At 38.7% G+C, this 168,573-nt stretch carries 161 protein-coding genes, 13 tRNA genes, 2 rRNA genes, 1 pseudogene and 2 riboswitches; of the genes and pseudogenes, 38 read left to right on the plus strand and 139 right to left on the minus strand.

The genetic code is table 11. The features are described 5' to 3' along the window. Positions 1 to 8 precede the first annotated feature (8 nt). From ald to LC455_RS10500, 28 genes and pseudogenes are all read right to left on the minus strand, one after another. Positions 9 to 1,142, minus strand: coding sequence for an alanine dehydrogenase (gene ald, locus LC455_RS10365; RefSeq protein ID WP_223590536.1), 1,134 nt, complete (start codon positions 1,140 to 1,142; stop codon positions 9 to 11). 30 nt (positions 1,143 to 1,172) lie between these two features. After that, a complete protein-coding gene (locus LC455_RS10370; protein WP_223590539.1) occupies positions 1,173 to 1,472 on the minus strand; it encodes a EutN/CcmL family microcompartment protein in 300 nt (99 codons plus the stop codon). 14 nt (positions 1,473 to 1,486) lie between these two features. After that, entirely contained in the window at positions 1,487 to 2,302 is an 816-nt protein-coding gene (locus LC455_RS10375) for a hypothetical protein (RefSeq protein ID WP_317851425.1), read from the minus strand. A gap of 9 nt (positions 2,303 to 2,311) precedes the next feature. Then, a complete protein-coding gene (gene pduL / locus LC455_RS10380) occupies positions 2,312 to 3,085 on the minus strand; it encodes a phosphate propanoyltransferase (RefSeq protein WP_223590541.1) in 774 nt (257 codons plus the stop codon). 3 nt (positions 3,086 to 3,088) lie between these two features. Beyond that, positions 3,089 to 3,370 (minus strand): BMC domain-containing protein, encoded by a 282-nt coding sequence (locus LC455_RS10385; RefSeq protein ID WP_223590542.1) that lies wholly within the window; start codon positions 3,368 to 3,370, stop codon positions 3,089 to 3,091. A gap of 13 nt (positions 3,371 to 3,383) precedes the next feature. Further along, a pseudogene (locus LC455_RS10390) lies at positions 3,384 to 4,863 on the minus strand (acetaldehyde dehydrogenase (acetylating)). Beyond that, entirely contained in the window at positions 4,863 to 5,366 is a 504-nt protein-coding gene (locus LC455_RS10395) for a BMC domain-containing protein (RefSeq protein WP_223590544.1), read from the minus strand. The pseudogene LC455_RS10390 and the gene LC455_RS10395 overlap by 1 nt, the downstream one beginning before the upstream one ends. 49 nt (positions 5,367 to 5,415) lie before the next feature. After that, positions 5,416 to 6,219 carry a phosphonoacetaldehyde hydrolase gene (gene phnX / locus LC455_RS10400; protein WP_223590923.1) on the minus strand — a complete coding sequence of 268 codons (804 nt, stop codon included), beginning with the start codon at positions 6,217 to 6,219 and terminating at the stop codon, positions 5,416 to 5,418. 48 nt (positions 6,220 to 6,267) lie between these two features. Further along, positions 6,268 to 7,464, minus strand: coding sequence for a saccharopine dehydrogenase family protein (locus LC455_RS10405; RefSeq protein ID WP_223590546.1), 1,197 nt, complete (start codon positions 7,462 to 7,464; stop codon positions 6,268 to 6,270). Between the two features lie 221 nt (positions 7,465 to 7,685). Further along, on the minus strand, positions 7,686 to 8,204 hold the full coding sequence (locus LC455_RS10410; protein WP_223590548.1) for an MgtC/SapB family protein: 519 nt from the start codon (positions 8,202 to 8,204) through the stop codon (positions 7,686 to 7,688). Positions 8,205 to 8,265: 61 nt separating this feature from the next. Further along, on the minus strand, positions 8,266 to 9,063 hold the full coding sequence (locus LC455_RS10415) for a DeoR/GlpR family DNA-binding transcription regulator (RefSeq protein WP_223590550.1): 798 nt from the start codon (positions 9,061 to 9,063) through the stop codon (positions 8,266 to 8,268). Positions 9,064 to 9,212: 149 nt separating this feature from the next. After that, complete coding sequence (gene phnW / locus LC455_RS10420) at positions 9,213 to 10,346, minus strand: 2-aminoethylphosphonate--pyruvate transaminase (RefSeq protein ID WP_223590552.1); 1,134 nt, start codon at positions 10,344 to 10,346, stop codon at positions 9,213 to 9,215. A 42-nt stretch (positions 10,347 to 10,388) separates the two neighbouring features. Further along, a complete protein-coding gene (locus tag LC455_RS10425) occupies positions 10,389 to 11,726 on the minus strand; it encodes an MFS transporter (RefSeq protein WP_223590555.1) in 1,338 nt (445 codons plus the stop codon). A gap of 168 nt (positions 11,727 to 11,894) precedes the next feature. Next, positions 11,895 to 12,764 (minus strand): DMT family transporter, encoded by an 870-nt coding sequence (locus LC455_RS10430; protein WP_223590557.1) that lies wholly within the window; start codon positions 12,762 to 12,764, stop codon positions 11,895 to 11,897. Between the two features lie 95 nt (positions 12,765 to 12,859). Further along, the gene (locus LC455_RS10435; RefSeq protein WP_223590559.1) at positions 12,860 to 14,668 is read right to left on the minus strand and encodes a putative 2-aminoethylphosphonate ABC transporter permease subunit; all 1,809 of its coding nucleotides are present in this window, start codon (positions 14,666 to 14,668) and stop codon (positions 12,860 to 12,862) included. Positions 14,669 to 14,724: 56 nt separating this feature from the next. Beyond that, positions 14,725 to 15,726 (minus strand): ATP-binding cassette domain-containing protein, encoded by a 1,002-nt coding sequence (locus LC455_RS10440; RefSeq protein ID WP_223590561.1) that lies wholly within the window; start codon positions 15,724 to 15,726, stop codon positions 14,725 to 14,727. Between the two features lie 120 nt (positions 15,727 to 15,846). Beyond that, positions 15,847 to 16,893, minus strand: a complete 1,047-nt coding sequence (locus LC455_RS10445; protein WP_223590563.1) for a putative 2-aminoethylphosphonate ABC transporter substrate-binding protein — start codon at positions 16,891 to 16,893, stop codon at positions 15,847 to 15,849. Positions 16,894 to 17,394: 501 nt separating this feature from the next. Next, the gene (locus tag LC455_RS10450) at positions 17,395 to 18,378 is read right to left on the minus strand and encodes a proline dehydrogenase family protein (protein ID WP_223590566.1); all 984 of its coding nucleotides are present in this window, start codon (positions 18,376 to 18,378) and stop codon (positions 17,395 to 17,397) included. A gap of 215 nt (positions 18,379 to 18,593) precedes the next feature. Continuing rightward, on the minus strand, positions 18,594 to 19,736 hold the full coding sequence (gene ftsZ / locus LC455_RS10455) for a cell division protein FtsZ (protein WP_223590569.1): 1,143 nt from the start codon (positions 19,734 to 19,736) through the stop codon (positions 18,594 to 18,596). A 417-nt stretch (positions 19,737 to 20,153) separates the two neighbouring features. After that, positions 20,154 to 20,504 carry a 2Fe-2S iron-sulfur cluster-binding protein gene (locus LC455_RS10460; protein ID WP_223590572.1) on the minus strand — a complete coding sequence of 117 codons (351 nt, stop codon included), beginning with the start codon at positions 20,502 to 20,504 and terminating at the stop codon, positions 20,154 to 20,156. A gap of 143 nt (positions 20,505 to 20,647) precedes the next feature. Beyond that, positions 20,648 to 21,352, minus strand: coding sequence for a GntR family transcriptional regulator (locus LC455_RS10465; RefSeq protein WP_223590574.1), 705 nt, complete (start codon positions 21,350 to 21,352; stop codon positions 20,648 to 20,650). 47 nt (positions 21,353 to 21,399) lie between these two features. Further along, a complete protein-coding gene (locus LC455_RS10470; protein ID WP_223590576.1) occupies positions 21,400 to 21,930 on the minus strand; it encodes a chromate transporter in 531 nt (176 codons plus the stop codon). Next, positions 21,927 to 22,547 (minus strand): chromate transporter, encoded by a 621-nt coding sequence (locus tag LC455_RS10475; protein WP_223590578.1) that lies wholly within the window; start codon positions 22,545 to 22,547, stop codon positions 21,927 to 21,929. Before LC455_RS10475 ends, LC455_RS10470 begins: the two co-directional genes overlap by 4 nt. A 65-nt stretch (positions 22,548 to 22,612) precedes the next feature. Then, positions 22,613 to 23,092, minus strand: coding sequence for a GlcG/HbpS family heme-binding protein (locus LC455_RS10480; protein WP_223590579.1), 480 nt, complete (start codon positions 23,090 to 23,092; stop codon positions 22,613 to 22,615). Positions 23,093 to 23,106: 14 nt separating this feature from the next. Next, complete coding sequence (locus tag LC455_RS10485) at positions 23,107 to 24,609, minus strand: aldehyde dehydrogenase family protein (protein ID WP_223590581.1); 1,503 nt, start codon at positions 24,607 to 24,609, stop codon at positions 23,107 to 23,109. Between the two features lie 98 nt (positions 24,610 to 24,707). Continuing rightward, entirely contained in the window at positions 24,708 to 25,439 is a 732-nt protein-coding gene (locus LC455_RS10490) for a TenA family transcriptional regulator (RefSeq protein WP_223590582.1), read from the minus strand. Positions 25,440 to 25,674: 235 nt separating this feature from the next. Then, positions 25,675 to 26,445 (minus strand): creatininase family protein, encoded by a 771-nt coding sequence (locus LC455_RS10495; protein WP_223590584.1) that lies wholly within the window; start codon positions 26,443 to 26,445, stop codon positions 25,675 to 25,677. Positions 26,446 to 26,504: 59 nt separating this feature from the next. Beyond that, complete coding sequence (locus tag LC455_RS10500) at positions 26,505 to 26,837, minus strand: 2Fe-2S iron-sulfur cluster-binding protein (protein ID WP_223590585.1); 333 nt, start codon at positions 26,835 to 26,837, stop codon at positions 26,505 to 26,507. Between the two features lie 185 nt (positions 26,838 to 27,022). Between LC455_RS10500 and LC455_RS10505 the strand changes: the two genes are divergently transcribed. Both LC455_RS10505 and LC455_RS10510 read left to right on the plus strand, forming a co-directional pair. Further along, complete coding sequence (locus tag LC455_RS10505) at positions 27,023 to 27,367, plus strand: hypothetical protein (protein ID WP_223590586.1); 345 nt, start codon at positions 27,023 to 27,025, stop codon at positions 27,365 to 27,367. Between the two features lie 378 nt (positions 27,368 to 27,745). Continuing rightward, positions 27,746 to 29,128 (plus strand): hypothetical protein, encoded by a 1,383-nt coding sequence (locus tag LC455_RS10510; protein WP_223590587.1) that lies wholly within the window; start codon positions 27,746 to 27,748, stop codon positions 29,126 to 29,128. A 25-nt stretch (positions 29,129 to 29,153) separates the two neighbouring features. On the opposite strand, the gene LC455_RS10515 is transcribed toward LC455_RS10510, so the two are convergent. Together LC455_RS10515 and LC455_RS10520 are read right to left on the minus strand one after the other, a co-directional pair. Continuing rightward, positions 29,154 to 29,834: an NAD(P)-binding domain-containing protein gene (locus LC455_RS10515; protein WP_223590588.1), complete on the minus strand. Its 681-nt coding sequence runs from the start codon at positions 29,832 to 29,834 to the stop codon at positions 29,154 to 29,156. A gap of 129 nt (positions 29,835 to 29,963) precedes the next feature. Continuing rightward, a complete protein-coding gene (locus LC455_RS10520; protein ID WP_223590590.1) occupies positions 29,964 to 31,412 on the minus strand; it encodes a hypothetical protein in 1,449 nt (482 codons plus the stop codon). 573 nt (positions 31,413 to 31,985) lie between these two features. Between LC455_RS10520 and nadX the strand changes: the two genes are divergently transcribed. Next, positions 31,986 to 32,792, plus strand: a complete 807-nt coding sequence (gene nadX, locus LC455_RS10525) for an aspartate dehydrogenase (protein WP_223590591.1) — start codon at positions 31,986 to 31,988, stop codon at positions 32,790 to 32,792. Between the two features lie 52 nt (positions 32,793 to 32,844). Here the strand turns inward: nadX and LC455_RS10530 are convergent, their stop codons facing one another. From LC455_RS10530 to LC455_RS10545, 4 genes are all read right to left on the minus strand, one after another. Next, positions 32,845 to 33,528 carry a GntR family transcriptional regulator gene (locus LC455_RS10530; RefSeq protein WP_223590593.1) on the minus strand — a complete coding sequence of 228 codons (684 nt, stop codon included), beginning with the start codon at positions 33,526 to 33,528 and terminating at the stop codon, positions 32,845 to 32,847. A gap of 77 nt (positions 33,529 to 33,605) precedes the next feature. Continuing rightward, a complete protein-coding gene (gene yyaC / locus LC455_RS10535; protein ID WP_223590595.1) occupies positions 33,606 to 34,223 on the minus strand; it encodes a spore protease YyaC in 618 nt (205 codons plus the stop codon). A 216-nt stretch (positions 34,224 to 34,439) separates the two neighbouring features. Then, a complete protein-coding gene (locus LC455_RS10540) occupies positions 34,440 to 34,937 on the minus strand; it encodes a hypothetical protein (RefSeq protein ID WP_223590597.1) in 498 nt (165 codons plus the stop codon). A 76-nt stretch (positions 34,938 to 35,013) separates the two neighbouring features. Then, on the minus strand, positions 35,014 to 36,201 hold the full coding sequence (locus LC455_RS10545) for an aminotransferase-like domain-containing protein (protein WP_223590600.1): 1,188 nt from the start codon (positions 36,199 to 36,201) through the stop codon (positions 35,014 to 35,016). A 272-nt stretch (positions 36,202 to 36,473) separates the two neighbouring features. Here LC455_RS10545 and LC455_RS10550 point away from each other — a divergent pair, with 272 nt between their 5' ends. Next, positions 36,474 to 36,884 (plus strand): hypothetical protein, encoded by a 411-nt coding sequence (locus LC455_RS10550; protein ID WP_223590601.1) that lies wholly within the window; start codon positions 36,474 to 36,476, stop codon positions 36,882 to 36,884. Positions 36,885 to 36,962: 78 nt separating this feature from the next. Here the strand turns inward: LC455_RS10550 and cysI are convergent, their stop codons facing one another. Together cysI and LC455_RS10560 are read right to left on the minus strand one after the other, a co-directional pair. Next, positions 36,963 to 38,681, minus strand: coding sequence for an assimilatory sulfite reductase (NADPH) hemoprotein subunit (cysI, locus tag LC455_RS10555; RefSeq protein ID WP_223590603.1), 1,719 nt, complete (start codon positions 38,679 to 38,681; stop codon positions 36,963 to 36,965). Positions 38,682 to 38,706: 25 nt separating this feature from the next. Then, entirely contained in the window at positions 38,707 to 40,527 is a 1,821-nt protein-coding gene (locus LC455_RS10560; RefSeq protein WP_223590604.1) for an assimilatory sulfite reductase (NADPH) flavoprotein subunit, read from the minus strand. A gap of 217 nt (positions 40,528 to 40,744) precedes the next feature. Between LC455_RS10560 and LC455_RS10565 the strand changes: the two genes are divergently transcribed. Next, complete coding sequence (locus LC455_RS10565) at positions 40,745 to 41,644, plus strand: LysR family transcriptional regulator (RefSeq protein ID WP_223590606.1); 900 nt, start codon at positions 40,745 to 40,747, stop codon at positions 41,642 to 41,644. A gap of 117 nt (positions 41,645 to 41,761) precedes the next feature. Continuing rightward, positions 41,762 to 42,601, plus strand: a complete 840-nt coding sequence (locus tag LC455_RS10570) for an MBL fold metallo-hydrolase (RefSeq protein ID WP_223590607.1) — start codon at positions 41,762 to 41,764, stop codon at positions 42,599 to 42,601. Here the strand turns inward: LC455_RS10570 and LC455_RS10575 are convergent. From LC455_RS10575 to LC455_RS10585, 3 genes are all read right to left on the minus strand, one after another. Next, a complete protein-coding gene (locus LC455_RS10575) occupies positions 42,593 to 43,267 on the minus strand; it encodes an NUDIX hydrolase (RefSeq protein WP_223590609.1) in 675 nt (224 codons plus the stop codon). The two genes, LC455_RS10570 and LC455_RS10575, sit on opposite strands and share 9 nt — an antisense overlap. A 123-nt stretch (positions 43,268 to 43,390) precedes the next feature. Beyond that, complete coding sequence (locus LC455_RS10580) at positions 43,391 to 43,894, minus strand: DinB family protein (protein WP_223590611.1); 504 nt, start codon at positions 43,892 to 43,894, stop codon at positions 43,391 to 43,393. Between the two features lie 150 nt (positions 43,895 to 44,044). Next, a complete protein-coding gene (locus LC455_RS10585) occupies positions 44,045 to 44,185 on the minus strand; it encodes a hypothetical protein (protein ID WP_223590614.1) in 141 nt (46 codons plus the stop codon). Positions 44,186 to 44,352: 167 nt separating this feature from the next. On the opposite strand from LC455_RS10585, the gene LC455_RS10590 reads away from it, so the two are divergent. Then, entirely contained in the window at positions 44,353 to 45,930 is a 1,578-nt protein-coding gene (locus LC455_RS10590; protein ID WP_223590618.1) for a phytoene desaturase family protein, read from the plus strand. A 176-nt stretch (positions 45,931 to 46,106) separates the two neighbouring features. Here LC455_RS10590 and LC455_RS10595 read toward each other — a convergent pair whose 3' ends face one another. From LC455_RS10595 to LC455_RS10635, 9 genes are all read right to left on the minus strand, one after another. Then, a complete protein-coding gene (locus tag LC455_RS10595; protein ID WP_317851426.1) occupies positions 46,107 to 47,843 on the minus strand; it encodes a dihydroorotate dehydrogenase in 1,737 nt (578 codons plus the stop codon). A gap of 109 nt (positions 47,844 to 47,952) precedes the next feature. Then, complete coding sequence (locus LC455_RS10600; RefSeq protein WP_223590620.1) at positions 47,953 to 48,945, minus strand: asparaginase; 993 nt, start codon at positions 48,943 to 48,945, stop codon at positions 47,953 to 47,955. Between the two features lie 108 nt (positions 48,946 to 49,053). After that, on the minus strand, positions 49,054 to 50,589 hold the full coding sequence (locus LC455_RS10605) for an NCS1 family nucleobase:cation symporter-1 (RefSeq protein WP_223590623.1): 1,536 nt from the start codon (positions 50,587 to 50,589) through the stop codon (positions 49,054 to 49,056). Positions 50,590 to 50,918: 329 nt separating this feature from the next. Next, positions 50,919 to 51,695: an NAD-dependent protein deacylase gene (locus LC455_RS10610; protein ID WP_223590626.1), complete on the minus strand. Its 777-nt coding sequence runs from the start codon at positions 51,693 to 51,695 to the stop codon at positions 50,919 to 50,921. Between the two features lie 19 nt (positions 51,696 to 51,714). Beyond that, positions 51,715 to 52,452 (minus strand): YwaF family protein, encoded by a 738-nt coding sequence (locus LC455_RS10615; RefSeq protein ID WP_223590629.1) that lies wholly within the window; start codon positions 52,450 to 52,452, stop codon positions 51,715 to 51,717. Positions 52,453 to 52,537: 85 nt separating this feature from the next. After that, positions 52,538 to 53,152: a DUF2238 domain-containing protein gene (locus LC455_RS10620; protein WP_223590632.1), complete on the minus strand. Its 615-nt coding sequence runs from the start codon at positions 53,150 to 53,152 to the stop codon at positions 52,538 to 52,540. A gap of 124 nt (positions 53,153 to 53,276) precedes the next feature. Further along, positions 53,277 to 53,645 (minus strand): hypothetical protein, encoded by a 369-nt coding sequence (locus LC455_RS10625; protein WP_223590635.1) that lies wholly within the window; start codon positions 53,643 to 53,645, stop codon positions 53,277 to 53,279. Between the two features lie 94 nt (positions 53,646 to 53,739). Then, a complete protein-coding gene (locus LC455_RS10630) occupies positions 53,740 to 54,861 on the minus strand; it encodes an NAD(P)/FAD-dependent oxidoreductase (RefSeq protein ID WP_223590637.1) in 1,122 nt (373 codons plus the stop codon). 305 nt (positions 54,862 to 55,166) lie between these two features. Further along, entirely contained in the window at positions 55,167 to 56,078 is a 912-nt protein-coding gene (locus tag LC455_RS10635) for a carbohydrate kinase family protein (RefSeq protein WP_223590638.1), read from the minus strand. A gap of 119 nt (positions 56,079 to 56,197) precedes the next feature. Between LC455_RS10635 and LC455_RS10640 the strand changes: the two genes are divergently transcribed. Further along, a complete protein-coding gene (locus tag LC455_RS10640) occupies positions 56,198 to 56,614 on the plus strand; it encodes a DUF2243 domain-containing protein (RefSeq protein WP_223590641.1) in 417 nt (138 codons plus the stop codon). A gap of 115 nt (positions 56,615 to 56,729) precedes the next feature. On the opposite strand, the gene LC455_RS10645 is transcribed toward LC455_RS10640, so the two are convergent. Further along, positions 56,730 to 57,362 (minus strand): hypothetical protein, encoded by a 633-nt coding sequence (locus tag LC455_RS10645; RefSeq protein ID WP_223590644.1) that lies wholly within the window; start codon positions 57,360 to 57,362, stop codon positions 56,730 to 56,732. A 144-nt stretch (positions 57,363 to 57,506) separates the two neighbouring features. Between LC455_RS10645 and LC455_RS10650 the strand changes: the two genes are divergently transcribed. Continuing rightward, a complete protein-coding gene (locus tag LC455_RS10650) occupies positions 57,507 to 59,102 on the plus strand; it encodes an acetolactate synthase large subunit (protein WP_223590647.1) in 1,596 nt (531 codons plus the stop codon). A 28-nt stretch (positions 59,103 to 59,130) separates the two neighbouring features. Here the strand turns inward: LC455_RS10650 and LC455_RS10655 are convergent, their stop codons facing one another. Beyond that, on the minus strand, positions 59,131 to 59,694 hold the full coding sequence (locus LC455_RS10655) for a hypothetical protein (protein ID WP_223590650.1): 564 nt from the start codon (positions 59,692 to 59,694) through the stop codon (positions 59,131 to 59,133). Positions 59,695 to 59,875: 181 nt separating this feature from the next. Here LC455_RS10655 and LC455_RS10660 point away from each other — a divergent pair, with 181 nt between their 5' ends. Together LC455_RS10660 and LC455_RS10665 are read left to right on the plus strand one after the other, a co-directional pair. Continuing rightward, entirely contained in the window at positions 59,876 to 60,070 is a 195-nt protein-coding gene (locus LC455_RS10660) for an alpha/beta-type small acid-soluble spore protein (RefSeq protein WP_223590653.1), read from the plus strand. A 126-nt stretch (positions 60,071 to 60,196) separates the two neighbouring features. Further along, a complete protein-coding gene (locus tag LC455_RS10665; protein ID WP_223590656.1) occupies positions 60,197 to 61,033 on the plus strand; it encodes an SDR family oxidoreductase in 837 nt (278 codons plus the stop codon). 33 nt (positions 61,034 to 61,066) lie between these two features. On the opposite strand, the gene pdxR is transcribed toward LC455_RS10665, so the two are convergent. The 7 genes from pdxR to LC455_RS10700 form a co-directional block, all read right to left on the minus strand. Next, positions 61,067 to 62,470, minus strand: coding sequence for a MocR-like pyridoxine biosynthesis transcription factor PdxR (gene pdxR, locus LC455_RS10670; protein ID WP_223590658.1), 1,404 nt, complete (start codon positions 62,468 to 62,470; stop codon positions 61,067 to 61,069). Between the two features lie 82 nt (positions 62,471 to 62,552). Next, positions 62,553 to 63,092, minus strand: a complete 540-nt coding sequence (locus tag LC455_RS10675) for an NADPH-dependent FMN reductase (RefSeq protein ID WP_223590660.1) — start codon at positions 63,090 to 63,092, stop codon at positions 62,553 to 62,555. 99 nt (positions 63,093 to 63,191) lie between these two features. Next, positions 63,192 to 63,365: a hypothetical protein gene (locus LC455_RS10680; protein WP_223590662.1), complete on the minus strand. Its 174-nt coding sequence runs from the start codon at positions 63,363 to 63,365 to the stop codon at positions 63,192 to 63,194. Between the two features lie 119 nt (positions 63,366 to 63,484). Beyond that, the gene (locus tag LC455_RS10685; protein ID WP_223590665.1) at positions 63,485 to 63,970 is read right to left on the minus strand and encodes an endolytic transglycosylase MltG; all 486 of its coding nucleotides are present in this window, start codon (positions 63,968 to 63,970) and stop codon (positions 63,485 to 63,487) included. After that, the gene (locus LC455_RS10690; protein WP_223590669.1) at positions 63,960 to 64,340 is read right to left on the minus strand and encodes a hypothetical protein; all 381 of its coding nucleotides are present in this window, start codon (positions 64,338 to 64,340) and stop codon (positions 63,960 to 63,962) included. Before LC455_RS10690 ends, LC455_RS10685 begins: the two co-directional genes overlap by 11 nt. 167 nt (positions 64,341 to 64,507) lie before the next feature. Continuing rightward, positions 64,508 to 65,440 (minus strand): aldo/keto reductase, encoded by a 933-nt coding sequence (locus LC455_RS10695; protein WP_223590671.1) that lies wholly within the window; start codon positions 65,438 to 65,440, stop codon positions 64,508 to 64,510. A 71-nt stretch (positions 65,441 to 65,511) separates the two neighbouring features. Beyond that, positions 65,512 to 66,813, minus strand: coding sequence for an MFS transporter (locus tag LC455_RS10700; protein ID WP_223590672.1), 1,302 nt, complete (start codon positions 66,811 to 66,813; stop codon positions 65,512 to 65,514). Positions 66,814 to 67,174: 361 nt separating this feature from the next. Here LC455_RS10700 and LC455_RS10705 point away from each other — a divergent pair, with 361 nt between their 5' ends. Together LC455_RS10705 and LC455_RS10710 are read left to right on the plus strand one after the other, a co-directional pair. Next, on the plus strand, positions 67,175 to 68,185 hold the full coding sequence (locus tag LC455_RS10705) for a 2-oxoacid:acceptor oxidoreductase family protein (protein ID WP_223590674.1): 1,011 nt from the start codon (positions 67,175 to 67,177) through the stop codon (positions 68,183 to 68,185). 18 nt (positions 68,186 to 68,203) lie between these two features. Next, entirely contained in the window at positions 68,204 to 70,516 is a 2,313-nt protein-coding gene (locus LC455_RS10710) for a thiamine pyrophosphate-dependent enzyme (RefSeq protein WP_223590676.1), read from the plus strand. Between the two features lie 33 nt (positions 70,517 to 70,549). Here LC455_RS10710 and LC455_RS10715 read toward each other — a convergent pair whose 3' ends face one another. After that, on the minus strand, positions 70,550 to 71,050 hold the full coding sequence (locus tag LC455_RS10715; protein ID WP_223590678.1) for a hypothetical protein: 501 nt from the start codon (positions 71,048 to 71,050) through the stop codon (positions 70,550 to 70,552). Between the two features lie 173 nt (positions 71,051 to 71,223). Next, positions 71,224 to 71,784 carry a methyltransferase domain-containing protein gene (locus tag LC455_RS10720; protein ID WP_223590680.1) on the minus strand — a complete coding sequence of 187 codons (561 nt, stop codon included), beginning with the start codon at positions 71,782 to 71,784 and terminating at the stop codon, positions 71,224 to 71,226. A gap of 212 nt (positions 71,785 to 71,996) precedes the next feature. Here LC455_RS10720 and LC455_RS10725 point away from each other — a divergent pair, with 212 nt between their 5' ends. Next, on the plus strand, positions 71,997 to 72,218 hold the full coding sequence (locus LC455_RS10725; RefSeq protein WP_223590681.1) for a hypothetical protein: 222 nt from the start codon (positions 71,997 to 71,999) through the stop codon (positions 72,216 to 72,218). A 45-nt stretch (positions 72,219 to 72,263) separates the two neighbouring features. On the opposite strand, the gene LC455_RS10730 is transcribed toward LC455_RS10725, so the two are convergent. Beyond that, positions 72,264 to 73,046: an arylamine N-acetyltransferase family protein gene (locus tag LC455_RS10730; RefSeq protein ID WP_223590684.1), complete on the minus strand. Its 783-nt coding sequence runs from the start codon at positions 73,044 to 73,046 to the stop codon at positions 72,264 to 72,266. A gap of 247 nt (positions 73,047 to 73,293) precedes the next feature. Between LC455_RS10730 and serC the strand changes: the two genes are divergently transcribed. Continuing rightward, positions 73,294 to 74,391 carry a 3-phosphoserine/phosphohydroxythreonine transaminase gene (gene serC, locus LC455_RS10735; RefSeq protein WP_223590687.1) on the plus strand — a complete coding sequence of 366 codons (1,098 nt, stop codon included), beginning with the start codon at positions 73,294 to 73,296 and terminating at the stop codon, positions 74,389 to 74,391. Between the two features lie 54 nt (positions 74,392 to 74,445). Here the strand turns inward: serC and LC455_RS10740 are convergent, their stop codons facing one another. After that, positions 74,446 to 75,378, minus strand: coding sequence for a ketopantoate reductase family protein (locus tag LC455_RS10740; RefSeq protein ID WP_223590689.1), 933 nt, complete (start codon positions 75,376 to 75,378; stop codon positions 74,446 to 74,448). Positions 75,379 to 75,528: 150 nt separating this feature from the next. Here LC455_RS10740 and LC455_RS10745 point away from each other — a divergent pair, with 150 nt between their 5' ends. Next, a complete protein-coding gene (locus LC455_RS10745; RefSeq protein WP_223590692.1) occupies positions 75,529 to 76,296 on the plus strand; it encodes a DUF5995 family protein in 768 nt (255 codons plus the stop codon). 73 nt (positions 76,297 to 76,369) lie between these two features. On the opposite strand, the gene LC455_RS10750 is transcribed toward LC455_RS10745, so the two are convergent. The 5 genes from LC455_RS10750 to LC455_RS10770 form a co-directional block, all read right to left on the minus strand. Beyond that, positions 76,370 to 76,648 carry a hypothetical protein gene (locus LC455_RS10750; RefSeq protein ID WP_223590694.1) on the minus strand — a complete coding sequence of 93 codons (279 nt, stop codon included), beginning with the start codon at positions 76,646 to 76,648 and terminating at the stop codon, positions 76,370 to 76,372. A gap of 211 nt (positions 76,649 to 76,859) precedes the next feature. Continuing rightward, on the minus strand, positions 76,860 to 77,384 hold the full coding sequence (locus LC455_RS10755; RefSeq protein ID WP_223590697.1) for a cupin domain-containing protein: 525 nt from the start codon (positions 77,382 to 77,384) through the stop codon (positions 76,860 to 76,862). 116 nt (positions 77,385 to 77,500) lie between these two features. After that, positions 77,501 to 77,932: an SRPBCC family protein gene (locus LC455_RS10760; RefSeq protein ID WP_223590699.1), complete on the minus strand. Its 432-nt coding sequence runs from the start codon at positions 77,930 to 77,932 to the stop codon at positions 77,501 to 77,503. A gap of 226 nt (positions 77,933 to 78,158) precedes the next feature. Continuing rightward, a complete protein-coding gene (locus LC455_RS10765; protein WP_223590701.1) occupies positions 78,159 to 78,869 on the minus strand; it encodes a YwaF family protein in 711 nt (236 codons plus the stop codon). 177 nt (positions 78,870 to 79,046) lie between these two features. Continuing rightward, positions 79,047 to 79,997 carry a ribose-phosphate diphosphokinase gene (locus LC455_RS10770; protein ID WP_223590702.1) on the minus strand — a complete coding sequence of 317 codons (951 nt, stop codon included), beginning with the start codon at positions 79,995 to 79,997 and terminating at the stop codon, positions 79,047 to 79,049. A gap of 205 nt (positions 79,998 to 80,202) precedes the next feature. Here LC455_RS10770 and LC455_RS10775 point away from each other — a divergent pair, with 205 nt between their 5' ends. Next, complete coding sequence (locus LC455_RS10775; RefSeq protein ID WP_223590704.1) at positions 80,203 to 80,409, plus strand: hypothetical protein; 207 nt, start codon at positions 80,203 to 80,205, stop codon at positions 80,407 to 80,409. Positions 80,410 to 80,448: 39 nt separating this feature from the next. Here the strand turns inward: LC455_RS10775 and sstT are convergent, their stop codons facing one another. Next, positions 80,449 to 81,687, minus strand: coding sequence for a serine/threonine transporter SstT (gene sstT / locus LC455_RS10780; RefSeq protein ID WP_223590706.1), 1,239 nt, complete (start codon positions 81,685 to 81,687; stop codon positions 80,449 to 80,451). A gap of 419 nt (positions 81,688 to 82,106) precedes the next feature. Here sstT and LC455_RS10785 point away from each other — a divergent pair, with 419 nt between their 5' ends. Next, positions 82,107 to 82,352: an ABC transporter gene (locus LC455_RS10785; protein WP_223590707.1), complete on the plus strand. Its 246-nt coding sequence runs from the start codon at positions 82,107 to 82,109 to the stop codon at positions 82,350 to 82,352. A 104-nt stretch (positions 82,353 to 82,456) separates the two neighbouring features. On the opposite strand, the gene LC455_RS10790 is transcribed toward LC455_RS10785, so the two are convergent. The 6 genes from LC455_RS10790 to LC455_RS10815 all read right to left on the minus strand — a co-directional run bounded on the left by LC455_RS10790 (position 82,457) and on the right by LC455_RS10815 (position 87,904). After that, entirely contained in the window at positions 82,457 to 82,945 is a 489-nt protein-coding gene (locus tag LC455_RS10790) for a GNAT family N-acetyltransferase (protein WP_223590709.1), read from the minus strand. Between the two features lie 145 nt (positions 82,946 to 83,090). Next, positions 83,091 to 83,393, minus strand: coding sequence for an MTH1187 family thiamine-binding protein (locus tag LC455_RS10795; RefSeq protein ID WP_223590711.1), 303 nt, complete (start codon positions 83,391 to 83,393; stop codon positions 83,091 to 83,093). An 88-nt stretch (positions 83,394 to 83,481) separates the two neighbouring features. After that, entirely contained in the window at positions 83,482 to 84,147 is a 666-nt protein-coding gene (locus tag LC455_RS10800; protein ID WP_223590713.1) for a hypothetical protein, read from the minus strand. 83 nt (positions 84,148 to 84,230) lie between these two features. Beyond that, positions 84,231 to 85,220 carry a helix-turn-helix transcriptional regulator gene (locus LC455_RS10805; RefSeq protein ID WP_223590714.1) on the minus strand — a complete coding sequence of 330 codons (990 nt, stop codon included), beginning with the start codon at positions 85,218 to 85,220 and terminating at the stop codon, positions 84,231 to 84,233. 27 nt (positions 85,221 to 85,247) lie between these two features. Further along, positions 85,248 to 87,095 carry a PAS domain S-box protein gene (locus LC455_RS10810; RefSeq protein ID WP_223590716.1) on the minus strand — a complete coding sequence of 616 codons (1,848 nt, stop codon included), beginning with the start codon at positions 87,093 to 87,095 and terminating at the stop codon, positions 85,248 to 85,250. A gap of 116 nt (positions 87,096 to 87,211) precedes the next feature. Then, positions 87,212 to 87,904: a Na-translocating system protein MpsC family protein gene (locus tag LC455_RS10815; RefSeq protein ID WP_223590718.1), complete on the minus strand. Its 693-nt coding sequence runs from the start codon at positions 87,902 to 87,904 to the stop codon at positions 87,212 to 87,214. Positions 87,905 to 88,518: 614 nt separating this feature from the next. Here LC455_RS10815 and LC455_RS10820 point away from each other — a divergent pair. Next, positions 88,519 to 89,622, plus strand: coding sequence for a hypothetical protein (locus LC455_RS10820; RefSeq protein WP_223590720.1), 1,104 nt, complete (start codon positions 88,519 to 88,521; stop codon positions 89,620 to 89,622). Between the two features lie 44 nt (positions 89,623 to 89,666). Here the strand turns inward: LC455_RS10820 and LC455_RS10825 are convergent, their stop codons facing one another. Then, positions 89,667 to 90,890, minus strand: coding sequence for an MFS transporter (locus LC455_RS10825; RefSeq protein ID WP_223590722.1), 1,224 nt, complete (start codon positions 90,888 to 90,890; stop codon positions 89,667 to 89,669). 563 nt (positions 90,891 to 91,453) lie between these two features. Between LC455_RS10825 and LC455_RS10830 the strand changes: the two genes are divergently transcribed. Continuing rightward, on the plus strand, positions 91,454 to 92,209 hold the full coding sequence (locus tag LC455_RS10830) for a YoaK family protein (protein WP_223590725.1): 756 nt from the start codon (positions 91,454 to 91,456) through the stop codon (positions 92,207 to 92,209). Between the two features lie 59 nt (positions 92,210 to 92,268). Here LC455_RS10830 and LC455_RS10835 read toward each other — a convergent pair whose 3' ends face one another. Continuing rightward, entirely contained in the window at positions 92,269 to 94,059 is a 1,791-nt protein-coding gene (locus LC455_RS10835; protein WP_223590728.1) for a S9 family peptidase, read from the minus strand. 209 nt (positions 94,060 to 94,268) lie between these two features. Beyond that, positions 94,269 to 95,000, minus strand: coding sequence for a gamma-glutamyl-gamma-aminobutyrate hydrolase family protein (locus LC455_RS10840; protein WP_223590731.1), 732 nt, complete (start codon positions 94,998 to 95,000; stop codon positions 94,269 to 94,271). A gap of 397 nt (positions 95,001 to 95,397) precedes the next feature. Between LC455_RS10840 and LC455_RS10845 the strand changes: the two genes are divergently transcribed. Together LC455_RS10845 and LC455_RS10850 are read left to right on the plus strand one after the other, a co-directional pair. Next, entirely contained in the window at positions 95,398 to 96,177 is a 780-nt protein-coding gene (locus tag LC455_RS10845; RefSeq protein WP_223590734.1) for a Cof-type HAD-IIB family hydrolase, read from the plus strand. A gap of 28 nt (positions 96,178 to 96,205) precedes the next feature. Continuing rightward, on the plus strand, positions 96,206 to 96,739 hold the full coding sequence (locus LC455_RS10850; RefSeq protein WP_223590737.1) for a GNAT family N-acetyltransferase: 534 nt from the start codon (positions 96,206 to 96,208) through the stop codon (positions 96,737 to 96,739). Positions 96,740 to 96,810: 71 nt separating this feature from the next. Here LC455_RS10850 and LC455_RS10855 read toward each other — a convergent pair whose 3' ends face one another. Both LC455_RS10855 and LC455_RS10860 read right to left on the minus strand, forming a co-directional pair. Beyond that, on the minus strand, positions 96,811 to 97,461 hold the full coding sequence (locus tag LC455_RS10855; RefSeq protein WP_223590740.1) for a PspA/IM30 family protein: 651 nt from the start codon (positions 97,459 to 97,461) through the stop codon (positions 96,811 to 96,813). A gap of 21 nt (positions 97,462 to 97,482) precedes the next feature. Beyond that, positions 97,483 to 97,821: a lmo0954 family membrane protein gene (locus LC455_RS10860; protein ID WP_223590742.1), complete on the minus strand. Its 339-nt coding sequence runs from the start codon at positions 97,819 to 97,821 to the stop codon at positions 97,483 to 97,485. A gap of 240 nt (positions 97,822 to 98,061) precedes the next feature. Between LC455_RS10860 and LC455_RS10865 the strand changes: the two genes are divergently transcribed. Beyond that, entirely contained in the window at positions 98,062 to 98,469 is a 408-nt protein-coding gene (locus tag LC455_RS10865) for a hypothetical protein (protein ID WP_223590745.1), read from the plus strand. Positions 98,470 to 98,621: 152 nt separating this feature from the next. On the opposite strand, the gene LC455_RS10870 is transcribed toward LC455_RS10865, so the two are convergent. The 11 genes from LC455_RS10870 to LC455_RS10915 all read right to left on the minus strand — a co-directional run bounded on the left by LC455_RS10870 (position 98,622) and on the right by LC455_RS10915 (position 112,212). Further along, positions 98,622 to 100,214 (minus strand): long-chain-fatty-acid--CoA ligase, encoded by a 1,593-nt coding sequence (locus LC455_RS10870; RefSeq protein WP_223590747.1) that lies wholly within the window; start codon positions 100,212 to 100,214, stop codon positions 98,622 to 98,624. Positions 100,215 to 100,393: 179 nt separating this feature from the next. Beyond that, positions 100,394 to 101,872, minus strand: a complete 1,479-nt coding sequence (locus LC455_RS10875; protein WP_223590750.1) for a glycoside hydrolase family 18 protein — start codon at positions 101,870 to 101,872, stop codon at positions 100,394 to 100,396. A gap of 121 nt (positions 101,873 to 101,993) precedes the next feature. Beyond that, positions 101,994 to 103,091 (minus strand): threonine aldolase family protein, encoded by a 1,098-nt coding sequence (locus LC455_RS10880; RefSeq protein WP_223590752.1) that lies wholly within the window; start codon positions 103,089 to 103,091, stop codon positions 101,994 to 101,996. Between the two features lie 49 nt (positions 103,092 to 103,140). Beyond that, a complete protein-coding gene (locus tag LC455_RS10885) occupies positions 103,141 to 104,121 on the minus strand; it encodes an aldo/keto reductase (RefSeq protein WP_223590754.1) in 981 nt (326 codons plus the stop codon). Between the two features lie 68 nt (positions 104,122 to 104,189). After that, a complete protein-coding gene (locus LC455_RS10890) occupies positions 104,190 to 105,326 on the minus strand; it encodes a hypothetical protein (protein WP_223590756.1) in 1,137 nt (378 codons plus the stop codon). Between the two features lie 115 nt (positions 105,327 to 105,441). Continuing rightward, complete coding sequence (locus LC455_RS10895) at positions 105,442 to 106,716, minus strand: L-cysteine desulfidase family protein (protein ID WP_223590757.1); 1,275 nt, start codon at positions 106,714 to 106,716, stop codon at positions 105,442 to 105,444. Between the two features lie 153 nt (positions 106,717 to 106,869). After that, complete coding sequence (gene purU / locus LC455_RS10900; protein ID WP_223590759.1) at positions 106,870 to 107,769, minus strand: formyltetrahydrofolate deformylase; 900 nt, start codon at positions 107,767 to 107,769, stop codon at positions 106,870 to 106,872. A gap of 175 nt (positions 107,770 to 107,944) precedes the next feature. Continuing rightward, a complete protein-coding gene (locus LC455_RS10905) occupies positions 107,945 to 109,387 on the minus strand; it encodes a DHA2 family efflux MFS transporter permease subunit (protein ID WP_223590761.1) in 1,443 nt (480 codons plus the stop codon). Between the two features lie 202 nt (positions 109,388 to 109,589). Beyond that, positions 109,590 to 110,783 (minus strand): glucose-1-phosphate adenylyltransferase, encoded by a 1,194-nt coding sequence (locus LC455_RS10910; RefSeq protein WP_223590763.1) that lies wholly within the window; start codon positions 110,781 to 110,783, stop codon positions 109,590 to 109,592. A gap of 266 nt (positions 110,784 to 111,049) precedes the next feature. Further along, positions 111,050 to 111,175 (minus strand): hypothetical protein, encoded by a 126-nt coding sequence (locus LC455_RS31390; protein WP_263297743.1) that lies wholly within the window; start codon positions 111,173 to 111,175, stop codon positions 111,050 to 111,052. Between the two features lie 104 nt (positions 111,176 to 111,279). Beyond that, positions 111,280 to 112,212 carry a D-2-hydroxyacid dehydrogenase gene (locus LC455_RS10915; protein WP_223590764.1) on the minus strand — a complete coding sequence of 311 codons (933 nt, stop codon included), beginning with the start codon at positions 112,210 to 112,212 and terminating at the stop codon, positions 111,280 to 111,282. A 118-nt stretch (positions 112,213 to 112,330) separates the two neighbouring features. On the opposite strand from LC455_RS10915, the gene LC455_RS10920 reads away from it, so the two are divergent. Continuing rightward, positions 112,331 to 113,158, plus strand: a complete 828-nt coding sequence (locus LC455_RS10920; RefSeq protein ID WP_223590767.1) for an HAD family hydrolase — start codon at positions 112,331 to 112,333, stop codon at positions 113,156 to 113,158. 54 nt (positions 113,159 to 113,212) lie between these two features. Here the strand turns inward: LC455_RS10920 and hpt are convergent, their stop codons facing one another. Both hpt and LC455_RS10930 read right to left on the minus strand, forming a co-directional pair. Beyond that, on the minus strand, positions 113,213 to 113,740 hold the full coding sequence (hpt, locus tag LC455_RS10925; protein ID WP_223590925.1) for a hypoxanthine phosphoribosyltransferase: 528 nt from the start codon (positions 113,738 to 113,740) through the stop codon (positions 113,213 to 113,215). A gap of 18 nt (positions 113,741 to 113,758) precedes the next feature. Then, complete coding sequence (locus LC455_RS10930; RefSeq protein ID WP_223590770.1) at positions 113,759 to 114,670, minus strand: Ger(x)C family spore germination protein; 912 nt, start codon at positions 114,668 to 114,670, stop codon at positions 113,759 to 113,761. Between the two features lie 442 nt (positions 114,671 to 115,112). Further along, positions 115,113 to 115,293, plus strand: a riboswitch (Lysine riboswitch). 118 nt (positions 115,294 to 115,411) lie between these two features. Between LC455_RS10930 and dapA the strand changes: the two genes are divergently transcribed. Then, on the plus strand, positions 115,412 to 116,293 hold the full coding sequence (gene dapA, locus LC455_RS10935; protein WP_223590773.1) for a 4-hydroxy-tetrahydrodipicolinate synthase: 882 nt from the start codon (positions 115,412 to 115,414) through the stop codon (positions 116,291 to 116,293). A gap of 47 nt (positions 116,294 to 116,340) precedes the next feature. Here the strand turns inward: dapA and LC455_RS10940 are convergent, their stop codons facing one another. Next, positions 116,341 to 117,306: a quinone oxidoreductase family protein gene (locus LC455_RS10940; RefSeq protein WP_223590775.1), complete on the minus strand. Its 966-nt coding sequence runs from the start codon at positions 117,304 to 117,306 to the stop codon at positions 116,341 to 116,343. A gap of 163 nt (positions 117,307 to 117,469) precedes the next feature. On the opposite strand from LC455_RS10940, the gene LC455_RS10945 reads away from it, so the two are divergent. From LC455_RS10945 to LC455_RS10960, 4 genes are all read left to right on the plus strand, one after another. Further along, positions 117,470 to 117,862 (plus strand): SET domain-containing protein, encoded by a 393-nt coding sequence (locus tag LC455_RS10945; RefSeq protein ID WP_440446390.1) that lies wholly within the window; start codon positions 117,470 to 117,472, stop codon positions 117,860 to 117,862. A gap of 389 nt (positions 117,863 to 118,251) precedes the next feature. Then, the gene (locus LC455_RS10950) at positions 118,252 to 119,019 is read left to right on the plus strand and encodes a sulfite exporter TauE/SafE family protein (protein WP_223590780.1); all 768 of its coding nucleotides are present in this window, start codon (positions 118,252 to 118,254) and stop codon (positions 119,017 to 119,019) included. 141 nt (positions 119,020 to 119,160) lie between these two features. Continuing rightward, positions 119,161 to 119,595, plus strand: a complete 435-nt coding sequence (locus tag LC455_RS10955; RefSeq protein ID WP_223590782.1) for an Rrf2 family transcriptional regulator — start codon at positions 119,161 to 119,163, stop codon at positions 119,593 to 119,595. Positions 119,596 to 119,620: 25 nt separating this feature from the next. Next, complete coding sequence (locus LC455_RS10960; protein WP_223590784.1) at positions 119,621 to 120,808, plus strand: MFS transporter; 1,188 nt, start codon at positions 119,621 to 119,623, stop codon at positions 120,806 to 120,808. A gap of 101 nt (positions 120,809 to 120,909) precedes the next feature. Here the strand turns inward: LC455_RS10960 and brnQ are convergent, their stop codons facing one another. The 8 genes from brnQ to LC455_RS11000 all read right to left on the minus strand — a co-directional run bounded on the left by brnQ (position 120,910) and on the right by LC455_RS11000 (position 129,502). Then, entirely contained in the window at positions 120,910 to 122,265 is a 1,356-nt protein-coding gene (gene brnQ, locus LC455_RS10965) for a branched-chain amino acid transport system II carrier protein (RefSeq protein ID WP_223590786.1), read from the minus strand. 90 nt (positions 122,266 to 122,355) lie between these two features. Beyond that, complete coding sequence (locus tag LC455_RS10970) at positions 122,356 to 122,805, minus strand: flavodoxin domain-containing protein (protein ID WP_223590788.1); 450 nt, start codon at positions 122,803 to 122,805, stop codon at positions 122,356 to 122,358. Continuing rightward, positions 122,802 to 123,848, minus strand: a complete 1,047-nt coding sequence (locus LC455_RS10975) for a ribonucleotide-diphosphate reductase subunit beta (RefSeq protein ID WP_223590790.1) — start codon at positions 123,846 to 123,848, stop codon at positions 122,802 to 122,804. The genes LC455_RS10970 and LC455_RS10975 overlap by 4 nt, the downstream gene beginning before the upstream one ends. A 14-nt stretch (positions 123,849 to 123,862) precedes the next feature. Beyond that, positions 123,863 to 126,133, minus strand: a complete 2,271-nt coding sequence (locus LC455_RS10980; RefSeq protein ID WP_223590792.1) for a ribonucleoside-diphosphate reductase subunit alpha — start codon at positions 126,131 to 126,133, stop codon at positions 123,863 to 123,865. A gap of 140 nt (positions 126,134 to 126,273) precedes the next feature. Further along, a riboswitch (cobalamin riboswitch) is annotated at positions 126,274 to 126,473 on the minus strand. A 267-nt stretch (positions 126,474 to 126,740) separates the two neighbouring features. Next, entirely contained in the window at positions 126,741 to 127,529 is a 789-nt protein-coding gene (locus LC455_RS10985) for an HAD family hydrolase (RefSeq protein ID WP_223590794.1), read from the minus strand. Positions 127,530 to 127,812: 283 nt separating this feature from the next. After that, positions 127,813 to 128,739 (minus strand): alpha/beta hydrolase, encoded by a 927-nt coding sequence (locus LC455_RS10990; protein WP_223590797.1) that lies wholly within the window; start codon positions 128,737 to 128,739, stop codon positions 127,813 to 127,815. Between the two features lie 159 nt (positions 128,740 to 128,898). Continuing rightward, entirely contained in the window at positions 128,899 to 129,246 is a 348-nt protein-coding gene (locus LC455_RS10995) for a YkgJ family cysteine cluster protein (RefSeq protein ID WP_223590800.1), read from the minus strand. 88 nt (positions 129,247 to 129,334) lie between these two features. After that, a complete protein-coding gene (locus LC455_RS11000) occupies positions 129,335 to 129,502 on the minus strand; it encodes a hypothetical protein (RefSeq protein ID WP_223590803.1) in 168 nt (55 codons plus the stop codon). Positions 129,503 to 129,870: 368 nt separating this feature from the next. On the opposite strand from LC455_RS11000, the gene LC455_RS11005 reads away from it, so the two are divergent. From LC455_RS11005 to LC455_RS11015, 3 genes are all read left to right on the plus strand, one after another. Further along, the gene (locus LC455_RS11005; RefSeq protein ID WP_223590805.1) at positions 129,871 to 130,170 is read left to right on the plus strand and encodes a hypothetical protein; all 300 of its coding nucleotides are present in this window, start codon (positions 129,871 to 129,873) and stop codon (positions 130,168 to 130,170) included. A 156-nt stretch (positions 130,171 to 130,326) separates the two neighbouring features. After that, positions 130,327 to 130,590 carry a hypothetical protein gene (locus LC455_RS11010; RefSeq protein ID WP_223590808.1) on the plus strand — a complete coding sequence of 88 codons (264 nt, stop codon included), beginning with the start codon at positions 130,327 to 130,329 and terminating at the stop codon, positions 130,588 to 130,590. A 93-nt stretch (positions 130,591 to 130,683) separates the two neighbouring features. Beyond that, the gene (locus LC455_RS11015) at positions 130,684 to 131,208 is read left to right on the plus strand and encodes a hypothetical protein (RefSeq protein WP_223590811.1); all 525 of its coding nucleotides are present in this window, start codon (positions 130,684 to 130,686) and stop codon (positions 131,206 to 131,208) included. A gap of 159 nt (positions 131,209 to 131,367) precedes the next feature. On the opposite strand, the gene LC455_RS11020 is transcribed toward LC455_RS11015, so the two are convergent. Beyond that, positions 131,368 to 132,459, minus strand: coding sequence for a CotH kinase family protein (locus LC455_RS11020; RefSeq protein ID WP_223590813.1), 1,092 nt, complete (start codon positions 132,457 to 132,459; stop codon positions 131,368 to 131,370). Positions 132,460 to 132,660: 201 nt separating this feature from the next. Between LC455_RS11020 and LC455_RS32080 the strand changes: the two genes are divergently transcribed. After that, complete coding sequence (locus tag LC455_RS32080) at positions 132,661 to 133,086, plus strand: CotG/ExsB N-terminal domain-containing protein (protein ID WP_440446388.1); 426 nt, start codon at positions 132,661 to 132,663, stop codon at positions 133,084 to 133,086. Between the two features lie 66 nt (positions 133,087 to 133,152). Here the strand turns inward: LC455_RS32080 and LC455_RS11030 are convergent, their stop codons facing one another. The 9 genes from LC455_RS11030 to eutL form a co-directional block, all read right to left on the minus strand. Further along, positions 133,153 to 133,872 carry a DsbA family oxidoreductase gene (locus LC455_RS11030; protein WP_223590817.1) on the minus strand — a complete coding sequence of 240 codons (720 nt, stop codon included), beginning with the start codon at positions 133,870 to 133,872 and terminating at the stop codon, positions 133,153 to 133,155. Between the two features lie 170 nt (positions 133,873 to 134,042). After that, complete coding sequence (locus LC455_RS11035) at positions 134,043 to 135,578, minus strand: amino acid permease (protein WP_223590819.1); 1,536 nt, start codon at positions 135,576 to 135,578, stop codon at positions 134,043 to 134,045. Positions 135,579 to 135,593: 15 nt separating this feature from the next. Continuing rightward, complete coding sequence (locus LC455_RS11040; protein WP_223590821.1) at positions 135,594 to 135,731, minus strand: hypothetical protein; 138 nt, start codon at positions 135,729 to 135,731, stop codon at positions 135,594 to 135,596. 45 nt (positions 135,732 to 135,776) lie between these two features. After that, entirely contained in the window at positions 135,777 to 136,640 is an 864-nt protein-coding gene (gene eutC, locus LC455_RS11045) for an ethanolamine ammonia-lyase subunit EutC (RefSeq protein WP_223590823.1), read from the minus strand. Between the two features lie 16 nt (positions 136,641 to 136,656). After that, positions 136,657 to 138,018 (minus strand): ethanolamine ammonia-lyase subunit EutB, encoded by a 1,362-nt coding sequence (locus LC455_RS11050; RefSeq protein WP_223590825.1) that lies wholly within the window; start codon positions 138,016 to 138,018, stop codon positions 136,657 to 136,659. Then, on the minus strand, positions 137,993 to 139,438 hold the full coding sequence (locus LC455_RS11055) for an ethanolamine ammonia-lyase reactivating factor EutA (protein ID WP_223590827.1): 1,446 nt from the start codon (positions 139,436 to 139,438) through the stop codon (positions 137,993 to 137,995). Before LC455_RS11055 ends, LC455_RS11050 begins: the two co-directional genes overlap by 26 nt. Positions 139,439 to 139,602: 164 nt before the next feature. After that, on the minus strand, positions 139,603 to 140,043 hold the full coding sequence (locus LC455_RS11060; protein WP_223590830.1) for a EutP/PduV family microcompartment system protein: 441 nt from the start codon (positions 140,041 to 140,043) through the stop codon (positions 139,603 to 139,605). Next, on the minus strand, positions 140,040 to 140,381 hold the full coding sequence (gene eutS / locus LC455_RS11065; RefSeq protein WP_223590833.1) for an ethanolamine utilization microcompartment protein EutS: 342 nt from the start codon (positions 140,379 to 140,381) through the stop codon (positions 140,040 to 140,042). Before eutS ends, LC455_RS11060 begins: the two co-directional genes overlap by 4 nt. Positions 140,382 to 140,432: 51 nt before the next feature. Next, a complete protein-coding gene (eutL, locus tag LC455_RS11070; protein WP_223590837.1) occupies positions 140,433 to 141,089 on the minus strand; it encodes an ethanolamine utilization microcompartment protein EutL in 657 nt (218 codons plus the stop codon). Between the two features lie 240 nt (positions 141,090 to 141,329). On the opposite strand from eutL, the gene LC455_RS11075 reads away from it, so the two are divergent. Both LC455_RS11075 and LC455_RS11080 read left to right on the plus strand, forming a co-directional pair. After that, positions 141,330 to 141,806: an SRPBCC family protein gene (locus tag LC455_RS11075; RefSeq protein ID WP_317851427.1), complete on the plus strand. Its 477-nt coding sequence runs from the start codon at positions 141,330 to 141,332 to the stop codon at positions 141,804 to 141,806. 26 nt (positions 141,807 to 141,832) lie between these two features. After that, positions 141,833 to 142,252 carry an acyl-CoA thioesterase gene (locus tag LC455_RS11080; protein WP_223590840.1) on the plus strand — a complete coding sequence of 140 codons (420 nt, stop codon included), beginning with the start codon at positions 141,833 to 141,835 and terminating at the stop codon, positions 142,250 to 142,252. A gap of 183 nt (positions 142,253 to 142,435) precedes the next feature. Here the strand turns inward: LC455_RS11080 and LC455_RS11085 are convergent, their stop codons facing one another. The 3 genes from LC455_RS11085 to LC455_RS11095 form a co-directional block, all read right to left on the minus strand. Next, positions 142,436 to 142,534, minus strand: coding sequence for a putative holin-like toxin (locus LC455_RS11085; RefSeq protein ID WP_223590929.1), 99 nt, complete (start codon positions 142,532 to 142,534; stop codon positions 142,436 to 142,438). A gap of 96 nt (positions 142,535 to 142,630) precedes the next feature. Beyond that, complete coding sequence (locus tag LC455_RS11090; protein WP_223590842.1) at positions 142,631 to 145,831, minus strand: UvrD-helicase domain-containing protein; 3,201 nt, start codon at positions 145,829 to 145,831, stop codon at positions 142,631 to 142,633. Further along, positions 145,824 to 148,832 carry a PD-(D/E)XK nuclease family protein gene (locus LC455_RS11095; protein WP_223590845.1) on the minus strand — a complete coding sequence of 1,003 codons (3,009 nt, stop codon included), beginning with the start codon at positions 148,830 to 148,832 and terminating at the stop codon, positions 145,824 to 145,826. The genes LC455_RS11090 and LC455_RS11095 overlap by 8 nt, the downstream gene beginning before the upstream one ends. Before the next feature lie 185 nt (positions 148,833 to 149,017). Here LC455_RS11095 and LC455_RS11100 point away from each other — a divergent pair, with 185 nt between their 5' ends. Then, positions 149,018 to 149,743: a hypothetical protein gene (locus tag LC455_RS11100; RefSeq protein ID WP_223590847.1), complete on the plus strand. Its 726-nt coding sequence runs from the start codon at positions 149,018 to 149,020 to the stop codon at positions 149,741 to 149,743. Between the two features lie 49 nt (positions 149,744 to 149,792). Here the strand turns inward: LC455_RS11100 and dacB are convergent, their stop codons facing one another. Then, entirely contained in the window at positions 149,793 to 151,241 is a 1,449-nt protein-coding gene (dacB, locus tag LC455_RS11105; protein ID WP_440446391.1) for a D-alanyl-D-alanine carboxypeptidase/D-alanyl-D-alanine endopeptidase, read from the minus strand. 152 nt (positions 151,242 to 151,393) lie between these two features. Here dacB and LC455_RS11110 point away from each other — a divergent pair, with 152 nt between their 5' ends. Continuing rightward, positions 151,394 to 152,218, plus strand: coding sequence for a dienelactone hydrolase family protein (locus tag LC455_RS11110; RefSeq protein ID WP_223590852.1), 825 nt, complete (start codon positions 151,394 to 151,396; stop codon positions 152,216 to 152,218). Positions 152,219 to 152,266: 48 nt separating this feature from the next. Here LC455_RS11110 and LC455_RS11115 read toward each other — a convergent pair whose 3' ends face one another. The 12 genes from LC455_RS11115 to LC455_RS11170 form a co-directional block, all read right to left on the minus strand. Continuing rightward, on the minus strand, positions 152,267 to 154,861 hold the full coding sequence (locus LC455_RS11115) for a polynucleotide kinase-phosphatase (protein WP_223590855.1): 2,595 nt from the start codon (positions 154,859 to 154,861) through the stop codon (positions 152,267 to 152,269). Beyond that, positions 154,858 to 156,210 (minus strand): 3' terminal RNA ribose 2'-O-methyltransferase Hen1, encoded by a 1,353-nt coding sequence (locus LC455_RS11120; RefSeq protein WP_223590858.1) that lies wholly within the window; start codon positions 156,208 to 156,210, stop codon positions 154,858 to 154,860. Before LC455_RS11120 ends, LC455_RS11115 begins: the two co-directional genes overlap by 4 nt. A gap of 150 nt (positions 156,211 to 156,360) precedes the next feature. Beyond that, positions 156,361 to 158,937 (minus strand): DEAD/DEAH box helicase, encoded by a 2,577-nt coding sequence (locus LC455_RS11125; protein WP_223590862.1) that lies wholly within the window; start codon positions 158,935 to 158,937, stop codon positions 156,361 to 156,363. A 182-nt stretch (positions 158,938 to 159,119) separates the two neighbouring features. Then, a complete protein-coding gene (locus LC455_RS31910) occupies positions 159,120 to 159,209 on the minus strand; it encodes a putative holin-like toxin (protein WP_223590865.1) in 90 nt (29 codons plus the stop codon). A gap of 100 nt (positions 159,210 to 159,309) precedes the next feature. Further along, positions 159,310 to 159,501 (minus strand): YbxH family protein, encoded by a 192-nt coding sequence (locus LC455_RS11135; protein WP_223590867.1) that lies wholly within the window; start codon positions 159,499 to 159,501, stop codon positions 159,310 to 159,312. 105 nt (positions 159,502 to 159,606) lie between these two features. Continuing rightward, positions 159,607 to 162,276, minus strand: coding sequence for a pyruvate, phosphate dikinase (gene ppdK / locus LC455_RS11140; protein WP_223590869.1), 2,670 nt, complete (start codon positions 162,274 to 162,276; stop codon positions 159,607 to 159,609). Positions 162,277 to 162,278: 2 nt separating this feature from the next. Continuing rightward, positions 162,279 to 163,094, minus strand: coding sequence for a pyruvate, water dikinase regulatory protein (locus LC455_RS11145; RefSeq protein WP_223590871.1), 816 nt, complete (start codon positions 163,092 to 163,094; stop codon positions 162,279 to 162,281). Between the two features lie 16 nt (positions 163,095 to 163,110). Further along, a complete protein-coding gene (locus LC455_RS11150) occupies positions 163,111 to 163,746 on the minus strand; it encodes a helix-turn-helix transcriptional regulator (protein WP_263297744.1) in 636 nt (211 codons plus the stop codon). A 194-nt stretch (positions 163,747 to 163,940) separates the two neighbouring features. Further along, the gene (mutM, locus tag LC455_RS11155) at positions 163,941 to 164,750 is read right to left on the minus strand and encodes a DNA-formamidopyrimidine glycosylase (RefSeq protein ID WP_223590875.1); all 810 of its coding nucleotides are present in this window, start codon (positions 164,748 to 164,750) and stop codon (positions 163,941 to 163,943) included. 100 nt (positions 164,751 to 164,850) lie between these two features. Continuing rightward, a tRNA-Ile gene (locus LC455_RS11160) sits at positions 164,851 to 164,924 on the minus strand. A gap of 7 nt (positions 164,925 to 164,931) precedes the next feature. Beyond that, a tRNA-Gly gene (locus LC455_RS11165) sits at positions 164,932 to 165,005 on the minus strand. A 139-nt stretch (positions 165,006 to 165,144) separates the two neighbouring features. Further along, positions 165,145 to 166,386, minus strand: a complete 1,242-nt coding sequence (locus LC455_RS11170; RefSeq protein WP_223590877.1) for an esterase/lipase family protein — start codon at positions 166,384 to 166,386, stop codon at positions 165,145 to 165,147. A gap of 280 nt (positions 166,387 to 166,666) precedes the next feature. Here LC455_RS11170 and LC455_RS11175 point away from each other — a divergent pair, with 280 nt between their 5' ends. Next, complete coding sequence (locus tag LC455_RS11175; protein WP_223590879.1) at positions 166,667 to 166,993, plus strand: TM2 domain-containing protein; 327 nt, start codon at positions 166,667 to 166,669, stop codon at positions 166,991 to 166,993. Positions 166,994 to 167,177: 184 nt separating this feature from the next. Here the strand turns inward: LC455_RS11175 and LC455_RS11180 are convergent. The 13 genes from LC455_RS11180 to LC455_RS11240 all read right to left on the minus strand — a co-directional run. Next, positions 167,178 to 167,259 (minus strand) — tRNA-Leu (locus tag LC455_RS11180). 22 nt (positions 167,260 to 167,281) lie between these two features. Further along, positions 167,282 to 167,352 (minus strand) — tRNA-Trp (locus LC455_RS11185). Positions 167,353 to 167,391: 39 nt separating this feature from the next. Further along, a tRNA-Tyr gene (locus LC455_RS11190) sits at positions 167,392 to 167,476 on the minus strand. An 18-nt stretch (positions 167,477 to 167,494) separates the two neighbouring features. Continuing rightward, positions 167,495 to 167,587 (minus strand) — tRNA-Ser (locus tag LC455_RS11195). Between the two features lie 18 nt (positions 167,588 to 167,605). Then, positions 167,606 to 167,682, minus strand: a tRNA-Met gene (locus LC455_RS11200). Between the two features lie 18 nt (positions 167,683 to 167,700). Then, positions 167,701 to 167,776 (minus strand) — tRNA-Ala (locus tag LC455_RS11205). 22 nt (positions 167,777 to 167,798) lie between these two features. Further along, a tRNA-Pro gene (locus tag LC455_RS11210) sits at positions 167,799 to 167,875 on the minus strand. A 10-nt stretch (positions 167,876 to 167,885) separates the two neighbouring features. Beyond that, positions 167,886 to 167,974, minus strand: a tRNA-Leu gene (locus tag LC455_RS11215). 5 nt (positions 167,975 to 167,979) lie between these two features. After that, positions 167,980 to 168,054, minus strand: a tRNA-Gly gene (locus LC455_RS11220). Positions 168,055 to 168,071: 17 nt separating this feature from the next. Continuing rightward, positions 168,072 to 168,153 (minus strand) — tRNA-Leu (locus tag LC455_RS11225). A gap of 5 nt (positions 168,154 to 168,158) precedes the next feature. Next, positions 168,159 to 168,234 (minus strand) — tRNA-Thr (locus LC455_RS11230). Positions 168,235 to 168,252: 18 nt separating this feature from the next. Continuing rightward, positions 168,253 to 168,369, minus strand: a 5S ribosomal RNA gene (gene rrf, locus LC455_RS11235). Between the two features lie 87 nt (positions 168,370 to 168,456). After that, a 23S ribosomal RNA gene (locus tag LC455_RS11240) occupies positions 168,457 to 168,573 on the minus strand; the annotation flags it as partial.

Consider the following 168,573-nt stretch of genomic DNA (forward strand, 5'->3'; position numbering starts at 1 on the left):
AATACTCCTTATACTCTAGCTAACTCTTTTTTTAAAACTTTTTCCACTGGCAAATAATCGTAACCAAGGTCCCTTGCAACGGCTTCACAGGTGATTTCACCCTTCGCGGCGTTTATTCCAAGTTTTAATGGCTCATTCTCTAAAATCGCTTTATAAACACCTTTATTAGCGATTTGTAAAGCAAATGGAATCGTTACATTGGTCAAAGCAATGGTAGACGTTCTTGGAACTGCTCCTGGCATATTGGCTACAGCATAGTGGATAACTCCGTGCTTTTCATAGGTGGGCTGATCGTGTGTCGTAATATGGTCAATCGTCTCAACGACTCCCCCCTGGTCGATGGCCACATCAACAATAACAGATCCTGACTTCATCGTTTTAACCATTTCTTCTGTTACAAGTTTAGGAGCTTTTGCGCCAGGAATTAAGACAGCACCGATTAAAAGATCAGCCTCTTGAACAGCCTCGGCAATGTTCATCGGGTTTGACACTAAGGTTTTGATTAGGTTGCCAAAAATATCATCTAATTGACGTAATCGATCCGCACTTAAGTCGATGATAGTTACATCCGCACCCAAACCTATAGCCATTTTCGCAGCGTTAGTTCCGACAACACCGCCGCCGATGATGGTCACTTTTCCTCGGCCAACACCAGGAACACCTGCCAGTAGAATCCCCTTGCCGCCATTCGATTTTTGTAAATATTGTGCACCTATTTGGACAGCCATCCGTCCAGCCACTTCACTCATAGGAGTTAAAAGAGGCAGGGTGCGATTAACAGAAACCGTTTCATAGGCGATGGCAAGGACGCTCTTGTCTTTTAGCGCTTTCGTTAAAGTTGGTTCTGCCGCTAAATGCAAATAAGTAAACAGTATTAAATTTTCACGGAAATAGCCATACTCACTGGGAAGCGGTTCCTTCACTTTCATAATCATTTCCGATCTGGCCCAAACATCCGCTGCCTTTGCAACGATCTCTGCACCCGTATTAAAATAATCATCATTCTTAAAACCACTGCCTGCACCCGCTTCCTTCTCTACTAAAACCTTATGACCAGCATTAACCAACGAAACAACGCCTGCAGGTGTTAAAGCAACACGGTTCTCATTATTTTTAATTTCCTTGGGCACACCAATAATCAAATGGATCGTCCTCCTTATAATTTAGATTTATTATTGATTGGTGCCTGACACCCTTTTTACAGTTTCTTCGATTTCAAAGGAATCAATAATGCCAACGATGGCGGCATCGATTGGGGCATTTTTTTCAGCTGTAATTCTTTGGGCAGGTGTTCCCTGTGTTACGATCACAAATTCCCCGATACCCGCTCCTATTTGGTCCATTGCGGCCAACACATTTCCTGTTGATTGTTTGAATTCATTAATGGGCTGAACAATAAGTAGTTTCATATTTTCCATGCCTTTTTCCTTTTGAATAGCCCAAACACTTCCTATCACTCTAGCTAAAAGCATTCATATCATCCTTTTCAGATAAATTGAACAGTTAATTTTCTCTCTTTCAATAAATCTTTAGCCAGTGGTGAGATGATCACACCTTTAGGAAGTAGAATAGTATCATTAGGAAAATGGGACTGTGCCCGAATCCAATCAGCTGTTAGGAGCTTTTTCTTAAATGTAAAAGGGGCAACCATTTCAACAGGACTCGATTCCGGAAGTTTTTGAATATTAACATGCTTTTCGTTAAACTTTAGAATAATTGCATCAGCTAATTCCATAGCTGGTTTAAATTCAATGCCAAGATCAACCAATTGATTAATATAATCATTAAACCGCTTTTGATAAGGGGCAGGCAGGGTAAGAGTTTTTAAACAACGTCGATCAGCTCGCTTTATTCCTGGTGAATCTGCACCGATTAAAATGAATTTTTGCTGTAAAATGGCGGAGAAAATAACCTCTGCTTTAATCGTCCCCTTTAATCCACCAGCAACCCGTGCCGCGTTATCTAGATCAATTTCCGGAATAACGATGCCGTCATAATCCTTTGAAAGCTCAATGGATGCTGGTGAATATTCATCAGCCGCAATAATACGGTCCGATCCACTCGATTCTACCCTCTGCATCCCAAGCCATGACGATGTCTCACCATCTAAAAAGAGAAGGTCAAAAGCAATATTTGCATTCTTTAATTTGATAAACTGATCTGAAAAAGGTTCATGGGCGGAACTATCGCAAAAAACAAACAACACCTTGCCCAGTTTTTCCTTCTTTTTTTCAAGCTTCATCGATTGAATTACCTCGTAAACAACCGATTCAATCATAGAACGGATTTCTATCTTCCTCACCCCCTCATTTCAGGTAAAAAATTCTCCATTCTTTCCGACTATTTTTACGAGATCTCCTGTTTTTAACCCAGCAGAATTTGCTTCATCAAGATCGACATGAAAATCGATTTGGTAATTGGGATTCACCCGGACTACCACATCCATAAAGATCGTAGGGCGTTCACCACTCGTCTGTATTAACAAGCTGTCACCTTGCTTCAATTTATAAACCTTGGCATCCTCGTCAGACATATGAATATGACGCTTTGCCACAATGACACCTTGATGGAGAGAAATACATCCTTTTGGTCCAATAAGTGTGAGGCCTGGGGTACCTTCCAATGAACCGGACAATCGAACAGGAGGATAGACCCCTAATTGAAATCCATCCGTTTTAGAAATTTCCACTTGTGTCTCCCCTCTTGAAGGTCCAAGGATTCTTACATTTTGAATAATCCCTTTTGGCCCCAATAAGGAAACCTGTTCTTTTGCAGCAAATTGACCAGGCTGAGACAGTTCACGAAGCGGTGTTAAGCTGTAATCTTTACCAAAAAGGATGTCCACATCCTCTGGTGCTAAATGTACATGCCGATTTGAGACCCCAACCGGGACCATGAAGATGGTTGGAGTCGTTTCTGTTGAAAGTGAGGAATCAGCGAGACGATGATCTTTAATAGTAATATGCCGGTCACGCAGGAAATCAATGGCTGCCGGTGTTAGCTTATCCTCTCCCTTAAGGATGAAAGGATTAGGAATCCCTTTTTTTAATAAAAAACGTAATTTGGATTCCGTGATTAGGTTCATGCTCTATCCTTCCAATTTCGGAAGAATTAGTTCAATATCGGAGTGTGGTCTTGGAATCACATGAACAGAAACCAATTCTCCTACATTCGAAGCGGCTGAAGCACCCGCATCTACGGATGCCTTAACTGCCCCAACATCCCCGCGGACCATTACCGTTACTAATCCGCCTCCAACATGAACCTTGCCAATTAAGCGTACATTTGCTGCTTTTGCCATCGCATCAGCGGCCTCAACCGCTCCTACTAAACCTTTTGTTTCAATCATTCCTAATGCTTCTCCACTCATTGTCTATTCCTCCTTATTTAAAATTTAATTCTTTTAAAATACTTTTTACGATTTCCATCACTTCAGCTTTTGATATCATATCCCCGCTGCTAGTTACAGGCGAATAAGAGTGACCAGCCTCTTGTGGTGCCTCGTTTTTTATTTCTCGAATACCAAAGGCTATCCGTTTAATATTCACTAAATGCTCAGGACCAATATTGTCCGAAGAAATATTTTTTCCATATGTGCCGCAGCCAAGGGTCAAGGATGGAGAAATACCGGTAGTTGCTCCAATTCCGCCAAAGGTTGTTCCGGAATTAACAATGACACGAGATGCTTTTTGTGCGACACCAAAGCTTTCGATTATTTCATGGTTTTCACAATGAATGCCAACCGTATGACCTAATCCTCCAAGCTCAAGCAATTCCGTACATACCCTGCCTGCCTCCTGAACATTCTCAACAGTATAGAAAGCAAGAATGGGAGACAGCTTGCTTTTCAAGTGAAATAGGAAATGCCTTACCTATATTTGTTTCTTCTGCGACTAATAATCTAGTATTTTCTGAAACTGAGATTCCTGCCATTTGTGCCAGAACCTGAGGAGATTTCCCAACAATATCCGGATTTAAGCTGCCATTTTGCAAAATAAGCTGTTCGATTCTTTTCTTCTCGTAATCATCAAGGAAATAGGCGCCTGCCCGCTCAAGCTCGGCTTTTACCTTTCGTTTGATTGCTTTTTCTACAACCAGTGCTTGTTCAGAAGCACAGATTGTCCCATAATCAAAGGTTTTGCTTTGGATAATTTGGCTTACCGACTTTTGAACATTGGCAGTTGAATGAATGTATACAGGAACATTGCCTGGCCCCACCCCAAATGCCGGCTTTCCCGAACTATAAGCTGCCTTGACCATCCCAGGTCCGCCTGTTGCTAAAATAAGATCAGTATCCCTATGGTTCATAAGCTCCTGCGCCGATGCCAGTGTTGGTTTCGTAATACAGCTAATGGCTCCATTTGGTGCTCCTGCTCTGAAAGCCGCTTCCTGTAGGACTTTTACTGTTTCATTTGTACACTTAGCAGCAGAAGGATGAGGACTAAATACGATTGCATTTCTGGACTTTAATGCAATCAATGCTTTAAATATTACCGTTGAAGTAGGATTGGTAACTGGAATAATTCCAGCAATGACACCAACAGGTTCAGCTACCTCCCAGACCTTTAGTTCTTCATTGCGCGCAATAATTCCGACCGTCTTTTTCTTTTTTATCGATTCAAATACCTCTTTGGCAGAAAAAAGATTTTTGGTCATCTTATCTTCCATTTTGCCATAGCCTGTTTCGTCCACAGCCATTGCAGCGAGTCTTCCTGCCTCTCTTGTGGCAGCCTGAGCCATACTGTGTACGATTTGATCGACCTGGTCCTGAGTCATGTTCCCAATTGCTTTTTGAGCTATTTTAGCCTGTTCAATATTGCGCCTTGCCTCTTGAATAGATTCAAGATCGGTATCCAGGTACATCATTTATCGCCGCCTTTCCCTGCTTGAAACTTATAGATATAGTTCAATAACTCTTCCTTTTTCGTTTTTGTAATATCTTCTTGAGATAGAGGAAAACCATCAAGCGTAGATGCCATCTCCCTTAACTCATGTAAATTTTTTTTACCTAGCTCATTCGATATTTCTTGCTTAGCACTTATGGATTCCTTTTTATTTACTTCCGCTTTTACCTTATCGGCTAATACTGGAAAGAGCATTTCAATTACATGGTTGTCAGGTCTAGGTATTACATGCGAATGGCGAAATTGACCTACCTTTTTGGCTGTATTTGCCCCCACTTCGACAGCTGATTTTACGGATGCCACATCGCCAATAATATAGATCGTCACGATTCCCGAATCCGCCTTTTGATAAGTGGTTACCTTCACATCTGCCGCTTTTGCTGCAGCATCTGCAGCAGCCAGCATTGCCGGGAAACCAATCGTCTCGACCATTCCTAGTGCATAGGTTTGTTTCTTCAACAAAATTCACCTCTTCACCTCTCGGCTGCTTTTTCATTCAAACATACTTGTGTTAGTCCCCATTGGCTAGCCGCAGATTGATCTTAGGGATCAATTGATCTAAGTCTCCAATACTATTAATGACATAGTGAGCACCTGCTGCCTTAAATCTTTTTTCGACGATTTCCATTTTCTCTGATAACGTTTCTGGGTCAAGAGCATTTACTTCTTCTTCTTTCAACCCCAATTCACTGCCGCCCTTCAAAACACCGACAGTCCAACATCCTGCATTGACCCCTTCTTGAATATCACTAATCGTATCTCCAACTTTAATAAAATGCCTCATCGGATAGACTCCAAGATTAATAGCATTCTGGTAGCACATCCATGGCAGCGGCCTGCCTGCAGGGACATCATTTGGTGTTACCATCGAATCCGGCGCATAGCCCTTCTTTTTCGCTTCTGGGGCAACGATAGCCATCATTTCAGAGGTATAGCCTGTGGTTGAACCGATTTTAATCCCTTTCCTTCTTAATCTTTCAACCAGCTCAATTGCTCCGGGAATGGGCGTGCAATAATTCGGAAGAATGGAAAAAAGCATTGGTTCAAAGTCCGCATATAAATCATCTATGTCCTTTTTTTCTGGCAATCGGCCGAACTTCGCCTTCCATAACCCGGCAATCCTTTCCATACTGCACATCGCCTGTATGTGGTCCCATTTTAATAGACCCATTGGAGCTCGTGCTTCCTCGTCCAATACGCCAATTCCTCTTTTTCTAAAAATTTCTATAAAAACATCCAAGGGCGCAAAACAACCATAGTCCACAGTCGTACCGGCCCAATCAAAAATAATAGCTTCAATCTGGGGAGATTTGATTCCCAAAACACGAACCTCCTTCATAAACAACTAATTTATTTATTGAAATTAAGCTTTAATCGATGCTTCTTCTTCGACAGTTTCATTTACTTCCTCAATTTCTTCGTGAATGTGTATGCCTCTTTTCTTAAGCTCTTTAAAGATCATTGTTGGTTCAAAGGCTTCCTCAGGGATTAACACCCCAGTCTTTTCCACTAGCCCTTTTGCCAGAATCTCAGTGGCAATAGCCATTGGAATGCCTACATTTCTTGTATAGGCTCTTAACTTCTCCCATCCCTTAACAGATCCGTCGCTTGCTGGATGAGTATGATAGAGGACATGGCGTTTTTTTACTCCATCCTTTTTCCCGACAACCTCAATATAAAGGGAATATCCGTATAATTCTGTTTCTTGCCCTTCCTTCGATTGCAGCAGGTATTCACCTATAACGTCCATAACACCTACCTCGATACCATTAATGGTGATTTTGGGATTTCGCATAATGCCGTAGTCATAAAGGGCGCGAACTAACTGCATATTTTTCTGCGGCCATGTTCCTCTTACTTCAATTAACTGGACACCTTTATTGGAAAGTGCTTTTGCAAGGGTGCGTGTTTCAGAATGTGGAATGATATATTGAATTGTTTCGCCAAAGGGTTCAGGCAACTGGATTTGTCTAGGTCTGGCAAATGGAGGAACTTGCACAAATTCACCTTTTTCAAAAACAATTCGGCCTGGCAGGTCTGGGTCATACTCATAAGTGGTGGTTTCTGTGATGGATTTTGAAAAAGCAATCGGACGGAAGGAACCATGGCTGACTCGAACTGTTTCTACTTCATCTAATTGATTAGCAGCATGCAACGCCATCATTTGCGTAACACCAGGCGTCATTCCAAAACCAGGAACTGCTGTTTTATTATTTTTCTTGAAAATTTCAGAATATTCGTCCTCAGCCCCAAAGCCATTTAAATTGATGCCATGGCAGCCTGCTTCTGCAATACAGGCCGTTGAACGGCCATTTAAAGTAATGGTTGTGCCATCCATTACAATATCGTAACCCTTCATTTGCTTTACCGTTTCTTCGTGGTTAAAAACATTGACCTTTACGAAGTTTACACGGGGGTCATTCAGTTCTTCCACTAATTGAAGGCCAATTTCCTCATTAAAATCACCAATGGTTATAACATCAAATTCAGAATGCTCAACTAGATCAAGAACTGCTTCCCTACAGATTCTGCCAGCTCCACCTAAACAAAAGACCTTCAAGGTAACCCTCCTAAAATTTAAAATATTCACTCAATTCTTTGAGTTGATTTGATTATAGCATAAATAATTTGGATTGTCTTGGTTTTGATTGGTTTTTATTAAATTTTTTTCAATACTTTGATTAACTTTGTACTTTTGACAAGTAATACAAACATTTTTCCAATAGAAAAACCGCCAGTTTCTATAGAATTATAGATTTTGGCGGTTTTCATTGATTTTCATTATCCAGAGCTTCTCTGGTACGCACGTTGTTTTTCCTCTTTTTCCATTGATTCTGTATGCCTATGCTCGATGAAGTGGCTAATTTTTGCTAATAAAAAAGTAAGCAAAACAGAAGCAAACACTATTCCATAAAATCCAGCACCAATTCCGATCCCGACTCCACCTGCAAAAAATATCATAGCAGCAGAAGTCAAACCCTTGACCTGCAGTCCGTCCTTTAAAATCAACCCTGCTCCTAGAAATCCAAGGCCAGAAACAATTTGAGCTGTTAACCGCATCGGATCCATCCGATTATTAAGATTAGAGCTCCCAAAAAACTCGGCACTATAAATGGATATAATGGTAATAAGGGTACATGAAACAGAAACATAGGTAAAGGTTTTCAATCCCGCTGGCTTATTTTTTGCGCTTCTGTCCCAGCCAATAAACATACCAAGCAACGCACTAACAACGAGCCTCATATACACTTCTAAATTTTTTAATAAATGCTCCTCATAAAAGACTCCCAAATGTTCCATTTAATGAATCCTCCTTTACAGGCTGTTGTACTGCCTATATTTCGGGGAGTCTAATCTTTTGTTAGGATAGATTTTGATCTGCGACCAGCCATTTCACGTTGTTTTCTTTTAATAAATGTTCCCAATCCTCAGGGTATGGCCGATCACAAATAACCATATCAACATCTTTGAAATCGGCCATTTTATAGTTGGTCCTTTTGTCAACCTTTGAATGGTCTAGTAAAAGTATCGATTTTCCTGAATGTTCAATCAGTTTTTTTGTTACCATTCCTTTTGAATAATCATAGCCTGTAATCCCAAAATCCTTCGAAAGCCCATCAGCCGAGATAAAATATTTATCCACGTAAATATTATCAAGCATTTCCATTGTAAAACCACCCGTTACCCGATGATGGGTTGTATTAATCTCGCCGCCAAGAACAAATATTTTTCCTGAAAAAATATTTTGCTGGCTCAGCTCAATCAATACGGAAAGGGCATTAATCGAAGTCGTAAATATCGTCAGGTTTTGCTTTTTACGTAGGCTTTTCGCTAATTGTAAAGGTGTACTGCCTTCATCTATGGCAATGACATCATTGTCATTGATTAAATTAGCCGCCATTTCCCCAATTCTTTTCTTTTCATCAGAATAAATTTCTTCTCGCTCTGATGTCGGGGGCTCCTCATCAAAAAAAGAGATATTGATTGCGCCGCCATAAACCTTTTTTAATTTTTCTTCCTGATGCAATTCATCTAAATATTTTCGGATGGTTTCAGTAGATACTTGTAAAATCTCTGCGAGATCACTTACCTTCACCTTTCCGCTGATTTCTAAGAGTTCGAGTATTTTCTTTTTTCTTTCTTCTCCCGCTAATGACAAGATTTTCACCCCATGATAAATATTTCCACTATAATTTATTATACTACTTGAAATAAAAAGAAACATATTTATAAGGAAAATCTTTGAAAGTTTACTCTTGTTCAAGCAGGAAGTAATGTTATAGTGGGAAAAGGACAATTTAGGCTGATTTATTTTTCTAGAACGGGATTAAGCCAGTATCTGCTCTCCTCAATCGCCTGCAGCAAAGCCTCTATGTCTTGCTGGTGGACATCGCCAATATTACCTATCCGGAATGTATCAAGATCTGAAACTTTTCCAGGATAAATGACAAAGCCTTTTTCTTTTAACTTGAGATAGAAGGTAGAGAATTTAAAATATTCTGAATCAGGGTAGTAGAATGATGTAATGATTGGCGACTGGAGTTCATTGTTAAGGATTGGTTCGAGACCGAGCTTCTTCATTCCTTTAGAAAGAATTTTTTGATTGTTTTTGTATCTGGCCGCTCGATTCTTAATTCCTCCTTCCACCTCCAGTTCTTTTAACGCCTGAGCAAATGCCCTTACAACATGGGTTGGGGAAGTAAATCTCCACTTTCCATTTTGTTCCTCCATCGTTTTCCACTGATCATAAAGATCGAGTGATACAGACCTCGCATTTTGCTGGCACTTGTCGAACTCTTCCGTTTTGACTATGGCAAAGCCAAAACCTGGAACTCCTTCAATACATTTATTGGCGCTACTGATGATATAATCAATCTGGAGGTCGTCGATATCAAGTTCAACTCCGCCGAAGCTGCTCATTGCATCTACAATAAATATACGGTTATAGCGCTTCACAATTTGACCGACTTTATCAATTGGATTCAGCATCCCAGTAGTGGTTTCACAGTGTACAATCGCAACATGGGTAATCTCAGGATCGTTTTCCAGGGCAGCCGTTAAGCGATTTAAATCGATTGCCTCCACTTCCCCGCTCGCTAAAACCACCGTGTTAATACCCAGCGTTTTAGAGATTTTAGAAATTCTATGCCCATAAACTCCGTTCGCAACAACCAATAGTTTTCCGTCTTTTGGAAGGACGGTACCGATTACAGACTCAACACTAAAAGTTCCACTCCCCTGCATTAAAACTGCAGAGTATTTTTCTACTGATTTGGTGGCGAGACTAACTAATCTTTTCCTCACATCCTGAACAATATTGTTATAATCATCATCCCACGTACACCAATCCTTCATCATCGCCAATTTAACGGTTTCAGTTGTAGATAAAGGGCCAGGTGTCAGCAGCAGATACGGATTATTTGTCATATCCTTAAGATTCATTCGAACAATCTCCTTTATTTTTAATAGTCTTTGATACTCGATTTATTTATTAAGCGTATTTATAAGCGCCGGATTTAGTCGCTTTTTCATAACCTCTTTCTCTTCATCACTCATAGTCTTAATCAAACTTACACAAATGAGGGACATTACACCAAGGAGCATCAGGTAAATAGCGGCAGGAACCCAGGAACCATCAAAAGCAGCCACTAATGAGGTTGCAATGAGAGGAGCCGTTCCTCCAAAAATAGCAGCCCCCAGCTGATAGCCGACAGAAATCCCCGTATATCTAACTTCAGCGCTAAACATTTCCGAGAACATTGTCCCTAATACCGCTGTAATGACAGACCAAATGGCATAACCAATCATAACTGCAATTGTCAGCAACAAAATGGATTTCTTTGATAGTAAATAGAAATATGGCATTGAAAATAAAATGACACCTAATGCTCCTCCAACAAACACCTTTTTACGCCCTACACGATCAGATAATCGGCCCATTAAAGGAATCATCCCTAGGGAAATGAGTGTACCGATGGTGATCGCATTTAATACTGGTCCTTCCGGCATTTTCAGTGTATTCGTGGCGTATGAAATCCCAAAAGTGGCAAAGATGTAAAATGGAGCTGTTTCGATAGCCTTTGCTCCCGTTGTTAAGATAATTTCTTTCCAATGATATTTAAATGTATCAACAATAGGTAATTTGGAAACTGTACCTTCGTCCTTAGCTTTTTGGAAATCCGGTGTTTCTTCCAATCCATTTCTTATCCATAAGCCTAGAACAACAAGTATTAAACTTCCGATAAATGGAATCCGCCAGCCCCAAGCAAGGAATTGTTCATCTGGCAATAGTCGTAAGAGTGCTATCGTAGCAGTTGCTAATGTCATGCCGACCGCAGCGCCCATCATTGGAATACTCCCTGCAAATCCTCGTTTCTTCTTATCTGAATATTCTACAGCTAGGAGCACCGCGCCTCCCCATTCTCCTCCGACTGCTATGCCTTGAATGAGCCTTAACGTCACAAGCAAGATTGGAGCCCATACTCCAATACTCCCGTAAACAGGTAATACTCCAATCAAAGCTGTGCTGATACCCATGATTCCCAGCGTAAAAACGAGTGACTTTTTCCTTCCAAGCCTATCGCCAATATGGCTAAAGATTACACCGCCGAGGGGACGAAAGAAATAAGGAATTCCAAAGGATGCAAGAGAGATTAACAGACCTACGGTTGGATCAAAATTCGGAAAGAAAAGCTTGTTAAATACGAGGGCTGCAACGGTTCCATATAAAAGGTAATCATAGTATTCAATTGAACTACCTATTAAGCTGGCTACTAATGCTTTAACCCTTACTTTTTTTGAATTACCTTTTGTTGTTGACATAAATTACCCCCTCGTTTCCTCCTACTAATCGATATGTGGAAGCGCTTACCATCTTATCTTGGTAATAGAATACCACGTTTTCTGACAATTGTGAATACTTTTTTCGATTATTTTTTTTATTTTCTTGGTTCTTTTGTTATTTTAAGTTTGTTTTACTTGGTTTTGCGTTCAACTAAACTTAATTATCATAACTCCCAACAATATCATAGAAATAGAAACCCATTTTACAGCTGTTACTTTTTCCTTTAGCCATATAACCCCAATAAGGGTAGCGAAAACAATACTAATTTCCCGGACAGCGGCCACATAGGTTACGGGGGTGGATTCCATGGCATATACAGCAAAAGCATTGGAAACGAAAACAAATAACCCCCCAATGAATAGTTTAATTGGATATTTTTTCACAAGGCTGATATAGGAAACATTAATTTTCTGAATTCGATCAACGATTAATTTTCCAATAAACATTCCAATAAACACGAAATATTTGAATAGTAGCCCTGACATTAAAGAAGCGCCCATTCCATCAAAAACACTGCTTAATGCTGAAAACGATCCAGCCAAAAAAACCCACTTTAGCTTTGAGATATCCCCTCTAAACATCTTCTGAACTCCGTTAATGGCGAAGGAACTTTGATTAATGAAAAGGATTCCAATGATAATAATCAGAATTCCTATAAACCCGAAAACCGTAACCGTTACTCCAAAAAATAAAAGACTGAGAACGGTTGTTACAATCGGGGCAGTCCCCCTTAAAATAGGGTAGGCATGGCTTAACGTAACAGAGAAATAGGCCTTTCCAAGCGCGAAAAAATACAAGGTTTCCGAAACGGTGCTAAATAAGGCCCACTTAATGGCTTTTAGAGCAAAATGTCCTGACTGAAAAAGAAAAATTGCTAATGGAATATAAAGAACAACAGAAGCACCCAAAATTAAAGTAAAGAAAGCTTCTCGCTCCTCAACTTTTTTCCCCAAAGCATTCCAAACAGCATGACACACAGCGGCAAACAAAATAATTAATAAGATCGTATTGGACATGAAGTAATTCCCTTCATCTTTTTTATACTTCCCGAACAAATAAACCACCGGCGACCTGGAAAATCGGCGATGGTCCTATTTTTTTATAAGAATTTTTATCTTTGCTGCCAGGCTTGCGTACGATTCCTTATCTTTTTTGTCGCAAATTCGTAAAGAACCCTGACAAGAATATTCGTTAGAACAATAAGAAAAGACATTGCCGCTGCAGGCGCCGTATCCCCGGCATCGGTCATATTTACAATCGATATGGAAGCAAGCTTTGTATCAGCGGTATAGAGGAAAATGACGGCAGAAATCGTGGTCATAGAGTTCACAAACAGATAAATGCCCATTTCCAAAATGGCCGGGAGTGACATCGGTACTGTAACACTCATAAACGTTTTATAAAATGGAATATTCATAGACTCAGAAACCGGTTCAAATTCCTTATCCAGCTTCTTCAATGCTGTAGTTGCAGTAATTAAGTTAACGGAGTAAAAGTGGATGATGTTCGCAATGACTATGATTGTAAATGTCCCATATAATGAATGAAATGGATTCACCACATTCAGACCAATAAATGGAATTTCGAAATCAGGTTTGTTAAAGAAAAAGATATAGGCTAACCCGATAACTAGTCCCGGCAGAGCGAGCGGTAAAATAGACAAAAAGTAACTGAACTGTCTCGTTGCTTTCATAAAGCGCGATTTTTCGATTAAATAAGCACCTGCAAAAATAATAATGGTTCCGGACACAGCAGTAATAAAAGATACAAATATACTGTTGAAGTAAGGCTCAAGCCCATTGCCGGCTACATTTTTAAACGTTAGATGGTCCAGTGTAAGAGAGAAATTATATGGCCAAACCTTGACGAGCGCCGCCGCCAGTACGGCACCAATCAGTGCTAAAACTCCCGCTGAGATAATCAGGCAATATCCAAAATAAAACCTGTCACGTAGTGGGTTTTTTTTGATTTTATAAGAAACAGATTTGGAAGAAAACGATGCGCTTTGTTTACGCTGTATGATTCGGTCAGCTATAAACGCAATTAACGCAGGGATAATTAAAATAATCCCTACTGTGGATCCCATACTAAGGTTTTGTTGACCGACCACTTGCTTGTAAATATCGGTGGCTAATACATTGTATTGCCCCCCTACAACCTTTGGGGCTCCAAAATCAGTAAAGCTCAAAATAAAAGCTACAAAGAAGGCACTGACTAAACCGTACTTGAGACTGGGAATCGTGACAGTGAAGAACTTTTTCATTTTTCCGGCTCCAAGAGTTTCCGCTGCTTCATACAACCTGAAATCTGTTACGGCAATCGCTACCATCAGAATTAAAAAAGCCTGAGGAAATGTGTAGATGACCTCAGAGATAACAATTCCTACCTTCCCGTACAAGTGGATGTCAATAGCTAAATTTACTCCCGTTATCTTCTCAATAAAACCAAAAAAACCGGTTGTAATGACCCCTTTATTGCCGAACAAATATATGAGGGAAATCCCATGCATCATTGTCGGAGCAAACAAAGGTAGAAAAGCGATATATTTAAAGAAGGATTTCCAACGGATATTGGTCCTTGCTAATGCGTATGCATAGAAAAACGCAAGTGCAACTGAAATGACGCCTGTTAAGAGCGAGACAGACAACGTGTTATACATCGATTGAACTAGTGATGGGGTCTCAAAGTAATGAATAAAATTGGCCAGCCCGACATATTCATTGTTTTTTTGAAGGGATACCAAAAATAATTGAAATAACGGTAGGACAATCCCCACTAAAAGTCCCAAAAGCACCAAGATAATTAAGATTTTGTGTAACAACTCGACCTTTCCAGTTTTTTGCCTTATTTTTTTCTTAAATATATGACTTTGCTGTGCTGAGGCTTCAGGCTGTTCTATCACCTGTTCCGAATTGAACATCAATCATCACCCCTTCCCTGCTACTAAACAACTATTTATGAAACAGTTAAATTCACCTAAACATAAGTAACAAGATGACTTTGCGGCATCTCAGCAAAAAGGATGCTGCCCTTTTGAATATGAAGCTTTCTTACCAATTGGACAGGAATATCTACTACCAGCAGATTATCTGGAGTTTGATATGGCACCTTTTCATTCAATTGTAAAAACAAGCGATAAAAGGCCCCTCTAAATTCCAAATCCTTAACCACTGTTTGAATTCCGTGTTCAGATTGTACTTCCGCTATTTGAATTTGCTCTGGCCTGATTGCCATCGATGCCCCCTCTTTGGATAACATGTTAACAGTCCCGATAAAATCTGCGACGAAAGGAGTCTTCGGGTACTCATAAATTTCTTGAGGGGTACCAATTTGTTCGATTTGGGCATTATTCATGACGACGATTTTATCTGCCATTGTTAATGCTTCTTCTTGATCGTGTGTAACCATGATTGTGGTAATACCCAGCTTTTCTTGTAATTTCCTAATCTCCATTCGCAAGTTCAGCCTGACCTTTGCATCCAAGGCAGATAATGGCTCGTCAAGCAGCAAAAAGCTTGGTGATAATGCAAGCGCTCTGGCAAGAGCGATTCTTTGCTGTTGTCCCCCGGAAAGCTGGGCGGGGTAACGGTCTTTAATATGCTCTAAATGAATCAAAGAAAGGGCTTCTCGAACTCTTTCATCGATTTCTTTTTTAGGAAGCTTTTTGTTTTTTAACCCATAGGCTATGTTTTGATAGGCATTTAAATTTGGAAACAGGGCATAAGACTGAAAAACAATCCCAAAATTCCGTTTGGATGGGGGGGCAGTAGTTATCTCTTTTCCTTCTAAAAAAATTTTAGAACCAATATTCGGTTCCTCGAGTCCAGCAATAATTCGAAGTAATGTCGTTTTTCCACAACCGCTTGGTCCTAGTAAACAGACAAACTCTTTTTTATTAACGGAAAAATTAATATGGTCCAATGCCACAAAATGACCAAACGTTTTCGTTACATTTTGAATTGTGAGAAATTCCATCAACAGTCCCCTTTCATTCCTTTTTTCAGATAATAAAAAAGAAAACCCTGCAAGTATTGATTATAGTTAATGGAACTAATTATCCCTACAAGGGTTTCCTTTGAGATTGAATTACACCCTTCATTACTCCTCTTTTGGTTCACTTTTTGAATCGTATCTCTTCGTCCATTCCTGTAGGATTTGATCTCTATTTTTTGCCGCCCATTGAAAATCATTTTCTATTAATTGTTGGTCAGCAACATTTTTAGGATAGCCTTCAGGTAGAGGATTTCCTAAATCAGCTGATACAACAGCAAAATTCTTATTTACCAGGTTGAGAGAATTCTTACTAATGGCCCAATCTAGGAATGTTTTCGCAGCGCCCTTAATTTTTGGCTTTTTGATTAATGCATTTGCTTCCATTTCCCAGCCGGACCCTTCTTTAGGGAAAACAACTTCAATCGGAGCTCCAGATTCTTGTTCCTTAAAGCTTGGGTAGTCAAAGGAAATTCCAATTGGGAATTCTCCTTGTCCAGCTAATTTGGCAGGCTTTGAACCGGAGTGTGTATAAATTCCTATATTGTCATGGAGCTTATTCATATAATCCCAAGCTTTATCTTCACCCATTAGCTGAATAAGCGCTGATACAGTCAAAAAGCCGGTGCCGCTTGAGGCTGGATTCGGCATAGAAATTAACCCTTTATATTTCGGATCTAAAAGGTCTTCGTATGATTGCGGAATAGGTAAACCCTTTTTCTCAAGTTCAACCTTATTCACTGCAAAAGTAGCCATATAGGCGTCAATTCCAACCCAATGAACAGGGTTGGTTTTATCCTTTAAGTCGGGAAGGATATTATCTATTCCCTTAGGATTATAGGGTTCAAATAATCCCGCTTCATCTAAAGGTAATAAACTGGTGATCCCGGTTCCCCAAACCAAATCGGCAACCGGGCTATCTTTTTCAGCTAAAAGCTTGGCTGCAATAATGCCTGTTGAATCTCTCACGATTTTGACCTCAATATCCGGATATTCCTTCTTAAAGGCTTCTAAATAGGCTGGTAATTGATTATCCTCAATTGCTGTATAAACCGTAATTTCTTCTTTCTTACCCCCGGAAGAACTTTTACTGCTGCATCCTGCAACCGTTAAACAAATAAGAAAAGAAATCATTAATATGGCTGCTTTTTTCATTCAAACATCCCCTTTAATAATCTTTTAAAATAGATGAAGAGAATACATTGAAGGCAAGCGCTGCTCATATTTAAAGCTACACATAGCAATTTCGTGGCAGCGCTTTCAAAGATGCTATTAGAAGAATAGTTTTTCGCTGAAAATACATGACCGCTTCACTCCTTTCACTAGTATCTAGCAACAAAGTTTTTTAATTTTCTTAATATTTAAACTAAATATAAAACGAATACCAACGAAATGCAATACATTTTTCTTGTTTTTATTTTATTCTTTTTGTTTTGACATGCTTATTTTCTTTGTACAATAATTTTGTAGGTCCATTTCCGAGGATTCCTTGGCGAATTTATAAAATCAGGAGCAATTCTATCAAACAGAAAAAAGGTGTCAGGCATCATGTGAAAAATTCAAATGGTGCCTGACAACCCAAAGTCATTTACAAACGGAATGCAAAAAGCTCCTGCACATTGCAGGAGCTTCTTAAAAGATCATTTCGCTATTCAATTAACGACGTTTTTTATTATTAGCCTTTGAAATTCTACCTAATAAAAAGGCGCCTGCAGCTACACCGATAATGGTGTTCGTTTTCTTATTAAATACTTGCTTAGCAACAAGATTTAAATTTTGAGGTCTTTCTGCAAGACGTCTCATGAAATAGCCATACCAGTCATTTCCGAAAGGTACATACGTACAGAAGTTGTAGCCTTCTTTTGCCAGTTCAAGCTGCATGTCTTTTCTGAAACCATAAAGCATTTGAAACTCGAATTTATCATTTGGAATATTGTTCTTTTTAACAAATTCCTTCACATGATTAATGATCCGGTGATCATGGGTAGCAATCGAAGTAAATTTTCCGTTGACTAAATGCCATTCGATTAGCTTAATAAAGTTTTTATCAATATCTTTCTTATCTTGGTAAGCGTACTCTTCAGGCTCTTTATAAGCACCTTTTACGAGACGTAACCGATAATTTTTGTATTTTTCAAGGTTTTCTTGCGCTTCGTAGAAGTAAGCTTGAATAACAGTACCTACATTCCCATATTCCATAGACAATTCATCTAATAAATCAAACGAAGGCTTAAGATGACCGTAATCTTCCATGTCAAAATTAACAAAAATCCCGTAGTTGTTCGCAAGATGAACGATTTCTCGTAAATTGCTTAAGCAAAAAGAATAATCAATATCCAATCCTAATTGGGTTGGTTTTAAGGAAATATGAGCATCGACCTTATTTTCATGAATGGCCTCAATGACCTTAAGAATTTGTTCTTTAGCTTTAGTTGCCTCTTCTTTTTCAAACACAAACTCGCCAAGATTATCGACTGTTGCAGAAATACCGTGCGCGTTCAATTCTTTAATGCTTTTAATCGTTTCTTCGATAGTGGTACCGGCAACAACACTTTGGGCACCTAATTTAAGCCCGTATTTCTTGGCAGCACTATTTAAAAATTGGTTTTGTGATAAACCCATAAAGAAATCTTTTAACATTACAAAAACTCCTTTGTTGTATGAATAGTATCATTATAGCATACGCTTTCATAAAAAATTATTTTGCGAATTTTCCTACTATAATTAATTCATATTATATATTTTTGGTTACGTCCCATTAGAATCAATTATTTCAACAATGAATAGTATAACACTTACTTGAAAAAAATTATTCAAAATAAAAGACTGCCGAGTGTCTTCGGCAGTCTTAAGATTTATCTTCTGTTACGATTTCGCAGGAATGTTGGAATATCAAGCGTTTCCTCGGGTTCCATCCATTGTCTGGCATTTTCAGACTGGGCTTCTTCACTAACCTTCTGAACCTTCTGTTCCTTTATCATTTCTCTTTGAGAAGGCGGCTTTGTCCCTAACAGGCTTGAAGCTGTGTTTAATTTAGCGCGTTCTTTATCATCAAAGCCAGTAGCAATAACTGTAATCATGATTTCTTCCTTTAGACTATCGTTAATGATAGAACCAAAAATCATGTTTAATTCATGATCTGCGGCAGAAGCAACAATATCCGCTGCCTCCTGTACTTCATACAAGCTTAAATTGCTTCCGCCTGTAATGTTCATGAGGACACCTTGTGCCCCGTCAATGGACGTTTCGAGTAACGGACTGGAAATCGCCTTTTTGGCAGCCTCCGCAGCGCGGTTAGGCCCTTTTGCAACCCCAATCCCCATTAAGGCCGTTCCCTGGTTAGACATAATGGTTTTAACATCAGCAAAGTCAAGGTTTATTAATCCTGGGACGGCTATCAAATCCGAAATTCCTTGGACACCCTGACGCAGGACATTATCGGCTTCACGGAAGGCTTCGATCATAGGCGTCTTTTTATCGACAATCTGCAATAAGCGGTCATTCGGTACAATAATTAAGGTATCAACCGCATTCCTCATAAACTCGATTCCGCTTGCTGCGTTTTGTGCACGCTTTCTTCCTTCAAATCCAAATGGTCGTGTGACGACTCCAATCGTTAATGCGCCGAGGTGATGAGCAATTTCTGCAATGGCTGGTGCTGCTCCTGTTCCTGTACCGCCGCCCATTCCGGCCGTGACGAAGACCATGTCAGCTCCTTTTAATACCTCTTCTAGCTGTTTCCGGCTCTCCTCTACGGCTCTTCTACCGACTTCCGGATTAGCACCTGCTCCTAAGCCTCTTGTTAATTGAGCACCAATTTGCATTTTAATCTCTGCTTTTGATAGATTAAGAGCCTGGGCATCTGTGTTAACGGCGATGAATTCAACCCCTTGTACACCAGCTTCAATCATTCGGTTAACCGCGTTATTTCCGCCGCCGCCAACGCCTATTACTTTAATTCTTGCGATTTGATCTATATCCATATCCATATCCCACATGTTCATTCCTCCAATTTATCAAAACCTGTAATGTAGCTAATCAGAAAATAATAGAATAAATCCCTATGATTAGAAAAGGTTATTGTTATGTATTTTTAGATACTTTTTAATATTTTAGCAAAATTATCGTGTTTTTTATATAGTCCTGTGGTCATTCTCCTCCAAAAAATGATAAAAAAAGCTGTCAAATGACAGCTTTTTTATGAGGTGCGTGGAATCATGGACGAATCTTGGAATTCTTTATACTTTTTAAATTTTATTGGCTGATGGGCATAATAGATTTTTGCATGTGCAGGTTTTTCACAAAATGAACATTTGATATGGTAGGACGCCTTGCTAATATGGGGAATATCTAAGAATGATAACACTTCTTTCATATGACTGTTACAGGCCCACATGTTCTCACCCCTATAAAAGTTATTTTGCGGCTGTTGCTTCCTTCTGCAGTTTATCCGGCTTTCTTTTTTTCACTTGGTCTGTGATATCTTCATCCCATGAAATTGAAATATCACCATTTGTTACAAACGTCTGGCATCCTAATCGATACCCTTCCCCTAACCACTCCTCACCTAATTTTCTTCTTTCTTGGATCTTAACATTATCAAGGAATTCTTCTCCATTTTCCGCTTTAAAAACGCAAGTGCCGCAAATTCCCCCGCCACATCGATTTGGGAGTTCTCCATCGTAACGAAGTGACATTCTCAAAATATTAGAATTCTCTGGAACCTCTAATTGTTTGTTACTGTTTATGAAATGTATTTTAGGCATGTCTTTTTCCTCCCTAAGATTTATCTTATTGGTATACAATATACCATAATTTTAATTTTCAGACAATACAAAACTTTTGATTTATTATTCTTTATTTGGAAAATGAAGACCACAACCTTGGTGATGGTGTGGCCTTCGCAAGCTTAAAGGGGGGATCTCGATTTATCCTTTTTATTAAACTTTTCTTTTACATTTTCCATATAATTGATATATGCCTTTTTTGAGTTTTCAATATGAATTCTCATTAAATACTCAGCCATATCGGTTTCCTTATCTCGTAAGGCTTTCATGATATCGATATGTTCCTTTAATGATTCTTTTCTGCGCCCTGGGGTCTCATACCCCATATTCGCAGCCATATGAATATAATCAATCAGACCGGAAAGAATTTCGAATAATTTAGGACTCTTTGATGCTTTATTGATCAGTTGATTCATTTGAATATGTTCAAAATTAAAGTTCTCTTCCGCCAGTCTTTCCAATTCCATTAGCTCTTTGATTTTTTGATCTAATTCCAGCTGGGTGCTCTTATCCATCTTTTGTGCTGCCAATTTTACCGCTAAAACCTCCAATGAGGAAAGGATGGTAAATACCTCAATGACTTCTGTTTCAGAAATGTTCGTAACCACGACACCTTTCCTCGGAACGGTTTTAACAAAACCCTGCGATTCCAGCCGGAACAAAGCTTCGCGAATAGGAGTACGACTAATATTTAATTTCCCCGCAAGCTCTCTTTCGATCAGCCGGTCACCAGCTTTAAATTCTCCTTCAAGAATCATTTCCTTTAAATAAAGATAGGCATGTTCTCGTATTGATAAAAGATTGTTTTCCTCCCATCTTGTTTCCATTACTCCACCTGCTTATTTATTAAAGTATTTTTCTTAAGTTTATCCGCTTATGATAAAAAAATCCCTCCATAAAACAATGCGCAAACAATCACCAGTGAAGGGTGAATCTTTAGCCTGATTAAAGCGAAATAGCTAATGCATGCTAAGAGTAAAAGATGAAAAACACCACTTTTTTCAAACGCGGTTAAAAAGAATTGATAGGCCATAACGGCGAGTAAAATGGCAATAATCGGCTGTACAGATTTTGTCATGAGTTTAATTTTAGAAGAATCCTTAAATAGATTGACGAACTTAAATAACAAAATAACAGCAAGAGCTGAAGGAAGAATAGTCGCCGCCAGCGCAATGATGGCACCAGGAATTCCTGCCAATTGATAACCGATAAACCCTCCCATTTTAGTGGCAATAGGTCCCGGTAAAGCATTGGCGATCGCTAATATATCACCGAATTTGGATACCGTCATCCAATTATAATGATTGACAACTTCATTCTGAATTAATGGAATCGTTGCAGGTCCGCCGCCGTATCCTAATAAATTTGCAATAAAAAATGACCAGAAAATATGCCAATAAATCATGAGCTTTTTTCCTTTCTCTGTAGAAGAACATTCGTCTCAGGTGGAGCCGCTTTTTCTTTACGGTCGGCAATCAAATAAGCAGCAATCAGAAAAACGGCGATTAAAATCCCTGGATGTAAACCGAGAAATTGAACAAATACTAAAGAAACGGCTGAAAGTATCACCATTTTCGACAATCCTAAACCTTTGCGTCCATTTTGGAAAAAACGGTAGGCCATCTCCAATAACATAAAGCCAATGACGGGCGTTACCCCCTGCACCATTCCGCTTACAATTGGAGATTTTCTAAAGGAATAAAGCACCCCTAGCAATCCAATCATGGCAACGATGGATGGGAGAATGTGAGCAAGGATGGCAACTGTTGCGCCTAAAGACCCTTTTACCTTGTATCCGATATAAGCTGCCATTTTGGTTGCAATTGGACCCGGTAATGTATTAGCTAACGCTAAAATTTCCCCAAATTCCTCTTCTGTCATCCATTTATATTTTTGAACAGCTTCAAATTCAATCAACGGAATCGTAGAAGGACCACCTCCATATCCAGTAACACCTGTGCGTGCAAACCCTATAGTCAACTCAACATATGGTTTCAGTTGATTCTCCCCCTTTATTAACAAAAATCCCCGTTGATTAACAGGGACCCCATTCTGTCAGTAAGACAATGAATGAGGTCCTGCTTCCATTATTTTTTTATATCAGCTTCAGTAATGACCTCAAGGCCCTCACTCTCCACAACCTTTTGCAGGGCTGCTAATGCAGCAGTTCCAACGGCTGTATCTTGTTCGCCGTTTCCGCCGCTGACACCAATTCCCCCGACCACTTCACCATTTACCACAATCGGAAAGCCCCCAACAAAGATGGCAAATTTGCCAGGAAGCATTTGATTTATCCCAAATGCTTCGTTTCCAGGGAGTGCAGGACCATTTGGTTCTTTGTTAAATAAATGGGTAGAGCGTTTATGGCCAGAAGCCGTGTAAGCTTTCGCAATCGCGATTTCTGGACCAGTGATGCGTGCGCCATTCATGCGTTCCAGCGCAATCAAGTTCCCTCCATCATCCACAATGGCGATGGTTTCAAGCACATTGATTTCTTCTGATTTTTTCTTAGCCGCCTCAATCATGATTTTTGCTTCTTCTAATTCTAATTTTAAAGCTGTTTTCATGGATGAATCTCTCCTTAATAGCCAATATAGACTGTTTTTAATTGGGTAAAGAACTCTAAGCCGACTCTTCCAGATTCACGGAAGGTGGAAGTGCTTGATTTTTTCAGACCGCCAAAAGGTGCGTTCATTAAGTTGCCTGTTGTCGTACGGTTCACCTTAACCGTTCCTGCCTGAATATCCTTAGTAAATTGGTTAGCAACTTTTAAATTATTGGTGACGATGGAAGCAGATAAACCATACTCAACATCATTCGCAATGGAGATGGCTTCTTCATATGTATCTACTTCTATCACAGCAATAACAGGACCAAAAATTTCTTCTTTGGCAATCCGTGAATTTGGATTTACATTGGTAAAGATTGCAGGCTGTATATAGTATCCTTTTTGGTACTCACCTTCTGTTAAGGCATTTCCGCCAAATGCCAATGTGGCACCATCTTCTTTACCATATTGAATATACTTTAAAACATTATTGAACTGTTTCTCATTGGCAAGTGGACCAATTTTTACGCCTTTTTCAAATCCATTCCCAATTTTAAGAGCGCTGGTTTTTTCTATTAGCTTTTGAACAAATGCCTCTTTCACTTCTTTTAAAACGATCACACGGCTTGTTCCCGTGCACGCTTGCCCGGTTAAGGAAAAGCCTCCGTTTACAGTCAAGCTTGCGGCCAAATCAAGGTCTGCATCCTCCATAACGATGAGCGGATTCTTGCCCCCAAGCTCCATTTGGGTACGGGTTGTAAAAGATGCTTTTCGATGAATATCTTCCCCGGCACTAGTAGATCCTGTAAAAGTGACTGCCCTTACAGCCGAATGAGTTACCAATAAATCGCCCACATCGGAAGCTTTTCCTGTTACAAAGTTAATGACGCCTTTTGGAATCCCTGCTTGATATAGGGCCTCTACTAACCGGAGTGCAATTAGTGGTGTATCTGACGAAGGTTTGAAAACCACGGTATTTCCAGTTATTAAAGCAGGTGCTATTTTTCTGGCTGGAATCGAAAGGGGAAAATTCCAAGGAGTTATGACACTCACCACTCCAAGCGGCTCTCTTTCCGTCGATACCTTCATATTTGGATCATCATTAGGGAAAGTTTCACCTGTAAAAGTCTGCCCTTCCACTGCATAAAACCGGAGCGTTTGCGCCGAGCGAAGGACCTCATTTTTAGCATCATCAATGTGTTTTCCTTCTTCGCGTGTTAACTCTTCAGCTAACTTAGCGGCATTTTGTTCGAGAATGCTGGCAGCCTGATTTAAAATCGCTGCACGTTTAGATGGTGCTGTTTGGGACCATGCCGGAAAGGCTTTTTGCGCCGCCTCAATCGCCAAGCGGACATCTTGTTCATTTGAAGCTTGGAATACCCCCACAATTTCTTCCTTATTAGCGGGGTTTACACTATAAAACGTCTTATGGTTAACAGATTCCTGCCACTCGCCATCTATTAAATTATTGAATGTTTCTACTTTAGTTGTTAACACATTTATCACCATCATTTCTTTATAAAAAATAGCCGCCATTTAAACCTTAAACTGCAAGATTAAATAGGGCGGCTTGTAATGGAAGCGGATTCAAAAAATGGCCTTTGAATCCGTAATATTATTAACTAGCTTTTAGATTATTTCGCTTCTACCAAAGCTCCCAAATCCTGCTCTAAGTACTCTCTCCATAATCCATCCATATACATGCGGCGCATTTTTGCTCCTGTTCTAACTACTTCTAGGCAGCGTTGCTGTAATTCTGGAGTATCGGCATGATCAAGAACGATTTTGTAACCACGCTCACCATGGATTTCATCAGAAACGATGTGTAAATCGAAGAATTCAATTTCTTCATCCGTAAATCCATATTGTTCACGTAATGCAGGAGTTTGCTTCCGATAAATGTCAGGTACTTGAGATTCTAATCCTACTACTAAAGCAGCTGTTGCAACTACAAAATTTTCACGAGCAGCAACCGCGAAACACCAGCTTTGAAGCCCAAGTGTAGTTGGAGCCATATTTTGTGGATTAATCACTCGTTCACGCGTTGTGCCACAAGCTTCGGCAAAACGAATCAGCAAATCAGTATGGCGGTCAGCAGCGATTTCTTCTTCATACATATTTTGCAATGTGAAATCCTTTGCCGCTTCAAATTTTGGATCGGTTGGAGTATTGTGATAGATATACGCCAGGTAATCTGCGAAAGGTCCAACATAGTGGTAGTGGTTTTCAGCCCATCTAGCAAAGTGTTTTCTTTCTAATTTTCCTTCAGCCCATGCTAATGTAAAAGGAGCCTTTTGGCTATGATTTCCTTTAATAGCTTCTTCCAGTTGTTTGCGAAATTCGTCTTTTGAAAGTAATTCTGTCAATGTAATCTCCTCCTCAATATTTATGTAGCTGACCAAGTCCAACTTGGCATTTGATATTTTGTATACCAAATGAGTTTAAAAATAAAAGATTGTCAGATATTATCTAGCATTCTTTCGGTTTTTTTCTTATTTGGTATACCTTGATTAAATAGTAACCTATTTATTTTCGTTTGTAAATATAATTTTTAGAATTTTTAAAAGATTATTATAATCTGATAATTAGTTGGTGACTGATCTAAAAAGGCGTTTCTACTTCTATCTTTAATAATTTGTATAGCTCTTTAGATAGGTTCTCCAATGATTCTTCGACAATTTCCCGGCCAATTTCCCAGCTGGCTTTTGTCGCATCACCGATACAGCCATTTTGGGTCATTTCCTCATAATAATAAAATCCTTGGATGGCATTACCCGGTCTAAGCTGCTTCCATCTTCCCTCTTCCTGAATATCCCCTTTTTCTAGTAGTTCAGGCCGGACAATCTCTGGAGCCAGATATAAGGCTTCGGAAACCTCTCGCTCACAGCTGTGGCCAAACAAATTGGAAGTAACAAAATTCTTTATCGATTGTTTAGCGGATGCTGTTGTTTTTGCATAATAAATTTCAACTTCTAGTTCTTTAGTTAAGGTCATCGATGCCACATTTAGTGTAGATTGGTTGCCGCCGTGTGAATTTAATAATAAAAACTTCTCAATTCCATGATGTTTTAATGAGGAGATCATATCATTTAAAATTGCTATTAAGGTATTGGGCTGCAAAGATATAGTCCCTGGAAAATTTAAATGATGCTGGGATACACCCATATTTATGGTTGGAGTGACGATGCAAAAGGGAAACATTTTCTCTCCGAGCTTTTTAGCCATTCTATCCGCTAAAACGGCATCACAGCTTTCGGCCATATGCGGACCATGTTGTTCATGAGCGCCGATTGGTATAATGGCAAACTTTACGGTTTTTAATGCTTCTTTTACCTCTTTCCAAGTCATCCTGGTTAGGTCGTAACAATCCATTAAAAATCACCTGCAATTATTTTTTTGTATATTGTATACCTAAAAAATTAAATAGAAAATTATTTTACTTGGATAGTCGATTGTTTCTTCGGAACTGAAATCGCAATATTTTCTTGAGAGATTTCAATATCATGCTGAATCGTCAGCTGACAAGTCAAACGGTATCCTTCATTTACCTTATCTCCCAGCATTTTCTCTTCCTTCCAGTTCGGTGGCGATAAGTCTTCTGCACCCTCGATCACAACGCACGTGCATTTTGTACAGCGCCCCATCCCACAGCCGTACTTTAACTTTGGTAATTGGCGTGTGGCTGCTAGCACTACTAAGTTGGCATTCTCTTTCACTTCTTGTTCAACGGTTGTTCCATCAACATGGAGGATCACTTTTGGCATAAAACTTCCCCTTCCCGTTTATTCTAAAAATTTTGACTCTTTTCTGAAGTATACAATCTTTTGATTTGAGAAGCAAACTAGTTTTTTAATTATTTTAATATTTAGAATATACTGTTGAATATTTTATCAACATCAGATAAAATACAAATAAGTAGTTTGGTATACAATGTTCAATTAAAAAAGGAGTGTTCAAATTGGGAAAATTTATTGTGCTAACGAATAAAGAATCCTTTCAAACAATTTTAGAAAACGATGGTCTAGAGCCAGTTGAAACGTATCACTTCTATTTCTTTAATCAATTACGGGCTAAATATACGATTGCGAAGGTTCTTGATGAAAGCGCTAAAATCCAATTATTTGAAAAATTTGAAGGAAAAGAATATGTCAATCATATCGCAGTAAAGTTTTTTGAGAGGTTTGAAACAATCGAAGCGGCACGTGAGGAATTAAATGAGATCGTGAAAGCATCTGGAAACAGTGAGGATTCGGTTAATTCCAAACTGGTCAAATCCGATGAAGTTGCGGTATAAATTTCTAACATGACGCTTCATGTACAAGTCCGGAGAGAATATGACATCTCTCCGGTTTTTATATTAAAGCAGAAAAAAACCGCCACAATAGAGCGACGGATTTTTCAATAACTCGTTAAAACTTAAGTATTTTTCTTAGTGAAGCTAATTTTTTCTCAGCTTTTTCAGCAGATTTTTTAGAGTTAAATAGAATGTTTAACATGTTAATCCCCCCTAATTTATATGTTATTTATTAATTTCATTTTATAATGCAGCGAAAAAAATTACAACAATATTGTATACCAAATACCAAATTTAAAATAAAATATGGCTAAATTGTGTCTATTTTAAACCTATTTTTAATTTTTGGTATACCGTATTTTGAGTAAGGGTGTTGATATGCTAAGATTTATGTTTTTTTTAGTAATTTTATTGTATTTACTCTCCGTGCTTTTCCCACAGCTGGATATTGGGGTTGTCTTATCCGTATTAAGTCTTATCATCGTTCTTTGTACGCTATTCCAAGCAAAACGATTTGTTCAAATATTAGGGAGTACCTTTTTAATCCTGGGTTTGATCTTATTATGGACAAGCGGTGCCGGATGGCAGGAATATATCCTATCCTTTGGTCCCATGCTTGACTTGCTGACGATGTTTACCTTAGTACCAATCTTAGGGATCCCCATTAAACTTGGCGGTTACAGCGGCGGTATTCAAACGATGATTCAAAAGAAGGTAAAAACATCTGGACAGCTTTATATGATTACTTCCGGTTTTTCATACTTTTTTAGTATTTTTATGAATCTTGCAACTTTGCCGATGACTTATTACTCGATTCGGCCATCATTAGATGTCATACCTGTACAAAGTAAAGAACGGTTTATGAGCCGCGCGATTACCCGGGGGTTTGCCATGCCGTTACTTTGGGCCCCCGTAACCCCCATTGTCGGGATTGTTATTACAATGACGGGAGTCAGCTGGGTTTCGATTCTTCCTTATGTGATTCCTCTTAGTATTGTAGGGATGGGAATGGATTGGTACCTGGGGGCGCGCAAATCAAAAGTAATGATCAAAACCCAGAAAAACCTCTCTGTCCAAGAAACAGCCGCCGCCTTAGTACCAAGGCAAATCGACCGTTCACGAAGGGTCTTTCAAATATTACTGGCAATCGTTATATTTAATCTCGTTATTTCATTAATAGAAAAAAAGTTTCCTTATCCCTTCTTAACACTCGTTTCTTTAATGGTTATCCCCTTTTCCCTTACATGGTCTTTATGCTTAAAGCAAGGAAAAGAGTTTGGTGCCCATTTATTAAATCATTTTCAATCGTTTTCAGTCGGTATGAAGGATCAATTTTTTATTTATTTATCAGCTGGCTTTTTTATCTCGACCATCAATGTTTCTCATACAAATGAATGGTTGGACCGCTTGGTAATTCAGTTTATTCATGTGGCGGGTGTAGAAATCTTTTTGATTTTGCTGCCACTAATTCCTTTAGGTTTTGCTTTTCTCGGACTACATCCTGCTGTGTCCCTTGCATTAATGACCGAAGGACTCAATCCTGCGGTAATCGGTATCTCACCGCATATATTAACTGTTGCCATGTTAGCGGGTGCGGTTTCATCCTTTCTTGTGGGACCGTATAATGCCACACTAGGGCTCATGTCCAATATTGTGAACGAAAGTTCCTATAAGGTATCAAATTGGAATTTATCCTTTGCCGGCCTTTATATCGGCTGTGTGATGGTGTACCTATTTGTCTTACAATTATTCTTTTCTTGAATGATCAAAAATAAGAAAGGAGGAGTCAATCTGGATTGACTCCTCCTTTCTCTGCTTGCACCTCTTTTACAATATCCATCGCAAAATGGCCAAGATTTCCTTCACTATAACTACGCATAACTTCAGGGGCTAAGGAAGTTAAGGCCCGTTTCAAATATTCAGAAGAAATGCCTCTTTCTGAAAAATCCTTTTCAATTTCGATAGCTGCTTTAATAGCATAAAAGGTTGCAAGTTTATTGACCTCTGATAAACAATCCTCACGATCTAATATTACCTTCCCTAAAGGATGATAGATGTCCTCTATTTTCTGCGGTAATGGGGACTCAGTAATAAACAAACCATTACCATGTTCTAATAAATCTTTCCAATGCCCCATAAATTTCACTCCGTGAATGTTTAAGGCAGGAAAGTTTGATTTAATTTCGTTAGTATGAAGGGCAGTTGCCATATTAATTAATGAGGTTGACCCTTTAATCTTAATGCTTGAAATAAAAGGAATAACCTTCAATGCAGGTAAAGCTAATACTAACACATCTAAATTACTTAATTCTTCCTCTGATAAACAATATCCATTTTGAAACTGCTGAACAAAATCTTCAGCCTTCTTTTTCACAGGGTGATAAATACCTATAGGTATGCTGTTTCGATGCCAATGTGCCATCATTGCAGTCCCAAGTTTTCCAATCCCGACCAAACCTGCTTTCATGGGTTTCATCCTTTCTTCCTTCAATCCATGCCATTTCAATCCTCATTCTATTCACAAATATACCAAACATGCGAAAAAAAGGGCTGCCAAAAATCAGGGTTAAACTGACTCTTGGAAGGCCCTTAAAAATTACCAAATTATGACTGCTAAAATAGTGGCTAGGAGAAGTCCCGATATTACCGGTACGAAGTTTTTCCTCGCCAGTTCAAGCGGTGATACTTGTAAGAAGCCGGCTACGGCCACAAGGGATGACCAAGCAATCAATGTTCCCCCGCCGCTCCAAACTGCACCCATTTGACCAATCGCGGCCATAACCGAAGGGTCGATGTGACTTCCTGGGGCAATTGCTCCAGACAATGCACCTGTTAAAGGAAGTCCAGCAAATCCAGAACCATCTAACCCCGTAATGATACCAACTATTAAAATACTAATCGCTGCAAAAAATGGGCTATGCGGGATATAATTTTGTCCGGCCTGAATTAGATCAAATAGAAATGCCGGCTTTGCTGCCTTATCACCTAATGACAGTATAGCCCCTGAAAAATCTCCGCTTCCCATAAAGAAGTAACCAGCAATTGGAATGACAGGTGCCATGGCCTTAAAAGCGAACACAAAACCTTCGGTAATATGTTCACTTATTTTATCAAGTGCATGAATTCGGTTAAAGGCAATAGTAGCTAAGACTAATAGAATAGTAGCAACTCCGCCAATGAAAGCGGCACCGTCCCCGCCTTCAAAGCCAGATCCACCGCCAATTTTTGTCTGGAACATAAAAATCATAACAGCTAACATGGCTAGAGGTACAATGACAGCGAAAACTTTTCCCCATGTTGCTTTTCTTTGAACGAGATCAGCAGTCTCTTCTGCAGTCGCAGCAAGTTCCTCAGCTACATTAAAAAATGCTTTTTCTTCAGTTTTAACGTTACTGGCAGAACCAGATTTCTTAGTGATCGCCTTTCGATGTGTGACATACACAATCGCTAAAGCGCTAAATCCTGTAATTAAAGAAAGAATGAATGCCTTATCTGATACGGCAGCTTTATCAATACCCGCTGCTTTTGCACTTAGCATAGGCGCTACTTGCATGATATAGTCTGAGGAAAGAGCCATCCCTTGACCTGCTATAACGATTACCATTGCGGAAGTCATGACAGGCAAACCTGCACTTACTGCTGCAGGAACTAACAAGGCACAAATTAATGGAACTGCTGGGGTTGGCCAGAAAAAGAGCGAAATAACATAGGTTGTGACCATTAAAACTAAATAGGAAACATGTCCGTTTACCATTATTTTCTGAATCGGCACGACCATCCTTCTATCTGCCCCTAGATCCTTCAGAGAATTTAAGAGACCAATCATGATCGATATGATTAAGAAAATACTAAATAGTTCCTTAGCCGCAACAAGGTTAGCATTAAAGACAGCTTGAAAGCCTGCAATTAAACTCCCCTTATATACGGCTGCCACAATAAAGGTCCCAATGATTAGAGGTAATACAACACCTTTTCGGAATAGCATAATAATAATGACAGCTGCAGTGACAATTAGGTAAACCCAATGAGCTAATGTTAATTCCATATATCCCCCTCCGACTTTTAAAAAAATTTTCAGCTAAATTTGTTCAAATGTTCTGCTTGAAATTTTCTGAAAGGTGGTATGGTGAGGAGAAAGGATTCGTAAGCGCTTCCACCAAAGATGTCAGTCTCTCTTCTCATTTACCTTTTAATGTTAACTGCTAGAATACTAAAAATTGCTATTGCATTAAAAAGGAAAAAAATAACGGATAAGGTGAACTTTGTATTTTGTAGATTGTATACCTAGATAATCCAAAAAAATATTTTGAACCTGAATTAACTTAATTTAACTTCAACCATAGAAAAACCCCACGAGGACAAACAAATGAATACTACCAGTAATTAATATGTAAAAATGATGTAGATCCCCCCTCATTTTCACTATACAGCCAGTGTTAACTATATAGGTTGAAAATAATATATCATTAACCACCTAGTATGTGCAACAATATTTTGAAAATTTAGACGTTTAATTATATTCTAAATTTTCCCCTTGATTTTCATCTTTTAATCCGTTAAAATGTTGAAATTAATGGTATATAGTATACCAAATAATCATTATTAAGGAGAATCAAAAATGCTGAGAGCTGGGATCATTGGCTATGGAACACTTGGAAAAAGTATTGCTGAATTTATCCATTCAGGACAGGCCGGAGATGTCATCCTGAAGTCTATTCTAGTTAGGAAACAGCCTAGTCCTTTAAACAATTTGCCAGAACACTGTACCATGACAACGGATCAAGAAGCATTTTTTAATCAAAATTTAGATATTATTATCGAAGCAGCCGGCCATAATGCCGTTAAACAATACGGTGAAAAAACTCTATCCTCCGGTAGTGATCTAATTCTTCTGTCTGTAGGGGTATTAGCAGATAATGAATTTTATGAATCATTACAGGAAACAGCGTTAAAAAGTAAAAAACAAATAATTATTCCATCTGCCGCTATCGCTGGTTTAGACCGGATTGCTGCCGGAGTATTAGGCGAGATTGATGAAATCAAACTCATTACAAGGAAGCATCCAAGAAGTTGGTATGGAACGATTGCAGAGGAAAAAGTAGATCTCGCCACCATCACTGAGCCATATTGTATCTTTGAAGGAAATGCCCGAAACGCCGCCAAATTATTTCCTGAAAATGTAAATGTTTCAGCGACCTTAAGTATTGCTGGAATTGGTTTCGAAAAAACGAAGGTCCAAGTATACGTGGATCCAACTATTCAATTGAATACTCACACCATCCTTGCGAAAGGCGAATTTGGACAAGTTGAAATATCCGTCCAAAACAAACCATTTACTCAAAATCCAAAATCAAGTCCAATCGTAGCAATGAGTGTGGCGAAAGTGTTACAAAACATGACAGCGCCTGCAGTTATCGGAATATAGGAACCTTTCATAACTAAATAAAGGAAACTCCACTTTTAGATGGAGTTTCCTTTTACCCTTTTCGCTTTTCTTTTGAATGCTGGACTGCCTCGATATAGGCCTTTTTAGAATTTTCTATATGGATTTTGGTCAAGAATTCAGCCATTTCTATTTCTTGATTAACGATGGCCTCCATTATTTTCAAGTGCTCTTCCATTGACTGTACGGCGCGGCCAGGATTTTTAAATCCTGTTTTTGCAAAAGCACTAATATAATCAGACAATCCACTTAATATTTCATAAAGCTTTGTATTTTTAGCGGAACTGTATAAAAGATGGTTCAATTCCCCGTGTAAATGTGAAAAATCTGCATCATTTTCACTTGCTAAACCTTCTTCAATCTTTTTTATAAGGGCATTAAATTTACTTTTTGTTTCATCATCTAATTTTTGTGCAGCTAATTTTGCAGCTAAAACTTCTAGAGAAGAGAGGATCGTAAATACTTCAATAATTTCCTTCTCAGAAATATCAGCGACAATAACCCCTTTTCTAGGCACAGTTTTCACAAATCCCTGTGATTCTAATCTAAATAAGGCTTCCCGAATTGGTGTGCGGCTAATATTGAGTCTTTCTGCCAGTTCACGTTCCACAAGCCGGTCTCCCGTTTTAAATTCACCCTCTAGGATAAGGTCTTTGATGTGGATATAGACCCGTTCCCGCAATGAGATTAGGTTTTCCTCTGTCCAATTGTTCCCCAATGTTTATCACGCTTTCTCTCTATTATAAATTGTAATAATTATAACCTACTAGCTTTAGTTATTTCAAATAATTTGGATTAATCTTCCACCATTAATAAATTCCTAATTGACACAGATTCTTCTAAAACTGCTCGTGAAATAATCTTAGAGATAATTTCAGCAAGCTTTATGACCGTAAAAAGTCTCGTGCTGTTTAAGCTTTGGAGAGGCGAATAGGAATCGAGACTATTTACAACTGCTTTTAGATGGTAATCCCCTACCCCTGGCAATACTTTATTTAATGCGGAACCCGGTATAAGCGGACCTTGTTTCAAAATAATAGAACCAATTTGTTTTTTATCACCTAAACAGGCATCAATCCCTAAGATAAAAGGGGCAGGATGGATCTGATTGATTTTATTTAGAATTTTATGAATATTTAACGCGTGTACTGGCTCTTCCAATGTACCGTATACAATTATGGGGAGTTTGCTTTCCTTCAACATGGATCCAACAAAGGGGCCAAGCGAGTCTCCTGTTGAACGGTCTGAACCAACACATAAAATAATAATATCATTAGACGTGTTGTTTAGAACTTCTTTCAGTTTAATGGCTATTTTTTCAATTTCTTTTTCCTCAGTTACTTCTTTTACTGCTATATAACTGGGGTTAACTTCTTCGTCCATTATTTTTTTCTTATTTACAAAAGGCCACATCACCATCAACCTCTTTCTGGCTGTTATTTGGATTCTGTTCTAAGAATCATGATGACTAACCTTGCTTTAGTCGATATACCTTTATTTTATTATAGATAGTGTTTATCCTTCTATATGTCTGGAAAAAAAACAGCTGCTAACTCTCTTGTTCACAATTCTGTAACATTTAAAAAAGCACCTTCAACATCCATTTAAGGATGTTGAAGGCACTCCATGTTAAACCCAATTATCATCACCGTTATCCCAATTTCCAAAATCATCATTATCTTGGAGATCATCTTGATCATTATTTTTGAAATCGTCATCACGGCCGTCTCTATCCCAATCTGACGACTCATCCCCTCTGCCCTGTCCAATTTCCTCCTGCAGCTGGTCAATTTCATGTTCTTGAATGATATTTTGATCCATAAGTTCTTGTATGATTTCATGATCTTGTAATTGCTGTAACGCATGATACTGATCAAAACCAATTCTGCCCTGATTAAACAAATAAGTCAGTAACGCCCCCGCTGCCATTCCTCCGGCAAATGACCCTATTCCGCCAAATCCACTATGCCCTGGACCAAAATTTCCACGCGGTTCATAATAGTCCGTTCTAGGTTCATAATAATTCCTTCTTGGTTCATAAACCTGTGTACGATTCCGGTGGGTAAGCGGGCGAATAATTAGAAAATATACCAATAATATAATAATAACAATCCCGATAAAAGCCATTCTTATTCCATCCTTTTATAATTAATTACCTTAATAAACTTTACATAAAAGGAGAATTTCATTCAAGAACCCCATCTTAAACGACTGCTGGCTTTAACAAAACCTCTACTAATCGATCCATGCCTAGCTTTATTTTTTCAGGATTTGAGTGGCTGAAATTTAAGCGGAACGTGTTGTGTTTAGGCTGGTCAACATAGAACGGAGCACCAGGGACAAAGGCTACACCTTTTTCGACAGCTTGGGAAAGTAAACGGGTTGTATTTAATTCTTCATTCCCTTCCACCCACAAAAACATACCGCCTTTTGGCTCTTTCCATGTAAACAAGCCGGGCTCAAGCTTATTCAAATAATCTCTCATAATTGTCATTCGATAATAATACTCATTTCGAATATGCTTGATATGCCCATCAAGATTGAAATCGCGCAGTAAATAATATAATGCTTGTTGATCAAGGCTGCTGGAATGCAAATCATTCATTTGTTTCGCTTTTGTCATCATTTGCACGACTTCTGATGGTCCCGTAACCCACCCTGTTCTAAGAGCTGGGACGACCGACTTTGAGAAGGTACTCGTATAAATGACGTGACTTTGCTGCTTATCAAAAGCTGCTATGGATGGATAGTGCTCCTCTTCATGAAATTGGATATCTCCATATGGATCGTCCTCAAGTACTAGTACATTATATTTATAGCAAAGATTTAATAGTTCTTGCCGTCTTTCACTACTCCATACCTTTCCATCCGGATTAGAGAAAGTTGGTATAATATAAACAAATTTTGGATGGTATTGGTTCATTTTTGTTTCTAAATCCTCGGGTACCATTCCATGCTCATCACTGCTGACGGCGATAACATTTGCCCCGTAAGACCTGAAAACCTGCAAGGCTGATAGATAGGTAGGATCCTCCGTAAAGACTATATCACCTGGGCTTAGCATAATCCTGGAAAACAGGTCGATAACCTGCTGGGAACCCGTAGTAACCAAAATGTTTTCAGGTGCAGATGCAATCCCCTTTTGGGCCATTTTGGCTTGAATGGCCTCTCGAAGTGGTGTGTAGCCCTCTGTTAAACCATATTGCAAGGAAGATTTTCCCGATGCGAACACCTTTTCATAGGCAATTTTTACTTCATCAATCGGAAAAATGTCTTCAGCTGGCAATCCCCCTGCAAAAGAAATAACGTGCCCTTGCTGGGTCACCTTTAAAATGTCTCTTACCGCAGAAGATTCATAGGTTTTGGTTTGAGGTGCAAATGGATAATTCAAAGTAAGTCGCTTCCTTCTTATTAGTTTAGATTAGTAATATTGTAATAGTATAATATAGCAATCAGATAAGCAAGCATAATATTCTAAATATTTAGAAAAAACGCTTTCATAAAGACAAATTCTCGCTTCGAATTCGAAATGTGTTTTAAAAATATCAGACACTATTTCTCAATCCTCACTACAACTGCAAAAATCATTATTATGGTATCATTAATATAGTATCTAAATTAATTATCCAAATAGTCCAGACCACAAATGAAAGGATGCTATTGATGATAAATAAAATTCAATCTGTCTATATATTAGAAAATCCCGAGCAGAATATGATTAAATTTGCTACTGACTATCAGCTTCGATACGGAAATATTATTAAAGAGGTATTCGGAGTAGCATGCATAGAGGATTTATCTTTGATGATTCAATTTAACAGGAGTTTTCAAGAAAGTATTTGTAAAAGAAATGGAATTAGTGAAAAGAAAATTACAATAGATAAGATTATTCGAATTGCAACTAAGAAGGAATTACTCCAATTAAAAACAGAGTTGATTGAAAAAATGGGCCGTTTTTCCCAAGGGAATGTTTCAATTTCACGCCCTTTCGACACAGAAATAATATTACAAGATGGAATTTTTAAATGGGATGAAAAAAACTCTTCCTATATCCCTGTAACACAGAGCGCTTAAGTGATCGTTACCGAGCACTTTTAACCTTAGCCAAAAAAAAAGACAGAGATACATATCCCTGTCTGTTACATACCTTCATCAATCGTGAAAATTTGTTCCGTCTATGGTAGCTTTTATGATACCTGCACGAATCACAAAATCACCGAAGTGCTCGCCATCCTCACGTTCCTTCGCATAACGTGAAAGAAGTCCACGAAGTTCACTTAATATTTCTTCTTCACCAATGTTTTCACGGTACATTTTGTTTAAACGACTGCCGTCAAAGGCAGCTCCTAGGTACATATTATACTTCCCTACGGCTTTACCAATAAAGGCAATTTCACCAAGAGAAGGACGTGCACATCCATTTGGACACCCCGTCATGCGAATCGTGATTTCTTGGTCCCTCAGGCCGTTTTCATCGACTATCTCTTCGATTTTATCCATCAGTACAGGCAGGTAACGTTCTGCTTCCGCCATGGCTAGTCCGCAAGTTGGAAGAGCCACGCAAGCCATCGAGCTCCGGCGTAGTGCTGAATGATATTTCCCATCAGTCAAGCCATATTGTTCAATCAATTCGTTAATCTTTTTCTTTTTCTGGCTTGATACATTGGCAATAATCAAATTTTGATTCGTTGTTAAACGGAATTCACCATTATGGATTTTAGCAATTTCACGTAAGCCCGTCTTTAGCTTATAATCAGCGAAATCTTTAACGCGTCCACCCTCGATAAACAAGGTTAAATGCCACTTACCACCCACACCTTTGACCCATCCGTAACGGTCGCCGTTACTGTCAAAATGGTATGGCTTTGCCTCATCCAGACTCCAGCCTAAACGGTGTTCCAGTTCTTCCTTGACTGTTTCCAGACCAAGACGATCAACGGTATATTTGAAGCGTGCATTTTTACGTTCAGAACGGTTTCCGTAGTCGCGCTGAATCGTAATCGTCTTTTCAGCCACATCATATAGCTGTTCCGGCTTACAGAAGCCGATTACTTTTGCCAGCTGCGGATAGGTCGCTTTGTCCCCATGAGAGCTGCCCATTCCGCCGCCAATAGCCACGTTAAAGCCGATTAGTTTCCCATCTTCCACTATCGCAATGAAACCAAGGTCATTTGAAAATACATCGATATCATTGGTTGGGGGAACTGCGATTGCAATCTTAAATTTACGCGGTAAATAAAGCGGACCGTACATCGGTTCAACTTCCTCTACATCCGGCGTACCAGCGACCCTTTCCTCATCGAGCCATACTTCATGGTAGGCTCTTGTCCTCGGCAGTAAATCATCACTCAGCTTTTTCGACCATTCGTATACTTCTGTATGGATTTCAGATTGATATGGATTAGAACTGCACAATACGTTCCGGTTTACATCACCGCAGGCAGCAATAGTATCCATTAGTGTTGAATGAATCGTTTGGATTGTATTCTTCATATTCCATTTTAAAATACCATGCATTTGAAAAGTCTGACGTGTAGTGATCTTTAATGTGCCGTTTGCATTTTTATCTGCCAGCTCGTCCATCACTAGCCATTGGGCCGGTGTCGCAACACCGCCCGGCAGCCGAACACGCAGCATAAACTGATACGCTGGTTCTAGTTTCTGTTTTGCACGTTCATTGCGCAGATCCCGGTCATCCTGCAAATAGCTTCCGTGATGCTTCATCAAACGATTATCATCATCAGGAATTCCAGCGCTTAAACGGTCAAGCATTACTTCTTTTAACGTTCCGCGCAAATAATTGCTTTCTTCTTTAATACGCTCAACATCACTGGGCTTTCCTGCTGGCGCTGTTAAAGTTTTGTTCACCATGTTGAAAAACTCCCTTCAATCCAAATCAGTATACATCACGCTGATAACGTTTTTGCTGCTGGAGCTCGGCAAGATAAGCTTCAGCGTTTTCACGACTCATAGCGCCTTCTTTTTCAATAATGTCAAGAAGAGTGTTATGAACATCGTGCGCCATATGTTTCTCGTCACCGCAAATATAAACCACTGCACCCTCTTCCAGCCAAGCAAACAATTCTTTACTTTGTTCAAGCATGCGGTGTTGTACATACACCTTTTTATCTGTATCACGTGAAAAAGCAACATCCATTTTTGTCAGGACACCGTTTTTCAACCATTTTTGCCATTCAGTCTGATAAAGGAAATCGGTTACGAAATGCTGGTCCCCGAAGAACATCCAAGCTTTCCCTTCCGCTCCTGCTTCTTCACGCTCCTTCATAAAGGAACGGAATGGAGCTACACCTGTCCCTGGACCGACCATGATTATCGGAGTATCCGAGGCAGCAGGAAGCTTAAAATTTTCATTATGCTGAATAAAAACAGGCAGTTTGTCACCAGGCTGAAGACGTTCTGCTGTTAAAATCGAGCAAACACCTTTTCGTTCACGGCCGTGGGCATCATATCGAACGGCACCGATTGTTAAGTGTACTTCATCTGGGCTCGCAGATAAACTGCTTGCAATTGAATATAAACGAGCTGGGATTTTCCGAAGAATCGAAACAAATTCTTGGGCCGAGGTACCCCATGCACCAAAATCACGAACGAAATCCACTAAATCACGTCCATGAATATAGGCTTTTAGTTTTTCCTCATTTCCTTGAGCTAAAAGCTCCTGTAGGGTTTCATTACCTGTTAACTCCAACACCTTTTGTAGAAGAGGTTTCGTTAGAGTCGTAATTTCATAGTACGATTTCAAGGCTTCTTTTAGGGAGAGAATGTCCCCTTGTTTATTGAGAGTTACCCCAGCTTCAGAATCCCATTTCAATTCTGCCAATAGAAGTTCAACAAGTGCAGGGTCGTTTTCAGGGTAAATTCCGAGACTATCCCCTGGTTCATACGAAAGTCCAGAACCTTCAAGTGAGATTTCAAGGTGGCGCGTTTCTTTCTTGGAACCGCGGCCATTCAAATTAATATTTTCAAGAATTTCTGCTCTAAACGGATTTGATCTGGAGTATACAGATTCAACTACCTGTGTTGCCGCTGCCGTAACAGGTGCTTCATTACTGCCTTCAGCCTCACTTAAGCTGCTAAGTACTCCTTGAAGCCATTCGGATGCAGGTTCATCATAATCAACATCGCAGTCAAAGCGCGGATATAACCGTGTGCCGCCGAGCTCCTCCAACCGCGAATCAAATTCTTTACCTGTTTGACAGAAAAACTCATAAGAACTGTCTCCAAGTGCCAAAACTGAAAAATGGAGGTCATCAAGCTTCGGTGCTCTTTTACTATGCAGAAACTCATGAAATGATAGGGCATTGTCAGGCGGATCCCCTTCACCATGTGTACTTACTATAATAAGAAGATTCTGGACCTTTTTAATATTATTGGCTTTAAAATCACTCATGGAAGAAATAGTTACTTTAAATCCGTTCCCTTCAAGCTCCTTGCCCGTCTTATTAGCAAGACCCTTGGCATTCCCAGTCTGTGAACCATAAAGGATGGTCACCTCTTTTGAAATATTCTTTCCAGTACTTTGATTCGGAAGAACGGATGTTTGTGCATTTAATGCACCAAAAGCTAATGTCGTTGATGAAGCAGCAAGATACCCGCTTAGCCAAACTTTTTGAGATTCTGTTAATGTTGGCAATATACGGTTAAGGAGTTCTGCCTGCTCTTGATTAAACGGACTGTTCAATACTTGAAGTTGCAACAAAATCACCCCACAAAGGTAAATATCATTTTTTGAAATTTAAAATTCATCTGACAAAAAATTGATTACTATTATAATAGTTTTACTATTCCTATAAGTCAAGTCGGTTTTAATAAAATTTCTTCGTAATAATAACTTTACCGAAAGACAAGGAATTAGTAAAATAAATATTAATAATCAGAACTATTAATATTACTAATAATAAGGCGGGATATTTTTGTATTATGAAGAGTTAAAAACATTTGTTACCCTTGCAGAAGTTAAAAATTTCACCAAAACTGCAGAATTACTTCTAATGTCCCAGCCAAGTGTCAGCCTGCATATAAAAAATCTGGAGAAAGAGTTCCAGACAAAATTATTTCTTCGATCTCCAAAATTCTTACAAATTACACCGACCGGGGAGATTTTATATGATCGTGCCAAGCAAATGATCACCATTTACGAACAGACGAAACAAGATATTTTAGAACATCACGACTCCATTAAAGGCGAATTAAAGATTGGCGCTAGTTTTACCATCGGCGAATACATCCTGCCCTCGCTTCTGATTGATATTCAAAATGATTATCCCAAATTGGACCTCCATGTCATAATCGGAAATACGGAGGAAATTGTTCAATCTGTTCGTTTGTATCAGGTTGATATTGGCCTGATTGAAGGCCAAACCAATGAAAAAGAAGTTTCCGTTCATTCATTTATGCAGGATAAATTATTTATTATTGCATCAAACAATCATGAACTTGTGAAAAAAAAGGAAGTGACGATGACCGACCTTCAAAATCAAGCATGGGTCTCCAGAGAATTAGGTTCAGGTACAAGGGAATATCTCAATCATGTAATCCGATCGAATGGTTTAAAGGTGAAATCTCTTCTATCGATTAGTAGCAGTCAGGGTATAAAAGAAACTCTAATAAATGGAACAGGGCTATCACTTCTTTCCCATAGTGTGATTGAAAGAGATGTTCAGCAGGGACTTCTTTCTATTATAAAGGTAAAAAACCATCAATTTACCCGCACGCTTTCCTATATTATTGCGCCTATTATGGAGGACAAAAGGAATGTAAAAACCTTTATTAATGCACTGAATAAAAAATGGCCAAACAAAGGAAAAGGATAGTTCGAGCCGTTAATGCTCAACTATCCTTTTTAATTATCAACTATATGGCAGGATTTCTTCGTTTACACGATGAATATGTTAAGAAAATAATTATTGAGTGCCTAAATGGATGAAAGGATGTTAGCATTGCAAAAAGGAAACGGCTTTCAAATTATTCGTGTACCAATCTCTACACCCACATTGCTTCCGCATACGACTACTAATTGCTATTTAATCGGAAACAGCCAGGAAAGTATTTTAATAGATGCGGGATTTGATCAACCTAATACAAAAATAGATTTAGAGACAGCGATAGAAGAAAATGGCCTGGCCATTCCTAAGACTATCATACTGACACACTGGCACCCGGACCATGCGCCTGGTGTTCGTCAATTAGTCGATTGGGACCCTATTGTTTATTGCCATCCACTTGAAAAACAAATGACACTTGAGGCCATTTCACCATGGAGCAAATTATCCTTTTTAAATGATGGAGATATTGTTTCTGTAGCTGGCCATGACCTAACCATTCTTCACGCTCCAGGTCATACAGCGGGGCAATTAAACCTCTATATCCCGTCTGAAAAGGTTCTACTTGCTGGAGATAATATTGTTGCAGAAGGAACCTCATGGATTGGTCCTCCAGACGGTGATATGTCGGACTATATTCATACATTAAATCGGTTAAAGAAATTGGCCCTAACAAAAATCGGTCCCGGGCATGGTGATTGGGTATATATACCCTACGAACAAATTGATTTTGTGATAAATCGACGACTTTTTCGAGAAAACCAAATCAAGGAGCTTCTCGACATTCATAAGAGACTTACTTCAACTGAATTAACTAACATTATTTACGCCAAGCTTCCTCACCCAAGTGTTTTTGAAGTGGCAAAAAGAACGACTGAGGCCCATTTGATTAAATTAATGAAAGAAGGTTTTGTATTATCAGATCTTTCCTATTACTCACTAAAATAAAAGCTTATAATCGTTACTATTAAATTTAGGCATGATAGGAGGTTCACTAGATTGATGGGTTGCAATGGTTTTTAATGTATGAATGGTGGGTGGAGGCAAAGGCATCTTGCCATTATGATATTCTGATAAGGCATCTGCAGGTGAAATCCATTTGGCGTCGCTAATTTCTTTTTGATCAGGTTTTGGCAGCTGCCCTTCTGGAAGCTGGGCAATAAAAAAACGAGTATCAAAGCGAATCCGACTAACATTTGGTGTAATGATATGGCCAAAATAGTGCAAACTTTCCAGATTAAATTGAAGTCTTTCGTTTTTTAACATTTGCAAGAAAGTAAGTTCCCCATTAATGAGCTGACGGCGGTATTCCCTCTCTTTTTCCAAATCCATAAGAAATACGGAACCGTCTTCAGCGCTGCAAAGTAAAATTCCTACCTCTTCAAATAGTTCTCTTGCTGCGGCAACATAATACGCAAGCTCAAAGTATTCATTTCGGTTGCCAACTATTTCATTTTGAAAATCTTGGACTTCATCCCCCTTGTCTACTGCTCCACCCGGGAAAACATAAACCCCTGCCATGAATTTCATTGTTTCAGGTCTTTTTGTCAGATAGACCATAGATTGTTGATTCATTAATACTACCGTTGATGCAGGTCTTGGAATCGCACTCATTTTTGGACCACCTTTGTTTCAAAGTTTATTACTTGTTATATTCAACTAATTAAGGCAAATTCCCTTCCATTAAATAAAAAAGCACACTGTTTCCAGTATGCTTGATTTTGTTTAGGTTTTTTTTTAAATGACAGGCGCTTCCATACCCATATGGACCCATTCCTCTCTAGCAGGACCATAAACTCCAGGAACTGTGATTCCAGCTTGACGCATGAGCACTGTCATTTGTCCGCGATGATGAATGAGATGTTTAAGGAAAAGCGAAAGAGTCACGGATTTCGGCATTTCCATCCCAAACACATTTTTCATTTCCTTTAAGGTATCGTCTGTCCATTGCTTCTGAACACCATCAATCGTGTCAGCGCTTACTTTTCGAAAAGCTTCCGCAATTTCTTTTGCTGATGTTGGAACTGTGTTATCGTTTTCCACCATATCCACTTTAATTCCGAACTCATTAAGCATTCCTGGTGTACTTGTTACAACATGCCAGGCAATTCTCCCTAAACTGCGGTCATCCGGCGTCACCATTTGCTGTAGGGAACTATCTGTCAGTGCATCCATGAGCTTTTGTGTTGAAGCAGCTTCTTGATTCCATTCCTGAATAAATTCATTAATCGAGGTATACATAATATTTTCCTCCGCTCTCATTTTTAACCAATTAATGGCGTTTAAAGTATAGCATGATGGATTTAAAATACAAAATTTCTAGAAGGTTTCTATTAAAGATAAAACAGGCTGAAATTCTTCAGTAACACTAAAAAAACGCCATCACTGGCGTTAGGATAATTTATTTTCATTAATCATATTTTTTACATCCTGGGAAATTTTATCAAATGTTTGATTTACTCTATTCAAAATCTCTTCCGGATCTGTTATTTCCTCTCGCTGTTCCTCAGATTCATAATTATTTTTTTCCATTGTTTCACCTCCTACTTTATCCTTTGCTAAGATGGGAAAGTTTATAACTTTGAAATTTCACCTATTATTTTCTACCTGTTTTTTTCTCGATTTAGTACTAAAGAAACATTTACGAGCGTAATTTTATTTGGATGAATACTAATCTATTTTTTAGGAGTGAATTTCCATTGAGGACTTTTGACACGATTTTAATTGGGAGCGGACATAACTCTTTAATCACCGCAGCCTATTTAGCTAGAGCAGGACGAAGTGTACTAGTGCTTGAGAAAAACGACCGGCCTGGCGGGTTTCTCCGGACCGAGGAATTAACGTTACCGGGATTCAAGCATGATGTATTTTCAGCTGCCCATCCCCTATTCTTAACCGGACCTGCCTATGCTGATTTGGGTCCCTTGCTGGAAGCACGGGGACTCCGATATATAAATACCGATTTACCCACAGGCGTATCGATGGAAGACGGCAGGACAGCTGTCCTCCCGCGTGCCTTTGAGGATTTCATTTCAGAAGCGGATAAGCTGGCTCCAGGAGACGGTGGCGAACTCGCCAAAATGTTTGAAGGATTGCAGCCATACGTTAACGATGTTTTTTCATTATTTAATGTCGATTTATCTCGCACAGACTCATTGGCGGTAATAAATAGACTTATGCATAACGAAAGTGGGAGTGGCTATTCACCTTTTGCCGCGTCACTGTTCTCTACTGCACGAAACACCGTAGCTCCCTTTAAATCTCCGGTTTTAAAAGCAATGATTGCTTCTTGGGTAACCCATCTCGGACGAACGCCTGACGAAGTCGGCAGCGGAATCTGGGTCCCGCTTACCGTGATGGCATTAATGGGCGGCGGTATGCCGATACCGGAAGGTGGAAGCGAAATGCTTGCTAAATCTCTGGCCCAATTGGTGACGGATTTGGGTGGGGTTATCCGGACAAACACCATTGTTGACGAGATACTGGTAAAAGACGGCCGTGCGGTCGGTATACGCACGAAAGATGGAGAGAAATATCATGCTTCTCACTCTGTAGTGGCATCCACTACTCCAGATCAACTCTATTTGTCGCTACTTAAAGATACAGAAATACGACCACAAATTCGCACTCAAGCTAAAAATTATCGTTACGGACGAGGCTGTGTGCAAATCAACCTTGCATTGAGCGAAGCGCCAAAATGGCTTGATGAGCGTTTTAATAGAGTTGGACAGCCGCATTTAACAGATGGTTTGGATGGTTTTACGATGGCAATTGCACAAGGGATGGCAGACCTTTTGCCAGAGAAGCCTACTTTTACTGTTGATTGTCCTACCAATCTCGATCCGACCCGCGCTCCCGCTGGAAAGGCAATTATGAGAATCCAGGTGCTTGAAGTGCCATGCCGTCCGCGTGGTGATGCCGCTGGAAAAATTAATGTTGGGGATGGAACATGGACGAAGGATTTAGCGGAGATGTTTACTGACAGGGTCCTTAATGTAGTCAGTAAACATATTCCTAATATTCCAAGAGCGATACTTGCTAAACATGTCGTGACTCCTAAATCGATAGCCCAGTTTAATCCGAATGCTGGTCCTGGTGATCCATACGGCGGAGCGCATGATCTCTCTCAAAGCTATCTGTTCCGGCCGCTTCCAGGACAGCCAAGCCATCAAACAGAAATTCCTAACTTATTTATGCTGGGCGCCGCAACCTGGCCGGGACATGGAATTAATGGTGGATCTGGGTATATTGTTGCTCAGCAGCTGCTTAGTAAGTAGACTATTTTATTATTTTATTTAAGAAAAAATTTATTACGCTTTTGAAATTGGGATAGCTCGTTTTATGAGGACAGGTGTCGCTGTTCTTTCAGGAACTCTGTCCTCATGAACGCCCCATGAGGACAACTTTTAGCTTACCTTTCACGATTTCTGTCCTCATGAATGTTAACCACTTACTATTTTCGATCTGTCTCAAAAAAGAACTGCCGAGAGAGTGTTAATCCCATCACAAACAAAAATAAAGCAAAATACGCAGGAAGAAGATGGATAAATGTGGTATATCCGATTACAAAATGAGTGACAATGCCGGAACAAAATGCTGGCACACCCCCAACTAGCAACGAATTCCAAACCCACTTCTCGCCTTGATGAAATCCCCACAATGCAATCATGATCACTAGCAAGCCGACACTTAATAAGGCACTGCCAAACCCAGCACGGTCATGAGCTATCAGGGGAATAAGCCTCCTGTTTAAATCATACATTTGATCAGGAGTCATACAAATAAACCCTAAATCCGTCAGGACAAAAACATTTGTGGCTCCAATCATAGAAATAAGCATTCCCCCAATAATAAAAGCAAATCCTAGAACCACAAAGCAAAGCTGTCCCCAGAGGCTTTTTTTCCATGATGGATGATTCGTTCGATTTTTCGAAATCGGTGTGTGGATAGACTTTTTGGTTTTTCGTACCCCATTAATAAAAAAAGGAAAAAGAATAAACCAAAATAGTCCATGAAGCCAATCAAAATAACCAAAGCCAATAAACAATAATATCCCTAAAAAGCCAACAACCGCCCCAATGTTTATCGCTTTTCGTGCCCAATGAATTCCATACTTCACTCCATGACGTGCTAATTGCATATATAAGATTCCACCGGAGACCATCGTTCCAGCCAGCGTCATGCGATCATGGGCCATAAAATAAATAAAATTAGGGTTAATTGCCATTAATTCCTCTCGGGAAAATCCTAAAAAGGCTTCATCATATGGGAGAATCACCGTTGTCATACTAAAAAGCAAAGCAAGAATACCGCCAATAGTAATGAAAAGACCAAATAACCAATACCAGATCCAGCCGGAAACCATTTCCCGCTCGTTATCCATTTGGTCCACAAAGGCTTCATTTATTCTTTTCGGGAGACCCGGACCGGAAAGGACATAGCCCCCTGAAAGCATAATGAGATCAGCACCTTCTGCATATAATTCCAGGGCATCTTCTGGTTCCAAGACTCCACCTGATAAAATGATTGGTATTTTATAAAAGCCGTTGGATTTAAGAAATCTTAATGATTGGATAAGTTCTTTTTGCTTATCTAGGAAAGTTAGTTCATTCCCAGCCCTTTCTTCTAAAATAATCCCATCCATCCTAGAATACTCAGAAATTTTTTCAAAAAGCTTGTTTGCCGGGACAGAAAGTAGAATCGGTTTATTGGAAATTAAATCCTTAAACACTAGCAGTTCTTCATGGTCGAATGATTTTTCCAAGACTATGGCATCTCCATAAGGAGAAAGAGACGGTAACAAGCTATGTAATTCTTCAACAGAAACCTCGGAGCTTATTCGGATAAAAATTGGTTTATTTAAAGGCTTAAACTTTTCCAGTTTTCGAATAGACTTCTCCATGCCGAGCGACTCGAGTGGAGTGGGAAACATGATTTCATCTCTTTGTTTTGAAAAACGGGCATATTTATCGGCATCATTTGGCAAACGGGAAATGGGACCTATCTCAATAAAACCAAATCCAAGATTAGAAAAAGACGCTGATCCTGATAATGAAGGATCTATTTTCCCGCTTAATCCTACTGAACTTGAAAAAGTAAGACCTAAAATATTTTTTTGAAGTAATGGTGATGGAGCCATATGGCCTAAAAATTCGATAAAATTAGGTCCGCCTGGGAGAGATGCAATCATATTCATCCCTCGATGAATAAACTCTCAGCCCACAGTCTTTGGGAGCCGGGATACTATTGGCTTAAAAAGTGTATGATAGGACCAATCCGGCATTTTACTATCCCCGCTTTCATTTTTCTAAGATAAAATTAGGCATAATAACTCCAATTCTATCATTTCTAGCATTAAAAATAGGAGCATGAGCGTAATCTTTTAAAGTTTGATTGATTTGTTCATTTACCTGGCCGAGTTGTTTTAATACTTCCATTGCTGCAACGCTGGCTGCCCTTTCTCCCCCATCTTCCACTTTTATCGCAATTCCAATCCCTTCTTCTACTAAACCAATGCATTGTACAGCTTCAGCACCCGCTTTTGATACAATCCGTCCATTAAAGATATTCATTAAATCAGTATCAAAGCGGTTCTTGCCTCCTACCATTTCAGGATGCTTTATCATCGCATTTCGAATGATTTCTAATGCTGATGCATGGCCACCAACGGGTTTTGCGAGTCTAGCAAACCCTAATGCTACATGATTGAGCGGCAATTGATGGACAGGGACCCCGCAGCCATCCACACTAAGCTTGATTTCATTTTTCGGAACTTCACAAATATCTTCAATCACAACAAGTATTCGTTGCTGTACTGGGTGATAAATTTCACGATAACCTCCAATATCTTCATTCGTATGCACTGCTGTTGCAAGCATGCCCGAATGCTTTCCGGAGCAATTGCTAAAAACAGGAGTCAATTCCTTCCCTTCACGAATGAGCTGTTTATAGCTTTCATGATCCCTGGGAATGTGTGTTCCGCATTGCAATGCTTTTTCTGCTAACCCACTTTTAGCCAAGATGTTCAGTACCGAATCCCGATGAATTTTTTCACCGCTATGGGAAGCGCAGCTTAGCGAAAGCTCAGCATCCGTATAGTTGAATCTTTCCGCCGCACCTGTTTCTACTAATGGTACCGCTTGAAACGGCTTCATTGAAGACCGTGGAAATGTAAGTCTGCTGGGATTTCCGTATGAATAAAGAAGCTTTCCCTCATTATTTACTACAGCAACATGTAAATCATGTGTACTTTCTAAATGTTCCCCTCTATAAACCAAAATTGGCTTCTCCATATTCAAATCTCCTCAAATAGTTTAAAATTATTTTATCATATTTCCTTTGATCTAAAATTAAAAAAACCCCTTCAACACGCCATTGAAGGGGTAAAAATCCTTACTTTTTTAATAATAAAATTCAGTTTCTGTACCTGCCGCAGAATCCGATTTATTGCCAGGAGTTTTGGATTTGAAGCTTGTGATATTTTCATATTCTCCTGGTTTCAATACGCTTTGGTCGCCTCTCATTAAATAGGTGTAGGCGAAAATGGAGATAAACAATCCAAATGTCCAGGCATTATCCCATAAAAAGTGAAGGCCCGGAATGAATAAACCAAGTACAGGAATAGCTACACCAATGATTAAGGCATAAACACCATTTTTATTAAAACCAGAAGTATAACTATATCGACCATTTACATCATATAGCTCACTAAGTGCCATTTGCCTTTTACGGACAAGCCAGTAATCGGCAATGGCAATTCCATCGATTGGACCAAGTAATGCTCCATATGTTCCAAGCCAGCCAAAAATATAGTTACCGAAGTTCTCCATGATGTACCATGGCTGCATGAGGATTGCAAAAATCCCAGTAATCAAAGCGCCAAGACCGAAGGTAATCTTTCTTGGATTTAGATTCTCAATCGCGCGGGCAGGTGCAACAATGTTCGCACCAACATTAATGGTTAAGGAAGCAATAACGATGATTAAAGTGCCCAAAAAGATAACAAATGGCGGGAATTTAGCAAGCAGCTGGACCGGATCCCAAAGGGCAGTGCCGAATATAACCACAGTTGCAGATGTAACAGCAATTCCAATAAATGAGAAAATACTCATGGTTAGCGGCAGCGATAGGCTTTGCGCAACCATTTGTGATTTTTGATTTTTAGCGTATCGGCAAAAGTCTGGAATATTCAGGGCAAGTGTTGCCCAGAAAGCAATGACACCCGTTAATGCTGGGAAAAATACTTTTAAAAAATCCCCCGTGCTTGCGAATTTAGATGGCGTTGATAAAATCGGTCCCCAGCCTCCGGCATGTGTAAATGCCCAAATAAGAAGAATAATGGAGGCGATTCCAACAACAGGAGAAGCAATTAAACCTAGTACCTTCATGGCTTGCGGCCCTTTATACGCTACGGCAACGTTTAAGGCCCAGAATAAAGCGAAAACGATCGCAGTGTGGCCAGGAAGGTTTTTCCATGCTGAAAAGGAAGCAGATAAAAGCGTATCAATCGCACCCGTTCCAATCCATGTGTTAATCCCAAACCATCCCGCTGCTACAACCGCACGAGCTAATGCAGGGATATGGGCGCCTTTAGAGCCAAACCATAAACGTGCAAATACAGGATAAGGAATTCCAAATTTGGTACCAGCGTGTGAATTTAATAGAATGGGGATAAGAACAATAACATTGCCAAGGAAAATGGTTAAGATGGCTTGCCACCAATTCATACCTAAAGAAATCAATCCGCTTGCCATCGTATAGGCTGGGATACACAAACACATACCAATCCAAAGTGTAGCAAAATTAATACCTTTCCATGAATGTTCCTTCGTGGTAGTTGGCCGCAGGTCATCATTCCACATAGGACTGCTGCTCAAACCATTTGCTGCTTCAGGTGTCAGGGTAACAATCCCATTTTGTTCAATTTGTGTTTTCAACAAAATTCCCCCTTGATTTGGTTTGTTGCAATCATGATTAAAAAAGTAATAAGCATATAAAGACCAAGGCAGCAAATAAAATTGTGGGAATATTACAAAAATATAAACCGTAAGTATTCACTCTTCCCAGGCATCACCACCAAAAAATATTGGGAAAACAACCCCCACCTTCCTATCTTATATTATAATTGACCAAATCCAACTGTCATTGGACAAAAGGTTAAATCATTCGCTGAAATATTTATATGTTTTGTATGATGGCAGAATCGATTGTTTTTTTTTAAGTATAATACAAGTTTAAAATTGTGTCCTAAAGAGTGTTATGATTTCTAACACTCTTTTATAGCGGTATGGATTTGGGATAAGGATTTTCCTATTGAATCCTGAATGACATATGTATCTGCCTCGAAGTCATAAGGTGTATCTCCTTTATTAATAATAATCATTGGCACACCATGCCTTCTATATTGCGGAAAAGTGGAAAAAGGGGTTACTTTTAAACTAGTTCCCAATACTAATAGGCAATCCGCTCGATTGATCATGTTATGGATTGTATTAAATCCTTCAACGGTGAACCATTCACCGGTATCCCCAAATAACACTACATCAGGTTTTATGTAACGATTTCGCTTATGTATAGTTTCACAATTGTCACAGACATAGAATTCTTCTAGATTTTTAAGGCGAATTAATATTTCTTCGGTTAGATAGATTTTTCCGCAATTCTGACAGGATGCTGTTTTCATGGTTCCATGGAACTCAATAACGTTTTTACTGCCTGCTTTCTGATGGAGACCATCAATATTTTGAGTAATGATTTGCTGAATTTTCCCTGCCTGTTCCCACTTAGACAAAATCATATGGCCTGAATTTGGGGTTGCGTCTGGATGATAAAGGTTTTCCAAAGCAAATTGATAAAACTCTTTTGGCTGCTGATAAAAATAATCAATTGACAGGATATATTCCGGTGCCAATTGATAAATACCTTTTCTGGACCGAAAATCCTTAATTCCGGATTCAGTGCTAATGCCTGCACCTGTTAAAACAACGATTTTTTCTGCGTTTTTTATCGTATTAATACTGGCTTTTAGTATATCAATACTCATCTTCTATCACCCAATAATTCTAATTTAAAGGACTTCCGTTTTTACCAAGATAATAACTAATCCCAAAAGGTAAATATAAGATAAAAAAAGTGATTAAAGCAATAAATTCTAATGGTATTAAATAGTATGGCCATTGTCCAAGATAATCTAATATTGAAGGATTCATTGGCTTTTTAGAAATATACATGTAATTACCATGAACAAAATAGTTTAGTAAAAAAACAAAGCATGTATACAGATTTAAATATAAAAATGCTTTCCAAATACTTTTAAATTTTGGTTTGTATTGCTCCACAAAAACAAAAAACATATTCGCAACTACAATCCCTCCATGAGAAATAAAAAAATGAACATAACGGAAATGTGGGAAAGCGTATAAACTTAAATCAGGTGTAATCATTGCCTGCAAAGCACTTCCTACTCCAGCAAAATAAGTAAATTCAAAGAGTTGGCTACTCTTTGTCAAGAGCAAGGCTGCTGACAAAATGATAGATATACTGCTTAAATGAAAAGGCAATGAATATTGAATTGTCCATTCACCAACTCGCCAAAGCCAAATATGGAGGCTAATTTCCGAGAGTATTAGCACCGTAGCTAGAAGTGTTCGCACCTTAAAGTTCAACTTCTCAGCTCTTAATGATTTCCTATAGAAATAAATTAATATAACAATGAAAAATACTGATGATAATGTTAATAAATGAGTTAGTGAAAACAAAATAAATGGGTCTTCCCCATCCGCCTGAAAATATTTATTCATTTAATCACCATTTAATTTCAATTATAACTTAAATCGCAAGTTAACATAATAAAATTATAGTAATGTTTTTAGTGGTCGAATCCAATTATTTTTTTAAAAGCCTGCTATGCACTTTTGACAGAAAGATCAGTGTAAGGATGGATCCAACGAATGTTAATGACATGTCCCACTGCGAATCCCAGATATCCCCTTGCATTCCTAAAAACTCTTTTGCAGCTTTTCCACCCCTACCTATTTTTGTAGATAACCATTCAATAATTTCAAATAACGCGCTAATAAACATTGAAGTACTTAAAATTACAAATATTAGCCAAAACCCTTTTTTAATCGGGCTTTTTCGAATATACATTTCCCTAATGACAATGGCAAACAACCCCTTTAAGAAGTGCCCAAAACGATCATAGTTGTTCCTTTTTAAATCAAAATAATCTTTAATCCAATTAAAAAGCGGCACCTCTGAGTATGTAAAATGTCCGCCAATAAACGTTAAAATCGAAAGAATAGAAATGATGAGATAAGATAATGAAGTAAGACGAAATTTTTTATAGGTTGAAATTACAATGATTAATATAACAAGGGAAGGAAGAACTTCCATTGTCCATATTATATAACCAGCTGGTTTAATGGCGGACCAAATAAATACTGCAACGACAAAGAATAGCAGAAGTAAATGAAAGTTTGAGCTTTTTTCTCTTTCCAATTTTTCTTCCCCCAAATAAGTATGAAATCCTTTACATTATTTCTTTGTCTGAGGAAAAAAATACAAATCATACTAGTTCATCAATTAAAAAAGACTTCCAAATCGGAAGTCTTCTTTATATCTGTTATTCGCTAGGAGTTACCGCCTTTTTAATTACTGCGGTGGATAAATTGCCGAATTCAAATCCTTGAGTGTCTGTTTCAATATAAACAGCACCCATCGCTGGTTCACATGAACCATTTCGTTTAAAATGAATTTTGCCGATACTCCCTGGATTAACACCGGATTCAAACGTAAATAATTGTTCATCCACCATAAAATAGGCAATGCTAGATGTTGAATCCAGGAAATTGGTAATTGTATAAGTGATTTTAGTAAATCCTTCCTCCGTAATACAATCAGTGGTAAGCTGAAAGTGTATTCTACAATCAACTTGTCCATTTACTCTCGTGACAATATCTATAACATCAGTATCGGAAAAAGCTTTGGTCAAAAAACTTCCACCTCCAAACCTATCTATCTCTAATAAATGAAAAAGTTAGGATTTTAGAAACGGCGTTTTCCCTAGGACAAGAAAATTACCTTCGTTAGCTTTCTCCAATTGCTCCTTTAACATCGTAAAGGCTGACATCAATTTCCGTTTGTTTGCCCAAAGCTAGTTTAGCCAGTTCTGCTCCAAGATAGGGTCCGCTTGTTAGTCCTGATGCTCCTAACCCATTGGCAACTAAAATACCATCATATTGCGGCAAAAATCCAATAACCGGTAAAAATCCAGGCGTAAAAGGTCTGAACCCTACTCTGGTTTCAAGGTAGGTGCAGCTAGATAAACCAGGAGCCACCTCTAGGGCCTTGCTTAATATTTCGCCCATTCCCCCTGCTGTGACTCGAGTATCAAAACCCGCTTCATCTTCATGTGTGGAACCCACAACAATCCTTCCATTTTCAAAAGTTAGGATATACTGATTTTTGGGAGGCATAACAACCGGCCATGAACTCGTATCTGCTTCTAGCATTTCTAAATGAACTATTTGTGCCTTTTGTGGTTTGACAAGAAAATGAACCCCAAGCGGTTCCAATATTTCCTTTGCCCAGGCACCGGATGTAACTATAACCGTGTCTGTAACCAATGTTTCTTTAGCAAGACATATTCCTGAAATGCGGTTATTTGTTGAAATAATAGAAGCATTTCCTCTTAAGAATCTAGCACCATTCTTCAAGGATGCATTAATTAGCGCTTTTCGTAAATCTCTCCCATTAACACGTGCTCCCCCACTAACATGTACAGAACCATATTCTCCTGAAATTGGTGGAAAAAGTTCCTTTGTTTCTGCAGGTGACAAAATTGTAATTTCACCAATCTCGGGTGCATCCTCACGGCGTTTTCTTGCTCGTTCCGCCATTTGTTCTAGCTTCTCAAAATCCGTATGAAGACTAATTGCCCCAACACGCTTATATCCAGTTTCCTTTTCGCCATCCGCTTCTAAATGAGCAATTAATTCAGGATAGTACCGGGCCCCGTCTTTTGCTAACTGATACCATGCTTTGTTCCGCCTTTGGGAAAGCCAAGGACAAACAATCCCGGCAGCGGCATCTGTTGCTTGTCCGGTATCATCGCGATCCACTAATGTTACATCTGCACCTGATTTAGCAAGATGATAGGCGGTAGATGCCCCCAAAATCCCTGCGCCAATGACTATGATTTTTTTCATATGACACCTTTTCTACTTTTTATATTTTCTATTTTTGTAACATCAATTTCCAAAAACGGGCAATATTATTACCTAATAAATATTTTCTAAATGAGGTTGATAACATGATTGAAATACCGAGAAACTTATATTGTGAAAAATGTAATAAAGAAACTGAACACATGGTAAGGGAAGACGCTTTAGAAATCGAATATACGTGCACTGAGTGCAACCAACAACATGAAATTGTGAAATCTTTTTTCTAAGGCAAAAATGATAACATGCGAACATTTTCTCGCTTTCACAATTAATTTCGATCGAAACAATTAAATATTGAATGCAGATAAGGAACCTCTTTTGGTTGTCGCGATTGCACCGATTTGATTTGCATATTGAGTATATTCGGTTAATCGTGATAAATCTTGCGGGTTCCCTTTTTCATGAAAACTAAACAATAATGCTGACATAAAGGCATCTCCTGCTCCGGTTGTGTCCACTGCCATTACTTCGATGCCGGGGACAAAAATCTTCGTTTCATTATTTACGGCGTATGCCCCTTTGCTTCCCATTGTTATAAATACAAAAGGTATTTTCCATTGGGATAATATTTTTATCCCATCATCCATTTTTTCCGTCTCCGTTAAAAAATAAAGTTCATCCTCAGCAATTTTTATGATATCCGCAAATGGTAAAAAAGAGAGGACCGTTTTCCGGCATTGATCCTCACTTTCCCAGCGTTTTAAGCGGATATTGGCATCGAAAGCAATAAGAGTATTGAATGCCTTTGCATAGTTGATTGCCGTCCGAGTTGTGAGTTTTGCTGATTCTTGAAAAAGAGTTCCCGAGCCAAAATAGAAGATTTTCGAACGCTCAAATAGTTCACGTTTCAGTTGGTTTTCTGTCAAGACTTCATTTGGTGTTGGATTTATATAAGAGTGAAAGTATCGCTCACCATTTTCATTAAGATGAACATAAACTCCACAAATTTTTTTGTTAGGAGTTTGGACACAAAATTCAATATTGATATTCTCTTTTTTCAATTCTTGCTCGACAAATTGGCTGGTTTCATCGGTCCCTAATTTACATAAATAATAGGCTGGAACCCCTAATCTGCTTGTTCCCGCTGCAACATTAACAGTCGCACCACCAAGCAGCTTCTCATATTTTGTATTCGATTTATCAATCGAAATGTAATCTACAAACGCTTCTCCCAGAGAAATAACTCCTTGTTTATTCAACTATGCTCCCCCTTTAAAAAGCATTTAGTTTATCAAAAAATTTTTTATTGTTAACAACATATTTATATTACAATATAATTTTGAGAGAAACTAAATTTTTAATAAAGGAGAATTATTTCGTGAAAATACTTGGTGCGATTACAGCGTTTTTTCTAACAGACTTTCTTTTCCATTTAATAGACGCCCTTGCTTTTGGAATGAAAGCCGAAACTGCCAGTCAGCGTATCGGAGCAGTCTTTTTTGGAATTTGTGTCCTTTTAATTTTTATGGCCATTTTTCATCGTTTCTTTTCGAAGGCCTTTTTCAATGGATTCACGGTAGCAACAGGATTATTTTTAAGCTTCGATATTGTGGTCTTCCATTGGATATTCCAGCTTCATCGTATCACCAACGGTCCCGAAGCTAACTGGCTCGAGCCTATATTTGTATTAATTGGAATCATCTTAGTTTGGTATGGGATTTCGCGTGAAAGAAAGGTTAATAATAGAATTTTACTTGAGCGAAATGCGGCTGAAACGAAGAACACGGGCATCTAAAAATGTTTAACGTTACATTAATTACGAAAAACATTGAAATCGGTCACGTAGATTGGTTTTACGTGACCGATTTTAGTCTTTAAAGTTGATTAAAGTCCCTTAGTATTCCAGTAACTCATTTGTGAAAAATAATGGCCGCTAACTCCTCATCAGCATAGTTTTCTTTTATACCGGGTTTATTTTTAAAATAATTATAGATTTCTTCTTCCGAAAAATCTTTTTTTAATCCATTAACTATCGTTAATAGGTAAGGACGTGATGGTTTTTTCCATTCCACGTCCTTTATATCCCAAGGCGCTGTAAAGGTAAAAATTGGGTACCCGTTATCTTCTCCCAAATACATCACATTTCCATACCAAGATTGTCTGCGAAATATTTTTGAACCTGCCGTTTTAACCTCGTTTAAATCAAGATTAAATTCTACTCCATTATTTTCCTGTTTGACCACATCCAAAAACTGGTCGGTCGTGATTAAATACTTCTTACTTAGTGTTTTATATTCGGTATTTTGGTTTAAGCCTAAAAAGGCAACTCCTTGTGATTCCCATTTTCCGGCTTCCTTTGCAAAGTATAAGGGTAAATTTATCGTGAAGGTTGTCTCATCAATGGGAAGCGAAGGATCTTTACACCCTATCTCTACTTTTGCAGAACCCACCGGTCGCCCTCCTTTTATATAACATAAAAATCTTTCTGCATTGATATTCGAACCGTAGCTTGCGTACCAGACATATTGTGGTTCATTTTGCATGATTGATCCCCTTTTTCTATCGAATTCCATTATTTTTATCAATTTTACCATTTTGGTGAGGAATCGTCTGCTTCTCCACTAATGATTACAAATGAATTAGCTAAAACTAGAACTAACTAAATGCAAAGTTATTAGGAGGAAGCAATGAAAGTTACAGATGTTCTCGTTCAATGTTTAGAAAACGAAGATGTGGAATTTGTATTTGGAATGGTTGGCAAGGAAACAATTGATTTTGCTGATTCGTTATCAAAATCAGAGAAAATCCAGTTTGTAAATGTCAGACACGAGCAAGGTGCAGCTTTTATGGCAGATGTTTATGGAAGGTTGTCTAAAAAAGTGGGTGTTTGTTTCGCGACGCTCGGGCCAGGTGCAACCAATTTAATAACCGGTATTGCCAGCGCCCACCTCGATCATTCTTCTGTTGTCACATTACTCGGCCAAGCAGGTGTCGAAAGGCAACATAAAGAATCCCATCAATATATTGATTTAGTGAAGTTACTAGAACCTGTGACAAAAATGAGCACCCAAATTTTGGAGTCCCAATCCGTTCCCGCAATTATTCGAAAAGCTTTTCATACGGCAAAAATGGAAAAACCAGGCCCTGCAGCTATCGTAATGCCCGAAAATTTTTCAACTCAAATGATTGCAAACAAACCACTGCCAGTCACTGAGTTACCAGAGAGTGTTCCCCCTTCAGAAGCAATAAAGGCATCTATTCATTTAATTAAGAACCATATCAAACCATTTTTGATTATTGGAAATGGAGTAATTAGGCAAAATGCTGTCCCTGAGCTGCAGACCTTAATTGAAACCCTTCAAGCACCTGTAACGAACAGCTTTATGTCAAAAGGCATTTTACCAAAAAACCATCCTTTAAATTATTATACTTTTGGCTTTAATGAGAACGATGAAGTTTTAACTGGGCTAGAAGAAGCAGATTTACTGATTGTGATAGGCTTTGACTTTGTAGAACAATTGCCAAAGGATTGGAATAAACAAAAACGCCCTATTTTACATATAGATACGTTGCCTGCTGAAATAAATGAATTTTATCCTGTAAAAGCTGAACTCATTGGTAATTTGAAAAAGACACTTCAACTCCTTAATCAAACGGAAATCCCTGCAAAACCTTGGGAACCATCTGGGAATCTCCAGAAAAAAATAAAAGAAGCCTATCAAATTACCCAAATGCCAAACAACCCAAACGCCCTGCCTTTTACAATTGAAAATGTACTCCAGAGTATTGAAAATATTTCTTCTGAAGATACGATTTTGATTTCTGATGTCGGAGCCCATAAGGTGTCCATTGCTCGAACCTATCAGCCTAAAAAGCCGAACCGATTAATCATTTCTAACGGGCTGGCGTCTATGGGAATCGCTATTCCTGGTTCCATTGGAGCTAAACTAGCTTGTCCGAAAGATCCTGTCATTGCCATAACCGGCGATGGCGGCGCCCTTATGAATTTTGCTGAGATCGAGACGGCTAAACGTCTTGGACTTTCATTTATCATCATTGTATTAAATGATTGGATGTTAAAGCTTGAGGTCCAACAAATGAACAAAAAGTTTGGAACAAGTTATGGCGTAACGTTTCAAAACCCAGATTTTGTTCAATTAGCTGCGAGTTTTGGCATCCAGGGTTTTAGAACAGATAACCTTGTTGAATTTGAACATATTCTCAAAGAGAATCTCGATTCTCCCAAAGGCATTATCATAATTGATGCAACGCTTCAAAATTAACACTTGCTCCGGAATTAACCTTGGAAATTTACGAGGTAATCATTCTTTTTAATCTTTTAAAAATGAATAGTCCAAGGTTAACCCATATCCAATTATAAATAAATGCAAACAAAAAAATGAGAACAGTGGTAACAGTTGAGAAGGAATCAGAGGAGACTGGACCAAGTACAGGAAAATGGAAAACATACAGGAGGCTCAAAATTCCAAGGGTCAACAGAATTGCTCCTGTTAAAACAATGTTCACTCTCTTTTTAAAAAAGAAAAAACCTACACCGATTCCAAGTCCAAGGAGGCCTGTAGTAAACGGAAATACGATGAGTTCGCTGGGCTGAAGAATCAGCAGCAATAAATTTGTCAGGACATAAGACGCGATTCCGAGCGGAAGCGAAAGCAAGGAACAAAAGAGGACTGGGGCTGTGGCAAACGGACTAATAAAATACCCTACTCCTGGCAATAAACCGCCTGCCGCTTGGAAAATAGCCGCTATACTTGCAAAAAGAGCACCAATAATGAGCTGTTTTGTTTTGGACTGATTGTTGAACTCTAATTGAGTAGATTTGACCTCATTAGATATCGATTTCCAAAAATCCATCGGTTCCACCTCGTTCTTTTGGAAGTACTTTACAATATATTATTCTATTACTCAATATTTACGGTATAAACGATTCTTTTTTGCATTTCCATTTTATGACCGAATTATGTTTTTTATTTAGGTTAAATTATATACGAGCAATTTTAAATTGCTCAAAAAAATTCGTCGGGAGTGATGTATCATGGCTAGAAACAAACTATTGGTTCCTGGTGCAGATAATGTTCTGGATCAAATGAAAGAAGAAATCGCCAACGAGTTTGGAGTGCAGCTTGGTGCTGATACGACCGCACGAGCAAACGGTTCAGTCGGCGGCGAAATGACCAAACGTCTCGTTGCTTATGCTGAACAATCATTGCGAAATCAACAGAATTTTTAACCTGTGATTTCAAAATTAGGGTGCCCAAATCGGGCACCCTTTTTCTATGACTCCAAATTTTTTCTATACAACCATAAGCGTGATAAGTTTTAATAAAAGAAAAGATATATATAAAAGGAGTAATACATGAGAAGAAAGACTGCAATCGTTACAGGGTCCTCTAGCGGCTTTGGTTTATTATGTGCAATTGAACTTGCACTTGAGGGATTTTCGGTACTTGCAACTATGAGAGATGTCAAAAAAGCAAAACCATTGTTAGACTTGGCAAAAGATAAGAATGTATCAGAATACATTAATATTGAACCACTAGACGTTACTTCATCCGTGTCAATTAACCAGTTTAAGACCCTGCTATCAAGCTATCCTTCAGTAGATGTTCTAGTAAACAATGCGGGGTTCGCACTTGGAGGCTTTAGCGAAGAGCTATCGATTGAAGAATATCGACAGCAATTTGAAACCAACTTTTTCGGTGTCATTGCGGTGACTAATGCAGTGCTTCCATTTATGCGAGCAAAAAGGGCAGGTAGAATTATCAATATGAGCAGTATTAGCGGCCGAATGGGATTTCCGGGACTGTCCGCTTATTCAGGCTCCAAGCACGCACTTGAAGGATATAGTGAAAGCTTAAGGCTTGAGCTGAAACCATTTGGTATCGATGTCTCCTTAATCGAGCCCGGTTCATATCAAACGAATATTTGGTCTAGCGTTGATCTGATGGAAATCAAGGCGGATTCCCCGTACTTTTCCTATATGAAGAGTCTTCTAAATGAAATTGAAAGCGGCAAAACATCTCATGGAAATCCATTAGAAGTTGCGAGACTAGCTGCCCAAATTGCGTCACAGCCAAAATCGCCTAAGCTCCGATATCCAATCGGGAAAGAAGTTAAGAAAAATCTTTTTCTAAAAAATATCCTAGGGTGGGAACTTATTGAAGCGGCCATTTTAAAAACACTAAAACAATAATATTTCCCCCTGTTAACCAGGGGGCTTTGTCTGTCAAAGCTTCCACGCATTTTTTAACAACCGAATCCCTTTATCAATCTCATACTCTGATAAACCACCAAAACCCAAAATAACTTGGGACCCATCGACTGAACTTAACTCATAGTCATATGTCGACAAAGGGTATACTTTTACTCCTAGATTCATAGCCGAAGAAATTAACTCTTTTTCAAGCATATTATTTTTCACATCCAAAACAATATGAAGTCCGGCATTTTCCCCAATTATTTGAGCCTTCTCCCCTAAATGTTTTTTTATAGCTGCCATTAATGCAGCCTGTTTATTTCGGTATAGCGTTCTCATTTTGTTTAAATGCCTCTGCCAATGTCCATCCTTCATAAAATGATAAAGGGTATTTTGATGAAGCCGCGAGACTGTCTGCTTATAAATGGTAAAGCGCTCTTCATATTTCGAAAGAAGGGCCGCTGGCAAAACCATATAGCTTATTCGAATGGATGGAATCAAGGACTTTGAAAATGTACCTAAATAAACGACTCTTCCATTTGGATCCAACCCCTGCAACGAGGGGATTGGCTTGCCTTTATACCGATATTCACCGTCATAATCATCTTCAATAATATAACCGCACTGCTCTTCTACCCATTTTAACAATTCTATTCTCCGCTTTATCGGCATGACCATTCCAAATGGGAATTGATGTGATGGTGTCACATAGGCTATAGTGGCACTACTTTCTTTTAATTCTTTAAGATTGATCCCACTTTCATCTAGCGAAATGGGAAGCGTACTGACGCCTAAATCCTGTAAGACCACTCTTGTTCGATGGAAACCAGGATTCTCGAGTGCACAGGTGTTTTCTCGCCCAATTAACAAACATAATAACCCCATGAGAACCTGTGTACCTGCACCAATAATAATTTGATCAGGTGAGCACCTAACACCCCTCGATGCAAAAAGTTGTATGGCAATTTGTTCCCGTAAAAGCCTTTCCCCTTTAGGATCGCCGTTATTAAATATCTCTTTTTGATCGTCATACAAAGCTTGCATCGTTAATTTTCGCCAGATAGAAAATGGAAAATGAACTAAATCGACCCTGCCCGAATTGAAATCAATCTTAACATTCGTCTCTGAGGGCTCCTTTTTCACTTCTAAGTGAGTTGGATATTTTTGAATAGAAAAAATGTTTTCATCAAATGGTGCTACAAATATCCCTTTCCGTGGTTTACTTTCCACAAACCCTTCCGCACATAACTGATCGTAGGCAGCTTGAATAGTATTTAGACTTAACCCCAGGTAATGGGATAAATTTCGTTTTGACGGCAATTTGGCCGTCGGTTTGATTCTACCTGATAAAATTTCCTGTTTCACATAATTAGATAATTGCAGGTATAACGGTTTATCGCTTTTATAATCTAAAACAGGTGTTAGTTCAAGCAAATTATATCTCCTGCCTTTGAAAAAGGTGCCTGACCTCCGTTGCGTTAATACATTAAAGCATTGGGGTCAGGCACCTTAATTTTTATTCTGATATAAAATCAACAAACCGGTCAGTTACATCATCGATAAATTTAAGTGTAGCTTCATCCGCTAACCTTCCAGTTGCATCATCAAATTTAGCAGAAGCTTGATTAATAAGTATTTCGTTGCCCACCGGCGGCAAAAGCTTTACTTGCAAAGCCGTTAAGATTTGACGCAAATGAAGCTGTGCACGAAGTGTTCCCATTAAACCTGTCGCTGCACCAGCCGTCATAACAGGTTTTCCGACTAGTACTTTATCAACACGGGATAACCAGTCAAGTGCATTTTTCAATACACCAGGAATTGACCAGTTATATTCAGGAGTAATGATGATGACTCCGTCAGCCTCTTTTACCTTTCTTTTAAAAACAGTAACTGATTCAGATGGATTCAATTCTGTATCCTGATCATAATGCGGCAGCTGGCCAATATCTAGAATTTCCAAATCAAATTTTTGGGCATGTCTCTCTTGAATAGTGCTAGCTAGCTGCCTATTATAAGAACCTTTCCTCAAACTACCTACAATCGCTACAATTTTCATTTGCCTGTACACACCTTTTTGTTATGTAATAATAATGATTATAGGGATAATATTTAGAAAGTTCAAAAAAACTGCCTCAAAGTGTTTTGGATTAGAATTTTACTCGGTAAACAGAATTTTGATTTCATTTTCGGCCTCGACCAACCTGCCAAATCGATATCCCTCAATTAATACTTTTCGTTCATGATCACTTAACTGACGCCCCCATTTGGATTCTAAATAGAAAATGACCTCGTTATAAGAAATGTCCGAATAATTAAAAGGTTCGTTCATGTTATCATCTCCCTCCTTTTCCTAATTACAGTCTTAACAGATTTAGTTTTTTTATTTTTTCTATAAGAAAAAAGTGCGAAGGACAACGCTATTTCCGTTGTTCTTCGCACTTTTTTAAATTACTTAAAAATAGTTCCGACAATTTGGTCGTAAGTCATATTACTATCTACCACAAATGTACCAGGACGCAATTTGTTCATTAGCCCTCTTTTCTCAATATCTTTGGAGAAGTTGAAGGCATTTGGGACCAATCCTGCTTTAACTAGCATATTGCCGACGTCTATGCTGGTCATACCTTCTGATACATTCACTATTAATTTCGTGACTGCTTTAGTCGACTTGGCGTCTTCAGCAGGAGTTTGTTTTTGTGTTGCTGTCTTTGCATCTTTCACGCTCTTGTCATATTCAGCTTTCGTTTGAATAACATAGCCGGCGGCTGCCAGCTTTTCTTTCATTTCTTTTTCAGATAAAGTGTGGATTTGGATTTCAGCTGGTTTGGCAGATGCTTTCGCGACTTTACTGTTATCAGTAAAGTAAACAGTACCACATATAGCTGTCGTAATAAGAATTCCGGCTGCAAAGCTGCTTAATAAGTTAATTCTCATTGGCAACTTTTCTCCCTTCATCCTTTAATCCCTGATAAGGGGCAACGATCTTTTCGATGTCACTGACGGACACTTGTTTCATTTCTGCAATGCTTTCCAATGAATAATTGCGACTAAATAAATCCAGTACTTCACGCTTAAGAACTATTTCCTCAGAAGTGAGTTGAACCCCTGCTTCTTTCATCAAGACTACATTGTCAAGCTCAAGATTGCGTATGGACTCCTGTAAAGAATTAATTTCTTTCATCGTAGATATATGAATCAAATCAATTTGATTATGTTCTACCTTTGCAGCACGTGTAGATTTTAAAATAGAAAAGATTAATAAGAATGCGGATATCACAAACAATCCGGCTAAAGTCCATTCCATTTAAATATTCCTCCTTGTAGTAATAACAAGTTTTTATTATACAGCCAAAATATTAATTTATTGTTACAAAACGCAAAAATGCGTAAAAAGTCGGAGGAAATTGGCAAATTGAGGGGAAATAGAAAAAAGTGGGGATTGCCCCCACTTTTGAAATAGATATTTAATTATTAGGAAAAAATCCGATCAATAGCTTGAATTTCTTGAGCAGTCAGCTGAACTTCTAAGGTTTTTAGATTATGAAGCACTTGTTCTGCCCGCTTGGCACCTGGAATTATGACATCAATGGCTTCCCTGGTTAAATACCAAGCTAGGATGACATGAGATACTTCCACACCTTTTGCCAAAGCAATTTGACGAACCTGCTCTATTTTTCCCAGATTCTGTTGATACCTTTCACCCTGGAAATTCGGTCTCTTTTGATTCTTTTCACTTATTTCGGTTGTTTTGTCATATTTACCGGTCAATAATCCCGAAGCTAGCGGGTAGAACGGAACAAAGGAAATCTGGTGCTCTATCATGTAAGGAAATAAAGCTTCCTCTGCCTGGCGGCTCAAGAGGTTATACTCCCCTTGAAATACATCAACATAGCCATCTTTATTAGCTTCTTTTAACTGTTCCATCGAAAAATTCGATACACCAATCGCTCGGATTTTTCCTTCATCCTTCAATTGCTTCAATGCCCCGACCGCTTCATCCTTCGGCGTATCATTATCAGGAAAATGAATATAAAATAAATCGATGTAATCCGTCTGCAGGAGTTTTAAACTGTCTTCGACGGATTGCCTTAAAAAGGCAGGTGAGTTGTCCAGCACAATATCTTTCCCGACAAATTTATGAGCGGCTTTGGAGGCGATGACAATATCTGAACGATTTCCCCTTTCTTTTACCACTTCACCAATAATTTCTTCAGAGCGGCCGATACCATAGATGAATGCTGTATCTAAGAAGTTAATTCCATATGCTAGACCTGCACGGACTAAATCTCTGCCAGCTTCCTCATCGAGGTTTGGAAATAAGTTATGTCCTCCTACAGCATTGGTTCCGAGTCCAATAGGATTAACATATAAATCTGTCTTACCGATCCGGGTTTGCTTCGCCATTTACTAATCATCTCCTTTTGCCTTCATAATAACAAACAGAAACAAAGAAAATAAATGATTTAGCTTTGCCTTTAATTTTTAGAACGTTTAGACCAGATCACGACTGGGATAAGCAGAAGTGAAAGGAAGCCTCCGGCCAGAGAAAGTGTAGTATAACTGGATTGTGCTACAACAATTCCTGAAAGTGCTCCCCCTGATGCCCCTGATAAAGCAATGAAGACATCTATTGTCCCTTGGGTCTTTGCACGGGTAGACGGATGTGTGGCATCCACGATGAGTGCGGTCCCACTTATTAATCCAAAGTTCCAGCCAAGTCCAAGCAAAGCAAGGGCAATGACTAGGAGCATCATGGAATCGGAAGGTGCACTCGCAGCGAGAACGCCAGCCGCAAGGAGAGTGGCTCCGGAAGCGATAGCCATCGCAGTACGTCCTATCTTATCTACTAGAATACCAGTTACCAATGATGGCAGGTACATGGCGCCAATATGGATGCCAATAACCAGTCCTACTTCACTCAAGCCATGTCCATGGTGCTTCATTTGAACAGGTGTCATAGTCATAATCGCAACCATTACCATTTGGGTTAATATCATGATGGCAGCCCCTACCACAATGCCCCGATTTTTTATTTTTCCATTATTGCTATTCTCAACAAAAATATGCTCTTCATCTGTTCTTTTCACAGCTCTTATGACTTTCGCGACTTCAAGGGGATCTGGGCGAAGAAAAGCTGCAAGCACCAAACCAGCGAGAAGAAAAGCAGCAGCGCCTAAAATAAAGGGGCCGGCTAAGGCAGGAACACCGATTGATTCAGAAAACCGGCCCATGACACCTACTAAATTGGGACCTGCTACCGCACCAAACGTGGTCGATACCAATGCTATACTGATGGCAGTTGCCCGCTGTGAACTGGTGGCCAAGTCGGAACCTGCATAGCGCGCTTGCAGGTTCGAAGCGCTACCAGCTCCATAGATTAGGAGAGAAAAAAATAGCAGAAAGACATTATGGGTTAATGCTGCTAGGATTACGCCAATTGCACCCAAACCACCAGTCATGAATCCCGCCGCAAGTCCCGTTCGGCGTCCAAAACGTTGGGAGAGCCTCCCTACAATGAGTGCAGCCCCAGCAGAACCTAAAGTTAATAAGAACGCCGGAACCCCTGCAAAACTATCCGAACCTAGCATGTCCTGTGCCAGGAGGGCTCCCACAGTAATGCCTGCTGCAAGTCCGGCTCCTCCAAAAATTTGGGAAATAACTACGATTATCAAAGTCCGTTTATATAATTGCCTTTGCTTTTCGGGAGAATCAATGTAACTTTGTAACCAGGCCGGATGACTCTCTAAAGCTTTGGATTCATCAGAATATTGATTCATCACTTGTCCGCCTTTCTTAGGAATTCTTATTCTTTATACACCTCCTATTATATTACATTAAAAGAGGAGAAAATCAGTTTTTGAATGGTCTTCTTATTTTTAGAAATAGGCCTTGGAACGGCGGTGTTGTTATACAACAAACACCTTCTGTACTATATCAAGTCAAACATATTTATGTGACCAAATCTTTACTAAATACTTATAACCCCAACAAAATCACCATTATTACACCATGCAATTTTTCTATTATAAAAAACTGTTGTATCTGTTTTTATAACCTGTTACAATAAAAGATGTAATTTATTGAAAATTTTTAAAATTCTAATTGTTAATTCGGTTTATACAGATGGGAGGAATACTATTGTCAAAATTGCCGAAAATCAATGAATTAGGCTTCTTTGAAATCCGCCTCGAATCCATTGGAGGCTTAGGAGCTAATTTGGCGGGAAAAATGCTATCCGAGGACGGCGTTGTTGGAAACGGACTGAATGGAGTCGGTTTTTCATCATACGGATCTGAGAAAAAAGGCTCCCCTGTCAAAGCGCACATTCGTTTTTGTGACCCTGATACCAATATTCGTGACACCACTCCCATAGAACGACCTCATGTTGTTGGCATTTTCCATGATGCCCTTTTTAAAACCATCGATTGCACAAGCGGGATCTATCCCGACAGCACCATCTTAGTGAATTCTCAAAAATCCCCTGACGAACTAAAAAAGCTAATGAAAATATCTGGTGGAACCATTGCCATTATAGATGCTACAGGAATCGCTTTGGAGGAACAAACAAAAGCGAACACTGCCATGCTCGGTGCGCTTTACCGGATTCTGGATTTCTTAGACCCAGAGTCCATGAGACAGACCATTCGGCGAACATTCGAGAAGAAGTATCCTCACTTAGTCGAACCAAATATCCTCACCTTTAACAGAGGGTATAATGAAGTCGAATTTAGAACCTATGAACTTGATGAAAGGGAAGAACCAAAACCATTTAAAAGACCAGTACCGCTCCTCGGATATAAGACTCAGGCCATTGGCGGGATGATTACAAATCCAGGAAACAGTATTTTAAAGGATTTAAGCATATCACGTGCCGGAATGCTCCCGCACTTTCATGAAGAAAAATGCATTAATTGCGCAGCATGCGATACGGCCTGCCCCGACTTTTGCTTTGTTTGGGAAGAAAAGGAAGATAAACGAGGCCGCGCCCAAATGTTCCTTCAAGGGATTGACTACCAATATTGCAAGGGTTGTTTGAAATGCGTACATGCTTGTCCTGTTGAAGCACTTACAGGAGAAAGGGAATATAATGACGGTTATGCTGATAAGAACCGTGTACCGCATTTGTTTGATTTGGCGATTCGAAATTAAGGAAAGGGCGGGATTTTCATGTCCATTGAAGTAAACCAAGAAAATTTACCTGTTCCAAAAGGGACAGTTGAACAAAGTGTTGTTTTTGAATCAGGCAATGAAATGGCCGCCTATGCAGCCCACCAAATTAACTATCATGTGATGGGATACTATCCAATCTCTCCTTCCACTGAGGTTGCCCAGTTCCTTGATGGGATGAAAGCAAAAGGGGAACATGATATCGTGTTGATTCCTGCTGATGGAGAACACGGCTCAGCCGGAATCTGTTACGGAGCTTCAACTGGAGGGGGTCGAGTTTTTAACGCAACAAGTGCCAATGGATTTCTATATATGTTAGAGCAGCTGCCTGTTCAGTCCGGAACCCGTTTTCCAATGGTGTTGAATTTAGTCAACCGCTCAGTTTCCGGACCGTTAAATATTCATGGAGATCATTCTGATTTATATTTTGCTTTGAATACCGGCTGGCCCATCTTGATGGCCCGTGATCCACAAATTGTTTATGATATGAACATTATCGCCATTAAACTAGCTGAAGATGCTGAAGTCAGACTGCCTGTCATCGTTTCTTTCGACGGTTATTTCACCTCCCATCAAAAACGGCGGGTCCAAGTTGTAAAAAATAGAGCGGATGTCCAGAAATTTATCGGTGAGCCTCCAAGGAACTTCCCTCATGCATTAGATCGGGAAAATCCGGTGACCATCGGTCCATATATGAATGAACCGGACTATATTAATAATTGTTTTCAACAATCTGAAGCGATGTATAATGCGGAACATGTCTTTGAAGTCATTTCAAAAGAATATGCGCAATTAACAGGGCGGGAATATCCAGTACTTGATTTATATCGCATGGAGGATGCTGAAGTAGCTGTATTTATGTTAAATTCAGCTGCCGAGGTTTGTAAAGATGTAGCCGACAAGCTTCGTCTACAAGGTATCAAAGCAGGGGTCATCTCCCCTAATATGATTCGTCCTTTTCCGCAAAAGAAATTGGCAGAAGCATTGAAAAATGTGAAAGCGGTAACAGTAGGAGACCGTGCAGACTCCTACGGAGCACACGGTGGAAATATGGCATTGGAATTAAGAGCTGCCCTGCAAACAGTTGGAAATGCTCATACAAAAGTAGTTAACCGTGTTTACGGATTAGGCGGCAAAGATTTTTATGCCGATGACGCTGAACAGTTTTTCCATTTAGCTCTGGACGCTGCTCATAAAGGACATGTGGAAAAGAGTTTTGACTATTTTGGGCACAATCCGGGAGCCCCTGAATTTGCACCGAAACGAGTATTAAATCCAATGAAAAAAGAAGATTTGAATACTGGTTTAATTATCGTTACTCCTGATGAAACTACCGGAGAACTTAAAGTGAAAATTCCGCCGATGCGCAGCCTAACAAAAAAACCAAAACGATTGGCTTCTGGACATGGAGCGTGCCCTGGCTGCGGAATTTTCTCTGGGTTAGAGCTATTTTTCAAAGGGATTGAAGGAGATATTGTAGCCTTATTCCATACCGGATGTGCCATGGTCGTAACGACTGGTTTTCCTTATAGTTCTCATAAAGCGACTTACATCCATAATTTATTCCAAAATGGTTCTGCAACTCTTTCTGGTCTTGTGGAAATGTTTCATGAACGAAAAAGGCGCGGTGAATTTGCTGAACTCGGCCTGAGTGATGACTTTACCTTTGTAATGGTTACTGGTGACGGTGGAATGGATATTGGCATGGGCCCTGCCATTGGTACAGCCCTAAGAAACCATAAAATGATCATCCTTGAATATGATAATGAAGGCTACATGAACACAGGCAGCCAGCTATCCTACTCGACTCCAATGGGGCATATGACAAGTACCTCAAGTGTAGGCACGTTCCAAAAAGGCAAGCCGTTCCATCATAAAGATACCGCCCAAATTATGGCCGCCACTCATATTCCATATGTATTTACCGGAACTGAAGCGTTTGACCGCGACCTATTAATGAAAGCCGCAAAGGCTCAGTGGTATGCCCAAAATGAAGGATTGGTTTACGGCAAAATATTAATAACCTGCCCATTGAATTGGAAGTCTAAGGACGAATTAGGCCAGACAATCGTGGAGGCTGCCGTGAATTCCTGTTTCTTCCCTCTCTATGAAGTAGAACGAGGAATTACAACCATCACTTATGACCCTGAGGCTAAAAATAAACGGTTAAATGTTACCGAATGGTTGAAGCTGATGGGAAAAACGAAACATATGTTATCAGAGGACAGCAAAGACATGCTGCAAATGTTTGATGATGAGGTCGAGCGCCGCTGGATGAGGCTCAAAGCTAAGCACGAAAGTCCTTATCTATAATTCTATTAATAAAAGCTGAAGTCTAACCGGGCTTCAGCTTTTGTTTACATTTCTATATTTTTCAATCCATTCTTTAAACATTTCATTTAAAGCTCCCTTTTTTTGACTTTTCAACCATTCCACTTGATCGATTGGGAGCTTTAATTTTAAACTAACTTCTTCAATCGGCATTTCAACTTTCCTGATTTCCTCTAACGTGATTCCTTCTTCGATATTTGGAAACCAAGCATCATTTTCGTTCACCTTATTGAAATCTTCATATTCATGAATGTCATCGAGCTCACAAAATAAATTAAGCTGCGGCAGACCTCCTGAAAAGACTTTTACATGCATAATGGAATTTATGATTCTTCCATCCTCCAACTCTATTTCAATAATAAGGTTCTCTAACTTTTTATATTTTTTCACAGTAACCTCACTGACAATCAGATCTAACTCTAAAGTGATTCCTGTGCTTGATTCAAAAAGATAAATGGCACTTTTAAACACATGAATACTTTCACCATCGATTATTACTGTTTTAACACTCACCATAAACTGTTCCCCCACACAGATGTTTCAACGGATTTATATTCGATACTATCATGTATTTTAAATTAAAAAAAGCCATCATTCGATGACTTAATGATTATTTTTAAAGCATTAATATCTTTCAAAACCAGTGAACACAGACGGTCACATGTTTATGTTCCAACGGAAAAATGTATTTAATATTTTTTACAGAATATTGTCTGTCGTCCCTCTTTTTCATTTTCTTCAAAAAAGACTACCTTCCAATCGCCAAATTCTGCTAACAATTCTTTTGATTTAAGCTTATATTGATTGGATACTCCCTGATTTTCATCCAGAGGAGACTGATAAAAGGTTTCCATAAAGAAATATCCACCTTCTCTTATGAGGTTCTTAACAATGGGGAATAAGGAGCGATCTAGGTAATAAGAAATAACTATTAAATCATAAGGGCTGTTAGGCCAATTTAAATTATTCAAATTCGTTAGATCGGTCACCTGGGACTGCAACTTAAGATTATTTTTTACAGAATAATCTTGAATATAGTTGATAGCGACATCCGAAATATCCATTGCCGCAACGCAATAATTCATTTGCGCTAGGAAGAAACTGTTACCACCTAAACCACAAGCCATATCAAGTGCAGTGCCTCCTGAAAGATAGGGAGACATGTTCTTTAATCTTGGATTAGGAGCAGGCCCCTTCAGCTGTTCTATTCTTTCTTTATGCTTCGAATTCCATTTTATTATTGTGTCCATTTAAAAACTCCTAATTTAGGATAAATATAAAAAACTATTTCTGGTCACGATTTTTTTTCGTGACCATTTTTACTGTTCCCTCCTTTTCAAGACCACAAAATATCTATTAATTAAAACGGTTATAGGTTGGTCTAAATCTCCTTCTTATTCAATATTTATAAGGAGAAGTTAATTTCCTATAAAAAATCCGAATAATAAAGGAGAGTTCAAAGGTGGTTGTTATTCATTTTTTAGAAAATAAATCTATCGTTTTAAGTCAGCTGCGATCAACTATTCCTTCGGTCGATGAGCCGATAAAAATAAAAGGAAAAAAAGGAAAAGTTGTCGACATTAAGAAAATTGATGAAAGAGTCATTCATGTATACGTAGAATTTGAAAAAGTTGTGGTTAAAAATCAACCCGCTGCAAAAGAAGTCAAAAACAAAAAAAGATAAGTTATATGTTATTAAAGCCAGCGAGTTCATACAAGCTGGCTTTACTTATGATTGAATCCCAAAACGGTCCTTAACTAATTCTTTGAATCTATTTTTATCAATTTCCTGTTTAGTAACTTTACCATCATCCCATTCGGTAAAAGAAGTATCCGTTAAAATCATATTCCCTCTATCCGTTATCCTTGTAATTAATGGCTTCTTGTTAAAAGGGGATTCCGGGTGCTCTATGATGATTTTTTGTACCTCATTTAAATTAGATATATCTTTAATTATATTCTTGGAATCAAAAGTATATCCTAATTTCCAATCTTTGTCTTTATGCTTTAATTTCATAAATAAAACATAATCTCCGTGATCATTATTAAATCTCTCAATTCTAAATTCGCCATTACCAGAGGTGACAACCTCACCCGTGAATGGTACAGGTTTTAACGGTAAATTGCCTCCAAAACCAGTATCAATTAGATATTGTTCCCCATTGTGGGTGATGACAACGGCCACGTGTGTCCTCCCAAATGTATTCCATCTCTGACCAATTTGGTCATATACCACTCCACGAACAATGTTTGCCTTAAAACCATTTTCAACTAAAAATAAGTAAAGGATGGAATTTAGGTCATAGCAAAGCCCGCCTTCGTTTTTATCGATTATTTTGCTTATTAAATTCTCTCTTGTAATTTCAGTTGTCTTTTTCCCGATGATACACAAATTTTCAAAAGGGATTGATTTAGCAGTCTTGTCTAAGACAAGATCCAATTTTTCAAAAGTAATGACTTCCTTCTCTGGCAAACCGATTCTGTTCCGAAATTGAAGATTAAAATCACTCATTGCTCATCTCTCCCTAAAAAATCAAATATTGGGGCAAGTACTCTTAATAAATTTCCCGTTTTATAAAAATATTTTAATTTATCTAATGGTTTGGCTTCAACTTTGTGACTTTTTTAGCCATAATATTAAAGTCTTAATTAACCATTTAAAAAAAATTCAAAATTTTTTTCAAAAATTTTCACTTTAAAAAACATAAAATTCGAAAAACATGTTATATTCAAGTAAATTAAAAATTGGAGTGAGAAAAATGAAACTACAAGTTAATCGAACTTATAATTTTAATGCAGGTCCATCCGCTCTGCCAATTTCCGTTTTAGAAAAAGCTCAACAGGAATTGATTGATTTTAGAGGAACTGGAATGTCTGTAATGGAACTTAGCCACCGCAGTAAACCTTATGAGGAGGTACATAATCAGGCAATCAACAGTTTACGAGAGTTATTATCGATTCCCGACAATTATGAAGTACTTTTCCTGCAAGGAGGAGCGAGCCTTCAATTTTCAATGATTCCTATGAATTTTTTATCAGCAGGAAAACAAGCCGCATATGTCATGACAGGTTCGTGGTCTGAGAAAGCATTCACAGAGGCTAAATTATTTGGTGAAGTTTACCATGCAGCTTCAACGAAAGAAGGCAACTACCGAAGCATTCCAAAGGTTGAAGAATTGCAGTATAAACATGACGATGCTTATTTGCATATAACATCTAACAATACTATTTACGGCACACAATGGAAGGAATATCCAACAACAGGAGAAGTTCCATTAATCGCAGACATGTCTAGTGATATTCTTTCAAAGCCGATCGATGTCAGCAAGTTTGCCCTTATTTATGCTGGTGCACAGAAAAACTTAGGCCCGTCTGGTGTGACCGTGGTCATTATTCGCAAGGATTTGCTTGCTCAAGCAAACACAAACATCCCAACCATGTTAAAGTACGGTACACATGCAAAGAACAATTCCTTGTATAACACACCGCCAACCTTTGGCATTTACATGCTTGGAGAAGTCCTAAACTGGGCTCGGGAGTTAGGCGGATTAAAGGCTATTTCTGAACTGAATGACAAAAAAGCGAATCTAATTTATGATGCAATCGACTTAAGTGATGGTTTTTATATTGGCCATGCTGAAAAAGACAGCCGTTCTCTCATGAACATAACATTTAATTTAAAAACCGAAGAATTAGAAAAGCGTTTCTTAGCTCAGGCAAAACAAGAAGGATTTGTCGGAGTTAACGGCCATCGCTCTATTGGTGGATGCCGCGTATCGACTTACAATGCCGTGCCATTTGAAGCAAGCCAGGCTTTCAGTGAGTTTATGTTACAATTCCAAAAGGAAAATAATTAGAATAAATGAACTGACCCCATTAGCAGCATTGCTATGGGGTCATACTGTTTACTTTTAATTGAAATTCTTTTCAAATTGACTTTCCATTAATTTAATCCGGTTATACAATTCGTTATTTACGGGAGTAGATAGTCCGTATTTTGCAGCTAATTTTAATACAGTTCCTGAAAATAATTCGACTTCGCTTGGGCGTCTGGCTTCAATGTCTTGAGCCATGGATGGTTTTCCATCAGGACTAAGTGTTCCTAAAACGCTTAACCAATAATCTAAATCGGCTTCAGTTAAATGAATTCCTTCTTTTTCAGATAAAACAATGACCTCTCGCATTGCTGCAATCATCATCTCTCTTGCTTGCCCTTCTCTTTGAATCGTCCCGTAATTGCCTTCGTGAACAGCTACTGTTTGATTAACTCCCACATTTAACATAAACTTGCCCCATTGTCTAATAGCCATATTGGTATCGACCTCATATGGGAAGCATGTTTTTTCAAAAAATGCTTCCAGTCCCTTGACCTTTTCAGATTTCAAATCTGGTTCACGTTCTCCGAAGCAGATCATCCCCATATGATCGTAAGTGAGTTGATTGCCTACCTTTACGGCATCCATCCCTTGGGCCACACAATACAAAATTTTATCCATCCCATAGGCTTCGCCAATTATAGCTTCACTTGTAATCCCATTTAAAGCTGATAAAATGATGGTTTCCTCACCAACATGATTCTTCACGGCATGAATGGCATCTTTCAACCCATCATTTTTAACAGTAAAAATAAGTAAATCGGCTGGCTCAGTTACTTCTTCGGGAGTAAGATAAGTGAAATCAAAGCGCTCTCCATTGCAATAGACCCCTTCAGCTTGATATTTCTTTATCCGCTTTTCATCTGCGATGATTCGTAAATCTGCTTTAGGCAGCTTCTTGGCTAAATGATGTCCAAATAAAATCCCTAAAGCACCTAATCCAATAATCGATATTTTATTAATCTCCATACAAACTAAGTTCCCTTCTAACTTTTCTTAGTTTAATAGTAACATAATTATCAGAATCTTATGTTTTAATGAAATTCTTTTTTCCATCATAGGTATGGTACAGGTAAGAATTTTTATACTTTGAGTCTTGTACTTTGGGGAGGAAATTAAATGGAATTAGTAAGTAATAAGCCAATTGATTCTATAAATCAAGTAATTGATATGATGACTGAAGAACTCGATATTTTTCAAAAATGTGGTGACCACCGGGTTGTCTTTCATCGTGTGTATTTATTAATGACCAAGGAAATGAAACGACGGCTATCATCTGACTTTTTCGAAGACCCTGTTTGGATGGAGCGCGTATTAGTTGGGTTTGCTCATTATTATTTCAATGCAGTAAATTCATATAAAATAGGACTTCCTTGTCCTCCGGCTTGGGATCTGGCTTTCCGTCAAGCTTCTAAAAAACAAGGCTTTGTCCTGCAGGACGCATTACTTGGCATTAATGCTCACATAAATAGCGACCTGCCGATGGTCATGTATAATATATTGAATGAAGAGAGCGCCTGGCCTGATGCTCGGAGGATGCTCCACCGACGCCAAGATCATGAGCGGATTAACAAAGTACTGACTGATTTAATGGATCTTGTTCAAGATGAATTATCGTATTATTATGCCCGCTTTATCCGTGTCATTGATTATGTGATGGGCCGCAAAGATGAATCACTCTCCTCACTGATTATGGCTCACAGTCGATCGAATGTATGGTACAATACGGAACTGCTTCTAAACGCTTCTGATGAAGAACATCGCGATAAACAGCGACGCCTTATTGAAAAGGATGCCCTCTCAATCGGCCTTAAAGTTTCTAACGCACTCCCCTTTAAAATAACAAAATTTATCGCACCGCTGACAAGAAGAAATCGTTGGTTTTAATTCATAATCACTCCTTCTCCATTTCTTTTAGGAGCGGGCTTTTTTTGACATATCCCCGTAACTTTTAGCCTGTTTATGATTCAACGAACGAGCTGTTGAATAATAAAATAGGTAAAAGGCGGGTGATAACTGTGACGGGAGCGTTCATACTCATCGCTTTTGGGTTATTCTTTCTTCTGTTAGGATGGATCTTTTGGGGAATGGAAGAAGATAATGGAGAAACATTCTGGGAAGCTTTATTAGTGACATTGTCGAATATTTTTTCAGATTTTCTTCTTACAAGTTTTCGAACAGTTGCTTTGATATTTTGGACCATTGGCATTTTAGTAGTGGTAGTTGGCCTTATTTCCATAAAACACCCTGAAATCTTAAATACACTCTTACATCGATGAATCTTTGTTAAAGTTTGCCCGGCTTCAACTACACTAACAATTTTCGTCGAACTATGCCAATCAACATAACATCCTTTAACGATGATGAAAAAATGCCAGCCCTTATTATTGTTAAAAGGCTTGGCATTTTTTATTATCAACTGGCAATGGTTACTGTGAAAGTCTGTCAAATCATATTTGGGGAATCTGTTTGTAGGCTAGCTTTGGGATGATTTCCTGATGCTGCGGATATTTTGCCAAAAGTTCCTCTTGTGTAAAAAGTTCAAAATCCACAAAATCAAATCCTGGTGAAACCATACAGCCGACCAATGAGTATGCATCATTATCCTTTATTGAGGAGCCAAAGATTGAATTCTTAGGAACCAAAGCTTGGAGGACTTCTCCCTCCTCTAAATTCAAGCCCAATTTTATTTCTTTATATTCGCCATTTTCATGAATGACGTGGATGGTCAACGAACTGCCTGTATGAAAATACCACAATTCATCTGATTTCAACCGATGAAAATGGGACACATTTTCAGACGTAAGAAGAAAATAAATGCTAGTATAAAGCTTTCGTTTCCCCTCGAATTGAACGGTTAATTCATGATCGGAAACTTGTTCCCCAGATTCATAAGTACGTTTGTAAAAACCCCCTTCTGGATGAGGTTCGAGTCCCAGCTTTGTTACCCAATAATCAACTCCATGAATTTTCATCGCAAAAGTCCTTTCCTTTTTATGTACAAAAAAATAAATCCACCAAAATAAACTATACCAAATACATCATATTTAAAGGAGCTTGGATGACCAAGCTCCTTTAATCCTTTTGTAGTTTACATATTTGTTTGTTCTGCATATTTTTTAAAATTATCTAAGATGGCTTGCCAGCCCTGCTGCTGCATTTCAATTGGATTCATGGTTTCGGCATCAAAGGTTTCAATGATTTCGGTTTCGTTGCCTTGACCTTTAAAAGTGATATTGACTTTTCTCCCATCACCTAAAGTATAGGAAATACTCTCATTTAATTTTACCTCATCATAAGTACCGCCAAAATCAAATCCAAAGCTGCCATCTTTCGCTTCCATTCTGGAAGAGAACTTCCCGCCAGCCCTTAAATCATTCTCAGCATGTGTCGTATGCCAGTCATCAGAGGCTTGGTTCCATTTTGTAATATGTACTGGTTCTGTCCAATATTCCCACACTTTCTCTACAGGCGCCTGGACCGTTGCTTTTACCGTTACTTTCGCATTATTCGTTGTTTCCAATTCATTTTCCGCCTCTCTGAATATCCTTAAATTCACAATAGCTAGCACCACAAGTTGCATAAATCTATTATACTAACCATTCATTGTAACCGCAACCAATAATGTCCACCCCAAACGGACATTCGAGGAGAATTGTCCATGAACGGTGCCTGACACCATGATGGAAATATCCCTTCCTTCACAAGAATAATCATTGATTCTATAGGCTAAGAAGGGATATTTTCATTTAGTTCATTTTATCATTGACTCTTAAATTCTTATTTTCCCTTTTTAGCAAAATGCCCATGGGAATATAAGTGATAATACACACCATAAATGCGACAATTTCTAAATGAATATAATACATAATCCCGCTGCCGAAATAGGTTAGGATTGTTTCCGTTTCCGATGGATTCGCTATAAAAAAAAAGTTCGTACCAAGCAATTTGTTCAAGAAAAATATAGGTACGGCGATGAGGTTGATAGTTAAAAAGCTTGATAAAATGGCTTTTCTAGGAACTCTGTAACCCTCAAATAGGATAAAATACATGACGGCTAATGGAATGGCTGAATGACGAAGGAAATATCTTATAAACCGGAAATGGGGAAATTGGTGGACAATATCTGGTGAAATCATACTTAATATCGGTGGAAGCAACCCTATAAAAAATAACAAATTAAATGCTTTTTGGCTTCTTTTGAAATATAGGTACAGAGCGAGATAGGTACTTAGGGAACAGATATGCAATGGAAGATCGCTAAGCTCATATTCATGAATTAAAATTAAATACAATTGAATGGATAACTCACCAAATAGCAACAACGCAAATACTGTCCATTTTATCATTTCTTGGTACGGCTTAAGCTTTTTTCTGTAATACACGAAAGCAAAAAATGTAGTAAAAAAGATGATTAACGTAACAATATGGGGCATGGAAAACAACGTGAAATCCCGCATTCCAGTAACAGAAAAAATGATTTCATCACCTCATTCTGCCAATAAGATCTGTTTAACTCCATTATATTCAACAACAAAAAATCAAGTTACGATTTTATTTGTTGAAAGGAATGGATAAATTTTCAAAAAAATAGAGCGGTCACCTAAAAAGGAACCGCCCTAAAAACATTATTAAACTTATTCAAATAAAGGTGTGACTGCTTTTTCATTGTGAACACGGTCAATCGCTTCTACCAACAAAGGCGCAACGGATAAAGCAGTAATTTTACTAATCCTCTTTTCTTCTGGGAGCGCAATCGTATTTGTTACCACTAATTCCTCGATAGGTGAATTTTCTATTCTCTCAATTGCCGGACCGGAGAAAACAGGGTGAGTACAGCAAGCAAAGACCGCTTTTGCCCCCTTCTCCTTTAAAGCCTTTGCACCTGAAGTAATGGTTCCGGCTGTGTCAATTAAATCATCAATAATAATCGCATTTTTCCCCTCGATATTTCCAATAATGTTCATGATTTCGGACACATCATGTTCTGGCCGTCTGCGATCAATTAAGGCAAGCGGAACATTTAACAGCGTCGCCATTTTTCTCGCTCTAACTACTCCGCCATTATGCGGAGCCACAATGACGATATCATCTAATTCTTTTTTCTCAAAATACTCGGAAAGGATTGGAATGCCTGTTAGATGTTCAACCGGGATATCAAAAAATCCTTGAGTTTGTACAGCATGAAAGTCTAAGGTAATGACCCTGTTCGCTCCGGCAGTTTCTAAAAGATTGGCAATTAATTTCGCAGTAATTGGCTCTCGGGATCTCGCTTTTCGATCCTGACGTGCATAGCTATAGTAAGGCATAACAACGTTAATAGTTCGGGTCGAAGCTCTCTTCAAGGCATCAATCATGATAAGAAGCTCCATAATATGCTCATTATTAGGCTCGGAAGTGGATTGTACAAGAAACACGTCACTTCCCCGCACACTTTCCTCGATGCTTATTTGGATTTCTCCATCAGCAAATCGTTTTACGGAGCATCTCCCCAGCTCACAACTCAGAAGCTGAGCCATCTCACTAGCCAATTCACGATTTGAATTTAATGAAAACATTTTAAAACTCTGTTTAAGTTGATAAGACACCTTAAATCCTCCATGCTCGTTATTTATCATTATTAATCTTGTCCATTTTTCTATTTTACATGAATGAGAGCCTAAGCGACACCATTTAACTCTGCCAATTTTTTTAATTGATGAAAACAATAAAATTATTCAATTTCAAAGAGGATATTCACATATTGTTGTAGAATTCTGAAAAGTAACAACATTTTGTGAGGAGTGGGGAGAGTTGAAAATAAAAGTAGTGATGGATAGTGGAAAAGAATATGTAATTAACGAGAAGGATTTTTCATTAAATGACTTTACCGCTTCTTTTTATACTGAATCCCCCAATGGATCAAGAATCTTAAATAATACGCTTGTATACTTGGATGGGGAAGAAAAAATCGTCATCAATCCAACGCATATTTCATCTGTCGAGGTTATTGAAAAGTGATAAGAAAGCCCTCTATTCTATGATAGAGGGCTTTTATAGTTACGCTGCTTTTTTGATGTCTATTTTTTTGCCTTCCTTAAGCTGCTTCCTGAAATCTGCAGTTGCTGTGAAAAGTACGTCTGTAGATGAGTTTAAAGCTGTTTCAAAGGAGTCTTGTAATACTCCGATGATAAAGCCTACACCAACCACCTGCATAGCCACATCAGCTGGAATTCCGAATAAGCTGCATGCTAAAGGAATCAGTAATAACGAACCGCCTGCAACCCCTGAAGCACCGCAAGCACACACCGCGGACAGGACGCTGAGGATAATAGCCGTTGGTATATCCACATGAATACCAAGTGTATGAACCGCTGCAAGTGTCAAAACGGAAATCGTAACTGCTGCACCAGCCATATTAATGGTGGCACCTAAAGGAATAGACACAGAATACGTATCCTTATCTAAACCAAGATTCTCACATAATTTCATATTAACGGGAATGTTTGCAGCCGAGCTGCGTGTAAAGAAGGCTGTAATTCCACTTTCCTTTAAGCACTTAAATACAAGCGGATATGGGTTCTGACGTATTGCTGCGAATACAATGATTGGGTTGACTACAAGTGCTACAAAGAACATACAACCAATTAAAACAGCCAGTAATTTTCCATAGCTTAGTAAAGAGTCAAGGCCATTCGTTGTAATTGAGTCAATGACAAGGCCCATAATTCCAAAAGGTGCGAGCTTAATTACCCATGTAACTACTTTGGATACAGCATCAGAAAAATTAGAAATCATTGTTTTTGTCGAATCAGGTGCATTTTTTAAAGCCAATCCAAGGACAACAGCCCATGCTAAAATACCAATATAGTTCGCATTGTAAATAGCTTTTACCGGGTTATCGACAACATTCAAGAGTAATGTTTTGAGAACCTCTACAACACCGCCAGGAGCCGTTACATCCTCAGCGCCCTCTGCTAGTGTTAATCCTACAGGAAAAATAAAGCTTACAATAACAGCAAAAAGTCCCGCTAAAAATGTTCCTAAAAGATAAAGGAAAATGATGGACTTCATATTGGTTTGCTGACCTTTTTTATGTTGAGCTATTGCCGACATAACCAAGAAAAGTACCAAAATAGGTGCTATTCCTTTTAAGGCCCCTACAAACAAAGAGCCTAAAATGACTAAAGGCTTTGCTGCTTGCGGAATTGCTGCTGCCAAGATAATGCCAATTATTAAACCGACAATGATTTGTTTTACCAAGCTAATTTGATTCCACTTTTTCAATAGATTTTTCATTAAATTCTCCCCCATTTATATGAATTTCACCATTCCCTTGTCGTTAAAATTTCCCCTTTTGAATCCCTTATCTATGTTTTAGGGATTCATAATGTTCAATTCAAAAATAAATATGTTTTTGACAACAATAACAATTATTATCAACAATTAGTATTATAATGAATATTTAGATATATTACAATAGTGTTAAAATTATTTAGGTGGATAGCGGCAGACATTTTCTAAATATTAGATATAAGTTAACACACCTGTAAATCATATAAATTTATCCGGGCTGAGCTTGGCTCAAATATAATGACTTCTTATTACATCCGATTTTTAGTGCCTATCTTTGAGCCTCTTTTCATGTTTTTTATAAACAAGCTGTAAAGTACATGCATATCCTAATGTTGAACAACCATTGACAGGGGGTGAATTTCATGGGTCATCATTGTCATTGTAATGGTCATTGTCACTGCATTTTTGGATGTTTCCTTGGATTTTTAACAGGAATGGTATGGCTGCTATTTGCATTATTGGGGTACATTACTGAGGTATGTGGACTAATCGGTCTTGGGGGAGTACTTGGAAATATTTTAAACATCCTAATTGGGTTAATTGGATTCCTTGCTTTTCTTTTCTTTGGTTTATGCATATTTAAAAAAGCCTGGCGCTGTTGCAAATAACTATTGAATAACAATGTCCGGGCTAAACCCTTTTGTTGCTGACAGTCTCGTCTTAGAGACTGTTTCTTTAAATAAAAAAAGCTGTCATAACAGCTTTTTTTTACTTACTCTAATTTTTTAACCATGTTATACCAGATTACACCACCATGTTCCGATCTAGATACACCCATGTTGATATATCCATATTTCTCATAGAAGCCAATTAGGTCTTCTTTGCAGGTGAGTGTAATTGTTTTACGTTTGTTTGCTCTTGCTTCTTCTTCAATTTTCGCAAGTAACGCTGCTGCCACGCCGCGTGTTTGAAAATGTGGTGTTACTGCTATTCCTAAAACACTTTGATGTCCGCCAGAAGGGGGATTTGGCTGAATTTCACTGAATAAGTCATCTGTAATGAATGGTGATTCGATAACGGGGCCATTGACAAAACCTACAATAAAACCATCCTTTTCAGCAACAAAGAAACTATCCGGTATGATTTGAATACGCTTTTGAAACGCTTCTTTTGTGGCAGCCTCTTTTTTTGGAAAGCACAGGTTTTCAATGATATTAATTTCAGGTAAATCTTCTATTTTTACGTTCCGTATATGCAACATTGAATACATGCCTCCAAAATAAATTAATAGTTTTATATATTAATTTCCTCTCATACATAATATCACGTGTTTTCCACCATAAAAACAAAAAAAAAGGCATTCTTAAAAAAAGAATAACCTCTTCTCCCTTTTGGGTTCATAGTGCTTATAATTTTGCTTGTACGGCCTGAAGCTTCCGTTCCATTGTATTTTCTTTGTCCCGGCGATCATCAATTCGAATATTAGTACATACTCTTTGCAAGCCTTTCTGAAATGGAACTTCATGAATTTCCTGAACGACTTCAATTAATAATTTTAAATCTCCTTCTATCAAAGTGCTCATCGGGGTTAGTTGATACTTTATTCTCCCCTCATACTGACGAAGAACTCTTTGAATTTCAGCTACATACTCACTAACACTTGGTGTCCCTGTCCCAACTGGAATCACGGTAATATCAATAATAGCCACACTTTAACCTCCATTACGGAAAATTACTGTTTTGTCTGCTTTCAAAAATATCCTACCACTAGTAGTCCATGAACTCCAGCACCAACCATTATTTAACAGGAGTTAATTGGACAGATTCGTGAGTTTCGATAATATCCCCCTCGTCACAGAAGAATGTATAATCACCAGTTCCAATTCCTCCTGCACTGCCAAGAATAGTATTTACTTTTGCAGAACCGCTGTCCCCGTCATAAACGAAGAAATTAGAGCCGCGTCCTAATGCATGTGCAATATATCTGCCTGCCGGGATATCCTTTCCTACAACATATTGTCCTGAACCTAATTTCTTTGGTGCCCCTTCTGCTTTTTGCAGTTGGCCTGTAGCGGAGGCTAATTTGGCTTGAGTATCTTTAAGCTGTGCCTCTGCATCTGATAGTCCATTTTTAGCTTCTGCCAGCTTAGCATCTATATCTTTACGGCCGTCAGCCAGTTCCTTATCTAGTGTGCCTTTTATATCCTTTAGTTTCGCTTCTGATTCTGTCAGTTCTTTTTGTACTGAATCCTTTTTATCGATTATGGTTTGCGCCTCATCCCTATCTTTTTTTAAGGATGAGACATCTTTTTTTAACTTGCTAATTTCTTTATCCAAAGCCGTAATATCCATTTTTTTATCATGAACCGTTGTCTCTGCTCCGCTTGAACCTATTCCTGCTCCAATAAAGATTAAGACAAACGCACCTAGTATTATACCGGCTATCTTTAAATACTTTTTCACTGTAAATCCCCCTCGTATATTTTTATCAAATTGCCTTACAAACTGAATTATATAAAAAAGGGTGCACCAAAAATGGCGCACCCTTACGAATATAATTGATACATTTTCTCAATTTCATCTTTCATCTGCTTTACTAATGACGGCGGAGATAGGATTTTTGCTTTGCTGCCCCAGCCGCGGAGCCAATTGAAAAAGCCTTCTCCGACAATGGCTTTGGTTTTTAGAATAAAGGTATCCTCATCAACCTTCTTAATATCCGCGTCCAACCCGAATTTATCGATAATGGGGTTAATAAGGCTTTTATCTTTAAACTCAATCTCTACCCATTCCCCTTGTCCGGAGAACATATGAAAGTTGATATGCAAGTATCCGTCGATATTATAGTCCTTACTTTTGAAGCGAAGTTCCGTTACTTCAACATCTCTCATTTTATCGACGCGATAATTACTTAAGCCTACCTTATTCTCCTTTTGGCCAATCATGTAATAGAAGCCTTGATCCCATATGAGGCCATATGGGTGGTAAATATACTCCTGTCCATTCCGATTTAGCTCAAAAGTGCGGTCGATATTGAATTTTCCATATTTAAATGTAATCACTCTTTTTTCATCAATGGCTTGATGGATTTTATCAATATACACCTTTGTTAAATGATAAATATGATTCATGGATTTGTTGTATTTGATTGGGCTTGGCAATGTTTTGGCGATATGCTTACTCGTAAGCTGGCTTAGTTTGCTAATCATATTTTTAGCCTGCTCTTCTGTTACAAAACTGGCTGAAAGTATCGCATCAACCAGCATTCTAAGCTCATACGTTTCGAAAAGCCTCGATTGATGACTATAAACAATTTTTCCGTACTTTTCCCCTTCATGGAGAATTTCAAATCCGCTCTCATTTAAGGATTCAATATATCGTTTAATTCTTTTTTTATCAATTGGATCATTGGCGGCAATAGCAAGCTGCAGTTTATCGATTAAATCCGTCATTGATAATTTGTGTTCTTCGTCTGTCTCTTCTAACAGGATTTTTTTAAGAGCCAATATCTTTGTTGTATTTGGAACATCAGCCATGGGGAATCCTCCCATAAAATTATTTTTCTATTGGTCCAGTTTAATTGGAATAATCATTTCAATAATAGTCCCTTTATCATCGCTCCAAAAATGGACGCAGCCGTTATGATTTTCAATTATTTGCTTGGATATCATAATGCCTAAGCCTGTACCGTTTTCTTTTGTGGTGTAAAAAGGCTCTCCAATCCGTTTTAGAATGTGGTGCGGAATTCCGGCCCCTGTATCCTTAAATAAAATCTTAATATTATCTTCATTATATGGTTTTATTTCAATAGTAACCATGCCTCCATCGGGCATCGCTTCAATTGCATTTTTTAAAAAATTGATAAAAACCTGTTTTAACTGATTTTTATCACAGTGAATCATCAAATCCCTGCATTCATTTACTATTTCGATTTGGACATTATTAATAATCGCCTGGGTATCAATTAATGTTTTCACATCTTCGATTAGGGAGTGCATATTCTCTATTCCAAATTTTAAATCCTGTGGTTTGGCCAGCACCAATAGCTCGCTTAGAATCAATTCAATCCGGTCTATCTCCGATTGAATAATGTCAAAATACGTTTTTTCCTCTAATTGGTTCTCCATTAATTGTAAAAACCCTTTAATTGCAGTGAGTGGATTTCGTACTTCATGAGCAATTCCTGCAGCCAGTTGACCAGCTATTGTTAGTTTTTCTGAATTTAATAAGAGTTCCTGAGTCTTTTTCTTTTCTGTATTATCGCGAATAATAACATGCTGTGCCGGCTGATTTTGAAAAAATGTTGGAATGCCTTTGATCTCCACTTGGATGCTGGATCCATCCAAACGAATAATATTAAATGGTTTAAATTCTGTTGTGTTTCCATCAATAACACTGGCAATCCGTTTTTTTACTTTCTCATGGTCTGCAGGATGAATCAATTCTAGAATAGATTTCGAAATGAAATCTTCAGGTGTTGTAGCACCTAATAAACCTACACCCGTTTCATTAATAAACAATATTTTTTCATCTTTGACGATAATCACGGCATCGGGGGAATGTTCAACTAAATCACGAAAAGCTTTTTTTCGGCTCCATAGTGCTTCCTCTGCTTGTCTTCTTTCTGTAATATCGCGAATGACGCTAACGACTTCTAAAATATTTTTTGTGTCAGGGTCAATGATTGGGTTACAAATGGATTCGATCCAAACGAAACTTCCATCTTTTTTCCGAAACCGGTAGGAATTTCTTCCCTTTTCAAGACTGCTTAATACTTCTTTACGGTCAAGAATTGCCTTCTCTTTATCTTCTTGATGAAGTAATATGGAAGAATGTTTTCCAATTAATTCTCCAGAAGTATACCCCAGAATATTTTCACAAGAAGGGGAAACGTAGAGAATTTTCCCTAACAAACTTGTGCTCACTATCATATCTAATACATTGTCGGTCAATACACGGTGAAATTCTTCTATTTTTCTAACCTCTGACTTTTTCCTTTTTAATTGTGTGATATCCTTTGCAATCGCATGTATTCCAACAATGGTATTCCTTCTACCTATCGGAATATTCGTAATATTCAAGTCAATGATTTTCCCATCTTTTGCAGTCATTCTACAATCAAAGTTTTGTACTTCTCCCAAAGTGGCTTTATGAAAATAATGAAAAACTTCGTCTAAGCTTTCAATTCGAAAGAACATTTGAAGCTTCATTTGGATGGACTCTTCAGTACTATATCCGGATAACTTCACAAAAGCTGGATTTACCAGGACGACATTGCCATCTAAATCAAAAGCCAAAATGGCATCATTATTACCATAAAACAGCGTTTCATTTCTACTAAAATTTTCATTTACATACTCTATTAATAGTTGTCTCTTTTCCGCTTTAATAATTTCAATAGGACTGTTCATCTCTCTCTATCAGTTCCTTTCCCCAAATTTATATATAAAAAAAGCCAAGATGAGGTTGAAACTCATCCTGGCTTGTGTCTAGCTCAATCATATTGTCTAACCCACTACCGCCGCTATTAAGTTGCTGACAAGACAAGCACAATGGCACTCTTATCGAGGCTGAAATCCCAATCCACAAAGATATCAATTACTTTTGTATTGAGAATCGCTTCAAAATTATTGCTATTATGTAATAATCTCTTTTCAAGATTTCGTTTAGCCAATTTTAATGTTTCGGAACCTCCTAATCGAATTAATTCCCTTTCGATGGAAACGAGAATTCCTTTTCTAATCACGACTAAAGTTCTTTGATTTAATCGAAAGGACAACACTTCTTCGGGATCCTTTTGAGCTTGAATACTAATTCTTTTGATTTCCTTGTGAAGATTTTCTCTTCCTTCGAAATCATCGCTCTTTATTTCATTCGTTTCCGAAGAAGAAGAACTAATGCCAACGAATACGCCGCTTTTATTTTGAAGGCTCCAATCATAGTAAAATTCTTTAATTTCCATGCCTGTTAATATTTTTATATAGGCCTTAAACTCGGGAATTAGGTTTTGCATTAACATATCCCTCGTTTTTTGAACAATGGACTCTTGATCTTGCCCTAATAGGACAACTTCAGACGGAGTGATAAAGTTTCGTAAATAAACAGACATAATGGACTGATTATAGGAAACAAACACCGATTCAGGTCCTTTTCCAAAATTTTCACGCAGTGTCCGGCCAATATAACTGGCAAGCTCCATTTGTACTTGTTTGTTTTCCAAAAAAATCATCCTCTTATTTAAGATAAAAGCGTTATTTCTTTTATCCCAATTTATATTCTAAGTTTTTCCATTAAATTTTTCAATATATTTCCTATTACTTACTTGCAATTAGTAACCTTGGTCTAATACCTAAGAACTACTCTAAAATTGGAATTTTGTCAAAAAAAAGAAGCAGTAAGCAACTACTTCAAACAGTCTTTCAATAAAATAAGGAGGAAGTACAATTATTATGTTTCTAAATTGGAGAATTTATTCCCAAAAAAGCCTTGAGCCGCTTAAAATTTGCATTTTGGACATGGCTGAAAGCGGTTTTTACTCTTACCACAGTATTGACACTTATCAGATTCCTGGTTTCCGTTTTTATTTTTCCATTGATCAAAAGTGATTCGGCCAGAACTTTCATCGTTTAAATACTTTATATAATCTTTTCCATAAATATGAATCAACGGTATCACCTCCAAGTGCTCACTATCAATGTATGCGCTTACATCCGTTGAAAACACTGACATTTATAAAAAAAATTCTCCTATAGAAGTCCTCTATCCAGTAGTTTCGACCATTGAGGATAATGATGGTATAATAAATTTATATCTAATAAAACCACGGTGATAACTATGCTTTATTTATCCATATTGATTTTTCTTTTTGTTTGCATCATTTTGTTTTTCACTTTTAAAAAAATCTATATCCGAACTTCAACAATGGCCATTGTGATGGCGATAGGGATTGTTACTCAAGGAGTTCTATTTAACTACTTTGGGACCCAGTTTTTTCAGCATATTTTCGGGAAAATTTTAACCATCATAAACCTTTCTTTATGGTTTGCCTTCATTTTATCTTTCGTCATTGCCCTGCTGGATGGTAGATTTAAAGATATTCATTATTCCAACCGGATCAACCGTTTTGGGATTGGTACTTGGGTTGCGGGTACATCGATAAGCGGCATCTTGTTTTATAAACAATTTTTCCACTGGGGATTTATTTCCGAAATGATTGCTTATATTAATATTGTCTTGTGGGGCATTTATCTTTGGGTAAGTGTAAAAACTTTTATTGAAATTTCACAAACCAAATCCTATCGGAGTGTACACGGAATTCTTCTACTAACAACTGTAAGCACACAATCGATTGTCCTGTTACTGAATACCGTTTTCAAAGGATTTCCGGTCATCTTTAATCTATCTTTATTAATTATCGGGTTTAGTTTTTATCTTGTTTGTGTTTTCTTTATTATATATAGATACGTAAAAAGTGCTTGGTCGATTGAATTGGATTGGAACAATACGAACTGCATCCTTCATGGTGCTTTATCCATTTCCGGTATTGCCTGTTTAGTCACTGGCATCATCAGTATTGAAGCCATTAGATGGATTTGGAGAGCCGCCTTAATAATTTTCATAACCGTTGAGTCCATTGAAGTCTATAGGCTTTTTAGACGGATTAAATACTATGGATTTAAAAATGGGATATTTATTTACGATGTAACCCAATGGAGTAGGATTTTTACCTTTGCGATGTTTTACACATTTACAGCCCTCATCCATACCCATTTATTTATCGGATCTTTTGTAATTGACACGATCTTAAACTTAGGAGTCTGGGTCGTTATGATTCTTTTATTGTTTGAACTAATACTGAGTTTTCGTGATGTCATATCAACTTATAAGAAATCTTCTAGAAGAATTGGAAAAGAAAATGAAATAACCTCCCCGTTTTGATATGGGGAGGTTATTTCATATAAAAAATGTGTAATGAGATAGAATTATACAGCTTCAGAAAGCTTATTCACTGTTTTCGACTTTCGTTCAGACTGACCTTTTTTCAAACTTAACATTGCCATAAATGAGATACAATAAAGAACGGCAAGATAGCTCATGGCTGTGGTTACATTCGCATGCTCTAAAATGAATCCAACTAAAATCGGGGATAATCCTCCAAGTGCTCTCCCAAAGTTAAAAATTGTGTTCGTGGCTGTGCTGCGAATTTCAATTGGATAATAATAACTAATTAAAGCTCCATATCCTGCAAACATTCCATTTGAGAAAAATCCGACGATTGCACCGCCAATTAATACTCCTGTACTGCCGGACGCATACGAATAGAAGAATACAGCCACTGCTGACGCTAGTAAGAAGATCCCATATGTCCACTTCATTCCTAGACGATCCATAAATTGACCAAAGGTTAACATCCCCACAATCATTCCAACTGCCGTGCTGATGGTCCATAGAGCCGAACCGGAAACTGATAATCCTTGTGATTGCTGCAGCATGGATGGCAGCCAGATCATCAAACCATTATAGCCTGCAATTTGTACTGTCGCCATGATGGCTAGGGCAATGGTGGTTGCTGCAGTTTTTCGATTTGCAAATAATTGCTTCAACTTTCCTTGCTTATCAATATTCTGTTTCGCTTTTTTTGATTTCAGCCACTCTGGCGATTCATCTAAATTCTTACGAACGATAAAGGCAAAAATAACTGGAATTACTCCGATGAAAAACAATCCTCTCCATCCCCACGCAGGAAGAATAAGCGCACTAAGTAGTGCTGCAAGAATCACCCCAAATTGAGCACCTACACTTACATATGATGAGGCTCGTCCTTGCTTATTCCTTGGCCATGCTTCTGCGACAAGAGTCATGCCGATTCCGTATTCCCCTCCGGCACCTAACCCAGCAATGAACCTAAAAATGTATATTTGTTCAATATTGGTCGCCAAACCGGTTAAGCCAGTTCCAATGGCAAACAAAATTATTGTATAAGTAAAAACTTTTACTCTACCAAACTTATCGGCAAGGATTCCGAAAATCATTCCTCCAAAAAGCATTCCTAAATTCGTAATAGAAGAAATAAGTCCGCCAGTTGCCATGCCAATATGAAATTGTCCAATAATCATCGACATAGCGAAGGATATAAACATAATATCCATTCCTTCAAGGGTTAAACCTGCTACGGATGCTACGACTGTTTTTTTCTGATAATTCACTTTTGCATTCTCCTTCCAAGCCTCTCTGGACTATGATTAAAAGATACTTTTGCAAAATAAAATACCCTTCCGTCCAAAAAGACAAAAGGGTATCATATATCAAAATTCATATACGATGTTAACTTTCGCCTTTTTGGCCTCTCTGGACCAAGTTAAAGGGAATTTATTTTTTCTTATACTACCATGATAATAAACAATTTGACAATAAAAAACGCCATTAATTTTCTTTTTTCGATATTAAGACAAAAAAATTTACATAAAATTTAAATGGTCTTCATATATTGCAATGGATAAGAAAAGTAGAATGTGGATGAAAGGTGGAGTTTACATGGAGAACAATACTCATGTTTTTTATAATGGGAAGAAATATATAATTCTATATAAGTACACTTCTGGATACTGTGAAATAAAGGAAATTGGAAGTTTTTATAATATTGAATTGGTTCATTCATCTGAGTTAGAAAATATAAACTAAATATTTACGCAAAAATATAGTTACAAAGGGGGAAGCTTAAAATATGGTAATTTGTTAAAAAACTTTTAATATGTTTTGGAGATGTTCTATGGAAAAGTCTCAAGGCAGCGTGTCACAGAATATAGCACTATCCTATTTGAGAAAGTATGTAAATATAAGTATGTCTAAGGTTCCTCGAATCACTCCAGAATCCATTGGTTTAGGCATATTACTCGCTTTAGTGGGAGGGTTTTTGGATGCATATACCTATGTCAGCAGGGACGGTGTTTTTGCCACTTCCCAAACAGGGAATATTGTATTGTTGGGCGTGGAAATAGCTCAAGGGCATTGGAAACAGGGGTTAAAGCATCTTCCCCCGATTGTGGCATTTGTTATAGGGGTGATTGTAGCCGAGGGACTAAAGCATCCGAAAATTACGAGAATTTTCCCCTATCCGGCCCGCTCCGTTCTATTTTTGGAGGGCCTTGTCCTAGTTATAGTTGGTACCTGGCCGCCCCAAGTTCCAGATATGGTTGTAACTGTTACGATTGCCTTCGTCTCATCCGTACAAATTTCATCTTTTCGGACATTGGTGAAATGGCAATTTAATTCAGCCATGGTCACAGGAAATTTGCGGACAGCCGCAGAAGCAGCCTACACGGCACTTGTATTGCAAGACCGGCAAAATGTCATTCAATTTATTGACTTCACGATTATCATTATTTCTTTTCTTGGTGGCGCCTTCATTGGTGCTGTATCCACTCTTCATTTTGGAATTAAAGCGATATGGATCGTCTCAGCCATTCTCATTTGTGCCATGCTTATTTTAAACGCCAATCCTAAAACCTTACTGAACAAGGGTTGATTTTTTTATATAAAATAGCGGTTTCCTTTTAACCTAGCATAAAGGAACCGCTATTATATTTATAACCCTTCCCCAAGGTATCGATCAAAAAACGTTACCATCGCCTTATAGGCAGTAGTTTTATTTTTTTGTTTTTCGATCGAGTGGCCTTCATCTTCAAAGCGGATAAAATCCACAGGGTGCTGTCTATCCTTTAGTTTCGTAACGATTTGTTCAGATTCTTGGATGTGGACACGGGGATCCGATTCACCGTGAATCACCAATAGCGGAGAGGAAATTCGTTCTGAATGTTGCAAGGGCGCAATTTTATCAAAAAATTCTCCGTCTCTTTCTATGGTTCCGTATTCAAATTCCCTATGCTTCTTACGCCAAGGACTCGTCGTTTGAAGGAAAGTTCTTAGACTGGACATTCCGACAATATCAATTCCAGCCGACCAAATCTCCGGATAGTGACTAATGGCAGCAAGAACGAGAAAGCCCCCATAACTCCCCCCCATGATCCCGATTTTTTTGGGGTCGATATTTCGATTCACCTTCAGCCATTCCACTAAAAAAATTAAATCCTTTACCGCGTCCATTCTATTTTGGACATCATCCAAATGGGTGAAGGTTTTTCCATATCCCGTACTTCCCCTCACATTAGGTGTACATACAGCATAACCCTGGTTTAGGAAATATTGCAGGACTGGGTTATAGACCGCGCGCGATTGGCTTTCGGGCCCGCCATGAAGATAAATGACAATTGGATATTTTTCTACTTTTTTTTGCGGCATATAATAAAAAGCTGGAATTTCCAGGCCATCAAATGAACGGAAGGATATGTGTTCCGGCTCTACTAATTTTTTATCCAGTACTGGTGAACGAGAAACATACGTAAGCCTTTCCGCTTTTATGGTATTTAGGTCAAGCTCCCAAATATCAGAAGGATAGGCCGGGCCCTTGAAGGTATAGGCTAATTTTTGGCTATCTGGTGAAAATTTCAGATTGGATATAACCCCTATTGGTGTCTTCCACGTATAAAGGTAACTCCGGTTAATATCTAAAAGCACCCCTTTGGATATACCATCCTCATTTATTGTGTAGGCTGCCATATTTTTTTCTTTATTCATAGACAATCCCTCAAAATCCCATTGCCCCCGTTCGAGCCACACGAAATGTTTGGTTTTTATATTTATGAGAGCAAGCCCGTAGAATTCCCTGTCTTTATTTGATAATACATAAAGATGATCTCCATCTTTATTAAAGTGAGCATCTTTAAAGCTCGCCTCACCTTTATGTTCGGTTAACCAGTTCGTAACCCCGTTTGATAGGTCGAGTATTCCCAAATCATTATCTAACGGGGAATTTATCTTCTGGACCAATAACGATTTACCATCCGGCGACCATTTTACTGCAGAAAATATCCCTTCTCCAGCCAATATTAGCTTTATCTCCAAAGTTTCCAGATTTTGGATATAAATGTCAAAAAAGGCAGGATTTCGACGATTACTTGACCATACTATCCATTTACCGTCAGGTGAGGAACCTCCAAAGCGGTGAATATGATCGGGAGATTTTGTCAGCTCTTTTAGTTTTCCATCGTTCCCAAGTAAATACAATTGCTGCTTCTCATTTCCACCTGAATCCATTCCGATGATTTTATTTGAGGTGCCTGTTACATAACTTACAAACGTGATTCTTTCGCTGGTATAGGAAGTTTGGACCGGCCACTCATCCCCTAGATTGATTTCCCATACTTGCTGGATACCCGTATAGTCGGCTAAAAAGCTTAGTTTGTGACAAGTCGGATCGTACTCGGGATATTTAGCTGAGCGAACATGCATGTATGGTTCTATCCCAATGACAGACATAATCCTCCCCCTATTTAATTTTTTACTCTCATGTAAGTTATGAAAACGGCCCTTTTGAAGTGTTTATATATAAAAAAATACAAAATTTTTCTTATAATCTGATTTGTTGATAACCAGATACACTCATAAAAAAAGCCAGAAGCACTATGCCTCCGGCTTTAACACTATTAAAATTATGCTAAATCATAATATCCCATAGAAACATTCATTTACAACGCCGGAACCTTCATACAGCTTCTAATAAATTCAACAAACAAATTGTTCATCGCAGGGCTTGTACTTGCCATTGATTCCGGATGCCACTGAACACCCATTGTAAATGTTGGTGAATGAATATACTCAACTGCTTCAACGATACCATCTGCTGATCGAGCAGCTACTCTTAAATCACTGGCCACCTTATCAATTGCCTGATGGTGAAGACTGTTGACTCTGACAATCTCGGATTCCAAAACCTCAAATAGCTTACTTTCTTTTGAGATGGTCACCCAATGGGTATCACGGCTTCGGTCTATTTTCTGCGTGTGTTGGATTGGTTTATTAACTTGACTCGGTATATCTTGAATTAAGGTACCGCCAAGAGCCACATTTAATATTTGCACTCCTCTGCAAATCGCCAGGATTGGAATATTATTCTGAATTGCATACTGTACAATGGCGATCTCAGAGAAATCCCGCTCCGGAATGGTTGGTCCTAATCCTGGATGAGGATCTTGACCATAAAATTGTGGATCAACGTCCTCTCCCCCACTTAGGATAATACCGTCACATAATCCAATTGTTTCTATTGCTATTTCAGGATTAAGAAATGGAAGAATAATCGGGATTCCACCATTAGCGGCAACACTTTTATGATAATCATGATGAACATATACACCTTCCATGTAATCGTTATGGTTCACATAGGCACCGGTAATGCCTATAATTGGTTTCTTTTTCAACGTAATTCCCCCTTATTTTGTTCCAAGCCTAAACTCTATTAATCAATCTTTTTTAATTTTACCATTATCGGGCTCGGTACTAACTTAATAAAAACACTTTTTCAAAAAAGTTTTAAAAATTATGATAATCTAAAATTAAATTTCCAGTATTTTTAGAATAGTAAATATTTTTAAAGAAATAAAGTCCACGGTGTCATTTTAATGAGTTTTGCAGCTGCCGGTTTAATCTTAGGATCTATGATAAGTTTTATAGTCGCAGGGACCATGTTTATTTAGTTATTTTTAAAGGTTGTTAGAAGGATATCTAACATAAGCTTTTTAAATTAAACATGTTATAATGTGCTAAAGGTAATTTTGCTTTACAGGGTAAAACTCAGCATCCTAGGAGTGTGATTTTTTGAACTATAAAGTTGTCATCTTTGATATAGACGGAACGATCCTGCCACATGGAAAAGCTCTTAGCAATGCCACTAAGGATGCGATCCAGCGGTTAAAAGAGAAAAATATGAAAGTGGTTATAGCTACGGGAAGAGCCCCTTATTTTTCTGAATCGATTATGGAGGAGACCGGTGTCGACTCAATGATCTTTTTTAATGGTTCGTATGTTTTTCATGAGGGAAAAGAATTATTCAAGAACACGATTGAGAAGCAAGTATTAAATAAAGTGCATCTGTTGTCAAATGATAATCAACATGCCCTTACATTTTTAGCAGGAAAGAGCTTCAAAGTTACTGATTTAAGTCATCCTTTCGTCAAGGAGGCGTACATGAATGATTCTTGGGTGCCGGAACTTGCTCCGCCACAATTTTGGATGAATCAGGATATTTATCAGTTGTTCCTTCATTGTGACCTTGAAGAAGAGTTATCCTATCAAACCAAGATTCCGGAATTGGATTTCAGAAGATGGAGTTCAGGGGCAAAGACGTGTGATGTGAATTTGACCAATTCCAATAAAGCAGTGGGCATTACTAAACTGTTAGAGAGAATCGGCATTGCACCTGACGAAGCGGTTGCGTTTGGGGATGGTTTAAACGATATTGAAATGCTTTCCTTAGTAGGAATGGGTGTCGCGATGGGGAATGCCCGTGATGAAGTAAAACAAGCCGCCAATATGGTAACCCTCTCCTCCGAGGAGGACGGAGTCCGCTACGGATTGGAACGGCTTGGAATAATTTAAACGTTGGTTTTTTAAAGGTGTGAAAGATATGAAGATAACATATGAAGTGATTCCTGAAAAACAAATCGAATACTGCCGGGATTTATGCAATGAGCTAATGACCTTTCAAAAGTCGAAAGCATACATAAAACCGGAATTGTTTGACACAATGAGTTTTGAAACTCGGATGGTTCCTTCAATAAAAAGTGCGCCCCACAACTATATAGTGGTCGTTAAGGATGAAGATAAAATTGTAGGTTATGTCTATTCAAATATCTCTCCAAAAGAAGCATATTCCAATGATTTCGCCACTTTTTTTGACCTTTCAACTGTAAGTAAAAAAAATGTCGGTTGTTTATCCCAATTTTATATTAAAGAAGAATACCGACAATACGGCATTGGTTCCAAACTTTTTAATATGTCCATGGATTGGCTAAAGCAATTTGAGGATGTCGAAGATTATTTTATCTATGTCTCAAATGGCAATGATGATGCTTTAGAGTTCTACAAACGAAAAGGCTTTTCCGTTAGTCATGAAATATTGGATGGATTTATTACCGTTTTACGTAAAAAAAGGGCTTAGAGTTTTCCTCTTGGCCCTTTAAAAACCTTTAACCCTAAAACTATTTTGCAATTCAGCTTTTTTTTATTGGTCTATTCTTTTGTTAAATTCAATGGTTTATGATCCATTTTCTTTTCTAACTGTGCAATCTGCTCATCCAAACTGACTTGATTAAAGGTGTCTTTAATTTTATTTTCTAATCGTTCAAGATAGTTTTCAATGTCCTTGAATTTTGAATAGGAATGGTTTTGAGAAGAATTTGTTTCTAAGACCTGATTCATTCCAATATTGGCGCGCGTTACATTTTCTCGGCCCATTAATTCCATTCTGCGAAGATGCATATCCTTTAACTTATGCTTCATTTCTTCGTATTTTCTTTTTAATTCATTCAACTGCTCATTCGCTTGTGCAAGTGAAGTGCTTAGACGCTGGGAACGCTCGACATATTGCTGATGCTCTGCTGCGGCAAATTGATATAGTTCTGTCTCCCCTGCATTTGATGCGATTTCCGCTTGGTGCTTTCTTTTTTCAGCCAACTCTGCTGCTAAATTATACTCTTTTAAAAATTCATCCTTCAAACGAGCTTGTCGTTCAACAAGCTTTCCTACTTTTTCTGTTTCCTGCTCACATTGGCGTAGGTATTGATTGAGTTTACTAATTGGATTTTGTGTGTCCTTTTGGTGGAGAGTTTCATTCAAATCAGCAACAATGATATCTTTTATTTTTGTAAATAAGTTTGACATGTTTATTTTTCTCCCTTGAAATTAATATTTTTTTAATTCATTCCATTGTTTATCAAAATTATCGAATGGATCACCATTTTTGGGTGCTGCTTTTTTGTTCCAATTTTTATAGACAAGATATAGGACATAAGCTGCGCCTGCACCAATAAGGGCAGGTATATTGTGGATGTTTGATGAAAGTACCACTAACCCAAAGATAATTAATGCGATCTTCCATCCGATGGAGTCCACTTTCAAAAACTGTTTGTAAATGAAGTAAAGAATCACCAAACTCACTAGTAATGCCAACATTGGACCGATCGAATTGAGTAAGATGATGGCAGCCGCGCCTCCCGCTAAAAACAAGCCAAATTTTTTCACTTTTTCTTCCTCCTTTTTTGCCTCTTTATGTTTTCATCTTACCTTTTTTCTAATGGTTCCATAATTGCGCTTGAGCTTGATTTTACTATCGGACCTAAGACTTAGGTGATGTCGGACTATTTTACATAATAAAGCTCACACTCATTTTGCCTAACAAGCGAGTGTGAGCTTTCTTTTTAAAAACAAATGGCCAATTTTCCATACAAAGATAATATAGATATTTATAAGGGGGCTGATTTGATGAATGTAATTGGGAATTTTAAAATCCTAACGGTTTCTAAAGACATCCAGGGTCCTTATATGAAAATGAAAGTAACCCTCTCGGACGGTACCTCAACCATTCGATTTGGATTAGATGAACCTACCTATGAAAATATTAAAGAAATCGTTTCAAAAAATTATTTTGATTCACTTGCCAAAGGCTACCGTTTCGAATTATTGCCTTATTATGCAACGTACCAAGAAATCGATAACAGCCAGTCTGTCTTTATGGGGTCAATTAGATGCATTCAAGATAATAGGGCTAAAAATATTCAGTTTCAATGTACCGAAAGATTTGCGGGAAATTTAGAATGGTTTAAACATGCCGTTTACAGTACTGAGGATATAAAACATTTGACCTTAGACGGTCATGATGGACATTTTTGAAAGGAATTCTATAGCCAATGTCCTTCAATAGTTTATGAAGGACATTTTTGCTTAAGGAAAAATTTTTATCCAAAAAAATCACCCCCTTTCTATATTAATTGGAACATAGAAAGGAGGTGGAGTTTTATATCACGATATTGGATCTTTTGGTCTTAATTCACTCTTTTCGGACCACTCCAGTACATTTCCCTTAAACGGTATTTTTGTAGTTTTCCAGTGGCTGTTTTAGGTAAAGCCTCCACAAATTCGACCGCTTTTGGTGCTTTAAAGTGTGCTATATTCGAGCGGCAAAACTGAATGATTTCTTCCTCTGTTACTTCAGTATTAGGTTGAAGAACTATTATAGCCTTTGGAACCTCACCCCATTTTTCATCAGGAACAGCGATCACTGCACATTCTAATACAGACGGATGTCTATATAGAACTCCCTCTACTTCTGTTGATGAAATATTTTCCCCTCCTGAGATAATCAAATCCTTAGACCTGTCACGGATCTCAATAAATCCATCTGGATGAGTAACTGCTAAATCACCGGTATGGAACCAGCCATCTTTTATAGCTGCAGCTGTCGTGACAGGATCCTTATAATAACCTGCCATAACCACGTTACCGCGAGTAATGATTTCACCTAATTCCTCACCATTCCAAGCCACTTCTTCCCCGTCTTGATAAACAACCTTCGTTTCACCATTAAAAGCAAGTTCAATACCTTGCCTTGCTTTGATGGCAGCTTGATCATCTGCTGACCTTGAATCAAATTCTTCTTTCCATTCACAGTATAGAATGAATGGTGATGTTTCAGTTAGCCCATAAACATGAATCATGTTTAAGCCCAGGATATCTTGCGCTTTGTGAATTAGGGCTGCCGCAGGAGGTGCACCAGCTGTTGCCATGCGAGGATTCGTTTTTATTTTAATTTCTTTGGCCTTTGGATCATTCACAAGCATATTAACGACGGTTGGCGCCCCGCATAAAAGTGATATTTTTTTAGATTCAAATAATTCCAGAATTAGAGGCGGGTCTACTTTTCGTAAACACACATGAGTAGCCCCTGCACCTGTAATCCCCCAAACACCGCCCCAGCCATTTGCGTGGAACATTGGCAGTGTATGCAGGTAGACATCATCGTGATTTACACCTAGGTGGTACATAAAATTAGCGGCATTCAAATAACTTCCCCGATGGGTTAGCATGACTCCTTTTGGTTTTGAAGTTGTGCCGCTCGTATAATTTAAGGTTAGCAACTGATTTTCATCGATTTCAACCTCAGGAGGTGCTGCTGAATCAGGAGCATGTTCTAGAAAAGTCTCAAAATCAATGCCTTTCAATGAAGTTTCGTGACCTGGCACCCGCACAATCACGATTTGTTCGAGCGCAAGACTATCGATGATTTTTTCAATTGGAGCACAAAATTCCTCATCGACTATCAACATTCGCGCATCACTATGGCGGATAATATATTCCAAGTCACTTGCAGAAAGGCGGTAGTTTAAAGGGACCATGACAGCTCCAAGCTGGCAGATTCCATAAAAGCACTCCAACATATAATGGGTGTTCGGCAGCATAACCGCAACATGGTCACCTTTTCCAATTCCTGCTTGTTCTAATGCAGAGGATAACCGATCAACACGTTGTCCGAATTCCAGATATGTAAATTCCTTTTCTTCATCAATGACAGCGATTTTATTTGGGTAATACTTCACCGCCCTCCGTTTCCAGTCTAATGGTGTTAATGGGGCAAACATAAAAACCAACTCCTCTATTATATTAATGGGAGTGATGGATAATATTCGTAAATAATTCCCTTTGATGTTTACATCACAATTTTAATCTATTTCAAAAAATAGGAATTTGTCAATCTTTAATTCGAATTTTCTGAATTTAATCACAATCATATAAAAAAAGAAAAGCACAAAGGCTTTTCTTATCTTAAATCATTATAAATCTTACTTATTAACACTTTATTTGGATCCTGGCTAAGCTCCCACATCATCGCTCCGCCCAGCCCCATTGACTTAATAAAGGATGTTTTATAACCAATCGACTCGGGATCATCATAGCTTATAAATTGCGAACCATTAAACAGCCAAGGCACCTTAGAATCAGGCTCCCAGTAACGGATAAACCCGTTTTTATTAAGGTAACTTGCTTCAAGTTGACCATAACTTAAAGCAGAACCCCCGCCAGTAAAAGATTGATATAAACCGTCATTCACATTGTTTACTTTGTTATATACTCTTCCGTAAAATGGTATCCCCATTACAAGTTTAGCAGCTGGCACCCCGCTATTGATATAAGTTTGTACCGCATCTTGGACACTAAACTCCGCAAATTTAGATTCCGGATCGCGATATAATGGAGAATTCATTCCAGTTAAAGTGTCCCAAGAACCATGAAAATCATAGGTCATAAGCTGAATGTAATCTAAATACTGTTGAAGTAAGCTTAGTTCCGTATTGGCAACATAGCCTTTGTTAGCGCCGCCAGCTATCGTTAATAAGTATTTTTTTTTATCGATTGCACTTTGAGCATCTAACGTTTCTCTAATTTTTTTAACCAAAAGGGTGAAATTCTGTTTATCTTCAGTGCGATGAATATTACCTGCTTCTCCCCCAGATACTGGATATTCCCAATCCAAATCGATTCCATCAAATCCATATTTTAGAATAAATTGCAAACAGCTATCTGCAAAAATCGCTCTGGATTGATCAGTTAAGGCTACATCTGAAAACCTTTCTGACCATGACCAGCCGCCAACAGAGATTAACGTTTTTAACTGTGGATATTGTTGCTTTAGTTTCGTTAATTGATAAAAATTACCTTTATATGGCTGATCAGCAGTATCACCTGGAAATGTCTGTTCGATATCAGCAAATGGGTCGCCAACATCTATTTTTCCATCGGCATTAATATTGGCGAAGGCATAATTCAAATGTGTTAGTTTACTAGCATCAATATCAGAAACCTGATAGTTAGAATAGGTTGCCCAGCCTGCGAAATAGCCTACTTTTTTATAATTTGATTGAATTGGAGTTGTTTGTGGTAAAGTTACAACGTTTAGTGCACTACTAGCCGCTGATATATTTCCACGTGCATCCCTTGCTTTGATATAAAAACTATAGGATGTATTTGGGGTCAGATTGTTAGCCACATATTGCGTGGACGACACATTCCCTATCAATCTATTATTTTGGTAAATGTCATAACCAGTAACCCCAACATTATCGGTTGAACTATTCCATGCCAATGATACGGAGGTTTCCGTTATGGAAGTCGTATGAAGGTTGGTTGGTGAAGTTGGTGCCGTACGATCCGGCTTTGCCGCAAGTGCTGCGTTCCCATTTGGCAGGAAACTTAATAAAACTAAAAAAACAAGAATAATGTATGATAGTTTCTTCTTCAAAAAGTACCTCTCCTTACTAATCTTTTATTCTCATTCTATTATAAAAATTAGTAAGGAAAATAGAGGAGAAAGACATGTAAATTAAGGAAAATGGTGCCTTGTGGATTAGGCACCATCGGAGTCATCGATTTCTATTTTTCATTTTATAATCCAGTAGTTTAAATGCATTTATTAATTTATCCCGCGGAACCGTCCCATACAAATCGCCAATGCTAATTTCGAAATAACTGGTCTCTTCACTTACATCCCTAACGTAACCTGATAAGCCAATCCCAGATTCCGTGTAAACTTCAGCTAAAATAATCTCCATTTCCTCTTTTGGAGCTTGAAAATGGACATGAAACATATTGGAGACTGGCACATGCGGAATGGTTGAAACACCATTACATTGATTATAAAAACCCGCTAATTCTTTGGCCTCCTCATAGTATAGCTCCATTTTGCCAATCCTCTTGTCAAAATAATAATCTGCACTTAGGAAATAGGGATAGAGACTAATTAAATCTCCCCCATGACGTCTCTTCCATACTTTTGATTTCTCAATAAAATCTGTGTCACCAGCTAGAATAGCACCAGCAATTCCGCCAATTCCTTTGTAAAACGAAACATAAACACTATCAAATAAACTGCAAATTTCGGCAGCTGACTTTACATAATATGGGGTAATCTCAAACAGTCTTGCCCCGTCTAAATGCAATTTGATTCCTTTTTCCCTGCAGTAAGCCGAAATCGCTTCAAGGGTTTTATAGTCCGGGAGCTGTCCGCCAATCTCCCGTTGTGGTAACTCAAGTAAAAGACAGGCAATTTTCTCATTGATGCCTGCCACATCCTCGAACTCAATTACACTTGATTTATCTGCTAAAAGAATCGATTCTATCTGATGCAGTTCTTTCAAGCCATCTTCCTCATGAATCTCCAAATGGCTTAATGGATGATAGGCTACTTTATTTACCTCTTTTTGATCACACCAAATTCTTAATGCAATTTGCTGGGCCATAGTGCCGCTCGGGAAAAATACCGCCTCTTCTTTACCTAAGAATTCTGCCATTTTCCCCTGAAAGTCTTCTATTATTGTTCCCTTTCCGTATATGTCACTTTCTAATTCTTCATTCAAGTCCTGCAATGCCTCTTTCAGAACTTGAATGTTTCTCGTTCCATGACCAGGTACTTTAAAATGGCTTTGTTTAAACGCCTCTTGTAAAAAATTATTATCATTCATGCTTCCAGTTCCTTTCTCTCTTTGTCAATGTAACTACTATATCAGAAAGTTATTGAAATCCCAGAACTGGATGAGGAACATATGGGTCTTCCAAAAATGAAATTTCATCAGAGGTTAATTTAATTGAAAGAGCAGCCACCGCATCATCCAGATGATGCATTTTCGTCGCACCAATTATGGGTGCTGATACCGGTTCCTTTTGCAGCACCCAGGCAAGAGCAATTTGAGCTCGCGGTACACCACGTTTCTCTGCCACTTTTGCAACTCGTTCAACCACTTTTCGGTCTGCCTCAACCGTTGCAGCATAGAGCATTTTCCCGAATTCATCGGTTTCCGAACGAGCGGTTCCTTCTTCCCAATCCCGTGTAAGTTTTCCTCTAGCCATCGGGCTCCATGGAATAACACCTATTTTTTCCTCTTTACATAGTGGCAGCATCTCTCGTTCTTCTTCCCTGTAGAGGAGATTCAGATGGTTTTGCATGGAGACAAACCGAGTCCATCCATTTCTTTCGGCAATATGTAAAGCCTTAAGAAATTGCCACGCGTACATAGAAGATGCGCCAATATATCTGGCTTTTCCTGCCTTCACGACATCATGCAAGGCCTCCATCGTCTCTTCAATCGGTGTATGGTAATCCCAGCGGTGGATTTGATAAAGATCCACATAATCAGTTCCAAGCCTCTTTAAGCTGTTATCAATTTCAGCCATGATGGCTTTCCTTGAAAGGCCTGCTCCATTAGGACCTTTATGCATTCTCCCGTGCACCTTTGTAGCAATTACAATTTCATCGCGGTTTGCATATTCTTTTAAAATTCGTCCGACAATTTCTTCACTGGTACCATCTGAGTAGACATTAGCTGTATCAAAGAAGTTAATTCCATATTCAAGAGCCTTTTTTATTATTGGACGGCTTTCGTCCTCGTTTAGAACCCATTGGTGTGCCCCGCGTTCAGGTATGCCAAAACTCATGCAGCCTAGGCAAAGTCGTGATACATCCAATCCGGTATTACCAAGTTTCACATACTTCATTTTTAAACCCTCTTTCTGTATAAAATCGATGACTTTCACCTAACATTTCCAATTATATTGTACAATACTTATTTTAAGGTCACTGTCATTTTCTGCATTTCAATGATTTTCTTTAGATATTCATATTCTTTTTGTTCCAGAATATCAATTTCATTGTTTGTAGCAAGTAATATTTGGTCCCTGCACTTGGAGATTCTTTGGATCATCGGGTGTATCGTTAAACTTGAGAGATTCACAAAGTCGTATAAGTCGTTCAAGCACACCGGCAATTTATAGCCTTTATTGCTGCTGGCTATTAAAAGCCCACTATCCCGAAGCTTAGAAACAATATTTGAACGAAAGTTATGAGGATTCATTTTGATGTCTCGAATAGCATTGAGATTTTCTAAGATTTCTTCCGTATACACGTATTCATCTGGATTTTCCTTTAAGTTAAATAAAAGAAACTTAAGAAAATCGATTCGAAGCTTTTCATCCTCTTCTTCACTTTTTCGATGTTTCGCTATATATTTGTAGGCTAAATTAACAGCTTGTTTGATAATAATCTCGTCATGTTTGGAGTTTTTGTGGTCTGATTTATAATCATAAAGAAAGTTTTTATAGTCTAGGGGTAATAGGTTGATAGCTGCTATTTTATTTTTAATTATTTTGATATAAGAGTGGTATTTTGCAGTATACTGGGTTCGTTCATAGCCTTTTGCAATTGTCGCAGCGATTAGGTCCGCTAATAGAAGGATGCTATCGGACTGGTTATTATTGAATCCAAAAGTCGAATAATTAAAAAGGTCGGGAATACTCTTTGTCCCTATGTAATTTTTAAATTCATTCAAAAATGGTTTTGTTTCTTGCTCATCAGCCGTTAAGTCAAGCTGTTCAAAGGTTCTATTTAAATCATCATATATCATCCGATTTAAATATTTCATAAACGGCGTTTTATGCATAATGCCAAAGTCTTCTCTAATTTTTTGCTTATCAAACACATAGGCATAAACACTGAATGGTAAATCCTTTATATCATTTAATATTGGGACTGTGTCTAATTCCATCTTTTGAAAGGATTTGACCAACTCCGCTTCCAGCCATTCCTTATTAGAACTTTTCACTAGAATTGCAACAAGAATAAAGTGGGTTGAAACATCGTTTTTATCAAAAGAAAAACTATAATCGCCGCATTCATTCAAAAATGCAAATTGAATATCGTCCATCCTGCCCACCCCGCTAAAAAAATTTTATATCTATAATTTCAACAAAATTTAATCTAAACCTCTTAAAAATTCCTTTTTTTAGACAAATAAAAAGGTTAACCAAATGGTCAACCCTTTATTTCTCCAGCATTAATTTTAAGATAAGTTCATCTGTTTGGCGTGTTCCTTCATTTCCAAGCTTACAGAAGCTTTCAATACTTTTTTCCACATCATCGTGTATAAAGCCGTCCGTCGATTGGATTTCTTGATGATTGATTGCCAACAATGCAGACTGTACGGCAACATTTGAACAGGTCGAAACTTTCATTGCACAGCCCGCTTTGGCCCCGTCGCAAATCATTCCTGATACGTTTCCGATTGTATTTTGAATAGCCGCTTTTATTTGCTGAAGCCCGCCATCTAGCAGGTAAACAATGGCTCCACTCGCACCCATGCCGGCAGCTGTTACCCCGCATAATGCAGAGAGGCGGCCGAATTTCGATTTGATATGAATGGTAATGAGGTGGCTCAGTGCAACAGCCCGAATCATTTTATCCTCTGAAACCTTCAGCTTTTCTGCCGCTGCAACAACTGGAAGTGTCACGGCAATTCCCTGATTGCCGCTCCCTGTATTGGCCATTACCGGAAGTGTTGAACCTGCCATTCTGGCATCTGACCCTGCAGCCGCTAGCGACATAGCGGCAGTAGCAATATCATCTGAAAGGATTCCTTTTTTTACATTTAGTTTAATCGTTTTCCCTACTTTTAATCCATAATCACCGGAAAGTCCCTCATTTCCAATAGAACGGTTTAATTCAATACTCTTTTTAACCAGCGTTAAGTCCTTAAGATCCGCCTCTAATACCCATTCATATATTTCATCAATAGTTAATGCTTCTAATTCCTCTTCATCTGTTTGGATGCCAATATTCTCACATCCGCCAAGGAAAACTGCTATCTCATCAACTTCGATTAAGGTGATATTACTGTGATTATCAGAAATGACCACTTTTGCTGTCTGTTGATCTGTTTCTACGATGACTTCAATATATAGTCTTTTTGGAGTATCAGCTTGTCCGGCTATTACTTTTCCTTCTTCAATGAGCTTTAAAGCTGAGCGCTCATCTTCAATTGTGAGTCCTTCTAAAATTTCTAGGTTTTTATCTGGATTGCCTGCTGAAGCTCCTAGCGCAGCTGCGAACTCGAGTCCTTTTGATGACATCCCTGGAATTCCAACAGATTTTGCATTTTTAATAATATTCCCGCTTGCTTTTACGGTAATTGCCTGTATTTCACCCTTTGCATGGCTCTTTGCTGTGGCCGCTGCCAAGGCAATCGCTACTGGTTCCGTACAACCAAGGGCAACAACTAGTTCTTTCTCTAAAACAGCTAATATTTTATGCTTTTCCATATTGTCCCCCTGCTAAGATCACTTTTCTAATATTCTACCATAATTAGTCCAAAGGTTTTAAATCAACTTTCTTCCAATCATTTTGGGACCAGACATACCTAAATAAAAAATGCCTTTGTCTCTTTAGGTTTGAAGACAAAGGCATTACTTTGATTAAAATACAATCGTTTTATTTTGATGAACAATAATTCGGTCTTCTATGTGCCATTTTACGGCACGGGCCAATACGCTTCGTTCTATAGAGCGGCCAATTTTCTTTAAGGTATCGACATTTGCACGGTGGTCAACGCGGGCAATATCCTGCTCGATAATCGGACCCTCGTCCAAATCATTTGTAACATAATGTGACGTTGCTCCAATTAATTTTACTCCGCGGCCATATGCTCGTTCGTACGGTCTTGCTCCAATGAAGGCAGGTAAGAAAGAATGGTGAATGTTGATTATTTTATTTGGATTTGCTGCCACAAAATTCGGTGTTAAAATCTGCATATAACGTGCTAGTACGATTAAATCGACATCATATTCCTTTAGCAGCTGAAGCTGCTTTTCTTCGACCTGTTGACGAATATCTTTGTTGGCTGGAATATAGTAGAATGGTATCTTTAGACCCTCAACCACATCCCTTGCCTCTTCATGGTTACTAATAACAAGAGCAATTTCTGTCATTAAATCGCCGCTTTGCCATTCCCATAAAAGCTCTTGTAGACAGTGCAATTCCTTTGAAACAAAAATAGCTGCTTTCTTTACTTTATAAACCGGAGTTAGCCGCCAGTCCATTGAAAATTTTTCTGAAATATCTGTAAACTGCTGTTCCATACCGGCAGCTTTTTCTTTTAAACCTGGGCATTCAAACTCAATACGAATGAAAAATATGCCGCCCTCTGGATTGGTTGAGTACTGACTCGACTCAAGGATATTGGCATCATAAGAAAATAAAAACTGCGAGATGGCGGAAACAATTCCCGGCTGATCTGGACAGCTGACTAATAAACGTCCGCGATTTTGATTCTGGTGTTTAAATTGTTCAATTTGATCTATAAAAGTAGTGTTCATGATAAAAAACCTTTCCGATTAATTATTGAAAATCATTATACCCTAGGTTTTCTTTAATGTTAAGAAATTTCTTGAAAATTTCCAATCTGTTTACATAATATAATTATGTATAACTTTAGCTAAAACCAACACAATAAAAAAACATATGCCTCAAATGAAGCATATGTTTTCTAATTTATTCCTGCATTTTGAATCTTACCCTCTGACGTCTTTTTCCTTCCATTTCATTCTCGGATTTTCGGTCCTTTTTTATAAAAAAGGAAAGGATCAGCGCGAGTAATGTAAGAATTGAAACGACCATGAAAGCAATATTGGCTCCATACATATCAGGATAAGTAATGTCTGGCCGATGCTTTGCTTTTTCCGCAGTTGTGGTCATGACGGTTACAAGGATTGCTGTCCCGACGGAAGCGGCAATCATTTTCATCGTATTATCCATTGCCGCCCCATGAGGAATTAAACGCTTGGGCAATTGGTTTAATGCAGCCGTAGCCACAGGCATCATTGTCATCGAAAGACCCAACATTCTGATACTATATAGTATCGTAATGTAGTCCATTGAAGTGGTTGGACCTAGGTTAGTAAACGCAAATGAAGCAGCTGTCATAATGATTAACCCGATTATGACCAGCCATCTTGCCCCAATTTTATCAAACACTCGCCCAATAATAGGGGCCATCAGTCCACTGACAAGGGCACCAGGCAACAGGGCCAGACCTGCATCGAAGGCAGAAAAATCCCTCATATTCTGCATAAACAAAGGAATAATGGTCTCTGCACCAATTAACCCCATAAAGCCAATCATTCCTATGATAATTGCAAATGGGAAAATAGAATACTTAAAAACACCAAATTCTAGCATCGGGTGCTTCAATCGGACCTGTCTGGAGATAAACAAAATTAATGAAACTCCGCCAATTCCTAATGAAATTAATGTAATAGTGTTTAACCAGCCATAATTTCCTGCACTGGTAAACCCATATAGGAGTCCACCGAACCCAAATGAAGATAAAATAATCGAAAGCACATCGACCTTTGGTTTAGAAATCTCGGTTACATTTTTTAAAGCCAAAAATGCTACGACAATATCTACAAGCGCAATTGGCATAATGATGAAAAACAAAATCCGCCATGAGAAATGGGACGTTACCCACCCTGATAATGCCGGGCCAATGGCTGGGGCAAATGAAATGACCAGTCCGACCAATCCCATAGCTGAACCTCGTTTATTTACAGGAAAAATCATTAAAAATACCGTTTGCATCAAGGGAAGCATGACACCTGCCCCCATCGACTGGATAACCCTTCCAAGTAAAAGAAATTCAAAATTGGGAGCAACCCCGCTCACTAGTGTCCCAAAAGCAAAAATGCTCATCGCAGAAATAAACAGCTGCCTGGTTGTAAACCTTTCTAATAAAAAGGCACTAATGGGAATCATAATCCCATTTACCAACATAAAAACAGTTGTCAGCCATTGTGCACTGTTTGCGGTTACGTTCATTTCTTTCATAATTGGAGGAATTGCTGTAATCATTAATGTCTGATTTAATATCGCAATGAAAGTTCCTGCAAGTAAAAGCGCCACAATTGTGGAATGCTTATTTTCCGATATCGACATACATCCATCCCCCTAGTTTTAAAAATTATACTTTTATAGATTAACGGATTTTACCTTTTAGTTCCAATTTACTGCTTTCTTTCCAACGAATAACTTTTATAAAAAAACAGAATGATTCAGCAAGAGAAACCCAAAAAAACCAATAATGAAAAAGGGTAAACCTATTTCATTTAATAGGTTTACCCTTTTTCATTGTATTTTTTTAGGATAAAACTGAATTTGCCTTATTCAATAATTTCATCTCTTGAATAGTTGGATCGATAGTTTCATGATTGCCAACCAGCAATAAATGCTCTTCAGGGTTCGTTGAGACCATAATCACACCATTCTTAATTAAGGAATTGCTTCCTATGACGGCATTTTCGATCCATACATTTTCTTCTACAATCGTACCTGGTAAAATGACAGAGTTTTTTATCGAAGCACCCTTTGCTATCTTTACTCCGCTAAAGATTACAGACTTTTCAATGGTACCTGACAGTTCACAGCCCTCGCTTAATATGCTGTGGTACACCTTGGCACTTTCGGCTAAATATAATGGCGGATTATTTTTCTCAACAGTATGGATTTTCCACTCCGGGTTTTGCAAAAAAATGTTTTTTTCCTTATTTAAAAGGTCTAAGTTAGCTTGCCAATAACTATGGACAGTACCTACATCCTTCCAATAATTATTAAATTGGTAAACATACATCTGCAATCCATCAGTCAGCATCGTTGGAATTATATCCTTGCCAAAATCCCTATAAGAGAATTCTTTTTTCTCATCCTGAATCAAATATTCCTTTAAAATCTGCCATTTAAAAATATAGATTCCCATCGACGCTAAATTCGAAGTTGGATTAGTTGGTTTTTCCTCAAAATCCATAATTTTATTTGTTGACTTATTGATTTTGGTTAGGCCGAAGCGGCTTGCCTCTTTCCATGGAACCTTGACTACGGCAATTGTACAATCAGCTTCAGTTTCAATATGCTGTTTTAGCATAATTGAGTAATCCATTTTATAGACTTGGTCAGCAGAAAGAATTAGAACATAAACTGGGTTATATTGGTCAATAAATTCAATATTTTGAAAGACGGCATGAGAAGTGCCTGCATACCATTCAATTCCAGTATCATTCCGTTGATATGGCGGTAGTATTGTTAAACCGCCGTCCCGATTATATAGATTCCATAGCTGACTGTTCCCTAAGTGAGAATGGAGTACCAGCGGTCGGTATTGAGTTAAAATGCCTATTGTTTCAATTCCTGAATTTTTACAATTACTCAAACTAAAATCAATTATCCGGTATTTTCCACCAAATGGTACTGCTGGTTTGACGATATTATTTGTAAGCTGCTCTAATCTCGTACCCCTTCCTCCTGCCAATAGCATTGCAATCCACTTTTTCTTATCCATTTCCCTCCACCTCTTATTTTTTTATTTTCTCTATACTTCTATTATCTCCGAATTTTTCCATCATCTCGGAAGACTTGTTACAGCATTGTGAATACTGACAGATTTTTCATCGACACATTTGGTGTCCGAAACACTAGAATTGACTAATAATGTCGGAATTTTATGTATAACGGCTCTCTGACAAACACACAAAAAAAATATTTTAAAATAACATAAAAAAACCCCAGCCGCTTACGGAACTGGAGCTGTTTAATTTATATATACCACTACTTACCCATAATAAAATCGATACCTATTATGACAATGGACATGACAAAAAATACAGAATTTACTACTAATCCAATCGGTTCATATACTTCATCCTGAAATTGGTCTGGTTCTTGATCGTCCATTATTGTCACCTCCAATCCATGCAACGTTGTAAAAACATTATATGAGGATTATAATTTTTCGTATAGGACAACCATTTAATTCTTTCAAAAATCCAAAATAATTTTTAATAACCACGTTTACAATTAACTTTATTATGCAATGGCTTATTTTCTTCGAGATTTTTTAACGTTTTAAGAAAACACGTAACGCCTTCATCAGGTGTGGTAACCGCCGATATATGGGGTGTGATATAAACTCTTGGATGATTCCATATTGGGTTATCCTTCAGGAGCGGCTCTTGTGCGAAGACATCAAGAACTGCGAAACTAACATGGTAATTATCTAATGCTTCAAGCAGAGCCTCCTCACGAATTGATGCCCCTCTCCCTACATTTATAAAACCCGCTTTGGATAATTGTTTAAAAATAGGTTCATCAAAGAAAGCGGCCGTTTGTTCTGTCAAAGGTAGGGTATTGATGATATAATTCGTCTCCCTAAGATGTGAAAAATGAGAATCGACTGTCAGGACCTCTTTGAAATCTTCTTTAGCTCTTCCACTTAAGGAAACGCCATAAACTTCCATACCTAATCCAGATAATATTTTCGCTGTAGTCTGACCAATCTCACCTGTTCCAAAGATCATGACTTTTTGTTTATTTAATAATTTCGGTGTCTTTGGCAGCCACTTTTTTTTCTGTTTTAATGCTTGAAATTCATCGTGAAACTGCAAATCTTTTAGAATATAGCTCAAACAATATTCAGCAATTCTTTGTCCAAATGAACAAATCGTCCTAGTTAACAATACCTCTTCATTCCAGTCTTTTTGAAATAAAAAGCGGTCGACCCCCGCCCCAAGGGAGTGAACCCATTTAACATGACTGTAATCATATTCGGATTTTAAATTAAAAGTTACCAAGGCATCCGCCCAGCCTAAATCGTCCTGTGACATCTCTTCTTCGGATTTAAAACGAAAATTATTATGCAGGTTTTCTTTTTCTATTAACGTCTTCAGCTCTAAAAACATCGGGCTGACGACTAGTATATTGTTTATGTTCATTTTCGCACCTCTCTTTTTTTGTATTTTACCATTATTTTATGTAAAACTTTACAAGCTACTGTGCCGATTAATCTGTTATAGTAATGTTAAGAAACAGTAGAAAGGAACATATTAAACTATGAAATGTTTATCCATAGATTTAGATGGTACTTTGTTAAACTCTGAGCATGAAATTTCAGATGAAAATGTGGATACCTTAAACGAATTGCAACAACAGGGACACTGCATCATTTTAAACACTGGCCGGGCATATGCTGATGTCATCAAATTGAAAGCCGTGCAAAATATGGAGGTACCTATTTTTTGCATCAATGGCTCCAATATATATTCTAGTAAGAGAGATTTACTTTATGAAGCAACCCTTTCTATTTCTGTTTATAAAAAAATATTTTCGATTTTAAAGGAATTAGGCGTAGGAATTCTTGTTTATACGAATTATGGTGGATTCCCATCCACTCTCCCTCCATTACATGGTAAATCGAGAGAAGAACTGGATGTTCTTTTTCATGAATTCAAGTATGATGAAATTTTGATGAAAGAGAATCTAAAAATCTATAAACTTATCGCTTTAACACACTTTGATCAATTGGAAAAAGTGGAAACAGTCAAAAAAGCACTGGCCGGTAAATTCGATATTTCGCTAGCCTCCTCTTTTCCAAATAATGTGGAAATTACTTCAAGTGAGGCACATAAAGGGAAAGCTTTACTGCGCTACCAAAAAATGATGAATATCTCCTTTGATGAAATTATCGCATTTGGTGATGGCGGCAACGATCTTGCTCAATTTGAAGTAGCTGACATTTCCATTGCAATGGGAAACGCTCCCCTTCATGTTCAACAAAAAGCCGATATCATCACAAAAACAAATGATGAAAATGGTTTTGCTTATGCGGTTCGTCACCTTTTGAAATTGACCCGCCCTGAGGAAGAACCAACTGTTAGCTAAATAAAAGGCATTCACTTTCTCTCATGAGTGAATGCCTTTTTTATACAAATATGCTTAACATTCCTCAACAGTAGCAATATAGGGTAAGTTTCGATACATTTGGGCGTAGTCGATTCCATAGCCGACAATAAATTCATCCGGAATGACAAAACCGACATAATCGACAGGCAGTTCAACCCTTCTACGTTCAGGCTTGTCTAGAAGAGTACAAATTTTGATTTTTTTAGGTTTATGGGACTTCAAATGTTTACTAAGGAAATTGAGAGTGAGCCCACTATCAATAATATCCTCAACCACTACGACATTCTGATTGGTAATATTCGCATCCAAATCCTTCAAAAGCCTTACTTTCCCGGTGGTTTCTGTTTCATCTCCGTAGCTTGAAACCGAGATAAAATCGACTTTAATATCCCCCTTCATTTCACGGATGAGATCTGCTGCAAAGACAAATGAACCTTTCAATACAATGATTAACACAATAGGTTCATTATTAAAATCCTTTTCAATTTCTACCGCAAGATTTTTCACTCTTTGTTTAATGTCTGTTTCAGAAATCATCGTGCCTTTAATTTCGTATGCCATCATTCAACACTTCCTTCTTTAATTTGATAATATGTCTTCTCCTTTATAATACTTATAGCCATTAAAATGAAAGATTTCTGCCTTAACCTTTATGCTCGTTAAAGAGTTTTGATCCAAGTAAAAACTATCATTTTTTTCAAGTTCTGAATATCTCTTCGGTCGTTTTCTGTACCATTTTTCACCGATATTTAATAAGTCTGTTTTATTGTTAATACCTTCTTGGTAAAGGTCTTCCACTTTTCTTTTTAATTCTTCTTCTATTAATTTGGTTAGCTTTGATAAAGGTACTTGTTCAACTTGTTCAAGCAAATCTCCTTTTACCGTTAATTCGATAAAAAACTTAGGAGACAGTGATCCTTTCTCATAATTAACCTTCATTTTTGGAGCGTCCAGCTTCACTGCCGCTATAAGCCTCCCATTTTCTTTTACACTTTCTTCTATCGAAACCTTTTTATCAAACAACCAATTCATTATTAGTGCGTCTTTAAACGAAAGATTTTTCATCAACTTTTGCTTCTGAAAAATGGCCAATCCATTGTAAATTAAAACGGGATATTTTTTTCCTGCTTTCCAGCTTTTTTTATCAATTTTTACGATTGGAATTTTCGACACACCCATTGGCTCATAATAATCCCTTAAAAAATCCATTAATAACATTGGCTTTATCGAGTCTTGGTATAATCCCCCATTCTTTCTAAACATTACGGTATAAATAGCTGGATATTGAAATAATGCTTGGGTAGAAAAAAGTTCACCCAAATTGTCTTCTGAAATAGCTAACCTTAAGGTGTGCCGGATTGAACGATTTCTACCAATCTCCTCGATTACTTCCTTAAATTTATGTTCAGCAAGCTGTTTACTAATCACGAATGTAATGACATGATCAAAAAACAAGCGGAAATGAAAGAAAGTAATAGAAAAATTTACCAAACCTTTGCTTGATCATCGGAAAAAAGCCCTCATTTGGAAATTTTTAACGATATAAAATATTAATAAAAGAAAGAATAGAGCAATTGGAAAAGCAATTATGACACTTAACCAACTGTCTCTTTTCGCCGCCAATAGTATAGCGGGAATAAGGATGACATGGTTAAGTAAACCTCGAAAGAACAAGGAGCATGAATAATTGCCGCGGAAGCAATATTTTCACTAAGTTTTGCAATCAAATCACCACAATAATCATTGATAAATTTTATTATCACCTAATACATTCTAAAAAAATCCAATCTTTTACTATTCTCATTGATCAATGTATTAGGGTTCACTACTCCACTGCTTTTTTATCACAAAATAATAAATTTCGACTTGAATCATTAGGAAGATTCTGTTATATTACAATAAATTGAATATTTTCTTACTTCAAACCTTTTGAAGTGAGGATAGAGGTGCAAAGACCATTAGTACACAATTAGAGGATAATGAGGTCCAAAGACAATTGTGGAAAGGGGAATTTGCCGAAGCTTCAATGAATCTCATTGGACTTGAAGCTGGTTCTGCTATTGAAGAAATACAGAACTGTCATATAGGAATCTATATGGAGGGCTATCTCACGCATAGGAACTTGTTATTATTTACGTTTCTATTGCAGCATCGAGATTCCCTCGATGCTGCTTTTTTGCGTCGGCCTTACCCCTCAAATTTTTCTAAAAATTTTTATAAAGGGTGAGTATGATGAATTTTGGCCAACTATTAACCGCTATGGTTACACCATTTGATCAAAATGGTGAGGTAGATTATCACGCAACAAAAAATTTAGTAAATTACTTGATTGCTAATGGATCTGATGGATTAGTCGTTGCTGGGACAACTGGGGAATCCCCTACTTTAACTACCGAAGAAAAAGTTGAATTATTTAAATTTGTAGTTCGTGAGGCTGATGGTAGAGTTCCAGTTATTGCAGGAACAGGATCGAATAATACAAGAGCTTCAATCAGCTTATCAAAGCTTGCAGAGGAAGCTGGTGTTGACGGCATCATGCTTGTTGCACCATATTATAACAAACCCTGTCAAGAAGGGATGTATCAACACTTTAAAGCGATTGCCGAATCTACTTCTTTGCCAGTCATGCTTTACAATATTCCTGGGCGATGTGTTGTAAATATATCTGTTGAGACGATCGTTCGTCTTTCGGCAATTAAAAATATTGTTGCCGTTAAAGAAGCAAGCGGCAACTTAGATGCCATGGCCGAAATTATCAGCCAAACACCGAGTGATTTCACCCTATACAGCGGTGATGATGGCTTGACTTTACCAGTATTAGCTATCGGCGGCGCTGGGGTCGTTTCTGTTGCTTCCCATATTATCGGCAATGAAATGCAAGCCATGATTAATAGTTTTAAAAATGGAGCCCTAGAAGAGGCAGCCGCTTTACATCGTAAGCTTCTGCCGATTATGAAAGCTTTATTTGCAGCACCAAACCCAACCCCAGTAAAAACTGCCTTAAATATGAATGGGGTACCTGTTGGCGGGGTTCGGTTGCCGTTGGTGCCATTAAGTGAAGATGAAAAGAGCGCCTTACAAAGTGTTTTGCCGGCTACAATACTAAAAGTATAGAATTCCAGAAAAATTGGCTGCCCTTATAAGTGGGCAGCCTGATTTCATTATGGTATTAATAAAATTTTCCCTGTACTTCTCCGGCTTTCTAAGAAACGGTGTGCCGCTTGCCCATCACTCAATTCAAAAGTCCCTGGCTCTGAAACCTTTAACTTTCCCTCCTCCATCCAGCGAAAAAGTTCATTCGAGCGGTTTACTCTCTCCTTATGAGACTTTAGGACATTCCATAAATCTCCGCCCGTCAAGGTTTTTGATGTATCCATCAGCATTCGAGGATCAACCGGAGCTGGGTCACCTCCCGCCATTCCGTAAAAAACTACGGTCCCTCCAATTCTCGTTGCAGCAAAGCTGTCTTGGAGTGTAGAACCGACAGATTCATAGACAACATCCACACCTTTGCCATCAGTCTTCTCGAGAACCTTCGATTTCCAATCATCACTGTATAGAAAAACAAAATCCGCACCAGCCTTCTTGGCAGCTTCTGCTTTTTCCGGTGATGAAGTTAAGCCAATTACCTTGCCGCCGAGCAGTTTAACAATTTGCACAAGAAGCTGCCCAACTCCACCTGCTGCCGCATGGACAAGGGCCATATCATTCTTTTTTACCGCATAACTGTCACGAGTTAAATAGTGGGCCGTTAACCCCTGAAGCAACACGGATGCTGCCATATTAAACGAAATCGTTTCCGGCAATGGAATCGCCTTATCTTTAGGCACGGCAACAAGCTCGGCATTCGCATATGGAACATCGGCAAAGGCAATCCGCTCCCCTATGTTAATCCCCTGGACATTTTCACCGATCCTTTCAACATTTCCCGCACCTTCATACCCTAAAATGTATGGAGGTTTACCAGCAAGATGATAGTTTCCTTTTCTTCTATAAATATCAGCAAAGTTTAAGCCGATCGCTTTCATCCTTATAAGGATTTCATCTGGACCAATGACAGGATTATCGACATCACTATATTCGAGTACCTCAGGTCCGCCAAATGTATTAAATATTAATGCTTTCATCAGTAAACCTCTACTTTATAAATTTTTAAATTACTTTTATATTAAATAGAAACGAAAGGAGAATTGCAAATAACTATTTCTCTAAATTGGTTAAATAAGTTGCTTTATTATAAAAAAAACGGCAATATTAAAGTACTTCAAAAAGAAATTGCAGGTGATTATTATCATAGAAATTAAAAAATCTCCCTTAAGCGATGGAGAATTCAATCGAGGGGTATTTGCGACCGCTGATATTACAAAAGGAACGCTTATTCATGAAGCTCCTGTCATTCCCTATCCCAATAGGGAACATGTTCATATTGAAAAAACATTATTGGCTGATTATGCATTTGAGTATGGTAAAAACCACACTGCCCTCCTGTTAGGATATGGCATGCTGTTTAACCATTCCTATACTCCAAATGCCACCTATGATATTAACTTTGAGAACCATACGTTTGATTTCTATGCCTACAAAGATATAAAAGCCGGCGAAGAGATTTTAATCAACTATAATGGTGATGTGGACGACCAAGAGCCACTTTGGTTCGATAAAGAAAAAGCAGATAACAAATAACTAACTTCCCTACTCAATTTGAGTAGGGTTTTTATTTTTTATACAGGGCTAAGTAAAGGACATTATTGAATTTTTAACACTGTTGATTGAAGCGGAAGGCGCGAAGACTCCTCGAAATTGCTATCGCATTTCCTTCGTGCGTGGGCAGATTCGAGGAAGTAAATCAATGTCCTGCGGGAGTATGGGACAGGGGAGACCCCGCAGGCGCCAAAGCGCCGAGGAGGCTCCCCGGCACGTCTGCGAACCGCTCGCGCCTGGAGCGTAAATCAACAACTAAGTTTAACAGCGCTAATGCAAAATAAAATTCAGAAAAGTATTTACAAATGATTCATAAAACTCTATAATTCACATATATTTACTCGGATATTGTTGAAAAAGGAGTGAGAACCATGACATTGGGTATTGCATTAATGGGATTGTTGGTTGGTTTTTTAGTCGGTCTAACAGGTGTCGGGGGTGCTGCACTGATCACTCCTGTTCTGATCATGGTAGGCATTCAGCCTTCTATCGCTGTTGGTACCGATTTGGTCTATAACGCCGTTACGAAATTGTTTGGCGTCGCTCAGCACTGGAGACAAAAAACAATAAATTTTAAATTAATGTTATATCTTGCAATAGGGAGTATTCCTAGTGCTGTAATAGCAATCTCCATTCTAAAGTATTTTGAATCTGCTTATCATAATCAGGAACATATTATTAAACACGGACTAGGTTACGTCCTCATATTAGTAGCAACAGCAATCCTGATTAAGACCTTTTTTGATAAAAAAATCCGGCCCAACCGCTGGCAGCTAAAACCTATTGAAGAAAAACGCGGTTTAACGATTTTAATTGGTGCTGTATTTGGATTTATTGTCGGCTTTACTTCTATCGGATCAGGCTCTTTATTTGCCCTTGCGATGATGTTTCTTTATCGATTGAAAGGAACTGAATTAGTTGGTACAGATATCGCTCATGCCTTTTTATTAGTAACGGTAGCTGGGCTGCTTCATGCAAATGCAGGAAGTGTAAACTATACGCTGGTTGGGAATCTTCTTATTGGGTCCATTCCTGGTGTTCTAGTGGGAAGCACCTTATCTTCAAAAGTGCCAACTAAACCGTTGCGAACGCTTATCTCTACGGTTATCATTATTAGTGCCATTAAGTTGATTTCATAACCATTAGTGATTTTTTCACTAGTGGTTTTTTTGTTTTGACAGTATTTTTATTTTAACGAGGCCACTTGTGATATATACTAACATGTAACAGACTTTGTTACGGGAGTATGTAGAAATAGGTGTTAAAGGAAGGCGAAGTATATGTCACTCAGTAGTCGATTTGCTGTCGGAATCCACATATTGACTCTTTTAGAAATAAACAAAAATGGTGTAAATTCCTCCGAATTTATCGCAAGCAGTGTTAATACCAATCCAGTTGTTATTAGAAAAATCATGGGAATGTTGAAAAACGCAGGGTTAGTGAAAGTGCGTCCAGGAATTGCAGGTGCATTGCCAGCAAAAGAATTATCTGAAATATCATTGCTTGATGTTTATAAGGCAGTCAATATTGTTCAAGATCAAGAATTGTTTGGTATGCATGAAAATCCAAATCCAGCGTGTCCTGTAGGTAGAAATATTCAAGAAACCATTACTCCCCTCTTTTCGGTGGCTCAACTGGCCTTAGAAAAAGCACTGGGGAATGTGACGATACAAGATGTCGTCTTGGGAATATTAGAAAAAGAGCAAATTAAATAACAAAGGCATTAAAGGAAGTGTAAAAATGAAATCACAAAACGGTAAGATCTTGGTTGGGTTGTCTATTGCAGCCTTTTTAGGGCCGTTCACTCAGACCATTTATACTCCGAGCCTTGCGGAGGTCGGGCATTATTATCAAGTAAGCCAGTTTATGGTGAATTTGACAATCTCCCTTTATACTTTTGTTCTGGCTGCGAACCAGTTTTTGGTTGGTCCTTTGTCTGATACGCGCGGGCGGAAGGCAATTTTAATGCCTGGTCTCCTCATTTTTATGGCCGGTTCACTGATTTGTTTTCTAGCACAAAATTACTATTTATTCCTTTTTGGCAGAGCCCTTCAGGCTTTTGGAATCACCACCGGCTCAGTGGTAGCAGCCGCTGTTATCGGGGATATTTATTCGCCTTCTGAACGCGGCAAGGCGATGAGTGTTTACCAGACGATGGTGTTTCTCGGGCCTGTTCTTGGCCCTGTAGTAGGGAGCTTTATCGCGGCTTATGCAGAGTGGCACACGGCATTTGCACTTCTTGTTGCCGGGGCATTAATTGCGTACATATATAATCGTTTTACCTTGAAAGAAACACTTCCGAAAGATACTGCACCAAAAAAAATTACTTTTAAAACCTTTAAAGGAATCGCAGCAAACCGCGCTGCTTTTTCGATTTTACTGCTCGGTTTCACTCAGTTCTACGGCTATTATATCTTTCTCGTTTTTATCCCAGGTCTGCTTGATGAGCTATTTTCTGTTCCTTTGGTATGGAAAGGGCTGTTTTTTATGCCGCTAACAGCGGGAATTGTGCTTGGGACGTTAATTGGCGGAAGACTCCAAACTTATTTGAAACATACTGCGATTCTCATATATACGGCATACGGGACAGGTTTAGTGGTTTCTATTTTCTGGGCATTTCTTTATTTGAATCTCTTAACGATACCAACATTAATCGTTTTTTTACTGGTTTTTGGCGTATTGCTTGGCATAAGCCTGCCTTCTCAAATAACGTCACTTGTAAATTTATTTGCACATGAAAAAGGAACTGCCATGGGCGTGTATAACTTTATTCGGTTTACCGGAGCCGCAATTGGGCCGCTGCTTGGATCATCGCTTTATAAAATCGGCGGGGACAACGCTTTATACATTACCTTGTTCTTGTTCCTTCTTGGTGGTGCTTTGGTGATTCATCTAAACAGTCGAGCACCATCGGGAAAACTGGGGTAAAAATGGAAAGCACGGATTACAATTCCGTGTTTTTTCTTTTAAAAAAACATCCCCACCCTATCGTGGAGATGTTTCATGGTTAAAGCACTTTCAGTTTTGTTTTAAATCCGCACTCCTGTGAGTTTTTGCAATCGTACGAATACACCTGTTATCGATATGACAACTATTACTGGAAGCACCCACCCAAGACCTTTGTTATAGAACGGTAAGGCTTTTTCATAAAAATGGATGAAGGATGCCAGCCAGCCGAAATAATCAATCCCAATCAATTGGCAGAAGGTCTTCAATCCATCAATAAAACTAATCATAAACGTGACAACTGTTGCGGCAACATACACCATTCGTGAATGGTTGAAAAGCTTTGACAAGAATGTTAAAAGCATTAAGGCAACCGCCAATGGATATAAAAACATTAATACAGGAATTGAGAATTTAATAATATTCGATAATCCAAAGTTGGCAATTACGAAAGAGACAGTTGAAAAAAAGAGAACCCAAATTTTGTAACTAACTTTCGGAAACAGTGTATGGAAATATTCACCGCATGCTGTCATCAATCCGATACTTGTCGTGAGACATGCTAGTATGATAATGACTGATAACATTACTGTTCCCAGGGTCCCAAAATAGGAAGAAGCTGCATTTCCAAGGATTGTTCCCCCTGTATCCATCAGGCCGAATGCCTCAGTACTTGTTGCTCCTAAATAAGCAACTCCAACATAAATAATTCCAAGAAATACGATTGCAACAATCCCAGATTTCGCAGAAGCTAATAAAACACCGCTAGTGGATTTAACACCCATTGAACGAATAGAATTGATGACGATAATTCCAAATACGAGCGAAGCTAATGCATCCATCGTGTTATACCCTTCCATAAATCCCTTCATAAATGCCCCACTTAAAAAGCCACTTTGTGGGGCCTCTATAGAACCCAGTGGTTTAACAACAACCATCACTAATAATACTAGAATAAGAATAATGATAGCTGGAGATAGTATTTTTCCGACGTTATCAACGATTTTTGCAGGGTTTAAAGAAAACCAGAGAGTGATGATGAAAAAGAGCAATGTAAAAACCATCAAACCAGAATGACTAATGCTGTTGCCTAAAAACGGCGCAATTCCAATATCATACGCAACCGCACCTGTCCTTGGAGCCGCAAAGAAAGGGCCAATCGTTAAGTAAAGCAGCGACGTAAAGACGATACCATAAACAGGATGAATCCGACCGGATAATTCCTGCAGGTTTTTACTCCCCGAAACACCCATCGCTAAAATACCCAGAAATGGAAGGCCGATTCCCGTAATTAAAAACCCAGAAATCGCCAGCCAAACGTTAGAACCAGCATTTTGACCGAGTGAAGCTGGAAAAATAAGATTGCCAGCCCCGAAAAATAAGGCAAATAACATGACTCCAATGACGAAATATCTTGAAAACGGTAATTTATTTTGCATTAATAATTTGTCCCACCTTGAATATATATCATTCGATAATTTTTTTACCAAAACAATATTACTATTCAAGTTAATGAAATACAACCTATTTCAATGATTATTTTGATAATTTAAAACTTCCAAAAAAATGTTAACGAATCTTTCACACCGTTCAACATCGTTCGTTTGTGGGGTTAGCTCTACCTTCATCGTAACAGCTAAATTTGTATGAACAAAAAGCATATTTTTAAACTGCTCAACCGCACCGCAAAAATTGGGATAACCGCTATCACCTGTGCCAACGATCCCCGTGACCACCCGCTTAACATCCATGGCTTCAAATGAATGGTAAAGGTCCATCATTTCAGGAGGAATTTCTCCCATCCCCCATGTATAGGTTCCAACCACTATACCATCAAATTTTATGAGATCGAGAAGATGAAATTGGTCAATACGAAAAAGAAATAATTCTACCTTTTTCAGTTGAAATATTTCCTTCATTAAATAGATTAACTCTTCTGTATTTCCCGTCTTCGAAGTATAGATGATTGCTATTTTCATAGTTCATCAAAACCGTTCGATTGGGTCACCTTCGCATAGGTTCTCGACTTTTGCTCAAAGAAATCGGATTTTGTTCCATTCATCATTTCATCACTAAAAACATGAATCCAGGGCATAGGATTCGATCGTTCAGCGAATAAATTATCTAGCCCCATCTGCCGGAGGCGCTTATTTGCCAAGTATTCCGTGTAAAATTCATACTCCTTTAAATCAATCCCTTTTATATCCCGCAAGATGTATGATGCCCATTCCTTCTCAAGCTCAACCGCTTGTGCAATCGCATGATAAGCATACTCAGTGTTTTGAGCATTATTTAAATCAGGATTTTCAGTTAAAAGAATCCGGATAAACTGAGCAATAAAGTAAGCATGCTGCATTTCATCCCGCTGGATATAACTAATCATCGTGCTCGTCTTTAGCATTCTTTGCTGACGGGCAAGATGATAGAAAAAGGCAAAACCCGCATAAAAATAAATTCCTTCTAGATTAATAGAATTCACAGCTAATTGAAACAGATGCTGCGGTGTTGGGTTCTCTCTAAATAGTTCATACGCTTCTAATATAAGCTGATTCCGTTTTTGAACGATAGGATCCTTTTTTGCCTGATTAAACCGCGCCTTTTGTTCGCTTACTGGCACCAAGGAACTTAAAATATATGAATAAGATTCATTATGAACAGCTTCCTGCTGAGCAATGACGGCAAATATTGCCTTAAAACTCGAATCGGTCACATAATCCATCACTTGAGTCATGGTTGGTGTTTGCAAGCTGTCTAAGGAGGCAAGCTGGGTATTAATACGCAGGAATACATCTTGTTCAATTGAACTCAGCTGGTCCCATTGCTTAATATCATCCTGCATATTAATCTCTTGGGCCTTCCAAAAATTTGATAAAAGAGTCTGATACAAATCGTACATTTGTGGGTAAGCAATATCATTCCAATTAAGCAGACCTGATGATTTCCCGTTAATAATGCCCGTTGATTTATTAGGATATTCTGGATTTAACAGTTTTATTTTTTTTAATGGTGAATAAATATTCATCTTTCCTCCTCCAATCAGCTATGGCAAGCTTCGCATTCCTCTATTTCTGTTTGTGAGGTGCTTCTTACGTAATACGTTGTTTTTAGCCCCTGCTTCCACGCTTCCATGTGGAGATGCAGCAAATCCCTTGCTTTAATATCATGACGAACATAAAGATTAAAGCTTATCGCTTGGTCGATGTGGCGCTGCCGGGCAGCATTTTGTTTAATACTCCAAACTTGGTCCAATTCATGTCTTGCCCGCCGATAGTAGTTGTAAGTCCGATGATTTAAATCAGGTGCCGTAACCTTAAATTTAAAGTTCTTCTTTTCCTCTGCATATTCAACTGAATAAATCGGATCAATTCCATCCGTAGAGCCTCCTATTTTTGCTGTTGAGGAGTTGGGGGCAACGGCCATTAACCAGCCATTTCGAATTCCGTGTATGGCAACATCTTTTTTTAATTCCTGCCATTTATTAGATTGATATTTTTTCCGTTCAAAATACTTGCCTGTCTGCCACTCAGACCCACTGAATTGAGAGTACGTTCCCTTCTCTTTTGCCAAATCCATCGATGCACGTATCGTCAAGTAAGCAATGTTCTCGTATAATTCATCCGCAAATTCAACTGCCTCCTCTGACTCCCAATGAATCCCTTTTAAAGCGAGCAGATGGTGCCATCCGAACGTACCTAGTCCTATTGCTCTGAATTTTTTATTCGTTGCCAGAGCCTGTCCGACAGATATGGTATTTAAATCAATGACATTATCTAACATTCTTACTTGAATCCGAATTAGTCGCTCCAAACCATTCTTCGGAATAACCTTTGCAAGATTAATAGAAGATAAATTACAGACAACGAAATCGCCGGGCTTTCGCACGATGACGATGTTTCCTTCTTCATCCTGAAATTCTTTGATGATGGCCGTGGGGGACATATTTTGCGTGATTTCTGTACAAAGATTACTGCAATAGATGGAAGTACGACCCTTACCAGCCAAATGCTTATTGGGGTTTTGCCTATTTACCTCGTCACGATAAAACATATAAGGAGTGCCCGTTTCTAATTGAGCTACCATGATTCGTGCCATAATATCCATCGCCCGGTACGTTTTTCTCGGGAGGAGCGGGTTTCTTACGGCCTCTTCATATTTTTCAGTAAAATATTTCCTGTCTGTTTCATCATAAAAATCTTCTAGTCCAAGCGGATTCCCAGACTTATCTTTCCAGCCCATGATTTGCTTTACTTGATGGGGGCAAAAGGTATGCCATTCCCCAATGCTTCTTCCATTCTCGTCCATCTCTTGCAGCTTTTTCATGAAAAAATCAGGAATGGATACGCCTGTGAAAATGTCATGGGCTTTGCGGCGTTCATCTCCATTATTTGTTTTCAAGTCAAGAAAGCCATTCATGATATCTTTATGAAATACATCTAAGTAAACAGCAATTGCACCTTGCCGCTGGCCTAATTGATCCACACTGACTGCCGTGTTATTCACCAACTTAATCCACGGCACAACTCCCGAAGAGTTTCCTTTAAATTTCTTGATATCAGAACCCAGCGCTCGTACTTTTCCGTAGTAGATTCCAATTCCTCCTCCATCTTTACTTAAACGGGCAATATCCCAATTGTTTAAATAAATGCTATCCAAGGAATCGTCGACCGTATCGATAAAACAAGATGAAAGCTGTCCGAAACTTTTTCCGGCATTCGCTAGTGTTGGTGTTGCTACTGTCATAAATAAATTGCTTAAGGCCCAGTATGCTTCCTTGACAAATTCTAACCGCTTCGACTCTTTTTCATTTTTCATAATGGTCATAGCAATAATCATGAACCGCTCCTGAGGCAGTTCAATCACATTTTGCTGATGATCCTTCGCAAGGTAACGATCTGCTAGTAAAAATAATCCTATGTAATTAAATAAATGATCTTTATCAGGATTTATCTCTTTTGCTAATTCAGCAATTTCCACTTTGCTATAAAAGCTTAATAGATCACTAGAATATATACCGATATCTGTTAATTGTTGAATTAGTCTGTAAAAATCCCCATACATTCCTGAACGGTCATATCCCCGATTTATGGCTGCTTTTTCATATAATTCATTTAGGTATAAGCTGGCAGCCACAAAGCTCCAATCCGGCTGGTCCATGGCTATTTGATTGACAGCATAGCTGAGTGCCTGCTGGTTTGCTTCTTTTTCCTCTAGGTCCTTAATTATATTTTTAAGCTCGGTAAAATCCAGTTTATATTTTTTGGAAGCTTGATGGATCGTTTCCAATACGTAATTCACTTTGACAGTCATGTCCTCTTCCCCCTAAAAATAAAAAATCCGCTCGGGTGAATTCGAGCGGATGAAACGATAACAATTACAGAAGGGCATAATGGAAAGAAATTAGGACCCTCAGCTGCCACCGTTTCATCTTCTCAATCCCCGAAGAAGCTGAAACATCTTAAGAAAGACAGGTCTCCTGACTTATGCATCACCCTACTCTGAACCCTTCCCATATAACCGCCTAATATAGTAAGCTTTGTTATACAGTGGTTTGTTCATTTCGTCAGCATTTACAGTTGCGGGGGCAGTTCTGGATTTTCACCAGATTCCCAATTAAGCCGTTGCCGGCATCTCCACTTAAGGCAAACACAATATATAGTTTTATTTTTTAAATTTAAAACAATATGTTGATTTAAAACTAAAATCTATCATAGTATAAACTTGGTAAATAATCAAGTAATTTAATTGGTATTCCTACAGCAACTTTTGAACATGCAAAAAACCATTGCGTATTTTGCAATGGTTTTTCGTATAAATTTTATTTTTCTTACGAAGATCAGAAATCATCATGCAATATTTTTTCTTGAATATTCTTTCAAAAAGTGAGTTAAAGACTAAGATACCTCATATTCACCCTTTATTTCTTTAACTCTTCTAAAATAGAATAAAGCTCTTCTAGGTGCTTTATTTCATAGGAAGGAACTACTTCATTCCGCTCTTTATTATGACGGTTAATCCAGACTGATTTAATTCCAGCTCGATTGGCACCGAGAATATCTGTCATAAGATTATCCCCGACCATAATTACTTCATCCTTATGTAAGGACATACGTTCCAATGCATGTTCAAAAATGGCTGGATCCGGCTTGCCTCTCCCAAAATCTCCAGAAATGACAATATGGTCAAAATAAGGGACAAGCTCTGGGGTAATCGCAAGTTTAGTATTTTGCAAATCCGGTGATCCATTAGTTAACAAAAGAAGCTGGTAATTTTCTTTTAAATCATCCAATATTTTAAAGGTTTCTTCATACACAAATGGCAGGTTTCTGCGCTCTTGAGGGAATCTCTCTGCTAACTCATGGCCAAAATCAGGGTCCTCTATCCCCATTGCCTTTAATCCCAATGTCCAGGCATCCTTACGATAAGCTGGAACCGTTTCTTTCATTTTTTTAAACTCATCCTGTTCATCAATAAAATTTCCCCAAAGTCCTTCAAAGGGGTTGATTCCGATCATCTGGGTAAATGGATAGAATTCATAGGACGAGTAAAGATTTCTAGCGGCCTCGCGGACGGCTTCTTCAAATTGCTTCGAGTCAAGGCCATGCTTTTCTTGAGCTACTTTACAGGTGGCAGCAAAAGCTTCTTTAATACTTTTTTGATCCCATAAAAGGGTATCATCTAAATCAAATAAAATGGCTTTAATCATATCGTTCCTCACTTATTAAAAAGATTTTTTATTAGTTTACCATTTTTACATAAGATTCGTAATATTTTTATTCATTAACCAAAACAAAAAATCCCGCCAAATTATGAACTTTTTAACATAGTGGGAACAAAATAAAAAAAACGATTAAATTTGATGATTTTAAGCGTTTGATTGTCTAATTGTCGATAACAATGATAATAATTTGGATAAGAATTGGGTAAAGCCACTGCCGCCTGTAAAAAAAAGAACCGCCTAAGGAAAAGGAGGTCCTTATTAATCATTTTTAATTAAACGCTTTCTTTAGTGCCCTGCCTGATTTTTCAAGTGCTCGTTTTCCTTGGTCTATCACGGCAGCCATGCTGACAAATCCATGGATTGTTCCGTCGTAGCGAACACATTCCACTTCCACTCCGGCTTCAGCAAGCTTTTCCGCGTAATCCTCACCCTCATCTCTGAGAGGATCAAATTCAGCCGTAATCACAAGTGCTGGCGGAAGGCCTTTAAAATCTTCATACAGAATTGGCGATAAAAGCGGGTTATGCTTATCTTCTTCACTATTTAAATAACAAGCCCTAAACCATTCCATCGTTCCTTTTGTTAAGAAATATCCTTCTGCATTTTCCCTCATAGAAACAGTTGGTTCTCCTCCAACGTTTGTACTTGGATAGATTAATAGTTGGAAGCAAATAGCTGGGTGGTTATTATCCTTGGCCAGATTTGCAACGACTGCCGCCAAATTTCCACCAGCACTATCTCCACCAACTGCAATCCGGGAACGGTCAACTTGAAAAGCTTCTGCATTTTCGAAAACATATTGAACTGCCGCAAACGAATCTTCCACTGCAGCAGGGAATTTATGTTCAGGCGCAAGACGATAATCGACTGAAATAGTCACACAATTGGCTAGATTCGTTAATGCCCGGCATACATTATCATGAGTTTCAATGTTTCCGATAACCCAACCGCCGCCATGATAAAAGACGAGTGCGGGATAGTTAGTTTGACTTTCCTTTGGATAATAAACTCGAACAGGAATGTCCGTCACTGTACCAGGGATTGTCCGATCTTCTATTTTACCTACTTCCTCTAACTCAGCCTGTGGCAATAAAAACGCTTGTCTTGCTTGCTCAGGAGTTAAAGTTTCCATTGGAGGAGCTCCGGCAGCAGCTAACTGATCTAAAACTAATTTTGTTTGTGGATCAAGTGACATGAATTCGCCTTCCTTCTGTTAGAATATTCTTACATTAATTCAATTCGAGATAAGGCATTTTTTTCCTTCTATCAGAAATTATTTGTTAATAATAGAATAAATATGGGAGTAAACGATCGCTATATTATGTCCGAATCCTAATTTTTACGAAAACAGCTTTTAACTAAAATTTTTCCAGGTAAAATCAACACTCAGCATGCCGACAAATTCCTCTGTTAATGGTTCTGGTTCTTTGGTTGCTGCAGCTGGATTCCGGAAACAAGCGAGATGTTTATAATAACCAAACTTTCGGCAGGTATCAGGCCGAGCTTCATGAATTCCACATCTATCTTTTTCAAGGTCGTAGAATATACATGTTCCATAATATCTTTTTTGATTTTGAAGCTGTAGACGTAATTTAGCTGGCATGGTTTTGATCTTTGTTTTTATTCGTTTTAATTCTTTTGATGTGACCGGCACAGGACCGCAGCATAGACCTCTGCAGCCTTGACATGGAAGACTGTCCATAAATCTCTCCCTTTATTAGCTATTTATTAATCTCAAAAAATTAGGTCTCCTAATTTTTTTGAAGATCCATTTAGTTGTACCTTTCCATTTAATATCGAGTAAGTCTTTTCATAATTTCTCTTTTTCTATCCCTATCTTTTATTCTTGTTAAATCAAGGGCATACTCATGTCCTTTATGCTTTGCTCGCAAAATTTCTCTAATCGCCTGTTTTACACTGTCTTCATCATCTATTACAACAATTACATTTCTAAGCATCGTTTCCCCTTCCCTTCTATTTAGGGTTTCAATTGCCCGGATTAGTCTGATTAACAGCTTTACTATTGAAAATGGCTTTTACAGAATCATTTATGAACGCAACGCTAGACAATAAAATAAACTATGATGGTTTGGAGAACAACCGACAATGGTTCAAATATACTCTTTATCATATTGTAGGTACGGGGTTTAAATGAATAATTCAATGCACTAACGCATTTATTTTTTTACAAATTTCTTCAAGTTCCGTAATAAATAGACGTAAGTTTGATAAAAGATGTTTCAGAAAATTTTTTCTTTTATAGAAAGCCTTGTTTTTGCACTATGATGACTATTCTTACATATTTCATTATTTTAAAGGTGAAGGTATGGAGAAGTATGCCTATACAATGACCATCTTATCGATTTCTCTGCTTTTAGTCGTGTTTATCGGCGTGATTGTGGCTTCCGCGGTTATAATGCTTCCTCATACCTTTCGAAAAAGAATAAGCAGTTTTATTGATTTCACGATTACCGCACCAGACCTGCTTATTTTTTTTCTCCTTCAATATATGGTTATTTATATTTATAAGACGTTCGATGTAAAACTTTTTCAGCTATATGGCGAAAATCATACAGAACCCTATTTCATGCTTATCAAATATTATCGTAGTAGAATACTTGTTTAATATTCATGGTTTTGCAGAGGTGCTGCGCTCTATGTATGGCCAAAGAGCAGAAGCTTTTATTCTTGGATTCCTTTTATTTGCCGTACCCATAATCATGGCCAATCTTATTGCTTACATAGTTCTCAAGTCGAGGAAAAGAAAGGAAAAGGTCAGCGTGTGAAAGCTCTTAACTATAAAAATACGATTATCGGCTTATCCATTCTCGAGATTGTACTCATCCTTAGCTTACTTTACCCGCTTTATGGACCTGATGATTTTAATAAAGTTATGTATTTATATGACAAAAAGGGAAATTTGATAGGGGTCCCGCCAATTCCTCCCTCCTCCCATTACCTTTTAGGCTCTGACCGGAACGGAGCAGATATTCTTCTCATGATGATTTATGGGGCTAAATTTACTTACTATCAACTTTTGGAGTGACCTTCTTTCGCGTTTTGATTGGGGGGAACATTAGGGATTATCTTTTCCTTATTGCTGAGACCACTTTTGCCTATTTTAAAGGATTTTCTGTTAGTGTTCAATTTAGTTCCGCCGATTATCATAACTTTAGTTCTTATGTTTCCTGTATCCACAACATATATAGAAGATTCGGTTTATAGTATATTATATTATCAAATTATCATTTTAATTATTATGGGCGTTCCTTTTGTTCTAATTATGACCTCAGAAATCATCGATGAAATGAAAGGAAAATCCTTTATTCAATGCTCCTATTTAATAGGGGGCAGTCATTTGCATGCTTTGAAGACTCATTTGAAGCCGTTTTTGACTTCATACGGCTTTTTGATGGCAATCCAGCAACTGCTTAATACCTTAGTATTAATCATGTGTCTTGGAGCCTTTCAGGTATATTTGGGCGGCGTTTCAAGAGAAGAAGTACGAGGTCTGCCCATTTTAAATTCAATATCCAAAGAATGGGCTGGCCTAATTGGGCAAAATTATCGAGAGTTTTTCATGTCCCCATGGGTTGTGCTCATCCCGCTTACTTGTTATTTTCTCCTAATCATCATTATTAATATGATTAAGAAAGAAAATTGAAACGTCCTTGGACATCAATTCACTCGGAATGACTTTTAAAAGGAGAAAGAAGAAGAAGAAACAAAATGATGCGGTTAGTAAAAATAATATAGCAATAAAATCAGATTTTACATTTCAAAAAATGTCCAATAATTAACAACGGGTGTCAGGAGTGACACCCTAATTTAATTTTGCTAGTTTTCTTTGTAAATATTTTCTTCTTTCATCGATATAGTTAGAAATGACCTCTAGTTCTTGATCAAATTGGTTTATGTCTGGTTTTTTATAGGGGTCTTGCATTACAAAGGGGCGAATCTGTTGGAGGAGGTTTTCTGCTTTTGGAACCATATAGTCTTTTGTAAACTGCTGCTCCATAATATCCTCGAGCAGGTCTCGATAGCGCCTTCGGAAACTATCAACATGTAACAATCGTGCTGTCAATGTATTAAATCCTTCAATCGGCACATAATTAGCCTTCATTATTTTTCCGTTTACATCCCTTCCCCATGTTGCATCGTAATCCCAAGGAATGACTTCAAATAACCGTGTTTCTCCATTTCGATAAAGAGCATAATTATGAACAAATCCATCATAGTTGGCAGTGAAGATAATCCCTGCTATCCACCGGAGATATTTGTCAACATCGAGGTATTTTTGAATTTCCAGTTCAAACTCAGGAATCGGAATCGTGTTAATTTTAATGATGAATTCCTGAAGCTTGTAATCATCAGATGCCGGCCCACACTTTCTTTTATAGCCTAATTCCAATGATTTCTTTATTTCTTTATCCAAGTCACTCATTAAAGAAAAATTAGCATCACCATCAACAGCATAGAAAATGCTCCCAGATGGGAGGTTTCTTCGTTTTAAAAAGTGTTGATCCACTGATTCTATTTCTAAATAAACCCCTTCCGCTTTTCCATTAAGAGTTAAAAAAACATGCTGTGAACGTGGAGATAGAACACCAAGCTCCGAAAAGAAGTCAAAGGACAATTTGTTACGAATTAATGATGGGTCCTTGAATTCGGCATTTAAATGAATCTGTTTTGAACCTTTAAAGGTATTTGGTTTAAAGAAAGTAATTTGATAGGACTTTTTTAAAAAATCACGTATATGAGAACCACGGTAGCTTAAATCAATTTCCAGTCTTTTTCCTTCTAGTTTTAATTGAGCAGGAATTGGGTCGTCTATCCAAATGTCTCTTTTAAGCTCCTTTAAATCAAGCGGGTTAATAAAAAGCTTATATTGTGGAATTTTAGCGGCATCGTCCATGAACTATTCCTCCCTCCATTATTCGTATGAATTAGAATGACTAGAGGTCACGACAAGGTGCATTTTTTCCTATGTTAGGCTTTTGTCCCAAACAAAAATACCCTAACATACGTAAATTGTAAAAAGAAGAGTGAGTTTTATAGACAAACTTTGTCAATCAGTTTTCGTACTCCCTTTTCTATTTTAAAAGGAGGTGCAAAAATGAGCGAATTTTCATCAGGAGATATTCAAAGTGCAGCAGACGAAGCTAGACAAGGCGGTATGTGGGATTTCATGTTCAGAGACCCTGGGCATAATCGCGGCACTTCACGCAGGAGAACTTCTAGAAACCGAAATACTTCAAGAAGAAATACTTCAAGAAGAAACACTTCAAGAAGAAATACTTCAAGAAGAAATACTTCAAGAAGAAACACTTCAAGAAGAAACACTTCAAGAAGAAACACTTCAAGAAGAAACACTTCGAGGATGAACACTTCTCGTCGAAATACTTCGAGGAGACACACTTCAAGACGCTGTACGTCTAGAAAAAGATGCCACACTACTTGCCACCGCAATTGGGAGATAAAAAAATGCTGGGATAGAAGTAATAATCAGAATTATTTCAGAAAAAGAAACTGTAGAAGATAAGATTCCGAAACTGTTCTAGTAAAAAAGGGAAAGGAGCCAAAGACCCCTTTCCCATCTTTATTTATATTATTTTTCAGGAATGGCACAGCTGCCATCTTCGCAGCTTACATCGGCATCCGTAGACAAATCCTGCAGCATCGGTGAAGATGATTCTTCCTCCCATACCTTTTGGAGCGCACCCTTAAAGGTTTCGATAGGCTGGGCACCAGAAATAGCATATTTTTGGTTTAGAACAAAATAAGGTACGCCACGAACTCCATATTGCTGAGCTATAGACTCGTCAAATCTTACATCTTGTGCAAATGAGTTTTTATCTGCTAATACGTTCAAGACCTCTTGACGATCTAGACCTCCCTCTACTGCGATTTCTACTAGGGTTTCATTCTCTCCAATATGTTTTGAATCCGTGAAATAAGCTTGAAGAAGTTTTTCCGAAATTGCCGCTTCTTTCCCTTTTGTTTTAGCAAATTTCGCTAACCGATGGGCATCAAATGTATTAGTCGGCTTCATCTCATCAAAGTTAAAGGTCAAACCAACCGTTGCTGCCTGCTGACCAACACTTTGATTAGCCTGCTTTGCCTGCTCAATACTCATACCATATTTCTTGGCAAGTACCTCATGAATATTTTGGCCAATATTCTTTGGGGAATTAGGATCAAGCTCGAAGCTTTTAAATTCAACTTCCACCTGCTCCTTATGTGGAAACTGTGCTAGCGCTTCTTCTAATCGGCGTTTCCCTATATAACAAAATGGACATACATAATCAGACCATACCTCAATTTTCATATTCGACACCTCATTTTTATCTTGGGTTGGTTTTATAGTAACACATCGTAAACCAAATCCAATTAAAATGCTCATATCTAAAAATGTTATATTATTAATTCGGACAGGACGTCTTCTGTATTAAAGAACAAAAGTGCCCTTCATTTTGAGGGGCACTTTTTACATTGAAATTATTCATTTTCAGGTTCAAACTCATCTTCCAATCTTCTAATCTCATCAATTGATTTTTTAAGGGCCGCCTGTGGGCCTTTAAAGTTCTTTTTATAATAGCCAAAATCCATGATAAGCAATAGAATAAACATTCCTCCGAGTGCGTATGCCGCCATTTGATTTGGCGGAATAACCATGATGATACAAATAAACACAATCCAAATCAAGCTGATAATATTAATTGGTTTGCTCCATTTTCCAAGGCTCCAAGGACCATAATGCTTCGGTAAAAAGATTCCCTTTGCCTCTGCTCTAAGCTTTAAATATATCGGGATTCCATAGGCGACATATAACCCCACCACACTAACCGCAGTTAAAAAGGCAATCGTTGAGTACCCGACATCAGGGTTAATCAGCTTTGTGATGTAGTCAATCAATGCTAAAACAAAGGAAAGAATAACCGAAAGCCAAATGGCTTTTGCCGGAGTACGGTATTTGCGGCTGATTTCCGCCCAATGGCGGCTAAGCGGCATTCCATTGTCTCTTGAAAAGGCATACATCATCCGTGAGAACGACGTAATGGAAGATAAGCCGCAAAAAAACATGGCAAAGGTGACGAGCCAAAGGACGACATTGCCAAACGTACCGCCTAATGCCTGGCTGATAACATAAATAAAGGCATTATCAGAGTTGACCGCACCGCTGGCATCATGTATAGAAAGCGTAACGAAGGAAAGCATGATAAAACCAAACACGAACGAAAAGGCAACCGAGTTAAAAATCCCCCATGGCGCACGAACCCGAGGGTGCACCGTTTCCTCAATCGTATGAGCAGATGCATCGTAGCCTGTAAAAGTCCATTGTGCTTGTAATAATCCAATTAAGAAGGCAAGAAAATAGGGTTTATCGGAAAAAGTTTGCCCGATTTTAAACAAATAATCAATTGGCTGTAACCCATTTTTTGTAAAAAACGCCAAACTGACAACCAAGATGGCTACCACTATCATATGGTACCAGGCAGAAAAATCATTAAGTTTTGCAACGATTTTGATTCCGACATGATTGAGGATTCCATGTAAAAGGAGAACGGCGCCAAAGACAATTAGAGTAGTAGTATCGGTAGAAGAATAGTCGAAGATTCCAGCCAGGAGAGGATCAGCGAATAAGGCTACAGAGTAATCGATTCCGGCGACAATGCCAATTTGACCAATTAAGTTAATCCATGCGGTGTACCAGCCAATCCTGGTTCCTTTCAAGGCAGCGGCCCAATGATACAAAGCACCTGCAGTCGGAATGGCTGATGCCAGCTCTGAAAGGGAAGCCGCGATGAGAAGGACGAAAAAAGCGACGATTGTCCAGCCAAATCCCATCATCCCAGGACCGCCATAAAGCAACCCATGCCCATAAAGAGAGACTGCACCTGTTAAAATGGAAATGATAGAAAAAGAAATAGCAAAGTTCGAAAACCCTCCCATATCACGGAGCAATTCTTGGGCATAGCCATACCGATTGAGCTGTTTTCGGTCCTCCAACAATTGTTGGTCTTTATTTTTCATTTCCTTCCCTCCCTTCTATTTGTCATCCCTGCCAACAAAAATTTCATGTTCTTCGTCATTAAAGGCTCTGACATTTTTATTTGCCCTCACACCAATGGCTGTACCAGCTGCCAGTGTTAACAACACTAAAGCAAATCCAATCACAACCCCCATTCTTTCCCCTCCTTCCTTCCAATTTCCCATGGCCGACAACCAACACTATAACTCTAATTTCACACCGCTCACCTTTTGGTCAATCATTCTTCGTAGAACGGTTCCTATGTGAGCGCCTGCCTCTATTGGCGTGGTACCCAGCGGATGGATATTAGAGATGACGTTGCGGTCTGATTCGATAATCCCCTTTCGCGGCCGGTAACACATATACGCACTCATCGAGCTTGCTGATACAAGCCCAGGACGTTCGCCGATTAAAAGCACGAGGACCTCTGGCTCGAGGATATCACCGATATGGTCCATACAGGCAACCCTTCCTCCTTTGACAAAAAAAGACGTTCCATATGAAAGATTGTTTATTTTCAAAGAATCTATCAGGGCAGGGTAAACATCTTTAAGGTTTGTCTCAACAGCACTGGCACTCAGTCCATCGGAAACAACAATTTGAACTTGTGGCCGCTTTTGGCAGCGGCTGCTGATAGTGTTAACGGCAGCGTTCGTAAGCACCCGCCCTTTATCTGGCCTTTTCAGGTAAACCTCTTTATTTTCATAGCACGTCTCAACTGTAAATAAATCGAATTCTACTAAGTATTTTTCCAAGACCTCACTGCCAACCGCATCGATGGCAGCGGCGTGATCGAACTGCAACTTTAACATTGTTTTCGTTAAGGGCCGGGTGCCTGTTCGCCAGACTCCAATTCGTGCGGGTGTCGAGGCGGTCAACTCCGCCACTCCTTCCTGATAGACTGGCTGTGGAATCGTTGTCCTCCAATCCTGTTCTGAAAAAACTAAACCTTTTTCGATAATTTCTTTTACATTCTCCCTGGCAATATTATGGTCAGGTGTAAACCTCTTTTGCAGCTGTTCCATTACTTTTTGAACAATTAATTCAATTTGACCTTCATTCATTCTTGAACCCTCCTTTCTACATAAATATCGTCGGATCTCCTGCACGTTCTGTTAATTTGCCATTTTCCATGATTCCCATTTTCTCCAGCCACTTCTCAAAATAAGGAGCCGGACGTAACCCCAGAACGCTTCTTACCGAAGCAATATCATGAAAGCTCGTGGATTGATAATTGAGCATGCAATCATCAGCCATTGGCACACCAATGAGGAAATTGACCCCTGCAGAACCAAGGAGAATCGCAAGGTTTTCCATATCATTTTGATCCGCTTTCATATGATTCGTATAGCAAACATCGACCCCCATTGGTATCCCCTGCAGCTTCCCCATAAAATGATCCTCTAGTCCTGCCCTAATTACCTGCTTGCTGTTATAAAGGTACTCTGGACCAATGAATCCGACAACTGTGTTGACGATAAAGGGGTGATACTTTTTAGCGAGTCCATAACATCTCGCTTCAAGCGTTACTTGGTCAATGCCATGATGGGCATCTGATGATAACTCCGAACCCTGTCCTGTTTCAAAGTACCAGAGATTCGGCCCAGCTGACGTTCCTTCTTTTTGAATTAAATCATTCGCTTCATCTAACAATTCAACACTAATTCCAAAAGCCTTGTTACCTGACTCCGTTCCTGCTAAGCTTTGAAACAGCAGATCGGACGGTGCCCCGTTTTTAATCGCTCGCATTTGTGTGGTGACATGGGCCAACACACAGTTTTGCGTAGGAATTAGAAAGCGGTCCATTTCCTCTTTCGTCATTTGTAAAATTTGCTTTACACTTTCTGCAGTATCATTCACGGGATTGATGCCAATGACGGCATCGCCGATTCCATAGCTCAATGCTTCATAAAGGGATGCTTTGATGCCTTGGATGGAGTCAGTTGGATGGTTTGGCTGCGCCCTGCCGGAAAGGGTTCCTTTATATCCTATTGGAAAATTGCACTGAGTTATGACTTCAATTTTCGATGCAGCTTGAATTAAATCTAAATTGGACATTATTTTCGTGACGGCAGCGACCATTTCACTAGTAAGGCCCTTCCTAAGGCGAGTGATTTCTATATTGGTTGTGGTATCGGTAAGAAGGGTTTCACGCAAGTCACTAACGGTCCAGTTGGCAATTGATTGATAGATTTTTTCATTGATTGAATTCTCTATTACTCTCGATACCTCATCCTCTTCGGGCGCAAGGACTGGATTATTTCGAATATCGTTAAGGGTTAAGTCAGCTAAGAGGTGCCGTGCGGCGAGCCGTTCCTGGGCATCCTTTGCCGCGATGCCCGCAAGCTGATCACCAGACTTTTCTTCATTAGCTTTTGCGAGGATTTCTTTTAAATTACTAAATTGATACGTTTTATTAAGCAAAGTTATTTTTGTTTTCATTGATTTCACCTCTAAATGCCAGCGTTTTGACGACCACCGGCACTATCGTTTCCGTTAACGGTTCGCCAATATCGATGTAATCACCATGTTCAATATTGATTTGATCGATACAAATAACATCGAAGGCAAATTGGAGCTGTAGTGCCTGCCCTAAGGCCTTTGCTATATCATTTTCACAGACGATTACTAGAATCTCACTACGAGGAAAATATTTATGGTAAAGAGTTCCGATGGCAAGGGAAAGATTTTTCATTTTTTCATAGGTTAAATATACGGACCCAGATAGACCAATGGCAAAGGGTAATCGTTCATTATTACCAAACATTTCCTTTCCCATTAAAAGGTTTCGTTCAATCTCCTCGACTGAAAGAGATATTTTTATAACGGGAATGTTTCGCAACGGCAAACGATTCGCTTGGATTGAAATTGTTGCCCCACTGATCTTGGTCGTTTGCATCCCTGCACCGATGACAGTTGCCCTTGAGGTTTGCAAAGGCTTGATGACCTGGAAATGGTAATCTATTAATTTTTGATTTATGCTGTTTGCCAGCATGGGGCCAAAGTCATTATATTTCGCTGCCTCTTCCATAGAAGATGGAGGTCCTGCTAAGGTGAGCCGACCTACTCCTCCGGATATCATAACTTCATCAATCCTTGGCAATGCCTCACAAGATGAACTGTGAACCAATGAATCTAGTGAATGGATGGATTTTTTACCAGCTAAACAATCAAGCATATCGACTGCCAGTGCGGTACTGATTTTTGTTAAGTCGGTTAACGATAATAATCTGCCTTTTTCTAGTTGAAGATTTTTTGAAAAAAGCCACGGTCTTATGGAAGGTGAGATGGATAAGACTTTGCCTGACGGATTGATTTCTATTAATCTTCCTCCAACATGAAACGTAATTGTTTCTAGTACTTTTCCTTTCTGAAAAAGAACCACGTTGGCCGTACCGCCTCCAATGTCAATATTAGCCACTATCCCTTTAGTCTTCATGGAATGTTCATAGGAGCCTGAACCTCTTCCTGCTAAAACCGCTTCTAAGCTGGCACCCGCAATCGCAACCACAAAGTCCCCCGCCCGTTCGGATAAATAATGAATCAAGGCATCGGCATTTTTTTTAATAGCCGTTTCACCCGTAATAATGACAGCCCCAGATTGTATATCCGAAATGGTTAAGCCCGCTTGAACGTATTCTTTTTCTAGCCAAGCAACTAATTGTGTTAGGTCGATTTCCTCTTCATCTATCAGTGGTGTTGAAATGATTTCACTTACAAAGGTGACCTTGCGCTCGATAATATCAAAATGCGGCAGAGCAAACTGACTTGACACCCGTCCGAGTGTCAAGTCGCTCATCATTAATTTAGTCGTACTCGTGCCGATATCGATTCCTACACTTTTTATTACTTTATTGTTCAAGCGTGGTCACCTCTTTGTTACAGTAATATTTGGTAAAAAATAGATAAGTAGATAAAACCATATAAAAAATGAACAAAGGCTTGAAAAAAATAGACAATTCAGCGGAAAAATTAGACAAACCACCCAAAAAAATAGACAAACACCTGAAAAAAATAGACAAACCTCTAAAGATACTCCAGAATCGCCGCCCGAAGCTCCGATATTCCCTCCAAAGTTACCGATGATACCCGAAAAATCGCTTGAAAAGGCAGGACTTGCCTTAAAATCTGCTCGGCACGCATCAAATCGGCGTCAGGATGATCAATTTTTGTGATCACACCCACCGCCACTATAGGAAATCCCCCAGAAAAATTTGGTGGAAGTACTTGATAATGCTTGGTTGCATCCTGTACCACCAGCAATACACGTGCTTCCAATGACGTCGTAATTAAGGAACGATAAAACATTGGATTTTCACTGTATTCACCCGGTGTATCAATAATCCAATCCCTATAGTTAAGGGACTGTGTCTTCAAGACCGGAGATGACTCCTCCAATAATCGCGCCGTTAACGTTGATTTTCCTGAACCAATCGGACCAATCAGCATAACCTTTCCTTTTTTCATGACCGAGTAATCTCCGCAGGTTCAAATTTTAAATGCCTGCTTAAAAAGTGATTAATGGCTTGTATGGCCATTTCAACATTTGACACCGTTCCACAAATGACTAACGATCCTGTAAAACGGTCTAAGTACCCTATCTCGATATCCGCAGCTTTCGTCGCAATGTCGGCCGCAATAATGGCTGTTTCAACAGGGGTTAATGTTAAAATTCCGATCGCTCCAGCCTGTCCGATACCCAGCTTTGTATACAAAGCCTCATCTGGGTTGGCTATAATGTGAGCTAATGTAAGTTGTTTTCCAGGAACATATTCTTGAATGACGCGCTGCTTCTTCTCCGTCATTGAATTCAACACCTTTTTAAAAACTAATGTTGTGATAATTTTCCTACCCTATTAAAATGTTAGATGAGGAGTTTTTGCAATTTTCTTAATTGTATCAACAAACGTTTCCGTTGCGGCCGTACAGGAAGATTGGCTTCCTGTTAACAGACCGCCTCCAAAATTCGTTTCAGTCGGCGGACCATAAAAAACACAAAGCCTTACATCTGCAGCTTTCAAGGCAGCGTCCAAACCGACCATGGCTTCCAGCGGAGGCGCGATTAAATACGCCAATGGCTCTCCTGGATTGATTCCCGCCATTTTGGATAGATAGGTACCTGTTCTTGAAATCGTGTGGGCATAATAGGCATGTTCTCCTGATTCGTCCATTGCATAAAATGCTGGCCCTTCGTTTATCATTTGAATCGCAATTTCAAGACCGCTCTTTACTTCTGATGGTGTTGCTGCACCTAAAATCCCCAAAAACTCACCTGATAATGGACCAGAAGCATGAGCAGCCCCTGCGTAAAAGGATTTTGCATAGACAACCTCGACAGCAGATTTCTTTGTCGCTTCGTCTAAGGCAGTATAACCCACATCATCACTAGTACTAGTAACGAAGGCAAGACTCTTAATATAATCCGGAAGCTTTAGAGAATCTCTTAATCCATTATCTACATTCGGGATAATTCGGCTTGCCAGAGCAAGAGCGGGCACTTTTGTTACTTCCAAGAAATCACCTCCAGTAACTAAGAAGTGCCCTGAAAACAGTGCTAGACTGCATTCAAGGCACCAAATCCAGCATCTATTTACTTATATATATAACTGCTTCTTTCAATCTATGACTTTTTAAGTCGGAATGTTGTCCATACGTTCTAAAGACTAATTTTTAACTGATGATTTTTTATTTTTCAAAAGGGTTTCTAATTTTAAAAATAGAAGTATTAATAAAAAAAATAAAAGAGGTGATGTTTGTTGAAGGAATGGACAAGAGAAATTGAAATCGATGCGCCCATTGACTATGTATGGGATTTATTAGAGGGACCCTTGGAAAAAATGCAAAAAATTATGCCACAGGTGGTCGACCACCAGCCAGTGAAATTGACGGAAGAATCGGTGGGAAGTATTTACCGACAGAAATATAAGGAAGGGAAACGAATTGAAGAGTATGATGTGGAAACACTAGACTACCTAAACACCCCAGAAAAAAAGAAATTAAAGGTTGGATTTACTCTTGCTAAAATGTTCGAGATTACAGCTTTGTATGAACTCAACTCACTCAACGAAAATAAAACTCTTTTTAAATACACCTGTACCAATCGTCCATTAAAATCATTCCTCAAATTATTCATGTTTTTTGCAAGTGATCGCATTGTTGTCCAATTTTGTGAGAGAGTTAAGGAAACAGCAGAAGATGAGTTCGAAAACTCAAAGTTTATATTAAAGTAGTTTTACCAAATAGAAAGGTGATATTAATGACTATTGGTTATCGTTTTTCGCATCGGTTAAAGGTTCGTTATTCAGAAATTGACGGACAAAAGATTGTGTTTAATGCCCATTATCTGACTTATATCGATGTGGCCGTAACGGAATATTTTCAAGAAGGGTTAAAACTGGAATTGGGACAATCAGATTTTGATTTTGTCCTGGCAAAATCCACTTTAGAATATAAAAAATCCGCCCAATTAAATGACTGGTTAACGATTTGGTGCAAAATGAGTAAAGTCGGCAAAACAAGTATGACAATGAATTGTATGATTACAAGAGAGGGAGAAGAAGACCCCATCCTCTTAGCAGAAATTATTTACGTCAGCTATAATGAAGAAACGAAATCCTCTCAGCCTGTTCCTGATTTTGTCCGCACCCGAATCGAAGCATTTGAAAGTGGCAGCTAATCTATGAGCTGAATCTCACAACCTTTACTTATCACCATTTTGTGGATATAATTTAACTAGAATTTCATATACTAAAAAAGAGCCCCGGCTGGCGGGCCGGAAGCTCTTTGTACAGCATGCTGCAAGATGTGCAGCGGCCTAGAGGAGAATAACTCACCCAACTTAAGCCAAGAGCGGGGTGGGTTATTTCTTTTGTTGAGAAGAAATAACAACTGCTATTACTGCCACAATTAAACTTCCAAAACCAATCATCAGACTGATTACCTCGTAAACAGTTAGCATCAAGCGTCACCCCCCTTCTAAAAAGGAGTGCCGCTGCCACCCGGCTTTTTGCTGTACTTTTTTATTATAATATTCGCTCCTGCAATTGTCTAACTACTAGAGGGCCGCCAATCGATTGGGCTCAAGGAAATAGAGGTATACTCCTTCTACCTTTTCTCCGGTTAACCCTTCCCAGGCATGCTTATAGAAGTTAAGCTGACTAGTATAAAAAACCTGCAGCTTTTCATAGTCCTCGTGCTGCTTAGCTCGGTCCGTTTTGTAGTCAATGATCCTCCAGGTCCCATTCTTTTTGTAGATAAGGTCAATGATTCCATTAACATAATATCGATGAGTATCATCAGGATCCAGTGTAATAAGTGAATAGTGCTGTTGACTCTTTTCTACTTTAAATGTAAACGGCACTTCAGTTAGTATTTCTTCAGCCGCCTGTAAATCGCTCCAAAGTGGAGTCGACCTAAAATTATCCAAATAACGTTTTATTTCCTCTTCTCTTGCCACTGGGAGGTTAAATTTATTAAATGCCATTTTTATATAATGTGACACGTCCATTCCCTGGACTACTTTATCAAAAATATCATGAATGAGTGTTCCCCACTGTTTTCCGCCTCCAGACTCCCGCTCTATCGTTATTTCTGAATAGTCCTTGTCCTTTGTCGGTGTCCAATGGTCATAGGTTTTTTGCTTGCTTTGCTCGAGCCAGGCATTTTTGCTGCCCGTTTTTGATTGGTAATCACTTAGTTTAATCGCAGAGGATGCATCACTCCTTTCCAACCTAACTGGTTCGGGAATTTCAAGCTCCTTCATGTCTTCTATTTCAAAAAGGATGCTCCAAGGATTCTTTTTGTTTCCTCCGTTTGAACTAATGATTAACGCCTTCTCTGCCCGAGTTGCCGCTACGTAAATAATCCGTAGCTCCTCTTCTGTTAAATACTTTAGTTCTTCAGCCTTATGAAGCTCCCACTCTAGAGGAATCGCCACCTCTTTATTGCCATATCCATTTTCTATTGAAAAAGTAAAATACCCAATTGATTGTTGGTCTTCCCGTTTAATATGCTGTGATAAAAAAGATTCCGGACTAACTGCTTTAATAGGATGGGCTAAAAAGACAATTGGCGCCTCCAGTCCCTTTGCCTTATGAACATTCATTAGTCGTACGGCATCCGCCTCTTCTTCCATATTGGCAACGACCGTTTTTTCAAATATCATATCGGTTAAAGCATCCACAACTTGTTTATAGGTGGTATTTCCTTCTGCTTCTTGTTTCCTTAAGGCTTCAATCATTTGCAGCAGACTTTTATACGTCCGTTTGCTGTGTCCATTTCTTAAAAGTAATGGATATAATCCGATTTCTTCGATTATTTTTTCGATGGCTGCAGTAGGAGCTAGTTGACGAATAAACCTTTGACAAAGCTGCAATTTTTCCAGGGCATATTCAAACTTTGCTTTTGTTTCTGAAACTAAACCAAGTGGTACATTCGCATAAATGGAAAAGCGGCCTTTGTTCAATCGCCACTGATACAATTCCTCATCGCTAAAGCCAAAAAATATCCCTCTTAAAACGGCCACAAGGCTGACCTCGTCGGTTGGGTCCAAGAATGATTTCAAGAGAATCCATAAATCTTGGAACTCTGTTGTCTCACCAATAATGACTTCACCGCTTATACTGACCGGAATACCAAGGTCTTCAATCATTTTTGCATACACAGCGACTCCATCGTTGTACCTGGTCAGCACCATGAAGTCTTTTGCCTTATGTCCCTGAGCCATTAGGTGATAAATAGAAGATGCGATGTTTTCGGCATCCTTTAGGATTACTTCTTCTTTCTTCTTGAAATCTGCTGGCACCGAAAGCCTTTTGATTCCAGAAAATCCATTCCCCAAATCTTCGTGATAAGAGATTAATGGACGGTAAGCTGCTTGATAATCGGTTTCAAATTCGGGTAAGTGGTTTTCAAAAACTGTATTTAATTCTTTCGTAACCGTATCTATGGTTCGGAAGTTGGTGGTCAGCTGGAGCACTTCCCCGTCATGCTCCTCCATAAGCTGTTTGACGCGATTGTAAGTATCGATATCTGCCCGGCGAAATCGATAAATGGCCTGTTTAGGGTCGCCGACAACAAATAGGGAGCCTGGTTTTGGCATGCAGTTAGTCCAAACTCTTTCGTTTATATTTTCACCTGTCAAAAAGAACATAATTTCAGCTTGAATCGGGTCGGTGTCCTGAAACTCATCGACCAGCAGGAATCGATATTTTTCTTGGAAATAACCACGAACTTCAGGATTTTCCTTTAGAAGTTTTGAAGTATGCATCATTAAATCCTGAAAGTTTAACAAAGACCTCTGCTTTTTAAGCGTCTCATAAGTTTGTAAGGCTTCCTTTATAAAACTTACAATCTTAGGATGACAGTATTCTTTCCAGGCTTGAAGAAGCGGCTTGATTGTACCTTCAAATACTACACCAATTTTGTCAAAATAAAAATTTGCATCTTCTTTTGAAAGCCAGCGGTTGTAGGTTGGTTTTAAGTTTTTATCAAATAAGCTGAAAATGCCGATGATATCCTTCTCTTTTGGATTATCGATAAACCGACTTTTTTGCAAAGCCGTAACTATGGACTTCTGCAGGGCATCGTACCCTTTACCAGGCTCGTTGTCAGGGACGCATTTTTTTGCCTCTTTAATAAGGTTAATAAAAGACTGGTATTCCGAGTGTAACTCAGGTTTTTGAACTATATCTGTTATCCATTCTACTTCAGAATACTCCTTTAAACGTTTTAACCATGGAAACATCTGGTCTACTGATATTCCGATTTCATCTAATTGGTTAAACTGGCTCGGTGACTCATCCATCAGGGTTTTTAAATAGAGCTGCCAAGCTTCTTCTAATACATCCAAATCATCCGTTTCCTCAAGCTCTTTAAAGGTCAAATCAAGCTGTGCTTCGATTGGACGCTCGCGAAGGAGCTTAGCACAAAAGGCATGGACTGTCCCTAAAAAGCAGCGTTCCAAATTTTGCAAGGCTTCACTTAAGCGGAATTCGGCATCAATGTCGGTTTCCTTCCTCCATACTTCCTCTAATTTGGCTTGAAAACGGACCTTTAACTCGTCTGCTGCCTTTCTTGTAAAAGTAATCGCGACAATTTCCTGAATTTCGGCCGTACCTGTATAAATCAGGTTAACCATACGGTCTACCAAACTGGTTGTTTTTCCAGAACCGGCCCCAGCCTCAACAAGAAAATTCGTTGCAAGTTCAAACTTAATTTTATCGCGTGCTTCTTGGTCGGGAATCCTTTTAGTCATAAGCTCTAACCCCCTTTAATTTTTGATTGGACTGCTTTAATTCCAGGGTTTCTTTTGGATAAAAATGTCGCCGGCAAACAAGCCTGTAATCACAGAACTTACAATCATTTTCGTCATCGGTCATTTCAAAATGACCATGTTTGATTACTTCAATTAATTTTTCTAAAATGTCTAAGCCCTTTGTTCTGAGGGTAATGTCCTGCTTTCGGGAAAATCGCTCCGCCATACCCTTCACGGTCGGAAAATAATAGGCGCTTTCTTCTACGGCACCTTCACCAAGATTTAAATGCTGTTCAACGGCTAAGGCATAAATAAAATGCTGCAGCTGCCGTCCGCCCTTGAATGCGCCATTTTTCTTATAACCATAGGTGCTTCCTGTTTTATAGTCAATGATATGGTATTTACCATCCTTCGATTTATCGACGCGGTCGATGATACCGGAGATTTTAAGTTCGCCTGAAGGAAGAGTGACAATTGCTGGTTCCTGATCGCCAATCCCAAATGAATATTCAAAATGAAGCGGATCGTAATTTTTACCATATTGCTCCTCTTCTTTTAAAAAGATTTCACAGCATGCTAAAATATCCTTTACTTCACGTTGGTAGACTCTTTCATTGGGAGGAGGCAGAAACTCTTTTTGCTGCTTAATTAAGTTTGCAGCAATATCCTGAATCAATTTCAAATGTTTAGCAACTGAAGGTTTTGTGTTGTCCTTCGTCAATGTTTTATAAAAAGTTTCAAAAATACTGTGCAGCAAGCTCCCGCGGGTCGCGGCATCTAGCCATTTATTGGCGTCATATGAAACATCCTCAACAGGTTTTACCTTTAATACTTCTTTTAGGAAGTAGGAATATGCACACTTAGCCAGTGTTTCCAGCTTTCCGGCACTCATGGTTTTTTCATGATTTTGAAGCGGGTCAAATTGTGCTGCATCGATTTTTACAAGTCCGTCGTATTCTGAATAGCCACTTGAATGACGAGCTCTTTCGGCATTCAGACCATTTATGACATTAGGAAAGTGCTGCAAAACCCCATCCGTCATATGACCAGTTACATCTTTCGTTAATTTTTCATTCCAGTAATCTTTATCTTCAAAAATATCATTAGAAATGATAGAGGAAGGCAGTTTTTTTAGCTCTTTGAATTCGGCCTCTTTATTGCCGGTCATCAAACGATAGCATTGCAGCACAACAAAAGCTGGGTTGATGGCCCGATTATCGTTGATATCAAAATTGCAATAGCTGACCGTTACACGCCCTTCCGATTGAGCTAAAACCTGAAGCAGGGTATATAAACTTTCTTGCCCTTTTTCGCGAAGCAGCCGTATGTTGTTTCCTAGCCTTATTCTTTCTGTATCTAAAAGCATTGGGTCTTCACTTGAATTTCCGAGAAACTTCTTATTATCCAGACCAACTACAAAAATATTTGACCGACTGCAATAAATTCCATCCTGATAGGAAGAAACATGGAGATGGCCTGGTTTAGGACGAGATTGATTGACCCGAATAGATAACAGGAAATCCCTTACCTTTTCAATAACCTCATAAATAGACAACATTTCATCTGCATACGGGAGGATTTTTTCAATCGCCTCAAGTAGTGCTGATTTTGATAATTCATCGAAGGCCGACCCCGTTTTACAATTATTCTCAAGAATAAACTTAATTCCAGTTAAGCATTTTTTATAGTTGATGGTCGAATCAAACGGAGGAAGGTTTTTAAAAATGGTTTTAAAACTGCTCCATATCCAATAATGTTCCTTTATACAGTTTTCAAGTAAAGTATTTTTTGCATCTAGGAGAAATTCTTCACTCAATCGATCGATTTCATTTCCAAATCGTTTATCATAGTGGTCAGGTGACCATCCAATTTGAAGATCCCTAAGTATTTTTGCTATTTTCCCTTTGGAAACAACCATTTTATCCAAATCAAAAAATCCTGAATTTATAAATGGGACATTCTTTCCAATTTCAATTAAGCCTTCGTTCAACATATCCAGAAAAACTTGTACACTATAATTGGATTGAATCCACTCCAACAACACTAAAGTCAGCCGGCCTGGACGACTAAAGGTAATAGGAAGGCCGTCTCCAAACGAAATTGGAAGTTCCATCTTTTGTGAAAGTTGATAAAGCAGAGTAATGTAGGCATCACCGCTTGTATAAAAAATAACACTTTCATCTAATGGTTCTTCTGTCATTTTTATTTTTTCTAATACCTGTTTTATTTCCAGCTCTTCTGTTTTTGCCGTAAAAAGATGCAAATCCGCTTCTCCGCTTGCACCATCCTGTTGGTAAAGATAGCTGAGTGAGGTTGGGTCAGCCCAGCGAATGGAACTAAGACTTGTCCCTTCAGGGGTATTGATACCAAATACAGGGGCGAGCGGAAGTTTATAATGCATTTCAGGCAATATTTTACTTAAGAGTATTTCTTCCAGGTACGAAAGACGAAGATTCGACTGTAAAATAAATACCACATGATCATTTATTTTTACATATTTGCTTGCCATTTTTAAAAGAGAAGCTCTGTCGATAAATTCCAGACTATTTATCTTTTCCTCAAATGCTGCAAGAATTTTGTCCATATCCTCCGCTTTGACAGGAGTGATAAAGGCATCCTTCTCTATCGTATCTTTTGTATAACCTGAAAGACGAAGGAGTTGTATGGTGTTGTAGATGGCATGGCTAAAAGAAGGGGTAATTTCCATTCCTTCAAAGTATCGAAGCTTCCCTTTTTCCTTTAGTTCATGCAGCATGGTGTACGTTAATTGAACCCCAATGGAATGGTCCAAAAGCTTGATCTCCTCGTCCGAATTCAATTCGACTAGATTATGCGCAAGGTCGTTCACCGTTTTATACTTTAGATTAATGGCCTGATGGCCTTTTTTTACGAATGCTTCATTGATTTGCTCTCCAATTGAGTGAGAATCGACAATGACGATTTTTTCATTAAAAATATGTTTGGTACAAATTTGGTTTAATTCATTTACTAGAGTTATCAAGCGATCACCACCATATTTTATCTATTAATTTATTATCCCACATTTTTTTCCAATAGCATTACCAAAAATGGGAAAGGCTTAGGAAAAATGTATTGAGGGTTGATTTTTCAGCCATTTATCTCAACATATATTTTAACATATTGGAAATAATAACCTCGATGAACTTTGAGAGGATGCGATGACGGATGTCGTTAGAATGGTTTGACAGAGTTTGCGGGGAATTGCAGGACCATCTAGAGTCTATTTGTGAAGAATATGATCAAGTCGGCCAAATGGCAATTGAAAGAGCCGCTAAACATCCAAGGATAGAATTTTTCGTCGAGACAGCGGATACCGAAACTGATGAACTTGATCGTGAATATTTCTGCTCTCTTTTCTTTGATCCGCAAAACGAAGAGTTTTATATTGATACCTTTGATGTTGACAGCGGTCACACAGCAAAAATCATCCTTTCTGATATCGAGGAGATTATCGAGGAGGTTCACGAAAGTCTTCATGATTACATGAATGGTGAGGATCATTATTCGGATGATGGAGTTTTTCTTCAGACAGATGAGTTCTTTGATAATGAAGAAGATTGTGAAACCGTTGATGATGACGACGAGTATTACCAGGCTGAACAAGTGAACAGCGATGATATTTTTGAGGAAATTGATGTTGATTGGTCTACACCAGAGGTTACGGCTTTCAAGCACGAGGATGAAGTCGAAATTACCTATCAATTTGGTGTCGTTCAAGCAACTGGGGACGGTGTCATCAAGCGGGTGAACCGGATTTGGACAACTGAGGATGAGTTAATCAAGGATGAATCTCATTTTATTTTTAGCAGAGAAGAAGCAAGTACGATTATTGCAATGATTGCAAGTCATATGGATCAATTAAGTGAATTTAATTTTGATGATTATCAATAAAAGGAGGGAGCATGCATTTATCAGCATGCTCTTTCTTATTATTCCTCCCTTATTGGCTGGCTAATATAGAGACAATCCTATCCTCAATTTTCTTGCCCTTCGACTCATCTAAAAGGTTGTTTAACAATATCGAAAAAATCAATGTTTTTCCACTTTTGGTGTGTACATACCCTGACAAAGAGCTGACGGTTGAGATGGTGCCAGTTTTGGCTCTTACTCTTCCTTGAGTGTCCGGATTTTTCATCCTATTTCTCAGTGAGCCGCCTACCATTTTGTCATGGATACCTGATAATGGCAATGCATTAAGATATGATGAATACCATTTTTGCTTTTGTGCATTCCATAACAGCAGCGATAATTGGTTGGCTGAAATCAAATCCACATGGGAAATCCCTGAACCATCTCGTATTACCATTGTCCTCGGATTAACACCTAAGTTTGTCATCTCTGTCTTTAGTACATCCAATCCCTTCTCCCAGCTTCCCTCCCCTTTCACTACCTTCCCCATTTCCTTAACCAATCCTTCAGCAAGAACATTGTTGCTCAATTTGAGAAAAGGAACTAATAGCCTTGAAAGTGGCATGGAATGATGAATGTATAAAATTCTTGCCTTTTCAGGTACCATGCCAGTTTTTATTTTTCCTGTCAATGTAATACCATGGTTTGCTAAAGACTGTTGAAAAAGTGTAACCGCGTAACGAGTAGGGTTCCACACACCAACCCATTCTTTTTCAACTTTCGCTTTCATTGGAATCGTTCCCTCAATCGTAATAGTATTTGTCGCATGCTCACGTTCGACGGTAAGTTTCTTTCTACCATCCTCTTGCACGGTAATTGCCTTGTTTACTATTTTCACATAATCCGTTTTCGGGGTGATTTTCACCATTGGTTTGTCCCATCTATGGATTCCGGGCTGAATCTCCACTTTAATAGACCCTGTATCATAGTCCGTTGTAGGTGAAGCAGTTAAAGCTGATACTTGTGCGCCGTAATAGGCGGTTTCGTCACTCCAGGGCAGATCGAGTGAATAACGAACATCATCGTACCAAGAATCATCGCCTATTAAATTTCCCTTTATTTTTTTAATTCCTAGCTTTTGGATCTCTTCCGCCATCTTATCGAAATCTGTTTTTAAAAGTGTCGGATCACCTTTTCCTTTTAAAAACAGATTTCCTTTAAGTGTTTGCTTTTTCACTGGACCTTCAGCATATATTTCCGTCGAAAAAGTATGGTTTTCACCCAATACGCTGAGTGCAGCGGCAGCTGTTAATAGCTTCATATTGGAGGCCGGCCGCAGCCTTAGATCGCCTTGATACTGATAAATTATATTCCTATCTGCAGCAGAGCGAATGCTGATTCCAGCCATCGACCCTTGCAATGCAGGTTCACTTGATAGTACCTGATTAAGTTGGCTTCTCAAAGAAGATGTGTTTTCATTTGCAAAAACAGTATGCTTATCAGCAACTGATACGGATATCACCATACATAAAAGTACCATGCCCTTTTTTAGCAAACTTTTTCCAGCCTTTCCTTTTTTCTTTCAGTTTGTCCAAAATGCCCCAAAAGATTAAAAATTGATTAATAAGTGGATAATTTAGTTTTTTTCTCCTATATTTAGTAGGAAAGATATTTTTTGTGAGGTGACTTATCATGGCCGTACATACGGAATGGAAAACTTTTAATGGAAAAGACAGCAAGTCCAGGGCATATTTTGCTTCAATCGGACCAGCGCTTGAGTTGCGTCCTGCAGTTATTATCATTCAGGAAATATGGGGAGTTAACAAACATATCCAGGAAGTAGCAGAAAGGTTTGCCGCTGCCGGTTATGTTGCCATTGCTCCAGATTTATTTGCAATTGATGGTGACCGTCCAGAAGAACTAAGTGCTGAGCGGTTAGATGATGCGAAGGATTTTTTACATTCTATTCCCCATTCTTCCTGGTTCAATCCGGATGAGCGGGAAAACGAAATCCTAAAGCAGCCTTCATTACGTCAGGAAAACCTCAGATCGACATTAAATGGATTGTTTGGCTTGCTTAATCCGTCGAAATCCAAGTCACTAGCAGGAATTCTAACAGACACAGCTGATTATGCCAGAACGACATTCGAAAAATCTAAAGGTATGCCTGTCACTTCTGTAGGTTTCTGTATGGGTGGGGCCCTTTCAGCGGTATTAGCGACTTTAGATCAACAACACTCTGGTTCGATTGTATTTTATGGGCGGCCGCCTCAGCAGGGAATTCCGAATATTAATTGCCCAATACTTGGTTTTTATGGTGGAGAGGACCCAAATATTACGAATTTAGTGCCAGGTTTTGAGGAAGAAATGAAAAAGAACGGAAAATCATTCGAAGCAGTCATCTATTCGGATGCAAAACACGCATTCTTCAATGATACGAACCCAACCTATCACGTTACTCATGCCCGCGATGCCTTTGCACGAACATTAAACTTTTTAAACCAGGTAACTAAATAAGAATTTTGAAAAGAGCATCGGCATTTAAAGACCGATGCTCTTTATTCCTTATAATCTAGGATCAATCGGCTCTGCTTCTAGTGCCAATACCCCTAACACACATTCATGATATCGTTCCAGTGATTCCCTTTTTACAAATCTGTTTACTGCTTCAATACCCAGTGAGAATTCCTTCAAAGCGTTCCGCTGCTTTTTACTGGCATTGCGCTTCTTTAGCCTTAACAAATTCTCAGGATCCAAGTAATCGATTCCGTATATGATATGCAAGTATTTCCTTCCCCTGACTTTGATGGCTGGCTGTAAAAGCTTCCCTTTGTTGCGAGCCACAAACGACTCCGGTTTTACCACAAAGCCTTCATGACCATTTTCTGTCATATCCTCCCACCACTGAATCGTATTCTTCATGGAGTCTTCATCCGTTACCACACGATACTCCGTTTCCACGAACAAAGAAGATAACTCACTAAATTCTTTATTTTTCTCCATATGCCAGGTGTGCGGCTTATTAAAAAAGGTCTCGGTGCTGTGGGCTAATGTATGGAAGGGTGCAATTTGAATTCCTTCCAGTCCTTCCGTTTCCCAGCAGTATTTTTGATAAACCTCATTAAAAACAACTGCATTATCAATCTTTTCCTCAGTTTCTCTCAGCCAGTCACCAACGTCCTTACTATTTTCATATGCCATTTGCAGACCGGACCTTAATTTATTTCTATCAATCAGTGCCATTTCACCAACATGTGCATATTGGTTCATGATTAGCTCTTTTGCTTTTAAATTCCACGGGAGGATTTCTGCATCAAGTAAAACGAAGTCGGTGTTGTATTTTTCAAAATAGCCAGCGAGGTCTTTATTTAATTCCTCAAGAATTTGTGTCTCCAGTTTCTTTTGAAAAAAAGCCCTTCCTGTTCTTGTATAAATGGCGCCTAGAGACTCTCTGCCGATTAACTCCTTGGCTGCTTCCTTATTTTTAAATAGAAACAAAATCCCCCGGCTGCCCATATGTTTTTTCTCCACAACCATCGTATCCACGCCATTGGCCAGATAGTATTCAAAGGCTTCCAACGGGTGCTCCAAGTAGCCTTCTAAACTCGATGGTTTTGGTGTCGGGCTCATCGTCGGCGGCAGATAAATAATTTCCTCAAGTGGTAATGTGTAATGGGAAAGATCATCAAGGGCCGATTTGATCCCCTCTTTGTATATCGAAATCTCCCCTATTTGCTCAGTTAACACGGAAAAGCCATTGATAAATTTTCCTAGGTTCGGCGGTGCCAGCCGTTCTCGTTCCCACTTGCGAAGTGGATTGTCCGGAACATTGGCATAATCCCGCTTTGCCTCAACGGAAACGAATTGTTTTTCGGGATAACGATAAGCAGTTAATCGGCCCCCAAACACCACACCTTGGTCGATATTCAGGGTATTATTGACCAGCAGGGGCTGTGGTTTTGGATCATGGCCCCAGATAATTAATTCACTAGATTGATGCTCGATGGTCCAATCTTTGCGGATTGGCTTACCATTTTCATCGAGTCCATCCGAATCACCATACCTGCAAAAATCAGAAATCCGCTGCGATTGTTTGCCAATATAATGATCTCTTATGCCAGCATGTGTGGCAACCGCGACCTTTACTCCATTTTTTTCAATAATTAAATGCGATTTGGCTGCTAATAGTAATTCCTTAGATTCATTCTTTAATTGGTTAGAAGCTTCTTGTCCATACAAATTTTCATATTCTTCAAATTCAGCAGCCAGCTTTTCATCTCCATGTGCGAGCTTTACACTGCGGCCATCGAGCCAACGGGCGATCTTCCAGCCATGGTTACTATCAATCATATAGGCGAGCCCCGTTCCCACATGTTTTTTAAAAAATTGCAAGGTCTCCAATGAACGTGGACCACGGCTCATAACATCACCTAAAGATAATATTCTTCTTCCCTCAGGATGTAAATAATACCCTTCTGCATTTTCTTTATAACCCAGTTTTTCTAATAGCTCGATAAATTCCTCAAAGCAGCCGTGAATGTCTCCGATAAAATCAATACCATTGCCAAGGTTCACAAGCAAAGAATTCTGTTGACGTCCCATTTCCAGAGTCTTAAGTTCTTCTTCATTTAAGATATATGTGCGATGAAAGCCTTCTTTTTTTATGAACCTCATGGTCCTTTTAAATTGCTGGTATTGCTGTTTGATACGATTCTTTCCGCGTGGGTAATCACGATGCTCATCACGTGTTAGGAGCTCTTTTTCTGGAACATTGAAAACAATCGCTACTACGGGAACATGATATTTCTTGCCCATTCGAATATAGCGTTCACGATCGCCTTCTTTTAAATGGGTAGCATCTATAATCGTTAATTTATTTAACCGGCACCGCTTCCCGATTAAGAAGTCCATTGTATCGAAAGCTTCGTTTGAGACGCGGAAATACTCATCATAAAGTACATCTGCTTCGTCCTTTGGCCGCTGATTCCAATTAATATATTCAACATCGCTGACGAGCACACGAAATTGGTCTGAGCTTATCACCTCGGATGATAGAATGCTTTTTTCATTCACTAACCGGTTTAATAATGTCGTCTTGCCGCTATTTGATGGTCCGACTAATAAGACAATGCCTGCATATGGTAAATATATCTTTGTCATGAGTGACTATCCCCCTTTCTGGTAAAAATCGCCATTTGTGTTGGGTGGCCATAGATTGGATGCTCCTCACCTATTCCTTGATAACTTAATTGGTATGGAAACAGACTTGACCAATCCTCACAATTTCTCTTAAACTCTTTTCTAGTCCACTCAAAACGATGGTCAGCGTGTCTCATTTCTTCCTTCATTTCATAAACAGCATTGTATTCCTGGTTTGGGGTAGTCACTATCAGTACACCTGGCCGATAATCTTTAAGGATGGTTTCAAATATTTTAGGAAGCCGATGTTCATTGATGTGCTCGATCACTTCACATAAAATCATTACATCTTTATTTCTAAGGCGATCATCAAAATAAAATAATGAGCCTGTAACTGAAATTGGCTCCAAAAATCCATGTTTTCCTTTTGCCAGTTCAAACCTATCGAGCGCCCTTAAACGAGCTTTATTGGATGGCTCCACAGAAAAGATCTCTTTTATTCCATCCAAAAATCCTAGTTGTACCGAAAGCTTTCCTTCACCTGCCCCCAGGTCGACAATGGATTCTTTTTTTTCTAATGCTTTGACATAATTGATGATTGCTTCATACCGAAGGTCATTTAACCGAATTTTAGATGGTTCATCTATTTTTACAGAATTCGTTTCTTTTTCATAGAATTTGGATTGGGAAATCATGTTTTGAAAGCGTAAAGAGCGCTTTAATATCATTGCTTTTAATGGATGTGATTCTAACCAACCTTCCCCATAGTGGTCCAGCTTTTCAATTTCCCTTTCATCGATAAAATAATGTTTATAGTTATCCATCACAGGAATGAGAATGGAAACATGTCTTAATGCCATTTGCACGGTTTGTTTACCCTTTAATTTAATAAACCTGGCGGAACTTTTTTCACGAATAAAGCTTTGACTACGTTCAATCTCTACCTGGTAACCGATTGGCACAAATAATGCTTCAATTTCCTGGTCACGTAAGTCAGTAGCAATCGGACCAAATGCCAGTTCCATTTCGAACGGATGCCCTACCCATGCATTGAATTCTTCTTTTGGCTTCCCATTTAACGCTGTTCCTAAGGCCTTACGGATGGAGGAGACAAAAATACTGCTCGCTGCAAATTCGCGATCATTTATGTAATGGGTTATATCAAAAAGGTCTGGTGAATTTTTCACTAAATCAATTGGGTCCGGTTTAACATAGATTAACACTTGAACCTCATCTGGCGAGAATTTAGGATAAACAAGCCGAACGGTCAGTCCTTTTTCAACACGCTCATAGAGGTTATTAGGATTTTTGGCTAACAAATGGGACACCACTTCAGCATCTGTGCCCATCACTGTTAATAATAGCTGCATTTTTCACACATCACTTTCCTAAAAAAACATTCATAGACTTATTTTATCAATTATTTCATTAATAAGGAATTAATGGTAAAAGTAAAATTCCGAAATAAACAAAAAAATCCACAAGCTAAAGTGGATTTTTAATGATGAAACTAACTTTTATTAAAATTCTTCATCATTCCAATATTTTCTAAATCTTGCCCGATAGCAAGCATCACAGGTCGGAAATGAATGATCCCATGGAAGTTTCTTGCCGCAGTTTTTACATTTTTTGACGAATTTTTTGATGTCGGTTTTAAGACGTTCCTGTACCTTATCACTTATTTCCTCACGCAGCCTTTCCCAGTACATTGCTTCGGTCCGTTCTCCCAATCGATAAAGGAATAACAAATGCAGACCAATTGCTTTATAGCTAAGCTCTAATTCCTCTAAACTTCGTTCTTTTACAATGGGCTCAGGCATTTGGCTACCACGGATAATCGCATACATGGTATCTTCCCACTGCTGAGTAAGTAAAGGTTCATTTTTGGCAAAGGGCAGGTGTAAGAAGCCATATAAATCGGTTAACGAAAGACGTGCTTCAATTTCTGTACCGGCAATTTTTTCATATAGAATTCGTTCTTCAGACAATGAGGCCTTTTTGGTCCCCTTTGGACTTTCAAATTTCCCCCATAGTTCAAAAAAGGTGCCAAGGTCCCGGTAATAGCGCATAAATCGTTCAAAAACTGAATTGGTCGGCGCAATAGCAAAGGAATGAACCGGCGTATCTTCCTGCAATAATAAATTCCTCATTTTTTTAATATCGCTGGTAAATGCAACCTTTCCGACATTATAGATACCCTTACGCCCGGCACGTCCGGCAATTTGCTTCACCTCTTGAGAATTCAAAAGACGTCTTCTTGTGCCGTCAAATTTTTCGTTTTCTAAAAAAACAATCCTCCGAATCGGAAGGTTCAACCCCATACCTATGGCATCCGTTGCCACAATGACCTTTGTTTTTCCTTTATTAAATTGCTCAATTTGTTTTTTTCTTGTTTCGGGCGGCATACTGCCATAAATCATACTTACCGAATGACCATCATTTTGCAATCGAGAGGCCATCTCCAAAACACGTCTTCTAGAAAAACAAATAAGTGCATCTCCTTTTTTAACATGTTTAATATGGAATTCTTTCGATTCGACATCTAAAGGTGTATCCCGAATGTATTCATGAATTTCAATTTCTGAATCGCCTAAAAGTTCAAGCAGCATATTTTTTGAATTTCTGCTGCCGATAATATGTACTACTTTTGCATTTGCCTTCGTAATCGCTTTATACCAAGCAAATCCCCGGTCCTTATCCGTAATCATTTGTGCTTCATCAATAACCACCACTTCATAAAATTCCTTTTCATGAAACATTTCTACCGTACAGGAAATATGGCTGGCATTTGGATGGATTTTTTCTTCCTCACCGGTCTTCAATGAACAAGGAGTTCCTTCGGCATTTAACTTGTCATATACTTCTAATGCTAATAATCTCAATGGTGCCAAATATAAACCGCTATTAGCCTCTTTCATTTTTTCTAAAGCATGATGGGTTTTGCCTGTATTTGTTTCCCCAATATGCAGCACATAGCGGGATTGTCTTTGTAAGGAAGGATCATATTCGGCACCAAAAATGTCCTTCATAATCCTTTCTTCTTCTGCTTTTTTCCTCTCTACCTCTGCTTGTTCTTCCGCTTGTTTCCGTTCTCGTTCTTGAAGATCCTGTTCAAACCTTTCTTGATGAACAGACAAGTCAAATGGAATCTCCACCAGTTTTAATAAATCAGATAGGTATTCAGCCTGGATATCCTCAATAAAATATCCCTCTACATCATAAAGAAGTTCTGTTATACTCCCTTTCACAAAGGAGGGCGTTAATTTTTCATGAAAAGTTTCAAAAAACTCTTCCAACAGAACAAGAGGTAGCCCTTCCAATACTTTTTGAGGAATCAGTTCTGAAAGGTAATCTGAAATAAGACCTTCATAAACATAGAAGTATGTCTGATATTCAAAGTAGCTTCTGCCCCAATTTAGCGTTTTATGGATATCTCCAGTTAATTCCTCAAAAAAAGTCCCGACGGTCGTATAAGCCGAAGGGTTAAACGCACCTTCATCCTCTAATTTTTCTTCAAGAGCAAACGTATCTACAGATTTAAACTTCACATTGTTTTTTATATCGGCAGCTATCTGCTTTGCTACAAAATATCTGACATATAAATAGAAAATCTGATATTTCTCTTCTAAAATTAGAGCTGCTTCTTCCTCAATTTCATTCTGAATATTTAGCTTTTGTTCTTCAAACTGCTGTTTCTCTTCTCTTTTAATAAAATTCTCCTTCGCTATCTGATATCGTTTTGTCCATTCCTCATCTTGATTCTGAAAGCATTCTTTTAACCATGATATAACGTTAAAAGTCTGATATGTTCTCATTTCATCGCGAAAAAGCTTGTTGATGAGTTTGCGGTCCACTCCTTGAACTTCAAATCCTTTTTCACTTAAAAACTGCTTTTTTTCATTTTTAGGAACATCATTCGTGGATTTATTTAGCCAGACATTGATCCAAAGCTGTTCAAGATAGTGGCTTCGGTCGGATAGATACTGCTCGAAGGTTGGCCCTGATTCCTTGGTTTCCAAATATCGATCAATATCTTCATATACTTTCATTTTTGTATGTTCTATCGCTTGAGGATAAATGGTTATTAATTTACTCATTTCGTTCTCACCTCAATATTTCTTTTTTCTAAGAAGTTATGTATAATGTTAGTATAGATTCTCATATAGTAAAAAAGACCGAGCATGACTAGACGACTCGGTCATGCAATAGCTGTTTCCCTAAGGGGAATCGGCATATAAGGCAGTAATCCACCGCTTATGCTTGCCGGCTCAAGGGTGGATTATTTTTTTTTGTGGAAAGACAGAACCGTGACAATGAGACTAGCAAAGGAAATAGCTAACATCAATGCTTGAAAAACTGTCAAAAGCATCACCTCCTTCCAATCGGAAGTGTGCCGCCCACCCTTGAGAAATTCAATTCTATTGCATTTTTAATTATAGCATTTATCTCTTTATCGAACAAGCGTTCTGTTAAATGTTATGTAAATCGCAATATCGGTCCACTAGGTCCTCGATTTGATCTAATTCAGGAAATTTTCCAGAAAACTGAAATTGAATTTCCTCTATGAAATGATCTTTGTTATAAACATGTATGGCTCCATTTTGTTGAATTATACTATACTCTGGTACAAACCGGTACCCGTTCCGTTCAATTGCCCCCATATCATTACTCCCTTTTCCATGATTTTTTTTAGTATAAGCAGAAAATAAAAGTATAATCCCATTAAAAGAGACGGTACCTATTAAGGTAACCGTCCTAGTTTAGAGTTAAGCTGTTGTATAAACCTCTTCTTTATTTAACTCATGACGAATTGTTGCCTGTGCAGCTGCTAATCTTGCGAGCGGTACACGGTACGGCGAGCAGCTGACATAATCTAAGCCTGTTCGGTAGCAGAAATCAATTGAACTCTTTTCACCACCATGTTCACCGCAGATACCTGTTTTTAACGACGGCTTTGTGCTGCGGCCAAGCTTAACGCCTGTTTCAACAAGCTTACCAACACCATCCTGGTCAAGTACTGCAAACGGATTTTCTGGGAGTACTTTGTTTTCAATATACGCCTGCAGGAATTTTCCTTCGGCATCATCTCGGCTGTATCCGAAGGTTGTTTGTGTTAAATCATTCGTTCCAAAAGAGAAGAAATCCGCTTCTTCAGCAATTTGATCAGCCGTCAATGCAGCACGAGGGATTTCAATCATCGTTCCTATTGTATATTGGAACGTTTTCCCTGTTTCCTCTTGAATCTTAACTGCCGCATCAATAACCAGCTGGCGCATCTGCTTTAATTCATTCACATGGCCAACAAGCGGAATCATGATTTCCGGCTGTACTTCCATGCCTTTTTCCGCAAGCTTTGCTGCTGCATAGAAAATCGCCTTCGCTTGCATATCATAAATTTCTGGATGAATCATACCAAGGCGGCAGCCGCGGTGGCCGAGCATTGGATTGAATTCATCTAATTGTCGAACCTTTTTAAGCAATAGTTCTTTTTTCTTCAATTCAGGAGATTGCGGGTCTAAAATTTGCAGCTTTGTCACTTCTACTAAAAGTTCCTCTTTATCTGGTAAAAATTCATGTAATGGCGGGTCTAGTAAACGGATGGTTACCGGGAAGCCTTGCATCGCTTCAAAAATTCCTTCAAAGTCGCCTTGCTGCATTGGCAGAAGCTCGTCTAGTGCTTCCATTCTTTCACTGTAATGCTCCGCTAATATCATTTTTTGGACAATTGGAATCCTCTTCAGGTCCATAAACATATGTTCCGTTCGGCAAAGCCCTATTCCCTCTGCCCCAAATTCAAACGCTTTTTTTGCATCCTCTGGATTATCGGCATTAGCTCGAACACCTAATTTTCGTTCTTGGTCGGCCCAAGCCAGCAGCAACTGGAATTCATCTGAAAGCTCAGGGTCAATCATTGGAATTTCTCCTAGCATAATTTCGCCCGTTGAACCGTCGATGGTAATAATGTCGCCATAGTGAACGACGGTTTCACCAACCATAAATTGTTTGGCTTTTAAATCAATTTTCAACGCCTCACAGCCGCAAATACAAGCTTTCCCCATTCCGCGGGCGACAACTGCTGCGTGGCTGGTCATTCCGCCGCGGCTTGTTAAAATCGCTTGAGAAGCTACGATTCCATGAATATCATCAGGAGTTGTTTCCGGACGAACGAGAATTACCTTTTTCCCATCATTCCCAAAAAGTTCTGCTTCATCGGCATCAAAGACTACCTTACCTGTTGCCGCTCCTGGGGATGCTGGCAAGCCCTTTGCTAATATTCTTTTTTCAAATTTGTCATCAATGCGGCGGTGCAGCAATTGATTTAATTGATCGGGATCGACGCGAAGCAGCGCTGTTTTCTTATCAATTATGCCTTCTTCTACCATTTCAACTGCAATTCGAATCGCCGCTTGAGCCGTACGCTTGCCGTTACGGGTTTGAAGAATGAAAAGTTTGCCCCGTTCAACCGTAAATTCAATGTCTTGCATTTCTTTGTAATGCTGCTCAAGCCGTTTGCAGGTATCGGCAAATTGCTTGTAAACCTCGGGCATTTCATCCTTTAAAGTGGCAATCGGCTGCGGTGTACGAATACCAGCGACCACATCCTCACCTTGGGCATTAATTAAGTATTCACCATAAAGTACGTGTTCTCCAGTAGAGGGATTTCTAGTGAACGCAACGCCTGTTCCCGAATCATCTCCCATGTTGCCAAACACCATACTTTGAATATTAACAGCTGTTCCAAGATGATCAGCAATTTTATTGAGACGGCGGTAAACAATCGCCCGTTGGTTATTCCAAGAGTTAAATACCGCATTAATAGCAAGGAAAAGCTGCTCTTTTGGATCCTGTGGGAAGTCTTTTCGCGTATGCTTTTTGACAATTCCTTTGTACCCTGCAATAACTTCCTGCCAGTCCTCTGCGGTCATTTCAGGGTCAGAGGAATAGCCTTTTTGTTCGCGGGTTTCTTCTAAAAATTGTTCGAAGAAATAAGTATCGATTTCAAGAACGACATTACTAAACATTTGAATAAAACGACGGTACGAATCATAGGCAAAACGAGCATTATTTGTTAATTTTGCCATACCAACAACTGTTTCATCATTCATTCCAAGATTTAAAATGGTATCCATCATCCCTGGCATGGAAAAAACTGATCCAGAACGAACAGATACGAGTAAAGGATTTTGAGGATCACCTAATTTTTTGCCCATTTTTTCTTCTAAACGGGTCAGAGCTTCTAAAGTTTGCTTTTCTACGACTGTTGGGATGGTTTTGCTAGCTTCATAGTAGGCGTTACATGCTTGAGTCGTAATCGTAAAGCCATACGGGACTGGCAAGCCAATCCGAGTCATTTCTGCTAGATTTGCTCCTTTTCCACCTAGCAATTCTCTCATATCGCCATTACCTTCGTGAAATAAGTAAACGAATTTCTCCATGATTAAAAGCTCCTCTCTTTTTTCAACACGTCTAAAATTAACCCCGCAGTTTCTTCTACTGCTTTATTTGAAACGTCAATAATTGGACAGCCAACCCGCTTCATAATTTTTTCAGCATGATCGAGTTCGTCTAAGATTCGCTGGAAGCTTGCATAATTTGCCTGCGATCCTAGCCCCAAAGCCTTTAAGCGCTCCTTGCGAATTTCGTTTAATTTATCTGGTGATATGATTAAGCCGATACAATTTTTCCGCGGAACTTGAAACAATTCATCTGGCGGCGGTACTTCTGGAACTAAGGGTACGTTTGCGACCTTAAAGCGCTGGTGAGCTAAATACATCGACAAAGGTGTTTTGGAGGTTCTTGAAACTCCGATTAGGACTATATCAGCTTTGGTAATCCCCCTTGGATCACGGCCATCATCATATTTTACGGCAAATTCAATCGCTTCAATTTTCTTGAAATATTCCTCATCCAGCTTTCTCATTAACCCTGGGCGATGATGCGGCTGCTTATTGAACCTTGTTACGAATGCATTCATCAAGGGACTAAGTAAATCAACTGCTAAAATACTCTCTTCGGAAGCACGTTGATCTAAATATTCCTTTAATGAAGGAATAACAATGGTATACGCAATAATGGAGTGACCCCTTTTTGCCAGCATGATGACGTCTTCAATATCCTCAAAGTCATCTACATAGCTATTTCGGCGGATTTCAACCTGTCCTCCATTAAATTGTGTTGCCACTGCTTTTACTACAAACTCAGCCGTTTCCCCTACTGAGTCAGAAACTACATAGACAACCTCTTTCTGTACCAAAATGACGCCTCTCCCCTTAGTGTGATTTTTCTTCCATAATTTCTAAATAGGCTTTCGTAATCGTCGTTTTTGTAATTCGTCCCACAAGCAAATATGTATTATTTTGCTCTTCCTTTACAACTGGTAAGGAATCTATGTGGTTATTAATCATTTTTTTCGCAGCTTCAAGCAGAGTTTCATCTGGATGAATTGTGATGATATTCGGCATCCTCGTCATGATCACACTGACCGGTAATTCATGAAGATTCCTGTTTCCTAGTGATGCTCTGAGCAAATCTTTACGGGAAATCACCCCTGCCAAATGCCCTTCTGTATCTACGGCATAAAGGGTACCAACATCTTCTAAAAATAATTGGACTATTGCGTCGTAAACTGAAGTCGATTTTTCAACTACAATTGGATGTGCTTTGTAGTCCGTCACTTTTTGATGGATAAATTCCTTAGCTTGAAGCTTAACTTCATAATTATCATTAAAAAAATAACCGACTCTTGGTCTTGCATCCAAATTTCCTGACATGGTTAAGATAGCGAGATCTGGCCGTAATGCTGCCCTTGTTAAAGATAATTTCTCGGCAATTTCTTTCCCAGTTATTGGTCCATTCTGTTTTACAATTTCAAGAATCTCATCTTGGCGTTTCGTTAGTTTAATCATTAACACCCCCTCACTTTTCCTCTAGGTGTCCTATTTTATAGGATAATTTTAAATGTGTTATACTTATTTGTATATAGTATATTACATTTAACACAAAACCGAAACAATAACTTATACTTTTTTTGATAAAAAAGGAAACTATTTATTCTGAATATTTATATTTTTAAAAAATAGTCCCGCATTTGATCGCGGGACTATTTCTGACAATCAGGACAATAAAAGGTTTTCCTAGAAGAAATCATTTCTTCGATGATTTTCGCTCCACACCTTGTACATGCCTCACCTTTTCTGTCATAAACTTTGCGTATTTTATAAAAGCTTCCAGTTAACTTGTCGCCATTATAAAAAGGATTTTCAAGGTATCCTCCATGTTTTAGGGCTTCCTGCAGGACGAATTTCATGGATTGGTATAACTGACTTCGACCCACTTCGTTAATGTCATCGATATCTTTTGTTGGTAAAATCTTTGCATGGAAGCATATTTCAGCAGAATAGCAATTGCCAATACCAGCAATGAATTCTTGATCCAGTATCGTTGTTTTCAAGCGACCATGTTTTTTTTTGATTCTTAATAAAAAATCATTTACTGTGAAATCGTTTGACAGAGGTTCGGGTCCCAAATGGGAAAGCTCCTTTTCGACTTCTGATTGACTATAGAGATGAAGATATCCTAGTCTTAAACCGATAAAATACAAATGATTTAGCCCAAACGATAACCGGATTTGAACCGTTCGTTTTGGTTTTTCCGCTTCAGATCCATAAAACATCCAGCCTCCGAGCATTAAGTGTAAAAGAAGGATTTGTCCATTTTGCAGTTGAAAAAGCAGATGCTTACCACGCCTGCTTATATTGAGGACCTTTTGCTGCTTAATGGTATTGATAAATAGTGTAGGATTAAGATTAATTGATTTTTCCCTATTTACTTGAACATCGGTAATAATCTGACCAGCTATTCTTTCGTTTAACAAGATTACATAGTTTTCCATTTCTGGAAGTTCTGGCATCTCATGCTCCTCCATTTTAAAGATCCATTCCTCTGAATTATTTTCCCCAAAGACACAAAAAAACCGAACAAAATTGTTCGGTTTCTCTAAAACGAAATGATGGGCCTAAATGGACTCGAACCATCGACCTCACGCTTATCAGGCGTGCGCTCTAACCAGCTGAGCTATAGGCCCAAATGAATGGAGCGGGTGATGGGAATCGAACCCACAACATCAGCTTGGAAGGCTGAGGTTTTACCACTAAACTACACCCGCATATTTATTTTTCAACGACGTATTTAATTATAACAGTAATTTATTTATTTGTCTATATCCAATTAGTATATAATAAATCTAAGGTCTTTTGATTAACCGAACACTAATTTTATTTTGGTATCCGGTCAATCAATTTAACTCATTTTGGAAGTCCATGGAGTTGATTGGCGATTTTTAAATAGTAGTCATTAATTTGTCTAATTCCAATTACATGAGCTTCACTTAATCCAACAAAATCGAAGTGATCCCAAGTAAATTGAACTGGATAATAGTTCCATACTCCCTTTTGAATCGTGCCGTCAAAAAGCTTATTTGCCTGTCCGAATGGAAATTTGGAAGATTTCACGTTAACAATTCCATCATTTTGCCACCAAGACTTGTCAATCACAGGTGAAGGGTTTGTTCTTGTATAAGATCCAATGAACAGACTTGAATCCCATAACAGAGGGGTCATGGTTGGCAGCGGATAATAATGACCAGTCAAAAGTCCTTTATAAGAGGCATCTCCAGTATATGATAAATAGTAAACATCTTGCTGGGTTTTCACCCAGTTGTTAAGTTCAGCAGCTCCGACAGTGTTTAAATCATACGAACTTATATCTTTACTTGTCCAAACTGAGCTGTTCATGACACGATTCATATAAGTAAGGAAGGATTCTTCAGGGCTTCGTTTCAATCCCCATTGGTCCATCTTGAAATCATAAACGATATTGTCTCCGCCTGCCCCTGATAAGGCGGCAAAATCAGTAACCATACTATTAACAAGAGTTTTTACTCTTTCTGCATCCGCATACGTGGAACCATTATTGGGAGTAGCCAGGGTTGTAACACTATGGACCCAATGCTTCCCCCCTTCAAAAAGTGGAGAAATTCCTTCCTCAGGGTGCGCCTTATAATATTCAAGTTCGGACTTGCTTCCATTTTCCAATAGTTCTGTCAGCGTTCTGATAGTTTGTCCGCCCATACTATGCCCAACAAGATGAATTTTATTTTTACCATTCCATTCGCTATAGAGGCCAGGAAAAGTCTTTCCATACCTTGCGTGCCCAAATTCTTTTGCATGGGCAGCCCCATAGTCAACCGTTCCTCCTTTAATATAGTAATAAAGTTCCACCGCCCTATCCCAGTTACTAGAAATTGGTCCAACCGCAGCAGTATACGTTCTGTGTCCGCTGTTATTCAAATATTGTTCAAGGTCATTCATGCCTCCCCAATATTTGAAGCCAAACAATTCATCTCGTCCCCATCCTGTTAGCCCATGTACCAATACAATTGGATAATCATTACCAGAAGATTCAGCTGTTGAAGACGATTCAGCACTTGCTGAGAAAGCTGGCATGAGCAAGCTGCAGAAAAAAAGTGATGATAAGACATACCGCATTTATGATACCCCCTTTGATAAATATTTACAATTTTCTGAATTACAGTTTTATTTTAAAAGAAAACAAATAAAAAAGGACCCTACAAATGTAGGAATCCTTTTATACTATAAATTTCCATTCATTTATTCATTCCGTTTTTCGGAAACAAACGACGATGTTCATGGGTGAAAATACCTATTTTTACTATTAACTACTAGTGAAGCATTTCGTATTATGAGTTAAGATTACCCTTGTTAGAAATTTAACGTTCCGAAATACATTCATTGGAGTTGACATATATTGAATAACCTATTAATGAAAAAGGATTTATCGGCAGAACAACTTGCAATGATAAATAGTGAAATGAACAAAAAACAAAAATCAAAGGGAATTGCTTATGCTCTTTGGTTCTTCTTAGGTACTTTCGCTGGACACCGTTTTTATTCAGGTGATATCGGACGAGCGATCCTAATGCTATTATTTGGATGGGCGACATTATTTATTTGGAATTTTGTTGATGTATTCTTTATTGGAAAAAGAATTGAACAAAAAAATGAAGAACTTGAAAACAATATTATTATGACTGTTAAAGCTTTATCAAACAACAAAAGTGCAGCTACTGCATGATAAATGTAAAGTTATTAGGGTAGTTCCTAATCAGGAACTGCCCTTTTTGTTTCGAAACTAATTTGTTTTTTACACTAGGGTTTATTTGTTGAAGATATTTTTCAGGACAAAAAGCGACCCATTTAGCTAAATAAAAAGACTTTCAACAATTAGGTTGAAAGTCTTAATCCATTTACATTTTTAATACCGATGGTCGGGGTCGAACCGACACTCCTCACGGAACACGATTTTGAGTCGTGCGCGTCTGCCAATTCCGCCACATCGGCAAAGAGATAATAATAAAAATAACAGGGGCAGTAGGAATCGAACCCACACTGAAGGTTTTGGAGACCTTAGTTCTACCTTTAAACTATGCCCCTATGTTATTGAAAGTTATTTTCGCTAACGCGAAAAAACTTTGGTGGAGGGGGACGGATTCGAACCGCCGAACCCTGAGGGAGCGGATTTACAGTCCGCCGCGTTTAGCCACTTCGCTACCCCTCCAAAGAGGATTAAAAAATATGGCGGAGGAAGAGGGATTCGAACCCCCGCGCGGTTTAACCCGCCTGTCGGTTTTCAAGACCGATCCCTTCAGCCGGACTTGGGTATTCCTCCGTTTTAAAAAAAACATTTTGGTAGCGGCGGAGGGGATCGAACCCCCGACCTTACGGGTATGAACCGTACGCTCTAGCCAGCTGAGCTACACCGCCAAATATATTATTGAAATATGGTGGAGCCTAGCGGGATCGAACCGCTGACCTCCTGCGTGCAAAGCAGGCGCTCTCCCAGCTGAGCTAAGGCCCCATAATTTTTGAAAATTTCTGACTGGTCGGGAAGACAGGATTCGAACCTGCGACCCCTTGGTCCCAAACCAAGTGCTCTACCAAGCTGAGCTACTTCCCGTCGTATTAAGTGGTGCCGAGGACCGGAATCGAACCGGTACGGTAGTCACCTACCGCAGGATTTTAAGTCCTGTGCGTCTGCCAGTTCCGCCACCCCGGCACTTTTGGAGCGGAAGACGGGATTCGAACCCGCGACCCCCACCTTGGCAAGGTGGTGTTCTACCACTGAACTACTTCCGCATTATTAATTTAAATAGTGCGGGTGAAGGGAGTCGAACCCCCACGCCTTGCGGCGCCAGATCCTAAGTCTGGTGCGTCTGCCAATTCCGCCACACCCGCATAAATGGTGCCGGCTAGAGGACTTGAACCCCCAACCTACTGATTACAAGTCAGTTGCTCTACCAATTGAGCTAAACCGGCAAAAATATTAAGAAAACAGCCTGGCAACGTCCTACTCTCACAGGGGCGCGTGCCCCAACTACCATCGGCGCTGAGAAGCTTAACTTCCGTGTTCGGTATGGGAACGGGTGTGACCTTCTCGCCATAATTGCCAGACTATTTACTTAAGGGTTCATTCCCTCAAAACTAGATAATGCAGAAGAAGTTTGTAAAAACGAGTTCACCTTCATATATTCATATGACTTGGTTAAGTCCTCGAACGATTAGTATCAGTCAGCTCCACACGTCACCGCGCTTCCACCTCTGACCTATCAACCTGATCATCTTTCAGGGTTCTTACTAGCTTGACGCTATGGGAAA

It is taken from the genome of Neobacillus bataviensis, from assembly GCF_019969725.1.

Bases quoted from the DNA above. Each gene is read 5' to 3' on its own strand.
- LC455_RS10370 (WP_223590539.1), bottom strand. From the start codon at position 1,472: ATGCTTTTAGCTAGAGTGATAGGAAGTGTTTGGGCTATTCAAAAGGAA.
- pduL (WP_223590541.1), bottom strand. From the start codon at position 3,085: ATGAACCTAATCACGGAATCCAAATTACGTTTTTTATTAAAAAAAGGG.
- LC455_RS10385 (WP_223590542.1), bottom strand. From the start codon at position 3,370: ATGAGTGGAGAAGCATTAGGAATGATTGAAACAAAAGGTTTAGTAGGA.
- LC455_RS10410 (WP_223590548.1), bottom strand. From the start codon at position 8,204: ATGGAACATTTGGGAGTCTTTTATGAGGAGCATTTATTAAAAAATTTA.
- phnW (WP_223590552.1), bottom strand. From the start codon at position 10,346: ATGAATCTTAAGGATATGACAAATAATCCGTATCTGCTGCTGACACCT.
- LC455_RS10425 (WP_223590555.1), bottom strand. From the start codon at position 11,726: ATGTCAACAACAAAAGGTAATTCAAAAAAAGTAAGGGTTAAAGCATTA.
- LC455_RS10430 (WP_223590557.1), bottom strand. From the start codon at position 12,764: ATGTCCAATACGATCTTATTAATTATTTTGTTTGCCGCTGTGTGTCAT.
- LC455_RS10435 (WP_223590559.1), bottom strand. From the start codon at position 14,668: ATGTTCAATTCGGAACAGGTGATAGAACAGCCTGAAGCCTCAGCACAG.
- LC455_RS10445 (WP_223590563.1), bottom strand. From the start codon at position 16,893: ATGAAAAAAGCAGCCATATTAATGATTTCTTTTCTTATTTGTTTAACG.
- LC455_RS10450 (WP_223590566.1), bottom strand. From the start codon at position 18,378: ATGTTAAAAGATTTCTTTATGGGTTTATCACAAAACCAATTTTTAAAT.
- ftsZ (WP_223590569.1), bottom strand. From the start codon at position 19,736: ATGTGGGATATGGATATGGATATAGATCAAATCGCAAGAATTAAAGTA.
- LC455_RS10460 (WP_223590572.1), bottom strand. From the start codon at position 20,504: ATGCCTAAAATACATTTCATAAACAGTAACAAACAATTAGAGGTTCCA.
- LC455_RS10465 (WP_223590574.1), bottom strand. From the start codon at position 21,352: ATGGAAACAAGATGGGAGGAAAACAATCTTTTATCAATACGAGAACAT.
- LC455_RS10470 (WP_223590576.1), bottom strand. From the start codon at position 21,930: ATGATTTATTGGCATATTTTCTGGTCATTTTTTATTGCAAATTTATTA.
- LC455_RS10480 (WP_223590579.1), bottom strand. From the start codon at position 23,092: ATGAAAACAGCTTTAAAATTAGAATTAGAAGAAGCAAAAATCATGATT.
- LC455_RS10485 (WP_223590581.1), bottom strand. From the start codon at position 24,609: ATGGCGGCTATTTTTTATAAAGAAATGATGGTGATAAATGTGTTAACA.
- LC455_RS10495 (WP_223590584.1), bottom strand. From the start codon at position 26,445: ATGGATTGTTACGACCTAACCAGGATGACTTGGAAAGAGGTAAAAGAA.
- LC455_RS10500 (WP_223590585.1), bottom strand. From the start codon at position 26,837: ATGCCAAAAGTGATCCTCCATGTTGATGGAACAACCGTTGAACAAGAA.
- LC455_RS10510 (WP_223590587.1), top strand. From the start codon at position 27,746: ATGCTAAGATTTATGTTTTTTTTAGTAATTTTATTGTATTTACTCTCC.
- LC455_RS10515 (WP_223590588.1), bottom strand. From the start codon at position 29,834: ATGAAAGCAGGTTTGGTCGGGATTGGAAAACTTGGGACTGCAATGATG.
- LC455_RS10520 (WP_223590590.1), bottom strand. From the start codon at position 31,412: ATGGAATTAACATTAGCTCATTGGGTTTACCTAATTGTCACTGCAGCT.
- nadX (WP_223590591.1), top strand. From the start codon at position 31,986: ATGCTGAGAGCTGGGATCATTGGCTATGGAACACTTGGAAAAAGTATT.
- yyaC (WP_223590595.1), bottom strand. From the start codon at position 34,223: ATGTGGCCTTTTGTAAATAAGAAAAAAATAATGGACGAAGAAGTTAAC.
- LC455_RS10540 (WP_223590597.1), bottom strand. From the start codon at position 34,937: ATGGCTTTTATCGGGATTGTTATTATTATATTATTGGTATATTTTCTA.
- LC455_RS10550 (WP_223590601.1), top strand. From the start codon at position 36,474: ATGATAAATAAAATTCAATCTGTCTATATATTAGAAAATCCCGAGCAG.
- cysI (WP_223590603.1), bottom strand. From the start codon at position 38,681: ATGGTGAACAAAACTTTAACAGCGCCAGCAGGAAAGCCCAGTGATGTT.
- LC455_RS10570 (WP_223590607.1), top strand. From the start codon at position 41,762: ATGTTAGCATTGCAAAAAGGAAACGGCTTTCAAATTATTCGTGTACCA.
- LC455_RS10575 (WP_223590609.1), bottom strand. From the start codon at position 43,267: ATGAGTGCGATTCCAAGACCTGCATCAACGGTAGTATTAATGAATCAA.
- LC455_RS10580 (WP_223590611.1), bottom strand. From the start codon at position 43,894: ATGTATACCTCGATTAATGAATTTATTCAGGAATGGAATCAAGAAGCT.
- LC455_RS10585 (WP_223590614.1), bottom strand. From the start codon at position 44,185: ATGGAAAAAAATAATTATGAATCTGAGGAACAGCGAGAGGAAATAACA.
- LC455_RS10595 (WP_317851426.1), bottom strand. From the start codon at position 47,843: ATGATTGCATCTCTCCCAGGCGGACCTAATTTTATCGAATTTTTAGGC.
- LC455_RS10600 (WP_223590620.1), bottom strand. From the start codon at position 48,945: ATGGAGAAGCCAATTTTGGTTTATAGAGGGGAACATTTAGAAAGTACA.
- LC455_RS10610 (WP_223590626.1), bottom strand. From the start codon at position 51,695: ATGAGTATTGATATACTAAAAGCCAGTATTAATACGATAAAAAACGCA.
- LC455_RS10615 (WP_223590629.1), bottom strand. From the start codon at position 52,452: ATGAATAAATATTTTCAGGCGGATGGGGAAGACCCATTTATTTTGTTT.
- LC455_RS10630 (WP_223590637.1), bottom strand. From the start codon at position 54,861: ATGAAAAAAATCATAGTCATTGGCGCAGGGATTTTGGGGGCATCTACC.
- LC455_RS10645 (WP_223590644.1), bottom strand. From the start codon at position 57,362: ATGCAAAATGAACCACAATATGTCTGGTACGCAAGCTACGGTTCGAAT.
- LC455_RS10650 (WP_223590647.1), top strand. From the start codon at position 57,507: ATGAAAGTTACAGATGTTCTCGTTCAATGTTTAGAAAACGAAGATGTG.
- LC455_RS10655 (WP_223590650.1), bottom strand. From the start codon at position 59,694: ATGGATTTTTGGAAATCGATATCTAATGAGGTCAAATCTACTCAATTA.
- LC455_RS10660 (WP_223590653.1), top strand. From the start codon at position 59,876: ATGGCTAGAAACAAACTATTGGTTCCTGGTGCAGATAATGTTCTGGAT.
- LC455_RS10665 (WP_223590656.1), top strand. From the start codon at position 60,197: ATGAGAAGAAAGACTGCAATCGTTACAGGGTCCTCTAGCGGCTTTGGT.
- LC455_RS10675 (WP_223590660.1), bottom strand. From the start codon at position 63,092: ATGAAAATTGTAGCGATTGTAGGTAGTTTGAGGAAAGGTTCTTATAAT.
- LC455_RS10680 (WP_223590662.1), bottom strand. From the start codon at position 63,365: ATGAACGAACCTTTTAATTATTCGGACATTTCTTATAACGAGGTCATT.
- LC455_RS10685 (WP_223590665.1), bottom strand. From the start codon at position 63,970: ATGAGAATTAACTTATTAAGCAGCTTTGCAGCCGGAATTCTTATTACG.
- LC455_RS10690 (WP_223590669.1), bottom strand. From the start codon at position 64,340: ATGGAATGGACTTTAGCCGGATTGTTTGTGATATCCGCATTCTTATTA.
- LC455_RS10695 (WP_223590671.1), bottom strand. From the start codon at position 65,440: ATGGCGAAGCAAACCCGGATCGGTAAGACAGATTTATATGTTAATCCT.
- LC455_RS10700 (WP_223590672.1), bottom strand. From the start codon at position 66,813: ATGAATCAATATTCTGATGAATCCAAAGCTTTAGAGAGTCATCCGGCC.
- LC455_RS10710 (WP_223590676.1), top strand. From the start codon at position 68,204: ATGTCCATTGAAGTAAACCAAGAAAATTTACCTGTTCCAAAAGGGACA.
- LC455_RS10715 (WP_223590678.1), bottom strand. From the start codon at position 71,050: ATGGTGAGTGTTAAAACAGTAATAATCGATGGTGAAAGTATTCATGTG.
- LC455_RS10720 (WP_223590680.1), bottom strand. From the start codon at position 71,784: ATGGACACAATAATAAAATGGAATTCGAAGCATAAAGAAAGAATAGAA.
- LC455_RS10730 (WP_223590684.1), bottom strand. From the start codon at position 73,046: ATGAGTGATTTTAATCTTCAATTTCGGAACAGAATCGGTTTGCCAGAG.
- serC (WP_223590687.1), top strand. From the start codon at position 73,294: ATGAAACTACAAGTTAATCGAACTTATAATTTTAATGCAGGTCCATCC.
- LC455_RS10740 (WP_223590689.1), bottom strand. From the start codon at position 75,378: ATGGAGATTAATAAAATATCGATTATTGGATTAGGTGCTTTAGGGATT.
- LC455_RS10745 (WP_223590692.1), top strand. From the start codon at position 75,529: ATGGAATTAGTAAGTAATAAGCCAATTGATTCTATAAATCAAGTAATT.
- LC455_RS10750 (WP_223590694.1), bottom strand. From the start codon at position 76,648: ATGGAAATAAGGCCAACTACCACTACTAAAATGCCAATGGTCCAAAAT.
- LC455_RS10755 (WP_223590697.1), bottom strand. From the start codon at position 77,384: ATGAAAATTCATGGAGTTGATTATTGGGTAACAAAGCTGGGACTCGAA.
- LC455_RS10765 (WP_223590701.1), bottom strand. From the start codon at position 78,869: ATGCGGGATTTCACGTTGTTTTCCATGCCCCATATTGTTACGTTAATC.
- sstT (WP_223590706.1), bottom strand. From the start codon at position 81,687: ATGAAAAATCTATTGAAAAAGTGGAATCAAATTAGCTTGGTAAAACAA.
- LC455_RS10785 (WP_223590707.1), top strand. From the start codon at position 82,107: ATGGGTCATCATTGTCATTGTAATGGTCATTGTCACTGCATTTTTGGA.
- LC455_RS10790 (WP_223590709.1), bottom strand. From the start codon at position 82,945: ATGTTGCATATACGGAACGTAAAAATAGAAGATTTACCTGAAATTAAT.
- LC455_RS10805 (WP_223590714.1), bottom strand. From the start codon at position 85,220: ATGGCTGATGTTCCAAATACAACAAAGATATTGGCTCTTAAAAAAATC.
- LC455_RS10810 (WP_223590716.1), bottom strand. From the start codon at position 87,095: ATGAACAGTCCTATTGAAATTATTAAAGCGGAAAAGAGACAACTATTA.
- LC455_RS10820 (WP_223590720.1), top strand. From the start codon at position 88,519: ATGCTTTATTTATCCATATTGATTTTTCTTTTTGTTTGCATCATTTTG.
- LC455_RS10830 (WP_223590725.1), top strand. From the start codon at position 91,454: ATGGAAAAGTCTCAAGGCAGCGTGTCACAGAATATAGCACTATCCTAT.
- LC455_RS10835 (WP_223590728.1), bottom strand. From the start codon at position 94,059: ATGTCTGTCATTGGGATAGAACCATACATGCATGTTCGCTCAGCTAAA.
- LC455_RS10850 (WP_223590737.1), top strand. From the start codon at position 96,206: ATGAAGATAACATATGAAGTGATTCCTGAAAAACAAATCGAATACTGC.
- LC455_RS10855 (WP_223590740.1), bottom strand. From the start codon at position 97,461: ATGTCAAACTTATTTACAAAAATAAAAGATATCATTGTTGCTGATTTG.
- LC455_RS10865 (WP_223590745.1), top strand. From the start codon at position 98,062: ATGAATGTAATTGGGAATTTTAAAATCCTAACGGTTTCTAAAGACATC.
- LC455_RS10870 (WP_223590747.1), bottom strand. From the start codon at position 100,214: ATGTTTGCCCCATTAACACCATTAGACTGGAAACGGAGGGCGGTGAAG.
- LC455_RS10880 (WP_223590752.1), bottom strand. From the start codon at position 103,091: ATGAATGATAATAATTTTTTACAAGAGGCGTTTAAACAAAGCCATTTT.
- LC455_RS10885 (WP_223590754.1), bottom strand. From the start codon at position 104,121: ATGAAGTATGTGAAACTTGGTAATACCGGATTGGATGTATCACGACTT.
- LC455_RS10890 (WP_223590756.1), bottom strand. From the start codon at position 105,326: ATGGACGATATTCAATTTGCATTTTTGAATGAATGCGGCGATTATAGT.
- LC455_RS10895 (WP_223590757.1), bottom strand. From the start codon at position 106,716: ATGGAAAAGCATAAAATATTAGCTGTTTTAGAGAAAGAACTAGTTGTT.
- purU (WP_223590759.1), bottom strand. From the start codon at position 107,769: ATGAACACTACTTTTATAGATCAAATTGAACAATTTAAACACCAGAAT.
- LC455_RS10905 (WP_223590761.1), bottom strand. From the start codon at position 109,387: ATGTCGATATCGGAAAATAAGCATTCCACAATTGTGGCGCTTTTACTT.
- LC455_RS10910 (WP_223590763.1), bottom strand. From the start codon at position 110,783: ATGGATAAGAAAAAGTGGATTGCAATGCTATTGGCAGGAGGAAGGGGT.
- LC455_RS31390 (WP_263297743.1), bottom strand. From the start codon at position 111,175: ATGGACGATCAAGAACCAGACCAATTTCAGGATGAAGTATATGAACCG.
- LC455_RS10915 (WP_223590764.1), bottom strand. From the start codon at position 112,212: ATGAACATAAACAATATACTAGTCGTCAGCCCGATGTTTTTAGAGCTG.
- LC455_RS10920 (WP_223590767.1), top strand. From the start codon at position 112,331: ATGAAATGTTTATCCATAGATTTAGATGGTACTTTGTTAAACTCTGAG.
- hpt (WP_223590925.1), bottom strand. From the start codon at position 113,740: ATGGCATACGAAATTAAAGGCACGATGATTTCTGAAACAGACATTAAA.
- dapA (WP_223590773.1), top strand. From the start codon at position 115,412: ATGAATTTTGGCCAACTATTAACCGCTATGGTTACACCATTTGATCAA.
- LC455_RS10940 (WP_223590775.1), bottom strand. From the start codon at position 117,306: ATGAAAGCATTAATATTTAATACATTTGGCGGACCTGAGGTACTCGAA.
- LC455_RS10950 (WP_223590780.1), top strand. From the start codon at position 118,252: ATGACATTGGGTATTGCATTAATGGGATTGTTGGTTGGTTTTTTAGTC.
- LC455_RS10955 (WP_223590782.1), top strand. From the start codon at position 119,161: ATGTCACTCAGTAGTCGATTTGCTGTCGGAATCCACATATTGACTCTT.
- LC455_RS10960 (WP_223590784.1), top strand. From the start codon at position 119,621: ATGAAATCACAAAACGGTAAGATCTTGGTTGGGTTGTCTATTGCAGCC.
- brnQ (WP_223590786.1), bottom strand. From the start codon at position 122,265: ATGCAAAATAAATTACCGTTTTCAAGATATTTCGTCATTGGAGTCATG.
- LC455_RS10970 (WP_223590788.1), bottom strand. From the start codon at position 122,805: ATGAAAATAGCAATCATCTATACTTCGAAGACGGGAAATACAGAAGAG.
- LC455_RS10975 (WP_223590790.1), bottom strand. From the start codon at position 123,848: ATGAATATTTATTCACCATTAAAAAAAATAAAACTGTTAAATCCAGAA.
- LC455_RS10980 (WP_223590792.1), bottom strand. From the start codon at position 126,133: ATGACTGTCAAAGTGAATTACGTATTGGAAACGATCCATCAAGCTTCC.
- LC455_RS10985 (WP_223590794.1), bottom strand. From the start codon at position 127,529: ATGATTAAAGCCATTTTATTTGATTTAGATGATACCCTTTTATGGGAT.
- LC455_RS10990 (WP_223590797.1), bottom strand. From the start codon at position 128,739: ATGTCACTTGATCCACAAACAAAATTAGTTTTAGATCAGTTAGCTGCT.
- LC455_RS10995 (WP_223590800.1), bottom strand. From the start codon at position 129,246: ATGGACAGTCTTCCATGTCAAGGCTGCAGAGGTCTATGCTGCGGTCCT.
- LC455_RS11000 (WP_223590803.1), bottom strand. From the start codon at position 129,502: ATGCTTAGAAATGTAATTGTTGTAATAGATGATGAAGACAGTGTAAAA.
- LC455_RS11005 (WP_223590805.1), top strand. From the start codon at position 129,871: ATGGAGAAGTATGCCTATACAATGACCATCTTATCGATTTCTCTGCTT.
- LC455_RS11020 (WP_223590813.1), bottom strand. From the start codon at position 132,459: ATGGACGATGCCGCTAAAATTCCACAATATAAGCTTTTTATTAACCCG.
- LC455_RS32080 (WP_440446388.1), top strand. From the start codon at position 132,661: ATGAGCGAATTTTCATCAGGAGATATTCAAAGTGCAGCAGACGAAGCT.
- LC455_RS11030 (WP_223590817.1), bottom strand. From the start codon at position 133,872: ATGAAAATTGAGGTATGGTCTGATTATGTATGTCCATTTTGTTATATA.
- LC455_RS11035 (WP_223590819.1), bottom strand. From the start codon at position 135,578: ATGAAAAATAAAGACCAACAATTGTTGGAGGACCGAAAACAGCTCAAT.
- LC455_RS11040 (WP_223590821.1), bottom strand. From the start codon at position 135,731: ATGGGGGTTGTGATTGGATTTGCTTTAGTGTTGTTAACACTGGCAGCT.
- eutC (WP_223590823.1), bottom strand. From the start codon at position 136,640: ATGAATGAAGGTCAAATTGAATTAATTGTTCAAAAAGTAATGGAACAG.
- LC455_RS11050 (WP_223590825.1), bottom strand. From the start codon at position 138,018: ATGAAAACAAAAATAACTTTGCTTAATAAAACGTATCAATTTAGTAAT.
- LC455_RS11060 (WP_223590830.1), bottom strand. From the start codon at position 140,043: ATGAAAAAAGGAAAGGTTATGCTGATTGGTCCGATTGGTTCAGGAAAA.
- eutS (WP_223590833.1), bottom strand. From the start codon at position 140,381: ATGACGGAGAAGAAGCAGCGCGTCATTCAAGAATATGTTCCTGGAAAA.
- LC455_RS11080 (WP_223590840.1), top strand. From the start codon at position 141,833: ATGACTATTGGTTATCGTTTTTCGCATCGGTTAAAGGTTCGTTATTCA.
- LC455_RS11085 (WP_223590929.1), bottom strand. From the start codon at position 142,534: ATGCTAACTGTTTACGAGGTAATCAGTCTGATGATTGGTTTTGGAAGT.
- LC455_RS11090 (WP_223590842.1), bottom strand. From the start codon at position 145,831: ATGACTAAAAGGATTCCCGACCAAGAAGCACGCGATAAAATTAAGTTT.
- LC455_RS11100 (WP_223590847.1), top strand. From the start codon at position 149,018: ATGTCGTTAGAATGGTTTGACAGAGTTTGCGGGGAATTGCAGGACCAT.
- dacB (WP_440446391.1), bottom strand. From the start codon at position 151,241: ATGGTACTTTTATGTATGGTGATATCCGTATCAGTTGCTGATAAGCAT.
- LC455_RS11110 (WP_223590852.1), top strand. From the start codon at position 151,394: ATGGCCGTACATACGGAATGGAAAACTTTTAATGGAAAAGACAGCAAG.
- LC455_RS11115 (WP_223590855.1), bottom strand. From the start codon at position 154,861: ATGACAAAGATATATTTACCATATGCAGGCATTGTCTTATTAGTCGGA.
- LC455_RS11120 (WP_223590858.1), bottom strand. From the start codon at position 156,210: ATGCAGCTATTATTAACAGTGATGGGCACAGATGCTGAAGTGGTGTCC.
- LC455_RS11125 (WP_223590862.1), bottom strand. From the start codon at position 158,937: ATGAGTAAATTAATAACCATTTATCCTCAAGCGATAGAACATACAAAA.
- LC455_RS31910 (WP_223590865.1), bottom strand. From the start codon at position 159,209: ATGCTTTTGACAGTTTTTCAAGCATTGATGTTAGCTATTTCCTTTGCT.
- LC455_RS11135 (WP_223590867.1), bottom strand. From the start codon at position 159,501: ATGGGGGCAATTGAACGGAACGGGTACCGGTTTGTACCAGAGTATAGT.
- ppdK (WP_223590869.1), bottom strand. From the start codon at position 162,276: ATGGAGAAATTCGTTTACTTATTTCACGAAGGTAATGGCGATATGAGA.
- LC455_RS11150 (WP_263297744.1), bottom strand. From the start codon at position 163,746: ATGATTAAACTAACGAAACGCCAAGATGAGATTCTTGAAATTGTAAAA.
- mutM (WP_223590875.1), bottom strand. From the start codon at position 164,750: ATGCCAGAACTTCCAGAAATGGAAAACTATGTAATCTTGTTAAACGAA.
- LC455_RS11170 (WP_223590877.1), bottom strand. From the start codon at position 166,386: ATGCGGTATGTCTTATCATCACTTTTTTTCTGCAGCTTGCTCATGCCA.